Below are 224,112 nucleotides of genomic sequence, written 5' to 3' on the forward strand. Positions count from 1 at the left end.
GTGAACGAGGCCTATGCGGCCGCATACGGCAGCGCGCAGGCACCGATGGGCGGCATGGGCGACTCCGGCCTGGGCCGACGGCACGGCGCGGAGGGCCTCCTGAAGTACACCGAGGCCCAGACGGTCGCCCACCAGCGGATCGTGCCGCTGGGGCCGGCGTTCGGGCTGGACGACGAGCAGTACACCCGCCTGCTGACGGGCGGACTACGGCTGCTGAAGGCGATCCGTCTGCGCTGAGCGGAGGCACGTGGTGACCACATTCGACTACGACGTCATCGTCGTGGGTTCCGGCTTCGGCGGTTCCGTCGCCGCCCTGCGCCTGACCGAGAAGGGCTACCGCGTCGGCGTGCTGGAGGCCGGCCGGCGCTTCACCCGCGACACCCTCCCCAGGAACTCCTGGGACCTGCGCAACTACCTGTGGGCCCCGGCGCTGGGCCTCTACGGCATCCAGCGCATCCACCTCCTGGGCAACGTCATGGTCCTGGCGGGCGCCGGAGTGGGCGGCGGCTCCCTGAACTACGCCAACACGCTGTACGTGCCGCCGAAGGCGTTCTTCGACGACCCGCAGTGGGCCGCGATCACCGACTGGCAGGAGGAGCTGCGCCCGTACTACGAACAGGCGCAGCGCATGCTGGGCGTGCGGCTCAACCCCACGACGACGCCCTCCGACGTGCACCTGAAGGCGGCGGCCGAGCGGATGGGGGTGGGCGACACCTTCCACGCCGCGCCCGTCGGCGTCTTCTTCGGCGACGGCCGGGACGGCGAGGGAACGGTAGGGGCCCGGCCCGGCGCCGAGGCCCCCGACCCGTACTTCGGGGGCGCGGGGCCCGCACGCCGGGCCTGCGTCGAGTGCGGCGAGTGCATGACGGGCTGCCGGCACGGCGCCAAGAACACCCTCACCGAGAACTACCTCCACCTCGCCGAGCGCGCCGGAGCCGTCATCCACCCGATGACGACGGTCACGGCCGTCACCGAGCACCCGGACGGCGGCTACCGCGTCCTGACCGTCCCCACCGGACGGCGGCGCGGGGCCCGCCGCACACCGCCCCGCGTGCTGCGTGCCGGACAGGTCGTGATGGCGGCCGGCACCTACGGCACCCAGACCCTCCTGCACACCATGAAGGACAAGGGCCTGCTGCCCCGCCTCTCCGAGCGGCTCGGCGAGCTGACCCGCACGAACTCCGAAGCGCTGGTCGGCGCCCGGACCACCCCCCGCCGCTACCGCAAGGCGCACGGGCACGCGCCCGACTTCACCCGGGGCGTCGCGATCACCTCGTCCGTCCACCCCGACGCCCACACCCACATCGAGCCCGTGCGGTACGGCAAGGGCTCGAACGCCATGGGTAGCCTGTCCATCCTCCAGGTGCCGGTGGGAACGCGGGCGCCGCGAGCGGTGGCCTTCGCGGCGCGCTGCGCACGGCATCCGCTGCAGCTGCTGATGTCACTCTCCACCCACCGCTGGTCGGAGCGCACGATCATCGGCCTCGTCATGCAGTCGCTCGACAACTCCCTGACGACGTACCGCAGGCCGAAGGGCCTGGGTAAGGGCCTGCTCACGGCCCGGCAGGGGCACGGCGCGCCCAACCCGAAGCAGATACCGGCGGCGGCCGAGGCGGCGGCCTTCATCGCCCGGGAGATCAACGGCTTCCCCGGCAGCAACGTCGGCGAGCTCATGGGCACCCCGCTCACCGCCCACTTCATCGGCGGCTGCCCGATCGGCCCCGACCCCTCCCGTGGCGTCATCGACCCGTACCACCGGCTGTACGGGCATCCCGGCATCTCGGTGGTCGACGGTGCGGCGGTCTCCGCGAACCTCGGCGTCAACCCGTCCCTGACGATCACGGCGCAGGCCGAGCGGGCGATGGCGCTCTGGCCGAACAAGGGCGAGGCCGATCCGCGCCCCGCGCAGGAGGGCGCGTACGAGCGCGTGGCCGCCGTCGAACCCCGCGAACCGGCGGTGCCCGAGGGCGCCTTCGGCGCGCTGCGGCTGCCGCTGCTGCCGGTCCCGCCCGTGCCGGAGCGGTCAGTCGAGGAACCGTAGCCGGTAAGGCCCGGGCTCCATAGAGCGCGGGCCTTACCGGTGTGTCATCGCGTCACCGAGGTGTCAGGCGGCGACGTTGCTCTTGCGCCGCCTCACCACGAACAGCGCGCCCGCGCCCACGACCACCGCAGCGCCGCCGATGCCGGCGATCAGCAGTGCCGAGGAGGAGGAGCCGGTTTCGGCGAGGCTGCCCGTGACGGGCAGTTCGGCGAGCTCGCCCTTCGCGGAGGGCTTGTTCCCGGCCTGGCCGACACCGGCGCCCTGACCGGCCTTCCCGCCGTTTTCGGTCCTGCCGGGCTTACCCGGCTTGCCCTTGGCGTCGTCAACCTTGCCGGGCTTGCTGCCCGGGGACAGGACGGTGAAGTCGAACTGGCTGATCTCGTCGAAGCCGCACTGGCCGTCCTCGCCGTACGAGTGACCGATGGTGAAGAAGTAGCCGGACCCCGCCTTGGCCTTCTCGCCGATCTTGATGCGCATCCTGGCGTCCGCGTACTCGCCGGGCTTGAGGCTCTTCACCGTGGCGAAGTCGTCGTTGTCCTGGAACTTGGCGCCCTCCCCCTCGATGGGCTTCCATTTTCCGGTCGCCGGGTTGTACCACTCGACCGTGACGGACAGCTCGGCGACGTCATTGACCTTCGGGTCGGCGCTGCCGAGGCTGAGGGAGATGTCGGTCTCCATCACCTTGATCTTGGACACGTTGACGACGCGGTACGTGAACTCGTGCCAGCCGGACCCGGCGACGATCTTGCCCGGTAGCCCGCGCAGCCCGGTCTTGCCACGGTCTTCGCCGAATATGGGCATGCAGAAGGCCGGGCGGGTGTAGGTGGGGGACGGCGAGGCCGACGGCTTCACCGACCCGGACTTCTCGGGGGTCGGCGCCGCGCCGACCTTCTCGGCGTTCTTGGCGTCGTCCTTCTTCGTGTCGCCCGGCACGGCCGGGACGTCCTTGGCCCCGTCCTGGTCCTTGGACCCCGTGCCGGAGGTCGGCCCGGAGGGGCTGACGGATGCCGTTGGCTCGGTCACCGCGTGCGCGGCGGGCGCCGCGAGCAGCGCGACGGGCCCGACGACGGTCATGGCGGCAGCGGTCGCCAGAGCACGGCGAAGCTTCATCGATTCCTCTTCCGGAAGTCGTGCGGTTACATGCACACGACCGGGGACCCGGCGAGAAGGTTGCGCGCTACAGGAAGAATTCGGGCCCCGCGTGACGGAACTCACCGCCACGGCTGGTACCGCGTGTGTGCGGCCCACGGCGAAGGGCCCCGGGCCGGCTCCGCGGGGGCGTGCGGGCGGCCTCGGGGCCCTTGACTGCCGGCACCGATATCAGGGCAGGGTCGGTGCCGCGGAGCGACGCCGGGGGGAGCGTCGCTGGCTGGGGGATGGTTGAACCAATGGCGGTAACGGACAAAGGACTTGCCGTTCCCTTTTGCATCGTGCGGGATGAGCCACCCCGGGCGCAACCGTTTCGACCGGATACGGTCGGTTCCAGGCGTCCCTGGAACCGACCGCCCCTTGAGTGGCGGCCGGGCTGCTGTCCCCTGCTGACCGGTCGCCTCGCCACCGGAGTGAGGTCCCACGACGCGCGTGCTCGCACGTCACACACCCCGGTGGATCCCGCCCTGTCGTGCCGGGCGCCCAGATGAACAGGGACGGAAGCCACGCGTGGATCTCCGAGGGCCGCTCCTGGCTGGTGCGGACACCGGTATGAACGAAGATGATCAGCCACCGGTCACGCGCCGTACGGGTGACGGCCCCCGAACTCGGGTGCGGCGGGTGATCAGACGCGGCCCCGGCACAGCTCCAGCAGGGTCATGGCGAGGGCGGTGCCGGGCTTGCCGAGCTGCTTCCTGTAGTGGCCGAGGATCTCCATCTCGCGGGAGAGGCTCACCCGTCGCCCGCCGGAGGCGATGCGCTCGCGCTGGATCACGGCCGAGACGGCCATGCGCTCCTGCACGAGACCGATGATGCGGCCGTCGAGATCGTCGATCCGCTCGCGGGCGCCGGTGATCACCCCGGCGGCCTCGTCGGTGCGCGCGCCGGTGTCGGTGACGGTCCTGGTGGCCTCGGTGGCGGTGCCGGTGCTCATGTGTGTTCCTCCAAAGGGGGCGCGGCCCCCCGGAGCGGCAAGACCCGGGAAAACGACAGGCGCCCCGGGCCTTGTCGGCCCGGGGCGCCTGGGAAGTCGCTCGTCAGTAGCTCAAGCGGCATGACCATGGCAGCCGGACGGGCCGGGTGCCATAGGTAAAGACGAAGGTCAGCTGCTCGCGCATGGGGACAGTATGTCCCGGCCGCGGCCGCCGGACCAAGCCGGATTCGGATGGTGAGACAAAAGCAGCCACCCGCGCCCCGGTAGAATCGACAAATACAGACCCCCTCATCGATCGCCGGAAGGCCGCTCCCGTGTCAGCAGCACCCCCCGCCGCCGCCCACGACAACACCGCGGAACCGGTGCTCGTTGTCGACTTCGGCGCGCAGTACGCCCAGCTCATCGCCCGCCGCGTCCGTGAGGCCCGGGTCTACAGCGAGATCGTGCCCAGCACGATGCCCGTGGCCGACATGCTCGCGAAGAACCCGAAGGCGATCATCCTCTCCGGCGGCCCCTCGTCCGTGTACGAGGAGGGCGCCCCCCGCCTGGACCGCGCCATCTTCGAGGCCGACGTCCCGGTCTTCGGCATGTGCTACGGCTTCCAGCTGATGGCCACGACGCTGGGCGGCACCGTCGACAACACCGGCGCGCGCGAGTACGGCCGTACGCCCCTGCACGTCTCCCGCTCCGGCTCGACCCTCTTCGAGGGCACGCCCGACGAGCAGTCGGTGTGGATGTCGCACGGCGACGCCTGCTCGGCCGCGCCCGAAGGCTTCACCGTCAGCGCGTCCACGGACGTCGTGCCGGTCGCCGCCTTCGAGAACGACGAGAAGAAGCTCTACGGCGTGCAGTACCACCCCGAGGTGATGCACTCCACGCACGGCCAGCTGGTCCTGGAGCACTTCCTCTACCGCGGCGCGGGCATCGAGCCCACGTGGACCACGGGCAACGTGATCGACGAGCAGGTCGCCGCCATCCGCGAGATGGTCGGCACCAAGCGCGCGATCTGCGGCCTGTCCGGCGGCGTGGACTCCGCCGTCGCCGCGGCCCTCGTACAGAAGGCCATCGGCTCGCAGCTGACCTGCGTCTACGTCGACCACGGCCTGATGCGCAAGGGCGAGACCGAGCAGGTCGAGAAGGACTTCGTCGCCGCGACGGGCGTCCAGCTGAAGGTCGTGGACGCGCAGGAGCGCTTCCTCGCCGCGCTCGCCGGGGTCTCCGACCCCGAGGAGAAGCGGAAGATCATCGGCCGGGAGTTCATCCGCGTCTTCGAGCAGGCCCAGGCCGAGATCATCGCCGAGGCCGGCGAGAGCGGCGAGCCCGTCGAGTTCCTCGTCCAGGGCACCCTCTACCCCGACGTCGTCGAGTCCGGCGGCGGCACCGGCACCGCCAACATCAAGTCCCACCACAACGTGGGCGGCCTCCCCGAGGACCTGGAGTTCAAGCTCATCGAGCCGCTCCGCCAGCTCTTCAAGGACGAGGTCCGCATGGTCGGCCAGCAGCTGGGCCTGCCGGACGAGATCGTCCAGCGCCAGCCCTTCCCGGGCCCCGGCCTGGGCATCCGCATCGTCGGCGAGGTGACGAAGGAGCGCCTGGACCTCCTGCGCGAGGCCGACGCCATCGCCCGCGAGGAGCTCACCGCCGCCGGCCTGGACCGCGAGATCTGGCAGTGCCCGGTCGTGCTGCTCGCCGACGTCCGCAGCGTGGGCGTGCAGGGTGACGGCCGCACGTACGGCCACCCGATCGTGCTGCGCCCCGTCTCGTCCGAGGACGCCATGACGGCCGACTGGACGCGCATGCCGTACGACGTGCTGGCCAAGATCTCGACGCGCATCACGAACGAGGTGCGCGATGTGAACCGCGTGGTGCTCGATGTGACGAGCAAGCCGCCGGGGACGATCGAGTGGGAGTAACCCTTCGGGGGAGTAGTCCTCACAGGGGAGTAGTCCTCTCGTAGGGTCAACGCCGATGTCGTCGCTCATTCGTTTGAGCGGCGGCATCGGCGTTTGCCGTGGGTACGCTGGCCGTACAGGCGAGACTCCGTCGCATGGGAGCAATCATGAGCGCCGCACCCGAGTTCGAGCTGGACGAGCAGTACAACTATCCGGTTCCCCCGCCGGGGGGCTGGACGGCGGATGACCTCGACCGGCTTCCGAACTTGCCGCGGCACACTGAGTTGATCGACGGGAGCCTCGTCTTTGTGAGTCCGCAGACCAAGTTTCACTTGCGAACCATGCGGTTGCTGGAGAACTCCCTGCTGGACCAGGCGCCGGACGAGCTCGACGTCTTCCGTGAGTTCACCATCAGGCTGAACAAGCGGAACCGGCCGGAGCCGGATGTCCTGGTTGTTCCGACCGGGGTGGACACAGGGCCGAAAGAGACATGGGTCAAGCCGGAGGATGTCATTCTTGCGGTCGAGGTCGTCTCCGAAGACTCTGTCGAACGTGACCACGAGGTCAAGCCCCCCAAGTATGCGGCTGCGGGCATCCCGCACTTCTGGCTGGTCGAGAAGAACGACGGGCTGCCTGTCGCGTACGTCTATGAACTCGACCCCATCGCCAAGTCCTACGCGCTCACCGGTATCCACCACGGCAGGCTCAAGCTGAGCGTTCCTTTCTGTATCGACATCGACCTCACCGCGATCAACAAGCGGAGGCCTGCCCCGAGCAGTTGAGCGGGCATTCCTCTGGCCCCCGGCCGTACCCGGCGGTAGTTTCCGGTCCGTAGCCACGGATCAACCGGAGGAGCACCGCCATGCCACAGGCAGCAGCGCCGGAACCGATACCCACCGACCAGCTCCACTTCGCCATGCCCCCGAAGCACGAGTCCGTCGAGGACGAGCGGCGCCATCGCAAGGAGCGGCTCGCGGCGGCGCTCCGCCTGTTCGGGCGGTTCGGGTTCGAGGAGGGGGTCGCGGGGCACATCACCGCGCGCGACCCCGAGTTCACCGATCACTTCTGGGTGAACCCCTTCGGGATGTCCTTCAAGCACGTCACGGTCTCCGACCTGATCCTCGTCAACCACCAGGGAAAGGTCGTCGAGGGCCGTCACCACGTCAACCAGGCCGCCTTCGTGATCCACTCGCAGGTCCACCGGGCCCGGCCCGACGTCGTGGCCGCCGCGCACAGCCACTCCACGTACGGGCGGGCGCTGTCCGCGCTCGGGGAGCTGCTGGAGCCGATCACGCAGGACGTCTGCGCCTTCTACCAGGACCACGCGCTCTTCGACGACTACACGGGCGTCGTCGTGGACGAGGAGGAGGGGCGGCGCATCGCCACCGCCCTGGGGCCGCACAAGGCGGTGATCCTGCGCAACCACGGGCTGCTGACCGTCGGTGACTCCGTGGACGCGGCAGCGTGGTGGTTCATCACGATGGAACGTTCCTGCCAGGTGCAGCTGGTCGCGAAGGCCGCCGGAAAGCCGGTGCTCATCGACGCGGCGAGCGCCCAGCACACCCGTGACCAGGTCGGGACCGACCTGGTGGGGTGGATCAACTACCAGCCGCTGTATCAGCAGATCACGCGCAGCGAGCCGGAGCTTCTGGCCGGAGCTTCTGAGGTGACGGCCGGCGGCTGAGCCCTGTGGACAACATCCTTCGGCCGTGACGGGGGTTGTCCACAGGGCTGAACGCGTTCTGCCCGGCGCACGTATGGTCGGATGGCGATGGGCCGTGACGGATGCCGGCGGGCCACGGCGGGTGTGAACGCGAGGACGAAGGCGAGGGAGGCGGCGATGGCGAGCGGCATGTCGTTCAACGGGCGCGGGGACACGGGGCGGTATGCGCTGCTGCCATTGCGGCTCTTCCTCGGGGTCACCTTCATCTACGCGGGGCTCGACAAGCTCACCGACCCGGCCTTCATGGCGAGCCAGGGGCCGGGGTCGGTCGGGGCGCTGATGGACTCGGTGCGGGACACGGCCGCGATCCCGGGCCTGGTGGACCTGGCGCTGAAGAGTCCGGCCGGCTTCGGCTACACGATCGCCTTCTGTGAGCTGGCGGTGGGCATAGGCACCCTGCTCGGGGTGCTCGCCCGCGTCGCGGCGGCCGGGGGTGCGCTGATCTCGCTCAGCCTCTGGCTGACCGTCAGCTGGGCGGCCACGCCCTACTACTACGGCAACGACCTGATCTATCTGATGGCCTGGCTGCCGTTGGTCATCGCGGGCGCGCCCCTGCTGTCGGTGGACGCGGCCTGGTCCGGCCGCCGCCGAGGGCGGGGCCGGCGGAGGAGGCTGTTCGGCTGAGCCCCCCTCCGGTGGGCGTGCGCCCATGGGCAGGCTGTGCAGTCAGCCGATGCAGTCATGCGTGCAGTCAGCCGATGGGGTCAGCCGATGCAGTCAGCCGGTCTCGCCGGGCCGGTCGACCCGGTCCGTGGCGCGGCGCCGGTGGCGACGCAGGGCGAAGGCGAGGGAGGAGGCCACGCCGGCCACACAGAAGCCGGCCACCATGACGGGCAGCAGTACGTAGGGGGGGAAGTGCCACCAGCCCCTGGCGGCCGCCAGATAGGCCAGGCAGCCGCCGGTCAGGACCAGTCCGACGACGAGCTTGCCGGGGTCGAATTCATGGCGCGGCACGTTCCACCTCCACCTGGCCGATACCGGCCTTGAGCTTGATCTCCACCGTGCCGCGCGAGCTGTGCCCGGAGGCGGGTGCCAGCGAGAGCTGCTTGTGCTGTCCGGCCCTGATGTCGATGTCCTCCCGCTGCTCGCCGGGCAGCTGGACGTCGCCCACGCCGACCTCGATGTCCAGCCTGGCCGTCACGTCCTGCGGAAGGACGACCCTGAGCCGGCCCGCGCCGACCTCGGCGCTCAGGGCGAGCGGTGCCGTGCCGCCCCGGGGCCAGGGCATCCCGGTCAGGTCGAGCACGCCCACACCGCTGCCCAGTTCGTAGTGGTCCCGCACGTCCGCCGGGCCCGACGGGCGCCAGGTCGTGCGCGTCCACTCGCTGGTCACCGTCTTGGGCAGCGCGGCGGCGCCGGTCAGCAGCGCACCGGTCAGCACGGCCGCCACGACCGTGCCGCCGCCGGTGCGCCCGTACAGCGAGCTGAGTGCGATGCCCAGGCCGAAGACGCCCAGCGCGCAGGCCAGGCCGGTCTCCAGGGAGGTGCCCAGCGGCTGGTGGTGCCACGTCAGGCCGGTGCCGAGGCCGCAGGCCGCCAGGGCCAGCAGGAAGGTCCAGCCGCCCAGCTGCCGCCCCGTTGGCGCCGTGCGTACGGGGGCGCGGGCGGCGGTGACCCCCGTCTCGTACGGGCCGTCGTCCGGGCCCCACAGATAGCCGGTGCCGGCGGACGGGGCCGTGGCGCCCGTGGAGTCCTTGACGGGGTCGCGCCACCAGGACGGCGTCCCCGGTGCGGGGGGTGCCTGCGTTTCGGGCGGGGCATCCACAGCCTTGTGGGTTTTGAGGCCCTTGAGCGTCTTCTGGGTTTTCGGAGTGCTCTGCGTCGCGTAGGGCGACGGCTGTTCGGCTGCCGCCACGCCGCCGGCGACGTCTTCGCCCTTCTCCTCCGCCTCCGCCGGGCCACGGTGCTGCGACCAGTACGCGGCACCGCTGACGGCGACCGTCAGCATCAACGCGAACGACATCACGCCGCTGTTGTTGAGCATCGACAGGAACAGGCCGCAGCCCACCAGGGCGCAGAGCACCGCGGTCAGCGCCGGTCCTTCGACGCGGCCCGACAGCAGCCGGCGCCCCTCGTTGTCCTCCTCGCCCTCCAGCGGGATGAGCAGCCACGCGAATCCGTACACGATCAGCCCCAGCCCGCCCGTGACCCCGAGTACGCCCAGTACCACGCGGAAGATGACGGGGTCCATGTCGAAGCAACGGCCGAGCCCGCCGCAGACGCCGGAGACCATTTTGTGCTCGCGGCTGCGCCGCAGCGGTGGCCGGGTGCCGCGTTCTGCGGTCGGTGCGTCGGTCATGGGGCCATGGTGTCAACCGGAACGCCTCCAGGACATCCGTGGCGACCCTGGACGTTCCCTGAGATCACCCCCGACGCCCGGCCGGTTAGGGTGTGGCCGATCGAACACACACGGGGGAACCGGAGGGGCGCGCGGTGCACAGTGCAGTGCCTGGGACGGGACGGCTCGTCGCTGGGCGGTACCGGCTCGTCGAGCGGATAGGCCGCGGCGGCATGGGTACCGTCTGGCGGGCCGGGGACGAGTTGCTCGGCCGCCAGGTCGCCGTCAAGCAGCTGCACGTCTCCCCGGGCCTGCAGGAGGACGAGCTCGCCACCCTCTACGAGCGCACCCGCCGCGAGGCGCGCAGCGCGGCCCGCATCACCCACCCCAACGTCGTGGTCGTCCACGACGTCGTCGACGACCACGGCCTGCCCTGCATCGTGATGGAGTACGTCCCCTCGATCACCCTCGGCGACGTGCTCAAGAACGGCACCGTCACCCCCGAGGAGGCCGCCCGCATCGGGCGCGGCATGATCGCGGCGCTGCGCGCGGCCCACGCGGCCGGGGTGCTGCACCGCGACGTCAAGCCCGGCAACGTGCTCCTCGGCGACGACGGGCGCGTCGTGCTCACCGACTTCGGCATCGCCCAGTCCACCGGCACGTCCACGCTGACCAAGACCGGCGAGATGGTCGGCTCGATCGACTACATCGCCCCCGAGCGGGTCAAGGGCGCCAAGCCCGGCCCCGCCTCCGACCTGTGGGCGCTCGGCGCCACCCTCTACCAGGCGCTGGAGGGCAGGCCGCCGTTCCGCCGGGACACGGCGGTCGAGACGGCCTACGCGATCGCCATGGACCCGCTCGTGCCGCCGCGCGGCGCCGGCCCGCTGACGAAGCTGATCGAGACCCTGCTGGCCAAGGAGCCGGACCTGCGGCCCCCCGCCGAGCTGGCCGAACAGATCCTGCGCGAACCGGCCGCCGAGCCCACGACGGCCTACCTGAAGACCTCGCGGCCCGAGCCCCGGCCGCGACCCCGCCCCGAGCCGCCGACCGCCCCGCAGACCGTCACCGCCGAGGCCTCCGTCACCGGGCCCGCTCCCACCCGCGCGCCCCGCGAGGCGGGGGGCCGGGGCCGTGGGGCCCTGTGGGGCACGGCGGCGGCCGTCGTCCTGGCGGGGCTCGCGGCCGGTGGCTACGTCCTGTCGCAGGACGGCGGTCAGGAGGACGACGAGGCCGCGCCCCCGGCCCGGCAGGAGCCGGGTGCCGGCAAGAGCCCGTCCCCGACGCCGGGGGCGAGCCGGCCGCCGGCCGTGCCGAAGGGCTACCACCTGGCCAAGGAGGAGAGCCTCGGCGTCTCCTTCCCCGTGCCGGACGGCTGGCGGCGCAGCACGGTGCCCAAGAGCGACGAGGCGGTCTACCTCGACCCGTCGGGTCTGGTCGGGCTGCGCGTCGCCGTGCTCGACCTCGCGAGCACGAACCCCCTCCAGCACTGGAAGGACGACGAGGCCAGGTCCCAGAAGGAGGGGAAGCTGCCGGGCTACAGCCAACTGCGGATGCAGAGCACGACCTTCCGGGGTCTGCCGGCCGCGATCTGGGAGTTCACCTTCCGGGGCAAGGCGCGTGAGTTCCGCGCCGCCGACCTGGGGTTCGGCCGCCCGGGCGGGAAGGAGTACGCGATCTACCTCTCGGCGCCGGAGGCCGACTGGCACAAGCACAAGAAGGTGTTCGACGACGTCCGGGACGGTTTCCGGCTGCCGGAGAACGGATAGCGGATAGGGGAGCGGTCAGGGACGACCCTGATACCCGTGCGGGCGCGGCCGTGTGACGATCGGTGCATGACCGCCCCGCCCCACACGCAGCACCCCGACGGCCCGCCCCTGCGCAAGCTCTACCGCAGCGCGGAGGGACGGATGCTGGGCGGTGTGGCCCGCGGGCTCGCCGGGCACCTGGGGGTGCCGGTGTCGTGGGTGCGGCTGGTGTTCCTTGCGCTGCTCATGGCGGAGGGCATGGGGGCGCTGCTGTACGCGGTGTTCTGGTTCGTGGTGCCGCTCGGCGTCGGCGGAGTCGAGGCGCCGCGGCCGGCGGTGGCGGAGGTCTCCGCCGACGGGCGCCGGCGGCTCTTCGCCCACAAGCCCGACCGGGGACAGGTCTTCGCGCTCGTCGCGCTCCTCATCAGCGCCGCGGCCTTCCTCGACCGGCTCCATCTCGGCCGGGCCAACACCTACATCTGGCCCCTGGTGCTCATCGGCGCGGGCGTCGCTCTTGTCTGGCGCCAGGCCGACAACGCCCGCCGGGCGCACTGGATGGAGGTCAGCCGCCGCAAGCGCGTCCTGCCCCTCGCGCGCGGCGCGGCGGGCGTGGTGCTGGTCGGCGTCGGCGCCACCGGCATTGTGGTGCTCCAGGGCTCGGCCGAACATCTGGGCACCGTCCTGCAGGCGTCGCTGGCCGTGCTGGTCGGCATCGCGCTCCTGGCGGGCCCCTCGGTCGTGCGGATGGCCCAGGACCTCTCCGCCGAGCGGACGATGCGCATCCGGGCCCAGGAGCGCGCCGAGGTGGCCGCCCACGTCCACGACTCCGTCCTGCACACCCTCACCCTGATCCAGCGCAACGCCGACGACGCCCGCGAGGTCGCCCGCCTGGCCCGGGCGCAGGAGAGGGAGCTGCGGAACTGGCTCTACAACCCCGAGGGCCGCGGCAAGGACGAGGCCGACGGGCCCGAGACCCTGGCCGAGGCCGTCAAGGCCACCGCCGCCGGGGTCGAGGACCACCACGGCGTGCCCATCGAGGTCGTCGTGGTCGGCGACTGCGCGCTCGACGAGCGGCTGGACGCCCAGGTGCAGGCGGCCCGTGAGGCCATGGTCAACGCCGCCAAGTACGGTGGCCAGGGCGGGGCCGTGCAGGTCTACGCCGAGGTCGAGGGGCGTACGGTCTTCATCTCCGTACGCGACCGGGGTCCCGGCTTCGACCCGGACGCCGTTCCGGACGACCGGATGGGCGTCCGTGAGTCGATCATCGGCAGGATGCAGCGCAACGGCGGCACCGCGAGACTGCGTTCCGCGCCCGACGGGGGAACGGAAGTGGAGCTGGAGATGGAGAGGGCGGAGAAGGCGTGATGACGACCCGAGAGACCGACGAGAGCGCCGCGCGGCACGTCAGGGTGGTGCTCGTCGACGACCACCGCATGTTCCGCACGGGTGTGCAGGCCGAGATCGGGGCCACCGACCGTACGGGTGTCGAGGTCGTGGGCGAGGCCGCCGACGTCGACCAGGCGGTCACCGTCATCACCGCGACCCGGCCCGAGGTCGTCCTGCTGGACGTCCACCTCCCGGGCGGCGGCGGAGTGGAGGTGCTGCGCCGCTGCGCCCCCCTGATGGCCGGCCAGAAAGCCCCGGTCCGCTTCCTCGCACTGTCCGTGTCCGACGCCGCCGAGGACGTCATCGGCGTCATCCGGGGCGGTGCGCGCGGCTATGTCACCAAGACCATCACCGGGGCGGACCTGGTCGACGCGGTCTTCCGGGTCAAGGACGGCGACGCCGTCTTCTCGCCCCGGCTGGCCGGCTTCGTGCTCGACGCGTTCGCGTCGACGGACGCACCGCCGGTCGACGAGGACCTGGACCGCCTCACCCAGCGCGAGCGCGAGGTGCTGCGCCTGATCGCCCGCGGCTACGCCTACAAGGAGATCGCCAAGCAGCTCTTCATTTCGGTGAAGACGGTCGAGTCGCACGTCTCGGCGGTGCTGCGCAAGCTCCAACTGTCCAACCGGCACGAGCTGACGCGCTGGGCGACGGCACGACGGCTGGTCTGACGAGGCGGGGGCTTTCGTCGTCCCGCTCCGGTACTGGCGGCGGGGAAACGGAAGCCCTAGGTGCACGCCCTACGAAGGCGTGCGATCACGCTTCGTACCCGCCCTCCGGTCATTGGGGCCATCGTCACGCCGCCACGGACGCGGCTTTCGGGAACCTCTTCGCCCTTCCCGCCATCTAGTCACAGGCGAGAGGCACAGAACCGGAAACGAGAGCCCGATGACCCGATGAGCCTGACGGGGACCCCCTTCTTCCTGACCACGATCGTCCTGGTCGTGCTGGCCCTCGCGCTGCCCCTCGGGCTGTGGGGCAAGGTCGGCGGGCCCGCGCTCGTACGGCATGCCACCCGCTTCCTCATGCTGTTGTTCGCGCAGGTCGCCGCGATCGCCATGGTCTTCGTGATCGTCAACAACTCCAACGGCCTGTTCGACACCTGGGCCGACCTCCTCGGCACCGGCGACCACGTCGGCGCCGCGGCCGACCTCGGCCCGGACGGCACCGGCGGCAAGTCCCTGGACGGCGAGCCGAAGGTCGTGCAGAAGTTCGCGCCCGCGTCCGACAAGCGTATGGGGCCCGGTGTCCAGGAGACCAAGCTCAAGGGCCGCATATCGGGCGTGGAGGGCGAGGTCTACGTATGGCTGCCGCCGCAGTACGACGACCCGGCCCACAAGGGCAAGAAGTTCCCCGTGGTCGAGGTGCTGCCCGGCTTCCCCGGCTCCGCCAAGGCCTGGTTCGGCACCCTGAACGTCAACACGCAGCTCAAGCCGATGATGGAGAAGGGCGAGGTCGCGCCGTTCATCATCGTGGCGCCGCGCACCACGCTCCTCGGTGACGTCGACACCGGCTGCGCCAACACTCCCGGCAAGGTCAACGCCGACACCTGGCTGAGCGTCGACGTCCGCAAGATGGTCGTCGACACCTTCCGCGTCGACGACAAGCCCGACGGCTGGGCCGTCGCGGGGTACTCGGCCGGTGCTCACTGCGCCACCAAGCTGGCCGTCGCCCACCCCGACCGCTACCGCGCCGGCGTGAGCCTGTCCGGCTACAACGACCCCATCGGCGAGTCGGCCTCCCTCACCGCGAAGACGCCGGAGCTGCGCGACGCCAACAACCCCTGGAAGATGCTGCAGCGCGCCAAGACCCCGCCGCGCGTGGCGCTGTTCATCTCGGGCGCGGAGGGCGACGGCTACCAGAGCGGCCTGGCGATCAAGCAGTCCGCGAAGCCGCCGACGACCGTACAGGTCGGCATGGTTCCGGCGGGCGCGGGCGGCCACGGCACGACCGTCTGGAAGCGGCAGGTGCCGGATGTCTTCCGGTGGCTGACCAAGCAGGTCACGTACTGAGCGGTCCGGTCGTCCTGCGGCCTGCCCGCTAGGCGGGCCGGGACGCCCCCGCGAACGGCATCTCGTCGATCGGCGCGATCCGCACCGGGGCCCCGGGATGCGGGGCGTGGATCATCCGGCCACCGCCGATGTAGAGGCCGACGTGGCTGATGCCGGAGTAGAAGAACACCAGGTCCCCTGGGGTGAGCTGCCCCCGCGCGATCCGCCGGCCGGCGTTGATCTGCGTATACGTGGTGCGCGGCAGCGACACCCCTGCCGCCTGCCACGCCGCCTGCGTCAGCCCCGAGCAGTCGAACGCCGACGGACCGGTGGCACCCCACACGTACGGCTTGCCGATCGCGGAGTAGGCGAAGGCCACGGCCCGCGCGGCGCGGCCCGACGTGGCCCCGGAGGCGCTGTCGCGCGCCGCCTGTACCGGCGCGAGCGCGGCGTGCGCCACCTCGCCCGCGCCGGTGGCGCCGGTGGCGGCCGTGACGCTGTCGCCCGCCTCGACCGCCGTGCGCTCGGCAGCCGGCAGCTCGGCCAGCACCTGCCTGGCCCTGTCGAGCTGCGCCTCGATCGTGCGCTTGTGCGCGGCGAGCGCGGCCTCCTCGCGCTTGAGCTCCGAGAGCCGGGCGCCGGCGGTGCTGCGGACCTGCTCCACGTCGCGCAGCTCGTGCCGCACCCGGGCCACCGCCGCGGCCTGCCGGGTCCCCGCGCGGTCGGCGAGGGAGGCGCTCTCCAGATAGCGGTCCGGGGTGGCGGAGAGCAGCAGCCGCACGCCGGAGGGCATGCCGCCCTCGCGGTACTGGGCGGTGGCGAAGGAGCCGAGGGCGTTGCGGGCGGCGTTGAGGCGCTCGGTCCGGCGGGCGGCCTCGTCCTGGAGCCGGTCGAGCGCGGCTCGCGCCCGGTCGGTCATCTCCTTCACGCCGTTGTACTTCTCGGTGGCCACCTCGGCCTGCTGGTAGTAGCCGGCCACCTGCTCCTTCGCCTGGGCGGGGGTCGGGGCGGGGGCGGCGTGGCCGGTGCCCTCCAGCGCGGTGGCCGTGGCGGCTCCCGCCAGGACGAGGGTCGCGGCGGTCCGGGCAGTGCTGCCGGCGAGGGGGTTCTGCTTGGGTTTTCGGTGCGTCGCCACGTCGGCCGTCACTTCCTTGGGGTCCGGCAAGAGATGCCCGGCGGCGGCCCGCACGAGGGGGGGAGGGCGGGCCACCGCCGTCTGGAGGAGGACGCTAAACCCCGGGGTCACAGGGAAACGGTCATGACCGGTATTGGGTCTAATCAGCCGTTTGGTGACTGTCTATGGCCGCTGATCCCCGACCGTACGGAAGGAAGACGCACTGGACTGACCGAAGCGGCGATTACTCCTACCTGGCCGCTGATGGGTGGTATGGGCCCGGCTAGGGTCGGACCCCATGGACGTACTCATTCACGCCGTCGTCGGCCTGCACATCATCGGCATCGCCGCGCTGCTCGGCGGCTTCATGACCCAGATGAAGGCCATGGGCAGGGGCGAGGCGCGCATGGTCCCTGCGATGCTGCACGGCGCGCTGACCATGCTGGTCACCGGCGTCGCGCTGGCCGGCCTCAATCAAGCCGAGGACCACACGCTCAACACCGTCAAGCTCGGCGTGAAGCTGGCCCTGCTCGTCGTGATCCTGGGCCTGGTCTACGTCAAGCGCGACGACGAGAAGGTCGAGGCGGCCGCCTTCGGGACTGTGGGCGCCCTGACGGCGGCGAACATCTTCATCGCCGTCCTGTGGGTCTGACCACTGTCCGGTCCTGCTGTGCCGGGCGTCCGGACGCCGTCCGGCTGTGTGCCTGACCACTGTCCGCGGGATCCGGGACCGGCTGTCAGTGGGGCGGCCTAGACTCGGGAGGCGATGAGCAGCCTCTTTGACGACAGCTTCCTGGCGGATCTTGCCCCCTCGGCTCCCTCCGGCGAGGAGCACCCGCCGCCCCCGGAGGACACGGCCCCGGACGAGCCGCTGCCGGACGACCTGTTCGGCGGCGCCTTCGACGCGCCCGTGCCCCGGGAGGCGTACTACCGCGACGGCGCCGCCCGGCCCGTCGTGGACCCGGCGGCGCTGCTGGAGGGGATGAACGACCAGCAGCGCGCCGCCGTGGTGCACACGGGCTCGCCGCTGCTGATCGTCGCGGGCGCCGGCTCCGGCAAGACGCGCGTGCTCACCCACCGCATCGCCCACCTGCTGGGCGCGCGCCACGTCCACCCCGGGCAGATCCTCGCGATCACGTTCACGAACAAGGCCGCGGGCGAGATGAAGGAGCGCGTCGAGCAGCTCGTCGGCCCGCGCGCCCACGCGATGTGGGTGCTGACCTTCCACAGCGCGTGCGTGCGCATCCTGCGCCGCGAGAGCAAGAAGCTGGGCTTCACGTCCTCGTTCTCGATCTACGACGCCGCCGACTCCAAGCGCCTCATGGCGCTCGTCTGCCGTGACCTGGACCTGGACCCGAAGAAGTTCCCCCCGAAGTCCTTCAGCGCGAAGATCTCCAACCTCAAGAACGAGCTCATCGACGAGGAGGCCTTCGCCGCGCAGGCGGCCGACGGTTTCGAGAAGACGCTCGCCGAGGCGTACGCGATGTACCAGGCACGGCTGCGCGAGGCCAACGCCCTGGACTTCGACGACATCATCATGACCACGGTCCACCTGCTGCAGGCCTTCCCGGACGTGGCCGAGCACTACCGCCGCCGCTTCCGCCACGTCCTGGTCGACGAGTACCAGGACACCAACCACGCCCAGTACACCCTGGTCCGCGAGCTGGTGGGCACGGCGGAGAACAGCGGCGACGAGGGCGTCGCCGAGCTGTGCGTCGTGGGCGACGCCGACCAGTCGATCTACGCCTTCCGCGGCGCCACCATCCGCAACATCCTCCAGTTCGAGGAGGACTACCCGGACGCCACCACAATCCTGCTGGAGCAGAACTACCGCTCCACACAGACGATCCTCAACGCCGCGAACGCCGTCATCGAGCGCAACCAGAACCGTCGGCCCAAGAACCTGTGGACCGCCGCCGGCGAGGGCGCGTCCATCACCGGCTACGTGGCCGACACCGAGCACGACGAGGCACAGTTCGTCGCCGACGAGATCGACCGCCTGACGGACGCCGGGAACGCCAGGGCCGGGGACGTCGCCGTCTTCTACCGCACCAACGCCCAGTCCCGTGTCTTCGAAGAGATCTTCATCCGCGTCGGCCTGCCCTACAAGGTCGTCGGCGGCGTGCGCTTCTACGAGCGCAAGGAGGTCCGTGACGTCCTGGCCTACCTGCGAGTCCTCGCCAACCCCGAGGACACCGTCCCGCTGCGGCGCATCCTCAACGTGCCCAAGCGCGGCATCGGGGATCGGGCCGAAGCCATGATCGACGCGCTCTCGCTGCGCGAGAAGATCAGCTTCCCGCAGGCGCTGCGCCGCGTCGACGAGGCGTACGGCATGGCCGCCCGCTCGGCGAACGCCGTCAAGCGCTTCAACGTGCTCATGGAGGAGCTGCGCACGATCGTCGAGTCCGGGGCCGGGCCCGCGACCGTGCTGGAGGCGGTGCTTGAGCGCACGGGCTATCTGGCCGAACTGCAGGCGTCCACCGACCCGCAGGACGAGACCCGCGTCGAGAACCTCCAGGAGCTCGCCGCCGTCGCCCTGGAGTTCGAGCAGGAGCGCTCCGCCGAAGGCGACGGGAACGCGGGCACGCTGGCCGAGTTCCTGGAGAAGGTCGCGCTCGTCGCCGACTCCGACCAGATCCCTGACGAGGACACCGAGGGCACGGGCGTCATCACGCTGATGACCCTGCACACGGCGAAGGGCCTGGAGTTCCCCGTCGTCTTCGTCACCGGCATGGAGGACGGCGTCTTCCCGCACATGCGGGCCCTGGGGCAGACGAAGGAGCTGGAGGAGGAGCGGCGCCTGGCCTATGTGGGCATCACCCGTGCCCGCGAGCGGCTCTACCTGACCCGGGCGAGCATGCGCAGCGCGTGGGGGCAGCCCTCGTACAACCCGCCCTCACGGTTCCTGGAGGAGATCCCCGAGCAGTACGTGGCCTGGCGCCGCACCGGGCCGGCGACGCCGTCCGCGTCCTCGCTGGGCGCGGGGTCGGGCACGGGATCCGGCATCACGGCCGGGTTCTCGTCGTCCCGGGGCGGCGGCAAGGCGGGACCCAGCGGCTTCGCGACGCGGCGCGCCAAGGACCGGCCCGTGGTGGCGCTGGCCACCGGTGACCGGGTCACGCACGACTCGTTCGGGCTCGGCACCGTCATCGCCGTCAAGGGCGGCGGTGACAACGCCGAGGCCACGGTCGACTTCGGCGGGGAGAAGCCGAAGCGGCTGCTGCTGCGGTACGCGCCGGTCGAGAAGCTGTAGGGACGGCAGGCTCACAGCAGGACCACAGCAAGACCACAGCAGGAGGACCACAGCAGGCCCACAGTCGGCCGACTGTGGGCCTGCTGTGAGCCTGTGGTTTTCGGCTTCCGGTTACGTCGGGTCGAGGTCGTGGCCGCGCAGCCACGGCAGCGGGTCGACGGCCGAGCCGCCGGGCCGCACCTCGAAGTGCAGGTGCGGACCCGTGGAGTTGCCGGAGTTGCCGGAGTAGGCGATCACGTCGCCGGCCTTGACGGACCCGGACCGGACCTTGGTGCTGCTGAGGTGGCAGTACCAGGTCTCGGTGCCGTCGGGTGACGTCACTATGGCCATGTTGCCGTAGGCCACGTTGTACTGCGTACGGACGGTGCCGTCGGTGGCGGCCATGACCGGCGTGCCGTAGCTGACGGGGAAGTCGATGCCGGTGTGCACCGACATCCAGTTGACACCCGCCTGGCCGTACATCGCGCTCAGCCCGTGCTGGGAGACGGGCAGCGAGAACTTCGGCCGCTCGCGCTCCTTGCGGGCCGCCTCCTCCGCCTTGCGCTTGCGCTCGTCCTCCTGGCGGGCCTTGAGGTCGATGCGCTCCTGCGTGCGGTTGGCGCGGCTGGCGAAGTCGTCGGCCCCGCGGCTGAGGCCGGCGAGCTGGGTGTCCAGCTTGCTGTTGGCCGCCGAGAGCTTGACGGCCGTGTCGGGTGCGGAGGCCGCCGTGGTCTTCGGGGCCTCCTTCCCGCCGCCCGCCACGACGGACGCGGCGGCGATGCCGGCCACGCCCATGACGGCGACCGAGGGCACGGCGACGGTCAGCAGTGCCTTGCGGCGCGGGCGGTAACCGGCGCGGGCCGGTGCGCCCTTGCGTCTGCTGCGGGACCGGTCCGGGGCGTCGTCGTGCCGCGTGCGCGACGGCGGTGGGGCATCGGTGTCCGCTTCGTCCGGCTCCGGCGGTTCGACGACCGTCATGGTGCGCGTCTCGTCGTCGGCGACGGACCGGGCGCGGGGCACCCTCGCGCCGGGCGCGGGGTCCGTGCCGGATGCGGACAAGTCGGCGCCCGAGAGGTCGACCATGAGTGTGGGGGCGTGGTGGGGCTCGCTCGCCGCTTCCGTCCGGGGCTCCGGCCGGTGGTTCTCCATCGCCGCGTACGCGCTGGTGTCCCAGGTCTGCGTCTGCTGGGCGCTGAGGTCCGCCGCCGCCCAGGCCTCGTCCGGGGTCCGGCCCGTCCGGCCCGTCTGCCCCCAGCCCGAGGTGTCCCAGGACTGGGAGGTGTACTGCTGCTGACCGGTCGTGTCCCAGGCCTGCGAGGCATGGCCTGCGGAGAGGGCGTCGCCCGTCCCCCACTGGCCCGTTTCGTACGACCCGGCCGCCGACCCGGCAGCGCTCCAGGCGCCCGTGTCCCATTGGCCAGAGGTGTCCCACTGGCCGGAGGTGTCCCACTGGCCTGTGCCGGCGTACTCACCGGTGTGGTACTGCCCTGTGTGGTACTGCCCTGTGTGGTACTGCCCTGTGTCGTGCTGGACGGCCTGGCCGCCGAGGTCGTAACCGTTGAAGTCCCAGGTCTGGGTGTTGCCGGTGACGCCCCATTGACCGGTGGTGTCCCATTGGCCGGACGTGCTCGACGTGCTCGACGTGGTCAAAGCGCTGGAAGTGTCCCACTGGGAGCTGTAGCCGTCGTACTGGGCGTAGCCCTGCGGAGTGCTCTGCTGCTCGTACGACGGGTAGTACCCGTAGGAGGCATCGGGAGCGGGAACGGACGGAGCCGGGCCCGCCGACGGGTGACGGTCGTTCACCACCACTTCCATTTCGCCTTGGCAGCAGGAGAATTAGCGGCGACTGTACCCGGCAGTATGCAGCGACGACAATCTTCATCACGTTTCGGCCGGTCGGGGCCTGGGCATTTAGCCGCCTTTTGGCGGACTGAGCCGTGATGGGTCGACCCGGCGTTCGATATTCGTTCGACTTGTTATCGGATACCTGACACGGCAGTGGCGGGGTGCGGCCGAGCGGTATCCGGGTATCAGGCGACGGATGCGGCTCCCGTGGCGCCGGCCTCCGCGTCCTCCGTGGTCAGCGCCTGCCGGATGCCCGCGGCCACTTCCGGGTGAACGGGCAGGGCGAGATGCCCCACGCCGCTTACGCGCACATTGCGCGAAATCAGATCCGGGTGATCGATAGCAGCCGTCTCGACGGGGACCATGATCTGATCCAGGTCGCTCCAGAAGGCGGTGAAATGCGTCGCGCAATGCGGGGCGGGCTCGGCCAGCTCCGCGATGACATCCGATTCGGGGCGCATCTGCCGGACCAGTGGATGCGCGGACATCAGGGGCGCCACCCGCGTACCGCCGTGCGGCGTGCCGAGCGTGACCAGCGTGCGGACGCGCGCGTCGCCGCCGAGCCGCTGGATGTAATAGCGCGCGATCAGGCCGCCCAGACTGTGCCCCACCATGTCGACCTGCTCGCGGCCCGTGCGGGCGCAGACCTCTTCGACGTGGTTGCCGAGCAGTACCGCCGCGGTGCGGATGTCGCAGGTCAGGGGCGAGTAGTTGAGGGACCAGACCTGCTGCCAGCCGTGCCTGCGCAACGAGCGGCGCAACAGCACGAAGACCGAACGATTGTCGATGAAGCCGTGCAGGAGCAGCACGGGATCATGTGCTCCGGGCTTGCTGTCGTCGGCCGGGTCCGCGGGCTCGGGCGGCGTGAGTGGCGCGGCGGTAACGGGCGGCGCGGCGGTCACGGTGGACACGGCGGTCATGGCGGGCGCGGCCGTCACGGCCGTGACGGCAGGACTGGCCGGGGCCGGGGATGCAGGCGACGGCGCAGGCCGGCGCTCCTGCGCCATGCCGGTGGGGTAGACGAGCACATGCGCGGCGAGAATCGCCAGCTCCAGCACCGTGGACCGCACGAGCGCGGCCGACGGGCGCACAAGAGCACAAGGGCGCAAGAGGATGCAGAGAAAGGGTATGGCTCCCATGGCCGACCGACCTCCCGAACAGCACACGGAAGGCGACCCTCTCCCCCCGTGTGCCCTCCTGGGCAGCTGTGCGCGGCCGACCGCACCCGTGTGCCGTGCGGCTGATGGCACAAGGGCGCGACGGCCTCGTCGCGGCTACCCTCGCGACCGCTCCGCGACCCGGCGGCTCGGGTGACCGAGCGGGCGCGTGCGGCCCGTGAGACGCGGGGTGTGAAAGCGGTGCGTAGCGAACGTGGTGTCCCACGTGTGATTTCCCCCTCGCTCTCCACCGCGAAACGGCCGCTTGCGGGATGCTGGAGATAACGTTCGTTCACATCCCCGGCCCGGCGGGCCGGGGAACCTCGCGGCCGGTTGACGGCACGTACATGCACGTACATGGAGGCAGTGATGGGAGTGACCGGTCCGATCCGCGTGGTGGTGGCCAAGCCGGGGCTCGACGGCCACGATCGCGGTGCCAAGGTCATCGCGCGTGCGCTGCGCGATGCCGGCATGGAGGTCATCTACACCGGGCTGCACCAGACGCCCGAGCAGATCGTCGACACCGCGATCCAGGAAGATGCCGACGCGATCGGCCTCTCCATCCTCTCGGGCGCGCACAACACTCTCTTCGCCAAGGTGATAGAGCTCCTGAAGGAGCGTGACGCGGCGGACATCAAGGTCTTCGGCGGGGGCATCATCCCCGAGGCGGACATCCCCGTGCTCAAGGAACAGGGCGTCGCGGCGATCTTCACCCCGGGCGCGACGACGACGTCGATCGTGGAATGGGTCAACGCCAACGTCCGCCAGACCGCCGGCATGTAACCCCCCGGGGGCGGGGCGGGGGAGGGAGACGGGCCGGGCAGGCCCTCCGCCCGCATGCGCCGGCCCGGCTGCACCGCCGCCGCGCTGCACCGCCGCCGCGGCCGCCGAGACGTCCGGCGGCGACAGGCGGCTTGGCGACAGGCGGCTGGCGACAGGCCGCTGGTGACAGGCCGCTGGTGACAGACCGCTGGTGACCGGCGACTGGTGACCGGCGACTGTGGACAGGCCCCTGGTGACCGGCGACTGTGGACAGGCCCCTGGCGACAGGCGACTGGGGACAGGCCGCTGGCGACCGGCGGCTGGGGACTGGGGACTGTGGACAGGCTGCTGGTGACCGGCGGCTGGGGACTGGGGACTGTGGACAGGCTGCTGGTGACCGGCGACCGGACGCTGGCGACTGGTGACCGGCGACAGCCCGCTGGCGACCGGCGACCGGTCCTCGGCGACCGCCGTCGGCCCCGGCGCACGGCCCGGACGGCCCGCACGGGCTAACCGGACTGGGCGAGCTCCGCTCGCATCGTGGCGCGCAGGTGCAGCGTGCCTATGAGGCGCTGGAACGCCTCCGACCAGTAGTCGGCCGCGCCCGTGGACGACACCGGGGCTTCCGCCCGCGCGTCGGGGGCCGCCGTGAGGACCGCCAGCCGGTCGGCCTGGTCCGGATCCAGGCAGCGCTCGGCCAGGCCCATCACACCGCTGAAGCTCCACGGGTAGCCGCCGGCATCCCGGGCACTGCCCAGCGCGTCCACCACCGCCCTCCCCAGCGGCTCCGCCCAGGGCACCGCGCAGACCCCGAGCAGCCGGAACGCCTCCGACAGGCCGTGCGTCGCGATGAACTCCGCCACCCACTCGGCCCGTTCCGCCGACGGCAGTGCGGACAGCAGCTTCGCGGGGTCCAGCCACGAGGAGCCCTGCGGCTCGGGCGGGGTGCCCGCCGGGCCCAGCAGGGCCCGCGACCACTCGGCGTCGCCCTGCCGGACGGAGGCCCGGCACCACGCGGCGTGCAGATCGGGCTGCCAGCCGTCGGCGACCGGCAGCGCCACGGCCTCCGCCGCGCTGCCCACCCCGAACCGCTCGAACCAGATCGCCAGCGGTGCCGCCTCCACCAACTGGCTCAGCCACCAGGACCGCTCACCCCGCCCGGCCGGTGGCTTGGACACGACGCCGTCGCGCTCCATCCCGCTGTCGCACTCGGGCGGCGCCTCGACCACGATGCGCGGTCCGGTGCCGGTGGTGCGGTCCAGGGCGACACATGCCCGGGCCCGCTCGGCCATGCGCGCCGCGAGTGCGGAACCGGGCAGCGCGGAGAGCAGTTCGGCCGCCGTGGCCCGTACATTGCGGCTGCGGTCCGAAAGGGCCTGCTCAAGGAACGGCTCGTCGGCACCGGAGAGCCGCTCGCGCAGGGAGTCCAGGAACATCAGACGGTCCTCCGCTCGCTCCTTCCCCCAGGTCGAGGTCAGCAACTCCCGCCCGGCGCCGGGATCGCGGCGCCGCAGGGACGCCAGCAGGGCCACGCGCTCGGCGAACAGTCCCTCCTGCCAGACACGCTGCCCGTCCCGGTCACCGGCTCCGTCTCCTGTCCCGGTGCTGGCGTCGGCGTCGCTCGTGGCCGGGGGCACCGCACCTCCCGCGGCCGCGCCGCGCAGCGCGTACTTCCACTGCGGGTTGAGGCGGGCCAGCCACAGTGCCCGGGGGCCGCCCAGGGCCAGCGCCGCCGGGCGCAGATCGCTGCGGGCCCGGGCCGCTTCGAGCAGCGCGGGAAGCAGCGCCGCCGGTGCCTGATAGCCGTGCGCATTGGCTGCGGTCAGCCACTGGGGCAGCAGCTCGGTGAGGTCGGGCGCGCTGCCCCGGCGGCCCCCGCCGCCGGGGCCGGCGCGGTCGGCCAGCAGCAGCGCCAGCCGCCGCCGCGCGGCCTCGGGCAGCTGCGGCCGCGTGTCCTCCGGCGCCGCTCCGGGCTGTGCTCTCGCCGTGACCGGCATGAGCGCGGCCCGCCGCTGCACGGTTCGCACCGCCGCTGCGTCCAGCAGCGCCGCGGCAGGCTCCTGCCCGGCAGCCTGCCGCACGGGCACGGCACGCCGTTCGGTGCCGAGCAGCGCGGTGGTGACGAGATCGTTCCAAGTGCTGGTCATGTGCTTGCCCTTTCCTGTGCGCAGCCCGCCCCGCTGCGGGCGGATGAATCACGACCCGTCCGGCCGTCCGTCAGAGCGCGACCGCTTCCGGAGCCCACGCCGCCAGTGGCGTGAAGCCCCGGTGCCCGCACTCGCCGAAGACCCGTACCGGGCCACCGCCGGATATCGCCGCGAGCCGCCACAGATCCGTGCCGTCACCACCACACCGGGGGTCGACGGGAAGCGCCGATTCGCCGTCCGCGTCGACCACTTGCCAGCCGTTCCCGTCCGCCGCCGGCACCGGGACGGCGGCGGACAGCACCACCGGCCAGGCCTCCAGCCAAGGGTCGTCCCGCAGCGCCTCGCCGTAGGCGCGCAGAGCGGCCGCGGCGTCCCCGCCCGGAGGCGGCTCCGGGGACGGGGCGGGCGCCGCGTGGCGGGTGCCCAGGACCGCGCGCAGGGGCCGCGCGGAGGGATGGAAAGCGAGATCGGCGTCCAGGGCGAGACCCACGGGGAGGGAGAGTTCGGGTGTGCGGCCGGCCGCACCATAGGAGAGGAGAAGAGCCATGCGGCCCGTACTCCGGCCGTGGAGCCAGACGCGGCGAGTGGCCAGGCGGCCGTCGTCGCTGTCCCGCTGGGCCAGCACCAGCCAGTGGTCGCGGACAGGCGTCGCGGAGGCCAGCAGCGCCGCCGCGTCCGAGGTGATGCCGACCCGCGCGCGGACCGTCGCCGCCAGCGGATCCGGCAACCGCTCCACCCGCAGATAGCCCTGGTTGAGCGTGTGCAGCAGCGCGCACTCCTCCAGCAGCCTTGCCGCCCAGTCCGCCCCCGCTCCCGAACCGGCTGCCGACGCCAACTCCCGTACCCGCGAGGCGAGCCCGGGTGCCTGTGCGTCGACCATGCGGGCCGCCGTCTCGTCCCACTGCCCGTACCCCGCACCCCCGACGGACGCCAGACCGCCCCGCAGCAGATCGGCCAGCCGCTGCTCCAACTCCGCGGCACCCGAGGCGATCCGCTGCGCACGGCGCTCTGCGCGGCGCCGCGCCGCCTCCGTGCCCGCCGCGCTCTGCGCCGGGCCGTCGTCGGCGCCCCCGCCCGCCGCCTGCTCGGCGCGCTGCCGCCGCCGTGCCAGCCACTGCTCCGCCCAGCCGGGTGGCGGCCCGGCCGGGGACGGCACGGCCTTCTCGCCCTCCGTCCACAACAAGAGCAGGCCCAGCGCGTGCTTGCACGGGAACTTGCGGCTCGGGCAACTGCAGTGGAAGCCCGGCCCGCCCTGCCCCGCCAGGTCCACGACCGTTCTGTACGGCTTGCTGCCGCTGCCCGCGCACTCCCCCCAGACCGCGCCCGCGCCCCCGTCCGCGAGCCCACCCCCGTCCGTGCCCGCGCCCGACCACGGGCCGGGCGCCGCGAGCTTCGCGCCCGCCTTGCGTGATGAGGCGTCAGGAGCCATTGCGAGCACCTGTTCCGCCGTCCAGCGTTCCCCCTGCGGATTCATGCCCCCGAAGGTAGGGCCCCCCACTGACAATCGCTCTGACCAGCGGTTTTGCTGCGCCGGAGCCGATTGTCAGTGGTGTGGTGCAGGGTTGTCGACGTATCCCGGCAGCGCACGACGAGGGGGACTTGTGACCGTGCCCGGAACTGAGACCGAAGCCCTGCGACCGCACGCGGAGGACGCCTTCGCCGACGAGCTGAAGGCCCTCGCGGCGGCCGACGACCGCCCCAGGCCCGAGCGTTGGCGCATGTCGCCGTGGGCGGTCGCCACCTATCTCCTCGGCGGCACGCTGCCCGACGGCACCGTGATCACGCCCAAGTACGTCGGCCCGCGCAGAGTCGTCGAGGTCGCCGTCACCACACTCGCCACCGACCGCGCCCTGCTCCTGCTCGGCGTGCCCGGTACCGCCAAGACCTGGGTGTCGGAGCACTTGGCGGCCGCCGTCAGCGGCGACTCCACCCTGCTCGTGCAGGGCACGGCGGGCACCGCCGAGGAGGCGATCCGCTACGGCTGGAACTACGCCCGGCTGCTCGCCCACGGTCCCAGCCGCGAAGCGCTCGTGCCGAGCCCGGTCATGCGGGCCATGGCCGAGGGCATGACCGCACGCGTCGAGGAGCTGACCCGCATCCCGGCCGATGTGCAGGACACCCTCATCACCGTCCTGTCCGAGAAGACCCTGCCCATTCCCGAACTGGGACAGGAGGTGCAGGCCGTCCGCGGGTTCAACCTGATCGCCACCGCCAACGACCGTGACCGCGGGGTCAACGAGCTCTCCAGCGCGCTGCGCCGCCGCTTCAACACCGTCGTCCTGCCCCTGCCCGCCACGGCCGACGCCGAGGTCGACATCGTCGCCCGCCGGGTCGACCAGCTCGGCCGCTCACTCGACCTGCCCGCCGCACCCGACGGCATCGACGAGATCCGCCGCGTCGTCACCGTCTTCCGCGAGCTGCGCGACGGGGTCACCACCGACGGCCGTACGAAGCTCAAGTCACCCTCGGGCACCCTCTCGACCGCCGAGGCGATCTCCGTCGTGACCGGCGGCCTGGCGCTGGCCGCACACTTCGGTGACGGCGTGCTGCGCGCCGGGGACGTGGCCGCCGGAATACTCGGCGCCGTCGTCCGTGACCCGGCCGCCGACCGCATCATCTGGCAGGAGTACCTGGAGGCCGTCGTCCGCGAGCGCGACGGCTGGAAGGACTTCTACCGCGCCTGCCGCGAGGTATCGGTATGAGCGGGCCCGCCACCCCGGCGCTGCTGGGGGTGCGCCACCACGGCCCGGGCTCCGCGAGGGCCGTCCGGGCGGCGCTCGACCAGGTCCGGCCGGACGCAGTGCTGATCGAGGGGCCGCCCGAGGCGGACGCGCTCGTCCACCTCGCCGCGGACGAGGGGATGCGCCCACCCGTCGCCCTGCTCGCGCACGCCACGGACGACCCCGGCCGGGCCGCGTTCTGGCCGTTCGCCGAGTTCTCCCCGGAATGGGCGGCCATGCGATGGGCCCTGGCCAACGACGTGCCGGTGCGCTTCATCGACCTGCCGGCCGCGCACTCACTCGCCCTGGGCGGACAGCAGCGACCCGGTGCGGGAAAGGGCGATGCCGGCACCGATGCCGGGACCGGCACGGGTACCCGCCCGCGCCCCGACGCCGTGCCGGGACCGGCCGGCGACGCGCACCGCATGCCGCCGGTGCCGCGGCTCGACCCGCTGGCCGCGCTGGCCGGCGTCGCCGGGTACGACGATCCCGAGCTGTGGTGGGAGGACGCCGTTGAGCACCGCCGCGGCGGCGGCCCCACCGATGGCGACGCACTCGCACCGTTCCAGGCCATCGCCGAGGCCATGGCCGAACTGCGAGCCACCTTCGGCGACAGCGAAGACGCAAGCGAAGTCGCAAGCGAAGACGCAAGCGAAGGCGAAGGCGGAGACGGCGGGGGCGACGACCCCGGCGCCCCGGACGCCGTACGCGAAGCGCACATGCGGCTCAAACTCCGAGAGGCGCGCCGGGAGTTCGGTGACGCGCTCGCCGTCATCTGCGGCGCCTGGCACGTACCCGCGCTCGCCGCGAAACGGACCGTCACGGCCGACCGGCAGACGCTCAAGGGCCTGCCCAAGGTCAAGGCCGAGATCGGCTGGGTGCCGTGGACCCATCGCCGCCTGGCACGGCACAGCGGTTACGGTGCCGGGATCACCTCGCCCGGCTGGTACGGGCACCTCTTCCACGCGCCCGACCGGCCCGTCGAGCGCTGGATGACCACCGTCGCACGCCTGTTGCGCGACGAGGACCACCCCGTCTCCTCCGCCCACGTCATCGAGGCCGTACGGCTCGCCGACACCCTCGCCGCCATGCGCGGGCGGCCGCTCGCCGGGCTCACCGAGACCACGGACGCGATCCGGGCGGTGATGTGCGAGGGATCGGACGTGCCCCTCGCCCTCGTACAGGACCGGCTCGTGATCGGCGACGTACTCGGCCAGGTCCCCGACTCCGCGCCCGCCTCGCCCCTGCAACGTGACCTGTCCCGCCTCCAGCGCAGCCTCCGCCTGAAGCCCGAAGCCTCGGGGCGGGACTGGGAGTTCGACCTGCGCAAGGACACCGACGCGGCGCGCAGCCGGTTGCTGCACCGGCTGCGGCTGCTGGGCATCTGCTGGGGCGAGCCGACGCGCTCGCGCGGTGGCCTCGGCACGTTCCGGGAGACCTGGCGGCTGCGCTGGGAGCCCGAGCTGGCCGTGCGGCTCGCCGAGGCCGGAGCCTGGGGCACCACGGTGGAGAGCGCGGCGACCGCGAGAGCGGAGTCACTGGCCCGCGAAGCCGCCGCCCTCGCCGACGTCACCACCCTGGCCGAGCAGTGCCTGCTCGCCGGGTTGTCCGACGCCCTCCCCGTCGTCATGGGCGCTCTCTCCGAGCGCGCCGCCCTCGACACGGACGTCGGGCACCTGGCGCAGGCTCTGCCCGCGCTCGTCCGCTCGGTGCGCTACGGCGACGTCCGCCGCACGGACACCGAGGCGCTCGGTGAGGTGGCTGCGGGGCTGGCCGAGCGCGTCTTCGTCGGCCTGCCCGCCGCCTGCTCCGGCCTCGACACGGACGCCGCCGCCCAGATGCGCTGCCATGTGGACGCCGTTCACCAGGCTGTCGCGCTGCTGGCGGAGTCCGGTGGACCCGTCGAGCGAGGCGAGAGCGGCGATGACGGCGAGCGCGGCGAGCCGTTCGGGCCCGGTATACGCGAGCGCTGGGCCGCCGTGCTGAAGGTGCTCACCGGGCGCGAGGCCCTGCCCGGGGGGATACGCGGGCGGGCGGCGCGGCTGCTGCTCGACGACGGGCGGCTGGCCGAGGAGGAGGCCGCCCGCCTCATGGGGCGCGCGCTCTCCGCCGGCACGGCACCGCCCGAGGCGGCCGCCTGGATCGAAGGGTTCGTCGGCAGCGGCGGCATGCTCCTGGTCCACGACGAACGCCTCCTCGCCCTCGTCGACGCCTGGCTCACGGCGGTCCCGCCGGACGCCTTCACGGCCGTGCTGCCGCTGCTGCGCCGCACTTTCTCCGCGTTCGACCCGGGGGTGCGCCGGACGCTGGGAGAGCAGGTCCGCCGCGGCCCGGCGGGCGACAACGCAGGCCGGGCGGCACCGGGGGAGAGGGGCATATCCGGCTTCGGCGCCGCCCTCGACGAGGAGCGGGCAGAGGCCGTACTGCCGACGATGCGCCTGCTGCTGGGCATGGCACTCACTGGGGGAGCGGAATGATGAACACGGCCATGACGACCACGGCCACGGCCACCGCGGCCACGGCTACGACGATCACGGCCACGACGGCCACGGCCACCACGGCCACCGCGTCCATTGCCACGGCGGCCACGACCACGACGACCATGACCACGACCACAGCCGCGTCGACACCCACGTCCACCCCGGCGACCGCCGAAACCATCACTTCCGCGACTGCCCCCGTCCCCACCCCCGCGACCGCCCCCGTCCCCGCCCCCGTCCCCGCCCCCGCGACCACCCCCGCCCCCGATCCCGCCGCCGAGCGGTTGCGGCGCTGGCGGCTCGTACTCGGCGGCGGGGGTGATGGCGGCGACGGCACCGGATGCGCGCTCGCCGGCACCGATGCCGCTATGGACCGGACCCTGGAGGCGCTCTACGGTGCCCGCTCCGGCGGAGCCCCGGAGCGGCCGGGCGGGCAGCGCGAGGCCGGGCTCGGCGGTTCCGCACCGCGCGTCGCGCGCTGGCTGGGGGACATCCGGACGTACTTTCCGGCTTCCGTCGTTCAGGTGATGCAGCGTGACGCCATCGACCGGCTCGGCCTGGCCTCGATGCTGCTGGAGCCGGAGATGCTCGAAGCCGTCGAGGCGGACGTCCACCTCGTCGGCACGCTGCTGTCGCTGAACAAGGCCATGCCCGAAACGACGAAGGAGACCGCGCGCGCCGTTGTCCGCAAGGCCGTCCAGGAACTGGAGAAGCGCCTGACGACCCGCACTCGCGCCACGCTGTCCGGCGCCCTCGACCGGTCCGCCCGCGTCAGCCGCCCCCGTCACCGCGACATCGACTGGGACCGCACCATTCGGGCCAACCTCAAGAACTATCTGCCCGAGTACCGCACGGTCGTCCCGGAGCGCCTCATCGGCTACGGGCGGGCGTCGCAATCGGTGAAGAAGGAGGTCATCCTCTGCATCGACCAGTCGGGTTCGATGGCCGCCTCCGTCGTCTACGCCTCCGTCTTCGGCGCGGTCCTCGCCTCGATGCGGGCCCTCGACACCCGCCTCGTCGTCTTCGACACCGCCGTCGTGGACCTCACCGAGGAGCTGGCCGACCCGGTCGACGTGCTGTTCGGCACCCAGCTCGGTGGCGGTACGGACATCAACCGCGCGCTCGCCTACTGTCAGTCACGGATCACCCGACCGGCCGAGACCGTCGTCGTCCTCATCAGTGATCTCTACGAGGGCGGGATCCGGAACGAGATGCTCAAGCGGGTGGCGGCGATGAAGGCGTCCGGTGTCCAGTTCGTCACACTTCTTGCGCTCTCCGACGAAGGTGCCCCCGCCTACGACCGGGGCCACGCCGCAGCCCTCGCCGCCCTCGGCGCGCCCGCCTTCGCCTGCACCCCCGACCTCTTCCCGGACGTCATGGCGGCGACCCTGGAGAAGCGCCCGCTGCCGATACCCGACACGGCGGCGTGAGCTCGGCGGGCGACGCGCTGCGGGCCCGGCCGCTCCGCTGTATACCCGTATTGCGTACGGTGCGGTCGCGATCTGTGAGCGTAATCACGGCCCGAGTGTGACCTGCGATTTAGGGAGCTCCCGCCCTCGGGGATAACCTGCGAGACGGACATGCCGCGTCAACGGTGAACGTGTGCCGCCCTCGTAAAAGATCGCGTCGTCACGCTGCACTGCGGCACGCCCGCGCAGACAACGAACCGCGATATCCATGGAAAAGGGACGGACGCGCGTGGACCTGTTCGAGTACCAGGCGAGGGACCTCTTCGCCAAGCACGGTGTACCGGTGCTGGCCGGTGAAGTCATCGACACGCCTGAGGCGGCGCGCGAGGCCACTGAGCGGCTGGGCGGCAAGTCGGTCGTCAAGGCGCAGGTGAAGGTCGGTGGCCGCGGCAAGGCCGGCGGCGTGAAGCTGGCCGGCACGCCGGACGAGGCCGTCGCCCGCGCGACGGACATCCTCGGCATGGACATCAAGGGCCACACGGTCCACAAGGTGATGATCGCCGAGACCGCTCCCGAGATCCTCGAGGAGTACTACGTCTCGTACCTCCTCGACCGCACCAACCGCACCTTCCTGGCCATGGCCTCGGTGCAGGGCGGCATGGACATCGAGGAGGTCGCGGAGAAGACCCCCGAGGCCCTCGCGAAGGTCCCGGTCAACGCCAACGAGGGCGTCACGATCGAGAAGGCCCGCGAGATCGTCGCCCTGGCGAAGTTCCCGGCCGAGGTCGCCGAGCAGGTCGCCGAGGTCATGGTGACCCTGTGGAAGACCTTCGTCGCCGAGGACGCGCTCCTCGTCGAGGTCAACCCCCTCGCCAAGGTCGCCAACGGTGACGTCATCGCCCTCGACGGCAAGGTCTCGCTCGACGAGAACGCCGACTTCCGCCAGCCGGAGCACGAGGCGCTCGAGGACAAGGCCGCCGCCAACCCCCTCGAGGCGGCCGCCAAGGCCAAGGGCCTGAACTACGTCAAGCTCGACGGTCAGGTCGGCATCATCGGCAACGGCGCGGGTCTCGTCATGAGCACCCTGGACGTCGTCGCGTACGCCGGTGAGAACCACGGCAACGTGAAGCCCGCCAACTTCCTCGACATCGGCGGTGGCGCCTCCGCCGAGGTCATGGCCAACGGCCTCGAGATCATCCTCGGTGACCCGGACGTCAAGTCCGTCTTCGTCAACGTCTTCGGTGGCATCACCGCGTGCGACGAGGTCGCCAAGGGCATCGTCCAGGCCCTGGAGCTGCTCAAGACCAAGGGCGAGGCTGTCACCAAGCCGCTGGTCGTGCGCCTCGACGGCAACAACGCGGAGCTGGGTCGCAAGATCCTGTCCGACGCCAACCACCCGCTCGTGCAGCGCGTGGACACCATGGACGGCGCGGCCGACAAGGCCGCCGAGCTGGCTGCGGCTAAGTAAAGGACGAGGACTCCACAACCATGGCTATCTTCCTCACCAAGGACAGCAAGGTCATCGTCCAGGGGATGACCGGCGCCACGGGCATGAAGCACACCAAGCTCATGCTGGCCGACGGCACCAACATCGTCGGTGGCGTGAACCCCCGCAAGGCCGGCACGTCCGTCGACTTCGACGGCACCGAGGTCCCGGTCTTCGGCTCCGTCAAGGAAGCGATGGAGAAGACGGGCGCCGACGTGTCCGTTCTCTTCGTGCCGCCGGCGTTCGCCAAGGCCGCCGTGGTCGAGGCGATCGACGCCGAGATCCCGCTGGCCGTCGTGATCACCGAGGGCATCGCCGTCCACGACTCCGCCGCCTTCTGGGCGTACGCGGGCTCGAAGGGCAACAAGACCCGGATCATCGGCCCGAACTGCCCCGGTCTCATCACCCCGGGCCAGTCCAACGCCGGCATCATCCCGGGCGACATCACCAAGCCCGGCCGCATCGGTCTCGTGTCCAAGTCCGGCACGCTGACCTACCAGATGATGTACGAGCTCCGTGACATCGGCTTCTCCTCGGCCGTGGGCATCGGTGGCGACCCCGTCATCGGCACCACCCACATCGACGCGCTCGCCGCGTTCGAGGCGGACCCCGACACCGACCTGATCGTCATGATCGGCGAGATCGGTGGCGACGCCGAGGAGCGGGCCGCGGACTTCATCAAGGCCAATGTCACCAAGCCGGTCGTCGGCTACGTGGCCGGTTTCACCGCGCCCGAGGGCAAGACGATGGGCCACGCCGGTGCGATCGTGTCCGGTTCGTCCGGCACCGCGCAGGCGAAGAAGGAGGCCCTGGAGGCCGCGGGCGTGAAGGTCGGCAAGACCCCGTCCGAGACGGCTCGCCTCGCGCGCGCCGCGCTGGCCGGCTGACGCCGCCACAGCAACAACGGAAGCCCGGCCGCCGCCGCGGGCGTGCTTCCAGGGCGTGGGCCCGTCCCCCTCCTGGGGGACGGGCCCACGCCCGTATGCGTCACAAAGCGGTTCATAGACGTATTCCCTGCCATACAAGCGACACGACGGTCATTTGCCAGCTACCCGCCGAAAAGCCGTGTTATTGGCAGCATGGCCCCGTGAGCCAATACGCCGATCATGCTCCGTCGTCGCCGCCGCGCCATCGGTCCGTCGTGACCCGGCCGTCGTCCGCGACGAGCTCGGTGTTCTTCGGCGGGATGCTGGCCGCCGGGCTGGGGCTCGGCGCCTTCTCCATGGTCGTACTGGCGCTGTGGATCACCTCCCCCTACCCCGACAGCGGCCCCACGGGCGCTCTGCACATCGCCGCTGACCTGTGGCTGCTGGCGCACGGCGCGGCGCTCGTGCGCACCGAGACGCTCTCGGGCGCATCCGCGCCCATCGGGCTGACGCCGCTGCTGCTGTCGCTCGTGCCCTGCACCCTGCTCTACCGCGCGGCCCGGCATGCGCTGGAACCCCCCGAGGGCGCGCCGCCGGACGCGCCCGGGCCCTCGCCCCGCACGGCGTTCACCGTCATGCTCGGCGGCTACCTGCTGGTGGCCCTGGCCGCGGTGCTGTATGCCTCGGGCGGTCCGGTGCGGGTGGCTCCGCTGAGCGCGCTGCTGCATCTGCCGGTGGTCGCGGCCGCCCTCATCGCCACCGGGGTGTGGACGGCTGCCGGCCGGCCCGGCCGGCCGGCGCCTCCGCTGGTGCGGCGGCTCGTGCCCGGATTCCTGCGCAGATGGTTCACGAGCGCCCACCTCGCCGTGGTCGTACGGACCGGGGCGGCGGCCACGGCGGTGCTTTTCGCCGGCGGCGTGCTGCTGGTGGCGGCCTCGCTGGCCCTGCACGCGGGCGAGGCCCAGGAGGCGTTCGCGCAACTGGCCTCGCGCTGGTCGGGGCGCGTCGGGGTGGGGCTGCTGAGCGCGGCCCTGCTGCCCAACGCGGTGGTGTGGGCGGCGGCGTACGGGCTCGGGCCCGGCTTCACCGTGGGCGCGGGCAGCCTCGTCGCGCCGCTGGGCCTGGCCACCGGCCGCCCCGCCCTGCCGCCCTTCCCGCTGCTCGCCGCGCTGCCGGCGCCGGGCCGGACGAGCCTGCTCGCGCTGGTGGGCGCCGCCGCGCTGACGGCGGGGGCCGGGTTCGCGGTCGCCTGCGCCGCCGTGCCCAGACGCACGGCACGGGTGGGGCGCCGGGAAGCCGCCGCGACCGCCCTGCTCGGCTCGATGCTCTGCGGTGCGGTGATGACGGTGCTGGCCTACGCGTCGGGGGGTGCGCTCGGCAATGCCGTGCTCGCCGGCTTCGGCCCCTCGTGCTGGCCCACCGGCGCGGCGGCCGCGGCCTGGACGGCCGCACTCGGAGTGCCGGGGGCGCTCGTGGTGCGGTGGCGGCGCGAAGTGGCCGCGCTGCGCCTGGAGCGTACGCAGGCCGATGCGGATGCCGGTGCGGATGCGGATGCCGGTGCCGGTGCCGATGCCGCCGAGGCCGAGGCCGATGCCGAGGCCAATGGCGACGGCGATGGTGACGCCGGGACCGAGAGCGAGGGCAAGGCGATGAAGGGGTGGCGGCGGGTGGGGTACCTGCTGGGGCTGGCGGTGGGGCCGCGGGACTCGGCTCCCGGCTCCGCCGCGGTGGCTTCCGGCGCCGTCGTCGGGGAACCGGGCCGGCATGAGGGCGGAGCGTCGCGGTCCTGGTGGGGTGCGGTGGCCGCGTGGTTCGGCTTCGGTGTGCGCGGCACGACTGGGCTGGCGCCCGAGCGGGTCACGTACGAACCGGAGATGCTGCCCGTGCTGCCGCAGCCCCACGCGGCCCCGGCACCGCCCCCGGATGCGGTGACACCGCCCCCGAACGCCCCCGAGGGCGCGTCACGCGGCGGCGAGCGGCGCCGCCGGTGGCGGCCGCGCCGCCGCAGGGCCCGCCGCGACAAGCCCCGCCACAAGTCACCGCCCCCGTCCCGGGGCCCGGCGCCGCCCGCCCCGTTCGACGCCTCGACGGACCCCTGGCACGACGCTGCGTCCCGTCAACTCCGCTGGGCCGCCCTCAAGGACTCGGGCGGCGGCCTCGTCCCCGACTTCGAGCCCCACGACCTGACGCCACCGCCCCGCGACGGCGAACTCTGAGCGCGGCACGCCGGATCGCGGGCCGGCGCAGGTGGGTGGGCATGCGCATGCGCTGCCGCGTGACGGCGGGCCCCTGCGCCGCCCGGCGGCGTGCGACACCGGTGAGTGAGTGGTGTGCGGGTCCGGGCGGCGTGCGGTGTCCGTATGCGCGTGTCCGTATGGACGGCCTGCCTGGGCCCGGCGTCGCCGCGTGGCGGCGGATCCGTGAGCACCGCCCGGGTCCGGTGTGCCGTGGCGGGGTGCGGTCCCTTGCGGTGGTGTGCGGTGTCCGTACGGGCGTGGAGCCCAGGCCCGTACGCTGCCGTCGCACGGCGACGCGCCCCCTGAGCACCGCTCGCCGCCGGTGCGGCACGGGCCGGGTGCTGCCCCTGCGGTGGTATGCGGGGCGGTCCGGGCGGCCGTGCGGTGTGCCGTGCCGACGGGGCCGGCGTCGGCGTGCGCGCCCGTGCTGCAGTCGCGTTGCGAAGCCTGAGCGCCGCTCGCGGCTGGCGTCGCGCAGGCGGATGTGTTGCTGCTTCACCGACCTGGTGCCTGCGAGCCCTTGCCTCGCCCCCGCGGTCGGCGCTCGGCCGGATGTGTTGCTGCTTCGCCGGGCCGTGCCTGCGAGCCCTTGCCTCGCGCTCGCGGTCGGCGTCGCGCCCCCGGATGTGTTGCTGTTCCACCGGCCCGGTGCCTGCGAGCCCCTTGCCTCGCGCTCGCGGCTGGCGTTGCGCCCCCGGATGTGTCGCTGCTCCGCCAACCCGGTGCCTGCGAGCCCCTTGCCTCGCGCCCGTGGTCGGCGTCGCTCGGCCGGATGTGTTGCTGTTCCACCGGCCCGTGCCTGCGAGCTCTTGCCTTGCGCTCGCGGCTGGCGTCGCACAGCCGGATACATCGCTGCTCCGCCAACCCGTGCCTGCGAGCCCCTGCCTCGCGCTCGCGGCTGGCGTCGCGCCCCCGGATACGTCGCTGCTCCACCGGCCTCTGCCCGGCGAGCCCCCCCCGGCCTCTGCCCGCGAGCCCCCCCGGCCTCAGTCCTGCGTGCTCAGCAAGGGCCGGAGCTGCTTGGGCAGGTGGTTCTCGCAGGCCTGGCGGGAGGTCTGGGTGAGGGCGTCGTCGACGCAGGTGTAGTACTCGCGGTAGACGATGTGGAAGGCGAAGGTCGCGGCGACGATGGCCAGGGCGAGGCCGCCGGTGACGAGGCCGCTGACGGCTGCCGTCGTCTGGGGGCGGAAGCCGCCCGGCGGCAGGGGCGGGGCGGGGATGTCCGGGTCCTGGGGGCGGGGCCGGGCCTTCGCGCGCAGGGAGCTGATGCCCCAGTAGACGGAGAGGGCGCCCAGCAGCAGGGCCACCTGCGGGATGCTGAAGAGGGCGAAGAAGAACCCCCACATGCCCGCGAGCAGCGCATAGCGGGCGCGGCGCTGGGCCGGGTCCGTGGGGTCCCAGCGCAGGCCGCCGCTCGGGCCGCCGGGGCCGCCCGAGGGGTTCGGGCCCCCGGGCCCACCGCCCTGGCCGCCGCCGAAGCCGCCGTTGTGCCGGCCGGGCTGCCGGCTGCTCCACTGGCTGCCCCAGACCGGAGGCTGCTCGTCCGGACCGTCGTTGCCGCCCTCGCCCTCGCCCTCGCCGTCCCCGGAAGGCCGCTGCGGCTGCTGGGGCTGCCGTGGCTGCCAGGGCCGGTCGGGCCGGCCCTTCGGCGGTGCGGCGAAGGGGTTGTCCCGCTGCTCCTCGGCAGGGGAGGGCGACGGCGACCGGCGCTCGCGCAGCGCAGGGGCCGCGGCGGGCAGCGAAAGGCGGTGAGCCGCGTGGCGGCGTCGGTCCGGCATGTGGAGTGTGTCTTCCCCTTGTGTCGTCGTCCTGCACATCGAGCCTACGGCGGAGCGTCCCGAATTCCCGCCTCGCCGGGTCCGGTCCCGACGCTACCTCCCGTGCGCGCCCCCGTCCCGTGGGGGCGGTTCGGTGTGCCGGTATCGTTGCTGGCGGTCGGCGGCTTCGTAGAGTCCCCCGTATCCGGCGACCCCTTCGTCTTGTACGACCATACAAACCGCTCCACCCGCGAGAAAGGGCCCCGCCGTGGCCGCCCCTGCCCGCCCCGCCCGCATCGTCGTGCTCGTCTCCGGTTCCGGTACGAACCTGCAGGCCCTGCTGGACGCCATCGCCGCCGACCCCGACGGTTACGGCGCCCGCGTCGTGGCCGTCGGCGCCGACCGGGACGGCATCGCCGGGCTGGAGCGCGCCGAGCGCGCGGGACTGCCGACGTTCGTGTGCCGGGTGAAGGACCACCCCGGCCGCGAGGCATGGGACCTGGCGCTGGCGGAGGCGACGGCGGAGTACGAGCCCGACCTGGTCGTCTCGGCGGGCTTTATGAAGATCGTGGGGAAGGAATTCCTCGCGCGGTTCGGCGGGCGGATCGTCAATACGCACCCCGCCCTGCTCCCCAGCTTTCCCGGCGCCCACGGCGTCCGCGACGCGCTCGCGTACGGCGTGAAGGTCACCGGGTGCACCGTCCATTTCGTCGACAACGGCGTCGACACCGGCCCGGTCATCGCCCAGGGCGTGGTCGAGGTGGGGGACGAGGACGACGAAGCCGCTCTCCATGAGCGGATCAAGGAAGTCGAGCGACAGCTGCTCGTCGAAGTCGTGGGCCGTCTGGCCCGGCACGGCTATCGCATTGAGGGACGAAAGGTACGGATCTCGTGACCGCCGAAGGTACGACCTCCGAAGGTTCGAAGCGGCCCATCCGCCGCGCGCTGATCAGCGTCTACGACAAGAGCGGGCTGGAAGAGCTGGCCCGCGGGCTCGACGACGCCGGCGTCGAGCTCGTCTCCACCGGTTCCACGGCCGCCCGCATCGCGGCCGCCGGCGTCCCGGTCACCAAGGTGGAGGAGCTGACCGGCTTCCCCGAGTGCCTGGACGGCCGGGTGAAGACCCTGCACCCGCGCGTGCACGCCGGCATCCTCGCCGACCAGCGCCTGGCCGCCCACCGCGAGCAGCTCGACGAACTGGGCGTGCGCCCGTTCGAGCTCGTGATCGTCAACCTCTACCCGTTCCGTGAGACCGTCGCCTCGGGGGCCTCGCCCGACGAGTGCGTCGAGCAGATCGACATCGGCGGCCCCTCCATGGTCCGCGCCGCCGCCAAGAACCACCCCTCCGTGGCCGTGGTCGTCAACCCCGGCCGCTACGACGACGTGCTCAAGGCCGTCGCGGACGGCGGCTTCGACCTCGCCGCGCGCAAGCGACTGGCCGCCGAAGCGTTCCGGCACACCGCCGCGTACGACGTCGCGGTGGCCAACTGGTTCGCGGCCGACTACGCCGCCGACGAGGAGGGCAAGGGCTTCCCGGCCTTCTCCGGCGCCACCTACGAGCGCAAGAACGTGCTGCGCTACGGCGAGAACCCGCACCAGCCCGCCGCCCTGTACGTCAGCGGGAGCGGCGGCCTCGCGGACGCCGAGCAGCTGCACGGCAAGGAGATGTCGTACAACAACTACGTCGACACCGAGGCCGCCCGCCGCGCCGCGCACGACCACGGCGACCAGCCCTGCGTCGCGATCATCAAGCACGCCAACCCGTGCGGCATCGCGGTCGCCGGCGATGTCGCGGAGGCGCACCGCAAGGCGCACGCCTGCGACCCGCTGTCCGCCTTCGGCGGCGTGATCGCCGTCAACCGCCCGGTGTCGGTGGCGATGGCCGAGCAGGTCGCCGAGATCTTCACCGAGGTCATCGTCGCCCCGGGCTACGAGGACGGCGCCGTCGAGGTGCTGGCCCGCAAGAAGAACATCCGGGTGCTGCGCTGCCCCGACGCGCCGGACCAGCCGCTGGAGGGCCGTCCGATCGAGGGCGGCATGCTGCTCCAGGCCAAGGACCGGATGCAGGCCGAGGGCGACGACCCGGCCAACTGGACGCTCGCCACGGGCGAGGCGCTGTCCGCGGCGGAGCTGGCCGAGCTGGCGTTCGCGTGGCGGGCCTGCCGCTCGGTGAAGTCCAACGCGATCCTGCTGGCCAAGGACCGCGCGACCGTCGGCGTGGGCATGGGCCAGGTCAACCGCGTCGACTCCGCCAAGCTGGCCGTCCAGCGCGCGGGCGAGGAGCGCGCCCGGGGCTCGTACGCCGCCTCCGACGCCTTCTTCCCCTTCCCGGACGGGCTGGAGGTGCTGACCGCCGCCGGCGTCAAGGCCGTGGTCCAGCCGGGCGGTTCGGTCCGTGACGAGCAGGTCGTGGAGGCCGCGAAGGCGGCGGGCGTGACGATGTACTTCACCGGTACGCGCCACTTCTTCCACTGACGTGTGACCGTGTGACCGTGCGCACGCGAAGGCCGCGCCCCGGTAGACGGGGCGCGGCCTGGTGTGCGACGTACTCAGCGCGTCCGGACGACGACCGTGCCGACCATCTTGTCGGCGAACGTCTGCTTCTTCTCGTCCCACAGCGGCCACAGGTAGCCGAGGTAGAGGAAGCCGTCGAAGAAGTGGCACAGCTGACGGACGAACGCCATGCCGAAGCCGGTGGGCATGCCGTCGCGCTCGCGCAGGACACTGATGCCCAGGGCCTTCTTGCCCGGGGTCTGGCCGGTCTTCCCCTGCCGGTAGAGCGTCCAGAGCTGGAGCACGAGGGCGGTGAGCACGCCGATCAGCATCAGCGCCGCACCGCCGTACATCGTGCCCGTCGACTGCTCGCAGTACCCCCGGCTGTCCTCGTACGACGAGCAGTCGCTGTACGCGAACAACATCATGAACAGGCCCGCGGACATCAGGGCCAGCGGGAGCACCGCGCAGATGAGCCCGTCGACCAGGCTCGCGCCCACGCGCGAGCCCCAGCCCGCCAGCGGCGGCCGCTGCTGCACGGCGGCGTACGGATCCTGCCCGTAGCCCTGCTGCCCGTAGCCGTACGGCTGCTGCTGCGGGAACTGCGGATAGGCCTGACCGGGCTGCTGCGGGTGGCCGTACCCCGGCTGCTGGGGGTAAGGCGGGTACTGCCCGGGCGGGTTCGGGTAGGTCACGTGCGTCGGTCCTTTGAGCGGTGGCGCGAAACATGCGGGGACGGCCGCGGCTGTCACCGTGGCGGCGGTCATCGTAGGCATACGGTCGTACCGCCGTTGTACGCGAGCAGGCAGGGCGCGACCGGTGACGGGCGCGACCTGAGTGGAACCAACAACACCCGATCCGCGAGGATGGACACATGACCGCCCAGATTCTCGATGGCAAGGCCACCGCGGCCGCCATCAAGTCCGAACTCACCGCTCGCGTGGAGGCACTGAAGGCCAAGGGCGTCACGCCCGGCCTGGGCACGCTCCTCGTCGGCGAAGACCCCGGCAGCAAGTGGTACGTGGCCGGAAAGCACCGTGACTGCGCGCAGGTCGGCATCGGCTCGATCCAGCGCGAGCTGCCCGACACCGCCACGCAGGAGGAGATCGAGGCGGTCGTCCGCGAGCTGAACGACGACCCTGCCTGCACGGGCTACATCGTCCAACTGCCGCTGCCCAAGGGAATCGACACCAACCGCGTCCTGGAGCTGATCGACCCGGCCAAGGACGCCGACGGCCTGCACCCGACGAACCTGGGCCGCCTCGTGCTGAACGAGAAGGCGCCGCTGCCCTGCACGCCCAACGGCATCGTCGAGCTGCTGCGCCGGCACGGCGTGGAGATCAACGGCGCGCACGTCGTGGTCGTCGGCCGCGGCGTCACCGTCGGCCGCTCCATCGGCCTGCTGCTGACCCGCAAGTCCGAGAACGCCACCGTCACCCTCTGCCACACCGGCACCCGTGATCTCTCCGCACAGCTGCGCCAGGCCGACATCATCGTCGCGGCCGCGGGCGTCGCCCACCTGATCAAGCCGCAGGACGTGAAGCCGGGCGCGGCCGTCCTGGACGTCGGCGTCAGCCGTGACGAGAACGGCAAGATCGTCGGGGATGTCCACCCGGGCGTCGCCGAGGTCGCCGGCTGGATCGCCCCCAACCCGGGCGGCGTGGGCCCGATGACGCGGGCGGAGCTGCTGGTGAACGTCGTGGAGGCCGCCGAGGGCGCTGCCGGAATCGGCGATGCGGGCTGAGTCCGGCGCGCCGCTGGACGGCTTCGCCGCATCGGGGAGCGGCGCGTCGGGGAACGGTGCGTCGGGGAACGGTGAGTCCGGGAGCGGTGAGTCCGGGAGCGGTGCGTCCGGGAGTGGCGCGTCGGGAAACGGTGCGTCCGGGAGCAGTGCGTCCGGGAGCAGTGCGTCGGAAAACGGTGCGTCGGGAAACGGCGCGTCGCCGCCCGGGCCGGAGGCCGGGGCGGGGTCCGGCAAGCCCTCGCGCCGCCCGCCGCGGCTCACGCGGGACACCGCCCGCCCCGAGGGCGGCGGGCGCGCCGCGCCCGGTGACGCGCCGGCGCCCGCTCGTCAGTGGCCCCTGCTCGCGGTGCTGGGGGCCACCGGCCTGGGCCTGCTGATCGTGGCGTTCGACGCGTTCCGGGTGGGGACGATCCTGGTCGGGCTGGCCATGATCGGCGGCGCGGTGCTGCGCTGGGCGCTGCCGGACGTGGGCATGCTGGCCGTGCGGTCGCGGTTCACCGACATGTTCACGTACGGCGGGCTGGGGCTCGCGATCGTTCTGCTCGCCCTGATGGCCCAGCCGCACCCGTGGCTGAAGATCCCCTTCCTCGATGACCTGCTGCACTTCACCGTGCAGTAGGCGGGACCGTGCAGTAGACCGAACCCTGCCGTGGACCGAACCGCGCAGTGGGACGAGGTGCGTCGCGGGGGTGCCTCTCCGTGCGGAGGCCGTGGAGTAGCTTGAAATCGAGATGCGTCTTCCCCGCCTCCCGGGCCGCCCTTCCACGGGCTCCCCGGGGCGGGGGAGGCGGCCCTGCCTTCCGGCGGGGGGACCCCCAGCTGTGCGAGAGGGACGTTCCGGCTCATGACCAAGATCAAGGTTGCCCACCCCATCGTCGAGCTCGACGGCGACGAGATGACCCGAATCATCTGGTCCTTCATCAAGAACAAGCTGATCCTGCCGTATCTCGACGTCGAGCTGAAGTACTTCGACCTCGGCATCGAGCACCGCGACGCCACCCGCGACCAGGTGACGGTCGACGCGGCCAACGCCATCAAGGAGCACGGCGTCGGCGTCAAGTGCGCCACGATCACGCCGGACGAGGCGCGGGTGGAGGAGTTCGGCCTCAAGGCGATGTACCGCTCGCCGAACGGCACCATCCGCAACATCCTCGGCGGCGTGATCTTCCGCGAGCCGATCATCATGAACAACGTGCCGCGCCTGGTCCCGGGCTGGACCGAGCCGATCGTCGTCGGCCGTCACGCCTTCGGCGACCAGTACCGCGCGACCGACCTCAAGGTGCCGGGCGAGGGCACGCTCACCATGACCTTCACCCCGAAGGACGGCTCCGAGCCGGTCGAGCTGGAGGTCTACGAATTCCCGGGCCCCGGCGTCGCGCTGGCGATGTACAACCTCGACGAGTCGATCCGCGACTTCGCGCGCGCCTCGTTCCGTTACGGCCTGGCCCGTGACCTCCCCGTCTACATGTCCACCAAGAACACGATCCTCAAGAAGTACGACGGCCGCTTCAAGGACATCTTCCAGGAGGTCTTCGACGCCGAGTTCAAGGCCGGCTTCGACGCCAAGGGCCTGACCTACGAGCACCGCTTGATCGACGACATGGTCGCCTCGGCGCTGAAGTGGGCGGGCGGTTATGTCTGGGCCTGCAAGAACTACGACGGTGACGTCCAGTCCGACACCGTCGCGCAGGGCTTCGGCTCCCTGGGCCTGATGACCTCGGTCCTCATGTCTCCCGACGGCAGGACCGTCGAGGCGGAGGCCGCGCACGGCACGGTCACCCGCCACTACCGCCGGCACCAGCAGGGCAAGGCGACGTCGACCAACCCGATCGCCTCCATCTTCGCCTGGACCCGGGGCCTGGCCCACCGCGGCGAGCTGGACGGCACCCCCGAGGTCACGAGGTTCGCGCAGACCCTGGAGCGGGTCTGCGTCGAGACCGTCGAGAGCGGCCAGATGACCAAGGACCTGGCCCTGCTGATCGGCCCCGAGCAGCCGTGGCTCACGACCGAGCAGTTCCTGACGGCTCTCGACGAGAACCTGCGGGCGAAGATGGCCGCGTAGGCGTTCCGCTCCGGCCGGACGCGTGTGACGGCCGCACGTGTGACGGCCGCACGCGTGTGACGGCCGCACCTGTGTGACAGCAGCCCGTCCTCTCCCCCGTGAGAGGACGGGCCGCCCGCGGCCGCGGCGCTCAGCCCCCCCTTGAGCGCCGCGGTGGTCGGCGTCAGCGGATGGACATGGTCACCTGGGCGTCATAGCCGTTGTGCCAGCCGGAGCGCTCGCCCCGGACGTCGTTCCCCTTGGGGCAGGCCTTGTACGTCTTGCTCCAATTGCCGATCTTCACTGTGCCGTAGACGCACTTGCCGTCGGCCTTCTTGTCGTACACCCAGATCTGGGTGCTGGACTGCCATGTGCCGTGGTTGTTGCGCCGGCACTCGATGTAGGCGACAGCGCCGCGGTCCGAGGGGACGGTGATGCTGTCCTGCCGGCAGCTCTGGGACGCGGCACCCGTGGACGCCGGGGCGGCGCTCGCCGCAGGCGCCACGGCGAGCCCGCCGCCGAGAGCCAGTGTCGCCGTCGCGAGGGCGAAGCTCTTGCGTACGTTCATGAGTTCGGGTTCCTTCCCTGGTGGTGGTGCGGCGACGCGGGGTGGACCGCGTCGCCGCCCGGCTTGCAGGACTGACTTTGATGCGCCACATCCGCAACTGCCAGGCGATCGCGGCAGGTTGGGTCATCGTGGGACGCCCCACGCCGTGACCTGCGGGGACACGGGGTCCTGCGACGCCGTGGTGGGACGGTGCGGCAGTGCGGGGGTGGCCGGAAGTCGCAGCCGCCGCCGGAATCGACGCAAATCCGTGCCCGCGCGTCGCCATCATGTGCGGCACAGGAGGCTCGTTGCCTCGGGGGATGTTTGACGCGTATGGGGTGGAACATGCCGCGTTGGAAGGAATTACCCGCATCGCTGGACCAGCGAGTGCGGCAGCTGATCGTGCAGCTCAGAAGACTGAAGGACCACAGCGGGCTCAGCCTCGCCTCGCTGGCGGCCAAGACCTCCTACAGCCGCTCGTCCTGGGAGCGGTATTTCAACGGCAAGCAGCTGCCGCCGCGCGACGCGGTCGAGGAGCTGGCACGGGTGTGCGGCGCGGACCCGACCCGCCTGCTGGTGCTCCACGAGGTCGCGGCGGAGGCATGGACGGACGCGCCCGGCCCTGCCGGGGAGGAGGAACGGGAGGAGGACGCCCCCGTACGGGACAGGCCGCGGCGGACGGTCCTGGTGCTCGCCGCGGCGGTGGTCGCCCTGTCGGCGGCCCTGGTCGTCACCCTGCTGACCACCCGGCCCTGGCAGGACGACGACCACGGGTCCCATGACGCCGGTGTCGGCAACGCACAGAGCCCGTTCGTCTTCATGCAGGGCCGCGCCCGCCCGTGCGACATCCAGCGCAGGGAGGGGGAGCTGCGCGCGGGGTACAGCGCGACCCACACCACGCTGATGGACCTCAAGTCCTCGGGCTGGGAGGTCCTGGAGGCGCAGTGCCTGCTCAAGTACCACGGCTTCGACCCGGGCACTCCCGACGGCTCCTACGGCGAGCGGTCGAAGAAGGCGGCCAAGGACTTCCAGAAGGACCGCGGCCTGGTGGTCGACGGCGTCGTCGGCCCGGACACCTGGGGGGAGCTGCGCCGGTGAGCGGTGGACGGCTCCTTCCGGGGGAGTGCGCCCGGCTGGCCGCCGGACTGCGGGAGCTGAAGGGCCGCACGGGACTGAGCCTGGCCGCGCTGGGCGAGCGCACGCCGTACAGCAAGTCGTCCTGGGAGCGCTACCTCAACGGTAAGAAGCTGCCACCCAGGCAGGCGGTCGAGGCGCTGTGCAGGCTGGCGGGGGAGCCCGCCGGGCGGCTGGTGGCGCTGTGGGAGCTGGCGGAGCAGGCCTGGAGCGGACGGTCCGGGGCCGCGCCCCCGCCCACATCCCCGTCCCCGTCCCCGTCCCCGTCCACGCCCGCGACCGGGTCCCGGACCGCGAACGTGAACGTGAACGCGAACGCGGAAGCGGACACGGACGGGGCCGCCGGGGGCGGCCCGCCGGAGGAGGCGCGGGGGCCGGGGCTGCGGAAGGTGTTCGGCCGTTCCGGCAGGCTGCTGGTGATGTCCGCCGCCGTCGCGGTCGCGGTGGCCCTCGCCGTGGTGCTGCTCCTGCCGGGCGGCCGTGGTGCCTCCGGCGGGCGCACGCCCGGCAACCTCGCCGCCACCTCGCCGTACCCGCAGAAGCAGGTACCCGGCTGTGCGGGGAGCGAGTGCGACGGTGCCCATGCCCTGGACATGGGGTGCGGCCTGCCGGAACCGTTGACGATCTTCAGTCGTAGGGCGGCCGGGGGGCAGCGGGTCCAGCTCCGGTACAGCAAGGACTGCGCCGCCGTGTGGGGCCGGATCACGAACCCGCGCATCGGCGACCAGGCCGAGCTGCTGGTGCCGGGTGCCGCCGCCAAGGTGGTGACGGCCGGCAGCCCGCGGGACATCGAGGGCTATCTGGCGACCCCGATGACGGTGACCAAGGACGTCCGCAGCGCCCGGGTCTGCCTGCGTCCCGCCGGCGGAGGTGAGCGCGAGTGCTTCGCGGTGCCCTCGTCCTTGGTGCTGCCCCCGGGCGCGACGTGATGGATCAACGGTCCGTGACACCCGCGTAGGGAGCATGCACATGGGTAGTAAGCGGCTGGAGCGAGCCGGCGGCCGGTCCTCCACCCCCGTGGGAGGACGGGCCGCCGCTCAGGTCGATGATCATGGCCGTCCTCTCCCGGATCAAGGACCCGTGAGCCCCTGTGGCGCGCGCGTGACCGTTCCGGTACGGGGTCCCCTTTCCGCATCAAGTCGACATCAAGGTCGACATCAAGTCGGCCGGCCGCACCCGGGGCGTGCGCCCCACGGGCTTGATCAACCCCAAGTGCGACCATGCGCCTCCCCCTTGGGAACTGACATGCTGGTTCCGGGCATCCTCCTGGGTAGTCGGAAGCGAGGCTGTGGAGGGGAAGCGCGGCGAGACGGGGACGACGACCGTACGTACCGGGGGACAGGGGGAGGACATGCCTCGTTGGAGGGCGCTGCCGGAGGAACTCGACCCACAGGTGCGTGAGTTCGCCGAACAGCTGCGCAGACTCGTCGAACGCAGCGGGATGGGCATCGCCGCCGTGGCCGACCGTACCGGCTACAGCAAGACGTCCTGGGAGCGCTATCTCAACGGCCGGCTGCTGCCCCCGCGCGGCGCGGCCGAGGCGCTGGCGGAGGCGACGGGCACCGACGTCGGCCACCTCGGCACGATGTGGGAGCTGGCCGAGCGGGCGTGGAGCCGCTCGGAGCTGCGGCACGACGTGACGATGGAGGCCGTCCGGGTCGCCGAGGCGCGCGCCGCCCTGGGCGGGTCCGGCCCGCCGCCGGACCCGCCCGGGCGGCCGGAAGCGCAGGTGAAGGCGGGCGCGGCACGGGAGGCGGGCGGGAAGGTCCGTACCGTGCTGCGCAGCGACGGGGTCCTGCCGAGGACCGGCCTGCCCCGGCCGCCGGACTCACCCGACGTGCGCTCCAAGGCCATCCCCTTCCAGGGCGACGGTGACCCGCGCCGTTCGCGCCGCAACACCGCGCTGTTCGCCGTCGGCGCCGTGGGCGCCCTCTTCGTCGCCGGCGCCGCCGTGCTGCTGCTCGGCACGGGCGGCGAGGAGGGCAGGATCGCACCAGGGGCCGTCGCCACGCCGAGCGTGAGCAGCGCGGCCGCGGCGCCCGCCGGGGTGAAGTGCACCGGGAGCGCGTGCGCGGGCAAGGATCCGGAGGAGACGGGCTGCGGTGGCAAGCACGCCACGACGGCCGGCTCGGTGACGGTCGGCACCGCGTATCTGGAGGTCCGCTACAGCAAGGTGTGCGGCGCCGCCTGGGCCCGCATCACCCAGGCCGTTCCCGGGGACGCGCTGCGCATGAGCGGCGCGGGCGCGGGGGCCCGTACGGAGAGCGCCCGGGTCGAGCGGGGGACGGACGGGCACACCCGGATGGTCGCCGTGACGGAGCCGGGGCAGGCGTCGGCGTGCGCGACGCTGACGTCCGGCCGCAAGGGGTGCACGCGGCCGCGTGCGTCGGCCCCGGCGGAGCCGGGGCCCACCGGCTGAGGGTGCGTCGGCGGGGGCGGCGCGGGCCCGGTGGGGCGACGGTGAGGCGTCCCACACCGGGTCGGGGGTTCTCGGGGTGCCCGGTCGGATAGCCTGACGCCGGATCTCTTGACACCAAGAGAGATCCTCATAAATGGGCAGGGACACCCACCTCAGTTCGCAGCAGGAGACCGCCATGACCCGCACTCCCGTCAATGTCACCGTTACCGGCGCGGCCGGTCAGATCGGCTACGCGCTGCTCTTCCGCATCGCCTCCGGTCACCTCCTCGGCGCGGACGTGCCGGTCAAGCTGCGCCTGCTGGAGATCCCGCAGGGCCTGAAGGCCGCCGAGGGCACCGCGATGGAGCTCGACGACTGCGCCTTCCCGCTGCTGCGCGGCATCGAGATCACCGACGACCCGAACGTCGGCTTCGACGGTGCGAACGTGGCCCTCCTCGTCGGCGCCCGCCCGCGCACCAAGGGCATGGAGCGCGGCGACCTGCTGGAGGCCAACGGCGGCATCTTCAAGCCGCAGGGCAAGGCCATCAACGACCACGCCGCGGACGACATCAAGGTCCTCGTCGTCGGCAACCCGGCCAACACCAACGCGCTCATCGCGCAGGCCGCGGCCCCGGACGTGCCGGCCGAGCGCTTCACCGCGATGACCCGCCTGGACCACAACCGCGCGCTGTCGCAGCTGTCGAAGAAGACCGGCGTCCCGGTCTCCGAGATCAAGAAGCTGACGATCTGGGGCAACCACTCCGCCACCCAGTACCCGGACATCTTCCACGCCGAGGTCGCCGGCAAGAACGCCGCCGAGGTCGTGAACGACGAGCAGTGGCTGGCGGACGACTTCATCCCGACCGTCGCCAAGCGCGGTGCCGCGATCATCGAGGCCCGTGGCGCGTCCTCGGCCGCCTCGGCCGCCAACGCCGCCATCGACCACGTCCACACCTGGGTCAACGGCACCGCCGCGGGCGACTGGACCTCCATGGGCATCCCCTCGGACGGCTCCTACGGCGTCCCCGAGGGCCTCATCTCGTCCTTCCCGGTCACCGTCAAGGACGGTACGTACGAGATCGTCCAGGGTCTGGAGATCAACGACTTCTCGCGCGCCCGCATCGACGCCTCGGTGCAGGAGCTGGCGGAGGAGCGCGAGGCCGTGCGCGCGCTCGGTCTGCTCTGACCTGATTCGCCTCGTCCGAGGCGTCTTGCCCGGCCTCTCGGCCGGCCGTTGTCGCACGGGTGTGCCCCGGTACACCCGTGCGCGGCGATTTCAGGCCCGTCATCCGCCTCCGACCGGGGTCGACGACGGGCCTTCCGGCTTATTCTGAGGTCTTCCGAAATTACGTCAACTCATGTAATTCGCAGATGAGTTCGACGGATCGGGGGACCGAAATGAGTCAGTCCGCTCAAGACTCCCCGACAGAGGCCACCCGGTTACTCTGCGCGGGGACCTACCTCGACATCGACTTCCGCCGCCGGGTCATCGAAGAGCTGGTGGAACACGAGGAAAGACCCATCGCCCCCTCGCTGGGCGTGGACGTGGTGCCGGTGCTCACCCACGCACTGCGCGCCCGTGGCCAGGACACCCTGACCGCGTTACTGCTGCTCGCCCTCTGGGCGGGCTTCTTCGCCGTCGACATCGCCTCCGCCCCCGAGGGAGCGGAAGCGCCGGTGCCCATCTGGTCGACCGCGTACGCCGTCGTCTGCCTCGTCCACTGGGGCGCGTACGCCGCCGCCGGGCGCGGCTCGGCCGCCTACGTCGTCGACAAACGCACCCTCCGCCAGGCCCTGCGGGGCAGCGGCGCCCTGCGCGCCCTGCGCTTCCTGATGCCCGTGGGCGTGCCCGCACTGACGATCGCGTACTGGGTGTTCACCTTCTGGGCGCTGAGCCAGGGCGCGAACAACTGGGTCGGCATCATCTTCCCGCTGCTGCTGGCGGTGCCCGTCTGGATGCACCGCGCCCGCGTCGCGGCCGTGATGCGCGAGGAGCTGGGCCGGGACGCCTTCGAGCACCTGCCCCGGCCCTTCCCGGCCTCCGACTACCACCGGCGCATCGCCCGGGCCATCGACCGCGAGCAGTACGCGGGGCTGACCATCTACGACCCGTCACGGCCGTTCATCGGCATGGGCTTCCCCTACGAGCCCTGGTCGTTCGCCCTGGAGCTCAAGCGGCGCAAGGGGATGGACGACGGCCCCGTGGGCGGCGTCGCGCCGTTCACCGGCCGGACGATCGTGGAGCTGATCCGGCCCCGGCTGGAGGCCCTGCGGGAGGCCGCCGGTGCGACCAGCCGGGACCGGCTGAAGGACCTGGAGATCGAGGAGTTCGTCTACCTGCCGGTCGGCCCGCAGCGGCCCACGGTGGCCTACGACGACCACACCGTCCGCCGCCACCTGGCCGAGTCCGTCAACGAGGGCGGCGAGGCCCGCCGCTACTTCCTGCGCGTGCGCGTCGGTGCCTGGGACGAACAGGTCGTCGTCTCCGTGCTGGTCCGCGTCCACACCCAGGGCGGCATGCTGGTCCTGGAGGTCGTACCGCACGTCCTGACCCCGGTCCGGCCGGAGTTCCGGGCGGTCGACGTCATCGCGGCACGCGGTGAGGACGACCTGCTGCGCGACGGCGTACGGGCGCTGCTGACCGCGCCCGCCGCCGGGTTCGCGGCAGCGGTCTCCACCGTCCGCTCGGCCGTCTCCGGCTTCCGCACCTGGCTCGCCGACCCACGGCGTGCCGTGCCGGACGGGCCGGCCCACTCGGTACGGGAACTGGCGGCGGCCAAGGACATCTCGCTGTTCCAGGAGATGGACGTCAGCCGTTACGTGAAGACGGTCCAGGACCGGATCGCCAGCGGGGTCCGGGACGCGCTGCGCTCCCAGGGCTATGAGACCGACCAGTTCGAGCAGCAGATCGTCCAGATCAGCGAGGGCGGCATCTACATCGGCTCGATGAGCGGCGGCGCGGTGGCCCAGGGCACGGGCGCCGAGGCCAAGCACCTGACAGGAAGCGGGGGACGATGACGGAGCAACGAGGCAGCGACGGCGCGGACGACGCCGGCCGCAGGGGCGGCGGCGGCATGTTCATCGGCCGGATGACCGGCGGCGCGGCCGCCTCCGGCAAGGGCTCAAGGGCCGAGGACCGCTCGGAGCGCGCCGGCCGGCTCGCGCAGGCCGGGCCGCCCGCGCCGGTGAGCGTGCCGGACGGACTGCGGGTCCCGGACGACGGCGGCATGGCCGTCCTCGACATGAGCGGCGGCGCCGTGGCCGCCGGCGAGAACGCCGAGGCGCTCGACACCTCACGGCAGCTGCTGTCCGTCACACCGGAGCTGCTGGAGGCCGTCCGCGAGCTGCGCCTGGACCTGCCCCGGCTCGCCCGTACCGAGGAGCGCGACGCCCTTGCCGCGGAGCTGAGCGGCCTGGAGGACGACGCCCGGCAGGACGGGCGGACCCGCTCCGGCCGGCTGACGCACCTGCGCGAGCTGCTCACCGGTGGCGCGACGGTGGCCGGAGGACTCGCGTCCGCCGTCGCCGTCGTCCAGGCGATCAGCCAGTTAGTGGCCTGAGGCGGCGAGCGGCATGAACTACTGGGACGCCGACCTGCAGAAGTGGGTGGCCGAACCGCCACCCGGACAGCGGCCCCCGCCCCCCGCTCCCGGGGAGCCGGGCCACCCCGACGACTCCACCGGCCCCGAGGTGGTCCTCGGGCCGCCGCCCCCGCCCGGCCTGCCGCCCGCCGGGCCCTCGCACGCCTCGATCCTCGCCGGGGTACTGGCCGGCGTGGTGCTGGCGGGCGGCATCGGGACCGGCATCTGGGCGCTGGTACGGGATGACGACCCGGCAGCGGGCGGTCAGGGGGCCGGGCCCACCGCCCCGGTGACCCCCGGCCCCACCGATACCTCCGGCGCGAGCTCGGGGACCTCGGGCAGCGCCGGGACCTCCGGGGGCTACACCTACGCCCCCCGGCCCACGCCCAGCACCCTGGCGGGCACGGGCTTCCCCTCCCGTTTCGTACGGACCCGGGACCCCGCGGGCTTCCGCCTGGACGTACCGGTGGGCTGGCTGCGCAGCACGGAGCGCACCAGCGTCTTCTACCGGTCCCCGGACGACAGGAGCATGGTCCAGGTCTTCGTCCTGGACCCGCCGAGGTCCACGCCGTACGACTCGCTGGTGGAGACCGGGACGTACGTCTCGCAGTACAGCGGCTACCGCAAGCTCCGGCTCGCCGCTGTCAGCGGGCCGGGCAACGCCGCCGAGCTGGAGTACACCTACACGCTGCCCGACCACACCACCCGGCACGTGGTCATCCACGCCTACACCGCGCCCGACCGGAAGCAGTACGCGCTGCTGGTGGCCGGGCCCTCGTCCGACCGGCTCGCGTCGGCACAGGTCCTGCGGGCCCTGGTGGACTCGTTCTGTCCCACGTCCTCCTGCACGAGCTGACCCGCGGGGGGCAACGCTGAGTGACTCGGGTCACTCTTTGTGAAGAAGGAGGCATAGGTTGCCGCCTTCTGGTTATGGGCGTCCCGTTGCCGGTCCGGCCGTCGTGCCGCCCGGTGACGGGACTGTTCAGAACCGGAAGGCAGAGAGCGATGTCGTCAGTCGAGACCATCCACGTCGACGGGGTGTGGCGTGGCGCCGCGTCCGGCGCGCAGCGGGAGGTACTCGACCCCGCCGACGCCACCACCCTCGCAATCGTGTCCGAGGGCGGTGCGGACGACACCGACGCGGCCGTGGCCGCCGCCCGCCGCGCGTTCGACGGGGGCGCCGGCACCTGGCCGCGCACACCCGTGGCCGAGCGGGCCGCACTGCTGCGGCGGGTGGCCGAGCTGCTGCAGCGCGACCGCGAGGACATCGCGCTGACCGAGAGCCGGGACACCGGCAAGACCCTCGAAGAGGGCCGGATCGACGTCGACTGCGTGAGCGACGCCTTCCGCTACTTCGCCGACCTGGTGATCAACGAGGGCGGCGGGCGCGTGGTGGACGCGGGCTCCGCGGACATCCACAGCGTGGTCGTGCACGAGCCGGTCGGCGTCTGCGCGCTGATCACCCCCTGGAACTACCCCCTGCTGCAGGCGAGCTGGAAGGTCGCCCCGGCGCTGGCCGCGGGCAACACCTTCGTCATCAAGCCCAGCGAGGTCACCCCGCTGTCGACCGTGCACCTGATACGGCTGCTGGCCGAGGCGGGGCTGCCCGACGGCGTCGCCAACCTCGTCACCGGGGCCGGCGACCCCGTCGGCGCCCGGCTCGCCGAGCACCCCGACGTGGACCTCGTCTCCTTCACCGGCGGCCTCGCCAGCGGCACCAAGGTGGCCGCGGCCGCCGCGCCCACCGTCAAGAAGGTGGCCCTCGAACTCGGCGGCAAGAACCCCAACGTCGTCTTCGCCGACGCCTGTGCCACCGACGAGGACTTCGACACGGCCGTCGACCAGGCCCTCAACGCCGCCTTCATCCACAGCGGCCAGGTCTGCTCGGCCGGCTCCCGGCTCATCATCGAGGAGTCGGTGCGCGACCGCTTCGTCTCCGAACTCGCCCGCCGCGCCGAGCGGATCAAGCTCGGGCGCGGCACCGGGAAGGGCGTCGAGTGCGGGCCGCTGGTCTCCGCACAGCAGCTCGCCAAGATCGAGGCGTACGTCGCCTCCGCGCTCGCCGAGGGTGCGGCCCTGCGCTGCGGCGGCAGCCGGCCGAAGCCCGGCGACGTCCGCCCGGGGACCGGTTACTTCTACGCGCCCACCGTCCTGGACCTGTGCCACGGCGAGATGAGGGTCGTGCGTGAGGAGACCTTCGGGCCCATCCTCACCGTCGAGACCTTCCACACCGAGGACGAGGCCGTGGCGCTGGCCAACGACACCGAGTACGGGCTCGCGGGCGCCGTCTGGACGAAGGACGCCGGGCGGGCGCGGCGCGTGGCCGGGCGGATGCGCCACGGCACGGTGTGGATCAACGACTACCACCCGTACCTCCCGCAGGCCGAATGGGGAGGCTTCGGCAAGTCCGGAGTCGGCCGGGAACTGGGTCCCACAGGCCTTGCCGAGTACCGCGAGGCCAAGCACATTTACCAGAACCTGGACCCGAAGCCGGTGCGCTGGTTCGCGGGCTGAGGCCCGGCGCCCGTCCGTACCCGTCCGCTCGTCAGCGAAGAACATTCCTTGCCGCAGAAGGAGTTCACCCCACCATGCCCCTCTACGACTACGTCGTCATCGGCGGCGGCACCGCCGGCTCCGTCATCGCCTCCCGCCTCACCGAGGACCCCGGTGTGAGCGTCGCCGTCATCGAGGGCGGCCCCACCGACATCGACCGTGAGGACGTCCTGACCCTGCGCCGCTGGCTCGGCCTGCTCGGCGGCGACCTGGACTACGACTACCCCACCACCGAGCAGCCACGCGGCAACTCCCACATCCGGCACAGCCGCGCGCGCGTGCTGGGCGGCTGCTCCTCGCACAACACCCTCATCTCCTTCAAGCCGCTGCCCGGCGACTGGGACGAGTGGGCGGACGCGGGGGCCGAGGGCTGGGACGCGGAGTCGATGGACCCCTACTTCGCCCGCCTGCGCAACAACATCGTCGCGGTGGACGAGAAGGACCGAAACGCCATCGCCCGCGACTTCGTCGAGGCCGCCCAGCAGGCGGCCGGCGTGCCGCGCGTCGAGGGCTTCAACAAGGAGCCGTTCCACGAGGGCGTGGGCTTCTTCGACCTCGCCTACCACCCGGAGAACAACAAGCGTTCCTCCGCCTCCGTGGCCTACCTGCACCCGTTCCTGGACCGGCCCAACCTCCACCTCATGCTGGAGACCTGGGCCTACCGGCTGGAGCTGGAGGGCTCCCGCGCCAAGGGCGTGCACGTGCGCACCAAGGACGGCGAGGAGATCTACGTCGAGGCCGGGCGCGAGGTGCTCGTGTGCGCCGGCGCCGTCGACACGCCCCGGCTGCTGCTGCACTCCGGCATAGGCCCCAAGGCCGACCTGGAGGAGCTCGGCATCCCCGTCGTCCACGACCTGCCGGGCGTCGGCGAGAACCTGCTCGACCACCCCGAGTCGGTCATCGTGTGGGAGACGGACGGGCCGATCCCCGAGAACTCGGCGATGGACTCCGACGCCGGCCTGTTCGTGCGCCGCGACCCGGCCTCGAACGGCCCGGACCTGATGTTCCACTTCTACCAGATCCCCTTCACCGACAACCCCGAGCGCCTGGGCTACGAGAAGCCCGAGCACGGCGTGTCGATGACGCCCAACATCCCCAAGCCGCGCAGCCGCGGCCGGCTCCACCTCACCAGCGCCGACCCGGCCGTCAAGCCCGCCCTCGACTTCCGCTACTTCACGGACGAGGAGGACTACGACGCCCGTACGCTCGTCGACGGCATCCGCATCGCACGCGAGATCGCCAAGGCCGAGCCGCTGGCCGGCTGGCTCAAGCGCGAGGTCTGCCCGGGCCCGGACATCACCTCCGACGAGGAGATCAGCGAGTACGCGCGCAAGGTCGCGCACACCGTCTACCACCCGGCGGGCACCTGCCGGATGGGCGCCGACGGAGACGAACTCGCCGTGGTCGACCCGCAGCTGCGCATCCGCGGCCTGGAGGGCATCCGCATCGCCGACGCGTCCGTCTTCCCGACGATGCCGGCCGTGAACCCGATGATCGGTGTGCTCATGGTGGGGGAGAAGTGCGCCGAACTGCTCTCCCGGCCCACGACCGTAGGAGGTGAGGCATAAAGTGCCTGCCGCCGATACGAACGCAGCGACCGAGCCCACCGAGCCCACCGAGTCCGTCTGCACTGCCGCCGACACCGTCTTCTCCGTCCGCAACCTGTGGAAGGTCTTCGGGCCCAAGGCCGAACGCGTGCCGGGCGGCCCGTTGGCCGACCTCACGACCGAGGAACTGCGGGAGCGGACCGGCTGCACCGTCGCCGTGCGCGACGTCTCCTTCGACGTCCGCAAGGGCGAGTGCTTCGTGGTCATGGGCCTGTCCGGGTCCGGCAAGTCCACGCTCGTCCGCTGCCTGACCCGACTCATCGAGCCCACCAGCGGCACCATCGCCATCGACGGCGAGGACGTGTGCGGCATGGACAAGGGCGCCCTGCGCGAGCTGCGCCGGCACCGGGCCGCCATGGTCTTCCAGCACTTCGGGCTGCTCCCGCACCGCAGCGTCCTCGACAACGTCGCCTACGGGCTGGAGATCCAGGGCATCGGCAAGGCCGAACGCCGCGACCGGGCCGCCGCAATGGTGGAGAAGGTGGGCCTGGCGGGCATGGAGGCCCGCCGCCCCTCCCAGCTCTCCGGCGGCCAGCAGCAGCGCGTCGGCCTGGCCCGCGCCCTGGCGGCGGACCCCGAAGTGCTGCTGTTCGACGAGCCGTTCAGCGCGCTGGACCCGCTGATCCGCCGCGACATGCAGGAAGAGGTCGTACGGCTGCACCGCGACGAGGGCCGCACGATGGTCTTCATCACCCACGACCTGAGCGAGGCGCTGCGCGTCGGCGACCGGATCGCGCTGATGCGCGACGGCCGGGTCGTGCAGTGCGGCACCCCCGAGGAGATCGTCGGCTCCCCGGCGGACGACTACGTACGCGACTTCGTCCGGGACGTGCCGCGCGAACAGGTGCTGACCGTGCGCCGCGCCATGCGCCCGGTCAGCAACTCCGGCGAGGCCGAGGCCGGCCCCGCGCTCAACCCCGCCACGACCGTCGCCGACGCCATCGAGGCCGTGGCCCGCACGGGCGGCCCGGCCCGCGTCGTCGAATCAGGCCGCTGCCTGGGCATCGTCGACTTCAGGAGCCTGCTGAACATCGTCGCCGGCCTGGACCGGGTGCAGCCCCTGAAGAGGGCCGTCGCATGAGCAGCGTGACCACCACCGCCCCCGCACAGGTGGCCGCTCCGCCGGGCGCGCTGCGCACCGCCCTGCGCCGCCCGGCCGCCCGCAAGCTCCTGCTGCTCGGCGCGGTCACCGCAGCCCTGGCGCCGTTCGCCACCGCCCACTGGGGCAGCGGCATGTGGCCGTCCGAGCTCACCGTCGCCCTGGACGGCCCGCTCGGCAGGGCCAACGACTGGATCATCGACAACCGCGACAGCCACTGGCTCTTCCTCTACTTCTTCGGGCACATCAGCAACGCGATCATCTCCGCGGTGCACGGGGTGTACGTGGTGCTGCTCGCCCTCGGCTGGGCGGGCGTGACCGCCGGGGCCTCCCTGCTGGCCTGGCGGCTGGCAGGCGCACGAGCAGCACTGACGGCAGCGGTGTCGTTCGCCGTGTGCGGCTCGCTGGGCATGTGGGTGCCGACGATGCGCACGCTCGCGCTGATGATCGTCGCCGTCGCGGCGTCGGTCGCCGTGGGCGCCCTGCTCGGCCTCGCGGCGGGCCTGTCGGACCGCACCTTCCGGGCGCTGCGCCCCGTGCTGGACACCATGCAGGCCCTGCCCGCCTTCGCCTACCTGCTGCCGGTCGTCCTGGTCTTCGGGATCGGCGTGGCACCGGCCGTCCTGGCCACCGTCGTCTACGCGGCACCGCCGATGGCCCGGCTCACCGCGATGGGACTGCGCGGCACGGACAAGGGCGTGCTGGAGGCCGTGGACTCCCTCGGCGCCACCGGGCGGCAGCGCCTGCTGACGGCACGGCTGCCGCTGGCGCGGCGCGAACTGCTCCTGGGTGTCAACCAGACCATCATGATGGCGCTGTCGATGGCCGTCATCGCCTCCGTCATCGGCGGCGACGGCCTCGGCGACCGCGTCTACCAGGCCCTGTCCACGGTAGACGTGGGCAACGCCCTGGCAGCAGGCATCCCCATCGTCCTCCTGGCGATAGTCCTGGACCGTACGACCGCGGGCGCCGCTCGGTTGTGGGCAATCGTTCCGCAGGGCGGAACGGGTGGGCACAACCGACCACGGACCCGCACCCGAACGGCCGCCACGTGGGCGGTCGCTGTCGCCGCCGTCGTGGCCCTCGGCCGTCTCGTCGGCACATCGTGGCCGAACACCTGGACCGTGACCATCGCCGCCCCCGTCAACGACGCCAAGGACTGGATGGTCGACCACCTCTACTCCGGCGTCCCCGGCATCGGCGGCACCGCCGACTGGGCCGCCCACTACACCGGCTGGGTCCTCGACCCGCTGCGCGACGGCCTCCAGGCGCTGCCCTGGTGGGGCGCGCTGGCGCTCGTGGCCGCCCTGGCCTGGCTGATCGGCACCTGGCGCACGGCCCTGACGGCCGTCCTCTCGCTGGCCGCCATCGGCGTGCTGGGCCGCTGGGAGCCCGCCATGGACACGCTCTCCCAGGTGCTGGCGGCCGTCGCCGTCACGCTGGTGCTCGGCTTCGCCGTCGCGGTCGTCGCGGCGCGCAGCCCACGCGTGGACCGGCTGCTGCGCCCCGTCCTGGACGTCTGCCAGACCATGCCGCAGTTCGTGTACCTGATCCCGGTCGTCGCCCTCTTCGGCATCGGCCGTGCCCCGGCCGCCGCCGCGGCGATCGTCTACGCGCTGCCCGCCGTCGTCCGCATCGTCAGCCAGGGTCTGCGCCAAGCCGACCCGGCGGCCCTGGAATCCGCCCGTTCGCTGGGCGCGACGGGCGGCCAGCAGCTGCGCCAGGTCCAGTTCCCGCTCGCCCGCGCCGAGTTGCTGCTGGCCGTCAACCAGGCCGTGGTGCTGGTGCTGTCGGTCGTCATCATCGGGGCGCTGGTCGGCGGTGGCGCGCTCGGGTACGAGGTCGTGTTCGGCCTGGCCCAGGGCGACCTGGCCACAGGGCTGGTGGCCGGCACGGCCATCGCCTGCCTGGGGCTGATGCTCGACCGGGTGACACAGCCGACGAAGGCGAAGGAGGCGAACTGAGATGACGCGCAAGGCACTGACCGTCCTGGCCGCCGTGGGCCTGCTGGCGACCGCCACGGGCTGCGGGGCGGCCGACATGACCAAGCAGTCCTCCCCGTACGCCAACGCGGCGGGCGACGGGAAGACCGTCACCCTCTCCGTGCAGTCCTGGGTCGGGGCGCGGGCGAACGCCTCCGTCGCCCAGTACCTGCTGGAGCACGAGCTGGGCTACCGCGTCGACACCGTCCAGGTCGACGAGGTCCCGGCGTGGGACGCCCTCAGCCAGGGCCGCGTCGACGCCATCCTGGAGGACTGGGGCCACCCCGACCAGGAGAAGCGCTACGTCCAGGACAAGAAGACGGTCTCCGACGGCGGCGACCTCGGGGTCACCGGCCACATCGGCTGGTGGGTCCCCAAGTACTTCGCCGACGCCCACCCCGACGTCCTGGACTGGAAGAACCTCAACAAGTACGCCTCCCAGCTGCGCGCCCCGGAGAGCGGCAGCAAGGGCCAGCTCCTGGACGGTTCCCCGTCCTACGTCACCAACGACAAGGCGCTGGTGAACAACCTGAAGCTCGACTACCAGGTCGTCTTCGCGGGCTCCGAGGCCGCCCAGATCACGCAGCTCAAGCAGTTCGCGAAGGAGAAGAAGCCCTTCCTGACCTACTGGTACGAGCCCCAGTGGCTCTTCAACGAGGTCCCGATGGTCGAGGTGAAGCTCCCCGAGTACACCGAGGCGTGCGCGGCGAAGGGGACCGAGGACCCGTCGACCGTCGACTGCGCGTACCCGACGTCGCCGCTGAAGAAGTTCCTCAACACCGGGTTCACGCACAAGGGCGGCAAGGCGGCCCGGTTCCTGAAGAACTTCCACTGGACGAAGGCCGACCAGAACGAGGTCGCCCAGATGATCGCCGAGGACAAACTCCCGGCGGACGAGGCCGCGAAGCGCTGGGTGCAGCGGCACCCGGAGAAGTGGAAGCCCTGGCTGGCCTGATGGCCCGGGGGCGGGGGCGGGGGCGGGGGCGAGGCGCCTCTGGGCCGGTCGAGTTCCACGGGGTCCCTCGGAGCCGAGGGACCCCGTGGGGCACGGTGGCCGTGGTCTCTGTCTTGCCCCTGCCACAGCGTTCGGGCGCCCGGCGCGCTGGAGCGCACCGGCCCGCGCGTCAGGGACGGTACGCGCCCGGTGCGAGCCGCGTTGTCACACCGATGCGGTTCCAGGAATTGATGGTGACGATGAGCGCGATGAGCTGGGCCAGCTCCTGCTCGGGGAAGTGGCGGGCGGCCCGCTCGTAGACCTCGTCCGGCACGAAGCCGTCGGTCAGGACGGTGATGGCCTCCGTGAGGGCGATGGCGGCCTGTTCCTTCTCGGTGTAGAAGCCGGTGGCCTCCTCCCAGGCGTTCAGGAGGTAGATGCGCTCCTCCGTCTCTCCCGCCTTGCGGGCGTCCTTGACGTGCATGTCGAGGCAGAACCCGCAGTGGTTGAGCTGCGAGGCGCGGATCTTGACCAGTTCGATGAGCGAGTGCTCCAGGCCCTGGCGGGACGCCTTCTCCAGGGCGAACATCGCCTTGGAGACCTCGGGGACGAGCTGGTGGAAGTTCATGCGCGGGTGGTGCGTGTGAGCGGTGCTGGTTGTCATGAAGCCGACGTTACGTTCCGGGTAGCCCATCGGTATGGTCCATTCCCATGGAGAGAACGTGGGCCACTTACGGCCTGGGCGGGGACGGGAGCACGGCCACGGCGACGGACAGGCCCGCGGCGACGGACAGGGCCACGGCGACGGACACGGACAGGGCTACGGCGACGGACACGGACACGGCGACGGACAGGGTCACGGCCGCCGATACGGCCGCGGCCGTCGGTGCGGATCTGCATCTCGACCTCGCGGGCCCCGGCGGGCGCGGGGTCCGCGCCGCGCTCACACGGGCCCTGCGGGAGGCCGTACGGTCCGGGCGGCTGGCCCCCGGCGTCCGGCTGCCCTCCTCGCGGTCCCTCGCCGTGGACCTCGGCCTGGCCCGCAACACCGTCGCCGACGCCTACGGCGAACTCGTCGCCGAGGGCTGGCTCACCGCCCGGCAGGGCTCGGGCACCCGGGTGGCGCGGCGCACCGCGCCCGTGCCCCGGCAGCCGGGCGCGTACCGCACCGCGCCGCACCGCGTGGCGGCACGCCCCGTGCACGACCTGCGCTGCGGCGCCGCCGACGTGTCCGCCTTCCCCCGCGCCGCCTGGCTGTCCGCCGCCCGCCGCGCCATGACCGCCGCCCCCCATGAGGCCTTCGGCTACGGCGACGGGCAGGGGCGCCCCGAGCTGCGCGCGGTGCTCGCCGACTACCTCGCGCGGGCGCGCGGAGTGCGCGCGGACCCCGAACGGATCGTGGTGTGCGCGGGCTTCACCCAGGGGCTCGCGCTGCTGGGGCGCGTGCTGCGGGGGCGCGGCGTGAGCGGGATGGGCGTCGAGTCGTACGGGCTCTGGGTCCACCACGAGGTCGTGGAGCGTGCGGGGCTCCGGCCGGTGCCGCTGCCGCTGGACGAAAGCGGTGCGGTCGTCGGCGGGTTGGAGAGCGGGGACGGGCCGGGAGCCGTTCTGCTCACCCCCGCACACCAGTTCCCCACGGGCGTCCCCCTGCACCCCGACCGCCGTGCGGCCGTCGTCGGCTGGGCGTCGCGCACCGGCGGGCTGATCGTGGAGGACGACTACGACGGCGAGTTCCGCTACGACCGGCAGCCCGTGGGCGCCCTCCAGGGCCTCGCCCCCGAGCACGTCGTCTACTGCGGCACGGCCAGCAAGGCCCTGGCCCCCGGCGTGCGCCTCGCCTGGCTCGTCCTGCCGGAGCACCTGCTCGGCGACGTGGTCGAGCTCAGGCGCACGGGGGAGTGGGGGATCAGCGTGCTCGACCAGCTCACACTGGCCGAGTTCATCGACGCGGGTGCCTACGACCGGCACGTACGCTCCATGCGCCTGCGCTACCGTCGCCGCCGCGACCAGCTCGTCGCCGCCCTCGCCACCCACGCGCCCCACGTCCGCGTCACCGGCATCGCGGCGGGCCTGCACGTCGTCCTCGAACTGCCCCCGGGCACCGAGCGCTCCACCGTCCAGGCCGCCGCCTGGCGGGGCCTGGCCCTGGAGGGCCTGAGCCGCTTCCGGCGCCCGGCGGCCCCGCCAGCCCTGACAGCCGCCCCGGGCCCCGGGGACGGCCTGATCGTCGGCTACGGCACACCACCGGACCACGCCTTCTCCGGCGCCCTGGAGGCGCTGCTGAGCGTGCTGCCACCGGCGGACTGAAGGCGGCCCCGGCCCTGGCGTGGTGCCCGGCGTCCCCGCCGCACGGCTCGGTCCCTGGCCGGACCCCGGGGGCCCGCCGCTCCCTCGCGCGGTGGAGGAGGATACGCCGCGCGCGCGACGCGCTGCGGTACCTGCCGGGGCCAGGCTGACGGCATGCGAATGACGATCATGAAGGCGACCTGGCCCCGGTGGGCGGGGCGGGCGGCGTGTGTGTGGTCGGCCGCGTACGCGGTGGGGGCGGCGGTCGCGGCGCTCTGCCCGGGGTTCGCCTTCGGCTACGCGGCCGGGGGCGCCCTGCACGGCACCGCGACGGAGTGGGCACTGGCGGCCGCGTACGCGTCGGCGGCGGTGCTGGGACATGCCATGCTGCGGCGGCCCGGGCTGCGGTGGCCGCCCCGAGCCGCGTGGGCCGTGGCCGCGCTCGCCCTCACCTCGGGGTTCGGTTTCCTGTTCAGCCCCGCGCACGTGCTCGACCTGCTCTCCCGCAACCAGACCCCCATGGACTGGGCGGCCTGGGCCAACCAGGGGGTGGCGACCCTCGGCGCCCTCCTGTGGACCGGCACCGCCCTCGCCCACCGGCGGCACACGCGCGGCGTCTGCGGCCACTGCGGCGGACGCGGCAGGCGCACCGCGGTGGAGCGGCGCACCCGCGCCGGTTACCTCGCGGTGGCCGCCCTCGTCCCGTACACGGCCCTGAAGACCGCGTGGGCACTGGGCGCGACCGTGGGCTACACCGGCGACGGCGAACACCCCGGCATGGACGAGAAGTACGCCGGTGACCAGCTGATCTGGCTCTACGAGCACGGTGTCGACATCACCGCCGTCCTGGCCGTCACCGGCATGCTGCTCGCCCTCGCCCTGACCCTGCCCCGGGGGCGGCGCCTGCCGCGATGGCCCCTGCTCGCCCTCGGCTGGACGGGCGCGGGCGCACTGGCGCTGTTCGGGCCGTTCCTCCTCGTCTACGAGGTGCTCCTGTGGTCCGGTGTCGTCGACCAGGGCCCAGCCGGCCATGCCGGATGGGTCGTGGTCGTCGCCTACGGCGGCTTCTGCGCCTACGGCCTGGCCCTGGGCCGTGCCGCACACGCCTACGGCCTCGCCACCCGCCGCCGCTGCGCACACTGCCCGGCGTGAGCCTGAGCCGTGCGCGACACCGCCGGGGGGACCGTCAGCAGCACTGCATCGTGAACATCGCGCGGTCGAAGCGGCGTTCGGCCAGGTCCTCGGGGCGTATGAGCCAGTACAGTGCGCCGCAGTCGCCCCACATCATGTCGGCGTCGCCGTCCGTGTCGATCTGCGCGAGCAGCGTCCAGCGCTTCGCCTCTTCGTCGATGCGCGGGTCATTCCAGCTGGTCTCCCTGCCCAGCACGCCGTGGGCGATCTCGAACTCCACCGGGTTCTGCACGGGGTTGGCGTGGCCGCCGATGACGTGGTCGGCATCCCGTTCGAGGTCCCACAGCGCATCGAGGAAGTCCACGGCCTCCTCGGGGTGGCTGTTGTGGTCCTTCACCACACCGCCGGGCCACAGGGCCACCATCGTGTCCGGGTGCCAGGAGTCGGGCGCGGTCCACTCCAGCCGTGCGGTCAACGGGACCTCGGTGTACGGCTCGAACTCGACGTCCTCGTCGTCGACGACGGGCTGGGCGCGCTCGCTGATCTCGGCCCCGGCCGGGATGTACAGGACGCGGGCCCCCGCCCAGCTCTCCGGCTCGTCCGCCGCCACGTACGCCTCGCAGTCGTCGATCTGACCGTCGAAGTAGAAGAACGCCAGCGTCCCCTCGGTGGGCAGCGGTATGTCCAGGGCACCTGAAGGCAGCGCCGCGCAGTCGACGGAAGCGACGAACGTCAGCGGCCCGTGCCCCTCCCACACCGGCCACTCCACCCCCTCCGGCAGCGCGGGCAGCCCGCCGAGCCTGCCGACCACCACGTCCTCCGGCCCCGGCTCCGGCACCGCCACCAGGCGGGCGGCGGGCCGCAGCAGGCCGATCCACCGCTCGGCGATGCGAGAGGGGAGGTGGGTCCGGGCGAGGTCGTGCAGCGGCGATACGGACGCGTTCTCAGTCATGCCGATGATGATGCACGGCACCACTGACAATCCGGCCCGGCGTCAGATCCTCGCAGGTGCCGACGGCTTCCCGAGCGCGGCTCTGACGGCCGCCATGCCGCGTTCGGTGGCGGCGACGGCACCGGAGACGTCATGCCCGGCCGCGGCGTCGCTACGGCAGCCGCGGCACGCCGTCTCGTCGCCCACCGGCCGGAACATGCGGCCACCGCAGGTGCCTGTACAGGCCCGCAGGGGCTCGGGGCGCGGCGCCCGTTCGGGGAGCGGATCCGGCATCTTCCTGGTCAGGCGGTCACGGGTGATGCCCGCGGGGGAACGGACGATGCCGGGGAGATCCGCGGTCAGCGCCTCGCGGAGTTCGGCGAGGGTGGCGCCGCGCTCCAGCCACTGTGCCGCCAGCGGGGCCAGCGAGCGGATGTCCCGGCCCGACAGACGCAGTCGGCGCTCACCGCGGACCACCGACGCGAGGGCGTCGGCACCGCGCTCGCTGAGCGGGTGGGGAGGGTGGGGAGTCTGCTCCGCAGTCTTTTCTTGGGGACGGCCGACGGCCCGGACCGTCGGCCCACCGACGGCCGGTGGGACGGCCGTCGGCGGGACATCTCCGGTGCCTGCGCCGCCGTCCCGCACCGCCAGCGCCTCCGCCGCCGTCAGCGGGACGTTGGACACCAGCTGCGTGGTGGACCAGCGCCCCCTTGGGCCCGGGCGGCGCCACTCGTGGACGTAGCCCTCCGCCTTCAGCTCGCGCTTGGCTCGCATGAAGGCCGTCTTCTTGATCCCGGCCCGGCGGGCGGAGTCCGACAGCGATTCCTCGGCGCTGGGCGAGAGTGAAAGCTGCCAGGTCAGAAGGCATTTGGCGTCGGAGGACAGGCGGGGGTGGCGGATGATGTCGTTCGAGATCTGAGTGAAGAAGCGCGCGGGCGCGATAACATGCCGGAACATTCCGGGGGATTCCTAGTCTCCTTCCGGGTGTAGACCCCCGCCCGGTGTTCCTAGCACCGCCGGGGGTCGCTTCGTATGCGGTACGAAGCAACCCGATGCGCCGCAACGTACGCCATACGGACGGCCCTGCGCGGGCGTTTGGGTGTTCCAACGCCCGTACGGTTACGAGCAGATCAGGTGTGCGACCGCGGGGCGCGGACCGCGCGCTCCTGTTCCGGTTCTCAGCGTCGGCCTGCGGGTCTACGCTCGCCAGGAGTAACGGTTTTCGCTGCGCAAGACGGAAACAGGTGAAAATGCATGCCTGCGCCCAAGGTACTTGATCCGTCCAGTTCCCTTACCGCCCTGTACGGGGCGAAGCTGCGCAAGCTCCGCGAACGAGCGGGCCTGACGCAACGCCAGCTGGGCGAGAAGGTGCACCTCACACACAGCCGCATCGCCAAAATCGAGCTGGGCGTGGAGCGGGCTCCGCAGGACGTGTCTGATCGGCTGGACGAGGTCCTTGACGCGGACGGTGATCTCTCCGACCTGTGGGGCTGCCTCAATCGGCTCCCGTTCTCGGATTCCACGCGCAAGTACATGCAGTACGAGGCGAAGTCCGTTGCCATTCACATGTACCTGGCCCATTGTGTACCCGGCCTGTTGCAGACAGAGGCGTATGCACGTGAGGTGATGCGTTGCGGGCAGCCGTGGTGTACGGCTGACGAAATTGAGGAAAAGGTGGCCGCGAGGATCGCCCGGAAGGGAATCCTGGAGAAGGCCGAAGCCCCTCTGCTCTGGGTCGTGCTCGACGAGGCGGTCATCCGGCGACCGGTCGGTGGCCCTTCGGTCATGGGTGAGCAGCTGGAACATGTACTGGCCGTATCGAAGGCGACGAACGTCGAGATTCAGGTGCTGCCGTTCGCCGCCGGGGCGCACGCCGCCCTCGGGGGATCGCTGACCTTGATGTCGTTCGATAACGGCCCGGATATGGCCTACCTCGAAGGTGACGCCTGGAGTGAGATGGTGAGGGATCGGAAGTCGGTGGCGCGACATTCCCACCGCTACGATCTCGTGCACGCTGCGGCACTCACACCAGCCGCCTCAGTCACCTGGCTAGAGAAGGCAGTGGAGGAACTGAGCACATGCAGACCATACGAGCCGACCTGAGTACCGCCGACTGGCGTAAGTCGACCTACAGCAACGGGCAAGAGGCGTGCCTCGAAGTCGCCGACAACTGGCGCAAGTCAACCTATAGCGCAGCTCACGAAGAGTGCCTCGAGGTGGCGGCCAACTGGCGCAAGTCCACGTACAGCGATAGTCACGAAGAATGCCTCGAAGTCGCCGACAACATACCCACCGGCGTCATCCCCGTCCGCGACAGCAAGAACCCCGCAGGCCCCGCCCTCTTCATCGAGGCCGGGGCCTGGTCCGCGTTCGTGGCCGCCCTCAAGGCTGGAGGAACGTGTTCTGACCCGCGCTGATCTGCCAGCCGTGGTCGAGGTCGCCGCAGGCGGCGTCAGCTGGCCCGGGCCGGCTCCAGCAGTTCGCCGACACCTTCCACAGACGCGGTGCCGGGCGAAGACGGGTACGAGGCCGTGGACCAGGGCCACGCAGCGCGGAGCGCCGATGCGCTGCGCCATGGTGAGGGCCTCGGAGGCTGCGACGGCGGCCTGGTCGATGTCGCCGGACTTCAGGAATGCTCCGGCCTTAGGTGAGGAAGACAAGCCTGTGTCCGATCTCCGCAGCCTGAGGCATCCGAGGGCAGCGACCAAGCTGTGGTTGTCATGAAGGGATGAGCCATGGGCATCGCGCATCGGCCACCTTGAGTATGTTCGCGTCGTTAGTCGGCCGGAAAGTGTTGGCTGATGGCTGATTGAGAGCCTTGCGGCAGCCCGTCAAGCCGTATGCTCGATGCCGTCTGATTGGACGGATAAGAGCGCGCAGTGCACGAATGCGGAGTGTGTCCTAGGAGTTTCACCCGACGCTTTGTCCGCCTTGGGGGGCATCATGAAGAAGTCTTTCCGAAACGTGGCCCTGACATCCGCCGCGCTCACCTTTGCGCTTTCCTTTACGCAGCCCGCCGCTGCGAACTATCGAAATCTCGATGCCCGCCAGTGTGATGGCTGGGGTTGGAACTTTCAGTTGTTCTACAACCGAAATCTCACCGGTGCCTCTGCTGCCTTTGGCTACGATGAGGAAAATTTTGGGGTTCCTGACACCAATCTCGGTCCCTACAGATTCTGCAGCGACGGCAACGGGTCAGGAGCCGTGGTAAAGAATGCCGCAGCATCGGCGCGGAACAGGACCCAGCATAATGCGACCGTTTACTACAACAGCTGGTTCCACGGAAAGTCCGACGTAGTGGAGACCCAGGAGAATCTCGACAGCACTTTCAACAACAACGCTTCCTTCCAATTCACCGATTAAGCCCGCGGAAGGTTCACCCCATATCGGAGCTGTGAAGTAGGAAGGTTGGACTAGGAGTGAGCATGAAAACAGATCGCACCTTGGGGCTCACTGCGTTAGGCGCCGCCATCGTGTTGGGTGCTGCTGGCTATCTCATCACAGGTGGCGAAGAAGGTGGCAAGAACATCCGACAAGTCGAGTCGGCAGCAGACACCTCTCACATCTCCGGAGACGGCCATTGGAAGCTTCCCGCTGAGGCTTACCTGCCCAACAAGGAACAACGAAAACTGATCGCACATGCTCGTGGGATTGCAATCGAGCAGTGCATGAAAGGTAAGGGTTTCTCTTACCGCGCTCCCTCGAGCATACCCCTGCCGGACGACGGCACGGGAAACCTGACAGACGGCCGCTACGGCATCCACGACCGCGCGAAGGCAGCCAGGTTTGGTTACCACCCGGACCCGGAACTGCAGGTGCAACGAGCCAAGGCGATGGACGCCAGCTCAAAGTCATTCAAGGCTTCCCCCGAACCGGAACGCCGAGCCCTCATGGGCTCTACCTCTTCAATGAACGACGGATGCGTTCAAGAGGCCAAGCAGAAGTTCGCAGGCACCTCCGCGCAGAATAGTCGCGCGGTGAAGATCGCGAATGAGGCATACGACCAGGCCAAGGCCGACGTTCGAGTCAAGCGCGTGTTCGCTGGCTGGGCAGCATGCATGCACAATCAAGGGTTTTCGTACAGCGAGCCGATGCAGGCCAACGACGACGTTAAGTTTGCGACCCGCACGCCGACAGAGCAGGAAATCAAAGCTGCTGTGGCCGATGTCGACTGCCGCGTCCGCAACGACGTGAACAAGGTTTGGTACGAAACCGAGAAGGATTACCAGAACCGTCTCATTTCCAGGAGCTCCGACGAGCTAGAGATGACTCGCCGACGCGTCGCGCACAGCGTCTCCGAGGCGCGTAGCCTGATCAAAGGCTAATCGAAATCAAGCGGGTAGAGCACCGACCGCGTGATTCTCTACTCATTTTGAATCCGTCGGGACGTTGAGGCCCTGGTTCACGCTGTCCTGGACAGCCGACGATCTGAGCCATGCGCACGGCAGACGGCATGGGCATACCTCAAAGGGATTCAGCCGCTGTTGGTCGGCGGGTCATCGAGAAGTTGACCTCACCTTCGAAGACGAGAAAGGCTCGAGCGGCGCCGTGGTGCGTCCTCGGGCGGCCAGACCTCCCTATGTATGCCCAGCCGGCCAGGGCCTTCTCTTCAGGCTCGAGTGCCTGCCGGGCCGGGACCCGGTGGCCCACTCGCCGGGTTGCCCCACCTACACACGCGGGCGGCAGGGGGCCGCGATTGCCGACACTGGCGGTGGTTGGACCGTCAAGAAGGCCGCCTCTAAGCCTGACGGAGGTTTCTGGGGTGCCGTGGAGACCCTCGAGACAGGCCACGAGTCGGCCGACTGCACTACCAAAGTCACTCTCACCGGCCTCAGCGTAAAGGCGGCTTTCGTCAGAGCCCGGACGAAACCCTTAGTGCCGGGATAAACAGCCGACGGTGTTTACTCAGGCGAGCGCGCCAATGGCGCTATCCCCCTGGCCAACCAACTGTGACCAACCGCGTAGTTAGTCGTAAATCAAATCGTCCGAGGGAGATAGAAATGGCCGACGAGATGGTCCGCAAGGCGCAGCGGTTCGTGAACACGACGTACGGTAATTCCATCGGCATGAAGGTGGACGAGGACGGACGGACGGGCTGGAACACCATGTTCGCTCTCACTCGTGCACTGCAGTACGAATTGGGTATACCGACACTATCAAACAGCTTTGGCCCCACCACCCTGTCCGCGTTGACTGCGAAGTATCCCAGGCTGAGCGACGACACCATGCCGTCGGCGAACTTATGCCGCCTCATCCAGTCCGGCCTGTACTGCAAGGGCTATGACGGAGGTGACTTCGACGGAAAGTACAACTCACGTGTCCAGTCGGCGGTGATCAAACTCAAGGCGGACATGGGTGTGCAGCACGCGTTACCTGGCAGTGATTTGGTACCCAAGGTGTTCAAAGGTCTCTTGAATATGGACGCCTATCTTACCGTCAACTCCGGATCCGATGCGATACGGAGCGTGCAACAGTGGCTGAACGGCCGCTACGTGCAGCGCCAGGATTTTTACATCATCCCTTGCGACGGTCATAACTCCCGGGACGTATCCAAGTCCATGCTTTTCGCAATCCAATACGAACTGGGTATGGCTGATGGGGCCGCGAACGGTGTGTTCGGCTCGGGCACACAGGCGGGCTTGCGGGATCACACCGTGTACCTGCAGTCGCGGGGCACCTGGGTTTCCCTTTTCTGTGCCGCGATGATCCTCAACAGACGGCCCGTTTCCTTCGCTGGAACCTTCAACGAAGAAATCGCCGTCGCTGTCCGCAACTTCCAGTCGTTCGCAAAGCTCCCGGTGACCGGCAACGGAGATTTCCAAACCTGGGCCTCGCTACTTGTCTCCTACGGCGACCAGACACGCAAGGGCGAGGCGTGTGACGGGGTCACGAAGGTTACGGCGGCACGTGCGGAGGCGCTCAAGGCGGAGGGTATTAAGTACGTCGGCCGATATCTCACCAACCCCAGCACGACGTCGCTGCCAGAGAAAGCGATTCAGCCCGGGGAACTTGATGCAATCGCCGACCACGGCCTGCGCTGCTTCCCGATCTACCAGACCTACGGCCGCGATGCCTCCAGTTTCAACTATCCCGCTGGCAACGCTGCCGGGCTGGCCGCAATCAACGCCGCCGTGGACCACGGGTTCAAGAACGGGACCCGGATATTCTTCGCCGTCGACTTCGACGCCCTCGATCAAGACGTCACCGGGCAGGTCCTACCCCATTTTAAGGGCATTGAGGATGCCATGGCGCTATCCGGGAACCCGTTCGCGGTTGGCGTTTATGGGCCACGTAACGTGTGCACCAGGGTCTCGGAAGCCGGGCACTCGTCGGCAAGTTTCGTTTCCGACATGTCCTCCGGTTTTTCTGGAAACTTCGGATATCCGCTGCCAGCCGACTGGGCGTATGACCAGGTCGTCACCCGTACCGTCGGCTCGGGGGATGGCAGGATTGAGATCGATAACAACATCGCCTCTGGCCGTGACACCGGGCAGAATTCGTTCAACAAGCCGCGTGGCGTTATCCCAGATACGCGCCTTGACTCCTCGGTCGTGACCGCGCTTCAGATGGATGTCGGTAAGTACATGCAGTCGATTGGGTTCCCCAACGATGGCGGCACACATACTCATGACCACTCGAAGTGCTTGCGCACAGCGGTAGTGGACCACGACGAACTCATTACTCGCCTGTCGAACAAGTACTACATGCGTAAGGCGCTGATCCAGACTTCTGCCTACTGGGAGATGCGGCACATCGGCCCCGAGGACTTGGCTCAGGATCTCCGCGTCGAGGCGTACCACAGCGGCATCCCAGGTGGCGTCAGAGACTCTTCTACCGGCATCGCGCAGATAACGGGAAACGCTGCCATCCTTGCTTGGAACTACTGCATCGGCAAGGGCTATGTGAACGGCACAGTCCGTGACCCGGCCAAGGACTCTGACCTTTACACCATGTGGAAGACGATGCGCGATGAGGAGTCTGCACTACTGACTGTCGCACTGATCCATTTATGGGGCGCTGGAGGGAAGCCCGGCGGCAGTAACCCTCCCGGAGGCGAGTCCGTATTGCGCCCCATGGCTCTGGACTACACGGAGAAGGAAACCTTCGAGATCATGCGACGCTACCAGGGCTGGGGCAAGACAGCGGATGGCACCCCGGTGGAAGAGCATGCGACGAAGCGCATGGCCCTCTACCAGATTTTCGAGAAGTACAACGGAATATCACGCAACCTGTAACAGGAGGCTGTAGGTGCCCAACACGGTCACCCTGCTGCTGATCATTCTGGTCGGCTTCATCACCGCATTCAGCCTCGCTGTCTATGGCTTGGCCACCATGCCTCTCCTCAGCATCAGGAGGGCCACCATGGAAGTCGTTCTCCGCAGCCTCGCTGCCCTTGCAGCCTCCGCCGCGATCGGCATGTACGCCTGGGGTGCCCTCCACTTGTCCATGGACGAGACGGCCGCAGATATGGCGTGCAAGGACGCGGTGGGGTCGGCCCGTGCCAGTGACATCGACCGGTACGAAGCGTCCTATATTCCGTTGCGGTTCGGGTGCCATGTGAAATCTGACGGCATTCACTGGGTCACGAGAGACGGATCTACGTGGACTGCCGTTCCCGGCTATGTCAATCCCTCTGTTCTGGTCCTAGTGCTGACTTCCATCACATCTGCCGCCGTTGTGGCGCTTGCACCTAACCGCCGACTCACGGATCATCAAGGACACATCACATGACCCCGATTTCACGGCGCACCATCCTCGCCCGTGCCGTTGCCATCAGTGCCGCCGCCGCTTCCTCCTACCTCCTGTCCTCACCCGCCCAAGCGGCAGGCGTGGATCCGAGCCAACTCCGCAGTGCCCTCGACGAGATGAAAAGTCGGAACGACCACGTTCTGACCGGGAAGCTGTCCGTGAACGGGTGGGAGATGGAAAAGGTCGCAGACAACCGCGGCAACATCTATACCCGCCCGACGCCTGGTGTCCCACTGGATGGCGTCGCGGTGCGCATGGGCGATGTTGAAACCGTCCTCATCCATCTCGTACGTCGCTTCCACTACGAGGTTGACGAACTCCGTAAGGGCGACGTCATCGGCTGGCGATCGCCGATAACCGTGCAGAAGAGGCTACCTGAGTCCAACCAGGCGTCTGGAACTGCGGTGCAAATACGTCCCGGCCACTACCCCGCCGGCGCGCAGGGCGGCTTCTTTCCACAGCAGCAAATTGCGATCCGGGACATCCTCGCCGAACTTGACGGCATCGTCCGTTGGGGCGGTGACGACCGCAAGGTGAACGAAGCCTTGTTCTACATAGACGTCAAGCCCAGTGATGGCCGATTGTCCAAGGTGGCAGGCAGAATCCGCGGGTGGAAGGACGAGCCAGGCCAGGGTGCCGGCGCCCCCGTCGACCTAATGTCGCGTATGCGACGCGAATCTGCCATGGCAATGGAAAGCCGCCAGAGACAGGCGGCGTAGGCCCTGCATCCAGTTCCGTGGGGTCTTGAGGTAGCCCGGGAGATCAGGAACCTGCACGGGATAGGTTGGTGCCCAACTGACGCAGACGCTGTTGGAGAATCCGGTCCTGTGCGTGACGTCGACGCTCTCGTAGCGGGGCGGCTGGCGAAGTTCACGTTCGAGAGGGTCATCGGCGGCATCAAGATCCTTTCGGACAAGGGGCTCGCCCTGCGGTCCGGGCACCGTGGTGCGCAGATCGAGCTCGTTCCGCCCAAGCCTGAATTCCAGGAGACGTGGACCCTGGAATTCCAGTCCGCGATCGACGACGAGTAGGGCACCGAAAGACGTGGGGCGACCGGCAGCCGTACGGCCCGGTCGCCCCATCGCGTCCGCCTGTGACCCCGGCCGCGCCGGCCCGGCACCCCCTCACGCGTCGACCCCTGCCGCCCCGGTTTAGGGTGTACGAACTTTCGAACATGACGGGGGCGTCGCGGATGGAAAAGAAAGCGCGAAAGCGTTTGCGGTCCAGCACGGTCATATTGGGGGGAATGGGTGTGCTTGCCACCGCCCTGACCTCCTGCGGGTCCGAGCCGGACAAGCGTTGCGTCGACCGCAACAGCTACGAGGCGGGCAAGGGCTACAAGGTCCTCGACTCCAAGGCCTGCTCCAAAAAGAACAGCTCCGGCGGAACATCCGGTAACGGCACCTGGTACTACAACTCCGGTAATTCCGGTAATTCCGGCACCCACGCGAACACCGGCACGTTCGACAAGAGCAAGGCCGTCACGCGCGGAGGCTTCGGCTGCTCCTCCTCGTCCGGGCACTCCGGTTCGAGCGGCGGCTGAGGGCCCGGAACGATGCAGCGCCACCGCACCACGCCCCGCCCCGGCTGGCAGGAGACCGTCGAGGAGCAGGGGCTCGTCTACCCGCTCTCCCGCTATCCGGACGGCTCGCTGCGCCCGTACTGGGACGAGAGCGCGTACTACTCCTTCTCCCTCTCCGAGATCGAGGCCCTCGAAGAGGTCGTCGAGGAGCTGCACGCCATGTGCCTGGCCGCGGCCGAGCACATCGTCGTGCGCGACCGCTTCGCCGACCTCGGCATCACCGACCCCCACCTCGCCGCCCTGATCACCGAGTCGTGGCGGCGGCGCGACGAACTTCCCTCGCTCTACGGGCGTTTCGACCTGCGCTACGACGGCACCGGCCCGGCGAAGATGCTGGAGTACAACGCCGACACCCCCACCTCCCTCGTGGAGGCCGCGAGCCCGCAGTGGTTCTGGATGGAGGAGCGCTTCGCGGACGTCCCCCGCGCCGATCAGTGGAATTCCCTCCATGAGCGTCTCGTCGACGCCTGGAAGCGCCAGGCGGCGCTCCTGCCGCCCGGCGCGCCCGTCCACTTCGCCCACTCCGCCGCCGACGAGCTGGGCGAGGACCTGATGACGGTGGCGTATCTGCGTGAGACCGCCGAACAGGCGGGGCTCGCCACCGAGGTCATCTCGATGGAGGACATCGGCTGGGACGCTCTCTCGGGCCGCTTCGTCGACAAGAAGCTCCGGTTCATCCGGGCGTGCTTCAAGCTGTATCCGTGGGAGTGGCTGGTCACCGACGATTTCGGGCCACGGGCCCTGGAGACGCTCGACAACGGCGGCGGTACCGGCTCCACGCTGTGGATCGAGCCCGCGTGGAAGATGCTGCTGTCCAACAAGGCGCTGCTGGCGATCCTGTGGGAGCTGTACCCCGGCCACCCGAACCTGCTGCCCGCCTACCTCGACGGCCCGCGCGAGCTGGCCCGTACGACCGGCTACGTCGCCAAGCCCCTGCTCGGCCGCGAGGGCGCGGGCGTCACCCTGCACCCCGCCGGGGATGCGCCCGCCGTACGGAACGAGCCCTGCTGCTACCAGGAGCTCGCCCCGCTGCCGGACTTCGACGGCAACCACGTCGTGCTCGGCGCGTGGGTGGTCGAGGGCGAGGCGGCGGGTCTGGGCATCCGGGAGTCGGCCGGGCTCGTCACGGACGAGCACGCGCGGTTCGTCCCGCACGTCATTCTGGAACCGGGCGCTCCGGTACGACTCTCCAGGTCAACGTGACGCAGAACACGGGGATTTGGTGGCCGGTTTTCGCGGTCTCTGCCCGACTTGCCGGTCCTCCGGAATCTGACAAACCGTTACCCTCCGTGGTGTCGGCGACGTTGCGTAACCGACGTCGGTCGACGGATTCTCGCGTCAACGGGCCGTGAACGGCCCGGAACCTGGAGAGACACATGCGTCGAAGCATTTCCGCACTCGCCCTGACCGCCGCGCTGGCCGGAGGGGTCGTGTTCACCGCCCTCCCGGCGCAGACGGCCTCCGCGGCCACGGTCACCTGCAACACCGGCGCGATGCGCCACGACATCGCCGCGCTGCGCCAGAAGGCCGCGAAGCTGAAGCAGCTGGGCGAGCCCGAGGCGGCCCGCCGCGCCAACGCGCAGGCGGACGCGCTCCAGCACAGGCTCAACCAGTGCATCAAGGCCGACGAGACCGCGTCGAAGCCCTGGGGCTGATCCCGGCCACCGGCACCGCCCGCCCCGTGCGCGTCCCCGGACGCCCGACGGGGCGGGCGGTGCCCGTTCGGGCCTCGATCAGCCGCTCAGGACCGCCCGCAGCTGGTCCAGGCCCCAGTTCAGGTCCTCCTTGCTGATGACCAGCGGCGGGGCGATGCGGATCGTCGAGCCGTGGGTGTCCTTGACCAGCACCCCGCGCGCCATCAGCCGCTCCGAGATCTCGCGGCCCGTGCCGTGCTCGGGCGCGATGTCGACGCCCGCCCACAGGCCCCGGCCGCGGACCGCCGCCACCGCCCCCGAACCGGCCATCAGGCCCAGTTCGTGGTGGAGGTGCTCGCCCAGTTCGGTGGCCCGCTCCTGGTACTCGCCGGAGCGCAGGATCGCGATGACCTCCAGGGCCACCGCGCACGCCAGCGGGTTGCCCCCGAAGGTGGAGCCGTGCTCGCCGGGGCGGTAGACGCCCAGGACGTCGCGGGAGGAGACCACCGCCGACACCGGCACCACCCCGCCGCCCAGGGCCTTGCCCAGTACGTACATGTCGGGGACGACGCCCTCGTGCTCACAGGCGAAGGTCCGGCCCGTGCGGCCCAGGCCGGACTGGATCTCATCGGCGATGAAGAGGACGTTCCGCTCGCTGGTCAGCCGCCGGACCCCCGCCAGGTAGCCCGGCGGAGGCACGAGGACGCCCGCCTCGCCCTGGATCGGCTCCAGCAGCACGGCCACCGTGTCGTCGTCGACAGCGGCCTCCATAGCCGCCAGGTCGCCGTAGGGGACGATCTCGAAGCCGGGGGTGTACGGGCCGAAGTCCGCGCGCGCCTCCTGGTCGGTGGAGAAGCTGATGATCGTCGTCGTCCGGCCGTGGAAGTTGTTGTCGGCCACCACGATCCTCGCCCGGCCGTCCGGCACGCCCTTGACGCGATAACCCCACTTACGAGCGGTCTTCACGGCCGTCTCGACCGCCTCCGCACCGGTGTTCATCGGCAGCACCATCTCCATGCCGCACAGCTGCGACAGCGCGCCGCAGAACTCCGCGAAGCGGTCGTGGTGGAAGGCGCGCGAGGTGAGGGTCACCCGGTCCAGCTGCTGCTTGGCCGCGTTGATCAGCCGGAGGTTGCCGTGGCCGAAGTTCAGCGCCGAGTACCCGGCGAGCATGTCGAGATAGCGGCGCCCCTCGACATCGGTCAGCCATGCGCCCTGCCCGGTCGCCACCACGACCGGAAGCGGGTGGTAGTTGTGCGCGCTGTGCTCTTCGGCGGCGGAAATGCTGCGTTCCGTGGCGGTCAACGTGTGCTCCGTTCGTGTCGGGGCATGCTGCTGACGCCTTTCTACACCCCGGCCCCGCACCGTAGGCCCGAGTCCGGTTCCGCACCTGAGAGAATGTGTGCATGGCCCTTGATCGTCCGCGCGCTCTCTCCGGTATCCAGCCCACCGCAGGCTCGTTCCACCTCGGGAACTACCTCGGTGCCGTCCGTCAGTACGTGGCCCTGCAGGAGAGTCACGACGCCTTCTACATGGTCGTCGACCTGCACGCGATCACAGTGCCGCAGGACCCGGAGAAGCTGCGCGCCAACACCCGCATCGCGGCCGCACAGCTGCTGGCCGCAGGCCTGGACCCGGACCGCTGCACCCTGTTCGTCCAGAGCCACGTGCCCGAGCACGCGCAGCTCGCCTGGGTGATGAACTGCCTCACGGGGTTCGGCGAGGCGTCCCGGATGACGCAGTTCAAGGACAAGTCGGCCAAGCAGGGCGCGGGCGCGACCACGGTCGGCCTCTTCACCTACCCCGTCCTCCAGGTCGCCGACATCCTCCTCTACCAGGCGAACGCGGTGCCGGTGGGCGAGGACCAGCGCCAGCACATCGAGCTGACGCGTGACCTCGCCGAGCGCTTCAACGGCCGCTTCGGCGACACGTTCACCCTTCCCTCGGCGCACATCGTCCGCGAGACGGCGAAGATCTACGACCTGCAGGACCCGACGGCGAAGATGAGCAAGTCGACGGCGAACCCCAAGGGCCTGGTCAACCTCCTCGACGAGCCCAAGGTCTCGGCGAAGAAGATCAAGAGCGCGGTCACCGACACCGACACGGTCATCCGCTTCGACGCCGAGAAGAAGCCGGGCGTCAGCAACCTCCTCACCATCTACGCCACGCTCACCGGCACCACCGTCGCCGAGCTGGAGCAGAAGTACGAGGGCAAGGGCTACGGCGCGCTGAAGACCGACCTGGCCGAGATCATGGTGGAGTGGGTCACCCCCTTCCGCGCCCGGACGCAGGAATACCTGGACGATCCCGCGACGCTGGACTCGGTCCTGGCCAAGGGCGCCGGGAAGGCCCGCGCCGTCGCCGCCGGGACGCTGGCCCGTGCGTACGACAAGGTGGGCTTCCTGCCTGCGAAGCACTGAGCCATCCGGATACGGTTCGGATGCGTCCGCGCACGTCGGGCCCATGGTCCCGGGCACAGGGGACCAGGTGACCTGGCAGCGGGTGCGGCGCAGCCGTCACACTGACCACGGGGACGTACAGGCGCACAGGAGGGAGAACGCAGTGGGGACCGTAACGCTCGGCGTTTCGATCGCGGTCCCGGAGCCGTACGGCAGCTTCCTCCAGAAGCGCCGCGAGAGCTTCGGCGACCCGCACGCCCACGGCATTCCCACGCACGTCACCCTGCTGCCGCCCACCGAGGCGGACGCCTCGTCACTGCCCGCCATCGAGCGTCACCTGGCCGAGGTCGCCGCGACCGGCAGGCCCTTCCGGATGCGCCTGTGCGGCACCGGCACGTTCCGGCCCCTGTCGCCCGTCGTCTTCGTCAACGTCGTCGAGGGCTCGTCCTCCTGCGCCTGGCTGCAGAAGCGCGTACGGGACGCCTCCGGGCCCGTGGCCCGCGAGCTGCAGTTCCCCTACCACCCGCACGTCACCGTGGCCCACGGCATCGCCGAGGAGGCCATGGACCGGGCCTTCGCGGAGCTCGCGGACTACGAGGCCTCGTGGATGATCAATGGGTTCGCGCTGTATGAGCAGGGGCCCGACGAGGTGTGGCGGCTGGAGCGCGATTTCCCTTTTGGGACGGACGTGACGGAGGCGCCGCCGCCTGAGCAGGCGCCCGGCGTGCCGCGGCAGAGCGGCTTCTCCCCGCTGGCCCGCCCCTTCCCGTAACCGGGTCCCGTAACCGGGCGCTCCGCCCCCGCGCCCCCGCACCCCCGGCCCCCACGCGCCGGACGGGCGGGAAATACGGGTAGACGTCTCGCATGGACTGGCTGACCCGGGTGCCGCTGATCGGACCCTTGACCGTCAAAGCGATGCGCACGCACGCCTGGCGCTCCTACGAGACCCTCGACCGGGTGAAGTGGACCCGCCTGGCCGCCGCGATCACCTTCACCAGCTTCGTCGCGCTCTTCCCCCTGCTGACCCTCGGCGCGGCGGTCGCGGCCGCCCTGCTCACCGAGCAGCAGACAGGGGAGCTGGAGAAGCGGATCAGCGAGCAGCTGCCCGGCATCTCCGGCAGCTTCGACCTGCGCGGCTTCGCCGACAACGCGGGCACCGTCGGCATCGTGGCAGGCGCACTGCTGCTGTTCACCGGCATCAGCTGGGTCGGCTCGCTGCGTGAGTGCCTGCGCGCGGTGTGGGAGGTGGAGGAGGACCCCGGCAACATCTTCCTGCTCAAGCTCAAGGACGCGGCGGTGCTGATGGGCCTGGGCGGGGTCGCGCTGCTGTCGGCCGGCTGCTCGGCGTTCGCCTCGGCGGCCGTGGGCTGGGTCGTCGGCAAGACCGGGCTGGACGGGGTCGGCGAGCTGCTGACGGCGGCGGGCTTCTGCATCGCCGTCCTCGCCGACTTCCTGATGCTGCTCTACGTCCTCTCGCGGCTGCCCGGCGTCTGGCCGGAGCGCCGCAGGCTCGTCGTCGCCGCGCTGACAGGGGCGGTCGGGTTCGAAGTACTCAAGCTGGTACTGAGCGGCTATCTGCGGGGCGTGGCGGCGAAGAGCATGTACGGCGCGTTCGGAACGCCGATCGCGCTGCTGCTGTGGATCAACTTCACGGCGAAGCTGACGCTCTTCTGCGCCGCGTGGACGGCCACCCCCGGTGCGAAGGAGGCGCCGCCCACGCGACACGGTCAGTCGTGAGCGGTCAGTCGTGAGCGGTCAGTCGTCCTTGGGGCGGCGGCGGTCCACCCGCTGCCCCCGCTGCGGCAGCGGATGCCGGCGGTTGACCACGTATCCGGCCACCGCCAGCAGGGCCAGCGCCCCGCCGGTCAGCCCGACCGCCGTCCACATGCCGTCGCCGCCGCCCGTCACCGACGCCTGGCCGTTCCTGCCGGCGTTGCCGCCGCCGGAGAGCCCGCCCGGCTTGTTCGTCCCGCCCGCCGGCGGCACGAGCACGCCGACCGGCTTGACGTGGCCGGCCGCCTCGAAGCCCCAGTCCAGGAGCTTCTGGCTCTCCTTGTAGACCTGGTAGGGCTCCTTGATCTCCGGGTTCATGACCGTGACCAGCAGCTTCTTGCCGTCGTGCTGGGCGACGCCGGTGAAGGTGTTGCCGGCGTTGGTCGTCGAACCGTTCTTCACGCCCGCCATGCCCTTGTACGCGGGCACGCCCTGGCCGGTCAGGAGACGGTTGGTGTTGACGATCTCCTTGGTCTTTCCCGGGTGGTCCTCGTCCGGGAACTGCGTCCGCGCCGTCGAGCAGTACTTGCGGAAGTCCGCCTTCTGCAGTCCGGAGCGCGCGAACAGCGTGAGGTCGTAGGCGCTGGAGACCTGCTCCTCGGCGTCGTAGCCGTCAGGGGTGATCACGTGGGTGTCGCGCGCCTGCAGCGCGTCGGCGTGGGACTGCATGTCCCTGACGGTCTGTGCGACGCCGCCGTTCATCGCGGACAGCACGTGCACCGCGTCGTTGCCCGACTTCAGGAAGACGCCCATCCACATGTCGTGGACGGAGTAGCTCAGGCCCTCCTTCATCCCGACCTGGCTGCTGCCCTCGCCCATGCCCTCCAGATCGGAGGAGCGCACCTTGTGCTGCTGGTTCCCGGGGAACTTCGGCAGCACGGTGTCGGCGAAGAGCATCTTCAGGGTGGACGCGGGCGGCAGCTGCCAGTGCGCGTTGTTCGAGGCCAGGATGTCGCCCGTCTCGGCGTCCGCGACAAGCCAGGAATTGCCGCTGAGGTCCCTGGGCAGCGCCGGCGCGCCCGGGCCCAGCCGGACCTGGACGCCGGGTTTGCCCAGCAGGTCGCCGCCCACCGTGGACATCTTGGCGGGCGGTTGCTTCGGCGGTTTGCCCTTGCCGTCGGCGGCCGGGGTCGCGGCGGGGGAGGGCGGTGCGGCGAGGGCCGGTGCGGCGGTCGCCAGCGGCAGCAGCAGCGAGGCGCCGGCCGCCAGCAAGGTCGCTGAGCGGCGTCCTCGGCGCGTTGCGGAGTAGCGCGCGCGGTGCGCGGAGTACCGCGGGGGGTGTGATGTCGTCGTCGGCACGCTGGTGAACGTACCTCTACGCGCTGTGAACGTTGACGGTGCCTCACGGCGGGCGCCCGTCGAGGACCCGATAGGACCAGTGCGAGAGGCGAAACGCATACTGAAACCCATGGTGAAGTCTTCCGGGGAAGCAGCTCCCCGAACCCCCGCGACCCTCTCGCGTCCCGTGTCGTGGTTCCTGCTCGCCTTCGGCGCCTGGAGCTGGGTCATCTGGGTCACTTTCGTGAAAAATCTATGGAAGGACGGCAGCGGACTGGCCTTCGACGACACGGGTTCCCCCACCGCGTACTTCTGGGTGCATCTGCTGCTCGCGGTGACCTCGTTTCTCCTGGGGACGGCTGTCGGGCTCATCGGGTTGCGTGGCGTGCGGGCGTTGCGTCGTACCTCATAAAGGGACAAGTCCCCGCCCGTCCGCGGAGGGCCGACGATCACTTGGCCGATTCCCGGGACGTACGCACGTTCGCGTGTTTACGGTGATGCGCATCACTGGGCGGGAGGGGCGCGGGGGATGCGTGGTGTCCAATTACGGGGTGCGGTGCGGCGGACGCTGCCGGCGGTGGCCGCGGTGCTGCTGGCGGTGGGTTCCGGCGGCTGCCGGCTCACGGCGGGGGACGGCGACGACGGCCGGCCGGTCAGCGTGGGGACGACCGACACGGTCAGCACGCTCGACCCGGCGGGCGCGTACGACGCGGGCTCCTGGGCGCTGTACGGCAACGTCTATCAGTCACTGCTGACCTTCGGCCCCGGCTCCGCCACCCCGGTGCCGGACGCGGCGCGCCGCTGCGGCTTCCGGGGCGACGACTTACGCACGTACACGTGCGAACTGCGCCCGGGCCTGAGGTTCGCCAACGGGCACGCGCTGACGGCGAAGGACGTGAAGTTCTCCTTCGACCGCATCGTGCGGATCAAGTCCCCGCAGGGCCCGGGCTCACTGCTGGAGACCCTGCGGTCGGTGGAGGCCTCCGCCGACGGGACGACGGTGACCTTCCGGCTGAAGGTGCCGGACGCCACCTTCCCGCTGAAGATCGCCACGGGTGCGGGATCGGTCGTCGACAGCCGGCTCTACCCCGCCGACCGGCTCCGCCGGGGCAACGAGGCGGACGGCTCCGGCCCGTACGTCCTCAAGGACTACCAGCCCGGCGCGAGCGCCGGGCTGGAGCGCAACGAGCACTACACGGGCGCCGTGAAGAAGGTCGGCGCCGATGTGACGGTGCGCTACTTCGCCGACCCGGACCGGATGAGCCAGGCCTGGAAGCGCAGGTCCGTCGAGGTGGCCGCCCGGCAGATGCCGCCCGCCGACGTGGCCGGCCTGTCCTCGTCCGACTCCGCCGTCAGGGTGCACGAGAACGCGGCCGCCAACACCCGCTTCCTGGTCTTCAACCTCCGCGAGGGCTCCCCCGTGCAGCCGCCGGCCGTGCGCCGGGCGATGGCCGCCGTCATCGACCGCCAGGCGATCGCCCGGGACGTCCACCTGCGCACGGTCGAGCCGCTGTACTCCCTCATCCCGCAGGGCCTCACAGGCCACGCCACGTCCTTCTTCGACGCCTACCCGAAGCCGGACCCGGAGCGGGCGAGGCAGCTGCTGCAGAAGGCCGGAGTGGCGGTCCCGGTCGACTTCGGACTCGCCTACTCGCAGGGCGCGGTGACGGAGCAGGAGGCGGCGCTGCTGAAGAAGCAACTGGAGGCGACGGGGCTGTTCCGGGTGACCACGCGGAAGGTCGCCTGGCAGGAGTTCCAGGAGGGCTACGCCCGGGGCGCCTACGACGCCTACTGCGTCAGCTGGGTCGCCGACTTCCCCGACCCCGACACCTTCACCAGCCCGCTGGTCGGCGCAGGCAACGCCTTCCACTCCGGCTACTCCAGCTCCCGTGTGGAGGAGCTCATCCGGGCGACCCAGCAGAACCCGCGGCGCGGCCTGGTGGCCGACGAGATCCGCAGCATCCAGAAGATCGTCGCCGAGGACGTCCCGATGGTCCCGCTGTGGCAGAAGAAGGACTACGTCCTCAGCACGGCCGCGATCTCCGGGACGCAGTACCTCTCGGACGGCACGGGCATCTGGCGGCTGTGGATGCTGGGGCGGATCTGAGGAGGCGGGCCGCACCCGTGGCCTCCACCGGATCGGCCCCGCCCACTGGCCGATGACCCCTCCCATGGTGTCCGCTGGGGACATGGACCGCATGGACCGCATGGACCGCGAGAAGATCCGTCTGCACGGCGCTCAGGAGACCATGCTCGCCACGCTGTACGGCAGGGCGCTGGACTGCCTTTCCCCGCACCCCGTCCTCGGTGACCGCGTGGCCGTCGAGACGGTGCGGCGGATCGACTACGACTTCCGCCGGACGGGGATCGGGAGGACCGACGCGGGCGGCGTCGCACTGCGGGCCAAGCAGCTGGACGACTGGACCGTCGAGTTCCTGGCCGGTCACGGGTGGTCGGCCACGGTGCTGCACCTGGCGGCCGGGCTGGACAGCAGGGTCCACCGGATCGCCCCGCCGCCGACCGTGCGCTGGATGGACGTCGACCTGCCCGAAGTCATCGCTCTGCGCGAGCGGCTGCTGCCGCGCCCCACGGGCGGCGACTACCGGGCTGTTTCCGCCTCGGTCACGGACAGCGCGTGGCTCGGCGAAGTGCCCGCCGACCGGCCGACCGTGGCCGTCTTCGAGGGCCTGTCGATGTATCTGCGCAAGGACGACGGCAAGCGGCTCGTCCAGAGGATCGCGGGCCGCTTTCCCAGCGGCCAGCTGCTCTTCGACAGCTTCAGCACTCTCGGCATCAGGCTGCAGAAGCTGGTGACACCCGTCCGGCACGCGGGGGCGACGCTGTACTGGGGCATCGACGATCCGTACGAGCTGGAGAGCTGGCACCCGGAGCTGTGCTGCCTCGACGTGCTGCGGGGCGTCGACCTGCCGGGCGTACGCGGGCTGCCGCCCCTGGGGCGGGTGGCCTTCCGGGCCATGTCCCGCACACCGGGCGTGCGGGACATGGGGCGGATCCTGCGCTACGCGTTTTAGGGCTGTTTTAGGGCGTGTCCGACGGGTCGCATGACCATTACCACTGGTGCCGAGTTCCGGGTGCGGCCGCGGGGCAACGCTCACGGGCAGAGCTGCTACCGATGCGCCCCCACAGCACGAAACAGCCGACGACGCACTCTTTCACGCCGAGACCACAGCGATGGTTGTACCCGTGTCCTGCACGTCGTCCCGGGGTTCGGCAGCAGAGTGAAACAGTCGGTCGGCCTGGGAGGTGCGCCGGTAGTAGACACGGTGTGCTTCGCGGGTTCGCGTCAGAAAGCCGGCGCGGTGCAGGCGGACGAGATGGTAGGAGGCCGTGGAGGTGCTCATGAAGTGGCGGTGAGCAAGTTCCGTCGTGGTTCTGGGTGTTTCCAGGTCGTGCAGCAGGGAGAGACGTGAAGGGCCGATGATGTCGGCGAGTGATTTTTCCCGGGGTCGGGCGGTGTGCGGTCCGTCGGCCCGAGTGGTTTCGACGGGCTCGGGGCGGGCCGGGTAGATCAGGTAGGGCCCGCGCTCGTCCCATGGGTCCACACTCAGCAGCCAGCTCGCTGCCAGGCTTGAGGGGAACAGCGTGACGCCCTTGCTGGTGGTCGTGCTGATCTGTCTGCGATCGGCGAGGACCAGGGTGGCTGACCGGTACGTGACGGTCGGGTGCAGTGAGCCGAGGGCCTGGGCAAGACCGGCCGTGGCGCAGGCCATTGCTCGTTGTTCGATGTCGGCCTCGGCTCGTGCGCGCAACCCGGGCCAGACAGGGGCGAGGCGGCTTTCGGCGCCGGCACCGCCGTCGGGCACCTGCGCTGTCTCGAAAAGCCGGCACATCTGTCGGCCCACGACCTCGGCCCGTGTGGTGGCGACACGGTGCAGTTCCGCACCGATGTCAGGCATCGCTCCGGGTGGGGTACCGGGCGTCATGAAGTCCGGCGTGTAAGAGCCGATCTGCGCGCGCAGTGCAGGGATCAGGCGTTGCTCGCGCATGGCGAGGAATCGACCGACGTCGTGTGGCATGGGACCGGCGTGGAGGCCCGCATCCGGGGCGGCCACGGGGTGCAGTGCGGCAGCTGCTTGCATGAGCGGTGACACCACGAAGCGGGTGGACGCCAAGGCGTCAGCGCCCATCGAGATCGCTATCAACGTCACTGCCCGTCGGCCACTCACTGCTGATGACCAGCACAGTCTGCCACCGCGGAGAGAAACATTCGAGCGTCCTCGGATCACCTCGCGACCCGCGCGCCAGGGGCTTAACTTCATCAGCGAATGTCTCGACGTTGCACAGCCTCGCCGACCCCGAGCCCGACCCGGATCCTCGGCCATGAGCCCCAGGTCCTCGGCCCAACGCTGTGTACGCACGAGCAAGGTCGATGGGAAGGAGCCGGACGTGGCCAAGTGGCTGCGGGGGGCCGCAGTGTGTGCGGTGCTGACGACGGCGCTGACCGCCTGTGGAGGCGGAGATGACGGCGGTGGCTACGGTGAGGACATCCCCGGGGGAACAGCTCAGGGCGGGCTGAAGTCCGCACCCCTGCTCAGCAGTACCCAGCAAGTGAGTCAGGCGGTGCCCAGCCCGGTCAGCCTTGGTGGGAACTGGCGGCTGACGAGCACGCCCAAGGCTGACAGCGCTGAGGCAGCGGGCGCATGCCGGAAGAAATCGGGGACGGCCTGCACTGGGGTGATGGCCAGAGGTCACAGGAAGTTCATTCGGGACATGGAAGGCCGGGGAGCCGTCTTCGCGGAGTTCGAGATGTACGCGTTCGACAACCCGGAGAACGCGAAGGTGGCCTCCAAAGCGCTGCACACCGCGGTGCGCGGACATGCCTCAGGCGATGTCACCGACGTGAAGGTGAACTCAGGAGCTGACGAGGCTGACTCCTTCCGTCACTCCTACGGCACTCTGACGATGATGCGAGTCGGTGGCGTCGTCGTTGAGGCCGAGGTGCGAAGCAGCGACAAGATCGACCTCACCGACGAACTCACGAAACTCGCCAGGCTTCAGGTCGAGCGGATCAAGAAGGTCGCCGCAGGTAAGAACCCTGACGCCTGACCTCTTCCCCTGGGCAGTGTCCGGCAGGTCCCGTACAGTGCTGGCCCGGCTTGATGTCCTTCGGCAGCAACGGCTGAGGCGGTGATCCGGCAGTCAAACTGTTGGGGGCTCACAGTGCTTCTCGTGCGCTCGGGGGAGCCTTCCGGACGCCCCTTGCGGTGCGGTGCGCGGACTATGGGTGGGGAATGCTGCCAGTCAACTCGCCCCATGCGCCAACACGCGCACACCTTTGGGAGGCATGCCATGAACCGTGTTCGCGGGTTCATCGCCATCATTGCGGCAAGTGCCCTTCCTGCGTTGGGAAGCATCGTGCTGGCTACTCCCGCTCAGGCAGACCCGCCTCCGCCGCCTAAGCTCGCAACCGTCGGTGGCGTCGACGCCGTCAGGGGCGTCAGCAGTACCGTCAACACCCTGCCTAAGGTCGGTGTCGACGCCAAGGCCCTCACCGGCAACGGCGTCGGTAGCCTCCCTAAGGTCGGTGTCGACCCCAAGGGCCTCACCAATCCCGCCGGTAGCGTCCCTCCCGTCGGTGGCGCCAACGCTGTCAAGGGCGTCGGCAATACGGTCGGCAGCCTCGGCGGTACCGTCAGTGGAGTCGGCGGTACCGTCGGTGGAGTCGGCGGTATCCTCGGCGGCGGCAAGCCGTCATAGATAGCCTCTTCGGCTGACAACGTGCTCGTGACCGTGGGGTCATGAACAGCCCTGGGGCGCGTCTGATGGGTTGGTGACCGCCCGGGTCGTGCGTCGTTCTCAGCCGCGTGGGGCGAGGTGACTTGTGTGCCCTCGTGGGTGCGGAGGGCTGCGCCTGCGCGTGAACGACTCCTGTCCGCCCGCGACGCGCGAGCTGCCCCAGTGCGGGCTGCGCGCGATGATGCCCGCCCGGGACACGGAGATCACCGCCCCGGCCATCACCAGCCAGCTGTGACCCGGCAGCTGTGACCGGCCGGCTCTGAACGGCCGAGGGCCCGCTCTCCACCTCGGTGAGTGGAAAACGGGCCCTCGGCCATGCGAACCGGACCGGAGGTCAGAAGCGGCGCGTGATGAGCGCTCGCTTCACCTCCTGGATCGCCTTGGTGACCTCGATGCCACGCGGGCACGCGTCGGTGCAGTTGAACGTCGTGCGGCAGCGCCAGACGCCGTCCTTGTCGTTCAGGATCTCCAGGCGCTGCTCGCCCGCCTCGTCGCGCGAGTCGAAGATGAAGCGGTGCGCGTTGACGATCGCCGCCGGGCCGAAGTACTGGCCGTCGTTCCAGAACACCGGGCACGAGGACGTGCACGCGGCGCACAGGATGCACTTGGTGGTGTCGTCGAAGCGCTCGCGGTCCTCGGCGGACTGCAGGCGCTCACGCGTCGGCTCGTTGCCCTTGGTGATCAGGAAGGGCATGACGTCGCGGTACGCCTGGAAGAACGGCTCCATGTCGACCACGAGGTCCTTCAGGACCGTGAGGCCCTTGATGGGCTCCACCGTGATCGGCTTGGCGGGGTTGATGTCCTTGATCAGCGTCTTGCACGCCAGCCGGTTGCGGCCGTTGATGCGCATCGCGTCGGAGCCGCAGATGCCGTGCGCGCAGGAGCGCCGGAAGGTCAGCGAGCCGTCCAGGTCCCACTTGATCTTGTGGAGGGCGTCGAGTACGCGCTCCTTCGGGTCGATCTCCACCTGGAAGTCCTGCCAGGTGGCCTCGGCCGAGACCTCCGGGTCGAACCGGCGGACCCGGAAGGTGACCGTGATGTACGGCGAAGCGTCCGCCGCCTCGGTCCCGGTCTTCTCGAGAGTCGGGGTAGCCATCAGTACTTACGCTCCATCGGCTGGTAGCGGGTCTGGACGACCGGCTTGTAGTCGAGGCGGATCGAGTCCTTGCCGTCCGCGTCGACCTCTCGGTACGCCATGGTGTGGCGCATGAAGTTGACGTCGTCGCGGTTGGGGTAGTCCTCGCGGTAGTGACCACCGCGCGACTCCTTGCGCGCCAGCGCGGACACGGCCATCACCTCGGCCAGGTCGAGCAGGTTGCCCAGCTCGATGGCCTCCAGGAGGTCCGTGTTGAAGCGCTTGCCCTTGTCCTGGACGGACACGTTCTTGTAGCGCTCACGCAGCTCGGCGATCTTCTCGACGGCCGTCTTGATGGTCTGCTCGGTGCGGAAGACCATGACGTTGGCGTCCATGGTCTCCTGCAGCTCCTTGCGGATCTCCGCGACCCGCTCGGTGCCGGTGGCGTCCCGCAGCCGCTCGACCTGCTCGGCGACGAACGCGGCCGGGTTCTCCGGCAGCTCGACGAAGTCGGCCTTCGCGGAGTACTCCGCGGCGGCGATACCGGCCCGCTTGCCGAAGACGTTGATGTCGAGCAGCGAGTTGGTGCCCAGGCGGTTGGCGCCGTGCACCGACACGCAGGCGACCTCGCCGGCGGCGTACAGGCCCGGGACGACGGTGTCGTTGTCGGCCAGCACCTCGCCCTGGACGTTGGTGGGGATGCCGCCCATGGCGTAGTGCGCGGTGGGCTGGATCGGGATCGGGTCCGTGTAGGGCTCGATACCCAGGTACGTCCGCGCGAACTCGGTGATGTCCGGGAGCTTGGCGTCCAGCTGCTCCGGCGGCAGGTGGGTCAGGTCGAGGAAGACGTGGTCGCCCTCGGGACCGCAGCCACGGCCCTCGCGGATCTCCGTGTAGATGGAGCGCGAGACGACGTCACGCGAGGCGAGGTCCTTCATGACGGGCGCGTACTTCTCCATGAAGCGCTCGCCGTCCTTGTTGCGGAGGATGCCGCCCTCACCGCGGGCGCCCTCCGTCAGCAGGATGCCCATGCGCCAGATGCCCGTCGGGTGGAACTGGAAGAACTCCATGTCCTCCAGCGGCAGGCCGCGGCGGTAGCAGGCCGCCTGGCCGTCACCCGTGAGGGTGTGCGCGTTGGAGGTCACCTTGAAGAACTTGCCGGTGCCGCCGGAGGCGTAGATGACGGCCTTCGCCTGGAAGACGTGGATCTCGCCGGTGGCCAGCTCGTAGGCGACCACACCGGCGGACTGCTTGACGCCGTCGACCTCGGTGATCAGCTGGTCCAGGACGTAGAACTCGTTGAAGAACTCCACGCCCTCCTTGACGCAGTTCTGGTACAGCGTCTGGAGGATCATGTGGCCGGTGCGGTCCGCGGCGTAGCAGGACCGGCGGACCGGGGCCTCACCGTGGTTGCGGCTGTGACCGCCGAAGCGGCGCTGGTCGATCGTGCCGTCCGGGGTGCGGTTGAACGGCAGGCCCATCTTCTCGAGGTCGAGGACCGCGTCGATGGCCTCCTTCGCCAGGATCTCGGCGGCGTCCTGGTCGACCAGGTAGTCGCCGCCCTTGATCGTGTCGAAGGTGTGCCACTCCCAGTTGTCCTCCTCGACGTTCGCGAGGGCGGCGGCCATGCCGCCCTGAGCGGCGCCGGTGTGGGAGCGGGTCGGGTAGAGCTTGGTGAGCACCGCGGTGCGGCTGCGCTTGGTCGCCTCGATGGCCGCGCGCATGCCGGCGCCACCGGCGCCGACGATGACGGTGTCGTACTTGTGGATCTTCATGGTCGCGTCAGCCCCGGGCTCTAGCGGATGTTCGGGTCGAAGGTGAAGATCACCAGCGTGCCCAGCAGGACGGTGAACACCGTGGCGGTGTACAGCAGCATCTTCAGCCAGAAGCGGGTGTTGTCCCGCTCCGCGTAGTCGTTGATGACCGTGCGGAGGCCGTTCGCACCGTGCAGCATCGCGAGCCACAGCATGATGAGGTCCCAGGCCTGCCAGAACGGCGAGGCCCAGCGGCCGGCCACGAAGGCGAAGCCGACCTTGCTGACGCCGCCGTCCAGCACGAGCTGGATCAGCAGGTGGCCGAGGACCAGGACGACCAGCACGATGCCGGACAGCCGCATGAACAGCCAGCCGTACAGCTCGAAATTGGTGCGCGTCGACTTCGGGGTCTTCTTGGTGCGCTTGCGGGGTGCCTCGATGAGCGGGGCGGGATTGTCGACGTCGTACAGGGACACGTCGGACATGTCGCTCACGGCGGGGGTGGTTTCAGCGGACATCTCGCGTCTCAGCTCCCGAACAGTTCGCGTACGGCGTGCCCGAGTACGGGGTAGAGCGCCCCGATCATCAGGAGGACCCAGACGCCCACGACGGACCAGAGCATCTGCTTCTGGTAGCGCGGGCCCTTGGACCAGAAGTCCACCGCGATGACCCGCAGGCCGTTGAGCGCGTGGAAGAGGATGGCGGCGACCAGGCCGTACTCCATCAGGGCGACGATCGGTGTCTTGTACGTCGCGACGACCTGGTCGTACGCCTCGGGAGAGACGCGGACGAGAGCGGTGTCGAGGACGTGCACGAACAGGAAGAAGAAAATGAGGACGCCGGTGACTCGATGAGCCACCCAGGACCACATGCCTTCCCGGCCGCGGTACAGCGTTCCAGCCGGCACGGAAAACCCTCCGGGAGCGGGGATTGGGGCCTGCCGGCTTCTCTGTCGGTCGGGCCCGGCCGGGTACGGTCCACCGGCCCTGGCCATCGTAGCGACGCTCTGTCGGTTCGGTCCCCCGGGGTATGTCAGGTGTGATCAAAGAGGCACGTACGGCCTAGGCCCTCCGGCAACCGGTGACCGAGTTGTCTGAAACGCCCCGGCGTGTCCGAGGCGCGAGTCACCGCACTACGGACGAAAAGCAATATCTTCGCCACAAAGCACCACATAGGAGGTTTGCTCCATGGGACGCTCTGTCAGGCTCTCCCGCGCGTCGGTCGTCCGGGGGACCGTGGCGAGTTTTGCCCTCCTCGCGACCATGACCCTCATGGGCTGCCCCCGGGACGGTTCGGCCGACCGCCCGGCCCGCGACGACTCGCGCTCTCCCCAGGCCTCGCCGTCCGCGACGACCGCCCCGGCGGCCCCCGCACCCCCGCCCCCGCAGCCCGTGCCGGCCGGCCTGCCGCGCACCGTCCCGGCCGTACGGGCGTACGCCGCGCGGGGCGGCCCCGGCTGGCGCCCGGTGCCCGGCGCCCGGGTGGTGGCCGCCCTGGGCGGCCCGCTGGCCGACGAGGGCCGCCGGCTCGCCGGCGAGCTCAGGCTTCCCTTCGCCGAAGGCCCCGCCCGGGCCGGTGACATCGAGCTGGCGCTGAATCCCGGCCAGAGCGGCGGCCGGGAGTCCTACGAGCTGACCACCCAGGGCCGCAAGGTCACCATCACCGCCCCCGACGAGGCGGGCGTCTTCTACGGCACCCGCACTGTGGTCCAGGCCGTGCGCACCGGTGGCGGGCTCCCCGAAGGGGTGCTGCGCGACGCCCCGGACCGCCCGCAGCGCGGCCTCAACCTCGACATCGCCCGCAAGCACTTCCCCGCCGGCTGGATCGAGGGGCGGCTGCGCGAGATGGCCGACCTCAAGCTCAACCAGCTCGGGCTGCACTTCTCCGACGACCAGGGCTTCCGCATCGAGAGCTCCTCGCACCCGGAGGTCGTCTCCCCGCAGCACCTCACCAAGGCCGAGATCCGCCGCATCGTCGACCTGGCCTCCGCCCTGCACATCACCGTCGTCCCCGAGATCGACTCGCCGGGCCACCTGGGCGCGGTCATGAACGCCCACCCCGCCCTCCAGCTGCGCGACGCCTCAGGGACCGTCGCCAGGGGCGCCGTCGACGTCGCCAACCCCGAGTCCGCCCGCATCGTCGACGACCTCATCCGCGAATACGCCCCCCTCTTCCCCGGCCCCTACTTCCACCTCGGCGCCGACGAATACCGCGCGCTGATGGTCAGGAACCCCCAGAGCTCCTACCCGCGCCTGGCCGAGCTGGCCCGCCGGAAGTACGGGAACCGGGCGGGGGTCCAGGACCTGGCGACGGGCTGGCTCAACGACCGGGCGACGGTCGTGCGGAGCCTCGGCAGGACCCCCAAGGCATGGAACGACGGCCTCTTCACGGGTGGTGTCGTCAAGCCGGACAAATCCATCGAAGTCGAGTACTGGACCGGCAAGGAGATCGGCGCCCGCCCGCCCCAGGAGTACCTGAACGAGGGACGCACGCTGGTCAACCTCAACGACGAATTCCTCTACTACGTGCTGGGCCAGCCCAACCAGTTCACGTACCCGACCGGCGAGCGCATCTACCGCCAGTGGTCGCCCGCGGTGCTGCGCGGCACCAGGCCCGTACCGAAGGGCCCGTCGGGCCCGGACCGCATCCCCGGCGGGCGCCTCGCGGTCTGGTGCGACCGCCCCGGCGCACAGACCGCGGACCAGGTCGCGGCAGGCATCCGCCTCCCGCTGGCCGCGGTCGCCCAACGCCTGTGGGACCCGAGGGTCCCGCAGATCCCGTGGCAGGACTTCACGGCCCTGGCGGGCCGGGTGCACCGCTGACCGGGGCTCCGCCCCGGACCCGGACCGCGCTGCGCGCGGTGTCCTCAATCGCCGGACGGGCTGGATTTCCCCCCGGTCCGGGGCAACGAATCAGCCCGTCCGGCGATTGAGGACCGGGGTACCCGGAGGCCGAGCCCCCGGTACCCTCGCCGCAAGCACGCGCACCCGTAACGAGGGCCCGATGAAGATCGAATTCCTGCTGCACAACGCCTACGGCATCGGCGGCACCATCCGCTCCACCGTCAACCTCGCCGCCGCCCTCGCCGAGCGGCACGACGTACGGATCGTCAGCGTGAACCGCCCGGTGGACGAGCCGGAGCTGACCATCGATCCGCGGGTGCGCCTGACCCACCTGCTCGACTTCCGCGAGGGCGCCGAGAGCGAGGAGTACGTCTCCCCGCTCAACCAGCGGCCCAGCGAGATCTTCCGCGACGAGCGCATCGACAACGGTCTGATGGCCGCCACCGCCCTCACCGACGAGCGCGTCGCCGCCCACCTCGCCGCGACCGACGCGGACGTCGTCGTCGCCACCCGGCCCAAGCTCATCGGCTACCTCGCCGAGTACGGCGCGGGCCGCCCCTACCTGCGCCTGGGCCAGGAGCACCTCACGCACGAGGCGCACGTGGCGGAGCTGCACGCCGTGATGGACCCGGCCATCGCCGCCCTCGACGCGTTCGCCACCGTCTCCGAGGCCGACGCCCGGCACTACCGCGAGGCGCTGCCGGACGCGAGGACCCGCATCCTCTGCGTCCCCAACGCCGTTCCCGCCCCGGCCGCCGAGCCCTCCGACGGGACGTCGAGGACCATCGTCTCGGCCGGCCGCCTCGTCGGCGTCAAGCGCTACGACCGCCTCATCGCCGCGTTCGCCCGGATCGCCGCCGAGCGCCCCGGCTGGAACCTGCGGATCTACGGGCGCGGCCCCGCGAAGGCCAGGCTGCGCAAGCAGATCGAGGAGCTGGGCCTCTACGAGCGGATCACGCTCATGGGCGCCCGCTCGCCCATCGAGACCGAGTGGTCGAAGGGCGCCGTCGCCGCCGTGGCCTCCGACGCCGAGTCCTTCGGCATGACCATCGTCGAGGCCATGCACGCAGGCCTGCCGGTCGTCGCCACCGACTGCCCGTACGGACCCCGCGAGATCCTCACGGACGGCACCGACGGCCTGCTGGTGCCGCTGGCCGGCCCGGAGGCGGACGAGCACGACGCCGTCGGCGCCTACGCCGAGGCCCTGCTGAAGCTGACCGGGGACGAGGGGCTGCGCGCCCGGCTGGGTGCCGCCGCGCGGACGGCCGCCCACCGGTACGAACCGTCCGTCATCGCCCAGCGCTACGAGCAGCTGTTCGAGGAGCTGCGGCCGGGCTGCACCACCGCCACCACGGCCACCGGCCGGCCGAAGAAGGGCGGCCTGCTGCGCGGCCTGTTCGGCGGCGGGCGCAGGCAGCAGCCGGCCGGCCCGCGGCCGCAGGGTGACATCGACCACCCGCAGGCGCGGTGCGCGGTCGACGGCGACGGTTCGCTGCTCGTGCGCCTGCCGGCCGGGCAGCTGACCGGCGCCGACACGCACGTGCTGCTGCGGCACCGGGGCAGCAAGGGCAAGGAGGCGGTCCGGGTGCCGCTGCCGGCCGACGGCCGTGAGCCGGGGGCGTGGGTGGAGGCCCGCGTCGAGCGGACCGCGCACACCCTGTCGGAAGGGCGCTGGGACACCTACGTCGAGCGCTCCGGCGACAAGTCCCGGCGCCGGCTGCGCGCCGCGCTCGTCGAACAGAAGGCGCTGCTGGGCCTTCCCCTGCAGCGGACCGCCAAGGGCAGTGCGGCGTGGGTGCCGTACGGGACGAGCGACGGCTTCCTCGCCGTACGGACCTGGCTGCGGCCGCAGCATGCCGAGGCGACGGACGTACGGGTGGGGGACGACGGGGTGACCGTCTCCCTCGCGCTGTCCGGTACCGGCCTGGGCGAGGGCGCAGAGCTCGTCGCCCGGCTGCGGGGTGCCGACGGCTCGGTGGGCGATGTGCGGGCGCCGGTCGAGGACGGCGCCGGCTGCCTGCCGTACGGGCCGATGAGCCGCCGCGTGGGCGAGGGCGAGCAGGACCTGTGGGACGTGTACGTGCGCCCGGCGGCCGGCGCCGTACTGGTGCGGGCCGGACGGATCGCCGGCGACCTCGCCGACCGCAAGGGCGTCGACACCTTCCCGGCCGCGACCCGCGGCGACGTGCGGCTGCGGCCGTACTTCACGGTCACCAACGACCTGACGATCACTGTGAAGGACGCGACCGGCGACGACGCCTGATGCGGAGTGTTGTCGGTGTGACGTAGGGGGCGCCCACCGCGCTGTAAGTCCCAGAGCCGTTTGTTTCGCGGACAGAAGCAGACAGAGGGAGAACGCTCATGGGCTTCTGGGGCTACTTACTCCTCGGCCGCGGTGGCGACCGGGCACTCACCGAGTTCCCGGTCCTCGCCGCGAGCCGCGAACACCTCGTGCCGGCCCGGGCCTTCGCCGGTGGCTGGCAACTGTGGAGACACCCGGACTATCCGGACTATCAGGAACACCTGCACTGCCTGTGTTTCCCGCAGTGCCCGCCCCACCGGGACCGCCCGAGCGGACCGGAGCCGGCCGGCGCCATGGACGCGCAGGTGCGCGCGCTGGCCTGCGAGACGGGCGCACCGGCCCTGGCCGCGTACGTCATGGAGAGCGACTGCGCCATCGTCGCCGGGGCGCACCCCGGGGGCGCGAGCTGGTCGGCGTGCCTCGGGCGGACGCCGCTGGCCCAGTACATGGCCGACACCGGACTCGGCCTCGACGAACTCTTCCCCACCCCGCGGGAGGCCGCCGCGCACTGCGCGGCATGGGCGGCTGCGGCCGGGCACACGGCGGACGCGGCGGAGCTGGCGCAGGTGCTGGCCGCCGACCCCGAGCCGCTGGTGGAGGACCTCTTCGAGGAACTGCTGGCACGGCTCGGCGTGGTGGAGCGGCGGCTCGCCGGGCGCTGACGGACGGAAGGACGGCCGGAGCCGCCACCCCCGGCCGGACTAGTCAGCTGAGTACCCTATGACCAGGCGTTTTGCAGCCTGGTCAGAGGGTTTCTGCTCGGTTCCGGTTCGGCCTGTGACCTGCTGTTTCTGCCTGCTTCTGACGGCTGTTGGTCACGCGTTGGTCATGTGTCCAACCGGCTGGCGCGCCAGCAGGACGCCCACGGGAATGGTGTGGGGGAGGTGGTAACCGGAGAACGCGTGCCGGCCCGCCGGCCGTGAGACCGGCGGGCCAGTGGCGATCAGGGGCTACCTGGCGGAAGGACCACGCGACGGTGCCGGGCCACCGCCACCGTCGCGAACCGTCAACCCACCTTGACGATTGCGTTCCCGTGGACATTCAGGACGTCATTGCCGCCGGGAGGGACAGTGACTTCAGCTCCGGTGTCAGCCTTCGCTTTCACGGGGACCGCGGTGTTGTTCTTCACGGTGGTGTCCCCCGATGCCGAGACTGGCGTCCCCTGCGGCGTCGGGACGACACAGAACTTGCCCGAGTTGGAGCTCACCTCCACCGCGGCACAGACGGCGTGCGCGGGAGCGGCGGGGCCTATCGCCAGGCCCACCGCACTCACGGCCACGGTGGCCACCCCGACGGCCACGCGCTGACGGAACGTGCTCAGTCGACGGTTCATGAGCTGACTCCTTGCCTGAAGAAGCCGGCATGTGCCGGCTCGGGTCACGGCTCCACCGGCACCGTGAGACGGCACCAGGCGCCCCGCCCGGAGAACACGTCCCAGGGCCGAGCACGAGCATGGCCAAAACCATGCACCTCGCCGACCGAGTGCGTAAGCCGTCCGGGGGACGCGCACCAGCGCACATTTACGCGCCCATGCGCAGCCCCCGGGCGCAGAACACCGGCTACACGCCCACCTCGCCGTGTTCACGCTTGAGACGGCAGATGCGCGCCCTCGCCGGTACCTGCTTCTTTATGCCCGATGTGCGGGAGCTCGGCAGGGTGCACCGGTGCTGGGTTGCGCTGTGGCCTGCCCTCGGGCGCGTGTGTTTGCGCTGGTGCGCGGGTTCCCAGTGACTTCCGCAACCGATGGCCGGGGCGCATGATTTTGGCCAAGCTCACCTGCGGCACCCGGCACGCCCTTCACGGCGTGCTCCCTGCGTTCCGCTGCACGAGCACTCGACGCCCTCGTCGGCTCACGCCTTCTGGGCGGATCGGTCGCATGCCGTCGGCAGGGCTTCCAGCAGGTACGGAGATCGGACCGAGGCGAATGTCCCACGTCACGAGTCAGGGCAGCAAGGCCGTGCGCGTGAAAGCCCCGACCGCCCCCAGGCGGCTGCCTCAGCTCCGGGACGTGCAGATGCCCAGGGACGGCCTCGAAGACGACGCGATCCTCAAAGGGATCAGGTACGGCGGAACGCTGCTCGCCGGCCTGTCCGCGGAAGCCGTGGAAGCCGAGGGCTGCCACTTTGACAGTGTGCGCTTTACCGGCACCGAGCTGCGCGGCAGCCAGATCAGCGACTCGATCTTCGACACCTGCGACTTCGCCCAGTTCCGCGCTCAGGACGTCTCGCTGATCCGCTGCAAGGTCAGTGGCAGCCGGTTCACCGGGTCCTCGTGGAAGTCGGGAACCTTCCGGGACGTGCGCTTCGAGACGTGCCGCAGCGACACCGCGATGTTCAGGCACTCGAAGCTCTATAGCGTCATCTTCAGCGACTGTCGGATGCCCGGCGCTGACTTCCAGTGGGCTTCGATGCACAACGTACGCTTCGAGAACTGCGATCTCGCGGGGGCGCAGTTCGCCAACGTGGAGACCGGCACCATCCGTTTCGAGAACTGCACGCTCATTGACGTTGGCGGGGTGGCCAACCTCAAGGGTGCCGCGGTGCAAGGCCCAGGGTCGATGGAGCTGGCCCTGAGCCTTGCGCGGGAGGTCGGGATTACCTTCGAGCCGTAGCGCGGCCCCAGGCCGCGACGGCCGGCTTGTAGCCCGCGTACTCGGGGCTGGAGATCGCGCGGGCCAGGGCGTCGAAGTCGATGGTCTTCGCCCAGTCACACATCTCGTCGAGAAGCATCTGGCCGTATGGGGTGAAGACATCCCGCTTGGCCAGCATGTCCGTGCAGGCGTCGCGGAGCGAGTCGGGTCGGTCGTGCCCCGCGGCACGAACGTTCGGCATCACTCGCCGGGCTACACCATGGCGCAGTACGGCCAGCGCCGCGTAGAGGGGGCGCGGAAGCCGGCCTCGGGGACGGCCCAGCGCATTGGTCTGGCGAAGGTTGTGTGAGACGCGCCGGATGCGTTGGTCACGCGGTTGATCATGGTCCGGAGTGAGGCGGAGCATAAGCGCAGGTCAGGCGGACGTTCGGACGGAAGGACGGCCGGAGCCGCCACCCCCCACAGGAGAGGCTCCGGCCGCCGTCCGTTGCGAACCCTGGTGAGGTACGCACTTCCTACAGCGCCGGGAATCGAAAATCCGTCACACCGGGGATCTGCGAGGGCGCGTAGTATCTCCCGCTCATAGCTGTTTCCCGTGGCCGGGCGGGCCGCAACCCTGGGGGTCTGAACGATGTATCCGTGCGGTCATTGCCGCGCCGCCGCAGTGGGCCACGACGGCCGCTGCGCCGCGTGCGGGGCGTACCAGCAGCCGGCGGCCGCCGCGATGCCGCCGTATCCCTACCCGGCGGCGGCCCCGATGGGCATGCCCGTCGGCGGAGTGGACCTGCGGCGCGGGGTCCGGATCGCGCTGACGGTGCTGCTGTCGGTGACGATGGTCATGCTGCTGCTCCTCATTGCGGCCCGGGGCGAGCAGCGCAGCGCGATCGACGAACTGCTCAGCAAGGGCGCGACGTCCGGCGCGCTGGCCAAGGCCGACGACGCGGACGGCTTCTACGCCGCCATGATGGGCCTGTACTTCCTCTCGCTGGCCGCAACGGCGGTGCTGTGGATCATCTGGTTCCGCCGGATGCGGCTCAACGCCGAGGCCTTCGCGCCCGGAACGCACCGTTTCGGCAGCGGCTGGGCGGTCGGTGCGTGGTTCACGCCGGTCGTCAACTTCTGGTTCCCCAAGCAGATGGCCAACGACATCTACCGGGCCAGCGCCCCGGCGGGCCCGCAGAGCGCGTCCAAGGGCGTGCTGAACGCGTGGTGGGTGCTCTGGGTCACCGCGAACGCGTTCAGCATGATCGGCTCGGTGATGTACACGATCGCCCAGGGGAGGCTGGAGTCCCGCCGTTACGGCTCCTCGTCCCTGGAGGAGGACATCCAGTCGCTGAAGACCGCGCTGTCGGTCAGCACGCTGTCCTTCGTGCTGTACATCGCGGCCGCCGTCCTCGCCCTCCTGGTCGTGCGGCAGCTGACGCGGATGCAGGAGCAGCGCGCCCTGGCCGGCCCGCAGGCCGTGCCGCCCATGGGCGGTATGCCCATGCAGGGGATGCCCATGCAGGCGATGCCCGCGGCGGGGATGCCGTACGGCGCTCCGCCGGCCCCGATGCCGGGCTGGCCCGCGCAGCAGCAGCCGCAGCCGCCCGCGCAGCAGCCGTACGGGCAGCCCCCTTACGGCACCCCGGGCGCCGGGCCGCAGAATCCTTTCGGCAACGGTCCGCAGGGCTACTGAACCGCAGGTATGGCGCGTGGTGCAGGATGTGAGCGTGCAGGGGGACGACGCTGAGCTGACCGCCGCGGTGCGCGCGGCGCAGGGCGGGGACGAGACGGCATTCCGTACGGTCTACCGGACCGTGCACCCACGCCTGCTCGGATACGTGCGCACACTGGTCGGCGAGGCCGAGGCGGAGGACGTGGCCTCGGAGGCGTGGCTGCAGATAGCCCGCGACCTGGAGCGGTTCACGGGCGACGCCGACCGCTTCCGCGGCTGGGCCGCCAGGATCGCCCGCAACCGCGCCCTGGACCACATACGCATGCGCGGCCGGCGCCCGGCCATCGGCGGGGACGAGAGCGAACTCGCCGGCCACGCCGCCGACGCGGACACCGCCGGGGAGGCCCTGGAGGCCCTCGGCACGGGTCAGACCCTCGCCCTCATCGCCCAGCTGCCGCAGGACCAGGCCGAGGCCGTCGTGCTGCGCGTCGTCGTCGGCCTCGACGCCAAGAGCGCCGCCGGAGTGCTGGGCAAGCGCCCCGGCGCGGTGCGCACCGCCGCTCACCGGGGCCTGCGGCGGCTGGCCGAGCTCGTGACGGCGGGCGGCGGCCGGCAGATCGCCGACGCCGCACCCGGACAGCGGCAGTCACACACCGGAGCCGGCGGAGCGAACGCTTCTGCCGGTGTGACGCAATTGCGCGCGCGGACGCAGAAGGACATGTGATGGCGGACGACCACCGGTACGACAACGACTGGCTGGATGACGACGCCGTGGAGCGGTTGCTGCGCGGCGAATCCGTCGTCGCCGAGAGCGCGGCGGTCGCGGGTGACGGCTCGGACAAGTCGGCACGGATCGCGGCCGAACGGCTGGACGCGGCGCTCAAGTCCCTCACCGGACCCCTGCCCGACGGCCCGCTGCCCGGCGAGGAGGCCGCCCTGGCCGCGTTCCGCCGGGCGCATGCCGCCGGCGCGGCCCCGGCCGTGCCGCACGCGGCCGGACCCGTGGCCGTCCTGCGCTCCTTCCTGCACCGTCCCGCCAAGGCGGCCCTCGCCCTGACCCTGGCCGGCTGCGCGGTGGGCGGCGTCGCCGTCGCCGCCGGTACGGGCGTCCTGCCCGGACCCTTCGGCCGCGCCGGCAAGGAACCCGCCCCCGCCGCCAGCGTGACCGTGGCCGGGGGCGCCGAGACCCTCGCCCCCGGTACCCCCGGCCCCCGCGCCACCCCCTCGCCCGGCGCGAGCGGCCGCGGGCGGACGGGCGGGCCCGACGCCCACGACACCCGTCGGCCCGGCGGCACCGGCACCCCGGACGCCCCCGGCGGCAGGACGGGCGAACCGGGCCGGAGCCCCTCGGCGTCCCCGCGCGACGACGGCGACACCAAGGGCAAGGGCGACAGCGGTGACACGTCCGGCGATGCGAACGCCCGGGGAGGCCGCGCCTGGGCGGCCAGGATCTGCCGCGAGTTCCTCACCAACGGCACCCAGCGCGGCGGCGTCGACGACGACGAGGTACGCACCCTGGAGCGCAACGCCGGCGGCCCCGGCGCGGCGGCCGTCCGCGCGTACTGCGAACGGCTGCTGAGCGCTCTCGACGCCACGGGCGGTGCCGGGCAGGGCTCCGGCGCCGGCTCGGCGGGGAGCGGTTCGCCGGCCCTGCCGCGCAGCCGCAGCCGCGCCCATACCGTCCTCCCGGCCCCCCTGCCGGTACCCGGTGTGACACTTTCCGACGCCGCGGCGCTGTAGGAAGTGAGCCGACTGGTCATCGGCTGCGCAGGAGCCGGAGTTCCCCCCATACCGTCGGCTCCGCGCATCGGCGCGGGCGGGGCTCTTCCCCCGGTCCTGCCCGCGCCCCCCTCTTCCCGCCGCCCCCCACCGCTACAGTCCGGGTGAGGAACCTCCGAAACGGAGCGGGAGGCATCGCATCCCATGACCCGGTCGACCGAATCCGGACTGCCCATCCAGCCCGTCTACGGCCCCGGCGCGCTCGCCGGCTGGGACCCCGCCGACAAGCTCGGCGAGCCGGGCGCGTACCCCTACACCCGCGGCGTGTACCCCACGATGTACACCGGCCGCCCCTGGACCATGCGGCAGTACGCGGGCTTCGGTACCGCCGCCGAGTCCAACGCCCGCTACCGCCGGCTCATCGCCCACGGCACGCACGGCCTGTCCGTCGCCTTCGACCTGCCCACCCAGATGGGCCACGACTCCGACGCGCCGATCGCGAGCGGCGAGGTCGGCAAGGTCGGCGTCGCCATCGACTCCGTCGAGGACATGCGGGTGCTCCTCGACGGCATCCCGCTGGGCGAGGTCTCCACCTCCATGACCATCAACGCCCCGGCCGCACTCCTGCTGCTGCTGTACCAGCTGGTGGGGGAGGAACAGGGCGTACCGGCCGGCCGCCTCACCGGCACCATCCAGAACGACGTCCTCAAGGAGTACATCGCGCGCGGGACGTACATCTTCCCGCCCAAGCCCTCGCTGCGCCTGACCGCCGACATCTTCCAGTACTGCGGAGCCGAGATCCCCCGCTGGAACACCATCTCCATCTCCGGCTACCACATGGCCGAGGCCGGCGCCTCGCCCGCCCAGGAGATCGCCTTCACGCTCGCCGACGGCATCGAGTACGTGCGGACCGCCCTCGCCGCCGGCATGGACGTCGACGACTTCGCGCCGCGGCTGTCGTTCTTCTTCGTCTCGCGCACGACGCTGCTGGAGGAAGTGGCCAAGTTCCGCGCGGCCCGGCGGATCTGGGCGCGCGTGATGAAGGAGGAGTTCGGTGCCCGCGATCCCAAGTCGCAGATGCTGCGCTTCCACACCCAGACGGCGGGGGTCCAGCTCACGGCCCAGCAGCCGGAGGTGAACCTCGCCCGCGTCACCGTCCAGGGCCTCGCGGCGGTACTGGGCGGCACCCAGTCCCTGCACACCAACTCCTTCGACGAGGCCATCGCCCTGCCCACCGAGAAGGCGGCCCGCCTGGCGCTGCGCACCCAGCAGGTACTGGCGTACGAGACGGACGTGACCGCCACCGTCGACCCCTTCGCGGGCTCGTACGTGGTGGAGTCGATGACGGACGACGTCGAGGAGGCCGCCCTGGCTCTGATGCGGCGCGTCGAGGACCTCGGCGGCGCGGTGGCCGCCATCGAACACGGTTTCCAGAAGGGCGAGATCGAGCGCAACGCCTACCGCATCGCCCAGGAGACCGACAGCGGCGAACGGGTCGTCGTGGGTGTCAACCGCTTCCAGCTGGCCGAGGAGGAGCCGTACGAGCCGCTGCGCGTCGATCCCGCCATCGAGACCCGGCAGCGCGAACGCCTGGCGCGGCTGCGGGCGGAGCGGGACGGCGCGGCGGTGACGGCGGCGCTGTCGGCGCTGAAGAAGGCGGCGCAGGGCACGTCGGACAACGTCCTGCCTCCCATGAAGGACGCGCTCCGGGCGAGGGCGACGGTGGGGGAGGTGTGCGGGGCGCTGCGCGAGGTGTGGGGTTCGCACGTGCCGACGGAGTCGTTCTGAGGGGCGCTTCGGTTTGAGGGACACTGGTGGGTATGTCCTCTCCCCGTCGTACCTGCCCCGTCTGCGCCCGCGAGATCGCCGTGGTCGGTGGCCGCTTCGCCCGCCACGACCCGCCCGGGCGACGCGTCTCGTACGACCTGGTCTCCTGCCCCGGCTCGCGCCGTTCCGCCCCGCTGCTGGCGACGGAACCACGGCTGTTCGACCCGGAGGAGCCGCCGATGGACGGTCAGCAGCAGCTGTTCTGAGAGCGGCGCCCGCTCAGCGGCAGAGCGTGTCGTGCGCCGGGCGGCGTCCGGTGGTGAGGAAATCGTTGACGGCACCGTCGCCGCAGGCGTTGCCGCCGAGGTAGGCGCCGTGCCCGCCGGCGTCCACAGCGACCATGCGGGCGCGGTCCCCGAGCGCCTCGCGCATCTTCAGCGCCCCGCGGTACGGGGTGGCGGGGTCGCGCAGGTTCTGCACCATGAGGACGTTGGAGGGGCCGTCCGCGGTGATGCGGGTGGGCTTGTCCGCCGGCTCGTCCGGCCAGAACGCGCACGGCGTGACGTTCACGGGCATCCCGGCGGTGAGGGGGTGCTTCGCACGGTCGCCGGCCACGGCACGGGTGTAGTCCGGGAGCGAGCGCGGCCAGCGCACGTCGTTGCAGATGACACCGACGTAGACCGCCGCCTCCGTGGAGGAGATACGCGCCGGCTCCACCGCGACCGGGGTGTCACCGGCCCTGCGGGCCGCCACGATCATCTCGGCCAGCCGCGGATACGCAGTGCGGCTGTAGAGGGCCGACTGCATCATCATCCGCAGCCGGTTGCCCGTGAGCTGCTGCTTGCCGCCGGCCTCCTCCGGGACCCCGTCCAGCTTCTCCGCGAGCGCCAGGAACAACGGCCGTACGTCCTCGGGCCGCTCGGCGACGCGCTGCCCGGCCTCCCGGGCCGGGTCGGCCGCCCAGGCGGCGAAGTCGGGGAACACGTCGTCGGCCGCGCCCGCCATGTTCGCCAGCCATCCGCGCGCCACGCGCGAGGGGTCCGGGTCGCCGCTGCTGTCGAGCACCCAACGGTCGGTGTGCTGCGGGTACTTCTGCGCGTACACCGCCCCCACGTACGTACCGTACGAGCTCGCCCACGCCGACAGCTTCTTCTCGCCGAGCGCCTGGCGGAGCATGTCGATGTCGCGCACCTCGTTGGCGGTGGAGAGGGAGCGGAGCACTTCGCCGCCGTTGCGCGTGCACGTCTCGGCGATCCGGCGGCTCCTGTCGGCGTTCGCACGGATGTCACCGCCGGGCCCGGGCCAGGGCTGCAGGTGCGTGAGTTCGAGGTCGTCCTTCTCCAGGCCGCAGTCGGCGAGTGAGCTCCCGCCGACGCCGCGCGGATCGAACGACACGATGTCGTAGGCCCCGCCCGTCGCCTTCCGCACCGCCTCGCCCCGGCTGCGCAGCTTCTCCCTCCCGGAGCCGCCGGGCCCGCCGGGGATGAGCAGGAGCGTGCCGCGCCGCGCCTGCGGCCGGTCGGTGCGGAGCCGGGAGACGGCGACGGTGAGGTGCCGGCCACCGGGCTCGCGGTAATCCAGCGGGACGGAGAGGCCGGCACACTCGGCCCCGGGGGAGCCGGCGCAGGCCTTCCAGTCGAGGGTGGGGGCGGCGGGAGCGGCGGATCTCGCGTGGGCGGGAGCGGTGAGAGTGGCGGCGAGGGCTGCTGAGGAGAGGGTGAACAGAAGGGCTTTGCGCGTTCGAAGTGTCATGCGGTACATGCTGGTTGAGCGGAACGCTGCTGCCCATCCGGTAAGCCACCTAGGGGCGCGGGGGGTTACCCCCTCCCGCCGCGAAATCGGCAGGCGGGGCTGTACCCGTTCACGGCAGTGCACGGAGGCTTCCTCCGCGCCGTGGCGCCCCGGCCGGGTATCCCTACAACTCCTGCCCCGTTAACGTGTGTTCGAGTGGGGAAAGGGGATCGGGTGACCGGTTTCATAAGCGAAGAGCACGAGGGGCTGCGGGAGCAGGTGACGGCGCTGGCCGGGCGCCTGGCCTCCTCCCGGGAACTGGTGGAGAGGTCGCTGCGGCGCATCGACCGGACGCAGCCCACGCTCAACGCCTTCCGGCGGGTGCGCGCCGAAGCGGCGCTGCGCGAGGCGGACGAGGCCGACCGGCGGCTCGCCGCGGGCGAGCGGCTGCCCCTGCTGGGCGTGCCGGTCGCAGTCAAGGACGACATGGACGTCGAAGGGGAGCCGACCGCCTTCGGGTGCCCGGGGGCCTTCCCGGACAAGAAGGCCGACAGTGAGGCCGTGCGCCGGTTACGGGCCGCCGGAGCAGTGATCGTCGGCAAGACCAACACCCCGGAACTGGGCCAGTGGCCCGTCACCGACGGGCCCGCCTTCGGCGTGACGCGCAACCCGTGGAGCCTGCAGCACACCCCTGGCGGCTCGTCCGGCGGCTCCGCCGCGGCCGTCGCCGCCGGGCTCGTACCGGCCGCGCTGGGATCGGACGGTGCGGGGTCCATCCGGATTCCCGCCGCCTGGACGCACCTGGTCGGCATCAAGCCGCAGCGCGGGCGGATCTCGACGTGGCCGGAGCGGGAGTCGTTCAAGGGCATCACGTGTGACGGGCCGTTCGCGCGCACGGTCGGCGACGCCGTGCTGCTGCTGCACGTGGCGAGCGGCTCGCACGAGGGCGACCTGCACCGGCCGCCGGTCGTCGACATCCTGGCGGCGGCCGGGCACGGGCCCCGGCGGCGGCTGCGGATCGCGCTGTCGCTGCGGCCCGCCTTCGCCGCCGTCCGACACCGGCTGGACCCGGCCGTGCGGGACGCGACCCTGCGCCTGGCCGAGCGGCTGGAGGTGCTGGGGCACGAGGTGGTGGAGGAGGACCCCCGCTACGGGCCGATCGGGTTCGCCTTCGTGCCGCGCTCGATGGCCGGGGTGCGCGACTGGGCCGCCCGTGTGCCCGATCACGCGGTGCTGGACCCCCGTACGCGCGCCAACATTCGCGGCGGTCTGCTCCTCGGCGGCGCGGTGCTGCGCGCGGCGCGGGCGGCGGAGGCGCCGCTGCGGCGGCGGATCGGGGAGATGTTCTGGCGCTTCGACGCCGTGCTGACGCCCACCACGGCCGTACCGCCGCTGCGCACCGGCGACCTGGCCGGGCTGGGCAGCCGCGACACCGACACCCGCATGATCATGGCGTGTCCGTACGCATGGCCCTGGAACGTCCTGGGCTGGCCCGCGCTGAGCGTGCCGTCCGGCTTCACGGAGTCCGGGCTGCCGCTGGGCGCGCAGCTCCTGGGCCCGGCGAACAGCGAGCCGCTGCTGATCTCGCTGGCGGCCCAGCTGGAGGCGGACCGGCGGTGGTACGAGCGGTGGCCGCCCGGCCGCGGAGAGGGGTGACGCCCCTCACGGCGCCAGAACGTCCACTCCGCCATGGCTCCCGTCGCGATCTCCCGCGTCAGCGCCTCGGCCCGCTCCGGTGAGGCCGCACACTGATGTCGGCGGAGAGAGCGAGGTACCCATGGCCGAGACCTGCACGGGCCCCCACGTCGTCGTGGTGATGGGAGTGGCCGGCACGGGCAAGACCACGATCGGCCCGCTGGTGGCGAGGGCACTCGGCGTCCCCTACGCCGAGGGCGACGACTTCCACCCGCCCGCCGGCATCGCCAAGATGTCCGCGGGCATCCCGCTGGACGACGCCGACCGGGCCCCCTGGCTCGACGCCATCGGTGACTGGGCGCGCGGCCGCGCCGCCCTCGGCGAGGGCGGCGTCGTCAGCTGCTCGGCCCTCAAGCGCGCCTACCGCGACCGGCTGCGCGCCGCCGCCCCCGGCGTCGTCGTCTTCCTCCACCTCAGCGGTCAGCGCGAGCTGATCGCCGAGCGCATGGCCGCCCGCAAGGGCCACTTCATGACCTCGCGGCTGCTGGACTCTCAGTTCGCGACCCTCGAACCGCTCGGAGCCGACGAGGCGGGCATCGCCGTGGACGTCACGCCCGGGCCCGAAGCGATCGCCGAGCAGGCGGTCGCCGCACTGCGGCGGCTGTAAACCACTGATCGCCCTGCTCATCGCCGTCCTCGTGGGCCTGTTCACCCTCGGCCGGGCCGCCGGCTCCGGCCGCGACCGGCTGGCCGGCGTGCTGTAGCCGTCGGCCGAAGCGCCGCCTAGCCGGAGACGGTCCGCCAATAGGCCGCCACATCCGACGGGTCGTCGGTCGCCAGGGCGATGTACCCGTCGGGGCGGATCAGGAACAGGCCGCTGCCGTACGCCTCGCGCGCGTGGCCGTCCGGGTCCCGCAGGTCCGGCGTCGGCCCCTCGACGCGGTACGTATGCGCCGGCCCGCCCTCGAAGTCCGGCAGAGCGTCCTCGTAGCCGACGGCCAGGAGCGTGAACTGCGGTCCGCGGAAGGCCTCGAAGAGGCGGACCGTGGCCCCCGACGGGTCCTTGCACGGGGCGTCCGGCGCCCGGTCACCGGCCCGCAGGGCGCCCTCGGGGACGTCCTCGCGCAACTCGCGGGTCAGCGGGCCGGCGGGGTAGCCGATGGTGAGCTGGTGGGTCTCTGCGCCGCGGCGCGCCGCCCCGCTCCGGTCGGCCTGATGGACGCGGGTGCTCAGGCCCAGCACACCGGCCGCCACGTCCATGCGCTCGGACTCGTAGGTGTCGAGCAGAGTGTCCGGTGCGTTCGCGCGCAGCACCGCGTCGAGCTTCCAGCCCAGGTTGTAGGCGTCCTGGACGCTGGTGTTGAGGCCCTGGCCACCGGCGGGGGAGTGCACATGCGCCGCGTCCCCGGCGAGGAAGACCCGCCCCGTGCGGAATCGCTCGGCCATCGCGGCCCGGGCCCGGAACGTCGAGGACCACGTCACCTCGCCCACCCGCAGGTCCGTACGGCCCGTGCGGTCGGTGATCAGGCGCTGCAGGGCCTTTGGGGTGGCGTCCCGCTCGGCGTCCGGCCGGTGAGCAGGATCGTCGTCGAAGCGGGCCATGAGCTGGAAGGTTTCCGTGCCCTCCAGCGGGCGCAGCATCACCATCCCGCCCGGCGCCTCGGGCCATATGTGCCAGTGCGTGCGCTCCAGTCCGTCGATGAAGGCATCGGCCAGCAGTACCGGTTGGGGATCGACGACGTCGCCGTCGAAGCCGATGCCGAGCGCACTGCGCACGGTGCTGCGGCCGCCGTCGGTGCCGACGAGGTAGTCCACGCGGACGGTCTCCCGCTCGCCGTCCGTCCGCGTGAGGGTGGCGGTGACGCCGTCGGTGTCCTGCGTGAAGTCCGTCAGTTCGGTGTCGAAGTCGACGCGGCCGCCGAGCTCGGCCAGGCGGGCGTTGAGGATCTCGACCGTGCGCCACTGGGGGAGCATCAGTACTTCGCCGTACGGGACGGCGGGCGTGGGGGCGGTGCGCTCGACCAGATCCCACTCGCCGATCCGTGTGGCGCCCTTCCAGCTCATCATCGGCGGGCAGGGGCCGCCCGCCGCCCGGACGGCGGGCAGGACGCCCAGGTCCTCGAGAACCTCCAGCGTGCGCGGCTGGAGGCCGGTGCCGCGCGAGCCGGGGAAGCCGCGGGGCGCGCGGTCCACGAGGCGGTGGCGGATGCCGCGCCGGGCGAGATCGATGGCGAGGACGAGCCCGGTGGGCCCGGCCCCGGCGATCAGCACTTCGGCGCCGGATCCCCTGACCGCTCCCTCGGCGGGCGTGTCGAGGCGGGTGGTGCGAGTGGATGTGCCGGTGCACGTGCCGTTGTTCATGCCGTCCCCCTTAACGTTGTTAAGTTCACGGTGTACAGCGTGACCTGAACGCCGTTAAGCTGTCAAGGTGCGAACTCGACCGGGAAGACTGGACCGCTCGACGGTGGCCGAAACGGCCCTGCGGGTGCTGAACGACGTCGGGCTCGAAGGCCTCGCCCTGCGGCGGATCGCCGGCGAGCTCGACGTCCAGGCGCCCGCCCTGTACTGGCACTTCAAGAACAAGCAGGAACTGCTCGACGAGATGGCCACCGAGATGATGCGCCGCATGCTCGGACCACTGGCGGGCATAGAGGCCGCCACCTGGCAGGAGTACCTGGCGTCGTCCGCCCGCATCGCGCGCCGCACCCTCCTCGGCTACCGCGACGGCGGGAAGGTCTTCAGCGGCACCCGGTTCACCGAGAACCACCACGCGGTCCCGCTGGAGAGGTTCCTGGAGATATGGACCGGCTCCGGCGCCTCCGTGCGCAGCGGGGCCCGCGCCTGGTTCACGGCGCACACCTTCGCGGTCGGCTATGTGATCGAGGAGCAGTCCGTCTACCCGCTGCCGGGCGGGGAGCGCGACCCCGTGTACGCGCTGACCGACCGCGACCGCCGGATGGAGGGCCACCCGCTGGCGGCCGAAGCCGGCTGGGAGTTCTTCGAGGACCTCGACAAGGGCTTCGAGGACGGCCTGTCCGCGATCGTCGCGGGCGTCGGCGTCACGCTAATGAAGCCCGCCGCCCCCGCCCCGCCGCCGGGCCCCACCGGCTGAGGCCCCGTTCAGGGCCGCCCGCAGCACGGGCGCCAGCCGCCGCTCCACGCAGCGGTGCACCGCCCACGCCAGCAGCAGCATCAGCGCGACCGTCAGCGCGAACGTCGCGTACGAGGGCACGCCCAGCCCCCGGTGCAGGGCGCCGATCACCACCCACCCCAGGTGCTCGTGCACCAGGTAGAAGGGGTAGGTCAGCGCGCCCGCGAACGGCAGCCAACGCCAGTTCGCCCACCGGGCCCAGCCCAGGGCCACCGCCGTGACGGCCGCGTAGCCGACGGCGAGGACGGCGATGATGACGTAGGGGGAGCGGTAGGAGAAGTAGTGCGGGTTCGGCGGGTGCCACAGCCCCGCCACCGCGTAGTGCTGGCCCAGCAGGAAGCTCACCGCCACGATGCCCCAGGACAGGGCGTCGTTGCCGAAGCGGTGGAGCAGGTACAGGCCGATGCCGCCGATGAAGAACGGCGCGTGCTCCGGCATGAACACCACCCGCAGGAACTCCACATGGGACGCCGTCGTGACCACCGCCATCAGCGTCCACACCGCGCAGAACAGCACCACCCGGTGGCGCGTCGCGCCCGGCAGCACCACGCACAGCGCGAACAGCGCGTAGAACCGCACCTCGGCCCACAGCGTCCAGCACACCCCGAGCACCCGCTCGGCCCCCACCGGCTGCTGCAGCATGCTCAGGTTCACCAGGGTGTCACTGGCCGACACCGTCCGGTACGTCACCCACGGCAGCGCGAAGACCAGCGTGACCAGCACGAGCGCGGTCCAGTAGGCCGGGTAGAGGCGGGCGGTGCGCGAGGCGAGGAAGGAGCGCAGGGGCCGGCCCCAGCCGCTCATGCAGATCACGAAGCCGCTGATGACGAAGAAGATCTGCACGCCCAGGCAGCCGTAGGCGAACGCCGCCGACAGGTGCGGGAACTCATGGCGCGGCGAGGCGCCCCACGCCCGGGAGACGTCGCCGTCCCGCCCGCCGTAGTGATACAGCGCCACCATCAGCGCGGCCACCAGCCGCAGCCCGTCCAGCGCCCGCAGCCGCCCGGAGGATCCGGACTTCCTGGCCACCGCCACCGCCGGCCGGTCAGGCACCCCGGGCACCCCGGGCACCCCGGGCAGGGCCGGGCTCGGGGCCGTCATGCGGTGGTCACCGTCCTCTTCGCCGCCCGCCTGCGCAGCGCCCGCGCCCGGCGGACCACGCGCCGTACGGCCTGACTGCGCGGCAGGAAGGCGAGTGCGGAGGGAACCCCGCCGGGCAGCGCCAGCGAAGTGAGGCGGCGCCGCTTGAAGTAACGCCGGGTACGGGCGCCCGGGTGTGCGGCCAGATAGCGTTCGGCGGCGGGCCGCAGGCCCGGGTTGACCTGGGGCTGCATCGCATAGCCGACGGCGGCGAGCAGCCCCTCCAGGTGCTCCGGGCCGCCGGGCGGGCCGTCCGGGTCCTCGAGGTCGGGCAGCAGCGCGTCGACGAGGGTCACCGGCACCCGGTTGCTGTTCTGGTACGGGGTGAGCCGCTCCAGCAGCAGATCCGTGCCGGCCCGGGCGACCGGCAGCCCGTAGAAGGTGCTCGCGGTCAGCAGGGCGGTGGAGAAGCAGGCGACGACGAGCGCGGGCCGCAGCCGCTGGTAGACGACCTCCGCCAGTACGGGTGCGTCCAGGACCGTCAGGGCCGCGCCGAGCCGGGCCGCCTCGTCCTCCAGCATCCGCGACCAGCGCGCCGGCGCGGAGGGATGCGGCTTGAAGACCAGCTCGCGGTGGCCGCACCGCACCGCGCCGCGCAGCATCCGCACATGCAGCCGCTCCTCCTCCTCGGGCGTGAGGATGTCCAGCGCCGACAGGTACTGGCCGAGCAGCAGCGCCGCCCCCTGGGGGCCCTCCGGCAGGCTGCCGCAGGCGGCGTCGCCGAGCTCGGCCAGCACCTTGGTGAAGACCTCACCGGGCACGATCCGCGCCTCGACCCCGAACTCCTTGAGCAGCAGCGGCTCCAGGCCGGGCACCAGGTCCAGGTGGAGGAGGCGGCGCACGCGGGTGCCGATCAGGGGGTCGAGCCTGCTGCGTGTTGGGCCGTAGCTCATCAGCCCGTCGGCGTAGACCTCCAGCGGTGCGTCGGGGAAGAGCTGGGCGAGGGCGAGGGCAGGGTTGACCTGGATGGACTCCAGGACGATGGCCACGTCGTCCTCGCCGAGCCCCCACAGCAGCCGCAGGTACCGCTCCCACAGCGGCACGTCGTCCGGGCGCGGGGACCAGCCCGTGGGGTGGAAGGGGCTGATCGTCCCGTTCCAGGACAGCACCCCGTCGAAGCGGGTGCGCAGCCGGTCGAAGCCGGGCGCCTCGTCCAAGGCGGGGGTGGTCTCGGGGACGGCGGCGGTGTTGGCGACGAGCAGCAGCCTGCGGTCGGCCGCGGGCAGGAGCCCGGCGTCGAGCGCGGCCGCGAGCGTGGCGGCCCCGTACAGCGTCGAGGCGAGAAGGAGCTGGGTGCGGCGGCGCGCGGGCATCAGGCGGTCACCCCCGCCGCGGCGCGGGTCACGGGCCGGCGGCGCAGTCTGCGCAGCCGGGCGGCACGGTCGCAGTCCATGGAATTCAGCGCGTCCTCGACAAGATCTTTCGGCATGCGTTTCATTGCGGCCGCGCTCATCGAACGCAGCGTTTTTGCGACCGCGGGTTCGAATCTCTCGATGGCGCCGAGATGGTGCGACATAATCGCGCAGTACGTACGAACGGCCTTCGGCAGGAGTTTCTCCGCATCCGGATCCCGCGAGGTTTCCTCGATTACCTGATCGAATGCGCGAAGGAAATCAAGTTGCCGTACGTCACCGATTTGAGTGAGTGACGTGGCGACCCCGCGCCGGTAAAAGACGCCGAGCAGTCCGGCGACGGCGAAGGAATGCGCCTCGCGGTGTAGCCGCCAGATCCACGGCCGGTCCTCGGCGGTACGCAGCCCGTGCCGGAAGTGCAGCAGGCCCGCTTCGAGGAGGCGGCGGTGGTAGATGCCCGCCCACGCGTACGGATAGTCCACGGACGTCGAGCGGCCGGCGGGCAGTATCGCCTCGCGCGGCCGCAGCGCCACGCCGCGCAGGCCGACGGGGACCCGGTGGACCGTGCGGGTGCGGCCCGTGCACTGGACGTGGTCGGTGCGGACGAAGTCCACGCCCAACTCCTCGATCACCGACAGCAGCCGGGAACAGTGGCCCGGCGCCAGCCAGTCGTCGCCGTCGAGGAAGGTGATGAACTTCCCGCGCGCCGCCTCCAGACCGGTGTTGCGGGCGGTGGCCAGCCCTTCGTTCGTACCGTGGCGGACCAGCACGGCACCCGGCACCTCGCGCGCGGCGCGGTCCAGGAGGTCGGGCGTGCCGTCCGTCGAACAGTCGTCGACAAGAATGAATTCGAAGTCCTCACGGGCGTTCGCACCCAGGCTCCTCAGTGTGTCGGGGGCGTATGTCTGCACATTGAAGAACGGCACGATGACGGAGAGCTTGACCACGCGCGTGACGCTATGCGACGCCCCGGCATTCATTCCGACGCCGGGCGTAAGCGAAGGTGAACGAAGCGCGGCGGATCGATGAACCGCCTTTACCGTCAGCCGATTCGCCGACCGTCGGTGTGCTGTTTACCGGCTGTTGAAGTCCCGTTGGGCAACGAAACGGAATGGATTTCTATCGTCGGGGACGTGCCATCACGTGCTGCATCTTCGTCACCCTCGCTGCGGGTAGCCGTGCTCGCGGACTCCGACACCCGGTGGAAATGGGGGGCGCTCACCGCGCGCCGGCTCGCCCCCGGCGGGTCCCTCGACGGCTACCTGCTGCGGGGCCGTGCGACTCCCACGGTCCGCCAGCTCGCCGAAGTGGGTGTCCGCGCCGACGCGCTGAGCGAGGTCACGGGCGCGGAGTTCGTCGCCGCGGCCGGCCGGTGGCGCTACGACGTCGTCGTGCTGGCCTGCGTCGGGGGCGCGGTCCAGGCGATGCTGCACGGCCTGGGCCACGCCTGGGCCCGGTCGCCCGCCCGGCCCGCCGTCGTCACCGGCTATGTCGGCGTCGTGTACGAGAAACTCGCGGACGGCCTGCTGCTGCGGCACGGCGCGGACCTCGTACTCGCCAACTCCCGCCACGACGCCGAGCGTTTCCGCGCCGTCTACGCGGGCGTCGGCGCCCCGGACGGCAGCGTCACGCAGTGCGCGCTGCCGTTCCTGGGCGGCGAGCAGTACGCCGGGCCGTCCCGACAGCGCCCGTACACCGTCGTATTCGCCGCTCAGCCTTCCGTCCCGGAAGGCCGCGCGGACCGCGCGTACCTACTCGAACGCGCCACCCGTCACGCCCGGCTGCACCCCGGCCGGGAGGTGCTGATCAAACTTCGCAGCAGGCCCGGAGAGCACACCACGCACATCGAGGAACACCCGTACCAGAAGCTGGCCGCCCGCATCCCCGGCGGCCTGCCCTCCAACTGCCGCCTGGTGTACGGGCACATGGGCGAGGTCCTCGGCCGCACCGACCTCCTGGTCACCGTCAGCTCCACGGCCGCCCTCGAATCCCTGCACCGCACCGTGCCCACCGCCGTCCTCACCGACCTCGGCATCCGCGAGCCCCTCGGCAACCACCACTTCCTCGGCTCCGGCTGCCTCGCCTCCTGGGACGAGCTGGACGCCGGCCACCTGCCGGCACCCGACCCGCAGTGGACGGCACGCCAGGGCGTCGCCGCGGACGGGGCCTACGAGCACGCCTTCGACGCCGCACGCGAGCGCCTCGCGGAGCTGACCGCACGCGCCACCCTGCCGCCGCTCGCCCCCTACTACACCGCGCGGACCGCGCCCGGCTACCTCCCCGCGATCCTCGCCCGCCACGGCTTCGGCCCGCAGGGCCGCCCCCTGCCCGGGCGCGCTGCCCCCGCACGCGAGGAGAACGCCCTGCACCGCGCCACGCGCAGCGTCCTGCGGGACGCCGCCCGCGGCGCGTACAGGCACGGCGTGCAGCGCGTGGCGCCCGTCATCCGCCGGCTGGGAGAGCTGTGACGGCACCACCGTTCACACGAGACCCCGAGGAGCACACCATGCCCGCGCCACCGGCCGTCCTAGCCGTCATTCCCGCCCGCGGCGGCTCCAAGGGGGTGCCCTCCAAGAACCTCGCCGCGGTCGGCGGAGTACCGCTGGTCGCGCGCGCGGTGCGCGCGTGCCGGGCGGCACGTCTGGTCACTGATGTGGTCGTGTCCACGGACGACGCGGCGATCGCGGAGGCCGCACGCGGCGCGGGCGCGGTGGTCGTCCACCGCCCCGCGGCGATCGCGGGGGACACCGCGACGAGCGAGGCGGCGGTGCTGCACGCGATGGACGTGTACGAGGCGAGGTACGACCGTGCGGTCGGCACGGTGCTGCTGGTGCAGTGCACGAGCCCGTTCCTGACGTCGGAGGATGTGGACGGTGTCGCCTCGGCTGTCGTCGAGGGCGGTGCGGACAGCGCGCTGACGGTGGCGCCGTTCCACGGCTTCGTGTGGCGGGAGGGCGCCTCCGGCGGCATTTCCCAGCCCCGCCCTTCCGCCGTTTCCCGGGGCGCTGCCCCGGACCCCGGTCCTCAACCGCCGGACGGGCTGGAAAGTCCAGCCCGTCCGGCGATTGAGGACACCGCGCGGAGCGCGGTCCGGGGGTCCGGGGGAACGCCCCCGGTTTCGGGAAGGGACGGGACCGGGGAAGAAACCGCCGGAGGCCGCGGCGTCAACCATGACGCGGCCCACCGCCCCCGCCGCCAGGACCGCCCCCAGGACCTGCTGGAGACCGGCGCCGCCTACGCCATGCGCGCCGACGGATTCCGGGCCGCACGGCACCGCTTCTTCGGGCGTACCGAGCTCGTACGGACCGAGGCCGCCCGTGTCCTGGAGGTCGATGAACCCCACGACCTCGCCCGTGCCCGGGCGCTCGCGCCGCTGCTCGACACCGACGGCGGCGCCCTGCCCGGCCGGGAGGACGTCGACGCCGTCGTCCTCGACTTCGACGGCACCCAGACCGACGACCGCGTGCTCATCGACGCCGACGGACGCGAGTTCGTGGCCGTGCACCGGGGCGACGGGCTCGGCGTCGCGGCCCTGCGCCGGGCAGGGCTGGAGCTGCTGATCCTTTCCACCGAGACCAACCCCGTCGTCGCCGCCCGCGGCCGCAAGCTGCAGGTGCCGGTCATCCACGGCACCGACCGCAAGGACATCGCCCTCAAGCGGTGGTGCGAAGCGCGGGGCATCGCACCCGAGCGGGTCCTCTACGCCGGCAACGACGTCAACGACCTGCCCTGCTTCGGGCTCGTCGGCTGGCCCGTGGCCGTCGCGGACGCGCACGGCTCCGTACGGGGCGCCGCCCGTGCCGTGACCGCCGCGCCCGGCGGCAGCGGTGCCGTCCGCGAGATCGCCACCTGGCTCCTCGGCCCCACCCTCTGCCCCTGACCCCCCGGCGCCCCTGCCGCTGACCCCTTCCACGTAAGGAACCTGCCTCACATGAGCCCCACTCGCACCCGCATCCTCGGTAACCGTCCCGTGGGTCCCGGCCACCCCGTCTACATCACCGGTGAGATCGGCATCAACCACAACGGTGACCTCGTCAACGCCTTCGCCCTCATCGACGCCGCCGCCGACGCCGGCTGCGACGCCGTGAAGTTCCAGAAGCGCACCCCAGAGGTCTGCACCCCGCGTGACCAGTGGGACATCGAACGCGACACGCCGTGGGGCCGGATGACCTACATCGACTACCGCCACCGCGTCGAGTTCGGCGAGGACGACTACCGCGCGATCGACGAGCACTGCCGCACGCGCGGCATCGACTGGTTCGCCTCGCCGTGGGACACCGGGTCCGTCGCCTTCCTGGAGAAGTTCGACGTCCCCGCGCACAAGGTCGCCTCCGCCTCCCTCACCGACGACGAACTGCTGCGCACCCTGCGCGCCACCGGCCGCACGGTCGTCCTGTCGACCGGCATGTCCACCCCCCAGCAGATCCGGCACGCCGTCGAGGTGCTCGGCAGCGAGAACATCGTGCTCTGCCACGCCACCTCCACCTACCCGGCCAGGGCCGCCGAGCTCAACCTCAGCGTCATCAACACCCTCATGGCCGAGTACCCCAACGTGCCCATCGGTTACTCCGGCCACGAGACGGGGCTGCAGACCACCCTGGCCGCCGTCGCCCTCGGTGCCGCCTTCGTCGAGCGCCACATCACCCTCGACCGCGCCATGTGGGGCTCCGACCAGGCCGCCTCCGTCGAACCCGGCGGCCTGCAGCGGCTCGTGCGCGACATCCGCGTCGTCGAGGAGTCGCTCGGCGACGGGGTGAAGCGGGTGTACGACAGCGAACTGGGCCCGATGCGCAAACTGCGCCGCGTGGCGGGGGTGGTCGCCGGGGCGGACGACCGCGAACCCGTCGCGGTCTGACGGGCGGCACCGCGGTGACCTCCCCCCAGGGGCCGGTATCCGGCCCGCCCCCCGAGGCGGCGGCCGCTCCTGCCGGCCGCACCCGCCGCCTGCGGGGGCCCAAGGACCCTGTGGCCCCCACCCTGGCCTTCGTCGAGAGTCCGGTGCAGCTGCTCAACGTCCTGGAATGGGCGTACCGCACCGCCCGGCGCGACTCCCGCACCCCCGCCCCGCGCGCCGAACCGCCCCCGCTGTGCGACGCAGTGCCCCGTCAGCCGGAACAGCGGGACATCACTCCGCTCGCCGGCGACCTCCTCGTCGTCGTTCTGGCCCCCCACGACCCGATGACCCGCGGCCAGCTGCGCCGGATGACCGAACTGGCCCGGGACCAGGGCCACCGGGTGCGCTGGGAGGAGGCCCGGGGCGGCCCCGGGGCGCCCGTGAGCACCGTCGGCTCGCTCGCCGGACCGCTGCGCAGGGCCCGGCGCGTCGTCATCGGCGACCCGTTCTCGCGGTACGTGCAACTGCTGCTGACCCTCACCCGCGCCCGCGAGCTCGTCGTGGTGGACGACGGCACCGCGACCATGGAGTTCGTCTCCCAACTGGCCCGGGGCGAACGCCTCGTGCGCTGGCACCGGCGCACCGGACTGGGGGCGCGCGGACTGGTCTTCGCGCCGGTGGCCGCAACAGCGCGCCGCAAGCTCACCCCGAACAACCGCCGTACGGTCGAGGTCTTCACCGCGATGCCCGTCGAACCACCACCCGGAGTGACGGTCACGGCCAACGACTTCGCCTGGACCCGCGCCACTCACGGCCCGCCCCGCCTCACCCGCGGCACGGACCTCGTGGGCACCTCCCTGGTCGAGACCGGCGTCGTCGACCCCGAGCGCTATCTGGCCGCCGTCACCGCCCTGGCCCGGGATCACGGGGCCACCCGCTACTTCGCCCACCGCCGCGAGAGTACCGACAAGCTGCGCCGGATAGCCGCCGTGACGGGCCTGGAGATCGTCCGGCCCGAGCTGCCCCTGGAGCTGGTCGCCCGGCGCGGCCCCATCGCCCGTACCGTCCTGAGCTTTCCCTCCACCGTGGTGCACACCCTGCCGCTGGCCCTCGCCGGCACCGGTGTGGGCGTCGCGGTCTGCGACATCGACCCCACCTGGCTCACCGAGCACGCCTCGCCCCGCGCCGAGGGCTTCCTGGCCGGGGTCACGGGCACCGCGCGCGAGGTACGCCGCCTGCCGCGTGTACCCGTTCCGGTGGCGCGTGTCGCCGAAGGTACGCCGTAAATACGGGTCATACCCCTCGGTGGACCCATCCATGCGGCTGAACTTTTCTTGATTGAAGGACAGTTGCCCCATTCGGGGCTCTACCCTTCGCAGGGTGAATCATCTGATGCCCTGCGAAGCCGACCCCGAAACCGTCGAAGGTGATCTGCCCGGCGTGCTCCCCTCCGGGCTGCGTGCCGAACTCATCGCGTTCCGGCGGGACTTGCACATGCACCCCGAGCTCGGGAACCGCGAGTTCCGCACCACCGCGGCGGTTCGGGCGAGGCTCGAGAAGGCCGGGCTCAGACCGCGCACGCTCACCGGCGGCACGGGGCTCATCTGTGACATCGGCCGGGACGGCGCCTCCTACGCCGCCGCCGGCCGTCCGCTGCTCGCGCTGCGCGCCGATCTCGACGCGCTGCCCATCCCGGACACCAAGACCGTCCCGTACCGCTCGACGATCCCCAAGATGGCCCACGCCTGCGGCCACGACGTGCACACCACCGTCGTCCTGGGCGCCGGCCTGGTCCTGGCGGACCTGGCCGCCCAGGGGCTGCTGCCCAGCCCGGTCCGGCTGATCTTCCAGCCCGCCGAGGAGGTGCTGCCCGGCGGCGCGCTCGACGCCATCGAGTGCGGCGCGCTCGACGGGGTGGGCCGGATCATCGCGGTGCACTGCGACCCCAAGGTCGAGGCCGGCCGGATCGGGCTGCGGGCCGGAGCCATCACCTCCGCCTGCGACCGGCTGGAGGTCACGCTCGCCGGCGCCGGCGGCCACACCGCCCGCCCGCACCTGACCACAGACCTGGTGACCGCCGCCGCGCGGGTCGCCACCGACGTCCCCGCGCTGATCGCCCGGCGCGCCGACGCCCGCTCGGGCCTCTCGGTCACCTGGGGCCGGCTGGAGACGGGCCACGCCTGCAACGTCATCCCGCAGCACGCCGAGCTCGGCGGCACTGTCCGCTGCCTGGACCTGCACACCTGGCGGGACGCGCCCGACCTGGTGCACGCCGCCGTCGACGAGGTCGCCACCCTGCACCGCGCCAAGTCCGAGATCAACTACATCCGCGGCGTGCCGCCCGTCGTCAACGATCCGGAGGTCACCACCCTGCTCCGGCGCGCCATGGCGACGCGCCGGGGACGCTACGCGGTGGAGGACACCGAGCAGAGCCTGGGTGGCGAAGATTTCTCCTGGTACCTGGAGCACGTGCCGGGTGCGATGGCCCGGCTCGGCGTGCGGCCGGTGGGCGATACAACCCGCCGTGACCTGCATTGCGGCGATTTCGACGTGGACGAGGACGCCATCGGGGTGGGTGTGGAGCTGTTCACCGCCGCTGCTTTGCTGGACGGCAACCGAATGTAGGCAATTTGGTCAAGACTGGTTCGCGACGATCCGATAACGGCTTGTGGGCACCCCTTTTATCTGCATCTACGCGCGTTACGATTCCCGCGAACCAGCGCCAACGGAGGCGCTTCGAGTGAAGGGGCCCCTCGTGCGCCGGGTATCCACCATCGCTGTCGCGGGCATCAGCACCGCGGCTCTCGCATTCACTCTCACCGCTTGCGGTGAGTCCTCGACCGAGTCCGGCGGGGGCAAGAGCAAGGGGGCCGGTCTGGCGTTCGACGTCGGCGGCCGTGACGACCACTCCTTCAACGAGTCCGCCGCCCGTGGCGCGGACAAGGCGGAGAAGGACCTGGGCATCAGCTCCAAGATGATGACCGCGAAGAACAACGAGACCGAGGCCGACCGCGAGCAGCGCCTGAACTCGCTGGCCGAGGCGGGCTACAACCCGGTCATCGGCGTCGGCTTCAGCTACTCGAAGTCGATCGAGAAGGTCGCCAAGGACTACCCGAAGACCACCTTCGCGGTCGTCGACTCCGTCGCCCCGGGCAACAACATCGACAGCATCACCTTCGGTGAGCACGAGGGCTCCTACCTCGCCGGTGTCGCCGCGGCGCTGAAGTCCAAGAGCCACAAGGTCGGCTTCATCGGTGGCGTGAACAACGCCCTGATCCAGAAGTTCCAGGCCGGCTTCGAGCAGGGCGTGAAGGACACCGACTCCAAGGTCGAGATCACCCCGCAGTACCTGTACCCGAACAACGACAAGGGCTTCAACGACCCGGCGGCCGCCAAGGAGAAGGCCAAGGGCATGCTCGACTCGGGCGTCGACGTGATCTACACGGCGGCCGGCCTGTCCGGCAACGGCTCCATCGAGGCCATCGCCGGCCAGAAGGGTGCCTGGGCGATCGGCGTCGACTCCGACCAGTACCAGCAGCCGGGTCTGGCCAAGTACAAGGGCTCCATCCTCACCTCCGTGGTGAAGAACGTGGACGTGGCGGTCTTTGACCTGATGAAGAGCGTCAAGGACGGCAAGCCGCTCACGGGTCCGCACCCGTACCTGCTGAAGGACGGCGGCGTGTCGCTGGCCACCTCCGGCGGCTACATCGACGACATCAAGGACCAGATCGAGGCCGCGAAGAAGAAGATCGCCGACGGCCAGATCAAGGTCCGCGTCAACCCGTGATCGCAGGCCGGTGAAGACCGGCCCGTAAGGACCGCGGGCCCGGCAGCGTGGATCACTCCTCGCCGCCGGGCCCGTACATACGAGCCAACGCTACGCGCGTAGCGTCCCGTTGACCCGTGTAGCGTCGCCCCCGCCCAGCCGGCCCCGCCGTTCCCCCGCACGGCCGAGCCGACTCCCCGCTCCCTTCCCCGAGGAGAGTGCGCCATCAAAGCGTCCACCACAGACACCAGCAGTACCGCCGCCCCCGCGGTGGAGCTCGCGGGCATCACCAAGCGGTTCCCCGGCGTCGTGGCCAACCACGACATCCACCTCACGGTGCGCCGCGGTACCGTCCACGCCCTGTGCGGCGAGAACGGTGCCGGCAAGTCCACCCTGATGAAGATCCTCTACGGCATGCAGAAGCCGGACGAGGGCACCATCACCCTGGACGGCGAGCAGGTCACCCTGCACACGCCCGCAGACGCCATCGGGCGCGGCATCGGCATGGTGCACCAGCACTTCATGCTCGCCGACAACCTCACCGTCCTGGAGAACGTCGTCCTGGGCGCCGAGAAGCTCCACGGCATCGGCAACAAGGCCCGCGCGAAGATCAAGGAGATCTCCGACGCGTACGGCCTGGGCGTGCGCCCTGACGTTCTCGTGGAGGACCTCGGCGTCGCCGACCGCCAGCGCGTGGAGATCCTCAAGGTCCTCTACCGCGGCGCCCGCACGCTGATCCTCGACGAGCCGACCGCCGTCCTGGTCCCGCAGGAGGTCGACGCGCTCTTCGACAACCTGCGCGAGCTCAAGTCCGAGGGCCTGACGGTCATCTTCATCTCGCACAAGCTGGGCGAGGTGCTGTCCGTCGCCGACGACATCACCGTCATCCGGCGCGGCACCACCGTCGGCACCGCGATCCCCAGCGAGACCACGCCCAAGCAGCTCGCCGAGCTGATGGTGGGCGAGGAGCTGCCCTCGCCGGAGACCCGTGAGTCCACGGTCACCGACACGCCGATGCTCACCGTCGACGGCCTGCACCTGTCGGCCACCGACTCCGACGGCGTCGTCCGCGCGGTGCTCGACGGCATCACCTTCACCATCCACAAGGGCGAGGTCCTCGGCCTCGCGGGCGTGGAGGGCAACGGCCAGGCCGAGCTCGTCGAGGCCATCATGGGCATGCGCCACCCCGACGGCGGCACCGTCACGCTCGACGGCGCCGACATCACCCAGGCCCCCACGCGCAAGCGCCGCGAGGACGGCATCGGGTACATCCCCGAGGACCGCCATCGCCACGGCCTGCTGCTCGAAGCGCCGCTGTGGGAGAACCGCATCCTCGGCCACGTCACCGAGAAGCCGAACAGCAAGCGCGGCCTCATCGACAACAAGGCCGCCCGCGCCGACACCGAGCGGATCGTGCGCGAGTACGACGTGCGCACCCCCGGCATCGACGTCACCGCGGCCTCGCTGTCCGGCGGCAACCAGCAGAAGCTGATCGTCGGCCGCGAGATGAGCCACCTGCCCAAGCTGCTCATCGCCGCGCACCCCACCCGGGGCGTGGACGTCGGCGCGCAGGCGCAGATCTGGGACCAGATCCGCGAGGCGCGCCGCGAGGGACTGGCGGTCCTGCTGATCTCCGCCGACCTGGACGAGCTGATCGGGCTCTCCGACACCCTGCGGGTGATGTTCCGCGGCCGCCTGGTCGCCGACGCCGACCCCGCGACGATCACCCCGGAGGAGTTGGGCTCGGCCATGACCGGCGCCGCATCCGGCCACCTCGAGCACACGGAGGGCGCCGAGGCGCCCGAGGCCGGGGAAGCCACCGAGACCGGCAACGACGACACCGAGACCCCGGAAGGCGGTGACTCGAAGTGAAGAAGTTCGACAAGAACAAGCTGATCCTGGGCTTCGCCGCCCCGGTCCTGGCGATCGTCACCGCCCTGGTGATCACCTCGGTCATCATCGCGGCCACCGGCAAGGACCCGTTCCACGCCTACCAGGTGATGGTGGAGTTCGGCTCCAAGGCCGACAGCCAGGTCTGGATCATCAACAAGGCGACGCCGTACTACCTGTCCGCGCTGGCGGTGGCCATCGGCTTCCGGATGAACCTGTTCAACATCGGCGTCGACGGCCAGTACCGCATCGCGGCCTTCTTCGCCGCGGTCGTCGGTGGCGCCCTGACGCTGCCGGGCATCGTCGAGATCCCGGTGATCATCATCGTCGCGATGGCGGTCGGCGCCCTCTGGGCGGGCATCGCCGGTCTGCTGAAGACCACCCGCGGCGTCAGCGAGGTGATCAGCACCATCATGCTGAACGCCATCGGCGCCTCGGTCATCGGCTACTTCCTGCAGGACGGGCGGCTGGCGGAGAAGGAGGGCAACCTCATCCACACGCCCTACCTGCCCGACTCCGCGCACTTCTTCGAGATCCCGACCACGCCGAAGCCCCTCTACGGCTTCGTCGTCGTCGCGGCCATCGCAGGTGCCGCCTACTGGTTCGTCCTGAACCGCACCCGCTTCGGCTTCGACCTGCGCACCGTCGGCCGGTCCGAGTCCGCGGCGGAGGCCAGCGGCGTCAACGTCAAGCGCATGGTGATCACCTCGATGGTGCTCTCCGGCGCCATGGCGGGCCTCGTCGGCATGCCGACCCTGCTCGGCGTCTCGTACAACTACGGCACCGACTTCCCCACCGGCATCGGTTTCACGGGTATCGCCATCGCGCTGCTCGGCCGCAACAACCCCATCGGCATGGCCCTGGCGGCCCTGCTCTGGGGCTTCCTGGAGCGCACCGGCACCCAGCTCGAGTTCGAGGGCTACGCCCAGGAGATCGTCGGCGTGATCCAGGGCGTCATCGTCCTGTGCGTCGTCATCGCCTACGAGATCGTGCGCCGGTACGGACTCAAGGTCCAGCAGCGCAAGGTCGGCGAGGAGCTCGCCGCCCAGGCCCGTAAGAGCGACAAGGCGGAGGCCTCCGCATGAGTACGACCTTCACCTCTGCGCTCGCCGACCGGCTGAGCGGCAAGAACAAGAACAAGGGCGAGCGGCGCAAGCTCTCCTACCCCGTCGTCCTGCTGGGCATCGCGGGCGCGCTGATCCTGCTCTCAGCGCTGCGCGTCATCACCGGCGCCGACGACCTGACCTCCTCCGGTCAGTTCAGCGGCGCCCTCGGCGCGGCCGTGCCCATCGGACTCGCGGGCCTCGGCGGCCTGTGGGCCGAGCGGGCGGGCGTCGTCAACATCGGCCTCGAAGGCATGATGATGCTCGGCACCTTCAGCGCCGGCTGGATCGGCTGGCAGCACGGCCCGTGGGCGGCGGCTCTCGCCGGCGTCGTCGGCGGCGCCATCGGCGGCCTCATCCACGCCGTGGCCACCGTCACCTTCAACGTGGACCACATCATCTCCGGTGTGGCCATCAACATCCTGTCGCTGGGCGTCACCCAGTACCTCGCCAAGCTGTGGTTCGGTGCCGAGGGCAGCGCGGCCCAGCAGGCGGGCGGCAACGACAAGCAGTCGCCCGTCATGGAGAACATGGGGCACTTCTCGATCCCCGGCCTGTCCGACTGGCTGAACTCGATCGAGAAGCACCACTGGTTCCTCGTCTCCGACGTCGCCGGCATCCTCGACGGCCTCGTCTCCGACGTGTCCTGGCTGACGATCGTCGCGGCGCTGCTGTTCGTCGGCACGTTCTACGTGCTGTGGCGCTCGGCCTTCGGCCTGCGCCTGCGCTCCTGCGGTGAGAGCCCGGTGGCCGCCGAGTCCCTCGGCGTCAACGTCTACAAGTACAAGTACTGGGCCGTGGTCGTCTCCGGCGCCCTCGCGGGCCTGGGCGGCGCGTTCCTGGCCATCGGCACGCACATGTACTCCGACGGCCAGACCGGTGGCCGCGGCTACATCGGCCTCGCCACGATGATCTTCGGTAACTGGCGGCCGGGCGGCGTCGCCATGGGCGCCGGCCTGTTCGGCTTCATGGACAGCCTCCAGCTGCGCTCGGGCGGCCCGACCGTCCACGCGCTGCTGCTGCTCGTCGCGGTGCTGCTGGTCGGCCTGGCGCTGTGGCGCCTGAAGGCCGGCAGGAAGAAGCCCGCGATCATCAGCGGTGTCGTGGCCGTGGCGCTCATCGCCTGGTACGTGCTCACCAAGACCGTGCCGCTGGAGTTCGTCGACGCCACCCCCTACGTCGCGACGCTGCTGGTCCTGTCGCTGTCCGCGCAACGCCTGCGGATGCCCAAGGCCGACGGCAAGCCGTACCGGAAGGGCCAGGGAAAGTGACGAACCTTCCCGTCCGGGAGGCCCCCGACTGGGAGGACTTGCGCGCGCAGGCCCGGGGCGCCATGTCCCGGGCCTACGCCCCCTACTCCCGCTTCCCCGTCGGCGCCGCGGCCCTCGTCGACGACGGCCGCACCGTGACCGGCTGCAACGTGGAGAACGCCGCCTACGGCGTCGCCCTGTGCGCCGAATGCGGTCTGATCTCCTCCCTCGTCGCCTCCGGCGGCGGCCGTCTGACGGCCTTCACCTGCTGCGACCTGCACGGCAACATCCTGATGCCGTGCGGCCGCTGCCGACAGCTGCTCTGGGAGCACGGCGGCCCCGAGCTGGCCGTGGACACGACGAAGGGCATCCGCCCGCTGTCGGAGCTGCTGCCCGATGCGTTTGGGCCCGCTGACCTGAATCGTTGAAGATGTCCTCAAGCGCCGGACGGGCTGATGCTTCAGCCCGTCCGGGTCACTTTCCGGCCCCGGGAAGACTGAGGACGCACGAACCTAAGGAAAATGTGCTGATGGACGCCATTTCCGTAATCCGCACCAAGCGCGACCGCGGCCGTCTGACCGACGGGCAGATCGACTGGATCATCGACGCGTACACCCGTGGTGAGGTCGCCGACGAGCAGATGTCCTCGCTCGCGATGGCGATCCTGCTCAACGGCATGGACCGCGCGGAGATCGCCCGCTGGACGGCGGCGATGATCAAGTCCGGCGAGCGCATGGACTTCTCGTCCCTGCCCGTGCCGACCTCGGACAAGCACTCCACCGGCGGCGTCGGCGACAAGATCACCCTGCCGCTGGCCCCCCTCGTCGCAGCCTGCGGCGCGGCCGTGCCGCAGCTCTCCGGCCGCGGCCTCGGCCACACGGGCGGCACGCTCGACAAGCTGGAGTCCATCCCCGGCTGGCGCGCGCTGCTCTCCAACGACGAGATGATGGACGTCCTGCGCAACGTCGGCTCCGTCATCTGCGCCGCCGGCGACGGCCTGGCCCCGGCCGACAAGAAGCTCTACGCGCTGCGCGACGTCACCGGCACGGTCGAGGCGATCCCGCTGATCGCCTCCTCGATCATGTCGAAGAAGATCGCCGAGGGCACGGGCTCGCTCGTCCTCGACGTCAAGGTCGGCTCCGGCGCGTTCATGAAGAACATCGCCGACGCCCGCGAGCTGGCGAGCACGATGGTCGGCCTCGGCACCGACCACGGCGTCAAGACCGTCGCCCTGCTCACCGACATGTCCACCCCCCTCGGCCTCACCGCGGGCAACGCCCTCGAGGTCCGCGAGTCGGTCGAGGTCCTGGCGGGTGGCGGCCCGGCGGACGTCGTCGAGCTGACCCTGGCCCTCGCCCGCGAGATGCTCACCGCGGCCGGACTCCCCGACGCCGACCCGGCCAAGGCCCTCGCCGACGGCTCCGCCATGGACCACTGGCGCCGCATGATCATCGCCCAGGGCGGCGACCCGGACGCGACCCTGCCGGTGGCCCGCGAGCAGCACGTCGTGACCGCCGCCTCCTCCGGCGTCCTCACCGCGCTCGACGCCTACGCCGTGGGCGTCTCCGCCTGGCGCCTGGGCGCCGGCCGCGCCCGCAAGGAGGACCCGGTGCAGGCCGGCGCCGGCATCGAGCTGCACGCCAAGCCGGGCGACACCGTCACGGCCGGCCAGCCGCTGATGACGCTGCACACCGACACCCCGGAGAAGTTCGACTACGCCCTCGCCGCGCTCGACGGCGGCGTGGAGATCTCCCCGGCGGGCACGGCCTTCACGCCGAACCCGATCGTGCTGGACCGCATCGCGTGACTTGCTAGTCATGACTGCCGGTCGTGAGTGCGGGTCGTGACCTGCCGGTCGTGACCTGCTGACGCACGACGAAAGCCCCCGCTGCGGCGGGGGCTTTCGCCATGTCGCCGGGCTACGACGGGCCGACGACGTTCTGCGGGGTGTCCAGCCACACCCGCTGCCCGTCGCCGTCGACGGTCAGGCCGAAGCGGGAGCGTTCCGGTTTCCCCAGCTCGTGCCACCGCAGGAACGCCACCAGGACCTCGTCCCAGAGAGCGCGGGGGCCGTACTGCTCCACCTCGTACGCCGCCCGGCCCGGGGCGTACTCGACGGCGGCCCAGGAGCTGCCGTCGTCCGTGACGAACCACAGGGTGGCCTCCCCACTGCTGTCCTCCGCTTCGCACCAGCGGTACCACGCGTCGGTCAGGCTCAGAGCGGTGAAGAACGCGGGGTCGTCCTGGATCACGTTCTGCGGCTCCACATCGGTGGTGGACTTCTGCCCCTCCTCCCCTCGGTAGAAGTCGCGAACACGGCCGGCCCCGGCCCTCTGCGTGCGGTCCCACATGAAGGCCGGGTCACCGGAGAAGCTGCCGTGCGCCGTCCCGTCCACCACATCCAGCGTGGCGAAGGACCCGCCGAAGAAGCTGCTGCCCCACGGAGTGACGACGCGCCCGTCGGGGCACTGCTCCAGCCACGCCTGCGGTACCTCCCGCATGGTGCAGGTGCTGATCACCCGGTCATAGGGTGCGCCGCGGCGATGTCCGTCCCGGCCGTTCCCGAGAACGGTGGCCGGGTGGTACCCGGCCTTTGCGAGGTTGCCCACGGCTGTGGACAGGACTGCCGCGTCGATCTCGACACTGGTCACGTTCGCGTCGCCCAGCCGGTGGCACAGCCAGGCGGCGTGGTAACCGGTACCGGTGCCGATCTCCAGCACCCTCCGGCCTTCGCGGACATCGAGCAGGTCCAGCATCTCGAGCATGACCGACGGCATTGAGGAGGACGACGTGGAGAGCCTGAACCCGCCGTCCTCCACCGGAATGCCGTCATTCACCTGAGTGACGAGAGGTACGTCCGAGTAGACGGCTCGCTTCCAGCGCTCCGGTTCCGTGCGGCGGTCATGCCCCTCGAAGACCTCGGGGATGAAGTGGGCGCGGTCCACGGAAGCGACCACGTCACGCCATTCCGGCGTGACGACGCCTTTGCCTTCCAGCTCCCGGAGGAGCTGCTCCTTCGTGCACATGCGGCCTCACTTCTTCGGAGGCTCGTACGGCTTCGTGGGCCCGGGGGGTTTGTCCCGATGGCCGTCACTGCCGGCCGTGTCGGGCTTCCCGGAGTGGTCGCCGCCCTTCTTGCCCATGGCTGCCTCGCTTCCTGTCGGTCGAGAGCGTGAGGGAACCGTAGACCTGGCGGTAGATCGTGTTCTACGGCCTTGCACGGGCTTGCGTACGGCTACGGCTAACCGAGTGAGCGAATCGCATCACTGATCAGTCCACGGGCCGCTGCTCCGTGAACCGCGACACGGCAGAGGCGGGAGAACGCCTTGGTGTAGGTGGCGATGTCGCCCGGCGGCGTGATCCTCAACTCGGCTGTCAGGAGTTCGACCTGTACTTCCCGGTCGTCGAAGATCATGAACGTTTCCAGCGTCCACATACGCCGATGGGCCCCGCGAGGGATGACCCCCAGGGACACCGACGGGAGCGCCATGGCGGCCAAGAGGTAGCCGAGCTGGCCGGCCATCACCTCGGCGTCGCCGAAGTGGTGGTAGAGGACGTCTTCTTCCATGAGCAGAGCGAACCGGTGGTGCCCCTCCCTGATGACGCGGGAGCGTTCGACCCGCGCCGCCGCAGCCTCCGGAGCGTCGTCCGGGGTGCCCTGGAAATCGCTGATGGTGGACAGGAGAGCCGTGGCGTACGCCTCGGTCTGTACGAGGCCAGGAATGACGTTGGAGCAGTACACGCGGAACTGACGCGTTTGCCTGTACAGCGGGACGGCCGACTCCTGATGTCGTCTGATGCCTGTCCTGTGCAGGCGCTTCCACTGGACATGCATGGAGTCGGCCGTGCGGTTCGCCGCGATCAGGTCCGGCGCCTGATCGTCAGCGCCACAGGCCGAACACCACTTGCGGATGTCGGAGGCGGAGGGCGGCGTTCTGGCGCTCTCGATCCGCGAGGATTTCGACTCGCTCCAGCCGCACCGTGCAGCCAGCTCACGCCCCGTCAGCTCGGCGTCCAGACGGATGTCGCGAAGGCGGGCGGCGATGGAGTCGCGGGCCTGCTGAACGCTGCTGGATTTCGGTGCGGGCATGAGCTGGCTGTCCGGTGTCCTGTGCTCAGACGATCTCGAAGTCCTCGTGCGGGACCGCCCGGTCCCACACTGCGTCGAAGGCCGACGCACACAACTTGATCACCGATGGATCCTTGTTGACCTGTGGTTCTGCCGCTTTCCCGTCGCCTGTGAACACGTTGAACCGCACGACGAGGTCGTCGATCAGCCAGAAGTCGTTGCCCGGCAGGGCGATGTCCGATGCCCTGTGCCTCGGCAGCCACCGTACCTGCTCGCCGGCGCCGACGTTCACGGACGTGCCGGCGTGCTCGTAGCGGATGTACTCCGTCACCGGCTCCGAGACGACGCGCGCCCTGCGCATCACCACACCACGGCCCACCGTGCGCCTGACGAGGTCGGCCCAAGGGCGCCACTGCGCCGACCCGGGATCGTCGGCTCTTCCGCCCTGCCTCCAGGCCGCGAAGTGTTCGCGCTCCTCGTCCACGCTGTAGATGTCACGCATCTCCAGGTGGACAGCAGAGTGCAGGGCAGAATCCAGCAGTTCCTCAAAGCTGGGTACGCTCTGCGACATCGCACGCCTCCCTGATCAGGGGCACCATCCGTGCCGGAACGCGGATAACCGCTTCTGTGCCGGGCCTGGGGCTGTCCTTCAGGCACTCGGCCTGAGTCACCTCATCGACCAGCCACCCTTGGAAGAGCAGGTCCGGCTCCGGCTTCGCGTCCGTATCGACCCATACGGCGGGGCAGTTGCCTCCGCCTGTCCCGGGGTCGATTCCAACGAACCGTAGTGCCATGCGGGCCTCCCCTGGAGAGTGGTTGCTCCACCTTGCATGACCTTGCCCCTGACGCGATTGCTGCGTCAAGGGCGTGTGCGGGGCGCACCGGCGCCCTACGGCATGCGGAAGACCGGCGTCAGCGGGAACCCTCAGAAGCCGGAGCGGTCGCGCCATAGGTGGGCGAGCGTGGGGTCGCCGTCGAGCTTCACCGCTGCCACGGGGAGGCGGTTCCACAGCACGAGGTACAGGTCGGCCGCCGAGCCCTCGTAGGTGCAGTCGGCCGCTGTGCTCGGCGCGCCGGTGGTGCGTTCGGTGCGGGGCGTGGCGTCGGAGAGGTGCACCGTCCAGGTCGTATTCGGCACGTCCGTGGGCTGGATGCACAGGGTTCGCGGGGATTCGGTGCGTACCGGGGACCGGTCCGACGCGTGGAAGCCGGCGAGCAGTTCGTCGATGCCGTCGGCCGCGAAGGCCGGTCGCACGGGGGAGAGGGAGCCGCCGAGCGCGGTCTCGGCGTCTACCCGGTGAACGGTGGTCTCGTGTGCTTGGCGGCGCGCCCAGAAGGCCAGGGACGAGGGAGCGGGCAGGAACGTCCAGCAGGACAGGTCCGACGGGGCCGAAGCGAGCGTTTCGACCAGGCGGTTGTGTCCCTCGCGCAGCCACGGCACGAGCGCGTCGTCGTCCAGCTGCGGCGCCTCGGGCAGGGGTATCGGCTGCTGCGAGCCCCCGGCCACGTAAGCGGCAGCCCACCGGTGGACCGACCCCAGGTGGACGACGAGGTCCCGCATCCTCCACTCCGGGCAACTAGGTACGGGGGCGTCGGCCCCGGCCCGCTCGGCGGCGTCCGCGAACAACCGGCCCTCGTCCCGCAGCGTTTCGATGAAGTCATGGGTATTCATGATCGGGAGTGTGCCAGCGGCCCGGCCGCCGTGTCCGGACTTGCGCTGTGGGCGGATCCCCGCAGGTGGCGGCCCCACCGCGGGGCACCTACCCGACCGGGCCGGGCACAGGATGTCGGGTCGGGCAGGGTGGGTTCTTCCTAACGTGAGTGAGTGAAAGGGAAGGAGTCAGCGGTGCTGGAACGGCTGAACCAGGCCATGGACCACATCGACGCGCACCTCGACGCGCATCTCGGCGAGCCGGTCGACGTGGCGGAACTGGCGCGGATCGCGGTGACGTCGGAGTACCACTTCCGGCGGCTGTTCTCCGCACTGGCCGGGATGCCGCTGTCGGAGTACGTCCGGCGCAGGCGCCTCACCGTCGCGGGCGCCGAGGTGCTCGCCGGTGAGCGGACCCTGCTGGAGGTCGCGGTGCGCTACGGCTACGCCTCGGGGGAGGCGTTCGCGCGTGCGTTCCGCAGCATGCACGGGGTGGGTCCCGGCGAGGCCAGGCGGACCGGAGCGGCTCTGCAGTCCCAGCCACGGATGTCCTTCCGCCTCATCATCGAAGGGAGCAGCAGCATGCAGTACAAGGTTGTGCAGAAGGAGGAGTTCCGTGTGGTCGGCAGGAAGGCCCGCGTCCCCCTCGTCCATGAAGGAATGAACCCGGCGATCGGCGAGTTCATCCGGGGCATCGCCCCGGAGACGATAGGGCGCATCACGGCGCTGTCCGACCAGGAGCCGCGCGGCATCGTCGCGGTGAGCGACGACCTCGACCCCAGCCGGGCGGAGGGCACCGAATTCGACTACTACCACGGCGTGGTGACAGGAGCCGAGGCGCCCGAGGCGCCCGAGGGCCTCGACGCCCTCGCCGTCCCGGCGGGCACGTGGGCCGTCTTCGAGAACTCCGGCCCGTTCCCGCAGGCGCTCCAGCACCTGTGGCGGGACGTGTTCACGCAGTGGTTCCCCTCCAACCCCTACCGGAGCAGGCCCGGCCCCGAGATCCTGCGTGTCCGCCCGTCGCAGGACGGCACACACGCGGACGCGGAGCTGTGGATCCCGGTGGAGCGCACCGCTGTCTGAGCGCGGGTGGCTCGCCCCCTTCCGCCGCCGCGCGGTCAGCGGGCGAGCCACCCCGCTCATCGTTCGACGGGGGCGTCGCTGATGCGGCCCGCGCTCGCGTGTGCCGACGCCGTCGAGCGCAGGAACTCCGTCAGGTCGTCCACGGTGAGGCCGCAGTAGGCGGCCCGGTGGACCGCCATCAGCAGCAGATGGGCAATGGTCTGCTGGTTGTGCTCGTCGCCCATCCACTCCTGGGGTTTCTCGACCCCCGCGTCGTTGAGCAGGACGCCGTGCGCGGCGGCGACTTCGGCCACGACGCTCGCGATGGCGTGGAAACGCGTCGGCGCCTCGCGGCTGCCGCTGATGCCGGGGTAGTAGCCCCAGGTCTTGTACGAGAACTCGAAGCCGACGGGTGGGGCGGCGGCAAGCGAGGCGTAGTAATCGGGCGTCTTCGCGGGCCAGTTGTCATGGACGAGAGTCACGTGGTGTGGGGTCACGGCGAGATGGTCGCACTGGGGTCTGACAGTGGTGCCTGCTCCGGTAAACGACCAAGGCCGGTGCGGCACACGCCGGGCAGACCTCAGAGTCCCGAGGTGTGCCTACTGGCCCAGGTTGAGCAGGCCGAAGAGATGTGTCACTGAGGGGTGGCCGGCATTGTCATTGGCGTAGCAGACCGTAGTGGAGCGGTCGGTGGAGTTGTAGTAGACGGTCGGGGAGAAGATGGCGAGGGCGCCGTAGGTGTTCTTGCGGCAGTCGATGGTGGGCCTGAAGTCGTGGTGGTTGTCCACGCCGTCCGCCTGGGCGATTCCGGCTGTCGGGGCGAATGCTCCGACAGCCAGTGCGGCGGTGACGGCCGATTTGCGGATCAGTGCGCGCATGACCAGTTTCCGATCTGTACGTTTCGGGCTGCATCAAGGGGTGGTGTCGGGCAGCGAGGCGTCGTCATCTCGTGTGCCGGGCCCGGCGGCCCCGGCCGATATCGGGTGAGGAAGGGCCGGGGCCGGGGGGGGGTGATCCGTGGGACCGGATCAGCCGGCGAGCCCACCGGTGATCTGGCTGACTCCGTTGGTGGCGCTGCCGAGGGCGGCGCCGACGCTGACGGCGGAGGCCGGTGCGGTGATGGCCATCCCTGTGGCCAGCAGGGTGGCGGCCATCACTGCGGCGCGTGCGAGCCGACGCTGACTACGGGCGGTGCAGGCGGCGGCCGGCTGGGCCTGCGGCGTGCGGTTGTCGTTCACGGTGGTGCTCCTCGTTGGGCTAGAGAGCGTTGCTGAGCAGTGCGCTGATGGTGGTGTGAGAGGGGTGGTGGGATCCGCCGGCGGCGTAGCAGACCGTGATGGAACGGTCGGTGCCCGTGGCGGAACTGGGCGAGAAGGAGGCGCCGGCCGCGCGGGTGCCCTTGCGGCAGTCGACGGTGGGCTGGAAGTGGTGATGGTTGTCGACCGAGTCGGCCTGGGCGCTGCCGGTGGTGTGTGGCTGTGCGGACGGGTTCCTGTCCTGGTCGGGCACATCGGCCGGATGGCGTGGCGGATCGACGCCCGTTGCGTGGTGGCGATGCTCGTCGTGCAACTGGTCGCAGGGGTGTCGGCCTCCGTCGTACTGACCTGCGTGGCCAGGGGTATGGAACCGCTGTTGGGCGCAGGGCCGGCGCTCGAGCGCATCCAGCAGGCTCTGCCGCCACTCGTCGTGGCCGCGATGGCGGCCGGGTGCGCCCGTATCGCCTACGCCGGCGCACGGTGGGCAGAAGGGCGTCTCATGCCCCGGTTGGTCACCTCGGCGGACATGGCTCTGGTCCAGGCGATGTGCACGGTCGAGCTGACCGCCTTCCGTGATCCGGCGTTCGCCGACGACCTGCAGACGGCGGAGAACGGGGCGATCCACGTCGACCGCATGCTCTACGAAGCTCAACGGTTCATGAGCCTGTTCATGCGCCTGACCTCAGCCGCCGGCACGCTGGCCGTCCTGCATCCGCTGCTGTTGCCCGCCGTGCTTCTGGCGGTACTCCCAGCGGCAGTCGGATCTGCGGCGGAAGCCCGCCTCGAGCACCATGCGCACCACGCGACCAGCTCGAGCCGCAACGTGAAGGCCATGATGCGCCGCCATCTGACCACGGCGCAGCACGCGGAGGAGGTCCGTGCCAACAGCATGCGCGACCCCCTCGCTGACTGGTATCAAGCAGTATCGGAGCGCATCGACACCACGGTGGTCGCCGTCGCTCCGCGTCTGCTGCGAGTGAACCTGTTGTCCGCGGCTGCCGGCGGTGTGTGCCTGGCGGGAACCTGGACGCTGCTGGCGTGGCTCACCGTCTCCGGGCGCGTGCCGTTGGCCGTGTCCGCGACGGCCGTCATCGCCGTGAGGAGCTGTCTGACCTGGCTGTCGAAGGTCGTAGAGTTCGCCACGAGCCTGTTCCAGAGCGCCCTCTACCTCGACGACTGGCGCCGCTTCGTCGGCAAAGCCCGCTTTCTTGCCCCCCGGCGTGGCCTGCTCAAAGCGCCCGCCCGCCCGCAGCGGATCCATCTCGACCACGTCACCTCCTCCTACCCGGGCAAGAGCCATCCGGCCGTCGAGGGTGTGTCCGTGACCTTCAATCGCGGTGAGATCGTCGCGATCGTCGGCGAGAACGGATCCGGGAAATCCACGCTCACCCGCCTGATCACCGGACTGCACACCGCCGACAAGGGCGCCGTGTGCTGGGACAACGTGGATCTGGCCCAGGCCGACCCCGACACCGTCTGGCAACACACCGGTATCGTGACGCAGTCCTTCGCCCACTGGCCTCTCACAGTCCGCGAGAACATCACCCTCGGCCATCGGACAGACGAGCACCACGACGACCGCATCTGGACAACCCTGCAGCGAGTGGGACTGCATGATGTCGTTGAATGCCTCCCTCACGGCCTCGACACCCTGCTGTCCGGCCAGCTATGGGACGGTAGCGACCTTTCCGGCGGCCAATGGCAGCGCCTCGCCTGCGCACGTGCCCTCCACCGGCAGCCGGCGGTACTCGTGCTCGACGAACCCACCAGCGAGATGGACCCGCGCGCTGAACGCCTCATCCTTCAGGAACTGAGGAGCACCCGTGCCGACAGGATCACCATCATCGTCACCCACCGCCTGAACAACGCCAAGGTCGCAGACAGGATCATCGTCATGCGAGACGGGCACATCGCTGAAGAAGGGACATACCACCAGCTCAGCAGCAGCGGCGGACCGTTCAACGACCTCCGCACCCACGAACGTGCCCGATGACGCTTTGCTGCTCGGCAGTGCGACCAACCCCGCAGCCCTCCTGGGCATGTCGGGATCACAAATGGCGCTCAGGGCGCCATGAACCGGGGTGCCGCCCTGCTCCAGCGGATGCCCGGTCTCACCGTCCGGGCCACGTTCAGCGCCGCTGCCCGGTCGGCGGCGTTCCGGCTGCGCCGGGAGGGGGTGACGGTACCGGGCAGGCCGGGAGGCCGTACGGCGCCGTAGTCGGTGAAGCGACGGATCCCGCAGCGGTCACAGTGCGATGCGCCTGCGGAGTGGGTCCATCCCCAGGCGTGCGGGCAGTCGCCTGACCGTCGTCCCGCCACGTAGGCGGTGCCTGCCCAGCGCCCGGTCACCACGTGCGCCCCCGCTTCAGCAGATGCGCGTCGCGGAAGTGGCTGCGTACGGCCACGGTCGCGTCCACCACCGTCTCCCCGTCCCCACCGGCCACGGCCTTCCGCCGCGCTGCCTCCAGCTCCGCGCACTCGGAGCAGCCCCTGGGCGATCGCCCCCGCGCCGCTCTCCCGGCCGGTACGCCCAGCAGGAACCACGTCGCCTTTCCCGCGCCGCCCCGGCCGTCCGCGCACACGCCCCACGCGTCCGCACCGTGCGCGATCAGCATCAGGCCACGGCCCGACTCGGCGTCGGGAGCGGTGAGTGGGCGAAGTGCCGGTACGTCGGGGGCGTCGTCGTGTACGAGCACGTGGAGCTGGTTGCGTCGCGTCCACTCCGCGAAGAGCGTCACCGGGTTCGTGCAGCCTTTCGCCTGGCAGGCGTTCACCGCGTTCGTGACCGCCTCCGAGGTGAGAACCAGCGCGGTGTCGGTCAACTCGGTGCGGCGCGCCGCCGCCAGCAGGGTGCGCACCGCTTCGCGGGCGGCGCGCACCCATACCGGGTGGGGTGGGAAGACGAGGGAGCAGTCGGGGGAGGGGGGAGTTCTCATGTCGCGTCTCCTGGGGCGGGAGCGGGATTCCCGTGGGGGTACGGCTGTTCGCGGTGTCGTTGCTCGACCCCCAACTGCCTTGGGAGTGAGTGCACTTCCACGATGCCGCGTAGCGGATGGGTGGCTTCGACGGTAGTGAACGGTTTCACGGTCGAGCAAGAAATCACCCGATTGTTGCCACGTGTGGGTGATGCGGGGCTCAATGAGTGGACCCTCCGAGCACGGCATCGGCAGACTGCCGCCAGCGAGAAGGAGGGCAGTGGTGGCACCCAGGAAACAGCCCAGTGAACGGCAGCGCCGGCTCGGGGCCGAACTGCGCAAGCTACGGACGGGCGCAGGAATTTCCGGCGATCAGGCAGCACTTTTGCTGGATGCCGACCGAGCGCGCATCAGCAACATCGAAACGGGGCGCCTGGACGTGTCCAGGAACCGGCTCTACATGCTGTTGCGCGAGTATGGCTGCCCGCCGGGGTCGCTGTTCGACGGGCTCATGGAGATGGCCCAGGACTCAGGCAAGGGCTGGTGGGACGAGTTCAAGGGTTCGGTGGCGCGAAGGGGGCTCGATCTCGCGGAGCTGGAGTCACGGGCCACAAGCATCCGTGTCCACGACTCGCTGAATATCCCGGGCATGCTCCAGACTGAGGAGTATGCGCGCGCCGTGATCTCGACCGTCGAAAGTGATCACGCAGGCCTCGATCGGCGGGTGGAGTTCAGAACCGCACGCCAGCGAGTCTTGGGTGGGCTCCAGAAGTACCACGCCGTCATCCACGAGTCGGCCCTGCGTACGCGCGTCGGCAGTTCCGAGATCATGCGGCAACAGCTCTTGAGGCTCATCGAGGTGGCTCGTTTGCCCCGCGTGACCGTGCAGATCTTCCCCTTCGAGATGGGCCCCTACTCTCCGCACGCCCGTTCCTTCATCCTCTTGGGAGGGGCAACCCCGGAGCTGGACACGCTCTATCGAGAGCACCCGACGAGTGCGGACTTCATCGGGGATGGCACTCGCATCACCGAGTACGCCAGAATGTTCGAGCGACTGGCTTCCCTCGCCTTCGCCCCCATCGACCCGGCGGCTGCTCCTGAGGCGCAGGAAGCCCGGCATTCACTGAGTTTGCTCCAGCATGTCTTGTATGAACTGCGATAGGTAGCGATATGTCTCGGGTTGAATGGCATAAGTCCTCATACAGTTCAGGGGGAGACGGCGAGTGCCTAGAGGTGGCCCCAGCCCCCGGCGGGCTCATACGCTTCCGCGAAAGCGACTGTCCCACCCAGGTCATAGCCGCAACTCCGGCCACCTTCGCCAGCCTCCTCGCCACCGTCAAAGCCGGACGGTTGCCCGCATGGCTTAAGTCCTCGTACAGCGTCGGATCGGACGGCTCCTGCGTCGAAGTCGCCCCCGCCCCCGACGGCCTCATACACCTCCGTGAGAGCGACAACCCCGCCGACGTCATAACCACCACCCCAGCCACCCTCGCCACTCTCCTCACCACCGTCAAAGCCGAACGGCTCGGCTCACGATCCAGACGGCCAGTTGCCCCCTGACGTCGATTGTCAGTCGCGTCCGCTTCAATGCCTGCCATGGATGAACAGGAAGAGCTCCTCACGGCCGTCCACCACCTCGTCTGGCCGAATACGGGCGATCTGGAATGCGATGAGGCAGGACACCCGGCAGGGCACGCATGTCTGGCGCCCTCGGACGAGAACGACCTCTCCTCGCTCCAGGGGGCGCTCAGCGGACGGTACGGGCAGCCGCGCAATCTCGCCATGGGCGGCTACGTCGATCCGACCGTGACCGCGCGGACCGGGCTGCCGCTGCTGGCCCCGTTCGGCGAGCGGCTCGTCGAGATGCGTGCATGGGTGCACGGAGGCCGGTGGATCGGCTGCGGTACCGCTCGTTTCGAGGACGGCATACGGCTCGTGGTGCTGGTCGCGGAACGGGAGGACCCGGCGCCGGACATGCCGGAGGGTGCTGCTTCTTCCTGCATGCCGGAGGGGGCGACTTCCTGGGCGGACGCGGTCGTCGCCGTCACGGGATGGGACACGACCCGCGTGCGTACGGTCGACTGGGCGGGGGCCGAGGCCCGGCTCGGGACCGCGCTGCCCGGTGACTACAAGCGGCTCGTCGAGATGTTCGGGCACGGCGCCTTCGACGGTTACCTCGAACTTCACATGCCCGGCGCGGGATTCAGGAGCAGTGACATTGTCCTGAACACCGAGTGGCTGGGCGAGTGGGCCCGGACTGGCCGCAGCGGCCTGTGGGACCCGTACGAGGTGTACCCGGCCCCCGGCGGGCTGCTGCAGTGGGGGAGCACCGAGCAGGCCGACCAGTTCTTCTGGCTCACCGAAGGGCCCGACCCCGACAAGTGGCCCATCCTCGTGACGGAGGACATCCCCGACTCGTGGGTGCGCTTCGACGGGACGACCGCCGAGTTCGTCCACCGCATGCTCACCGAACGGCAGCATCCCTTCTCGACGGCCCGCTACTTCGACCGCCACTGGTTCCAGAGTTACGAGAGTGAGGGCTAGCGGCGGGCCGGGAACAGGGGGTCGGTCCCGCGGGCGCAGTTCTCGGTGACCGTGTCCGCGAAGGCGCGGGCGAAGGGGGTCAGGGCGTCCCACTTCCGTACGGCCCAGCCCGCTGAGAGGGCGGGAAAGGCCGGGATGGGGACGAAGCGCAGCGAGGGGTGGCCGGGGCCGCGCCAGCCGGGGAGGGCGGGGACGACGGCGTGGCCGAGGCCGAGTTCGGCCAGGAGTATCGCCGTGTCCCAGTCGGCGACGCTGGTGTCCGAGGTGACGTGGATGCCCGACTCCGCGAAGGCGGCGTCGAGCCGGGCCCGTGAGGTGGAGTTCTCGGGCAGCCGGATGTGGCGGATGCCCGCCAGGTCCTCCGACTCGATCCGGCTGCGGGTGGCGAGCGGGTCGTCGGCGTGGACGGCCAGCACCCAGGGCAGATCGATCACGGGGCGCTGTTCGATGCCGCGCACGGGCGGACCGATGGTGATCCAGGCGAGGTCCAGATCGTGTACGGCGAGAGCGTCGAAGCAACTGCGGCTGGAGGTCTCCGTCTGGAACTCCAGGTTCACCTGGGGGTGTCGGCGCCGGAAGTCGACGACGGCCGCGGACATGAAGTGCCGCACGGTGGTGGCGCCCGTGGTGATGCGCACGGAACCGCCGTCGCCGCTCACGAGATCCGCGAGACGCCGCAGCGCCAGGTCGAGGCCCGCGATGCCGTCGGCGGCGGCCGCCTGCAGAAGCCGGCCGGCCTGGGTGGGCACCACTCCCCGCGGGTGCCGCTCCACCAGGCCGGTACCTATCTCGCGCTCCAGCCGCTTCACGTGCTGGCTCACCGCGGACTGGGTGCAGGACAGTTCGCGGGCGACAGCACTGAGGCTGCCGGCGCGGCACACGGCGACGAACACGCGCAGGTCATCGAGGGTCATAGTGATCAAAGCTAGTACTTGGGTCGTTGCAAGAAAACCCTAGGATTGACTGGGGAGTTGACTGCCGCGAAAATTTTCCTTGGATCCAGGGCGGCAACCCGGACCGCGCGACGGCGCGTTCCGGGTGCCGACCCGCCCATGCGACGTCCCGGCCCGTACCGCCTATGGCGGAACCCTACAATTTTGCGACGGCCGAGTCCGTTGATCATCTCGATCGGGTTACCGGGTGTTCCCTTGACACAGTGGAAAGGAAGGAAGCCACCCGCACTGCTCGACAGGCAGGGTGAGCTGTGCCACCACTACAAGGGGGATCAGCCATGAGCGCTGACAGCGAAGGCGTGGTCGTCACCGGTCTCGGAGCCACCACCCCGCTCGGCGGCCACGTCGAGGCGACCTGGCAGGCGATGCTGCGCGGCGAGAACGGGATCCGCGCCATCGAAGAGGAGTGGGCGACGGCGCTGCCCGTACGGATCGCGGGCCGGCTGCGCCAGGAGCCGGGCGAGGTGCTGGACCGCGTGCAGGCGCGGCGCATGGACCGGTGCGAGCAGGTGGCGCTGGTCGCCGCGCGGGAGGCGTGGGCCGATGCCGGGCGGCCCGCGGTGGAACCGGAACGGCTGGCCGTGGTGATCGGGACGGGCACCGGCGGCGTCCTGACCCTCCTCGGCCAGGACGACGTCCTGGAGGCCTCGGGGGTGCGGAAGGTCTCCCCGCACACCGTGCCGATGCTGATGGCGAACGGTCCGGCCGCCTGGGTCAGCATCGACCTCGGGGCCCGCGGCGGCGCCCACACCCCGGTCAGCGCCTGTGCGTCCGGCGCCGAGGCGATCGCCCTGGGCCTGGACCTGATCAGGCTCGGCCGGGCCGACGTCGTGGTCGCCGGCGGTGCGGAGGCCTGTGTGCACCCCCTGCCCCTCGCCGGGTTCGCCCAGGCCAAGGCCCACTCCACGCGCAACGACGACCCGGCGGGGGCCTCGCGGCCCTTCGACACCGGCCGCGACGGATTCGTCATCGGGGAAGGCGCGGGCGTGGTCGTCCTGGAACGCGCCGGGTTCGCCGCCGCGCGCGGCGCCCGCCGCCACGCGGTGCTCGCGGGGGCCGGGGTGACCTCCGACGCGCACCACATCACGGCCGCGCACGCGGAGGGGCAGGTGCGGGCGATGCGGCTGGCGCTGGGCGCCGCGGGGCTGGCGCCCGCGGACATCGCGCACGTGCACGCCCACGCCACGTCCACGCCGCTGGGCGACCTCGTGGAGGCACGGTCGGTGGCCGAGGCGGTCGGCACGCACCCGTCGGTGACGGCGACCAAGTCCATGACGGGCCACCTGTTCGGCGCGGCGGGAGCGGTCGGCGCGATCGCCGCGATCCTCGCGCTACGGGACGGAGTGGTCCCGGCGGTACGCAACCTCGACAGCCTCGACCGGGAGATCCCGCTGGACGTGGTGGCGGGCGCCCCGCGTCACGGCCGGGTGCCGGCCGTGCTCGCCAACTCCTTCGGCTTCGGGGGCCACAACGCCTCGCTGGTGTTCACGGCGGCAGGCTGAGCTTGTCTTTCAATGTCGCTGGGCTAATGGTCCCTCGACCTTGATCATTCGTGGAGGGATGCGGCGCCAGACGCGAGGGCGGCCTTCGGCTGTCCCGGCCCACAAGGTCGGCACGGAGCAACGGCGGACCAGCGAGAAAGCTCAGCAACCGTTGATCGTCGGAGTGTTGGCGCAGCCGTTGCCGAAGGTGGGGGAGATGAAGCCGCCAGTGCCGCCCGCCCACGCCGGGGGCGGCCGGGCAGACGCCCCCGGCCAGGAGGGCAAGGGCGGTCACGAGCGTACGGAGGTTGGAATGCAGGCTTATATCAGGACATAACGACCTACCCCTGTCCCGGGCACGCCGCGGTCGCGCAGGTGGCCGCGTCGCTCCTGGAGGAGGCGTCGCAGTACGGCAGGATCGCCGAGGCCAAGCGCGGGGCCGGTTCGTGGCGGCCGGATATCTGCGGGCCGTCGCACGCTACGGGGGCTGACCCCGGGCATGTGGCGGACTCTGAGACGGCCCGGCCTCATGGCGCCCTACTGGTCGTCGGCCTCCGCGAGGGTGTGAGCGACAAGGGCGTTGGCGTGGCCGTGCCCCAGGCCGTGTTCGGCCTTGAGCCAGGCGACCAGTTCCATGTGCTTGGCCAGGGGCGAAGTGCGGATGAGAGTCTTCCACTCCGCTATCGGCCGGCCGTACTTCTTCTCGATCGACGGGAAGTAACTGGCCGGTCCCTTAACGCTTTCAGTCATGACCGGAGTCTGCCACCCACCACTGACAACGCCGCCTGCCCGCGAAGGCGACGTAAGGTGTGCACCCATAAAGTGGCGCTTACTTCGGGAGGACCGATGGTCGCGGAACTTGTCAGCACGTGGGTGTCCGGCTGGGCCGTGTCGCGAGGCACGCCCCAGCCGGTCGAGCGGCCCTGGGGGTTCTTCATCGAGGTGGGAGCGCCCGGCCATGTGGCGCGTCATGTGCTGCCCGACGCGGACGGGCCGTCCGTGCGCGGGGCCGCCGCCTCGGTGACCGTGCCGGACACCTGGCTCAAGGTACCCGTGGAGCCGGAGCTGCTCGCGCACTGGCTCACCCGGGACTGGGTGGTGGACGAGGAGGACCCCGGCCATCTGATGGCCGTGGACCTGCATGCCACCGAGCCGATACCGCCCGGTGGTTACACCGCGTCCGTGGAGTTCCGGGCCGGCGTCACCTACGTCCGGGTGTGCGACGCGGCAGGTGAAACCGCCGCCAACGGGCAGCTGGCCCTTGTCGGGCAGGCCGCGGTCTTCGACCGGATTGCGACCGAGGAGGCACACCGCCGCCGCGGCCTTGGCAACTTCGTGATGCGTGCCCTCGCCGACCACGCCGTGGCCGAAGGTGCGATCCTCGGCGTCCTGGGCGCGACGGACGACGGGCGCGCGCTGTACGAGACGCTGGGCTGGAAGGCGCACGCTCCGTTGACAGGGTGCGTGTACCGGCCGCAGGCGCTGTCCGGCTGATCGCGGGCTCCCGTGCCGGTCACCCGGCGCCGGTCAACGACGAAGGCACCGCTGGTAAGCGGTGCCTTCGGTGTACGTGTGCGAGTACTTATGCGAGTACTTATACGAGTACGCGACCGGGATCAGGCGCGCACGGTGTACCAACCGCCGAGGCCGCCGCACATGTTCGCGCTGTACGTAGTGCTGCGGTAGCCGGCCGGGATGGGCGAGCCGGGGCAGGTCCATATGCCGTTGCGGACGAGCTGGTGGTACCAGGAGCCGATGCCGTTGCAACCGGTGCGCTGGTAGTTGGTGGTGACGTAGCCGGAGACGATCGGCGAACCGGAGCAGGTCCATATGCCGTCGCGCGCGAGCTGGTGGTACCAGGCGCCGATGCCGCTGCATCCGTTGCGGTCGTAGTTGCTGATGACGTAGCCGGTCACGATCGGCGAGCCCGAGCAGGTCCAGATGCCGTCACGCACGGGCTGCTGGTTCCAGGCGCCCCGGCCGCTGCATCCGTTGCGGTCGTATCCGGTGATGACGTACCCGTCCGGGACGGGCGCCCCGGAGCAGGACCACCCGCCCGCGCGTGCCGTCGAAGCACTGGCCGTTCCGGTGGCGGCACCGGTGAAGACGGTCGCGATGAGCGCAACTGCTCCCACGACGGCGGCGATCCTGCTGCGGACGATCGCCATCGTCGCGGTGTTCCACAGTTGACGGAAATGTCTGTCCAAGTCACACCAATCCCATAGACATGGTCACTTCACACCTGTCGATCGCCAAGAACACCGGACAACGCCATAAAAGTCACCCCACTTGACCGCGATGTGAGAAGCGCGTCACAGTCCGTGAACAGCAACGAATGTGGCTCGAACCTGATATGAGGGCATGTCAGCTCCCTGTCAGTTTTTGGGACGGCCCGGCGTGGTCGTGCCGACCGCGCCCGCGCCGGGGCAGCGGCACTCGTACGGGTGAACGACATCAGTGGACCTCCCGCGGGTCCGTTCGGCATGCTGGAGTCGGTGATGTACCGATAGAGGAGACCGCCATGAGCGCACTCACCGTCGACTACTCGGAGGGCCACGGCCACGAGTGGGACGAGCTGGTCCGGATCTGGGAAGAGACGGACGCCCCCGAGGGCTGCAAGGTGGAGATCATCGAGGGGATCATCACCGTGTCACCAGCGCCCGCCAACAGGCACAACAGCATCGCCTGGAAGCTTCAGCGTCAGCTGGCGCCGGCCATTCCCCAGGACCGGGGGATCTATCAGACCCTGGCTGTCGCCGTCCCCTCCCGTAGCGGCCTCTACATTCCGGATCTTGTCGTGGCACCCGAGGCGGTGGTGGACGAGGCGCCGACGGAAGCGCACGAGTCCGAGAACTTCGTCCAGGCTGCGGCGGCCGAGCTCATCGTCGAGATCACTTCGAAGTCGACCGCTCGCCACGACCGCATCAGCAAGCCCGCCGGATACGCCCATGCCGGAGTGCCGCTCTACCTGCTTGCGGACAGGTGGGCGCCGGGCGGCCCGACCGTTACCCTTTACGGCGAGCCCAAGAACGACGTCTACCGGATGCTGCAGGCCGGCAAGTTCGGCGATGAGATCCACCTTCCCGCGCCGTTCGACCTGCTGATCGACACGGGTGTCTTCCCTGTCGCCTGACGACGACGAAGGCCCGCCCCACCCGGCGGGCGGCCGCCGTACAGCCGCCCGCCTCATTCTCCCGGGGATCAGCCCCCGTCGATCTGCAGGTTCGCCCTGACGGTGAAGTACTGAAGGCCTTCGGGTGTCAGGCAGGCCGTGGGCAGCTCGCCGCCCAGTGACTGGATGTTGCGGACGGCACCGCGTCCCTTGTAGCGGCCTGCGATGACCGTGCCCTCCAGGTGCGAGGTGTTGATGCCGAGGATGCGGGTGCCGAAGGAGGTGGGGTAGTAGATCACCGATGTCCCACCGTCCGCGTAGTGCAGGGTTTCCCGTACGCGGCTGTGCTTCAGGCCGACGCATGCCGCATGCGGGGACACGCCTGCGATGGTGCTGGTGGCCGCCAGCGTGTGCCCCGGACGGTCGGTGCAGGTGTAGGTGACGTTCCCGCGCGTGACGGCCGAGCGTGGCACGACGGTCAGCCCCGGGACGTAACGGGTGTTCTCCTGCCCCGAACAGGCGAGGGAGGAACGGGAGGAGGAGTGGGCCTGCGTGGCAGGGGCCCATCCCAGGGACGAACCGACCAGTGCCATGGCGCACAAAGCCACTCCGGCACCGTGCTTACCGAACATACGACACACCCCTCCGGGGACGACTGGCGCGCCGTGACCGGCGCCCACACCGGCCCTCCCTACCCCCCGGAACACACGAATCCGCCCCGTCGCGTCCGGCCCCGGCAGCGCCCCCCTGCCCCCGCGCCACAGCGCATGCCCTCCAGCGCGCGGCGGCGAAGGGGCCCGCCCCCGGCCAGGGCAGGAGGCGGGACACACCGAAGGCACCGCGGGACGCGCGGTGCCTTCGGTCGTTCACGTGCTCAGGACGACCGGGCCGTCAGACGCGCGTCATGCACCAGGCGCCGACGCAGCCGCTGGACATGGGTTGGTCAGCGGCGGGACATGGCGACCAGTCGCTGGTGGGCGATCGCCTTGCGCGTCGCGTACAGCGTGATCGACGCCGCGCCGACCATCGCGGCGAGGCCAAGTACCACCGTGCCGTCCCAGCCGGCCGAGCGGAAGGCGAGGGCGCCGAGCGTGCCGCCCACCGAGCTGCCGAGGTAGTACGCCGTCTGGTAGAGGGCCGAGGCCTGGGCACGGCCCGTCTTCGCGGCGCGGCTGACGGAGGACGAGGCCACCGCATGGCCGGCGAAGAAGCCGGCGGTGATGAGGACCAGGCCCAGCAGAACGGCCGCCAAGGAGGACGTCAGCGTCAGGAGCAGACCGGCCGTCGTCGTGCCGACCGCCAGGTACAGGGCGCCGCGGCGGCCCAGACGGCCCACGAGCTGCCCGGCCGCGGCCGACGAGACCGTACCGACCAGATAGATGAGGAAGATCGAGCCGACCACGCCTTGCGGCAGTGAGAACGGAGCGTCCGCCAGCCGGTAGCCGATGACCGTGTACACCGCGCCGAAGACCGTCATGAAGAGCAGGCCGATGCCGTACAGCCGGCGCAGCAGCGGGTCGGAGAGGTGGCCGCCGACCGTGCGGCCGAGCGCGCGGAACGAAATCGCCGACGGCGCGAAGTGGCGGGCCTTCGGAACCATCAGGCGGAAGACGACGGCGCACACCACGGCCAGCGCACCGACCGCGGCGAGCCCGGCCCGCCAGCCCCAGGCCTGGGCCACCCAGCCCGCGAGGATCCGGCCGACCATGCCGCCGATGCTGTTGCCCGCGACGAACAGGCCGATCGCGCCGATCAGCGCCTTCGGGCGCACCTCCTCCGCCAGGTACGCCATCGCCGACGCCGGGACCCCGGCCAGTGCGGCACCCTGCACCGTGCGCAGGGCGACCAGCCAGCCCAGGCCCGGGGCGAACGGCACGAGCAGCGCCACGAACGCGGCGACACACAGCGCGGCCGTCATCGTGGCCCGCCGCCCGTAGCGCTCGGAGAGCGCGCTGAGCGGGACGACCGCGAGGGCGAGACCGCCGGTCGCGGCCGAGACGGTCCAGCTGGCCTGATCGGGCGTCACGCCGAGATCGTCCGAGATCGCCGGGAGCAGGGCCTGCGTGGAGTAGAGGAGGGCGAACGTGGCGACACCCGCGGCGAAGAGCGCGAAGCTCATCCGGCGGTAGCCGGGCCCGCCGGGGACCAGGCGGGTGTCGGTGTCGGCGGAGGAAGAGGACGTCGAGGCTGACGAGGCAGACGAGGCAGAGGCACCCGATCGCATGGTGACGACGGATGCCCCGGTATCGGCAGGAGACATGGGAAAACCGTATGCAGCCTGCATCTGATGCGTCCAATGCACAGACTGGCGATAATCGATCACATGCAGCATGACCGCAGGTCACGAGGGCCTCTGTCACCCAGTGGCAACAAGAGTGTTACCCAAAACTTTGACGTTCCGACAACGGCCGAGCTCGAGGCGGGCTCGTGGGCGGCGACGCTCACGCCGCGCCTCGCCCAGTTCGTCGCCGTCGCCCGTCACGAGCACGTCACCCGTGCCGCCCAGCAGCTCGGGATGCCGCAGTCCACGCTGAGCCGGTCCATGGCCCGCCTCGAACACGACCTGGGCATCGCCCTCTTCGCCCGCCACGGCCGCACGGTCTCGCTCACCGCGGCCGGGCGCACCTTCCTCGTCACCGTCGAGCGCGCCCTGTCCGAGGTCGACCGCGCGGCCGAGTCCGTACGGGCCGACGCCGACCCCGCCACCGGGAAGGTCGCGTTCGGCTTCCTGCACACGATGGGTTCGGAGACCGTACCCGAACTCATCCGCGCCTTCCGAACCGATCATCCGCGCGTCCGCTTCCAGCTCGTCCAGAACTACGGCGAAGCCATGATCGAGCGGCTGCGCGACGGCGACCTCGACCTGTGCCTGACCTCGCCCGTGCCCGACGAGCCGGACCTGGTCGCGCGCCGGCTCGACGAGCAGAAGCTGCGGCTGGTCGTGCCGGAGGACCACCCGCTGGCCGTCCGCAAGCGGATCCGTCTGGCCGAGGCGGCCGGTGAACTCTTCGTCACCCTTGAGCCCGGGTACGGGCTGCGGCGCATCACGGACGCGCTGTGCGCCGAGGCGGGGTTCGTGCCGAAGGTCGCCTTCGAGGGGGAGGACCCGGAGACGCTGCGCGGGCTCGTCGCGGCGGGCCTCGGTGTCGCGCTGCTGCCGCCGCCGGCGGTGCCGCGGCCGGGTGTCGTCGAGCTGACGGTGACCGCGCCGCGTGCGGTTCGTGAGATCGGGGTGGCGTGGCTGGACGGGCATCCCGATACGGCGCCGGTGGCGGCCTTCAAGCGGTTCTTGCTGTCGCGGCGGGGGCAATTGCTGCTGCATCGGTGAGGCGGTGCCGGTGCTTGGGGGTTGTGCTGCTCTGTCCTCAAGCGCCGGACGGGCTGGATTGTTGCCGGGGCCGGCACGAAAACCAGCCCGTCCGGCGCTTGAGGACCGGGGTCCGGGGCGGAGCCCCGGGGTCAGTGACGCAGTGACGCGCCGAAGCCGGAGGCGAGCGGCATGCGGAGACCCAGTGGCGGCGGAGCCGCCAGCGCGTCGGCCACCGGGCGGGCGTAGTGGTGGCCGAAGAGCGCGCCGCGGACGAAGTCGACGACCAGGGCCTGGACTTCCGGGCGGTGCTGGCGCAGGCCGTGACCGTCGGAGTGGACCTCGAAACGGCACACGTTCCGGTTGACCTTCTTGGCCCGCTCGGCGAGCCGGTAGGACAGGTCCGGGTCCGTGCGCTCGTCGTTGGTGCCGTGGACCAGCAGCACCTGCCGGCCCGCGAGCTGGCGCACCGGCTCCGGGTCGAGCACGGCCTCCGGATCCGGCAGCCAGGGCGCGAGTGCGAGCACCGCCGTGACGGCCGGGTGCCCGGCGGCCCGCAGTGCGGCGCGGGCGCCCATGCCCGTACCGATCAGGCAGACCGGAACGTCGCCGTAGCGCCGCACCACCTCGTCCGCCGCCCAGGCGGCGTCCTGCACGGGGTGGGCGGCGGAACCGTTCCAGCCCCGGTGGCGGTAGTGGACGACATGGACGACCAGGCCGTCGTCGGTGGTCGCCCGGGTCAGCCGGCGGGCCAGCGGCCGCTGCGCGGCGGGAGTGCGGAGCAAGGGGCGGCGTATTCCCGTGGCGCTGCCCTCGGGGAGCAGGAGGGCGACCGCGTGCACGGCGTTCTCGCTGTGCCCGGCACCGAGCGGTTTGCCGAGGCGGGCCGCTTCTCGCGGGTCCGCGGGGCCTTCTGGATCTCGCTGCGGCAACGCTTGCTGCACCATGGCAGACAACGATGGCAGAAGGACGTGTGGTGTCCACCCCGCCGATGGGTCACCGTTCCGTATCGTTCGGCGCCATCTACGCGCGTAGGGGCTAGAGTGCCGAGATGACGAGCGAGACCCTCTCCCAGCAGGCCGGCCGGCCCAGCCCCGACCAGATCCGCCGCGCGCCCAAGGTGCTGATCCACGACCACCTCGACGGCGGGCTGCGCCCCGGAACGATCGTCGACCTGGCCGCAGCGGTGGGCTACGACAAGCTCCCCGAGACGGACCCGGACAAGCTGGGCGTCTGGTTCCGTGAGGCCGCGGACTCCGGCTCGCTGGAGCGCTACCTGGAGACCTTCGCGCACACCGGCGCCGTCATGCAGACCCGTGAGTCGCTCGTGCGGGTGGCCGCCGAATGCGCCGAGGACCTGGCCGAGGACGGCGTGGTCTACGCGGAGGTGCGCTACGCCCCCGAGCTGCACGTGGAGAACGGGCTCAGCCTCGACGAGGTCGTCGAGGCCGTGAACGAGGGCTTCCGGGAGGGTGAGCGCCGGGCCCGGGCCAACGGTCACCGCATCCGTGTCGGTGCCCTGCTGACCGCCATGCGGCACGCGGCCCGTGCGCTGGAGATCGCCGAACTGGCCAACAAATACCGTGACTCCGGCGTCGTCGGCTTCGACATCGCGGGCGCCGAGGCGGGCTTCCCTCCCACCCGTCACCTGGACGCGTTCGAGTACCTCAAGCGCGAGAACAACCACTTCACGATCCACGCGGGTGAGGCCTTCGGCCTGCCGTCCATCTGGCAGGCCCTGCAGTGGTGCGGCGCCGACCGGCTCGGCCACGGCGTGCGCATCATCGACGACATCGAGGTCGCCGAGGACGGTACGGTCAAGCTGGGCCGGCTGGCCTCGTACGTGCGGGACAAGCGCATTCCGCTGGAAATGTGCCCGACGTCGAATCTCCAGACCGCTGCGGCGAGTTCATATGAAGAGCACCCGATCGGTCTTCTCCGTAAGCTGCACTTCCGGGCGACGGTGAATACGGATAATCGTCTGATGAGCGGTACCAGCATGAGCCTGGAATTCGAGCACCTGGTCAAGGCGTTCGGCTATTCACTGGACGACATGCAGTGGTTCACCGTCAACGCGATGAAGTCGGCGTTCATCCCATTCGATGAACGTCTGGCCATGATCAATGACGTGATCAAGCCGGGGTACGCGGAGTTGAAGTCGGAGTGGCTGTTCCGTCAGACGGTGACCGGAACCGCCTGACCAGCAATTCCGTTCCGGGCGTGCCCCGCTGGTGAGTCGGCGGGGAATCGGGTGAACGCGGTGAATACGGCCGGGGCCAAAAGGTCCCGGCCGTGTCATTGATTGCGGGGCCACCGCACTCGTGGCTAGGTTGCCGTACTGCTCGGCATTTCCCGCCATCCCCCGTCACGAGGACAGAATCAGATGAAGCAGGCATCCCTCAAGGCCCTCGGCGCCGCCGCTGTCGGTGCCGCCATCGCCGTCGCCGCTGCGGGCACCGCCTCCGCCGGCACTCTCGAGGCGGTCACCACCACCGCCACCGGCGCGGCCAAGGGGCTCCCGCTCGAACAGGCCGCTCCGATGTCCCCGCTGGGCGGACCGTTGCTCGTCGCCACCGGCCGGCTGATGCGCTCCGGAGTCCTGGAGCAGACGGCCAAGGCGGCCGACATGGTCCTGGCCCCCCGCCTCCCCACCGAGCAGCTGAACGGCCTTCTGGACAACAAGGGCAACGCCGGCGGCCTGCTCGGCGGCCTGCCCGCCAAGGCCATCTCCCCCAACGGCATCCACCTGCCGGGCCTGGGCACCCCCAACATGCGCTGACGGCGCTCCGGGACGAACAGTGCGAACCACGAACGGGCCGCACACCCCCGACGGGGGTGTGCGGCCCGTTTCGGGTGCCGGGCGGCGGCGTCACCAGCCCTTGGCGGCGGCGCGGGAACTGCCCTCGGCGGGCGCCAGGATCCACAGCGCGATGTACAGCAGGAACTGGGGGCCGGGCAGCAGACACGACAGCAGGAAGATCACCCGCATCGTCGTCCGCGAGGTGCCGAAGCGCTCGGCCAGACCCGCGCAGACGCCGGCGATCATCCTGTGGTTACGGGGGCGGACCAGCGGAGCGGACATGGCGGCGACTCCTTCGCGTCAAGTGCCATCGGTGCGGGAACGTTCTCCCGATGACGTCAACGCTACGGCTGCCGGCCAGGGCAAAGCGTCACTCTACGGGGCGATCCCGACCCTGGGGATCGTCGGGGTCAGACCCCTGTCCGTCTCCTCCCGGCGGACGGTCCGGGTAGGACCCGCGTCACCCCTGCGGCGGAGCCGGGACCGCACCGCCGGGACGACCGCCAGGTGCGCCACCGTCACGCCGACGACGTTCAGCAGCAGCGCGTCCACGTCCAGGACCTGGCCCACCACGCCGCCCTGCACCACCTGCAGGACCAGCGAGATCATCGCCGCGGTGAAGACCGTCCGGGCCAGCGAGACCGGCGTCGAGGCCGCGACCCGGCCCCCCGCCCAGGGCAGTAGCACCCCCAGCGGCGCGAACGGCAGCACCGCGGCCCCGATGGACCACGCCGCGTCCCACGGACCGAGCGCCAGATCGGCGCGGATCGTGGCCAGCGGCTCCAGGTGGGAGGCAGTCACCCATGGCGCGGCCAGCGGCCGCAGAGCGAGCCAGCCGACCACCAGGAGATGGACGGACAGGAGGACACAGCCCGCCACGCGGTAGCGGTATCGGAGGGCGGGCGTACCGCCGTAGCCATGACGCTGCACGCCCCCCATGACGCGGCGCGCGGGGCGCGCGGTTCCGCAGCCGCGTACAGAGAGTCAGCGCCGGTCGTCAGGAGGCGGGGGCGGAGCTGCTCTGCACCGCCTCCGGATGAGTGCGCGTCTCCTCGGTGCAGGTGTAGCCGCGGGGCTTGTCGTCGCTGGGCCCGCCCAGCACCACGGTGCTGCTCCCGCCGGCCGCGGGCGTACCGGCGTACGTGCACACGACCTGCGCCAAACCGAGCGGAGGCAGGTCGTCCGGCGCCGTGTTCAGGCGCAGCGTCCCCGCCGGGTCGCCCTTGCGCGGCCCGGCGACCGTCAGCCGCTGCGGCACGTCGGTGGAGAAACCGGCCTCGTCCTCCACGGGAGCGGGCTGCCGCCGCAGTTCGTCGAGGAGCACGCGGGCCAGCGCCACGGCGTCGTCCGCCTCCTGGACGGCGACCACCCGGGTCACGGGGAGTAGCTGCGAGGTGCACACGAGCTGGACGGACAGTGTGACGCTGCCCGGGGGCGGCGCACTTTGCGGGCCGGGGCGCGTGGTGCACGTCGCACGCGAGGGTGCGCTCCCGGCGTCCACGGGCACGGCCGTGCCCCGGATGCCGCATCCGGCCAGCAGGGTCAGCCCGGCGGCCAGGACTGCCGTACGGGTGGCGCTGGTGCCTCTCACTGCGCGCTCCCTTCCGCCGGGCCGGCGGTCGGCGCGGCGCCCTCGCCCTCGGTCCCGGAGACGTCGCGGGGGAGGGTGAGGGTGAAGACGGCGCCGCCCTCCGGCGAGTTCGCCGCGGTGATCTCGCCCCCGTGGATGTGGGCGTTCTCCAGGGCGATGGACAGGCCCAGGCCGCTGCCCTCGGAGCGCGGACGCGAGGCGCTCGCCTTGTAGAAGCGGTCGAAGACGTGCGGCAGCACGTCCTCGGGGATGCCGGGCCCGTGGTCGCGCACCGCGATCACCAGCGCCTCGTCCGTCTGCCGCACCGACACCCGCACCGGGGAGCCGCCGTGCTTGAGGGCGTTGCCGATGAGGTTGGCGAGTATGACGTCCAGGCGGCGCGGGTCGAGCCGGGCCATGATGCCGCGCTCGGCGTCCAGTTCGACGGCGTCGAGCCAGGCGCGGGCGTCGATGCACGCCGTGATCTGGTCGGCGATGTCCACGTCGTCCAGGACCAGCCGGGCCGTGCCCGCGTCGAAGCGGGTGACCTCCATCAGGTTCTCCACCAGGTCGTTCAGTCGGCGGGTCTCGCTCACCACGAGCTGCACCACGGGCGCGATCATCGGGTCGAGGGACTCCGCCTCCTCCTCCAGCACCTCCGTCACGGCGGTGATCGCCGTGAGCGGGGTCCGCAGCTCGTGCGACATGTCGGCGACGAAGCGCCGGCTCGCCGCCTCCCGGGAGCTCAGGTCCTCCACCCGCTTCTGCAGCGACTCCGCCGTCTTGTTGAAGGTCCGCGACAGATCGGCCAGCTCGTCGGTGCCCGACACCTGCAGCCGGGTGTCCAGCTTCCCCTCGCCGAGCCTGCGCGCCGCGTCACCGAGCCGCTGCACGGGCCGCAGCACCGTCGAGGCGGCGGCCTGGGCGAGCAGGGCGGAACCGATCAGGGCCAGGCCCGTGGCGATCCCCAGCGACCAGGCGAGCGAGTTGAGGTCGGCCCGCTCGTTGTCGAGCGACTTCAGCAGATAGCCCGTGGGGCCGCCGCCGATCACCTTCGCGCCGCCGACGAGGTACGGCTTGCCGCCGAGCGTGATCCGCTGCCAGTACAGGTGGTACGGGAAGGGATTGGAGTCGTCGACCTTCCGCTCCCGGTTGACGGCGGTCACCAGCGTCTTCGGCACGACGTCGAGCGTGAACAGGTCCCGGTTGGAGGGCGCCGCGCAGTCGCCGCCGCCCTTGACCTTGCCGATCAGCAGCACCTCGTACTTCTGCGAGGTGTCCGCCATCCGGTCCGCGGCCTCCTGCAGCTCCGGGCAGGTCGGGTTCAGCGGCAGGGACCCGGTGTTGTCCTGGAGCGACTTGCGGAAGTCGTCGAGAGCGGCGTTCTGCGTACGGGTGAGGACCGCGTCGCGGTTGAGCCAGTACGCGATGGCTGACGCCGACACGGCGGCGGCCAGGGCCACCAGAGCGAAGACGAGCATCAGCCGCAGCCGCAGGCTGATCCACCGCATGCTCAGCTTCATGACGTTCGTGGCCGCCGCCCAGCCCCGCACCCGACCGGGCTCTTCTGTCACTGTTGGCTCTCTGTCCTCTGCACTGCGGATGTACTACGACGGGATCGTCGCCGCGGACGTCCCTACTGCGGGGCGTCCAGGCGGTAGCCGACCCCACGGACCGTACGGATCAGCGTCGGCGACGACGGCACGTCCTCGACCTTGGCGCGCAGCCGCTGCACACAGGCGTCCACCAGGCGGGAGTCGCCGAGGTAGTCGTGCTCCCACACCAGCCGCAGCAGCTGCTGCCGCGACAGGGCCTGCCCCGGCCGGCGGCTGAGCTCCAGCAGCAGCCGCAGCTCGGTCGGCGTCAGCTGCAGGTCCTGGCCGTTCTTGGTGACCGTCATCGCGGACCGGTCGATGACCAGCGAACCGAAGGACGCCGAGTCGCTCGACTCGCGCTCGCCACGGCGCAGTACCGCCCGGATCCGGGCGTCCAGCACCCGGCCCTGCACGGGTTTGACCACGTAGTCGTCCGCACCGGACTCCAGGCCGACGACGACATCGATGTCGTCGTTGCGGGCGGTGAGCAGAATGATCGGCAGCTGGTCGGTGCGCCGGATCCGGCGGCACACCTCGAAACCGTCGATACCGGGCAGCATCACGTCCAGCACGATCAGATCCGGCCGCTGCTCGCGCAGCATCTTCAGGCCGTCCTCACCCGTCGCCGCAGTCACCACACGGTGACCCTGGCGGGACAGGGAGAATTCGAGAGCCGTGCGGATGGCGTCGTCGTCCTCGATCAGCAACAGGAAAGGCACGGTGGTCATTCTGGCCTAAGACTGGCCGGTAGTTCGACAGAAGGACGCCGCAGCGACCCGCCACGCCCCGGCAACAGCGACGGCACGGCCTGTTGCAGGGCTGTGACAGTCGGCGGACAGCGCGATGAAACTGGCCCGGCAGGCTTTGGGTCACCGGGCAGAACGCGGTCCGGGTCACTGACGGACCGAGCTGGCTCCACCGACGGGGGGCGCGAGATGAACACACTGCACAGCACCACGAACAGCGCAGTTCGCACGCGTCTGCACGATGCCGGCCGGAGCGCGGAGAAGTCCGGTGCCGTGGGCGGGCGGGGGTGCGCTCGCGGCACCGGACGTACGGTACGGCCGCCGTACATGGTGGCCATCGACGCGATCGCGTACGGGGAGCCCACAGCAGGCGCGGGGGGCGCCTCGGGGGCAACGGGGGAGAAGCCCACGGGCGTTTCGCGGGCGGAGGCGGAGTTCACCGCCTACGTCCAGGAGCGCCGGGCCTCCCTGTACGCGACCGCGTACCACCTCACCGGTGACCGTTACGAGGCCGAGGACCTGCTGCAGAGCGCGCTGTTCTCGACGTACCGCGCCTGGGACCGCATCACCGACAAGGCCGCGGTCGGCGGTTATCTGCGCCGCACCATGACCAACCTGCACATCAGCGCCTGGCGGCGCCGCAAGCTCAACGAGTACCCGACCGAGGAACTGCCGGAGACGGCCGGTGAGACGGACGCCATGCGCGGCACCGAGCTGCGCGCCGTCCTCTGGCAGGCACTCGCCCGGCTGCCCGAGCTCCAGCGCACCATGCTCGTGCTCCGCTACTACGAGGGCCGCACGGACCCGGAGATCGCGGAGATCCTCGGCATCAGCGTCGGCACGGTGAAGAGCAGCATCTGGCGCTCGCTGCGCCGGCTGCGCGACGACGAGGTCATCGGCTCCGGCCGGGGCGTACGGGAGTCCTTCGGGGAACTCGTGGCCTAGCCGGTAACGGGGGCGGGGGGAGCTCCCGGGGCACCAACGGGGGGAAACACGGGGGAAGAGAGCGGGCGGGCAGCCGGGGGGACTGCCTCGCCCGCTCTCGCATGCCCGGATACGTGCGCCCGCACGCGTACGTTCACACCCGCCCGGAAGCGGACGGCCCAAGCACGCTCAGGAGTGGACGCTCTCGCGCCGCCCGGCGGCCGCGGCGGCGATCCGGCCCATGGCCGTCTCCCGGCCGCAGGCGAACGCGCCGAGCGCCGTCTGGCGGGCCACGATGGCCCGTTCGGAGCGCATCAGGCGCAGGCCCCGGCGGACCAGCACGGGGACGGGCTTGCGGGCCTCGCGCAGGTCGCGCAGCAGGCGGCGGCGGAAGGTCGTCGAGGGCCGCCCGCGCAGGCACAGGGCGTCGGCGAGGTGACCCAGATCATGGCACCGGTCGATGATGTCGGCGGCGAAGATGCCCTCCGCTATGAACAGCGGGGTGCGGCCGATGTCCAGCGCGGTGGCGCCGGTGCGCGAGCTGGTGGAGATGTCGTACAGCGGCACGTCCGTACGGCTCGTGCGGCACAGCTCGTCGATCGCCGCGACGGCCGCCTCCGCGTCCCAGGACAGCGGCGAGTCCCAGTCGGTGCCGCCGTCGTCGGGCAGCCGGGGGAGCGTCGGGTCGTGACCCTCCTTGTAGAAGTCGTCCAGGTTGAGCACGGGCAGCCCGGTGCGGGCGGCGAGGGACGACTTCCCGGAACCGGACGGGCCGGTGAGCAGGATGACGCGCGCGGAGGTCAGGAGGGATGTCACGGGACACCAGTGTGAGGCATTGAGCCGTATGGGGGGTCCCCCCGGGTCGTCGGCTCACTTTGCGCGCCGCCTCCGTTACCGTGAGCGCCCTACTGAGTTCTTTCCCCTTCGCTCTGGTGATGTGATGACCTCCCCCACCCGTCACGCGCGTCCCGCGTCCCCGCCGTCGCTCTCCCGTGCCCTGAAGTGCCTGGGCCTGACCGTCTCGGCGGGCGCCGCGCTCGTCGGCGCCGGCGGCGCGGCCCCGGCCCACGCGGACACCTCGGGGCCCTCCGCCACCGTCGGCCCGATCGACGTGGGAGCGGCTCTGCAGGACGGGGCCGGCACCGCCCTGGTGCAGTCCGTCACCGCGGCGGGCCTGGGGCTGAGGGAGTTCCCCGTCAACCCCCTCGCCCGCGGCGGTTTCAACCCGCTGGACAACTCGGTGGGCACGCAGATCAGCGACTTCCAGCCGGTGAGCACCGCGATGATCACCGGACCGCTGGCCAAGAGCAGCAAGGTCGAGCAGCTACCGCTGGTCGGCGGTCTGGTGAACACCCTGCTGGTGCACTGAAGCACCCCGCGCGCAGCACGTACGCCGACGGCGGCTCCCCGGACGCACCGGGGAGCCGCCGTCGTGTCGTGGCAGGGCCGTCAGTACGACGAGCCGCCCGCGCCCAGCGAACCCGTGGGGTGCCAGACGGTCTTCGTCTCCAGGAAGGCGGTCAGCCGGTCCGTGCCCGGGTCGGCGGACCAGTCCACAGCCTGTGGACGGACGACGCGCTTGAGGTTGTCGGCCGCGGCGATCTCCAGGGCCTTCGCCAGCTCGGCGTCGGCACCCGCCAGATCGATCGCGTTGACGTCCTGGTGCGCGGCGAGCGACGGAGAGATCTCCGCGGCCTTGCCGGACAGGATGTTGACGACACCGCCGGGCACGTCGGAGGTGGCCAGCACCTCGCCCAGCGACAGAGCGGGCAGCGGCGCCTTCTCGGACGCGATGACGATCACCGTGTTGCCCGTGGCGATCGCCGGGGCGATCACGGACACCAGGCCCAGGAACGACGACTCCTGCGGCGCCAGGACGGCCACCACGCCGGTCGGCTCGGGCGAGGAGACGTTGAAGAACGGCCCCGCGACCGGGTTGGTGCCACCGACGACCTGGGAGATCTTGTCGGTCCAGCCCGCGTACCAGACCCAGCGGTCGATCGCCGCGTCCACCTGCGCCGCGGCCTTGGCCTTGGACAGCCCCTCGGCGTCGGCGACCTCGGCGACGAACTGGTCCCGGCGGCCCTCAAGCATCTCGGCGACGCGGTAGAGCACCTGACCGCGGTTGTACGCGGTCGCGCCCGACCAGCCGCCGAACGCCTTGCGCGCCGCCACGACGGCGTCACGGGCGTCCTTGCGGGACGACAGGGGCGCATTGGCGAGCCAAGTGCCTTTGGAGTCGGTCACCTCGTACACCCGCCCGCTCTCGGACCGGGGGAACTTGCCCCCGACGAACAGCTTGTAGGTCTTGAAGACACTGAGCCGATCAGTCTGCTTCATCGGTCGCGCTCACCCTCTCGCTCGCTGCGCTCGTTCGACGGCTCGGCTGCTCCAGCGAGGTAGGCCTCCAGACCGTGACGGCCACCCTCGCGGCCGAAGCCCGACTCCTTGAAGCCGCCGAAGGGCGAGGTCGGGTCGAACTTGTTGAACGTGTTGGCCCAGACGACGCCGGCCCGCAGCTTGCCCGCCACGGCGAGCATCCGCGAACCCTTCTCGGTCCAGATGCCGGCCGACAGTCCGTACTGCGAGTTGTTGGCCTTGGCGACGGCCTCACCCGGCGTACGGAAGGTCAGCACGGACAGCACCGGGCCGAAGATCTCCTCGCGGGCGATGCGGTGCGCTTGGGTGACGTTCGTGAACAGCGTCGGCGCGAACCAGTAGCCGTTGCCGGGCAGCTCGCAGGCCGGGGCCCAGCGCTCGGCACCCTCGGCCTCGCCGCTGTCGGCCAGGGCCTTGATGCGGGCCAGCTGCTCGGCGGAGTTGATCGCGCCGACGTCGGTGTTCTTGTCCAGCGGGTCGCCGACGCGCAGGGTGGACATGCGCCGCTTGAGAGCGTCCAGCAGCTCGTCCTGGACCGACTCCTGCACCAGCAGGCGCGAGCCCGCGCAGCAGACCTGGCCCTGGTTGAAGAAGATGCCGGTGATGATGCCCTCGACGGCCTGGTCGATGGGCGCGTCGTCGAAGACGATGTTGGCGCCCTTGCCGCCCAGCTCCAGCGTGAGCTTCTTGTCCGTACCGGCGAGGGTACGGGCGATCTCCTTGCCGACGCCGGTGGAACCCGTGAAGGCCACCTTGTCGATGCCGTCGTGCGCGACGAGCGCCGCACCGGTCGAACCGTCACCGGTCAGGATGTTGACGACACCCTTGGGCAGGCCCGCCTGGCGGCAGATGTCCGCGAAGAACAGGGCCGACAGGGGAGTGGTCTCGGCCGGCTTGAGCACGACCGTGTTACCGGCGGCCAGCGCGGGGGCGATCTTCCAGGCCAGCATCAGCAGCGGGAAGTTCCACGGGATGACCTGACCGGCCACGCCCAGCGCCTTCGGGTTCGGCCCGAAGCCGGCGTGGTCGAGCTTGTCGGCCCAGCCCGCGTAGTAGAAGAAGTGCGCGGCGACCAGCGGGAGGTCCGCGTCGCGGGTCTCCTTGATCGGCTTGCCGTTGTCGAGCGTCTCCAGGACGGCCAGCTCGCGCGAGCGCTCCTGGATGATCCGGGCGATGCGGAACAGGTACTTCGCGCGCTCCGCGCCCGGCAGGGCGGACCACTTCTCGAACGCCTTGCGGGCGGCCTTGACGGCGGCGTCCACGTCCTCGGCCGACGCCTGCGCGACCTCGGACAGCACCTCCTCGGTGGAGGGGGAGACGGTCTTGAAGACCTTGCCGTCGGAGCCCTCGCGGAACTCGCCGTCGATGAAGAGCCCGTAGGACGGGGCGATGTCGACGACCGCGCGCGACTCCGGCGCCGGTGCGTATTCAAAAGCCATGGTCAGTCCACCGTCACGTAGTCGGGACCGGAGTAGCGCCCGGTGCTCAGCTTCTGGCGCTGCATCAGCAGGTCGTTGAGGAGGCTGGAGGCGCCGAAACGGAACCACTCGTTGGTCAGCCACTCCTCGCCCACGGTCTCGTTGACCAGCACCAGGAACTTCAGTGCGTCCTTGGTGGTGCGGATGCCGCCGGCGGGCTTGACGCCCACCTGCACCCCGGTCGTGGCGCGGAAGTCGCGCACGGCCTCCAGCATCAGCAGGGTGTTCGCCGGGGTGGCGTTCACCGCGACCTTGCCGGTCGAGGTCTTGATGAAGTCGGCGCCCGCGAGCATGCCCAGCCAGGAGGCACGGCGGATGTTGTCGTACGTCGACAGCTCACCGGTCTCGAAGATCACCTTCAGGCGGGCGGCGGAACCGTCCTCCCGGCGGCAGGCGTCCTTGACGGCCTTGATCTCTTCGAAGACGGAGAGGTAACGGCCGGAGAGGAAGGCCCCCCGGTCGATCACCATGTCGATCTCGTCCGCCCCGGCGGCGACGGCGTCCTTGGTGTCCGCCAGCTTGACCGGCAGCGCGGCCCGCCCGGCGGGGAACGCGGTCGCGACGGAGGCCACCTTCACGCCGGAGCCCCGCAGGGCCTCGGCGGCGACGGCCGCCATGTCGGGGTAGACGCAGATCGCGGCGGTGCGAGGGGTGTCGCGGTCCGTCGGGTCCGGGTTGACGGCCTTGGCGCACAGCGCCCGGACCTTGCCCGGGGTGTCCGCGCCCTCCAGGGTCGTCAGATCGATCATGGAGATCGCCAGGTCGATGGCGTAAGCCTTCGCCGTCGTCTTGATCGAGCGGGTGCCGAGCGCTGCCGCGCGGGCCTCCAGCCCGACCGGGTCGACGCCCGGGAGGCCGTGCAGGAAGCGGCGCAGAGCACCGTCGGAGGCGGTCACGTCCGCCATCGACGCCAGTCGCTCGGCGGCCTCGTTGCCGTTTGAGGGGACTGTTGGAGGAGGGTGCATGGTCACCCGATCAGCATATCTACGCGCGTAGCGCGTGTCACCCCCTGGGGGTGAGCAAAGCCGTGACCAGCAAGATCACTTGGCGGGCACGGGCACGGGCGCCGTCGCGGGTGCGCCCGGGCCGTCCGGGCCGAAGGCTCGTCCGAACCGTACTGCCCGATTCGGCCGGTTTCAATCGGAAGTGGCGACTCATCTTCCACTTCCTGCCGATGGCTGTCGATGTTTCGTGACAAAAAGCGGAAACTTCGATCACTTGTGATCCATAAGCTTTTTCTCAGCAGAACCGCCCGACCTCTCCGGCCCCACCCGAACCGAGGGAAGCGGCATGCGAATCCCTATTTCCCAGGCCCTATCCCGCCAGGAGCCCAGCATGTCAGCTTTGTCCCCGCGCCGCCTTCCCCGTAGCCTCAAGGGCACGGGCGGTGCCCCCATCGCCTTCCGCGCCGCCGTCGCCTCCGCCGCTCTCGCCTCCGCCCTGCTGGCCCCGGCGACCGCCGCCTTCGCGGCAGAGCCCGCGACCCCCGCGATTCCGGCCGCGCCGTCCGCACCTGCCAAGGCGGCCGAGCAGACCGCCGGGACCACCGCCCCCGCCAAGGCGGACGAGAAGACCGGCACCAAGAAGGACGCCGCCGCCGAGGCCGAGACGGGGAAGAAGACCGAGGCCGGCAAGGGTGCGGCAAAGGCCAAGGAGACCGAGAAGGTTTACGGTTCGTGGTGGCTGCACCGGACTGTGACGCTTGATGACGGCAGCGTGGTGAAGGTGTACGAGTCGGGTCCTGAGACCCACCGGGCCGATGTTGTTGTCGATGGCAAGGTCGTCAAGTCGTTCACGGCCAATGGCAAGGATGTGACGGTCGACTACAACGGCATGAAGCTCACGCTGACCGCTCTGAACGGTGAGATCCGCACCGAGAAGGTCTACGGTTCGTGGTGGCTGCACCGGACTGTGACGCTTGATGACGGCAGCGTGGTGAAGGTGTACGAGTCGGGTCCTGAGACCCACCGGGCCGATGTTGTTGTCGATGGCAAGGTCGTCAAGTCGTTCACGGCCAATGGCAAGGACGTGACGGTCGACTACAACGGCATGAAGCTCACGCTGACCGCTCTCAACGGTGAGATCCGCACCAAGGGCGCCGACACCGCCACCACCACCGGCAGCGAGGCCAAGGCCACCAACGCCTCCACCCGGCTCGTCCCGTCCGGCGCCGCGCAGACCAGGGCCGTCCCGCAGGGCGGCGTCGCGGCCGGTGCCGAAGGCGTCCGTGACGGCAACGACACGGCGCTCCTCGCGGCCGGTGGCGCCCTCGCCTCGGTCAGCGCCGCGGGCATCGCGTTCGCCGTGCTGCGCCGCCGTGCCGTCGGCGCCGGCGTCTGATCCGCACCTCCACCGACCCACAAGGGTGGGCCGCCCCTCACCGGCGGCCCGCCCTTGTGGCGTAGCGCCCGTCAGGAGTTCCGCATGACCCAGCCCTCCGCCTCCCGGCCCCGGCGTGGCGCCGCGGCCTCGCTGCTCGTCCTCGCTCTCGGCGGCGGCCTGCTCGCCTGCGGCACCGGGACGCACGCGGCCGGCGCCCACGTGGCGGCGACCACCGCGCCCCGGCCCACCGCCACCGTCGCCCCGCTGCCGGCCTCCAAGCCCGTCCGCGTCAGCGTGCCCGCCGCATCGGTCGACGCGGGGCCCCTCCTCGACCTCGGTCTGGCCGACGACGGCACTGTCGAGGTGCCGTCCGTGGAACAGGCCGATCGCATCGGCTGGTACGACAAGGGCGTCACGCCCGGCGAGACCGGGCCCGCCGTCCTCATCGGTCACTTCGACACCGCGAAGGGCCCGGCCGTCCTCAAGGACATCGCCAAGGTCAGGACCGGCGATCCCATCACCGTCACCCGCGCCGACGGCTCCACCGCCACCTTCACCGTCCGGGAACTGCAGCAGGTCGGCAAGAAGAACTTCCCCACCCGCAAGGTCTACGGCAACACCGACCGCCCCGAGCTCCGCCTGATCACCTGCGGCGGTGACCTGCGCGACGGCCACCGGCCGGACAACATCGTCGTCTACGCCGACCTCACCGCGACCAAGGCCGCCGCCGCCCCGGGAGGACACCCGTAGCGTTGCCGTACCGCAACGTCCGGCAGCCGCCCGGTCGGGCAGAATCGGCGCCATGACGAGTTCCCCGAAGGCCCCCGGTCAGGACTACGCCGAGCGGTGCTACCGCTCCTCCGCCGGCATCGGCGGTGGCGTCCTGCTGCTGGGCCTGGCCGCCTGGCTGGGCGGCGACGCGATCGTCGGCGGCGAGGGCGGCACGCCGTGGCTCGCGCTGGCGGGGCTGCTCTTCGCGGTGCCGCTGATCATCGCGTTCACGCTGCGACCCGCCGTCTGGGCGGGGGAGGAGCGGCTGCTGGTGCGCAATCCGTTCCGCACGATCACGTTGTCGTGGGACTCTGTCGAGGCCGTGCGCGCCGGGTACTCCAGTGAAGTGCTCGCCGGCGGTGCGAAGTACCAGCTGTGGGCCATTCCCGTCTCCCTGCGCCAGCGCAAGCGGGCCGCGCGAGCGAGTGCGCGTGGCGGGGACGAGTCGTCCCGGGCGCCTTCGGACCAGGCCGTCCAGGAGCTGAACGAACTCGCGGAACAGCACACCGCGGGTGAGGGAAGTGCGCCGACCGTCCGCTGGGCGTACGAACTGATCGTGCCGGCGCTGGTGGGGTTGGTGCTGTTCGTGGTGCTGGCCGTAGTCGCCTGACCGCCGCCGTGACGGGGGTGGTGCAGGTCCGTTGTGCCGTGGGACCACCGGGCCGCAGCCGCCGTACCGGCGGGAGGGGGGCGGGACGGCCCTGGCAGGGGGCGTAAGGGTTATTTGCGGCGGCTTTCGGGGCACCCCGACAGGGTGCCGTTGCCGTAAATAATCCAGCCCCCAGAAGGGCCCGTCCCGCCCCGCCCCCGGCCCCACAAGGAGCCACCGGAGCCGCCGGATGCGGGCGGCCCCCAAAAGAGCCGTCCCGCCCCGACCCTGACCCCCACCGGCTGGCCGGTCACCGGAAGCGGAGGGTCAGATCCCCGCGGCCCGCGCCACGTCCGTCTTGATCGCCGCCAGGACCTCGGCCGCCCGCCCGCGCGCGTCCACCAGCCCGCTCGCGGACGCCACCGGCACCACGACCTCCAGGTAGCACTTCAGCTTCGGCTCCGTGCCGCTCGGCCGCACGATGACCCGTGCCCCCGAGACCGTCCCGGCCTCATCGCCCGCCAGGGCGTACCGCAGACCGTCCGTCGGCGGCAGCGCCTCCGTGCCCTTCGTCAGGTCCTCCGCCGACACCACGTGCAGCCCGGCCAGCACCGTCGGCGGCTGCTCGCGCAGACGCCGCATCGCCGAGGCGATCAGCGACAGGTCCTCCACCCGGACCGAGAGCTGGTCCGTCGCGTGCAGCCCGTGCTCGACCGCCAGGTCGTCCAGCAGGTCGCTCAGCGTCCGCCCCGACGCCTTCAGCTCCGCCGTCAGCTCGGCCACCAGCAGCGCCGCGGTGATGCCGTCCTTGTCCCGTACGCCCTCGGGGTCGACGCAGTAGCCCAGCGCCTCCTCGTAGGCGTACCGCAGACCGTCCACGCGGGCGAGCCACTTGAAGCCCGTCAGCGTCTCCTCGTACGACGCCCCGGCGGCGGCCGCGGCGATGCGGGACAGCAGCGAGGACGAGACGATCGTCGTCGCGAACGTGCCGCGGGCGCTCTTGTGCACCAGATGCGTGGCCAGCAGCGCCCCCACCTCGTCACCGCGCAGCATCCGCCAGCCCTCGACGGTGTCCGGCGCCGGCACCGCCACGGCGCAGCGGTCCGCGTCGGGGTCGTTGGCGATGATGATGTCCGGCGCGTTCTCCCCGGCCGCACGGGCCGTCGCGAAGGCCAGGTCCATCGCCCCGGGCTCCTCCGGGTTGGGGAACGCGACCGTCGGGAAGTCCGGGTCCGGCTCGGCCTGCTCCGCGACGACGACCGGCGCGGGGAAGCCCGCACGGGCGAAGGCGGCGGTCAGGACGGAGCGGCCGACACCGTGCAGGGGCGTGTAGACGACGCGGACATCACGGGGGGAGCCGCCCGTCAGGACGGCGTCGGTGCGCTCCAGGTAGGCGCCGACCACGGCGTCCTCGCGGAGGGTCTCCCAGCCGGCGGACGGCCGGGGCACGTCGTCGAGGCTCGCGATGGCCGCGATCTCGGCGGCGATCTCCGCGTCGGCCGGGGGCACGATCTGGGAGCCGTCACCGAGGTAGACCTTGTAGCCGTTGTCGCGCGGCGGGTTGTGGCTCGCGGTGACCTCGATGCCGGCGACGGCACCGAGGTGGCGGATCGCGAAGGCGAGGACGGGCGTGGGCAGGGGCTCGGGGAGCAGCGCCGCCTTCAGCCCGGCGCCCACCATGACGGCGGCGGTGTCGCGGGCGAAGTCGGCGGACTTGTGGCGGGCGTCGTAGCCGATGACGACGGTGCCGTTGGTGTGGCCCTGCTTCTTGAGGTACGCGGCGAGGCCGGCGGCGGCGCGGATCACGACGGTGCGGTTCATGCGCATGGGGCCGGCGCCGAGTTCGCCGCGGAGACCGGCGGTGCCGAACTGCAGGGTGCCGGCGAAGCGGGCGCCGAGCTCGGTGAGGTCGCCGGCGTCGATGAGCTTGGCGAGCTCGTCGCGGGTCTCGGGGTCGGGGTCCTCGGCGAGCCAGGTCCTGGCCTGTGCGATGAGGTCTCGCTCCACGGTTTTCCTCCGGAGGTATTTGAGGGTGCGCATGGCGTGCGGTGCGTGGTCGGGGCCGGGGCGGGACGGGCCCCTCTGGGGGCTGGATTATTTACGGCAACGGTCAGCCGTTCAGGTTGCCCGGAACGTCGCCGCAAATAACCCTTACGCCCCCTGCCGGGGCCCGTCCCGCCCCGGCCCCTCCGGCCGGTACGGCGGCCGCGGGCCGGTGGGGCTGCCTCAGCCCCCACCGATGTCGGACGACTGTCGGGTGATCGGACGGGAGGGCGGGCGCAATCGCGCCGAAGGCGCGGAAACGCCCGTGCCGGAGGCGCAAGGGCCCCCGGCACGGAGTGACAGACGGCGTGATCGCCAGGGTCAGAGCTTCGGAAGGACCTGCGCCAGGAGCGAGCCCATGCGAGCCGCCGCGTCGCGGCCGGCCTCGAGGACCTCCTCGTGGTTCAGCGGCTCGCCCGTCATGCCCGCGGCGAGGTTCGTGACGAGGGAGATGCCCAGGACCTCGGCGCCCGCCTCGCGGGCCGCGATGGCCTCGAGGGTGGTGGACATGCCGACGAGGTCGCCACCGAGGGTGCGGACCATCTTGATCTCGGCCGGGGTCTCGTAGTGCGGGCCGGGGAGCTGGACGTAGACGCCCTCCTCCAGGGTGGCGTCGACCTCCTTGCACAGGGCACGCAGACGCGGGGAGTAGAGGTCGGTGAGGTCGACGAAGTTGGCGCCGACGATCGGCGAGGTCGCCGTCATGTTGATGTGGTCGCTGATCAGCACCGGCTGGCCGGGGCGCATGCCCTCGCGGAGGCCGCCGCAGCCGTTGGTCAGGACGACGGTCTTGCAGCCGGCGGCGACGGAGGTGCGCACGCCGTGGACGACGGCGGCGACGCCGCGGCCCTCGTAGTAGTGCGTACGGCCGAGGAAGACGAGCGCGCGCTTGTCGTTGACCTTGTAGGAGCGGACCGTGCCCGCGTGGCCCGCGACGGCGGCCGGCGTGAAGCCGGGCAGCTCGGTGACCGGGAACTCGGCCTCGGGGGCGCCGAGCGCCTCGGTGGCGGGGACCCAGCCGGAGCCCATGACCAGGGCGACGTCGTGGGTCTCGGCGCCTGTGAGCTCGCGCAGGCGGGCGGCGGCGGCGTCGGCCGCGGCGTACGGGTCGGCCTGGATCTCGGGGGTAACTGATGCGTTCACGCGGACGAGGGTAGCCGCTAATGGCCTACGCGCGTAGATGTCGCTGGTTACGGTGTTCGGATTGTTGCTTTGTACTTTGTGACGAGATGGAGTCGTCACCTTCAGCACGGGCGCTTGCGCAGCTCCATGACGTAGTCGTGGGGTGCGCCGGCGGATTCCGCGGCGTCGGCGAGCTCGCCGAGGTAGCGGGCGGAGGGCAGGCCCCCCTCGTAGCCGTTGAGGACATAGATCCAGGCTGGCTCCTCACCGTCGAGGGTGTGGACGCGGACACGCATGCGCCGGTAGATGTCCAGGCCGACACCCTCCCAACGGTCCATCGAGTCCTCGTCCATCGGGGCGATGTCATAGAGGGCCACGAAGACCTGCGAGCGGGGTGCCTCCACGATGGTGGCGAGTGCGCCCTCCCACCCCATCTGCTCCCCGCCGAACGTCAGCCGCCAGCCGTTGAGCCAGCCCGTGCCGCGCAGCGGCGAGTGCGGTGCGCGGCGGGTCATCAGCCGCGCGTCGAGGTTGCCGGCGTACGCGGCGTAGAGCGACATGGTTCCGAGGGTACGGGAGTGAGGCGGGACGGCATTTGGGGTGGCAATCTCGAAGGGAGGTTCGTGCGGAACTTTCTGTCGGATTTCGTACAGAGTTCTCACAGATCGGCGTAAGGATCGCGTAGGGAGGCCCCGGAAGGAGCCGCTTTGATGGGTGCGGGACAATGGAGTACGTGACTCGGATCGTGATCATCGGTGGCGGACCCGGCGGCTATGAGGCGGCGCTCGTCGCCGCGCAGCTCGGCGCGGAGGTGACCGTCGTCGACTGCGACGGTCTGGGCGGGGCGTCGGTACTCACCGACTGCGTGCCTTCGAAGACTCTAATCGCGACGGCCGAGGTGATGACGACCTTCGACTCCTCGTACGAGGAGCTGGGGATCATCGTCGCCGACGACACGCCGCCGCTGGAACAGGCCGCCGGTGTGGTGGGCGTGGACCTGGGCAAGGTCAACCGACGGGTCAAGCGCCTCGCGCTGGCCCAGTCGCACGACATCACCGCGTCGGTGACGCGGGCCGGCGGGCGGGTGCTGCGGGGCCGGGGACGGCTGGAGCCGAACCAGGCCACCGACGGATCGCGCCGGGTCGTGGTGACGGCCGCGGACAGGACCGAGGAGACGCTGCCCGCGGACGCCGTCCTGATCGCGACGGGTGCGCACCCCCGGGAGATCCCCGACGCGCTGCCGGACGGCGAGCGGATCCTGAACTGGACGCAGGTCTACGACCTGGACGAGCTCCCCGAGGAGCTCATCGTGGTCGGCTCGGGTGTGACCGGTGCGGAGTTCGCCGGCGCGTACCAGGCGCTGGGGTCCAAGGTGACGCTGGTGTCGAGCCGGGACCGCGTGCTGCCGGGCGAGGACCCGGACGCCGCCGCCGTCCTGGAGGACGTCTTCCGGCGGCGCGGCATGAACGTCATGGCCCGCTCCCGGGCGGAGTCCGCCAAGCGGGTGGGCGACCGGGTGGAGGTCACGCTGGCCGACGGGCGAGTGATCACCGGTACGCACTGCCTGATGGCCGTGGGCTCGATCCCCAACACGGCGGGGATCGGGCTGGAGGAGGCCGGCATCCGGCTCAAGGACTCCGGGCACATCTGGACGGACCGGGTCTCGCGCACCAGCGCGCCGGGCGTCTACGCCGCCGGTGACTGCACGGGAGTGCTCGCGCTGGCGTCGGTCGCGGCGATGCAGGGCCGGATCGCGATGTACCACTTCCTCGGTGACGCGGTCGCGCCGCTCAATCTCAAGGCTGTATCCGCGAACGTATTTACGGATCCCGAGATTGCTACGGTCGGGTATACGCAGGCCGATGTCGACAACGGTCTGATTGACGCTCGTGTCGTCAAACTTCCGTTGCTGCGCAATCCGCGAGCGAAGATGCAAGGTATTCGGGATGGTTTTGTGAAGATGTTCTGCCGTCCCGGCACGGGCATCGTCGTGGGTGGTGTGGTCGTCTCTCCGCGGGCGAGTGAGCTCATCCATCCGATCGCGATCGCGGTCGACAACAATCTGACCGTGGAGCAGATCGCCAACGCGTTCACCGTCTACCCGTCGCTGTCCGGCTCCATCGCCGAGGTCGCGCGGCAGCTGCACACGAGGAAGACGCAGCGGGAGGGCTAGCGGGACCGCAGGGGGCAGGTACCGGGCGTTCCGGTTCCCTATATCACTTCTCGGTCTGCACTACGAACAACTTCCGTTAATTGCTGCAACCTGCTGAAAACAGATGGTCGTTGGCGTTACTGTCGGTTTCGTGTTCGCTGCAGAACGTCGCCAATTGATCCTCGAAATGGTGCGGGCCAACGGAGCGGTTTCGCTCCGGGAGCTCGCCCGCGTCGTCCAGACCTCAGAAGTGACCGTACGGCGTGACGTGCGGGCGCTGGAGGCCGAAGGACTGCTCGACCGCCGGCACGGCGGTGCGGTGCTGCCGGGCGGTTTCACCAGGGAGTCCGGCTTCCCGCAGAAATCCCATCTAGCGACCGCCGAGAAGACGGCCATCGCCGATCTCGCGGCGAGCTTCGTCGAAGAGGGCGAGGCCGTCGTCGTCGGCGCCGGTACCACCACGCAGGAGCTGGCCCGCCGGCTCGCGCGCGTACCGGGTCTGACGGTGGTCACCAATTCCCTGCTCGTCGCCCAGGCACTGGCCCATGCCAACCGCGTCGAGGTCGTCATGACCGGCGGCACCCTGCGCGGGTCCAACTACGCACTGGTCGGCAGCGGAGCCGAGCAGTCCCTGCAGGGACTGCGGGTCACCCGGGCCTTCCTGTCCGGGAGCGGGCTGACCGCCGAGCGCGGGCTCTCCACGTCCAACATGCTCTCCGCGAGCGTGGACCGGGCGCTGGTGCAGGCCGCGGCGGAGGTGGTGGTCCTCGCGGACCACACGAAGCTGGGCACCGACACCATGTTCCAGACCGTGCCCACGGACGTGATCACCAGACTCGTGACCGACGAACCGCCCGCCCACGACGACCGGGCCGCCACCGAGCTCCAGGCGCTGGCCGACCAGGGCGTGCACATCTCCGTCGCCGGGCCCGGCGCGGGGTCGGGCGCGGGGACCGGGGCGGTGCACGGCGACGCGGTCTCCTCGGCGGCCCGCCGCAGGGACGTGCCGCCGCTGCCGGGACAGCGCAGAAACCTGCCCCTGGGCCACGGCCAGCAGGGCGGGCCGGGCCAGGGCGGGCCACCGGGCGCGCAGCTGCGCAGCGCGGCGCCCCTGGGCGACCAGGCCACGGCCCGGGTGGCGGACCTCGCCCCGAGGCGGCGCTAGGGCGTGTCCGCAAAGTCCCGCCCGGCCCGCGGCGCCCGGCACTGCGGGCACCTCCCAGCGGTGGCCGGGCGAGCTCGCCGCGTCGTCGGGATCGCCCGGGTACGCCAGTACGAGGACGACCCTCCACCCTCCGCCCTGCGACCGCACGCACCGGACGCCGCGGGTCACGCCCGTCGGGCGTACGGCGCTACTTTGCGGACCCGCCCTGGGCGGGGGCGGGCTGTGCCTTTATCCCCGTCAGCGTCAGGGTGAGCAGGCGGTCGGCCAACCCCGGGTCGTCCGGGGACTGTTCGACCGCCAGCGAAATGGCGTTGGTCAACTGCATCAGGTCGGCGATGTCCACGTCCTCGCGGATGGCGCCGGCCCGCTGCGCCCTCGCGAGCAGCGTGCTGCCCGCCTCGCGCATCGGCAGGCTGCACCGGGACATCGCCGACGCCTCGTCGCTCTGAGCGGCCATCAGGGCCCGTGAGAGGCCCCGGTAGGTGCTCGCGTGGGCCACGATGGCCCGCAGCCAGGCGACGAGCGCCCGGCAGGGCTCGGGGGACGCCAGCAGCTCGCGGGAGCGGGCGAGCAGGCCGTCGACCTCGCCCTGGAAGACCGCGCTCATCAACGCCGTGCGGTTGGGGAAGTGCCGGTAGAGCGTGCCGATGCCGACGCCCGCCCGCTTGGCGATGTCCTCCAGTGAGGCGTCCGTGCCGTGCTCGGTGAACGCCGTACGGGCCTCCACGAGCAGCCGCTCGTAGTTGCGCCGGGCGTCCGCGCGCATAGGTCGTGGTGACGTCTGCGCCGCGTCGGTCGCCATTCCGTCAGTCCTCCCGGTCGGTGGCCGCACTCCCGGCCTCAGGTACCGCAGTCCCCGTCAGTCAAGGATGCCAGGCCGATGCGCGGGCCGGTCCACGAATGCCCACGGGCCCCGGCCTGTGCGGCCGGGGCCCGTGGGCGGTGCGAAGACCGGGATCAGTCCTTGATCTCGCAGATGACGGCGCCGGAGGAGACCGACGCGCCGACCTCGGCCGTGATGCCCTTGACCGTGCCGGAGCGGTGGGCGTTCAGCGGCTGCTCCATCTTCATGGCCTCCAGGACCACGATCAGGTCGCCCTCGTTGACCTCCTGGCCCTCCTCGACGGCCACCTTGACGATGGTGCCCTGCATCGGGGAGGCCAGGGCGTCGCCGGAGGCCGCGGAGCCGGACTTCTTGGCGGCACGGCGCTTGGGCTTGGCCCCGCCCGCCGCGGCGGTGCGCGCGATGGTCATGCCGAGGGAGGAGGGCAGGGAGACCTCCAGGCGCTTGCCGCCCACCTCGACGACCACGGTCTCGCGGCCGGGGGTCTCCTCGTCCTCGTCGGCCGTCGCGCCGGCGAAGGGCGCGATGGTGTTCTCGAACTCGGTCTCGATCCACCGGGTGTGGATCCGGAAGGGGTCCGAGGTGAAGGCGGGGTCGGCGACGACGGCCCGGTGGAAGGGGATGGCCGTGGCCATGCCCTCGACCTGGAACTCCGCCAGGGCACGGGCCGCTCGCTGCAGGGCCTGCTCACGGGTGGCGCCGGTGATGATCAGCTTGGCCAGGAGGGAGTCCCAGGCCGGGCCGATGACCGAGCCCGACTCCACGCCCGCGTCCAGCCGGACACCGGGGCCGGCCGGGGGGTCGAAGCGGGTGACGGTGCCGGGGGCGGGCAGGAAGTTGCGGCCCGGGTCCTCGCCGTTGATGCGGAACTCGAAGGAGTGGCCGCGCAGGGGCGGGTCGTCGTAACCCAGTTCCTCGCCGTCGGCGATGCGGAACATCTCACGGACGAGGTCGATGCCGGTGACCTCTTCGGTGACCGGGTGTTCGACCTGGAGGCGGGTGTTGACCTCCAGGAAGGAGATCGTGCCGTCCTGGCCGACCAGGAATTCACAGGTACCGGCGCCCTCGTAGCCCGCTTCGCGCAGGATGGCCTTCGAGGCGCGGTAGAGCTCCGCGTTCTGCTCGTCGGACAGGAACGGCGCGGGGGCCTCCTCGACGAGCTTCTGGTGGCGGCGCTGCAGCGAGCAGTCGCGGGTGGAGACGACGACCACGTTGCCGTGCTTGTCGGCCAGGCACTGGGTCTCGACGTGGCGCGGCCGGTCCAGGTAGCGCTCGACGAAGCACTCGCCGCGGCCGAAGGCGGCCACGGCCTCGCGGACGGCCGAGTCGTAGAGCTCGGGGACCTCTTCGAGCGTCCGGGCGACCTTCAGACCGCGGCCACCGCCGCCGAAGGCGGCCTTGATGGCGATCGGCAGGCCGTTCTCCTCGGCGAACGCGACGACCTCGTCCGCCCCGCTGACCGGGTCGGGCGTGCCGGCGACGAGGGGGGCCCCCGCGCGCTGCGCGATGTGACGGGCCGCCACCTTGTCGCCGAGGTCGCGGATGGCCTGCGGGGGCGGGCCGATCCAGGTCAGGCCCGCGTCGATGACGGCCTGCGCGAAGTCGGCGTTCTCCGACAGGAAGCCGTAGCCCGGGTGGATGGCGTCCGCGCCGGACTCGGCGGCGGCGGCAAGGACCTTGGCGACGTCGAGATAGCTGGTTGCGGGAGTGTCACCGCCCAGCGCATAGGCCTCGTCGGCCGCGCGGACATGCAACGCGTCGCGGTCGGGGTCGGCGTAGACCGCCACACTTCCGATCCCGGCGTCCCGGCATGCACGAGCGACGCGGACAGCGATTTCGCCACGGTTGGCGATGAGCACCTTGCGCACGATGGCTCCCTCCTTGAAACAAGGTGAGTTTAGGTACTGGCGACACTCTGTGCCGACCCGACTTCCGGGGTGACCTTGCCCACACGGAGCGTGAGAAGGGAGCCGTGTGCGAGCCGAAGTCCCCAGATCATCCACGGTACGCCCGCTTTCCCGGCGTGCCGGTCGCATCAGGGTGTGGTCAAGCTCTCGGCGGTGAGCGAGGGGTGGTGGAGCCGTTTCTTTGTGGAGTCCCTACGAATGGGTGACGCAAAGTTTGCGCGCCGTCCCGGACGGTAGGGCTTCTTCCGGTTAGATCTACCCGCTAGTAGGCCCGGTGATGTCGGCCGCGCCCTGGAACTTGGCCGCCTCCGCCGCGACATGGCGCAGGGCCTCGGTCACCTGCCGGCCGCGCCGCTGGAAGTCCTCCAGGGGCAGGGCCGCCGAGACCGCCGTGAGCGCGCCGGGGGTGGGCACCGGCACCGCCACACACGCCACACCCGGCGCACACTCCTCGACCTCCACGGCCATTCCCTCGCGTCCGACCTGTCGTAGCTGTGCGTCCAGCCGCTCGGGCGAGGTGATCGTGCGCGGGGTGATCGCGCGCATCCCGGATGCCGCCAGATAGCGCAGCCGGGCGGCCCGGGGCAGGGCCGCCAGCAGGACCTTGCCGTGGGCGGTGGCGTGCCCGGCGTCGTCCCGGCCGGTAGTGAAGCCGCCGGTGGCCGGGTGCGAGGCGGTGGCCGCGGCGAGCACGGCGATGCCGCCGTCGCGGAAGGTGCTGAAGTACGTGTCCACGCCCGCCGCCCGGCGTGTCCGCTGCAGCAGCTCCTGCACCTCGGCACTCATCCGCATCTGCCGCTGGAAGGCGTGGTGCAGGGAGGGCACCCGGTAGCCCAGGACGTAGCCGGCGGGCGTGCGGACCAGGTGGCCGCGGGCGGTGAGGGCACCCAGCAGCTCGTACACCGTGGACAGGCCGCAGCCCAGCCGCCGGGCGAGGGCCTTGGCGGGCACGGGCCCGTCGGACGCGGCGACGGCGTCCAGGACGTCCAGGGCGCGGTCGACGGACTGCGGCATGAGGTGCGGGCTCCTTCGGGGAGGCGGTACGGGCGGACCTCCCAGCCTCGCACAGCGCCCGTCATGCTCCGCCGGCCCGCCCGGGGCGCGCGGGAAGTCTGCGGTCCGGCGCGGCAATTCGGGTCCGGGCGCGGCCGATCCGACAGAGATGGATTCCGGGTGGGTGTGAACTCCGCTTGTGGCGTGGCGGATTTGCTCCCCCGGCGCAGGGAATCGTGACCGAAATACCCGGACATCGTTGATGAAGTCATGATCAAGCGCATTGCTGCCGCTGCCGTCCTGGCCGGCGCCGCTCTGTCCATGTCCTCGGCCGCCACCGCCACTGCCGCCCCCGTCGCGCCGACGCCGGTGGCGCCGCCCCCCTCGTCGAACGCCGGCCCTGTCACCGCCCCGCCGCCGACCGCGCCCGCGAAGGGCACCCCGCCGCCGGCCGTGCCTGTGAAGGCCACCCCGTCGCCGGCTGTGCCCGTGAAGGCCACCCCGTCGAAGGCTGCTCCGTCGAAGGGCGCTCCAGGGAAGGCTGCTCCGGCCAAGGGTGCTCCGGCCGAGGCTGCTCCGTCGAAGGGCGCTCCGGGGAAGGCTGCTCCGTCGAAGGGCGCTCCGTCGAAGGGCGCTCCGGCCAAGGGCGCTCCGGCCAAGGGCGCCCGGGCGAAGACAGGCCCGGCGAAGGCCGCCCCTGCGCAGACGGGCCCGGAGGCGATGCAGCCCCCCGAGGGCATCCCCACCGCACAGGACATGGCCCCCGACCCGGACATGAGCATCTACCCCGGTGTCTTCCCCAAGGGGCTCAGCAAGCTCAAGCAGCTCAAGCAGCTCAAGCAGCTGACCGAGGTCGGCCGCGTCACGAGCGCGCTGCCGCTCTAGGGGCTACACCCACAGGTCGGTGATGCCGGTCCCCAGTTCCGCGAGCAGCTCGCGGAGCAGCGGGAGCGACAGGCCGATGACGTTGCCGGGGTCACCGTCGATGCCCTGGACGAACGGGGCGGAGCGGCCGTCGAGGGTGAAGGCGCCTGCGACGTGCAGAGGCTCGCCCGAGGCCACGTAGGCCGCGATCTCGGCGTCGGAGGGCTCACCGAAGCGGACGGTGGTGGAGGCGGTCGCCGAGGCCCGGCGGCCGGTGGCGGTGTCGATGACGCAGTGCCCGGTGCGCAGGACGCCGGAGCGGCCGCGCATCGACTTCCAGCGGGCCGTGGCCTCCTCGGCGTCGGCCGGCTTCCCCAGCGCCTGGCCGTCCAGCTCCAGCACCGAGTCGCAGCCGACGACCAGGGCCCCGGCCGCCGCGTCCTGGCCGGCGACGGCCGCGGCCTTCGCCTCGGCCAGGATCAGGGCCAGCCCGGCGGGGGTCGGCGCGTCGAGCGCGTCCTCGTCCACCCCGCTGACGATCACCTCGGGCGCCAGCCCGGCCTGGCGCAGCAGGCCGAGGCGGGCGGGGGACTGGGAGGCGAGGACGAGGCGGCGGCGCGGGGTGCTGTCGGTCATGCGGGCCAGCCTACGGGCGGCACGGGGCGTCACTTGTCGAGCACGGCCTGCATGACCTTCTTGGCGATCGGCCCGGCGAGCCTGCCGCCGGAGATCTGGTCGTCCGGCACGCTGTCGTCGGGGTCGATCATGACGGCGACGGCGACGGGGGAGCCGTCGGCCCCCTTGGCGTAGGAGATGAACCAGGCGAGGTTCTTCTGGTCCTTGCCCCGCTCGGCGGTGCCGGTCTTGCCGCCGACGGTGACGCCGTCGATGAGCGCGGCCTTGCCGGTGCCCTTCGTCGCGGTGTCCTCCATCATCTGCTGGACCTTCTTGGCCACCTCGGGCGAGACGGCCTGCGACATCTCCTCGGGCTGGTGCCTGTCGATGCTCTGGAGGTCCGGGCCGCGCAGCTCCTCGACCATGTAGGGCTTCATCAGCCTGCCGTCGTTGGCGATCGCGGCCGTCATCATGGCGACCTGCAGCGGGGTGGCGGTGAGGCTGCCCTGGCCGATGCCGGCGAGAGCGGTCTGCGAGGTGTTGATGTTTTCGGGGAAGGTGCTCCTCGCCGCGCGGACCGGGGTGTCGACCTCGGCGTTGTTGAAGCCGAACCTCTCGGCCGTCGCCTTCATCTTCTGCTTGCCGAGGTCGGAGCTGACCTTGCCGTAGACGTTGTTGCAGGAGTGCTGCATCGCCACGTTCAGCGGGGCGTCCTTGCAGGGCGCGGTCGGGTTCTGGTTGGGCAGCACGGTCCGGGTGCCGGGCATGGTCCAGGGGTCGGGCGAATCGGTCCTGGCGTTGATGTCGCTGTAGAGGCCGTTCTCCAGGGCCGCGGACGCCGTGACGATCTTGAAGGTGGAGCCGGGCGGGTAGACCTCCTTGAGCGCCCGGTTCAGCGTGGGCTTGTCCTTGTCCTTCTCCAGCTCCTCCCAGGCGGCCTTGTCCTTGCTGCCGGTGCCCGCGAAGACGGAGGGGTCGTACGAGGGGGTGGAGGCGAGGGCGAGGATCTTGCCGGTGCGCGGGTCGAGGGCGACGACGGCGCCCTTCTTGTCGCCCAGGCCCTCGAACGCCGCCTTCTGCGCCTTCGGGTCGATGGTCGTCACCACGTCGCCGCCGCGCGCCTTCTTGCCGGTGAGCATGTCGCTCGTGCGCTGGAGGAACAGGCGGTCGTCGGTGCCGTTGAGCAGCTTGTTGTTGAGGCTCTCCAGCTGGGTGCTGCCGTAGCCCTGCGAGAAGAAGCCCGTCACCGGGGCGTACATCCTGCCGTCGGTGAAGGTGCGCTTGTACTTCAGGTCGCTGCCTTCGGTCACCGCGGAACCGGTGATGGGCTGGCCGCCGACGATGATGTTGCCGCGCGGCTGGGAGAAGCTCGCGATGGCGACCCGCCGGTTCTTGTCGTGGTTGGCCAGCTCGTCGGTGCGGACGAACTGCACCCAGGTCGCCCGCACCAGCAGGGCGAGCACGAGCAACCCGGTGAATATCGCTATGTGGCGTACGGGCTTGTTCATGGCGTGGCAGACTCCCGCGGTTCTCCGTTTCACGGCATATCACTGGGCATGACGCGAATCGGGCGAATGCGGTTGCGGTCAGGGCAAACCTATGAGGCGGCTGTGACCTCAGCCCATTCCCAGCAGCACGAACAGCACCACCATTCCCACTGCCAGCACGACCCCCGCCCGCCGGAGCATGGCCTGCGCCTCGCGCAGCTCCTCGGGCGGTTCATCGGACGGGTCGGACCAGAGCATGACCTCCATGCTCCGGCCGCGAAGCGCGTGGCGCCTGAGTACGCGTACTCAGGCGCCACGGTCACATCGGAGGGTGCCGGGCCCGCCGGGCCCGAAGGAGGGCCGGCACCGGCTCAGGAGGGCCAGTAGGTGGTGCGCCAGGCCCCCGGGCCCGGGCGCGGGATGCGGCGGGCCGAGGCCAGGCGGGCCGGGCTGGACCACTCCGGGCGGAGCGCGGCGGGCGGCGCGGCGGCCGCTGCGGCCGCCGCGCGGGCCTGAACCACCGCCAGGGCGGCGGCCAGCTCCTCGGGGGTCGGATTGCCCCGTACGACCTTGATCACGTCAGCGTCCCTTCCTTCGTGACCGGTATGGAGGCGGCTTACAGGGGGATGTTGCCGTGCTTCTTGGGGGGCAGCGCCTCGCGCTTGTCGCGCAGCGCGCGCAGCCCGCGCACGATCTGCCGGCGGGTGTCCGACGGCATGATCACCGCATCGACGTAGCCGTGCTCGGCGGCGACGTACGGATTGAGCAGGGTGTCCTCGTAGTCGGCGATCAACTGGGCGCGCAGGTCCTCCTGCTCCTGCGGGCCGGTCGCGGCCGCGAGGGAACGGCGGTGCAGGATGTTGACCGCGCCCTGGGCGCCCATGACGGCGATCTGCGCGGTGGGCCAGGCGAGGTTGAGATCCGCCCCCAGGTGCTTGGAGCCCATGACGTCGTACGCGCCCCCGTACGCCTTGCGGGTGATCACCGTGATCAGGGGGACCGTGGCCTCGGCGTAGGCGTAGATCAGCTTGGCGCCGCGGCGGATGATGCCGTTGTACTCCTGGTCGGTGCCTGGCAGGAAGCCGGGGACGTCGACGAAGGTGAGCACGGGAATGTTGAAGGCGTCGCAGGTGCGGACGAAGCGCGCGGCCTTCTCGCTGGCGTTGATGTCCAGACAGCCCGCGAACTGCATCGGCTGGTTGGCGACCACGCCCACCGGCCGGCCCTCGACCCGGCCGAAGCCGGTGACGATGTTCGGCGCGAACAGCGCCTGGGTCTCCAGGAACTCCCCGTCGTCGAGCACGTGCTCCATGACGGTGTGCATGTCGTAGGGCTGGTTCGCCGAGTCCGGGATGAGCGTGTCCAGCTCACGGTCGGTGTCCGAGACCTCCAGGTCGGCCTCCTCGGGGAAGGCCGGGGGCTCGGAGAGGTTGTTGGACGGCAGGTACGACAGCAGGGCCTTGAGGTAGTCGACGGCGTCCTTCTCGTCGCCCGCCATATGGTGCGCCACGCCCGAGGTCGTGTTGTGCGTCCGGGCGCCACCCAGCTCCTCGAAGCCCACGTCCTCGCCGGTGACCGTCTTGATGACGTCCGGGCCGGTGATGAACATGTGCGAGGTCTGATCGATCATCACCGTGAAGTCGGTGATCGCGGGGGAGTAGACCGCGCCGCCCGCGCAGGGGCCGACGACCAGGGAGATCTGCGGGATCACACCCGAGGCGTGCGTGTTGCGGCGGAAGATCTCCCCGTACATGCCCAGGGAGGCCACGCCCTCCTGGATGCGCGCGCCGCCCGAGTCGTTGATGCCGATGACCGGGCACCCTGTCTTCAGGGCGAAGTCCATCACCTTGACGATCTTCTGGCCGAAGACCTCGCCGAGTGCGCCGCCGAAGACCGTGAAGTCCTGCGAGAAGACCGCCACCGGACGGCCGTCGACCGTGCCGTAGCCGGTGACGACGCCGTCCCCGTACGGGCGGTTGGCGTCCATGCCGAAGTTGGTCGAGCGGTGCCGTGCGAACTCATCCAGTTCGACGAACGAACCCTCGTCCAGCAGCAGATCGATCCGCTCGCGCGCCGTCAGCTTTCCCTTGGCGTGCTGCTTCTCCACCGCACGCGCGGAGCCGGCGTGCGTCGCCTCCTCGATCCGGCGCTGCAGATCCGCGAGCTTGCCCGCTGTGGTGTGGATGTCGAATCCATTGGCTTCCGGCTCGGACACGGGATACGGCTCCTGCTCGTCCAGAGGTGTGGGCTGAAGAGGTATGGCTGACCGGTGCTACCGGCTCGTAGCGTAGCCGCGCGGATGCGCTGCGGCAGTGCGTCGTTGGCCACACCGATTCGTCCCCGCCTGCCTCCTATGGTGGCTGTTATGACGCCCTCCGACGCCTCCGGCAACCGCTGGTCCGACCTGGACCGGCCCCCCCTGAACGCCGCCGCCCTGCGGCGCGGGCTGCTGCGCCCCGACGCGCTGTGGACCTCCGTCGACGTGGTCCCGCGGACCGGGTCCACCAACAGCGACCTCGTCGCCTCCGGCGGTGCCGAGGGCGCGGTGCTCGTCGCCGAGGAGCAGTCCGCCGGGCGCGGCCGCCTCGACCGGACCTGGTCGGCGCCGCCGCGCTCCGGGCTCTTCTTCTCCGTCCTGCTCACCCCCGGTCCCGGCGTGCCCGCCGAGAGGTGGGGCTGGCTGCCGCTGCTCGCCGGCGTCGCCACCGCCGCCGCGATCTCCCGCGCGGCCGGCATCGACACCGCCCTGAAGTGGCCCAACGACCTGCTGGTGACCGTCGGCGACGAGGAGCGCAAGGCCGGCGGCATCCTCGCCGAGCGCACCGGGGACAGTGTCGTCGTGGGCATCGGCCTCAACGTCTCCCTGCGCGCCGACGAGCTGCCGGTGCCCGGCGCCGGATCGCTGGCGCTCGCCGGGGCGAAGGTGCTCGACCGCGACCCGCTGCTGCGGGCCGTGCTGCGCTCACTGGAGGAGTGGTACGGCGAGTGGCGCCGCGCCGGGGGCGACCCCGTCCTCTGCCGTCTGCAGGAGGCGTACGCCATCGGCTGCGCCACGCTCGGCCGGTCCGTACGGGCCGAACTGCCCGGCGGCCGGGAGCTCGTCGGTGAGGCCGTCGCCGTCGACGGCGACGGACGGCTGGTCCTTGCGACGGCCGCCGGGGTGCAGGAGCCGGTGGGCGCGGGTGACATCGTCCATTTGCGGCCCGCAGGGTCTTAAACGTCGTAAAGAGTGAGCGCCGTGCCGTTGGGAGAGTGAGCTACGGCACACCTGACGTATCGTTGTGCCCGGAACCTAAGCGAGCAGCGATCGGCAGGGCAGTGCGCAGGGATCGGACAGGGGGCGGGCGGTGACCGCCGACGGTGGGGGTACCTCCCGTGCCGTTGAGGGCACGGGGGAGGACGGTGCTGCGCGCGGGGCTGCTTCCCGGGAGGTCGAGGAGGACTTCGACGAGGAGGGCGGCGACCCGCTCGCGCTCCGGCTCGAAGCCCTCATCCTCGGCGCCGAGCGGCGCTACACCCCGTTCCAGGCCGCGCGCGCGGCCGGCGTCTCCATGGACCTCGCCGCCCGGTTCTGGCGCGCCATGGGCTTCGCCGACATCGGGCAGGCGAAGGCGCTCACCGAGGCCGACGTCCTGGCCCTGCGACGGCTCGCGGGCCTGGTGGAGGCCGGGCTGCTGAGCGAGCCCATGGCCGTGCAGGTCGCCCGGTCCACCGGTCAGACCACCGCACGGCTCGCCGACTGGCAGATCGACTCCTTCCTGGAGGGCCTGACCGAGCCTCAGGAGGGCATGTCCCGCACCGAGATCACCTACCCGCTGGTCGAGCTGCTGCTGCCCGAGCTGGAGGAGTTCCTCATCTACGTCTGGCGGCGGCAGCTCGCCGCCGCCACCGGCCGCGTCGTCCAGGCCGCGGACGACGCGGAGATGGTCGACCGTCGGCTGGCCGTCGGCTTCGCCGACCTCGTCGGCTTCACCCGGCTGACCCGGCGCCTGGAGGAGGAGGAGCTCGGCGAGCTGGTCGAGGCCTTCGAGACGACGGCCGCCGACCTGGTGGCCGCACACGGCGGCCGGCTCATCAAGACCCTGGGCGACGAAGTGCTGTACGCGGCCGACGACGCCGGGACCGCCGCCGAGATCGGCCTGCGGCTGATCGAGACCCTGACGAACGACGAGACGATGCCCGAGCTGCGGGTCGGCATCGCCTTCGGCACGGTCACGACCCGGATGGGCGACGTCTTCGGCACGACCGTGAACCTGGCCAGCCGGCTGACCTCGATAGCGCCGAAGGACGCGGTCCTGGTCGACGGTGCCCTGGCCGAGGAGCTCGCGCGCGCCGGTGACGCGCCCAAGTCCGAGGCGGAGGCCGCGGCGGCCGAGCAGGCGGGCGAGGAGCACGCCGCGTACCGGTTCGCACTGCAGCCGATGTGGCAGCGGCCGGTGCGGGGGCTGGGCGTCGTGGAGCCGTGGCTGCTGACGCGCCGGCGTGGCTGACGGGCGCGCCGCGGCCGGCCGGCGCGTGCTGGGCTCCACGGCCCGTCATCGGGCTCGCGCCCGCCGCCCCGCCCCGCCCCAGGTGAAGATCGCCGACAACCCGGGCGTGCGGCTCGCCCACCGGCCGAAGGGGCCGGGGGCGGCCTGCGGCCCGTTGTCGGGTTCGTGCCGCTGCCCCCGCGGGACGATGGCCCACAACGCGGACGGGCGGCTGTTCCCGCACCGGCCGGAGGGGCTGGGGGGCCACGGCCCGTTGTCGGGTTTTGCCGCTGCCTCGCGGGATGATGGCCCGCGACCCGGACTGGCGGCTGCTCGCCCACCGGCCGGAGGGGCTGGAACGGCCTGCGGCCCGTTGTCGGGTCTGTTTCCCCCACCCCGCAGGATGATGGCCACCGCGACCCGGACAGGCGGCTGCTCGCCCACCGGCCGGAGGGGCTGGAACGGCCTGCGGCCCGTTGTCGGGTCTGCTTCCCCCACCCCGCGGGATGATGGCCCGCGACCCGGACTGGCGGCTGCTCGCCCACCGGCCGGAGGGGCCGGGGCGGGACGGGCCCTGGCAGGGGGCGTAAGGGTTATTTGCGGCGACATGCCGGGCTCGCTCGACGTTGAGGGTTGCCGTAAATAATCCAGCCCCCAGAAGGGCGCGTCCCGCCCCGGCCCCGAACCCGACGACGGCGAGCTATGGCCCCGCAGGCCCGCGCCGGGCATGATCAGTGCCCTGGCACGACACTCGGAGACCGGGAGGGCAAAGCGTGAGCGAGCGTCGCTTCGGAGAATGGATCGCGATCCGCAAGCACGAGGGCGGCCACGTGGCCGAGCTGGTGCTGGACCGCCCCAAGGCCATGAACGCCGTCTCCACCGAGCTCGGCCGCGGCGTCGCCGAGGCCACCGCCGCGCTCGCCGCCGACCGCGACGTACGGGCCGTCGTCCTCACCTCCACCCACGAGCGTGCCTTCTGCGTGGGTGCGGACCTCAAGGAGCGCAATTCCTTCACGGACGCGGAGCTGCTGCGCCAGCGTCCCCACGCGCGTGCCTGCTACACGGGCGTCCTCGAGCTGCCCATGCCCGCCATCGCCGCCGTGCACGGCTTCGCCCTGGGCGGCGGCTTCGAGCTGGCGCTGTCGTGCGACCTGATCGTCGCGGACACCACGGCAGTGGTCGGGCTGCCCGAGGTCTCGGTGGGCGTGATCCCCGGCGGTGGCGGTACGCAGCTGCTGCCGCGCCGGGTCGGCGCCGCGCGGGCCGCCGAGCTGATTTTCAGCGCCCGGCGGGTGGAGGCCGCCGAGGCCCGGGAGTTGGGCCTCGTCGACGTGCTGACCGAGGCCGGGCAGGACCGGGCGGAGGCGCTGGCCCTGGCCGCGCGCATCGCGCGCAACTCGCCGGTCGGGGTACGGGCCGCGAAGCGTGCGCTGCGGCTGGGGCAGGGGCTGGACCTGCGGGCCGGCCTGGAGGTGGAGGACGCCGCCTGGCGCACGGTGGCCTTCTCCGGCGACCGTGCCGAGGGCGTGGCGGCCTTCAACGAGAAGCGGACGCCGGACTGGCCGGGGGAGTGAGCGGGCGTCGGGAACTGCCGCTCAACAGCGCATAAAGGCCCTTATAAAGCGGAATGAGCTCAACATTCTTAGGCTGGAGTGCAGGACCTGCGCGCAGTGACGGAATGTGAGGCTCGGGTGGCTGCTGACGGGGAGCGCGACGACCGCCTGCGCGCCGTGGTGGAACTGGCGCAGGCGATGGCGGCCGCGTACACCCCGCTCGAGTCCGTCGAGGCCGCCGCGGAGGGGGCGCGGCGCGCCCTGGGCGGCTCGTTCGCCGCGGTCTCGGTGTGGGAGCGCGAGCACGGACGGCTGCGGGTGCTGGTCAACGTCGGTGAACGGGCGGCGGGGGAAGAACGGTTCCCCGGCGACGAGTCGTACCCCGTGCACGCGTTTCCCGAGATCGCCGAGTTCCTGCACGAGGTGGGGGCACCTCCCAGCGGTAGCTGGGGGAGGGCTGGCGGGCAGCCGCACGCCTGGGTGGAGACGGCGGAGGGCACGGTGGACTCCGGGGGTGCCGGGGGTACCGGGGGTACCCGGGACTTCGGGAGAACCGGGGATGCCGGGAACGCCCGGGGAGCCCGGGGTACCCGGGGTGCCGGGGGAACCGGGGATGCCGGGGACGCCGCGGGCGCCGTGGGTGGTGCGGGGGCCTACCGTCACCAGAGGGTGGCCGCCCTGCGGCGACGGCAGCGCGGATGCTGCGTCGTCGCGCCGATCATGCTGCACGGGCGGGCGTGGGGCGAGCTCTATGTGGCGCGGAGCGTCGGAGCACCGGTGTTCGGGCGCGGGGATGCCGAGTTCGCCACGGTTCTGGCGGCGGTGACCGCGTCCGGGATCGCGCAGACCGAGCGGCTGGAGGAGGTGCGGCGGCTCGCCTTCACCGACCCCCTCACCGGGCTCGCCAACCGGCGAGCCGTCGACGCGCGTCTCGACGAGGCCTTGGAGCGGCACCAGTTGGACGGCGTGGTCGTCAGCCTGGTGGTGTGTGACCTCAACGGTCTCAAGCGGGTCAACGACACGTTGGGGCACGCCGTGGGTGACCGGCTGCTGGAACGTTTTGCCTCAGTGTTGTCGCTGTGCGGGGCGAAGCTGCCGGGGGCGTTGGCGGCGCGGCTGGGCGGTGACGAGTTCTGTCTGCTGACGGTGGGGCCGACGGCGGACGAGGTGGTGCGGATCGCGGACGAGCTGTGCCGGCGGGCCGGGGAGCTGGAGCTGGGCGAGGGGGTCGCGTGCGGGGTGGCCTCCACCGGTGACCCGATCGGGCCGGTGCGGTCCGCTCGACGGCTGTTCCGGCTGGCGGACGCGGCGCAATACCGGGCCAAGGGGGCGCGGTCGGCCGAGCCGGTGGTCGCGGGGCGGGACGGGGGTCGCGAGGACCCGGTGGTGCGGCTGGCGGACCGGCCGCCGGCTCCCGCGGGTGCGGCGGAGCGGCGGCGGTTCCGGGGGCGAGGCCGGGACCGGGGCGGGACGGGCCCTTCTGGGGCATGATGTGCGGCCCGTCCGAACGTCAGGGGCGTCCCCGAAGTCGCCGCGAATCACTCCCCCAGCTACCGCTGGGAGGTGCCCCAAAGGCATCCCCCAGGTCCCTGCTAGGGCCCTTGCCAGGTCCTTGCCCGGGGGCCCGCCAGCCCCCTGCCAGCCCCTTGCCAGGCCCCTGCCAGGTCCCTCCCACCCCCTGCCAGGCCCCTGCCAGGCCCCCGCCAGGGCCCGTCCCGCCCCGCCCCCGGCCCCTCGGGCCGGTTCGGTGGCTGCGTCCCGGTTCGGCGGAAGGGTGGCGGCCCCGTCGGCGTTGTAACTGGCACACGGGCGACTAGTGACAGGTCGCGATTCAGTCTCTAGGGTGCCTGAATATGGATATGCACACTGTGGTGATGGGGACGGCCGGGACGACCGCGGACGATGTGATTGCCGTGGCGCGCGATGGTGCGCGCGTCGTCGTGTCCGAGGAAGCGCTGGCCGCCGTCGCCGCGGCGCGGCGGGTGATCGACGACCTGGCTGCCAAGCCCGACCCCGTCTACGGCGTCTCGACCGGTTTCGGCGCCCTCGCCACCCGCCACATCAGCCCTGAGCTGCGGGCCCGCCTGCAGCGCAACATCGTTCGCTCGCACGCCGCGGGCATGGGTCCGCGCGTCGAGCGTGAGGTCGTGCGGGCGCTGATGTTCCTGCGGCTGAAGACCCTCGCCTCGGGGCACACGGGCGTACGGCCGCTGGTCGTGGAGACCATGGCCGCCGTTCTCAACGCCGGCATCACCCCGGTCGTGCACGAGTACGGGTCGCTGGGGTGCTCCGGCGACCTGGCGCCGCTGTCGCACTGTGCGCTCGCGCTGATGGGAGAGGGCGACGCGGAGGGGCCGGACGGCGTGGTGCGGCCGGCCGCACAGCTGCTGGCCGAGCACCGCATCGAGCCCCTGGAGCTGCGGGAGAAGGAGGGGCTCGCGCTCCTCAACGGCACCGACGGCATGCTGGGCATGCTGGTGATGGCCTGCGCCGACCTCTCCCGCCTGATGACCTCGGCCGACATCACCGCCGCGCTGTCGCTGGAGGCGCTGCTGGGGTCCGAGAAGGTCCTCGCCCCCGAGCTGCACGCCATCCGCCCGCACCCCGGGCAGGGCGTCAGTGCCGCCAACATGGCCGCTGTTCTGGTGGGTTCGGGACTTACCGGACATCACCAGGATGACGCGCCGCGCGTGCAGGACGCGTATTCGATCCGCTGCGCGCCCCAGGTCGCGGGGGCCGGGCGGGACACGCTCGCCCATGCCCGGCTGGTCGCCGACCGCGAGCTGGCCGCGGCTGTCGACAATCCGGTGGTGCTGTCCGACGGGCGTGTGGAGTCCAACGGCAACTTCCATGGCGCACCGGTCGCTTATGTGCTCGACTTCCTCGCCATCGCCGCCGCGGACCTCGGCTCCGTCGCCGAGCGCCGTACCGACCGGCTGCTGGACAAGGACCGCTCGCACGGACTGCCGCCGTTCCTGGCCGGGGACGCGGGCGTCGACTCGGGCCTGATGATTGCCCAGTACACGCAGGCCGCCCTGGTCAGCGAGATGAAGCGGCTCGCCGTGCCGGCGTCCGTGGACTCGATCCCGTCCTCCGCGATGCAGGAGGACCACGTCTCGATGGGCTGGTCGGCGGCGCGCAAGCTGCGTACGGCCGTCGACGCGCTCGGCAAGGTCATCGCCGTCGAGCTCGTCGCGGCGACGCGCGCCATCGAGCTGCGGGACGGCCTGACGCCCGCCCCCGCCACGCAGGCCGTGCTGAAGGCCGTGCGCGCCGCGGGCGTCGAGGGGCCGGGCGAGGACCGTTACCTTGCCCCCGACCTGGCCGCGGCGGAGGCGTTCGTACGGGCCGGACAGCTGGTCGAGGCGGCCGAGTCGGTGACCGGCCCGCTCGGCTGACCTGCGGTTTACCCGGCCGCTGTGGGCGACTTGCGCGCAGCGGTCGTCACCAGCGCGCCGCCCGCGGCGACGAATGCCACGCCGCCGAAGAGGTACGGGGTGGTGTCGACGCCGCCGGTGGCCGCCAGGGCCTGCGGCGCGGTGGCGGCCCTGGCGGCGGTGGCGGCGGTGGGCGGTTCCGCTGCCGGCGCAGGGGCCCGCTGGGCGGTGGTGCCGACGGGGGGCGGCCGCTCGGCGGAGGCGTTGGCGCTCGGTACGAACCACATCGCACACAACAGCGTGCCGGCGGCGACGGCGGTCAGCAGCGGGCGGCGTGCGGTCACGGGATGAATCCCCCTTGGGGCGATGGAGATTGGGGGTCGTGGAGCTCCGGGCGTCCCGACTGACACGATGTTAGTGATACGGATGGCCCGTGGGGAAGGCGCGAGTGCTCCCCGCCTGCCCGGCAGGGCTTCCGGCCTTGTTCAAGACCCCGGTTGCGGCGTCCGCCGCCCGAGGGTCTTCACTGGCGTGGCCTTCCCCACAATTTCCCCAAGTGTGGAACGGGAGAAAGGGTACGGGCGTTGTTTTAAGTAGTAGCCGGGATGCGTGTAACCCTACGAGCCCCATGATCGGCTCGGGGATTCCGGGGTCCAGGAGCAATGGAGAAGCGTGTGATGACGTACAGCAAGCGCCGCAAGGGCCTGGCGGCCGCGGCCGCTGTGCTCGGCGGTGTGCTGACTCTGGCGGCGTGCGGCGGCGACGGTGACGACGCCAAGGGCGGTGACGACGGCAAGGGCAAGTCGCAGGGCCAGGTCGACGCCGCGGCCGCCAAGGATGCCTCCAAGGCGCAGATCAAGATCACGCCTAAGGGTGGCACCGCTAACGCCGGCATCACGACGGACGCCGTTCAGGTCACGGTCGGTGACGGCGAGCTCGTGAGCGTCAAGATGACGACGGACAAGGGCACTCCGGTCGAGGGTTCAATATCTTCGGACAAGAAGACCTGGAAGCCGAACAAGCAGCTTGAGCGTTCGACCAAGTACAAGGTCATCGCCGAGGCCAAGGACGACAAGGGCCGCAAGGCCACCGAGAACTCCGCCTTCTCCACCGTTTCGCCCGACAACAGCTTCATCGGCTCCTTCACGCCGGAGGACGGCTCGACCGTGGGTGCGGGCATGCCCGTGTCCGTCACCTTCGACAAGCCCATCAAGGACCGCAAGGCCGTCCAGTCCCACCTGGAGGTCACCTCCAGTAGCGGCCAGAAGGTCGTCGGTCACTGGTTCAGCTCCCAGCGCCTGGACTTCCGTCCGCAGGAGTACTGGAAGGCCGGCTCGGACGTCACGCTGAAGATGGACCTCGACGGCGTCGAGGGCGCCCCGAACGTCAAGGGCGTCCAGAAGAAGACGATCAAGTTCAAGATCGGTCACGCCCAGGTCTCGACGGTCGACGCCAAGACGCACAAGATGACGGTCGTGCGCGACGGCCAGACCATCAAGACCATCCCGATCTCGGCCGGCAGCCCGTCCAACCCCACGTACAACGGCAAGATGGTCATCTCCGAGAAGTTCGTGGAGACCCGGATGGACGGCTCCACCGTGGGCTTCTCCAAGGCCGACGGCAAGGGCGAGTACGACATCAAGGACGTGCCGCACGCGATGCGCCTGTCCACGTCGGGCACGTTCATCCACGGCAACTACTGGGGCAGCGGCGTCTTCGGCGTCGCCAACACCAGCCACGGCTGCGTCGGCCTGGAGGACAAGCAGGGCGCGAACGACCCGAACACCTCGGGTGCCTGGTTCTTCTCCAACTCGATGGTCGGCGACATCGTCGAGGTCAAGAACTCCGACGACAAGACGATCTCGCCGGAGAACGGCCTCAACGGCTGGAACATGGACTGGGCGAAGTGGGTCGCGGGGAGCGCGACCGGCGCGTGATCCTTGGGTGAGTAGTCCTGGGCCCCGGCGGATGCATCCGCCGGGGCCCAGGTGCTTTGCCGCAGAACGTCGCAGAGCAGCGAAGGTGTCAGCCGTACCAGGTGACGTTGCAGATGTGGACGCAGCGTTGGCGGGGTACGGCAAGGAAGCTGATGAAGCCACGTCCGCTGAGGATGTCGAACTCCCTGAGCCCGCCTTCCCGGTCAACAGGCCTGCCGACCTTCGCCGATCCGTTCCCGAGGGCGGAGAGTTCGGTCGCCAGCCGTTCCACCTCGGCCACAACGCCGGGTGGCAGCTTCCCCGCGACATACTCTTCGCTCGGGTCGTAGTCCCATGTCCAGTCGGTCACAGCCCGGCCTCTGTCTCCGCGGCCTCCCGGATGCGCCGGATCTCGGTCATGGCCTCCGTCGGATCCTCTGTGCCCGCATCCACGATGCGTTCCAGTTCCCGTAGACGGGCAGCACGTTCGGGATGGCGCTCGACAGCGACGAAAACAGCCCATGAGTGGACGAAGGCCCGCAGCGGAGCGAGGCTCTGGGTCTGCTGTGCGTTCGTCGTCGCCTCGAACAGATGCTGTGTGAGGGCCGGGATCCTGCTCGGGGCGATCCGGGCCACGGCGGTCCGCAGGGCGTCGGGGGTGAGCTCCGGCATCGGGATCAACGGTCCGTAGGGGCCATCGGGCTGCGCACTCACAGGGACCTCCGTCGAGGGCGGGTCGGTCCTGGCAACGGTACCCGCCCCGGTTGCCGGGAGAGGTGATCCTTCAGCAGTCCGACGCGGTCACCCGGAATCCTGTGCAAGATGCCGGCCGCTCCGGTAAGGAGCGCAGGTCAGCGCGGGCGCGCGGTGCGGCAGAATCGGGGTCCGCCCCGCACCGGGGCGCCCCCCGCCGCGAAGGACCACCACCGTGCAGACGCCCGTGCCGCCCGAGCCACCGCTGGAGACCGTCGAGGCCGCCCTGCGCGGCCTGCGAGCGGTGAGCGGGGACGCGCTCGACGACGCGGTCTACGCCGCCGCGTCCGCCCTCGCCGCCGCCCCCGCCGGCTGGGACGCCATCAGCGGCGCGGTCCTGCGGATCGCCTCGGCGACCGTACGGCGCTGCTGGGAGTACGGCTGGCAGCCCGCGGACGTCGCCCGGCTGGCCCGGCGGGAGCTGACGCCGGCCGAGACGCGGTTCACCGTCGACGTGATCGCCGCCGAGGCGCGGCGGTACGCCCCGGACACGCTCGGTGCGCGGTGGGCGGCGCAGCTGGCGGAGCTGGACGCGCAGGCCTGGTGGTGGGAGGAGGAGAGCGGGGGCGACAGGGCGTTCCTGGACGGGTTCGCGCGGCGGGAGCGGCTGAGCCGCTTCGAGACGGCCGCATGTGCCCTCGGCGCGCTGCGGCTGCTGGACCGGCTGCCGAGGATCGGCGGCGCCGGGCCGCTGCCGGGCACCGCCCACGGCGGTGCGCGGACCGCGGCCGCCCCGCCCCGCATGCTCGGGCGGATCCGCGCGCTGCTGGCGAAGGCGGAGTCGACGCAGTTCGCGGAGGAGGCGGAGGCGCTCTCGGCGAAGGCACAGGAGCTCATGGCGCGGCACTCCATCGACGAGGCGCTGCTGGCCGCGGGCTCGGCCGGGCCCGCCGAGGGGCCGGGCGCCTGCCGGATCGGCGTCGAGGGCCCGTACGAATCGGCGAAGGCACTGCTCCTGGACGCGGTGGCCGCGGCCAACCACTGCCAGGCGGTCTGGTCCGGGGAGTACGGCTTCTCCACCGTCATCGGCTTCGACGCGGATCTGGAGCTCGTGGAACTGCTGTACACCTCCCTGCTGGTGCAGGCCACCACGGCCATGCACCGCGCCGCCGACGACCACCACGCCCGCGGCCGCTCGCGCCGTACGCGCGACTTCCGGGAGTCCTTCCTGATCGCCTACGCGGGCCGCATCAACGACCGGCTGTCCGCGGCGGTGCAGGACGTGGCGGCGGAGGAGTCCCGGCCGGAGGTACTGCCGGTGCTGGCCGCGCGCGACGTGGCGGTCGGCGAGACGGCCGGGCGCATGTTCCCCGAGACGACCTCGCACCGGCTCAAGGGACGCGACGCCGAGGGCTGGGCGCGAGGCACGGAGGCCGCGGACGCGGCCCGGATCGCGGGCGGCAGGCGCGGGTGACGCGGGGCCGGGGACACCGGTGCGGGGCCGGGCCCGGCGGGGCCCGGGCGGCGGGCGTGAAGTCGGCCTCGGCGGCCTCGGAGAGGATGCAGCCGAGGTCCGGGTGCTCGCCCTCCGCCGCCAGGACGCGCCGCAGCAGCTCGTGGGGGAGCGGGGCGCTCTCCGCCAGGAGCACCGCGTCGTAGAGGTCCTTGGCCTCGGGGCGATGGTCCGTCACCAGCCAGAGGATCTTCCACGCGAGCGACAGCTCCGAGCGCCTCGGCCGCGCGCGCGATGCCGTCGAGCATCGCCTCCGTACGGTCGTCCTCGATCCGCCAGGTGTCCGGTACGACCACGAAGTCCAGGTCGCCGGGCTCGCGGGCCGACTCCCCGAACCACGCCTTCAGCAGCACGCTGCCCCGCAGCACCAGGTGCCCGGCCCACTCGGAGCCCGCGACGGCCGCGAGGGCGTGGTCCAGGGCGTGACGCCGCGACGCGAACCACGCCTCGCCCGTGCTCACCTCGGCGAACTGCGGCTCGCTCAGCCGCATGCCGAGCCTGCGGTGGTTGACCGCCGGGTCGTACGCCGGGCGCTGCAGCACCCCCTCGCCGGGCACCGGCCGCAGGGTCGCCGGCAGGTCCTGCTCCGCCCGCGTCGCCTCGTCCGGCGGCAACTGCGGGACGACGACCGTGTCGTCCCATGGCCCGTAGCAGAACCGCTCCCACGGTGTCGCCGTCATAGGCCCGTACCCTCCTCGACGATCCAGCCCGCATCGAGCGACTCGTCGCTGTCGTGCACGACGAACTCCCGCTCGACGGAGGCCATGTCATACCCGTCCGCCCTTACCGCCGCCACCAGCGCGTCCAGCCGCGCCCCCGCCGTCCGGCGGCCCACCGCATGGCACCGCTGCGTCACGAACCGCTCGGCGCGGCCGTCGGCGCGTACGCGGCGGGCATTGCGGGACAGGTGCGCGCTGTGGCCGGTGGCGAGCCGGGCGAGCGCGGCGACGTCCGCGCCCGATGGGAGCAGCAGCTTGATGTGGTGCTCGAAGTAATACCCCGCCCCGAGGGCCACCGCCGCCTCGTCGCTCTCCGGCACCCCTTCCGCCCAGGGCGCGGCCTCGATCTTCACCCGCACCACCGCGAACCCCGCGTCCCGCACCCCTCGCACGACACCCGCGACCGCCTCCCGCACGGCGGGCAGCGCCCCGGACGACCGCAGGGTGAGCATCGGCTGGCTGGGCGTGCGGCCGCGGTTCAGCACGATGTGGGCGAACTTCACACTGCGTGCGGCCGCATACCGTTCGATCGCGGACACCTCGTCCGGAGCGGTGGCACGGACGGTCACATGGGCCTCGAAGTCGCCGGTGAACGAGGGGGCGGGGGTGGTGGTGCCGACTGTCACCGCCAGATGATCTCAGGCGGAACCGAGGAGGCGGCGGGACCCCCCGGCGGCCGGTGGTCGTCGCGGGGCCCGGCTCCTGGGCCGACGACATCATCCTCAAGGACGAGTGTGTCCCCCGGCGGCAGCGGGCATCCTGTTCCCCATCCACCAGTGGCCCCGACCGACCTTCGCGTCGTGTCCGGCTCGGAGTCTCCACGAGTGCGCGTGGCGGCCCCAGGCCGGACACGGTGTCCGAGCCGGGAAGGGGCAGAGAAATGAAGGGGAACGGATCCAAGGATGGCCATGTCGACGAGCCGGACCGGACCGCCTCTCACTCGGATGTTCCCGAGGAGACCGGCGAAAGGAGTACTCCCGATGAAAACGTAACGCATCAACCACCGGCCGTAGTTCAGGCCGGCGATCCGGCTCCACCCGAGAAGTCCCGCTTCTGGAAGAAACCACTGATCTGGATCTGGGGCGTGCTGACCCTGCTGAACACGGTGGGTGGGATCGACAAGAGCATCCATCCGACGGGTGAGACGTGGATGAGCCGGGGATACGACCTTGTGAAGCATCTCTTTTGATGAGTTGTGCGAGTGATACCTCGCCTCGGAGTCACGTGCTCCGAGGCTTTTTCATTGCCCGGGGCCCCGTCGGACAGGCCTGCGTCGGCTTCGCCGACCGGTGCTTGCCCGATCGGGGTCCTGGTACGACGATGCCCGCAGCGAGCCCCCGCAGAGCGCCGTTCCCGATCACCGTGTGACCCAGGGAGGCACCAGTCGTGATCACGCTGACAGAGACGCTCGCCGTCGACACCGTGGACGAGTTCCTGACGAACGAGGAAGTCGCCCGCCTGTCCCGGGCGATGGACAGCTTCATCCAGAGGACCGGTTGGAAACCCGCCTACGTCGGCGAAGAACTGGTCGTCCTACCCGACGAGGTCCAAGACGCCCTCCAGGCAGCGACCCTGCACCATCTGCCGGAAATCCGCCGTACCTTCCCCTCCGCCATGGGCTGCTCCCCCTGGCAGCTCATCCAGTTCGACGCCGGTGAAGGCGCCGTGCACCACCTCGACGGCATCGGCGCCGACCCGCTCACCGCCCCCCGTCACGTCGCCCGTATCGGCGTCACCATCCAGGACGCGGAAGCCGGCGGTCAGTTCTTCTTCGAGACCACCTCCAGCACTGACCTGTGGGACCCCCGCTTCAGCGAAGGAACGACACCCGGCTACGCCGACGGCATGCGCTTCACCCGCATCGCCCCCCCACGACAAGATCTCCCGGCAGGACCCGGAGACCGACTGGATCCACGAGGTCCGTGGCACCCCCTGGACCACGCCCGCCGGCACGGGCACCGCCATCGTCTACGGCGCCCAGCTCATCCACGGCATCACGCCCGTCACCGAAGGCCGCTGCCGCAAGTTCATCACCGGCCTCATCGCCGGAGACTGAACCACCCTTCCCTCCCCGCCGCTTACCGTCGCCGGCCCGGTCCCGGTGCGTGCAACGCAGATGGGTGAACGCCGTCCGTGCGCGCCGGGGCGTGCATGCCGCAGGGCGTGCGAGGTGACCGCACTGCCGGAGCCGGGTGCGACCCAGTGGTCTCGGTGTTCTCCCGGGGTAGTCACAGAGCCACAGGCTGCTCTGGATGAGCCAGGGCAGGCTGTGGCTTCCCCGGGGAGATGTGGATGCTCGCAAGACGCGGTCTCAGCGTGGCGTTGTGTTCCCCGGCTCTGACCGGCTCGTTCCTGGCTTCGTCCCCGGCGTCCGCCGCCGGAGGCAACAGCGGGACGGCGTTCGTCTGCACCGGGAAGGAGAACGGCTCCAGCACTCCGGGCCTCGGGCTGCTGCCGAGGCCTACCCGACTCGAAGCCGACGCCCGGTACACCTGCTCCGGCGGGCCCGGCCGGACCATCCCGGCCACCGGGCATTTCGTGGGATCGGCGAACGCGTCCTGCGTCGCGGTGAACAGCCCCACCGGACGGGAGAAGATCCGCTACGCGGACGGCCGGAGGTCGGTCATCGACTACACGAGTTCGACCGTCGTCCGCCTCAGCACGGTCACCCTCGTCATTCTCAACGGCACCGTGACCGAAGGCCGCGGCAAGGGCCGGACCGCGCGACGCACCGTCGCGACACTGGCCACCCGGGTGCCGGCGGCGGACTGTCTGCTGCCCGCACCTGTCAACCATGCCGCAGGCGGCGTACAGCTGGACGTCGGCCCGGCGTGACGCCCCACGCGCCGGGCGGTCAGGGCGTCGGGCTCAGGCCGGATATCGACAGTTGGATCAACGGGTTGGCCAGACGCACTGCCGGCCTCAGCGTCTTGCGCCTGGTCGGAGTCGATCGGCTCGTCGCTGAGCGGGAGGGCGTGGACGGTCAGCGGCGGGAGCGGCTGCGGGTGATCAGCCAGGTGCCGCCGACGATGAGCAGGGCGAAGATCGCCAGCCCCGCGCCCAGGGCAGTCAGCAGCCACAGCCGCTCCCGCAGCTTCAGCGTGCCGCTGAGGGTGACCTGGAGAGAGCCGACCGCGAAGGCGATCGCCGAGGTGAACACCGCGACAAGCTCGACAGCCCGTACGGAGGAGCGGTGCATGGCGCGCTCAAGGTCGGCGTTGGCGGCGTCCTGGCGCTGCCAACGGGCCTCATGCTCCGCCTCACGCACGGCCCGCAACCGGGCCTCCTGGATGGCGTCCCGCTTGACGAGGTACTGCTCCAGGAGCAGTTCGCGACTGAAGGCCCCTGATTGGGCGAGCAAGGCCAGAGCGGCGTCGAGGTGGACCAGGGCCTCGTCGTGATCGGCGCACAGGTGGTGGGCGGTGGCCAGGCGAAAGCGGAACATGTGGTTTTTGGGGTCGGTGTCCACTGCCTCCTGGGACAGGCGGCGCAGGAGTTCGCCCCGGCCGTCGAAGGGCACGGAGACCGCCAGCCCGTTCAGGCACACGTCCACCACATGCCGTGAACGACCCGGTGCCGCCCAGGCCCGGTCGAGTAGGTCACGGGCGTGCTCGGCGGTCAGGGAGCGGCTGCCGAACGCCGCGAAGGAGCGCAGCGCCAGGACCACGGCCTCGTTGCGGTGGGGGCCGGCCGCCGTGGCGAGGGCAGAGGCGGTGAGGACGACGTTCAGGTCGTCGAAGGCGAAGTTCGCGCGAAGCTTTCCCGCGTTGTAGAGCAGTACCGTCAGGGCCAGGTCGGCGGCCTCGGGGGTGCCCATGACCGCTCGGGCCGCCTCGTCGAGCTGCTCGTGGGTCTCCAGATGGGACCGGTTGATGAAGCCGTTGCCCAGGGCCCACTGCTCGCGGACGGCGGAGCGGCATCCGGCCGTCGTGTGTGTGGCGATCCAGCGTGCGCAGGCCAAGGCGGTAGCCGAGGACGGACTGTCGGTGAAGCGTTGGCGCCAGTAGCGGTCGGCGCAGACGAAGAACGGGTCGGTCGCGAAGTCCGCGGACCGGACCTCGAAGTCGGGCTCCTGCCCGCTTTCGTGCAGTCGGTGGGCGGCCTCCCCAGCGGTGCGGCCGAGTTCGGCGGTGTCGGAGCCCACCGCCGCCGCCAGTCGGGCACGGGTCTGATCGTGCAGGCGCTCGTGCCCCCGGGCGTGCGCAGCCGACGTGTCCATCGCTTCCCCCCGTGTGATCGTCTTCCCCAGGGGAGAACCTACACGCGCGCGTAACCCCGCCCGCAGCCCCGTCACTCCGCGGCAGCCCCTTGAACGACAGGCTCAGAGCCTGTCCGGTAGGTCCGGCGACAGGCCTGCTGGGCAGTCCTCAGCCGGGGGTGTTCCGGCCGATCGCCCGGATGACGTCGGCAAGCCACACAAGGTGGTAGCCCAGGGCCCGGTCCTGGTGAGCGAGCAAGTCCTCAAGGTGCTGCCATGACTCCGAGAGCTGCCCGATCGTGAGTGTCTCCGGCTCGTTGAGGACGTCGTAGAGCTCATCGCCCGGAACGGACCAGAAGTACTCCTCGTCGAGCGTCACGGTCCGGCCGGCTGACGCTTCCACGTGCTGGAGCACCGCGTCGAAGGCGCGGCGGAGCCGATCTGCCGGGGCGGCGGCGACCGCTGATCGGTCCACGGTCGGACCGAGTGTCGCGCAGCCGTAGTCGCATCCACCCGCCACCAGGGTGTACGGGATCTGGGCGCGCAGAGCACTGCTCACCGGGTCAGTGTTCGGGTAGAGGCTCAGCCATCCGCCTTCGCCACACCGATCGGGCATGAAACCCCCGTCCCCCCGATCCCGCAGTAGCCGGCAGGGTTCTTGTCCAAGTACTGCTGGTGATCAGCCTCCGCGTAGTAGAAGGGGCCCGCCGGGAGGATTTCCGTGGTGATGGGGCCGTAGCCGGAGGCGTGGAGGACGGACTGGTAGGCGTCGCGGGAGAACTCGGCCGCGGTGTGCTGGGCGGGGGAGTGGGTGTGGATCGCGGAGCGGTACTGGGTGCCGCGGTCGTTGCCCTGGCGGAAGCCCTGGGTGGGGTCGTGGGACTCCCAGAAGAGCTTGAGCAGGGCCTCGTACGACGTGCGCGCCGGGTCGAAGACGACGCGGACCGCCTCCGTGTGGCCGGTGAGGCCGCTGCAGACCTCGTCGTAGGTGGGGTGCGGGGTGTGGCCGCCCTGGTAGCCGACGAGGGTGGTCCACACGCCCGGGGCCTGCCAGAACTTGCGCTCCGCGCCCCAGAAGCAGCCCAGGCCGAAGTCGGCCACGGACAGGCCCTCGGGGTAGGGGGCCGCCAGCGGGGTGCCGAGGACGGTGTGGCGCCCGGCGAGGGGGAATTCCGGTTCGGGGCGGCCCTTCAGTGCTTCCTCGGGGGTCGGCAGGGCGTTCTCTCGGCGTCCGAACAGCATCACGGCTCCAGGAGGGCAGGTGGGGCGGCGTCCACCAGTGCAACCGTCATCCGCTACGCGGAATTCCGGCGGGACTCCCAGCCGGCCACGGCCATCGCCCGGTACGCGGTGTACGCCGCCACCGGGTCGTGCTCGTACGTCCACGGCACCGCGCCGATGTGGCCGTCGACCTTGCGCAGCTGCTCCAGGGCCTCGCCGTGGCGCTCGGCGCGCACCAGGAACCACACCAGCAGGTGGCGCACGTGCGGCAGCACGGGGTGGTCCTGCGGGGCGTGGGCCACGGCGAACTGCGCCGCCTCGATGGCCTGCCTGATCACCACGCTCTGGAACAGGCCGCGCACCAGCTGCACGTCGGGCAGGTGGTCGTGGACGGCGAACAGGGGCAGCGCGGGCAGCAGACTGCCCTGGGCCGCACCCGCGGCCGCCCGCCGGGCGAAGGCCTCCGCCTGCTCCTGCGAGCCGTGCCACTTCGCGCTCCAGTACCGCAGCGCGGCCAGGTGCGCCCCCATGTGCTGCGGGGCGCGGGCGACGACCGTCTCCCACACGGACTGGAACTCCGCCTCGCTCGCGCCCAGGCCCCGGGCGACGCCCAGCTCGATGATGTACGGCACCGGGTCGCCCGGCGCCAGCAGGGCCGCCTCGGCACAGACCGTGCGGGCCTCCTCCAGGATCATCCGGAAGTCCTGCGAGGACGGGTCGCGCAGCGCCTGCTGGACCAGGAACTCGGCCTGCACCGCCGCGCCGCCCGGGTCCTTGGGGGCCACCACGCGCCAGTGCCGCAGCCACATCCCGCCCGTACCCGGCGCCTCGGCCAGCTCGCGCACCGCCGACCCGGCGAGGGTCTGCACGCGCTGCCAGCGCAGCTCCGCCGCCCCGGAGGCCGGCGTACGGGCCAGCAGCTCGGCGGCCGGCTTCCAGTCCTGGGTGCGCCACGCCTCCTCGACGGCGGCCAGCAGCTCCGGGTCGGGGCCGGGGAGCCGTACGTCGAGCTCGCCGGACGGTACGAAGCCGTGGGCACCGACCGGGTCGGCGGCCGCCCCGGCACCTCGCAGGGCGTCCTGGCCGGCGCGGCGGCGGCGCAGCGCGGGCATCACCACGACGCCGCAGATCACGACGATGGCGAGCAGGATGAACAGAAACTCCATGAGGTGTCCCATAGCTGAGTAAGAGGATCGACGACGGTACAACGCGACAAAGCGGCGGATCGTTCATCTGCCGGTTACAAGTGAACAGGAGCGTTCAGGGGTACGGGCACTACCCTCGGAGAAATGAGCGACCAGCACAGCTTCGAGACCCTCGCCATCCATGCCGGCCAGGAGGCGGACCCACTGACCGGGGCCGTCGTGCCGCCCATCTACCAAGTCTCCACCTACAAGCAGGACGGCGTCGGCGGCCTGCGCGGCGGCTACGAGTACAGCCGTAGCGCCAACCCCACCCGTACCGCCCTGGAAGAGAACCTGGCGGCCCTCGAGGGCGGCGTCCGCGGTCTGGCCTTCGCCTCGGGCCTGGCGGCCGAGGACTGCCTGCTCCGTTCGCTGCTGGCCCCCGGTGACCACGTGGTGATCCCGAACGACGCCTACGGCGGCACGTTCCGCCTCTTCGCCAAGGTCGTCGGCCGCTGGGGCGTGGAGTGGTCGGTCGCCGACACCTCCGACCCGGACGCGGTGCGCGCCGCCATCCGCCCCGAGACCAAGGTCGTCTGGGTGGAGACCCCCTCCAACCCGCTGCTCGGCATCACCGACATCGCCGCCGTCGCGGGCGTCGCCCGTGAGGCCGGCGCGAAGCTGGTGGTGGACAACACCTTCGCCAGCCCCTACCTGCAGCAGCCGCTGTCGCTGGGCGCGGACGTCGTCGTCCACTCCACCACCAAGTACATGGGCGGCCACTCCGACGTCGTCGGCGGTGCGCTGATCACGGCCGACGCCGGCCTCGGCGAGGAACTGGCCTACCACCAGAACGCGATGGGCGCCGTCGCCGGTCCCTTCGACTCCTGGCTGACGCTGCGCGGCATCAAGACCCTCGCGGTGCGCATGGACCGCCACACCGCCAACGCCGAGCGCGTGGTGGAGATGCTGGTCTCGCACCCGAAGGTCACGCACGTCTACTACCCGGGCCTGCCCGAGCACCCGCTGCACGAGGTCGCGGCCAAGCAGATGCGCGCCTTCGGCGGCATGGTGTCCTTCCGCGTCGCGGGCGGCGAGGAGGCGGCGGTCGAGGTCTGCAACCGCGCGGAGCTGTTCACGCTCGGCGAGTCCCTGGGCGGTGTCGAGTCGCTGATCGAGCACCCGGGCCGCATGACGCACGCCTCGGTGGCGGGCTCCGCGCTGGAGGTCCCGGCGGACCTGGTGCGGGCCTCGGTCGGCATCGAGTCGGCGGACGACCTGCTGGCCGACCTCAAGCAGGCCCTGGGCTAGTCACCCCGCCCCGGGACACGTCCCGGCCCTGGGGCCCCGGGACACGTCCCGGCCCTGGGGCGTGCACTCGGCCCTGCCGGGGCGTGTACTCCGGCCCTCGGGCCGTACGCCCGGCTCCCGGCGGCGGCCGGACCTTGCCCCGTACGCCGCTGCGGGACCGTTTCATCGGATCCCGCTGCGGCGTTCACCGGCCCTCGGGCGTGCACTCCGTCCCGCTGGGGCGTGTACTCCGGCCCTCGGGCCGTACGCCCGGCTCCCGGCGGCGGCCGGACCTTGCCCCGTACGCCGCTGCGGGACCGTTTCACCGGATCCCGCGGCGGCACTCACCGGCCGTCCGCAGCCCCGCGCGTCCGCAGCCCCGCGCGGCCGGGGCCCCCGCGGCCGTGGCCCCCGTAGCCGCCCCGCACCGGCACCCGCCGTCCCCCTCAGGAAGCGGGCGGCACCTGGCCGGGCTGCGTGAAGTGGATGTCGGAGAGGGCCCCGTTGAAGCGGGTGAGCAGGCTGCAGAAGGAGTCGCGCTCGTCCTCCGTCCAGCCCTCCGTCACCAGTGCCATCAGCTCGCGCCGTGAGGCGCGCACCTCCTCCAGGCGGGCCTTGCCGCGCGGCGAGAGCTGCAGGACGACGGCGCGGCCGTCCTCCGGGTGCGACGTGCGCTTGACCAGGCCGGTGTCGACCAGCGGCGCCACCTGGCGGGTGACGGTCGAGGAGTCGATTCCCATGCCCGCGGCGAGCGCCTTGACGCCCATCGGGCCTTCCTGGTCGAGGCGGTTGAGCAGCAGGTAGGCGGCGCGGTCCATGGAGTTGTGGACCCGCCCCACGCCACCGAGCCGGGTCTGCTCGGCACGGCGGGCGAAGACGGCCACCTGGTGCTGGAGGGCGTCGAGGACACCGGGGGCGAGGTCGGTCGTCATGTCCTGATGGGTGGGCATGGCCTGGGGCTCACTTCGTACGGCGGGCAGGGAACGGACTGTGAACTGCTCAGAATGGGGGACAGAGTACGCGGCCCGGCGCGTGCTCGTACCAATGCTTCGCAAACCGGTCGGTATGTATGTATGCGGTGCGTGCGGGACCCCCGGGCGGTGCGGGAAAAAGCGCTGGTGAGAGCGGTGGCGGGCGGGCAGCTGCGGGCGCGGTCCGGGGTGCGGCGCAGGATACTTGCCCCATGGCAGCACGTGCCGTGTCCCTCGATGACGTGCGTCGCGCGCGCGAGACGCTGTCGGGGGTCTCCGTGACCACCGCCCTGGAGAGCAGCCGCCATCTGTCGGGGCTGGCCGGTGTGCCGGTCCACCTCAAGTGCGAGAACCTGCAGCGGACCGGGTCCTTCAAGCTGCGGGGCGCGTACGTGCGGATCGCGGGCCTGTCACCGGAGGAGCGGGCGGCGGGGGTCGTCGCGGCGAGCTCCGGCAACCACGCGCAGGGAGTCGCGCTGGCGGCCTCGCTGCTGGGTGTGCGCTCGACGGTGTTCATGCCGCAGGGCGTACCGCTGCCGAAGGTGGCCGCCACGCGCGGCTACGGCGCCGAAGTCCACTTGACGGGGCAGGTGGTGGACGAGGCGCTGCGGGCCGCGTGCGCTCATGCCGAGCGGACCGGCGCCGTCTTCATCCATCCCTTCGACCACCCGGACGTCGTCGCGGGGCAGGGCACCGTGGGCCTGGAGATCCTGGAGCAGTGCCCCGAGGTGGGTACCGTCGTGGCGGCCGTCGGCGGGGGCGGGCTGGTGGCGGGGATCGCGGTGGCGGTCAAGGCGCTGCGGCCCGAGGCGCGGATCGTGGGCGTGCAGGCGGCCGGCGCCGCCGCGTATCCGCCGTCGCTGGCCGCCGGGCACCCGGTGTCGGTGGCGGCGCCGGTGACGATGGCGGACGGCATCAGGGTGGGGCGGCCGGGTGAGGTGCCGTTCGGGATCGTCGAGGAGCTCGTCGACGAGGTCCGTACCGTCACCGAGGACCAGCTGGCGGCAGCGCTGCTGGTGTGCCTGGAGCGGGCGAAGCTGGTGGTGGAGCCGGCCGGGGCGGGCCCGGTGGCGGCGCTGCTGGCCGGCCCCGGCTCGTTCGACGGGCCGGTCGTGGCCGTCCTGTCCGGCGGCAACGTCGACCCGCTGCTGATGCAGCGCGTGCTGCGGCACGGCATGGCGGCGGCGGGCCGGTACCTTTCGCTGCGGCTGCTGCTGACGGACCGTCCGGGCGTGCTGGCGGCGCTGCTCGGGGTGCTGTCCGCCGCCGACGCCAACGTCGTGGACATCGCCCATGTGCGGACCGACCCGCGGCTGGGCCTGGCAGAGGCCGAGGTGGAGCTGCACCTGGAGACGGCGGGGCCGGAGCACTGCGCGCGGGTGGACGCGGCGCTGCGGGAGGCCGGTTACCTGGTGATGTCCTGACATCCGGTGAATGGTGAGGGGCGAATCCACCGGATTTCGACTGCGCCGGCCGACGATTTTCCCCGTACGTTTCCTGGTCGATTCATTCACGGGGCGGGATGGGCCCGGTGAACGTAAAATCGTGTATTACGTCACCTTTAAAACGGGGAGAACCTCCATGCCAGGCGCGATATACGCCGAAGGCCTGGTCAAGACCTTCGGCGACGTCACGGCTCTGGACGGCGTCGATCTCGACGTCCCGGAAGGAACCGTTCTAGGACTGCTCGGCCCCAATGGCGCGGGCAAGACCACCGCCGTGCGCGTCCTCACCACCCTCATCAAGCCCGACCGCGGCAAGGCCGTGGTCGCGGGCATCGACGTCCTGAAGAAACCCAACGAGGTCCGCCACTCCATCGGCCTGTCCGGCCAGTTCGCCGCCGTCGATGAATATCTGACGGGGCGTGAGAACCTGCGGATGGTCGGCCGGCTCTACCAGATGAGCGCGCGCGACGCGAAGGCCAGGGCCGGGGAGCTGCTGGAGCGCTTCAACCTCGCCGATGCCGCCGACCGGTCCGCCCGGACGTACTCCGGCGGCATGCGCCGCCGCCTCGACCTCGCCGCCGCCCTCGTCGTCAGCCCGCCCGTGATGTTCATGGACGAGCCGACCACGGGCCTGGACCCGCGCAACCGCCAGCAGTTGTGGGAGGTCATCCAGGAACTCGTCGCCGGCGGCACGACCCTGCTGCTCACCACCCAGTACCTGGAGGAGGCCGACCACCTCGCGCACGACATCTGCGTGATCGACCACGGCAGGGTCATCGCCCGGGGCACCTCCGACCAGCTCAAGGCGCGCACCGGAGGGGAGCGCGTCGAGCTCGTCGTGCACGAACGCGAGCACATCGCCCCGGCGCTCGAAGTCATGCGTGCCTTCGGCAAGGGCGGGTCCACCGTCGAGGAGCACACCCGCAAGGTCATCGTCCCGGTCTCCGGCGGCGCCAAGCTGCTCGCCGAGGTCATCCGCGAACTGGACACCCGTGGCATCGAGATCGACGACATCGGCCTGCGCCGCCCGACGCTGGACGACGTCTTCATCTCCCTCACCGGGCACGTCGCCGAGGCCCGCGACGAGAGCCGCGAGCAGGAAGGGGCCACCCCATGAGCGCGGCCCAGGGCATCCTCTCCCGGCGACCGGTCCCCAAGGGGCGCGGCGGCGCGGTCCAGTCCGTCCGTGACTCCCTGGTCGTCGCCCAGCGCAATCTGATCCGCATGATCCGCATCCCCGAAGTGGTGATCTTCGGGCTGATCCAGCCGATCATGTTCGTGGTGCTGTTCAGCTACGTCTTCGGCGGCTCGATCGCCGTGGGCGGCAGCACCGACCCGGACATCTACCGGCAGTTCCTGATGGCGGGCATCTTCGCGCAGACCGTCACCTTCGCCACGGCCGGCGCGGGCGCGGGCATCGCCGACGACATGCACAAGGGCCTGATCGACCGCTTCCGTTCCCTGCCCATGGCACGCGGGGCCGTCCTCACCGGCCGTACGCTCGCCGATCTCGTCCAGACCGCACTCACCCTCGTGGTCCTCGCAGTCGTCGCGGTGATCGTCGGCTGGCGCATCCACAACGGCATCTGGCGGGCACTGGCGGGCTTCGCCCTGCTGCTCCTGCTCGGCTACGCCTTCTCGTGGATCGGCGCCCTGATCGGGCTGTCGGTGCGCACCCCGGAGGCGGCGACGTCGGGCGGCCTCATCTGGCTCTTCCCGCTGACCTTCATCTCCAACGCCTTCGTGCCCTCCGACAACATGCCGGTGGTGCTGCGCAACATCGCGGAGTGGAACCCCTTCAGTGCCACCGTCCAGGCGGCGCGGCAGCTCTTCGGCAATTTTCCCGAGGGCTATCCCGTGCCGGCCGCGTGGCCGATGCAGCACCCGGTGTGGGCGTCGCTGATCTGGTCGGTGGTGATCATCGTGGGCTTCCGGTCACTGGCGGTGCGCAAGTACCGCTCGGCGACGGCCTGAGGCGGGAGGAGGCCTGACGCGGACGCGGGAGGAGGCCTGACGCGGACGCGGACGCGGGAGAGCCCCGGACCCGTACGGGTCCGGGGCTCTCCCGCAGGACGCGCGGTGCGGCAGTCCTCAGGCCTGGTAGGGCTTGGCGTCCAGGATGCGGACCTTGGCCTTGCGGCCGTTCGGCAGCTCGTACTCGGCGTCCTCGCCGATCTTCTTGCCGCTCACGCCCCTGCCCAGCGGGGACTGGGGGGAGTACGTCTCGATGTCCGAGCTGGCGTACTCACGGGAGGCGAGCAGGAAGTCGAGCGTGTCGTCGGGGTCGCCGTCGAAGGCGATGGTGACGACCATGCCCGGCGCCACCGCGCCGTCCGCCGCGGGGGCCTCGCCGACCTTGGCGGCCTCCAGCAGCTGCGTGAGCTGGCGGACGCGGAGCTCCTGCTTGCCCTGCTCCTCCTTGGCCGCGTGGTAACCGCCGTTCTCTCGCAGGTCACCTTCCTCGCGGGCCGCCGCGATCTTTGCGGCGATCTCGGTGCGAGCGGGACCAGACAGGTACTCCAGCTCGGCCCTGAGCTGGTCGTACGCCTCCTGAGTCAGCCAGGTGACGTTGTCGCTGGTCTGGGTCACAGGTGCTCCTCGTCGGTACTGGGGAATGCTTGGGGTACATCGCGATAACAAATGAACGCCCTACTCAGAAGGGTGCACCTTCAAAGCGGGGCGAAACCACGAGCCTAACAATTACGTCCGTAAAGGGGGAAGAAGTAAAGGGGAGAAACCGCACAAGAATCACGTCAACGCAGGTCAGCGGCGGATCGGTCGCTCCGGCTGCGGCGGCGGGTCAGCCGCGGGAGGCGGCCCGGCAGCCCTCGAGCTCCGTGGCGGAGGCCCGGCCCGTCGTACGGACGGTGACCAGCTCCGTGAAGTGACCCTCGCGGCGGTCGAAGGTCACGTCCTTGCGTGCCACCTCGCCCCCGTCCTCGCCCAGCGAGCGCAGCGTGCACACGCCGGTGGCGTCCTTCTCCTTACGGATCTCCAGAACCGCCTGCACCGTGTCGTCCGAGACGGTCTTCGAGCGCACGAGCTGACCGCTGACGTCCGACGTGGTGATGTAGTGCACACCGGCCCAGGCGACGAATCCCGCCAGCGCCGCTCCCAGCACCACGGCGAGGATCTTCAGCTTGCGGTCGGCGCGCTCGTCCGCCGAGCGGCCGTAGCGCCCCTCGGGCAGGGCGGCCCCGCGCTCCGCAGCCATGATCGTTCCTCCTGGTCGGCCCTGCAGGGTCTTGTTCGCGGACGCGGAATGAATCGGCGCCCGCTTCGGTCACTATAGGAGGCGCCCCAGGAGACCGATAAGAGGGGCCATGACCAGTGACTGAGGATCGAGCCTTGACTGAGCAGCTGCGAATGATGGCCGTTCACGCCCACCCCGACGACGAGTCGAGCAAGGGCGCGGCCACGATGGCCAAGTACGTGTCCGAGGGGGTGGACGTGCTGGTCGCCACCTGCACGGGTGGTGAGCGTGGCTCCATCCTCAACCCCAAGCTCCAGGGAGACCCCTATATCGAGGAGCACATCCACGAGGTCCGCGCCAAGGAGATGGCCGAGGCCCGCGACATCCTCGGCGTCAAGCAGGAGTGGCTGGGCTTCGTCGACTCCGGGCTCCCCGAGGGCGACCCGCTGCCCCCGCTTCCGGAGGGCTGCTTCGCGCTCATGGACGTCGACGAGGCGGCCGGGGCACTGGTGAAGCTGATCCGCGAGTTCAAGCCGCACGTGATCACCACGTACGACGAGAACGGCGGCTACCCGCACCCCGACCACATCATGACCCACCAGGTCTCGATGGTGGCCTTCGACGCCGCGGGCGACCCCGAGCGCTATCCCGAGGCCGGCGAGCCCTGGCAGCCGCAGAAGCTCTACTACAACCAGGGCTTCAACCGGCAGCGCACCCAGGCCCTGCACGACGCCCTGCTGGAGCGGGGCATGGAGTCCCCCTACGGCGAGTGGCTGGAGCGCTGGAACGAGATGGGGCGGGTCCGCACGCTGACCACGTTCGTCCCGTGCGCGGACTTCTTCGAGATCCGCGACAAGGCCTTGATCGCCCACGCCACGCAGATCGACCCGGACGGCGGCTGGTTCCGGGTGCCGCTGGACCTCCAGCGCGAGGTCTGGCCCACCGAGGAGTACGAGCTGGCGAAGTCCCTCGTCGACACTTCCCTCCCCGAGAGCGACCTCTTCGCGGGCATCCGCAACAATTGACCCCATGATGAGCGCGACCGCTTCCCTCGCCGCCACCCACCTGGTGCCGCTCGCCAAGGACCTCGACCAGAACAAGGTCACCCCTGGTGTGCTCGGCTTCATTGTCTTCGCCGTCATCGGCGGGGCCGTCTGGCTGTTGATGAAGAGCATGAACAAGCACATGAAGAAGGTGAACTTCGAGGAGGCGCCCGACGCCTCCGGCGAGCAGCCGGCGGGGAAGACGGGCGGGACCACGGCGTAGGTTTCGCGGTCTTCGCTCCGAGGACCGCCGCCGGGGGATCCTCTCCCCGGCCCTGCCCCTTCCCGCCACCGCCGGGCAACCCCAAGGCCCCGGACGGGGCTGACGCATCAGCCGCCCGTCCGGTGCTTGAGGACGCCGCGCGCAGCGCGCTCCGGGGGCCGGGGCGCAGCTCCGCCATGCGGCGGAGCCGCACACCGGGTGCAGCGGGAAGGGATGGGACGGGGGAAGATCCCCCGGACACGGACCGGCGGCGGCGCCCGGATCGCCCCGGGACCGCCCTCGTGGGGAAGGATGGGGCCATGCCCAACCGCCTGGCGCACGAGACGTCTCCCTACCTCCTCCAGCACGCCGACAACCCCGTCGACTGGTGGCCCTGGTCGCCCGAGGCCTTCGCCGAGGCCCGGCGGCGGGGCGTGCCGGTGGTGCTGAGCGTGGGCTACTCGAGCTGTCACTGGTGTCATGTCATGGCACACGAGTCCTTCGAGGACGAGCCGACCGCCGCCTACCTCAACGAGCACTTCGTCTCCGTCAAGGTCGACCGCGAGGAGCGGCCGGACATCGACGCCGTGTACATGGAGGCCGTCCAGGCCGCCACCGGCCAGGGCGGCTGGCCCATGACGGTCTTCCTCACCCCCGACGCCGAGCCCTTCTACTTCGGCACCTACTTCCCGCCCGGGCCCCGGCACGGCATGCCCGGCTTCCGGCAGGTGCTGGAGGGCATCCGCGCCGCGTGGCGCGACCGGCGGGAGGAGGTGGGCGACGTCGCGGGGCGGATCGTGCGCGAGCTGGCCGACCGGACGCTGACGGTCGACACCACGCGGCCCCCCGGCCCCGAGGACGTGCACGCCGCGCTGCTGGCGCTGACCCGGGAGTTCGACGCGGTGCGCGGCGGCTTCGGCGGTGCGCCGAAGTTCCCGCCGTCCATGACGGTGGAGTTCCTGCTGCGGCATCACGTCCGTACGGGCTCGGAGGCGGCCCTGGAGATGGCGGCGGCCACGTGCGAGGCCATGGCCCGGGGCGGCATCTACGACCAGCTCGGCGGCGGCTTCGCGCGCTATTCGGTGGACGCCGGGTGGGTGGTGCCCCACTTCGAGAAGATGCTCTACGACAACGCCCTGCTGTGCCGGGTCTACGCCCATCTGTGGCGGGCCACGGGCTCGGAGCTCGCCCGGCGCGTCGCCCTGGAGACGGCGGACTTCATGGTCCGCGAACTGCGCACGGGCCAGGGCGGCTTCGCCTCGGCGCTCGACGCCGACAGCGACGACGGGAGCGGCCGGCACGTCGAGGGCGCGTACTACGTGTGGACGCCGCGGCAGCTGCGGGAGGTGCTGGGCGAGGCGGACGCGGCCGTGGCGGAGGTCCACTTCGGCGTGACCGAGGAGGGCACCTTCGAGGAGGGCGCCTCCGTGCTGCAGCTGCCCGACACCGAACAGCTGTGGGACGCCGGGAAGACCGCCTCCGTGCGGGACCGGCTGCTGGCCGCACGCGAGCAGCGGCCCCGCCCCGGGCGGGACGACAAGGTCGTGGCGGCCTGGAACGGGCTGGCCGTCGCCGCGCTCGCCGAGACCGGCGCGTACTTCGACCGCCCGGACCTGGTCCAGGCCGCCACGGACGCCGCCGACCTGCTGGTGCGTACCCACATGGACTGGCACGCCCGGCTGTTCCGCACCTCGCTGGACGGCGTCGCGGGTGCTCACGCGGGCGTCCTGGAGGACTACGCGGACGTCGCCGAGGGCTTCCTGGCGCTGTCCGCCGTCACCGGCGAAGGCGTGTGGGTCGACTTCGCGGGGCTGCTCCTGGACACCGTCCTGACCCACTTCACCGGCGTCGACGGGGCGCTCTTCGACACCGCCGACGACGCCGAGGCCCTCATCCGCCGCCCCCAGGACCCCACCGACAACGCCACCCCCTCCGGCTGGACGGCGGCGGCCGGTGCCCTGCTGTCGTACGCCGCGTACACCGGCAGCGCCGCGCACCGGGAGGCGGCGGAGAAGGCACTGGGCGTCGTACGGACGCTCGGCCCGAAGGCGCCGCGGTTCATCAGCTGGGGGCTGGCGACGGCGGAGGCCCTGCTCGACGGGCCGCGCGAGGTCGCGGTCGTCGGCCCGGCCGACCACCCGGTCACCCGCAGGCTGCACCAGACCGCGCTGCTGTCGACGGCCCCCGGGCTGGTGGTCGCGGTCGGCGAGCCGGGCGCGGAGGAGGTTCCGCTCCTGCACGGCCGCACGCTGCTCGACGGGCACCCGGCCGCCTACGTGTGCCGCAACTTCACCTGCGACATGCCGACGACCGACGCGAAGGCGCTGGCGGCGAAGCTGGGCGGCTGAGCCCGCGGGCGCGGGTCCGGCTGGGACGGGGTGCTGCTCGGAGGGGGGCTTTGCCCGGAAGGGATCCGGCTCAGAGGGTGAGGCCGCGGGCCAGTACGCCCAGGGTGCGGTCGATCAGCGCCAGGGGGTCCTCGCTCTGCCCCTGTTCGACCCAGTGCATCATCGCCTCCTGCATCGCCCCGAGGACGGCGGCGACGGCCACCCGCAGCTCCAGGTCGTGCGGTGAGCGGCCCGTGCGCTCGGCCAGGACGCCGCAGAGCATGCGGCCGGACTGCGCCATGCCCTCCGCCGACCGGCCGCGCAGCGCCGGTACTTCGTGCACCAGCCTGCTGCGCTGCCTGAGCTCGGCGATGTCGGTGTCGATGAAGTGGCGCAGGGCGTCCAGGACGCCCTGCCGGATGGACTCCAGCGGCGGCTCGTCCGCGGGGCGGGCCCGGATCGCGGCCTCCATCAGCGGGTCGTAGTCGTCGCTCAGCACGATGTCCTCCTTGGTGGGGAAGTAACGGAAGACGGTGCTGGGGGAGACGTCCGCGGCCTCGGCGATCCGGTCCACGGGCGTGGCGTCGTAGCCCTGGTCCGCGAAGAGGCGGTAGGCGGCGCTGCGGATCGCCCGGCGGGTCTGGATCTTCTTCCGCTCGCGCAGGCCGAGCCTGGGCTCGGGCTGCTCGGTGGGGGAGGTCTGTGCTGAGGCCATGCCCAGCATTCTCGGTCATCCGCCCGGGCCCGGGACCTGCCGGATTCTTGATGCCACACTGACTGTCAGTGCAGTGTGTGACGCTGTGTGCGGGGCAGGGAACGATCAGTGAATGATCGGAGGTAGTCATGAGGGGTGCCGCTGTGAACGCTGTGGCCGTGCTGGTGGCGGGGCTGTGCGTCGGGGGCTATGTGGCGGTCGGGGAAATGGCCGTGCTGGCCGTGGTGCTGGCCGGGGTGGCCACGCTGGCGTGCCGGGTGGCCGCGGCGTCGAGGCCGCGGCCACCGAGGGCGGGGGTGCGGGCGGGGGCGGTGCTCCCGGCGCGAGGGGCGTCAGGCGTGCGAATAGGCCACCAGCGAGATGCCCACGTAGTGCGTGATGAAGGCCGCCAGGGTGAGGGTATGGAAGACCTCGTGGAAGCCGAACCACCGAGGTGAGGGGTTGGGGCGCTTGATCCCGTAGATCACGCCGCCCGCGGAGTACAGCAGGCCGCCGACGATCACCAGGACGAGGACGGCCACGCCGCCCTTGCGCAGGAAGTCGGGCAGGAAGAAGACGGCGGCCCAGCCCATGGCGATGTAGCAGGGGGTGTAGAGCCAGCGCGGCGCGCCGACCCAGAAGACGCGGAAGGCGATGCCCGCGATGGCCGCCGCCCAGACCGCCCACAGCAGCAGCTGCCCTCTGCTGCCGGGGACGAGCAGCATCGTCAGCGGGGTGTAGGTGCCCGCGATGATCAGAAAGATGTTCGCGTGGTCCAGGCGCCGCAACACCGCGGTCGTCCGGGGACTCCAGTCACCGCGGTGGTAGAGCGCGCTGATGCCGAAGAGCAGACAGGCGGTGAGCACGAAGATCGCACAGGCGACCCGACCCCGGGTGCTGTCGGCCAGTGCGGTCAGGAAGACGCCGGCGATGAGCACGGCCGGGAACATTCCGGCGTGCAGCCAGCCGCGCAGCCGCGGCTTGATCGCGGCCGGGACGGGGGAGGAGTTGACGTCGGGAGATGCGGCGGTCGCGGCCGCGGCGGAAGCGGAGGGCGCGATTCGCGCTGCGTCGGGCGCGGGAGTCATGCCCGCAATGCTACCTACGCCACCGTAGGTTACGGGTCGGTATCGCGTGGCGATGGTCACGGGAGCGCCCCCTGGACAGATGGGATGATGAGTCGGATGATCAAATGAGTGCGGGCGGCACCGGATGAGCGGTCACGAAGCGTCTGGGTCGCAGCCCCCAAGGGGCATACATGTGCAGAGGCGGATCCATACCGGGGCATACCCGTTGGATATGGTCCGTTCCACCCTCAATATCTGACGCCGGGCAGCGGGTTCCGGCGGGACGGAGCGATCGTGGCGCGCAGTAGTGCGGCTCCCACCACCCCCACCAACCACCAGGAGCTGATCTCCTGGGTCGACGAGATCGCCGCCCTCACCCAGCCGGACCGCATCGTCTGGTGCGACGGCTCCGAGGGCGAGTACGAGCGCCTGTGCGAGGAGCTCGTCGCCAAGGGCACCTTCCGCAAGCTCGACCCGGTCAAGCGCCCCAACTCGTACTACGCCGCCTCCGACCCCAGCGACGTGGCGCGCGTCGAGGACCGCACCTTCATCTGCTCCGAGAAGGAGGAGGACGCGGGCCCGACCAACCACTGGAAGGCCCCCGCCGAGATGCGGGAGGTCTTTACGGGCAAGGACGGCGACGGGGGTATCTTCCGTGGCTCGATGCGCGGCCGCACCATGTACGTCGTGCCCTTCTGCATGGGCCCGCTCGGCTCCTCGCTGTCCGCGATCGGCGTCGAGATCACCGACTCCGCCTACGTCGCCGTCTCGATGCGCACCATGACCCGCATGGGCCGGGCCGTCCTCGACGAGCTCGGCACCGACGGGTTCTTCGTCAAGGCCGTCCACACCCTCGGTGCCCCGCTGGCCGAGGGCGAGGCCGACGTCCCGTGGCCGTGCAACAGCACCAAGTACATCTCGCACTTCCCCGAGGACCGCGAGATCTGGTCCTACGGCTCCGGCTACGGCGGCAACGCCCTGCTGGGCAAGAAGTGCTACGCCCTGCGCATCGCCTCGGTGATGGCGCGGGACGAGGGCTGGCTCGCCGAGCACATGCTCATCCTCAAGCTCACCCCGCCGCAGGGCGAGCCCAAGTACGTCGCCGCCGCCTTCCCGAGCGCCTGCGGCAAGACCAACCTCGCCATGCTGGAGCCCACGGTCTCCGGCTGGACCGTCGAGACCATCGGCGACGACATCGCCTGGATGCGCTTCGGCGCGGACGGCCGCCTCTACGCCATCAACCCCGAGGCCGGCTTCTTCGGCGTCGCGCCCGGCACCGGCGAGCACACCAACGCCAACGCCATGAAGACGCTGTGGGGCAACGCCGTCTTCACCAACGTCGCCCTCACCGACGACAACGACGTGTGGTGGGAGGGCATGACCGAGGAGACCCCGGCCCACCTCACGGACTGGAAGGGCAACGACTGGACCCCCGCGTCCGGCACCCCGGCCGCCCACCCCAACGCCCGCTTCACCGTCCCGGCCTCGCAGTGCCCGATCGCCGCGCCCGAGTGGGAGGATCCCAGGGGCGTGCCGATCTCGGCCATCCTCTTCGGCGGCCGCCGCGCCTCGGCCGTGCCGCTGGTGACCGAGTCCTTCGACTGGCAGCACGGCGTCTTCCTCGGCGCGAACGTCGCCTCCGAGAAGACCGCGGCCGCCGAGGGCAAGGTCGGCGAGCTGCGCCGCGACCCCTTCGCGATGCTGCCGTTCTGCGGCTACAACATGGGCGACTACATGGCCCACTGGATCAAGGTCGGTCAGAGTGCCGACAAGGACAAGCTGCCGAAGATCTACTACGTCAACTGGTTCCGCAAGAACGACGAGGGCAAGTTCGTCTGGCCGGGCTTCGGCGAGAACAGCCGCGTCCTGAAGTGGATCGTCGAGCGCCTGGACGGCAAGGCCGAGGGCGTCGAGACGCCGATCGGCATCCTGCCGACGCGCGCCGCGCTCGACACCGAGGGGCTCGACCTGCCGGAGAAGGACCTGGAGTTCCTGCTCAAGGTCGACGCCGAGGTCTGGCGCGAGGAGGCGGCGCTGGTGCCGGAGCACCTCAACACCTTCGGTGAGCACACCCCGAAGGAGCTGTGGGACGAGTACCGGGCGCTGGTCGAGCGGCTGGGCTGACGTTGCGTGGGCGGGGCGGGGATTTTGCCCCTGCCCCGCCACCGAGCTTGAGGACCGGGGTCCGGGGCGGAGCCCCGGTTACGGGAAGAGGAAACCCGCGTGGGCGTGCATGCGCTCCGACGCCAGGGCCGCGCCCGCCACGTCGCCGCGTTGCGTCGCGACGACCAGGGCCTGGCCCGCCAGCATGTGGGCGCGCTGGTGCAGAGCGGTGATACGGGCGGGGGTCGCGGCCCCCGTCGTCGGGACGGCCCGCACCGGCGAGTGACCCTGCAGGCGCTCCACCCGCACGGCCAGCCGCGCCGCCGCATCGTCCAGCTCAGCCGACGGCGTCAGCACACGAAGCTCATCCGTCACGGTCAGCAGCGCCGTGAAGTGCCCGGCGAGCCGGATCTCCAGCTCCTCCTGGCGCGAGCGATGTGGGCCGTGTGCGTGGACCGATGTGGTGCGGACCGGTTCGTACATGGATGGCCTCCTGAGTTACCTCTGAAGGCCATCCTAACTTGGACAACGTCTAAAGTTATTGGCCGTAGCCGTCCAGGAAGTTCCCGATCCGGGTCACGGCCTCCGCCAGATCCTTGGCGTTGGGCAGCGTGACCAGGCGGAAGTGATCCGGCTCCGGCCAGTTGAAGCCCGTGCCGTGCACGACCATGATCTTCTCGGCGCGGAGCAGGTCCAGCACCATCTGCCGGTCGTCCTTGATCTTGTAGACCTTCGGGTCGAGCCGCGGGAAGGCGTACAGCGCGCCCTTGGGCTTCACGCACGTCACGCCCGGGATCTGCGTCAGCAGCTCGTGCGCGACGTCGCGCTGCTCCAGCAGCCGGCCGCCCGGCAGCACCAGGTCGTTGATCGTCTGCCGCCCGCCGAGGGCGGTGGCCACCGCGTACTGCGCCGGCATGTTGGCGCACAGGCGCATGTTGGCCAGGATCGTCAGGCCCTCGATGTAGCTGTCGGCGTGGGCCTTCGGCCCGCAGACCGCCAGCCAGCCGCTGCGGTAACCGGCCACGCGGTAGGCCTTGGACAGGCCGTTGAAGGTCAGCGTCAGCAGGTCCGGGGCGATGGCGGCGGTCGGGGTGTGGGTCACGCCATCGTAGAGGATCTTGTCGTAGATCTCGTCGGAGCAGACGATCAGGTTGTGGCGGCGGGCGATCTCGGTCAGCCCGCGCAGCATCTCGTCGTCGTAGACCGCACCCGTGGGGTTGTTCGGGTTGATGATGACGATGGCCTTGGTGCGGTCGGTGACCTTGCGCTCGATGTCGGCCAGGTCCGGCATCCAGTCCGCCTGCTCGTCGCAGCGGTAGTGCACGGCCGTGCCGCCCGCGAGCGATACGGACGCCGTCCACAGCGGATAGTCCGGCGCCGGGACGAGGACCTCGTCGCCGTCGTCGAGCAGTGCCTGCATCGACATCTGGATCAGCTCCGAGACGCCGTTGCCGAGGTAGATGTCCTCGACGGACAGCTCGATGCCCTTGGTCTCGTAGTGCTGCACCACCGCGCGCCGTGCGGACGGCAGCCCCTTGGCGTCGCCGTAGCCGTGCGCGTCGCCGACGTTGCGCAGCATGTCCTCGAGGATCTCCGGCGGGCACTCGAACCCGAAGATCGCGGGGTTGCCCGTGTTCAGCTTGAGGATGCGGTGACCTGCCGCCTCCAGCCGCATGGCCTCCTCGAGCACCGGGCCACGGATTTCGTAGCAGACGTTGGCGAGCTTCGTTGACTGGATCACCTGCATGACGGCCACCATACGGGGACGCTCCTCGCCCCGCGCGCCCTTTGCCGGCCCGCCGGCACCGCCCGCGCGGGGTCGTTCAGGCGACGGGAGTACGCCGGACCGTGCGGCCCGCCAGTACGTCCGTCCGGCGCCCGTCTTCCATCACAAAGCGTCCGGCAATCAGGACATAAGGAATGCCGGTCGGAAGGCGCCGCGGGGCTTCGAAAGTGGCACCGGCGGCCACCGTCCGTGGATCGAAGAGCACGAGGTCGGCGCGGTATCCCTCGCGTACGAGGCCCCGGTCGGGCAGCCGCAACCGGGCCGCGGGACGGGACGTGAGATGCGCCACGCACTCCTCCAGGGAGAACATCCCCAGCTCACGTGCGTACCGCCCCAGGTAGTGCGGAAACGTGCCAAAGGCGCGGGGGTGCGGCTTCGCGCCGTGCAGGATGCCGTCGCTGCCGCCGGTGTGGACGTGATGCCGCATGATCGTGCGGACGTTCTCCTCGTGACCCACGTGCTGGAGGACCGTCGGCCCCAGCCGGTCCCCGATCAGCAGCCGCCGGGCCAGTGCCCACGGCTCCTCGCCGCGCGCCCGGGCACAGCGGGCGACGCTCGTGCCCACGTGGCCCGCGAAGCCGGGACCGGCCACGCCGGAGATCTCGATCGCCTCCCAGTCGACGGGCACGCCGTGGTAGCCGTCCGCGCCCTCCACCTCCATGGCGTAGCGGATCCGCTCGGCAGTCGCGTCGTCCTGCAGCCGCGCCAGCACCGCCTCCGGGCCGCCCTCGCACGCCCACCCCGGCAGCATCGCGACGAGCGTGGTGCAGCCCGGGGTGTAGGGGTAGGTGTCGAGGGAGATGTCGGCGCCGTCCGCGAGCGCGGCGTCCAGCAGCGCCAGCAGCTCGGGGGCGCGCCCGGCGTTGACTGGGAAGTTCATGACGGCGTGCGCCAGGTGCAGGGCGCAGCCCGCCGCGCGCGCCAGACCGATCACCTCCTCGTACGCGGCCAGGGCGCCCGCCCCGTACGAGCGGTGGTGCGGGCAGTAGTAGCCGCCGTGGCGGGCCACGACCCGGCACAGCTCGGTCAGCTCGGCCTCGTCGGCGTACATCCCGGGCGTATAGGTGAGCCCGGAGGACAGCCCCACCGCCCCCTGCTCCAGCCCCTCGGCCACCAGCCGCTTCATCCGCCCCAGCTCGGCGGCCGTGGCCGGGCGGTCCTCCCAGCCGACGGCGAGCATCCGGACCGTCCCCTGGGGGACGAGATAGGCGGCGTTGACCGCGATGCCCTGCCGGTCGAGGCGGTCCAGGTACTCGCCGACGGTGCGCCAGCCGAAGTCGATCCCGTGGCCGTCGCCGTTCCAGCCGGTGATCTGGGTGCGTACCTCGGCCAGGGTGCGGTCGTCGACCGGCGCGTACGACAGGCCGTCCTGACCGATGACCTCCAGCGTCACGCCCTGTGCGGCCTTCGCGGTGTGCGCGGGGTCGGTGAGGAGGGCGAGGTCGCTGTGGGCGTGCATGTCGATGAAACCGGGGGCCAGGGCGAGGCCGTGGGCGTCGAGGGTGCGTCTGCCTGCGGGGCGCCGGCCGTTGCCCGGGCGATGGATCCCGCAGATCCGGCCGCCGGACAAGGCGACGTCGGCGCGGTAGGAGGGGGCGCCGGTGCCGTCGATGACGCGTACGTCGCGTAACACGGTGTCCATGGGTGGGGGTTGTTCCCCTCCCTGCCCCTTCCCGAAACCGGAGGCAGGCCCCCGGGCCCCCGCCGGGCGGGCGGGCTAGAAAAACGTCCGGACGTAGTCCGTGACCGTGCCGTCCGCCGACGCGAGCGGAATCAGCGGCCACTTCTCGAACACCGTGCACGGGTGCGACAGCCCCAGCCCCACCCAGTCCCCGACCTCCAGCTCCGCGTCCGCGTCCCCGGCAAGCGTCACGAACGCGTGCTGGTCGGCGAGCCTGGTCACCGTCAGCCCCGTGGCCGGGCGCAGCGAGCCGTCCCGGGCCGAGCGGACGACCTGCGGCTCGGGCAGACCGAGGTCGTAGGAGACGTCGCGCTTGCCCGCGTTGAGGTACGCCATGCCGGGCTCGGGCCGGGAGACGACCTGCGCCCACAGGCGGAAGGCGGGGTGCAGGGCGCCCTGTTCGGGGAGCCGGTTGAAGGGGGTCTTGCGGCGGTACTGCCCGTCGTCGTGGGTGACGTACGCGCCGGAGCGCAGCAGCTTGAGCACCGGCGCGGACAGGGCGGGAAGCTCTCCGAAGACCTCGGCGACCGCGTCGAACCAGGCGCTGCCGCCCGCGCTGACGACGATCTCCTCCACGCCCGCGAAGCGGCCTTCCTTGTCGAAGGCGACGGCCAGCCCGGTGAGCCGGCGCAGCCAGGCCCGTACGAGCTCGCTGTCGGCGTCCGGGATCTCGGCCTCGTATCCGGCGACTCCGGCCAGGCGGAGGGTGCCGGTCTGCGCGACGGCGTCGGCGACGCGGGCGCACTCGTCCTCCGTACGGACGCCCGTACGGCCGCCGGCCGCGCCGAGTTCGATGACGACGTCGAGCGGGCGGCCGGCGCCGGCATCGCGCAGGGCGGCGTCCATCAGCTCGACGCCGCGCACGGAGTCGACGTAGGTCACGAGCCGGAAGTCCGGGTCGGCGGCCAGCTCGGCCGCGAGCAGGCGCAGGGCGGCGGCGTCGACGACCTCGTTGGCGAGGAAGATCCGCTGGACGCCGAAGGCGCGGTAGACGCGGACCTGGGCGGGCGTGGCCGCGGTGATGCCCCAGGCGCCGTGGGCCAGCTGGCGCTCGAAGAGCTGCGGGGCCATGGAGGTCTTGCCGTGCGGGGCGAAGGCCAGGCCGTGCCCGGCGGAGTAGCGCTCCATCAGGGCGAGGTTGTGGTCGAGCGCCTCGGCCGAGAGGGCGAGTACGGGGGTCGTGAAGCCGCCGGTGAACAGCGAGCGCCGCTCGGCCGCCAGCTCGCCGACGGTCCGGCCCTCCGCGTCCGGGGGCAGGCCCTTGAAGCGGTGGTCGACGCGCTCCTCGGCGAGGCGGGCGACGGCGTCGTCGGCGATGGCGGCCATGGGGCCTCCCCCTGAAAGTCGTGTCGCATCACCTGCGACGTCCAGTGCGTGGAGCTGGAGCGGATGGGAACGTGCGTGCTGTCTAACATCGCGCCGAGTGCCGGGTCAAAGCCTCAAGCGCCGGACGGGCCGTCCGGCGCTTGAGGTCGGAGCGTCCGGCGCTTGAAGCCGGAGCGTGTGGATCAGCGGCAGTACTGCCCCTCCTTACCGATGGACCGGTACATGCAGTCCGCGTTCTCCAGCAGCTGCAGCACCGCGTCGCGGTTGCGCGCCGTCTCCCGGTCGATGACCTCGTCCGGCGGGTAGAAGCCGCCACCGGCGCCGCTCGAGTCCGGATACATCTCGAACGTGTAGGCGAAGATCTTCTGGTTGCCCCACAGCCAGTCGTCGATCGTTCCGTCGGTGATGTAGAGGTCGCTCGACTGCTCGGGCGTGTAGCCGTTGCTGGCCGCCATGGACTTGCCGATGGTGGCGAACGCGTCGTGGTCGTCCTTGGTCATCCCCGGGGCGGTGTCGTCGTACGTCCAGCCGAACGGCCAGAGCACCAGCTCGCTGTAGGTGTGGAAGTCGATGGCGGCCTTGATCTGCTGCTTGCCGCCCACGATCCGGCTGCGGACGAAGTCGGCGACGACCTTCACCTCCGGCGCGGACTGGGGGGCGGAGCCGCGGTAGGTCTCGGAGCCGGTGCTGCCCGAGGAGCCCCCGCAGCAGCCCCACTTGTAGTCCCAGTTGCGGTTGAGGTCGGTGCCGCGTGCGGACGAGCCGGTGTTGGGCTGGCGGTTCTTGCGCCAGCTGCGGTAGGTGCCGGTGGCGATGTCGTACTCGCCGCCGTCGGGGTTGACGTCGGGCACGACCCAGATCACCCGGCTGTCGACCATCTTGGTGACGCGCGGGTCGGTGCCGTACTTCGAGCCGAACTCCTTGAGCAGGTAGAGGGCCATCTCCACGGTCAGGTGCTCGCGGGCGTGCTGGTGGTGGGTGAAGAGCACCTCGGGCTTGGCCGCCGCCGCACCGCCGGCCGCCTTCGCGCCGTTGGTGATCTTTACGGCGACGATGTCCCGGCCCTCGTAGGACTTGCCGATGACCTGCTTGCTCATCAGCGAGGGGTACTTGGCCACGTCCGCGTCGATCTCCGCCATGGCCTCGTTGTAGTTGTGGTACTTCGCGTCCGCGGGCGGGAAGTCGAACGGCTTGGCCTTGCGGCCGTCGCTGCGGTCCGGCGGTCCGGGCAGGACCCGGAGCCTGTAGCCCATGCGGCGGATGCGCTCGGCCTGCGCGGCGTCCGCCGTGACCACTACCGAGTGGTCGCGGACGGCGTCGACGGATGCTCCGGTCGCGGCGACGGCGCTGCGCTGGGCCGCGGTCCTGGGCCCGGTGACCTCGTACGCGCGGGGGCGTTCCTCGCTGCGCGAGGACGCCGGCGCGGCCATGGCCAGGGTGAGCAGGACGGCGGTGGCGGCTGTCGCCACTCTGCCGTGCAGCCTGCGGGACAGGGGGGTTCGGGGTCGCATGCGGCCTCCTGAGGGGTCCGTTCGTGCGACGAATGAGGGGGGTGAGCCTCCCCAGTGTTCGAGCTGTGACATGAGCAGGTCAAGCGTCGCCGTGCGGGTGAATCAGGCCAACTTCCGCTTCACCTTAGACCGGCCGATTGCCTGCCGGTCCCACCGACACCAACAATGCACACGTCAAAACCGAATGCGCTTTGTGATCGGAGAGGACCACCCCCCATGAGACGACCTCTCGTCGGTGCACTCACCACACTGCTGCTCGCGGGCGGCGCCACCGTGGCCGGAGCCGGCTCCGCCGACGCCACGGCGGCCCCGCGGACGGAGGCGAGGACCAAGCCCAAGGCCGTCGACTTCGCCGGCACCGTCGCACTCAGCAACTGCTCCGGTTCGCTGGTCCGGATGCCGGGCTCCGCCGACAACGACCCGGCCCTCGTACTGACCAACGGCCACTGTCTGGAATCCGGCATGCCCGCCGCCGGCGAGGTCATCACCGACCGGCCCTCCAGCCGCACCTTCAGCCTTCTCAACTCCACCGCGGGCAAGGTCGCCACGCTGCGCGCCGTCAAGGTCTCCTACGCCACGATGACCGACACCGACGTGACGCTGTACGAGCTGAACACCACCTACGCGAAGATCAAGCAGCAGTACGGCATCAACGCGCTCGGCGTCTCGGGCGACCACCCCACCACCGGCACGCCGATAAAGGTCGTCTCCGGCTACTGGAAGCGGATCTACTCCTGCAACGTCGACGGCTTCGTCCACCTGCTCCGTGAGGCCGACTGGACGTGGAAGGACTCGCTTCGCTACACCCCGTCGTGCAACACGATCGGGGGCACCTCCGGTTCGCCCGTGGTCGACGTCAACAGCGGCAAGGTCGTCGCCGTCAACAACACCGGTAACGAGAGCGGCGAGCGCTGCACCATGAACAACCCGTGCGAGGTCGACGAGAACGGCCAGGTCACGGTCCGCCAGGGCATCAACTACGCCCAGCAGACGTACGGCATCACCAAGTGCTTCGGCACCGGCAACAAGCTCGACCTCGGGCTGCCGGGGTGCGAGCTGCCGAAGCCGGGCGAGGACGAGGAAGAAGACGTGATGGTGCACTGAGCCGTCCGCTTCCCCGCCGCCGGGCGGGCCGGGTCCTCCGGCCCGCCCGGCGGCGGGGGCGATCCCTACGGCAGCGCGTGCACGTGCGGCCCCACCCCGTTCGACCAGGCGTTGCCCGCACCGGCGTCCCAGTTCGTGGACCACGTCATCGCACCCCGGATTCCCGGGTACGTCTTCGCCGGCTTGAACGTCCCGCACCCCGTTCCCCTGGCCAGGCAGTCCAGGGCGTTGTTGACCACGGAGGGCGCGACGTAGCCGCTGCCCGCGCCGCGGGGCGAGGCCGGCAGACCGAGGCCGACCTGCGAGGGGGCGAGGCCGCCCTCCAGCTGGATGCAGGCCAGCGCGGTGAGGAAGTCCACCGAGCCCTGGGAGTAGACCTTCCCGTCGCATCCGTTCATCGAACCACTATTGTAGTACTGCATGTTGACGACGGTCAGGATGTCCTTGATGTTGAGCGCGGTCCGGAAGTAGCCGGCCGAAGTCGACTGCATGTCGATGGTCTGCGGGGCCATGGTGATGACGAGCCCGCTGCCCGCCTTCGCCGACAGGGCGCGCAGCGCCTGCGTCATGTAGGTCGGATCAAGTCCGTTCTCCAGGTCGATGTCGACGCCGTCGAAGCCGTACTTCTGCATCAGCGCGTAGACGCTGTCGGCGAAGTTGGCGGCGGAGGACGCGTCGTTGACGGTCACCGTGCCCTTCTCGCCGCCGATGGAGATGATGACCGACTTGCCTGCTGCCTGTTTGGCGGCGATGTCGGCTTTAAACGCGGCTTCGGTGTAGTGGAGCGCCGGGTCGAGGCGAAAGGTGACCGCGCCCGGTGTGGTCGTCGCGTCCGCGAAGGCGACGGCGATGATGTCGTACTGGCTCTGCACGTCGCTGATCTTCTGCACGGTGGCGCCGTTGTCGAAGTTCTGCCAGTAGCCGGTGACCGCGTGCTTGGGCACGTGCGGCGTGCCGCCGCTGCCGGCGGCCGTGGTCGCGGTGACCGCGGCCGACTTCCCCGACTCGCCGGCCGCGTTGGCGGCCGTCACCTGGAAGCGGTACGAGGTGCCCGGAGCCAGGTCCGTGACGGTGGCCGAGGTGCCGCCGACCGCCTGCACCCTGGTGCCGTCCTGATAGACGTTGTAGCCGGTCGCACCGGCGACGGCGTTCCACGACAGGGCTACGGACGACGACGTCGCGGCGCCGGCGGCCAGCCCGCCGGGCGCGCCCGGCACCGGTTCACCCGGTTCGCCGCCGCCGGGGCCGGTGAGGGTGATGTCGTCGGCGAGGTAGGCAGGCTGCCCGTACCAGCCGTGGGTGTGGACGGTGACCGAGGTGGTGTTCGCCCCCGTCGTGAAGGTGGCGGTGAGCTGCTGCCAGTCGCCCGCGTCCGGCGTCCACACCGACACGTCCGTGGTGCCGGTGCCGCTCGCGCCGAGGTACACGTACGAGCCCTTGACCCACGCGCTCAGCGTGTACGAGGAGTTGGGCCGGACGGCGACGGTCTGTGAGCACCTGGCGTTGTCCGGGCCGGCGGGGGTGGCCTTGAGTGCGGCCGAACCGGAGTGGACGGGCGAGGAGACGGTGCTGCCGCTGTCGCTCGAACAGGTCCAGTCGGCCAGCCCGGATTCGAAGCCGGGGTTCCGGGCGAGGTTGGCGTCGGCGGCCGCCGCGGCGCCGGCCCCGGCACCGCTCAGCGCGGCGAGTCCGGCCGCCGCGAGGGCGAGAGAGGTGAGGGCGCCGCCGAAGCGTCTTCCCGCATGGCTGAAAGCTCTATGACGTGCGCGTTCCACTACTGCCTCCGGTGGGAAGGAAGTTGGAGCGGTGATGGGGGGTGTGGACGGTGAGTGTCGAAGGGGAACGGTGGCCGCCGTGTTGGCGTAAAGGTGGTCCATACCAATGCATCCGTCAAGGGTTGAGGGACGGGCCCGCCGGCCCGTGGGGCAAACCTCGAAGAACGGTTCTCAGCCGCTCCATTCGTGGATAAAGTGCGGAGGCACCAGCACCGGGCAGTATCGATCTGCGACCGCCGGAGCCCCCGCGGCCGGAGTGAACGGGGAAGCCGACGTGCCGATTGCGATAGCGGTCACCAGCTCCGATCTGGTGCTCCCGCCGCCCGGTGGGCCCGCACCGGCCGCTGCCGTACTCCAGCCGCCCGAGGCGCAGCCGCTGGAGACGGCGGTCACCCAGGCGGCGCTCCTGCTCGACCAGTGCGGACATCTCGTCGTCCTCTACCCCGACACCCTGCCCTCCGCGTATGTGCGGCGTCTGCACGCCGTGCGGTCCCTGCTGGAGAGCGACCGCGTGGCCCTGCTGCCGGTAGCGCTTCCTCCGCTCGCGGTGGCCGTACTGGCGCGGCAGTTACGGCAGTTGTCGGTGTCCGATCTGAGTCCCGGCGTGCTCGCGTCCGCCGCGCGACTGCTGGCGCACTACATCTACGCGGGCGCGCAGGTGGCCTCCGTCTCCCGGCTCGACCACGTGGAGGTCGGGCTCGGCGCGCACGTCGCCTCCCTGCTTCCCGGCGCCCACTTCGGCGTCCTCGTCAATCCGGCGCGGCAGCTCGTGCGCACGGGCGCGGGGGAGGTGCCCGACGGGCCCGGCTTCGCCACCCGGATGACCGTCGCCCGGGGCAGGCCCCGCAAGGGCGAGGACTGGGTCACGGACACCGTCGCGCCGGGCTGGCAGGTCCAGGGCGTCCAGGAGGTCCTGCCGCTGCCCGCCGAGTCCAAGCGCTGGTGGGGCACCCACCGGGCTGTCGAGTTCGCCGCCGCCATCCCCGACCCGTCCGTGCTGTACCAGCTCGTCGCCTCCGTACGGCGCGAGGAGTGCCACTGGTGCGGCCTCGAACTCATCGGTGACCGCTGCGGGTTCTGCTCCGCGCCCGTACCGCGCGCGGGCGGCACCCACGCGCTCGACCCGCCACCGGGCACGGACCGCGGGGCCGCGGTCACGGCGGCCCCGGCGGCCGCGGCGCGTCCGGCCACCACCACGACGCCCCACCGCTGACCCCGCCGCCACACCACCAGCCGGTCACCCCCTGCCGAGGCCCCGAACGAGGTTCGCCGTCCCATGAATTCACGCCAGCGCCGCGGGATCGTCCTGCTGCTCCTGTCGGCCCTCTGTGCCGTCGGTGCGTTCGCCGGAGTGTTCTCGGTCATCCACGACGCCGAGTCGAAGGTCGGCCCCGAGACGACCGCCTACCGGCTGAAGTCCGACGTCCCCGCCTACCAGGACCTGGAGCGGGAGCAGGCCGCGTTCGAGAAGATCTCGATGCCCAGGCGCTGGCTCCCCGCCACCGCGGTCACCGACCTCTCCACCGTACGCGGCAAGATCGCCGTCACGCCGCTGCGCAAGGGCTCGCTGCTCCAGAACGACATGATCGTCTCCAGGCCCGCGCTGGAGGCCGGCAAGCAGGAGATCGCCATCATGATCGACGCGGCGACGGGCGTGGCGGGCAAGATCCGGCCCGGTTCGAAGGTCAACATCTACGCGACCTTCGACACCAAGGAGCAGGGCGCCAAGCCCGTCTCGAAGGTCATCGTCACCGCGGCCCAGGTCATCGACGTCGGCAGGCTCACCCCCTTCAAGCGCGACGGCGAGAGCCGGAGCGGCGGCGGCACCACGACGCGGCAGGCCGGGGAGGCGGTGCCGATCACCTTCGCCCTGGACACCAGGGACGCCCAGCGCGTCGCGTACGCCGAGTCGTTCGCCTCCCACGTCCGGCTCGCCCTCATCGCTCCCGGCAGCGACGGGGCGGTCAGCGGCGGCGACCGCACGTACACCCTCGACGGCGACAAGTAGACCGGGAAGCAGCCCAGCGGATGTTGTGGATGGAGGCAGGGCCACGGTGACGATCAGAATCCTCCCGGCAGTCGGCGACCCGGATGCCGCCCGCGCCGTCAGCGGGCTGCTGGCCCAGCTCCCGGGCGTCGAACCCCTGCGGACCGCCGGCGACTCGACGCTGCTGCTGGACACGCTCGCCGTACTGGCCGCGACCTCGGTCGACGACCTGCCGGAGGTCGTCCTCGTCCACGAACGGGTCGGGCCCGTGCCCGCCCTCGAACTCATCCGTGAAATCGCCCTCCGCTTCCCGGCCACCGGCTCCATCCTGCTCAGCGCCGAGGCGGGCCCCGCGCTCTACGCCGCCGCCATGGACTGCGGCGCCCGCGGCCTCGCGGCGCTGCCGCTGTCCTACGAGGAGCTGGGCACCCGCGTCCGGGCCGCCGCGCACTGGGCCACGGGCGTCCGCCGCCACCTGGGGGCCGGCGAGCACGCCGAGGGCCGCCCGGGAGCGGGGAGCGGCGGCGGGCCGGGCGGAAAGCTGGTCGCCGTCGTCGGCGCCAAGGGCGGCGTCGGCACGACCGTCACCGCCGTGCAGCTGGCCCTCGCCGCCTGCGCGGCCGGGCGCAGCGTCGCGCTCGCGGACCTGGACCTGCAGTCGGGCGACGTGGCCTCGTACCTCGATGTGCAGTTCCGGCGGTCGATCGCCGACCTGGCGGGCATCAACGACATCTCGCCGCGGGTGCTGCAGGACGCCGTCTTCCCCCACCCCACCGGCCTCGGGCTGCTGCTGGCCCCCGCGGAGGGCGAGCGCGGCGAGGAGGTCGGCGACCTCGCGGCCCGGCAGATCGTCGCCGCCCTGCGCGGCCGCTACGACCTCGTCGTCGTCGACTGCGGCACGCAGATCACGGCCGCCGGTGCGGCGGCGATCGAGACGGCGGACGTGGCCTTACTGGTCACGACGCCGGACGTGGTGTCCGTGAGGGCGGCCAAGCGCATGGTCCGGCTCTGGGAACGGCTACAGATCCGCAAGCCCGAGGAGACGACGACCGTGGTCAACCGCCACACCCGCAACGCCGAGATCCAGCCGCCCCTCGTCGCCCGCACGACCGGCACCCGGACCGCCCGTACGACCATCCCCGCCGGTTACAAGGAGCTGCAGGGCGCCGTCGACTCCGGCCGTATGCAGGACCTGGACGCCCGGTCCGGCGTGCGCCAGGCCCTGTGGACCCTCGCCGGCGAACTGGGCCTGGCCGCCCCCGCGCCCCCCGGCGGCCGCGCGCTGCACGCCGGCCCCACCGACCGCTCGATCACCGGCGGCCTGCGGCGCCGCCGTGCCATAGGGGCCGGCGGCACGGGCCCGGACCAGCTCGCTCCCGTCCCGGCGTCCCGCTTCCGCCGGCGCGGCGGCGGTGACCGGGGCCAGATCGCGGTCGAGTTCGCGGGCCTGCTGCCCCTGATCCTCGTCGCGTTGGCGGTCGTCTGGCAGTGCGTCCTGGTCGGCTACACCTACTCCCTGGCCGGCCACGCCGCCGACAAGGGCGCCCGAGCCGGAGCAGTGGGCCGCGACTGCCCGGCCGCGGCCCTCTCGGACCTGCCGGGCGCCTGGAAGAGCGAGCAGCACTGCGGCCCGGAGGACGGCGTCTACCGCGCGAGCGTCCGCCTCCAGGTGCCGGTCCTGTTCCCGGGCTCGGTCGACTGGCCCTGGCCGGTGGAGAGCACGGCCGGCGTGGCACGGGAGGACTGAGGAGATGGCGTTACGACGTCACGACCGCCGACCGGCCCGAGCCGGGGGGAATCCGGCCGGTCCGGGCCACAACTCAACGGGTCCGGGGTGCAATCCAGCGGGTCAGGGTCACAACTCGACGGGCCCGGGGTGCAAACCAGCGGGTCAGGTTCACAACTCAACAGGTCCGGGTCACCATCCAGCCCGTCCGGCGCGCAATCCAGCGGGCCCGGGCCATAATCCAGCCCGTCCGGCGTTTGAGGACCGGGGGTCCGGGGGCGGAGCCCCCGAAGACGGTCACCACTCAGCCCGTCCGGCGCTTGAGGACCGGGGCCCGGGGCGGAGCCCCGCCACGCGGCGGAGCCGCACATCGATGCAGCGGGAAGGGGCGGGACGGGGAACCCCCCTCCGGCCGCGCCCCCGCGACAGCGGATCGGCCTCCGTCGAATTCCTCGGCTTCCTCCCGCTCCTCCTCCTCGTCGCCCTCGCCGCCCTCTACCTCGGCCTGGCCGCATTCGCCGCCCAGCAAGCCGGCACCGGCGCCCGCGCAGCGGCCCGCACGGCCACTCTCGACGTCCCCCGGGCCGCCCCCGCGGCAGCCGGCCAGGCGGCGATGACGACCTGGGTGGCGGCCCGGGCCACCGTGGACGCGCCACCCTGCGCCACCACCACCGAACGGATCACTGCCACGGTGACCGTCGACATGCCGGCGATCATCCCCGGCACCGCCTTCACCGTCACCCGGCAGGCGACGATGTCCTGCCCCCCGGCTCCGGTCCCGGTCCCGGTCCCGGCTCCGGCCCCCGCCTCGGCCCCCGTCCCCGCCTCCGCCCCCGCGA

General features: G+C 71.2%; 208 protein-coding genes and 1 pseudogene (2 of these 209 cut by a window edge). 122 read left to right on the forward strand and 87 right to left on the reverse strand.

Annotated features, from left to right (window positions below):
• Both AB0F13_RS00525 and AB0F13_RS00530 read left to right on the forward strand, forming a co-directional pair.
• Positions 1 to 237: the end of a succinic semialdehyde dehydrogenase gene (locus tag AB0F13_RS00525; RefSeq protein WP_362072772.1), read on the forward strand. Its footprint begins 1,392 nt before the window's first position; 237 of the gene's 1,629 nt are visible here — the last part of the coding sequence; its start codon lies off the left edge, out of view; its stop codon occupies positions 235 to 237.
• Between the two features lie 13 nt (positions 238 to 250).
• On the forward strand, positions 251 to 2,041 hold the full coding sequence (locus AB0F13_RS00530) for a GMC family oxidoreductase (RefSeq protein ID WP_362072775.1): 1,791 nt from the start codon (positions 251 to 253) through the stop codon (positions 2,039 to 2,041).
• A 63-nt stretch (positions 2,042 to 2,104) separates the two neighbouring features.
• Here the strand turns inward: AB0F13_RS00530 and AB0F13_RS00535 are convergent, their stop codons facing one another.
• Both AB0F13_RS00535 and AB0F13_RS00540 read right to left on the reverse strand, forming a co-directional pair.
• A complete protein-coding gene (locus tag AB0F13_RS00535; protein WP_362072778.1) occupies positions 2,105 to 3,151 on the reverse strand; it encodes an LAETG motif-containing sortase-dependent surface protein in 1,047 nt (348 codons plus the stop codon).
• 664 nt (positions 3,152 to 3,815) lie between these two features.
• Complete coding sequence (locus AB0F13_RS00540; RefSeq protein ID WP_362072781.1) at positions 3,816 to 4,124, reverse strand: chorismate mutase; 309 nt, start codon at positions 4,122 to 4,124, stop codon at positions 3,816 to 3,818.
• A 314-nt stretch (positions 4,125 to 4,438) separates the two neighbouring features.
• Between AB0F13_RS00540 and guaA the strand changes: the two genes are divergently transcribed.
• The 4 genes from guaA (at position 4,439) to AB0F13_RS00560 (ending at position 8,363) form a co-directional block, all read left to right on the forward strand.
• Positions 4,439 to 6,037, forward strand: coding sequence for a glutamine-hydrolyzing GMP synthase (guaA, locus tag AB0F13_RS00545; protein ID WP_362072784.1), 1,599 nt, complete (start codon positions 4,439 to 4,441; stop codon positions 6,035 to 6,037).
• A gap of 146 nt (positions 6,038 to 6,183) precedes the next feature.
• Entirely contained in the window at positions 6,184 to 6,798 is a 615-nt protein-coding gene (locus AB0F13_RS00550) for a Uma2 family endonuclease (RefSeq protein WP_362072787.1), read from the forward strand.
• Between the two features lie 80 nt (positions 6,799 to 6,878).
• Positions 6,879 to 7,700 (forward strand): class II aldolase/adducin family protein, encoded by an 822-nt coding sequence (locus tag AB0F13_RS00555; protein ID WP_362072790.1) that lies wholly within the window; start codon positions 6,879 to 6,881, stop codon positions 7,698 to 7,700.
• 156 nt (positions 7,701 to 7,856) lie between these two features.
• Complete coding sequence (locus AB0F13_RS00560; protein WP_362072793.1) at positions 7,857 to 8,363, forward strand: DoxX family protein; 507 nt, start codon at positions 7,857 to 7,859, stop codon at positions 8,361 to 8,363.
• 93 nt (positions 8,364 to 8,456) lie between these two features.
• Here the strand turns inward: AB0F13_RS00560 and AB0F13_RS00565 are convergent, their stop codons facing one another.
• Positions 8,457 to 8,693 carry a hypothetical protein gene (locus AB0F13_RS00565; RefSeq protein WP_362072796.1) on the reverse strand — a complete coding sequence of 79 codons (237 nt, stop codon included), beginning with the start codon at positions 8,691 to 8,693 and terminating at the stop codon, positions 8,457 to 8,459.
• Positions 8,680 to 10,038 (reverse strand): PspC domain-containing protein, encoded by a 1,359-nt coding sequence (locus tag AB0F13_RS00570; protein WP_362072799.1) that lies wholly within the window; start codon positions 10,036 to 10,038, stop codon positions 8,680 to 8,682. Before AB0F13_RS00570 ends, AB0F13_RS00565 begins: the two co-directional genes overlap by 14 nt.
• A gap of 134 nt (positions 10,039 to 10,172) precedes the next feature.
• Here AB0F13_RS00570 and AB0F13_RS00575 point away from each other — a divergent pair, with 134 nt between their 5' ends.
• The 4 genes from AB0F13_RS00575 (at position 10,173) to AB0F13_RS00590 (ending at position 15,160) form a co-directional block, all read left to right on the forward strand.
• Positions 10,173 to 11,783 (forward strand): serine/threonine-protein kinase, encoded by a 1,611-nt coding sequence (locus tag AB0F13_RS00575; protein ID WP_362072802.1) that lies wholly within the window; start codon positions 10,173 to 10,175, stop codon positions 11,781 to 11,783.
• Between the two features lie 66 nt (positions 11,784 to 11,849).
• Positions 11,850 to 13,127: a PspC domain-containing protein gene (locus tag AB0F13_RS00580; protein ID WP_362072805.1), complete on the forward strand. Its 1,278-nt coding sequence runs from the start codon at positions 11,850 to 11,852 to the stop codon at positions 13,125 to 13,127.
• Positions 13,127 to 13,819: a response regulator transcription factor gene (locus AB0F13_RS00585; RefSeq protein ID WP_362072808.1), complete on the forward strand. Its 693-nt coding sequence runs from the start codon at positions 13,127 to 13,129 to the stop codon at positions 13,817 to 13,819. The genes AB0F13_RS00580 and AB0F13_RS00585 overlap by 1 nt, the downstream gene beginning before the upstream one ends.
• Before the next feature lie 225 nt (positions 13,820 to 14,044).
• Positions 14,045 to 15,160: an alpha/beta hydrolase-fold protein gene (locus AB0F13_RS00590; protein WP_362072811.1), complete on the forward strand. Its 1,116-nt coding sequence runs from the start codon at positions 14,045 to 14,047 to the stop codon at positions 15,158 to 15,160.
• Between the two features lie 28 nt (positions 15,161 to 15,188).
• On the opposite strand, the gene AB0F13_RS00595 is transcribed toward AB0F13_RS00590, so the two are convergent.
• Positions 15,189 to 16,274, reverse strand: a complete 1,086-nt coding sequence (locus AB0F13_RS00595; protein WP_362072814.1) for a C40 family peptidase — start codon at positions 16,272 to 16,274, stop codon at positions 15,189 to 15,191.
• A gap of 277 nt (positions 16,275 to 16,551) precedes the next feature.
• On the opposite strand from AB0F13_RS00595, the gene AB0F13_RS00600 reads away from it, so the two are divergent.
• A complete protein-coding gene (locus AB0F13_RS00600; protein WP_362072817.1) occupies positions 16,552 to 16,905 on the forward strand; it encodes a hypothetical protein in 354 nt (117 codons plus the stop codon).
• Between the two features lie 114 nt (positions 16,906 to 17,019).
• Positions 17,020 to 19,506: a DNA helicase PcrA gene (gene pcrA / locus AB0F13_RS00605; RefSeq protein WP_362072820.1), complete on the forward strand. Its 2,487-nt coding sequence runs from the start codon at positions 17,020 to 17,022 to the stop codon at positions 19,504 to 19,506.
• A 111-nt stretch (positions 19,507 to 19,617) separates the two neighbouring features.
• Here pcrA and AB0F13_RS00610 read toward each other — a convergent pair whose 3' ends face one another.
• Positions 19,618 to 21,288, reverse strand: a complete 1,671-nt coding sequence (locus AB0F13_RS00610; protein WP_362072823.1) for a peptidoglycan DD-metalloendopeptidase family protein — start codon at positions 21,286 to 21,288, stop codon at positions 19,618 to 19,620.
• Between the two features lie 227 nt (positions 21,289 to 21,515).
• The gene (locus tag AB0F13_RS00615) at positions 21,516 to 22,469 is read right to left on the reverse strand and encodes an alpha/beta fold hydrolase (protein ID WP_362072826.1); all 954 of its coding nucleotides are present in this window, start codon (positions 22,467 to 22,469) and stop codon (positions 21,516 to 21,518) included.
• A 387-nt stretch (positions 22,470 to 22,856) separates the two neighbouring features.
• Here AB0F13_RS00615 and AB0F13_RS00620 point away from each other — a divergent pair, with 387 nt between their 5' ends.
• Positions 22,857 to 23,270, forward strand: coding sequence for a cobalamin B12-binding domain-containing protein (locus AB0F13_RS00620; RefSeq protein ID WP_362072829.1), 414 nt, complete (start codon positions 22,857 to 22,859; stop codon positions 23,268 to 23,270).
• A gap of 488 nt (positions 23,271 to 23,758) precedes the next feature.
• Here AB0F13_RS00620 and AB0F13_RS00625 read toward each other — a convergent pair whose 3' ends face one another.
• Positions 23,759 to 25,396: a DUF5691 domain-containing protein gene (locus AB0F13_RS00625; RefSeq protein ID WP_362072832.1), complete on the reverse strand. Its 1,638-nt coding sequence runs from the start codon at positions 25,394 to 25,396 to the stop codon at positions 23,759 to 23,761.
• Between the two features lie 70 nt (positions 25,397 to 25,466).
• Positions 25,467 to 26,870 (reverse strand): SWIM zinc finger family protein, encoded by a 1,404-nt coding sequence (locus tag AB0F13_RS00630; protein WP_362072840.1) that lies wholly within the window; start codon positions 26,868 to 26,870, stop codon positions 25,467 to 25,469.
• 127 nt (positions 26,871 to 26,997) lie between these two features.
• Between AB0F13_RS00630 and AB0F13_RS00635 the strand changes: the two genes are divergently transcribed.
• The gene (locus tag AB0F13_RS00635) at positions 26,998 to 28,098 is read left to right on the forward strand and encodes an AAA family ATPase (RefSeq protein ID WP_362072843.1); all 1,101 of its coding nucleotides are present in this window, start codon (positions 26,998 to 27,000) and stop codon (positions 28,096 to 28,098) included.
• Positions 28,095 to 30,593: a DUF5682 family protein gene (locus tag AB0F13_RS00640; protein WP_362072846.1), complete on the forward strand. Its 2,499-nt coding sequence runs from the start codon at positions 28,095 to 28,097 to the stop codon at positions 30,591 to 30,593. Before AB0F13_RS00635 ends, AB0F13_RS00640 begins: the two co-directional genes overlap by 4 nt.
• Here AB0F13_RS00640 and AB0F13_RS00645 read toward each other — a convergent pair.
• On the reverse strand, positions 30,574 to 30,720 hold the full coding sequence (locus AB0F13_RS00645; RefSeq protein ID WP_362072849.1) for a hypothetical protein: 147 nt from the start codon (positions 30,718 to 30,720) through the stop codon (positions 30,574 to 30,576). The two genes, AB0F13_RS00640 and AB0F13_RS00645, sit on opposite strands and share 20 nt — an antisense overlap.
• On the opposite strand from AB0F13_RS00645, the gene AB0F13_RS00650 reads away from it, so the two are divergent.
• The 4 genes from AB0F13_RS00650 to AB0F13_RS00665 all read left to right on the forward strand — a co-directional run bounded on the left by AB0F13_RS00650 (position 30,719) and on the right by AB0F13_RS00665 (position 36,573).
• Positions 30,719 to 32,026, forward strand: a complete 1,308-nt coding sequence (locus AB0F13_RS00650) for a VWA domain-containing protein (protein WP_362072852.1) — start codon at positions 30,719 to 30,721, stop codon at positions 32,024 to 32,026. The two genes, AB0F13_RS00645 and AB0F13_RS00650, sit on opposite strands and share 2 nt — an antisense overlap.
• A 268-nt stretch (positions 32,027 to 32,294) precedes the next feature.
• The gene (sucC, locus tag AB0F13_RS00655) at positions 32,295 to 33,473 is read left to right on the forward strand and encodes an ADP-forming succinate--CoA ligase subunit beta (RefSeq protein ID WP_362072855.1); all 1,179 of its coding nucleotides are present in this window, start codon (positions 32,295 to 32,297) and stop codon (positions 33,471 to 33,473) included.
• 20 nt (positions 33,474 to 33,493) lie between these two features.
• A complete protein-coding gene (sucD, locus tag AB0F13_RS00660) occupies positions 33,494 to 34,378 on the forward strand; it encodes a succinate--CoA ligase subunit alpha (protein ID WP_362072858.1) in 885 nt (294 codons plus the stop codon).
• 254 nt (positions 34,379 to 34,632) lie between these two features.
• On the forward strand, positions 34,633 to 36,573 hold the full coding sequence (locus tag AB0F13_RS00665; RefSeq protein WP_362072861.1) for a DUF6350 family protein: 1,941 nt from the start codon (positions 34,633 to 34,635) through the stop codon (positions 36,571 to 36,573).
• 1,007 nt (positions 36,574 to 37,580) lie between these two features.
• Here the strand turns inward: AB0F13_RS00665 and AB0F13_RS00670 are convergent.
• Positions 37,581 to 38,372 carry a hypothetical protein gene (locus AB0F13_RS00670; RefSeq protein WP_362072864.1) on the reverse strand — a complete coding sequence of 264 codons (792 nt, stop codon included), beginning with the start codon at positions 38,370 to 38,372 and terminating at the stop codon, positions 37,581 to 37,583.
• A gap of 247 nt (positions 38,373 to 38,619) precedes the next feature.
• Between AB0F13_RS00670 and purN the strand changes: the two genes are divergently transcribed.
• Positions 38,620 to 39,246 carry a phosphoribosylglycinamide formyltransferase gene (gene purN, locus AB0F13_RS00675; protein ID WP_362072867.1) on the forward strand — a complete coding sequence of 209 codons (627 nt, stop codon included), beginning with the start codon at positions 38,620 to 38,622 and terminating at the stop codon, positions 39,244 to 39,246.
• Positions 39,243 to 40,826 (forward strand): bifunctional phosphoribosylaminoimidazolecarboxamide formyltransferase/IMP cyclohydrolase, encoded by a 1,584-nt coding sequence (gene purH, locus AB0F13_RS00680; protein WP_362072870.1) that lies wholly within the window; start codon positions 39,243 to 39,245, stop codon positions 40,824 to 40,826. Before purN ends, purH begins: the two co-directional genes overlap by 4 nt.
• 74 nt (positions 40,827 to 40,900) lie before the next feature.
• On the opposite strand, the gene AB0F13_RS00685 is transcribed toward purH, so the two are convergent.
• Entirely contained in the window at positions 40,901 to 41,539 is a 639-nt protein-coding gene (locus AB0F13_RS00685) for an RDD family protein (RefSeq protein WP_362072873.1), read from the reverse strand.
• A 179-nt stretch (positions 41,540 to 41,718) separates the two neighbouring features.
• Here AB0F13_RS00685 and AB0F13_RS00690 point away from each other — a divergent pair, with 179 nt between their 5' ends.
• From AB0F13_RS00690 to AB0F13_RS00700, 3 genes are all read left to right on the forward strand, one after another.
• A complete protein-coding gene (locus tag AB0F13_RS00690; RefSeq protein WP_362072876.1) occupies positions 41,719 to 42,588 on the forward strand; it encodes a bifunctional methylenetetrahydrofolate dehydrogenase/methenyltetrahydrofolate cyclohydrolase in 870 nt (289 codons plus the stop codon).
• Positions 42,578 to 43,207 (forward strand): DUF3017 domain-containing protein, encoded by a 630-nt coding sequence (locus AB0F13_RS00695; RefSeq protein WP_362072879.1) that lies wholly within the window; start codon positions 42,578 to 42,580, stop codon positions 43,205 to 43,207. The genes AB0F13_RS00690 and AB0F13_RS00695 overlap by 11 nt, the downstream gene beginning before the upstream one ends.
• Before the next feature lie 225 nt (positions 43,208 to 43,432).
• Entirely contained in the window at positions 43,433 to 44,650 is a 1,218-nt protein-coding gene (locus tag AB0F13_RS00700) for an NADP-dependent isocitrate dehydrogenase (RefSeq protein ID WP_362072882.1), read from the forward strand.
• A gap of 163 nt (positions 44,651 to 44,813) precedes the next feature.
• On the opposite strand, the gene AB0F13_RS00705 is transcribed toward AB0F13_RS00700, so the two are convergent.
• Positions 44,814 to 45,197, reverse strand: coding sequence for a hypothetical protein (locus AB0F13_RS00705; RefSeq protein ID WP_362072885.1), 384 nt, complete (start codon positions 45,195 to 45,197; stop codon positions 44,814 to 44,816).
• A 324-nt stretch (positions 45,198 to 45,521) separates the two neighbouring features.
• Here AB0F13_RS00705 and AB0F13_RS00710 point away from each other — a divergent pair, with 324 nt between their 5' ends.
• From AB0F13_RS00710 to AB0F13_RS00765, 12 genes are all read left to right on the forward strand, one after another.
• Positions 45,522 to 46,274 carry a helix-turn-helix domain-containing protein gene (locus tag AB0F13_RS00710; RefSeq protein WP_362072888.1) on the forward strand — a complete coding sequence of 251 codons (753 nt, stop codon included), beginning with the start codon at positions 45,522 to 45,524 and terminating at the stop codon, positions 46,272 to 46,274.
• Positions 46,271 to 47,239: a helix-turn-helix domain-containing protein gene (locus AB0F13_RS00715; RefSeq protein WP_362072891.1), complete on the forward strand. Its 969-nt coding sequence runs from the start codon at positions 46,271 to 46,273 to the stop codon at positions 47,237 to 47,239. Before AB0F13_RS00710 ends, AB0F13_RS00715 begins: the two co-directional genes overlap by 4 nt.
• A 422-nt stretch (positions 47,240 to 47,661) precedes the next feature.
• On the forward strand, positions 47,662 to 48,729 hold the full coding sequence (locus AB0F13_RS00720; RefSeq protein ID WP_362072894.1) for a DUF2690 domain-containing protein: 1,068 nt from the start codon (positions 47,662 to 47,664) through the stop codon (positions 48,727 to 48,729).
• Positions 48,730 to 48,904: 175 nt separating this feature from the next.
• On the forward strand, positions 48,905 to 49,894 hold the full coding sequence (locus tag AB0F13_RS00725) for a malate dehydrogenase (protein ID WP_362072897.1): 990 nt from the start codon (positions 48,905 to 48,907) through the stop codon (positions 49,892 to 49,894).
• A gap of 212 nt (positions 49,895 to 50,106) precedes the next feature.
• Complete coding sequence (locus AB0F13_RS00730) at positions 50,107 to 51,726, forward strand: hypothetical protein (RefSeq protein ID WP_362072900.1); 1,620 nt, start codon at positions 50,107 to 50,109, stop codon at positions 51,724 to 51,726.
• Positions 51,723 to 52,268 carry a hypothetical protein gene (locus AB0F13_RS00735; RefSeq protein ID WP_362072902.1) on the forward strand — a complete coding sequence of 182 codons (546 nt, stop codon included), beginning with the start codon at positions 51,723 to 51,725 and terminating at the stop codon, positions 52,266 to 52,268. The genes AB0F13_RS00730 and AB0F13_RS00735 overlap by 4 nt, the downstream gene beginning before the upstream one ends.
• Before the next feature lie 13 nt (positions 52,269 to 52,281).
• On the forward strand, positions 52,282 to 53,145 hold the full coding sequence (locus AB0F13_RS00740; RefSeq protein ID WP_362072905.1) for a hypothetical protein: 864 nt from the start codon (positions 52,282 to 52,284) through the stop codon (positions 53,143 to 53,145).
• Between the two features lie 149 nt (positions 53,146 to 53,294).
• Positions 53,295 to 54,803 carry an aldehyde dehydrogenase family protein gene (locus tag AB0F13_RS00745; protein ID WP_362072908.1) on the forward strand — a complete coding sequence of 503 codons (1,509 nt, stop codon included), beginning with the start codon at positions 53,295 to 53,297 and terminating at the stop codon, positions 54,801 to 54,803.
• Positions 54,804 to 54,877: 74 nt separating this feature from the next.
• Positions 54,878 to 56,410: a GMC oxidoreductase gene (locus tag AB0F13_RS00750; RefSeq protein WP_362072911.1), complete on the forward strand. Its 1,533-nt coding sequence runs from the start codon at positions 54,878 to 54,880 to the stop codon at positions 56,408 to 56,410.
• A gap of 94 nt (positions 56,411 to 56,504) precedes the next feature.
• Positions 56,505 to 57,530, forward strand: a complete 1,026-nt coding sequence (locus AB0F13_RS00755) for a glycine betaine/L-proline ABC transporter ATP-binding protein (protein WP_362074403.1) — start codon at positions 56,505 to 56,507, stop codon at positions 57,528 to 57,530.
• Positions 57,527 to 59,512: an ABC transporter permease subunit gene (locus AB0F13_RS00760; RefSeq protein ID WP_362072914.1), complete on the forward strand. Its 1,986-nt coding sequence runs from the start codon at positions 57,527 to 57,529 to the stop codon at positions 59,510 to 59,512. The genes AB0F13_RS00755 and AB0F13_RS00760 overlap by 4 nt, the downstream gene beginning before the upstream one ends.
• 1 nt (position 59,513) lies before the next feature.
• A complete protein-coding gene (locus tag AB0F13_RS00765; RefSeq protein WP_362072917.1) occupies positions 59,514 to 60,485 on the forward strand; it encodes an ABC transporter substrate-binding protein in 972 nt (323 codons plus the stop codon).
• Between the two features lie 169 nt (positions 60,486 to 60,654).
• Here AB0F13_RS00765 and AB0F13_RS00770 read toward each other — a convergent pair whose 3' ends face one another.
• Positions 60,655 to 61,128 carry a carboxymuconolactone decarboxylase family protein gene (locus tag AB0F13_RS00770; protein ID WP_362072919.1) on the reverse strand — a complete coding sequence of 158 codons (474 nt, stop codon included), beginning with the start codon at positions 61,126 to 61,128 and terminating at the stop codon, positions 60,655 to 60,657.
• Between the two features lie 47 nt (positions 61,129 to 61,175).
• Between AB0F13_RS00770 and AB0F13_RS00775 the strand changes: the two genes are divergently transcribed.
• Both AB0F13_RS00775 and AB0F13_RS00780 read left to right on the forward strand, forming a co-directional pair.
• Positions 61,176 to 62,771, forward strand: a complete 1,596-nt coding sequence (locus AB0F13_RS00775) for a PLP-dependent aminotransferase family protein (protein ID WP_362072921.1) — start codon at positions 61,176 to 61,178, stop codon at positions 62,769 to 62,771.
• Positions 62,772 to 62,924: 153 nt separating this feature from the next.
• The gene (locus tag AB0F13_RS00780; RefSeq protein ID WP_362072924.1) at positions 62,925 to 63,902 is read left to right on the forward strand and encodes a hypothetical protein; all 978 of its coding nucleotides are present in this window, start codon (positions 62,925 to 62,927) and stop codon (positions 63,900 to 63,902) included.
• Positions 63,903 to 63,936: 34 nt separating this feature from the next.
• Here AB0F13_RS00780 and AB0F13_RS00785 read toward each other — a convergent pair whose 3' ends face one another.
• Complete coding sequence (locus tag AB0F13_RS00785; RefSeq protein ID WP_362072927.1) at positions 63,937 to 64,833, reverse strand: YwqG family protein; 897 nt, start codon at positions 64,831 to 64,833, stop codon at positions 63,937 to 63,939.
• Between the two features lie 42 nt (positions 64,834 to 64,875).
• Positions 64,876 to 65,769: a hypothetical protein gene (locus AB0F13_RS00790; RefSeq protein WP_362072930.1), complete on the reverse strand. Its 894-nt coding sequence runs from the start codon at positions 65,767 to 65,769 to the stop codon at positions 64,876 to 64,878.
• A gap of 297 nt (positions 65,770 to 66,066) precedes the next feature.
• Between AB0F13_RS00790 and AB0F13_RS00795 the strand changes: the two genes are divergently transcribed.
• From AB0F13_RS00795 to AB0F13_RS00845, 11 genes are all read left to right on the forward strand, one after another.
• Entirely contained in the window at positions 66,067 to 66,915 is an 849-nt protein-coding gene (locus AB0F13_RS00795) for a helix-turn-helix transcriptional regulator (RefSeq protein ID WP_362072933.1), read from the forward strand.
• Positions 66,891 to 67,229, forward strand: a complete 339-nt coding sequence (locus AB0F13_RS00800; protein ID WP_362072936.1) for a DUF397 domain-containing protein — start codon at positions 66,891 to 66,893, stop codon at positions 67,227 to 67,229. The genes AB0F13_RS00795 and AB0F13_RS00800 overlap by 25 nt, the downstream gene beginning before the upstream one ends.
• Before the next feature lie 547 nt (positions 67,230 to 67,776).
• Complete coding sequence (locus tag AB0F13_RS00805; protein WP_362072939.1) at positions 67,777 to 68,175, forward strand: peptidase inhibitor family I36 protein; 399 nt, start codon at positions 67,777 to 67,779, stop codon at positions 68,173 to 68,175.
• A gap of 62 nt (positions 68,176 to 68,237) precedes the next feature.
• Positions 68,238 to 69,137 (forward strand): hypothetical protein, encoded by a 900-nt coding sequence (locus AB0F13_RS00810; protein ID WP_362072942.1) that lies wholly within the window; start codon positions 68,238 to 68,240, stop codon positions 69,135 to 69,137.
• Positions 69,138 to 69,812: 675 nt separating this feature from the next.
• Complete coding sequence (locus tag AB0F13_RS00815) at positions 69,813 to 72,047, forward strand: glycoside hydrolase domain-containing protein (protein ID WP_362072945.1); 2,235 nt, start codon at positions 69,813 to 69,815, stop codon at positions 72,045 to 72,047.
• A 13-nt stretch (positions 72,048 to 72,060) separates the two neighbouring features.
• Positions 72,061 to 72,543 carry a hypothetical protein gene (locus tag AB0F13_RS00820; RefSeq protein ID WP_362072948.1) on the forward strand — a complete coding sequence of 161 codons (483 nt, stop codon included), beginning with the start codon at positions 72,061 to 72,063 and terminating at the stop codon, positions 72,541 to 72,543.
• On the forward strand, positions 72,540 to 73,280 hold the full coding sequence (locus AB0F13_RS00825) for a hypothetical protein (protein ID WP_362072952.1): 741 nt from the start codon (positions 72,540 to 72,542) through the stop codon (positions 73,278 to 73,280). Before AB0F13_RS00820 ends, AB0F13_RS00825 begins: the two co-directional genes overlap by 4 nt.
• 108 nt (positions 73,281 to 73,388) lie before the next feature.
• Entirely contained in the window at positions 73,389 to 73,592 is a 204-nt protein-coding gene (locus AB0F13_RS00830) for a hypothetical protein (protein ID WP_362072955.1), read from the forward strand.
• 161 nt (positions 73,593 to 73,753) lie between these two features.
• Positions 73,754 to 74,104 (forward strand): hypothetical protein, encoded by a 351-nt coding sequence (locus AB0F13_RS00835; protein WP_362072958.1) that lies wholly within the window; start codon positions 73,754 to 73,756, stop codon positions 74,102 to 74,104.
• Between the two features lie 12 nt (positions 74,105 to 74,116).
• Positions 74,117 to 75,346, forward strand: coding sequence for a glutathionylspermidine synthase family protein (locus tag AB0F13_RS00840; RefSeq protein WP_362072961.1), 1,230 nt, complete (start codon positions 74,117 to 74,119; stop codon positions 75,344 to 75,346).
• Between the two features lie 173 nt (positions 75,347 to 75,519).
• Positions 75,520 to 75,798 (forward strand): hypothetical protein, encoded by a 279-nt coding sequence (locus AB0F13_RS00845; protein WP_362072964.1) that lies wholly within the window; start codon positions 75,520 to 75,522, stop codon positions 75,796 to 75,798.
• Between the two features lie 78 nt (positions 75,799 to 75,876).
• On the opposite strand, the gene rocD is transcribed toward AB0F13_RS00845, so the two are convergent.
• A complete protein-coding gene (rocD, locus tag AB0F13_RS00850; RefSeq protein ID WP_362072967.1) occupies positions 75,877 to 77,082 on the reverse strand; it encodes an ornithine--oxo-acid transaminase in 1,206 nt (401 codons plus the stop codon).
• 101 nt (positions 77,083 to 77,183) lie between these two features.
• Here rocD and trpS point away from each other — a divergent pair, with 101 nt between their 5' ends.
• The 3 genes from trpS to AB0F13_RS00865 all read left to right on the forward strand — a co-directional run bounded on the left by trpS (position 77,184) and on the right by AB0F13_RS00865 (position 79,913).
• Positions 77,184 to 78,197 (forward strand): tryptophan--tRNA ligase, encoded by a 1,014-nt coding sequence (trpS, locus tag AB0F13_RS00855; protein WP_362072970.1) that lies wholly within the window; start codon positions 77,184 to 77,186, stop codon positions 78,195 to 78,197.
• A 142-nt stretch (positions 78,198 to 78,339) separates the two neighbouring features.
• Positions 78,340 to 78,948: a 2'-5' RNA ligase family protein gene (locus AB0F13_RS00860; protein ID WP_362072973.1), complete on the forward strand. Its 609-nt coding sequence runs from the start codon at positions 78,340 to 78,342 to the stop codon at positions 78,946 to 78,948.
• 92 nt (positions 78,949 to 79,040) lie between these two features.
• The gene (locus AB0F13_RS00865) at positions 79,041 to 79,913 is read left to right on the forward strand and encodes a YihY/virulence factor BrkB family protein (RefSeq protein ID WP_362072976.1); all 873 of its coding nucleotides are present in this window, start codon (positions 79,041 to 79,043) and stop codon (positions 79,911 to 79,913) included.
• 18 nt (positions 79,914 to 79,931) lie between these two features.
• Here the strand turns inward: AB0F13_RS00865 and AB0F13_RS00870 are convergent, their stop codons facing one another.
• Positions 79,932 to 81,161: a D-alanyl-D-alanine carboxypeptidase gene (locus tag AB0F13_RS00870; RefSeq protein ID WP_362072979.1), complete on the reverse strand. Its 1,230-nt coding sequence runs from the start codon at positions 81,159 to 81,161 to the stop codon at positions 79,932 to 79,934.
• A gap of 196 nt (positions 81,162 to 81,357) precedes the next feature.
• Between AB0F13_RS00870 and AB0F13_RS00875 the strand changes: the two genes are divergently transcribed.
• From AB0F13_RS00875 to AB0F13_RS00885, 3 genes are all read left to right on the forward strand, one after another.
• Entirely contained in the window at positions 81,358 to 81,639 is a 282-nt protein-coding gene (locus AB0F13_RS00875; protein ID WP_362072982.1) for a hypothetical protein, read from the forward strand.
• A 117-nt stretch (positions 81,640 to 81,756) separates the two neighbouring features.
• A complete protein-coding gene (locus AB0F13_RS00880) occupies positions 81,757 to 83,334 on the forward strand; it encodes an ABC transporter substrate-binding protein (RefSeq protein WP_362072985.1) in 1,578 nt (525 codons plus the stop codon).
• 64 nt (positions 83,335 to 83,398) lie between these two features.
• Positions 83,399 to 84,259: a class I SAM-dependent methyltransferase gene (locus tag AB0F13_RS00885; protein ID WP_362072988.1), complete on the forward strand. Its 861-nt coding sequence runs from the start codon at positions 83,399 to 83,401 to the stop codon at positions 84,257 to 84,259.
• A 141-nt stretch (positions 84,260 to 84,400) separates the two neighbouring features.
• Here the strand turns inward: AB0F13_RS00885 and AB0F13_RS00890 are convergent, their stop codons facing one another.
• Entirely contained in the window at positions 84,401 to 85,264 is an 864-nt protein-coding gene (locus AB0F13_RS00890; RefSeq protein ID WP_362072991.1) for a hypothetical protein, read from the reverse strand.
• A 370-nt stretch (positions 85,265 to 85,634) separates the two neighbouring features.
• On the opposite strand from AB0F13_RS00890, the gene AB0F13_RS00895 reads away from it, so the two are divergent.
• Complete coding sequence (locus AB0F13_RS00895) at positions 85,635 to 86,294, forward strand: hypothetical protein (RefSeq protein ID WP_362072994.1); 660 nt, start codon at positions 85,635 to 85,637, stop codon at positions 86,292 to 86,294.
• A gap of 243 nt (positions 86,295 to 86,537) precedes the next feature.
• The gene (locus AB0F13_RS00900) at positions 86,538 to 86,945 is read left to right on the forward strand and encodes a hypothetical protein (protein WP_362072997.1); all 408 of its coding nucleotides are present in this window, start codon (positions 86,538 to 86,540) and stop codon (positions 86,943 to 86,945) included.
• A 373-nt stretch (positions 86,946 to 87,318) separates the two neighbouring features.
• Here the strand turns inward: AB0F13_RS00900 and AB0F13_RS00905 are convergent, their stop codons facing one another.
• From AB0F13_RS00905 to sdhC, 4 genes are read right to left on the reverse strand one after another with little or no spacing between them, the layout of a single operon-like run.
• On the reverse strand, positions 87,319 to 88,080 hold the full coding sequence (locus AB0F13_RS00905; RefSeq protein ID WP_362073000.1) for a succinate dehydrogenase iron-sulfur subunit: 762 nt from the start codon (positions 88,078 to 88,080) through the stop codon (positions 87,319 to 87,321).
• A complete protein-coding gene (gene sdhA, locus AB0F13_RS00910; protein WP_362073003.1) occupies positions 88,080 to 89,834 on the reverse strand; it encodes a succinate dehydrogenase flavoprotein subunit in 1,755 nt (584 codons plus the stop codon). The genes AB0F13_RS00905 and sdhA overlap by 1 nt, the downstream gene beginning before the upstream one ends.
• A 20-nt stretch (positions 89,835 to 89,854) precedes the next feature.
• Positions 89,855 to 90,331 (reverse strand): succinate dehydrogenase hydrophobic membrane anchor subunit, encoded by a 477-nt coding sequence (locus AB0F13_RS00915; RefSeq protein ID WP_362073006.1) that lies wholly within the window; start codon positions 90,329 to 90,331, stop codon positions 89,855 to 89,857.
• A gap of 8 nt (positions 90,332 to 90,339) precedes the next feature.
• A complete protein-coding gene (sdhC, locus tag AB0F13_RS00920; RefSeq protein WP_362073009.1) occupies positions 90,340 to 90,720 on the reverse strand; it encodes a succinate dehydrogenase, cytochrome b556 subunit in 381 nt (126 codons plus the stop codon).
• Positions 90,721 to 91,000: 280 nt separating this feature from the next.
• Here sdhC and AB0F13_RS00925 point away from each other — a divergent pair, with 280 nt between their 5' ends.
• From AB0F13_RS00925 to AB0F13_RS00935, 3 genes are all read left to right on the forward strand, one after another.
• Positions 91,001 to 92,635 carry a glycoside hydrolase family 20 protein gene (locus AB0F13_RS00925; RefSeq protein WP_362073012.1) on the forward strand — a complete coding sequence of 545 codons (1,635 nt, stop codon included), beginning with the start codon at positions 91,001 to 91,003 and terminating at the stop codon, positions 92,633 to 92,635.
• A gap of 181 nt (positions 92,636 to 92,816) precedes the next feature.
• On the forward strand, positions 92,817 to 94,919 hold the full coding sequence (locus AB0F13_RS00930) for a glycosyltransferase (protein WP_362073015.1): 2,103 nt from the start codon (positions 92,817 to 92,819) through the stop codon (positions 94,917 to 94,919).
• Positions 94,920 to 95,017: 98 nt separating this feature from the next.
• Positions 95,018 to 95,620 (forward strand): hypothetical protein, encoded by a 603-nt coding sequence (locus AB0F13_RS00935; protein ID WP_362073018.1) that lies wholly within the window; start codon positions 95,018 to 95,020, stop codon positions 95,618 to 95,620.
• Positions 95,621 to 95,964: 344 nt separating this feature from the next.
• Here AB0F13_RS00935 and AB0F13_RS00940 read toward each other — a convergent pair whose 3' ends face one another.
• Positions 95,965 to 96,291, reverse strand: coding sequence for a hypothetical protein (locus AB0F13_RS00940; RefSeq protein WP_362073021.1), 327 nt, complete (start codon positions 96,289 to 96,291; stop codon positions 95,965 to 95,967).
• A 681-nt stretch (positions 96,292 to 96,972) separates the two neighbouring features.
• On the opposite strand from AB0F13_RS00940, the gene AB0F13_RS00945 reads away from it, so the two are divergent.
• Entirely contained in the window at positions 96,973 to 97,569 is a 597-nt protein-coding gene (locus tag AB0F13_RS00945; protein WP_362074406.1) for a pentapeptide repeat-containing protein, read from the forward strand.
• Here the strand turns inward: AB0F13_RS00945 and AB0F13_RS00950 are convergent.
• Complete coding sequence (locus AB0F13_RS00950) at positions 97,553 to 97,789, reverse strand: hypothetical protein (RefSeq protein WP_362073024.1); 237 nt, start codon at positions 97,787 to 97,789, stop codon at positions 97,553 to 97,555. The genes AB0F13_RS00945 and AB0F13_RS00950 overlap by 17 nt on opposite strands.
• A 423-nt stretch (positions 97,790 to 98,212) precedes the next feature.
• Between AB0F13_RS00950 and AB0F13_RS00955 the strand changes: the two genes are divergently transcribed.
• The 5 genes from AB0F13_RS00955 (at position 98,213) to AB0F13_RS00975 (ending at position 102,957) form a co-directional block, all read left to right on the forward strand.
• Complete coding sequence (locus tag AB0F13_RS00955) at positions 98,213 to 99,226, forward strand: DUF4328 domain-containing protein (protein WP_362073027.1); 1,014 nt, start codon at positions 98,213 to 98,215, stop codon at positions 99,224 to 99,226.
• A gap of 34 nt (positions 99,227 to 99,260) precedes the next feature.
• Positions 99,261 to 99,929, forward strand: a complete 669-nt coding sequence (locus AB0F13_RS00960) for an RNA polymerase sigma factor (protein ID WP_362074409.1) — start codon at positions 99,261 to 99,263, stop codon at positions 99,927 to 99,929.
• The gene (locus AB0F13_RS00965) at positions 99,929 to 100,945 is read left to right on the forward strand and encodes a hypothetical protein (protein ID WP_362073030.1); all 1,017 of its coding nucleotides are present in this window, start codon (positions 99,929 to 99,931) and stop codon (positions 100,943 to 100,945) included. The genes AB0F13_RS00960 and AB0F13_RS00965 overlap by 1 nt, the downstream gene beginning before the upstream one ends.
• A gap of 183 nt (positions 100,946 to 101,128) precedes the next feature.
• A complete protein-coding gene (locus AB0F13_RS00970) occupies positions 101,129 to 102,712 on the forward strand; it encodes a methylmalonyl-CoA mutase family protein (protein WP_362073033.1) in 1,584 nt (527 codons plus the stop codon).
• Positions 102,713 to 102,744: 32 nt separating this feature from the next.
• The gene (locus AB0F13_RS00975) at positions 102,745 to 102,957 is read left to right on the forward strand and encodes a hypothetical protein (RefSeq protein WP_362073036.1); all 213 of its coding nucleotides are present in this window, start codon (positions 102,745 to 102,747) and stop codon (positions 102,955 to 102,957) included.
• 13 nt (positions 102,958 to 102,970) lie between these two features.
• On the opposite strand, the gene AB0F13_RS00980 is transcribed toward AB0F13_RS00975, so the two are convergent.
• Complete coding sequence (locus AB0F13_RS00980; protein WP_362073039.1) at positions 102,971 to 104,443, reverse strand: alpha/beta hydrolase; 1,473 nt, start codon at positions 104,441 to 104,443, stop codon at positions 102,971 to 102,973.
• 225 nt (positions 104,444 to 104,668) lie between these two features.
• Here AB0F13_RS00980 and AB0F13_RS00985 point away from each other — a divergent pair, with 225 nt between their 5' ends.
• Both AB0F13_RS00985 and AB0F13_RS00990 read left to right on the forward strand, forming a co-directional pair.
• Positions 104,669 to 106,078, forward strand: coding sequence for an amidase (locus AB0F13_RS00985; protein ID WP_362074412.1), 1,410 nt, complete (start codon positions 104,669 to 104,671; stop codon positions 106,076 to 106,078).
• Positions 106,079 to 106,199: 121 nt separating this feature from the next.
• Entirely contained in the window at positions 106,200 to 106,724 is a 525-nt protein-coding gene (locus AB0F13_RS00990; protein ID WP_362073042.1) for a gluconokinase, read from the forward strand.
• Between the two features lie 116 nt (positions 106,725 to 106,840).
• Here the strand turns inward: AB0F13_RS00990 and AB0F13_RS00995 are convergent, their stop codons facing one another.
• The gene (locus AB0F13_RS00995) at positions 106,841 to 108,418 is read right to left on the reverse strand and encodes an FAD-dependent monooxygenase (RefSeq protein WP_362073045.1); all 1,578 of its coding nucleotides are present in this window, start codon (positions 108,416 to 108,418) and stop codon (positions 106,841 to 106,843) included.
• A 67-nt stretch (positions 108,419 to 108,485) separates the two neighbouring features.
• Here AB0F13_RS00995 and AB0F13_RS01000 point away from each other — a divergent pair, with 67 nt between their 5' ends.
• Positions 108,486 to 109,169, forward strand: a complete 684-nt coding sequence (locus tag AB0F13_RS01000; protein WP_362073048.1) for a TetR/AcrR family transcriptional regulator C-terminal domain-containing protein — start codon at positions 108,486 to 108,488, stop codon at positions 109,167 to 109,169.
• On the opposite strand, the gene AB0F13_RS01005 is transcribed toward AB0F13_RS01000, so the two are convergent.
• The 3 genes from AB0F13_RS01005 to AB0F13_RS01015 are packed head-to-tail and all read right to left on the reverse strand — an operon-like array spanning position 109,122 to position 112,647.
• Positions 109,122 to 110,309, reverse strand: a complete 1,188-nt coding sequence (locus AB0F13_RS01005) for an acyltransferase (RefSeq protein WP_362073051.1) — start codon at positions 110,307 to 110,309, stop codon at positions 109,122 to 109,124. The genes AB0F13_RS01000 and AB0F13_RS01005 overlap by 48 nt on opposite strands.
• Positions 110,306 to 111,661 (reverse strand): polysialyltransferase family glycosyltransferase, encoded by a 1,356-nt coding sequence (locus AB0F13_RS01010; protein WP_362073054.1) that lies wholly within the window; start codon positions 111,659 to 111,661, stop codon positions 110,306 to 110,308. Before AB0F13_RS01010 ends, AB0F13_RS01005 begins: the two co-directional genes overlap by 4 nt.
• Complete coding sequence (locus AB0F13_RS01015; RefSeq protein WP_362073057.1) at positions 111,661 to 112,647, reverse strand: glycosyltransferase family 2 protein; 987 nt, start codon at positions 112,645 to 112,647, stop codon at positions 111,661 to 111,663. The genes AB0F13_RS01010 and AB0F13_RS01015 overlap by 1 nt, the downstream gene beginning before the upstream one ends.
• Before the next feature lie 231 nt (positions 112,648 to 112,878).
• On the opposite strand from AB0F13_RS01015, the gene AB0F13_RS01020 reads away from it, so the two are divergent.
• From AB0F13_RS01020 to AB0F13_RS01070, 11 genes are all read left to right on the forward strand, one after another.
• Positions 112,879 to 114,168 carry a DUF6716 putative glycosyltransferase gene (locus AB0F13_RS01020; RefSeq protein WP_362074414.1) on the forward strand — a complete coding sequence of 430 codons (1,290 nt, stop codon included), beginning with the start codon at positions 112,879 to 112,881 and terminating at the stop codon, positions 114,166 to 114,168.
• A gap of 38 nt (positions 114,169 to 114,206) precedes the next feature.
• Entirely contained in the window at positions 114,207 to 115,580 is a 1,374-nt protein-coding gene (locus tag AB0F13_RS01025) for an acylneuraminate cytidylyltransferase (RefSeq protein ID WP_362073060.1), read from the forward strand.
• Positions 115,581 to 115,631: 51 nt separating this feature from the next.
• On the forward strand, positions 115,632 to 116,555 hold the full coding sequence (locus AB0F13_RS01030) for an N-acetylneuraminate synthase family protein (RefSeq protein ID WP_362073063.1): 924 nt from the start codon (positions 115,632 to 115,634) through the stop codon (positions 116,553 to 116,555).
• An 89-nt stretch (positions 116,556 to 116,644) separates the two neighbouring features.
• Positions 116,645 to 117,820, forward strand: a complete 1,176-nt coding sequence (locus AB0F13_RS01035; protein WP_362074417.1) for a hypothetical protein — start codon at positions 116,645 to 116,647, stop codon at positions 117,818 to 117,820.
• A 106-nt stretch (positions 117,821 to 117,926) separates the two neighbouring features.
• Positions 117,927 to 119,159, forward strand: a complete 1,233-nt coding sequence (locus AB0F13_RS01040; protein WP_362074420.1) for an amidohydrolase — start codon at positions 117,927 to 117,929, stop codon at positions 119,157 to 119,159.
• Between the two features lie 130 nt (positions 119,160 to 119,289).
• The gene (locus AB0F13_RS01045) at positions 119,290 to 120,321 is read left to right on the forward strand and encodes a BMP family ABC transporter substrate-binding protein (protein WP_362073066.1); all 1,032 of its coding nucleotides are present in this window, start codon (positions 119,290 to 119,292) and stop codon (positions 120,319 to 120,321) included.
• A gap of 249 nt (positions 120,322 to 120,570) precedes the next feature.
• Positions 120,571 to 122,172, forward strand: coding sequence for an ABC transporter ATP-binding protein (locus AB0F13_RS01050; RefSeq protein ID WP_362073069.1), 1,602 nt, complete (start codon positions 120,571 to 120,573; stop codon positions 122,170 to 122,172).
• A complete protein-coding gene (locus AB0F13_RS01055; RefSeq protein ID WP_362073072.1) occupies positions 122,169 to 123,275 on the forward strand; it encodes an ABC transporter permease in 1,107 nt (368 codons plus the stop codon). Before AB0F13_RS01050 ends, AB0F13_RS01055 begins: the two co-directional genes overlap by 4 nt.
• Positions 123,272 to 124,564: an ABC transporter permease gene (locus tag AB0F13_RS01060; protein WP_362073075.1), complete on the forward strand. Its 1,293-nt coding sequence runs from the start codon at positions 123,272 to 123,274 to the stop codon at positions 124,562 to 124,564. Before AB0F13_RS01055 ends, AB0F13_RS01060 begins: the two co-directional genes overlap by 4 nt.
• Positions 124,561 to 124,971, forward strand: a complete 411-nt coding sequence (locus tag AB0F13_RS01065; protein WP_362073078.1) for a cytidine deaminase — start codon at positions 124,561 to 124,563, stop codon at positions 124,969 to 124,971. The genes AB0F13_RS01060 and AB0F13_RS01065 overlap by 4 nt, the downstream gene beginning before the upstream one ends.
• 95 nt (positions 124,972 to 125,066) lie before the next feature.
• Positions 125,067 to 126,350 (forward strand): thymidine phosphorylase, encoded by a 1,284-nt coding sequence (locus AB0F13_RS01070; RefSeq protein ID WP_362073081.1) that lies wholly within the window; start codon positions 125,067 to 125,069, stop codon positions 126,348 to 126,350.
• 112 nt (positions 126,351 to 126,462) lie between these two features.
• On the opposite strand, the gene AB0F13_RS01075 is transcribed toward AB0F13_RS01070, so the two are convergent.
• The 5 genes from AB0F13_RS01075 to AB0F13_RS01095 all read right to left on the reverse strand — a co-directional run bounded on the left by AB0F13_RS01075 (position 126,463) and on the right by AB0F13_RS01095 (position 130,284).
• Entirely contained in the window at positions 126,463 to 127,569 is a 1,107-nt protein-coding gene (locus tag AB0F13_RS01075; protein ID WP_362073084.1) for a methyltransferase domain-containing protein, read from the reverse strand.
• A 215-nt stretch (positions 127,570 to 127,784) separates the two neighbouring features.
• A complete protein-coding gene (locus AB0F13_RS01080) occupies positions 127,785 to 128,633 on the reverse strand; it encodes a helix-turn-helix transcriptional regulator (RefSeq protein ID WP_362073087.1) in 849 nt (282 codons plus the stop codon).
• A gap of 25 nt (positions 128,634 to 128,658) precedes the next feature.
• Entirely contained in the window at positions 128,659 to 129,183 is a 525-nt protein-coding gene (locus AB0F13_RS01085; RefSeq protein WP_362073090.1) for a DUF6879 family protein, read from the reverse strand.
• The gene (locus AB0F13_RS01090) at positions 129,158 to 129,406 is read right to left on the reverse strand and encodes a hypothetical protein (RefSeq protein ID WP_362073093.1); all 249 of its coding nucleotides are present in this window, start codon (positions 129,404 to 129,406) and stop codon (positions 129,158 to 129,160) included. Before AB0F13_RS01090 ends, AB0F13_RS01085 begins: the two co-directional genes overlap by 26 nt.
• Before the next feature lie 131 nt (positions 129,407 to 129,537).
• Entirely contained in the window at positions 129,538 to 130,284 is a 747-nt protein-coding gene (locus tag AB0F13_RS01095; protein ID WP_362073096.1) for a maleylpyruvate isomerase family mycothiol-dependent enzyme, read from the reverse strand.
• 174 nt (positions 130,285 to 130,458) lie between these two features.
• Here AB0F13_RS01095 and AB0F13_RS01100 point away from each other — a divergent pair, with 174 nt between their 5' ends.
• Positions 130,459 to 131,346, forward strand: a complete 888-nt coding sequence (locus AB0F13_RS01100; RefSeq protein WP_362073099.1) for an AraC family transcriptional regulator — start codon at positions 130,459 to 130,461, stop codon at positions 131,344 to 131,346.
• Positions 131,347 to 131,402: 56 nt separating this feature from the next.
• On the opposite strand, the gene AB0F13_RS01105 is transcribed toward AB0F13_RS01100, so the two are convergent.
• The 4 genes from AB0F13_RS01105 to AB0F13_RS01120 all read right to left on the reverse strand — a co-directional run bounded on the left by AB0F13_RS01105 (position 131,403) and on the right by AB0F13_RS01120 (position 132,834).
• The gene (locus AB0F13_RS01105; protein ID WP_362073102.1) at positions 131,403 to 131,822 is read right to left on the reverse strand and encodes a hypothetical protein; all 420 of its coding nucleotides are present in this window, start codon (positions 131,820 to 131,822) and stop codon (positions 131,403 to 131,405) included.
• A 102-nt stretch (positions 131,823 to 131,924) separates the two neighbouring features.
• Entirely contained in the window at positions 131,925 to 132,203 is a 279-nt protein-coding gene (locus tag AB0F13_RS01110) for a hypothetical protein (protein WP_362073105.1), read from the reverse strand.
• Positions 132,204 to 132,353: 150 nt separating this feature from the next.
• Positions 132,354 to 132,563 carry a hypothetical protein gene (locus AB0F13_RS01115; protein ID WP_362073107.1) on the reverse strand — a complete coding sequence of 70 codons (210 nt, stop codon included), beginning with the start codon at positions 132,561 to 132,563 and terminating at the stop codon, positions 132,354 to 132,356.
• Between the two features lie 19 nt (positions 132,564 to 132,582).
• Positions 132,583 to 132,834 carry a hypothetical protein gene (locus tag AB0F13_RS01120; protein WP_362073110.1) on the reverse strand — a complete coding sequence of 84 codons (252 nt, stop codon included), beginning with the start codon at positions 132,832 to 132,834 and terminating at the stop codon, positions 132,583 to 132,585.
• Positions 132,835 to 132,843: 9 nt separating this feature from the next.
• On the opposite strand from AB0F13_RS01120, the gene AB0F13_RS01125 reads away from it, so the two are divergent.
• The gene (locus AB0F13_RS01125; protein WP_362073113.1) at positions 132,844 to 134,574 is read left to right on the forward strand and encodes an ABC transporter ATP-binding protein; all 1,731 of its coding nucleotides are present in this window, start codon (positions 132,844 to 132,846) and stop codon (positions 134,572 to 134,574) included.
• Positions 134,575 to 134,642: 68 nt separating this feature from the next.
• Here AB0F13_RS01125 and AB0F13_RS01130 read toward each other — a convergent pair whose 3' ends face one another.
• Positions 134,643 to 134,933: a DUF6255 family natural product biosynthesis protein gene (locus tag AB0F13_RS01130; RefSeq protein ID WP_362073116.1), complete on the reverse strand. Its 291-nt coding sequence runs from the start codon at positions 134,931 to 134,933 to the stop codon at positions 134,643 to 134,645.
• A complete protein-coding gene (locus AB0F13_RS01135) occupies positions 134,927 to 135,517 on the reverse strand; it encodes an ATP-binding protein (protein WP_362073119.1) in 591 nt (196 codons plus the stop codon). The genes AB0F13_RS01130 and AB0F13_RS01135 overlap by 7 nt, the downstream gene beginning before the upstream one ends.
• Positions 135,518 to 135,779: 262 nt before the next feature.
• On the opposite strand from AB0F13_RS01135, the gene AB0F13_RS01140 reads away from it, so the two are divergent.
• The 3 genes from AB0F13_RS01140 to AB0F13_RS01150 are packed head-to-tail and all read left to right on the forward strand — an operon-like array spanning position 135,780 to position 138,040.
• Entirely contained in the window at positions 135,780 to 136,658 is an 879-nt protein-coding gene (locus AB0F13_RS01140; protein WP_362073122.1) for a Scr1 family TA system antitoxin-like transcriptional regulator, read from the forward strand.
• Between the two features lie 8 nt (positions 136,659 to 136,666).
• Positions 136,667 to 137,056 carry a DUF397 domain-containing protein gene (locus AB0F13_RS01145; RefSeq protein ID WP_362073124.1) on the forward strand — a complete coding sequence of 130 codons (390 nt, stop codon included), beginning with the start codon at positions 136,667 to 136,669 and terminating at the stop codon, positions 137,054 to 137,056.
• A 36-nt stretch (positions 137,057 to 137,092) separates the two neighbouring features.
• Positions 137,093 to 138,040 carry an SMI1/KNR4 family protein gene (locus AB0F13_RS01150; RefSeq protein ID WP_362073127.1) on the forward strand — a complete coding sequence of 316 codons (948 nt, stop codon included), beginning with the start codon at positions 137,093 to 137,095 and terminating at the stop codon, positions 138,038 to 138,040.
• On the opposite strand, the gene AB0F13_RS01155 is transcribed toward AB0F13_RS01150, so the two are convergent.
• On the reverse strand, positions 138,037 to 138,954 hold the full coding sequence (locus tag AB0F13_RS01155; RefSeq protein WP_362073129.1) for a LysR family transcriptional regulator: 918 nt from the start codon (positions 138,952 to 138,954) through the stop codon (positions 138,037 to 138,039). The two genes, AB0F13_RS01150 and AB0F13_RS01155, sit on opposite strands and share 4 nt — an antisense overlap.
• 317 nt (positions 138,955 to 139,271) lie before the next feature.
• On the opposite strand from AB0F13_RS01155, the gene AB0F13_RS01160 reads away from it, so the two are divergent.
• Entirely contained in the window at positions 139,272 to 140,495 is a 1,224-nt protein-coding gene (locus AB0F13_RS01160) for a beta-ketoacyl-ACP synthase II (protein WP_362073132.1), read from the forward strand.
• 516 nt (positions 140,496 to 141,011) lie between these two features.
• Here AB0F13_RS01160 and AB0F13_RS01165 read toward each other — a convergent pair.
• Positions 141,012 to 141,224, reverse strand: a complete 213-nt coding sequence (locus AB0F13_RS01165) for a DUF4287 domain-containing protein (protein ID WP_362073135.1) — start codon at positions 141,222 to 141,224, stop codon at positions 141,012 to 141,014.
• 96 nt (positions 141,225 to 141,320) lie between these two features.
• Here AB0F13_RS01165 and AB0F13_RS01170 point away from each other — a divergent pair, with 96 nt between their 5' ends.
• Complete coding sequence (locus AB0F13_RS01170) at positions 141,321 to 141,968, forward strand: GNAT family N-acetyltransferase (RefSeq protein WP_362073137.1); 648 nt, start codon at positions 141,321 to 141,323, stop codon at positions 141,966 to 141,968.
• A gap of 122 nt (positions 141,969 to 142,090) precedes the next feature.
• On the opposite strand, the gene AB0F13_RS01175 is transcribed toward AB0F13_RS01170, so the two are convergent.
• Positions 142,091 to 142,642 (reverse strand): hypothetical protein, encoded by a 552-nt coding sequence (locus AB0F13_RS01175; RefSeq protein ID WP_362073140.1) that lies wholly within the window; start codon positions 142,640 to 142,642, stop codon positions 142,091 to 142,093.
• A 353-nt stretch (positions 142,643 to 142,995) separates the two neighbouring features.
• Between AB0F13_RS01175 and AB0F13_RS01180 the strand changes: the two genes are divergently transcribed.
• Complete coding sequence (locus tag AB0F13_RS01180) at positions 142,996 to 143,607, forward strand: Uma2 family endonuclease (RefSeq protein WP_362073143.1); 612 nt, start codon at positions 142,996 to 142,998, stop codon at positions 143,605 to 143,607.
• 68 nt (positions 143,608 to 143,675) lie between these two features.
• On the opposite strand, the gene AB0F13_RS01185 is transcribed toward AB0F13_RS01180, so the two are convergent.
• Complete coding sequence (locus AB0F13_RS01185; protein WP_362073146.1) at positions 143,676 to 144,179, reverse strand: hypothetical protein; 504 nt, start codon at positions 144,177 to 144,179, stop codon at positions 143,676 to 143,678.
• A gap of 350 nt (positions 144,180 to 144,529) precedes the next feature.
• Complete coding sequence (locus AB0F13_RS01190) at positions 144,530 to 145,846, reverse strand: MFS transporter (RefSeq protein ID WP_362073149.1); 1,317 nt, start codon at positions 145,844 to 145,846, stop codon at positions 144,530 to 144,532.
• A gap of 63 nt (positions 145,847 to 145,909) precedes the next feature.
• Here AB0F13_RS01190 and AB0F13_RS01195 point away from each other — a divergent pair, with 63 nt between their 5' ends.
• Positions 145,910 to 146,914, forward strand: a complete 1,005-nt coding sequence (locus tag AB0F13_RS01195) for a LysR substrate-binding domain-containing protein (RefSeq protein WP_362073152.1) — start codon at positions 145,910 to 145,912, stop codon at positions 146,912 to 146,914.
• A gap of 131 nt (positions 146,915 to 147,045) precedes the next feature.
• Here AB0F13_RS01195 and AB0F13_RS01200 read toward each other — a convergent pair whose 3' ends face one another.
• Positions 147,046 to 147,840, reverse strand: coding sequence for an alpha/beta hydrolase (locus AB0F13_RS01200; RefSeq protein WP_362073155.1), 795 nt, complete (start codon positions 147,838 to 147,840; stop codon positions 147,046 to 147,048).
• A 104-nt stretch (positions 147,841 to 147,944) separates the two neighbouring features.
• Here AB0F13_RS01200 and AB0F13_RS01205 point away from each other — a divergent pair, with 104 nt between their 5' ends.
• Both AB0F13_RS01205 and AB0F13_RS01210 read left to right on the forward strand, forming a co-directional pair.
• On the forward strand, positions 147,945 to 149,093 hold the full coding sequence (locus tag AB0F13_RS01205) for an adenosine deaminase (protein WP_362073158.1): 1,149 nt from the start codon (positions 147,945 to 147,947) through the stop codon (positions 149,091 to 149,093).
• 183 nt (positions 149,094 to 149,276) lie between these two features.
• The gene (locus tag AB0F13_RS01210; protein ID WP_362073161.1) at positions 149,277 to 149,672 is read left to right on the forward strand and encodes a hypothetical protein; all 396 of its coding nucleotides are present in this window, start codon (positions 149,277 to 149,279) and stop codon (positions 149,670 to 149,672) included.
• A 90-nt stretch (positions 149,673 to 149,762) separates the two neighbouring features.
• Here AB0F13_RS01210 and AB0F13_RS01215 read toward each other — a convergent pair whose 3' ends face one another.
• The 5 genes from AB0F13_RS01215 to afsQ1 all read right to left on the reverse strand — a co-directional run bounded on the left by AB0F13_RS01215 (position 149,763) and on the right by afsQ1 (position 153,577).
• Complete coding sequence (locus AB0F13_RS01215) at positions 149,763 to 149,975, reverse strand: PspC domain-containing protein (RefSeq protein ID WP_362073164.1); 213 nt, start codon at positions 149,973 to 149,975, stop codon at positions 149,763 to 149,765.
• A gap of 93 nt (positions 149,976 to 150,068) precedes the next feature.
• Entirely contained in the window at positions 150,069 to 150,623 is a 555-nt protein-coding gene (locus AB0F13_RS01220; protein ID WP_362073167.1) for a VanZ family protein, read from the reverse strand.
• Positions 150,624 to 150,690: 67 nt separating this feature from the next.
• Positions 150,691 to 151,284: a hypothetical protein gene (locus AB0F13_RS01225; protein WP_362073169.1), complete on the reverse strand. Its 594-nt coding sequence runs from the start codon at positions 151,282 to 151,284 to the stop codon at positions 150,691 to 150,693.
• Entirely contained in the window at positions 151,281 to 152,786 is a 1,506-nt protein-coding gene (locus AB0F13_RS01230) for a HAMP domain-containing sensor histidine kinase (protein ID WP_362074423.1), read from the reverse strand. The genes AB0F13_RS01225 and AB0F13_RS01230 overlap by 4 nt, the downstream gene beginning before the upstream one ends.
• Positions 152,787 to 152,899: 113 nt before the next feature.
• Positions 152,900 to 153,577 (reverse strand): two-component system response regulator AfsQ1, encoded by a 678-nt coding sequence (gene afsQ1 / locus AB0F13_RS01235; protein WP_177338123.1) that lies wholly within the window; start codon positions 153,575 to 153,577, stop codon positions 152,900 to 152,902.
• A gap of 216 nt (positions 153,578 to 153,793) precedes the next feature.
• Here afsQ1 and AB0F13_RS01240 point away from each other — a divergent pair, with 216 nt between their 5' ends.
• Positions 153,794 to 154,549: a SigE family RNA polymerase sigma factor gene (locus tag AB0F13_RS01240; protein WP_362073172.1), complete on the forward strand. Its 756-nt coding sequence runs from the start codon at positions 153,794 to 153,796 to the stop codon at positions 154,547 to 154,549.
• Between the two features lie 168 nt (positions 154,550 to 154,717).
• Here AB0F13_RS01240 and AB0F13_RS01245 read toward each other — a convergent pair whose 3' ends face one another.
• Positions 154,718 to 155,344 carry an ATP-binding protein gene (locus AB0F13_RS01245; protein ID WP_362073175.1) on the reverse strand — a complete coding sequence of 209 codons (627 nt, stop codon included), beginning with the start codon at positions 155,342 to 155,344 and terminating at the stop codon, positions 154,718 to 154,720.
• Positions 155,345 to 155,468: 124 nt separating this feature from the next.
• Here AB0F13_RS01245 and AB0F13_RS01250 point away from each other — a divergent pair, with 124 nt between their 5' ends.
• On the forward strand, positions 155,469 to 155,897 hold the full coding sequence (locus AB0F13_RS01250; protein ID WP_362073178.1) for a hypothetical protein: 429 nt from the start codon (positions 155,469 to 155,471) through the stop codon (positions 155,895 to 155,897).
• A gap of 80 nt (positions 155,898 to 155,977) precedes the next feature.
• Here AB0F13_RS01250 and AB0F13_RS01255 read toward each other — a convergent pair whose 3' ends face one another.
• The 3 genes from AB0F13_RS01255 to deoC are packed head-to-tail and all read right to left on the reverse strand — an operon-like array spanning position 155,978 to position 159,350.
• Positions 155,978 to 156,868 (reverse strand): aldehyde dehydrogenase family protein, encoded by an 891-nt coding sequence (locus AB0F13_RS01255; protein ID WP_362073181.1) that lies wholly within the window; start codon positions 156,866 to 156,868, stop codon positions 155,978 to 155,980.
• Positions 156,865 to 158,352 carry an aldehyde dehydrogenase family protein gene (locus AB0F13_RS01260; RefSeq protein ID WP_362074426.1) on the reverse strand — a complete coding sequence of 496 codons (1,488 nt, stop codon included), beginning with the start codon at positions 158,350 to 158,352 and terminating at the stop codon, positions 156,865 to 156,867. The genes AB0F13_RS01255 and AB0F13_RS01260 overlap by 4 nt, the downstream gene beginning before the upstream one ends.
• Complete coding sequence (gene deoC, locus AB0F13_RS01265) at positions 158,349 to 159,350, reverse strand: deoxyribose-phosphate aldolase (protein ID WP_362074429.1); 1,002 nt, start codon at positions 159,348 to 159,350, stop codon at positions 158,349 to 158,351. Before deoC ends, AB0F13_RS01260 begins: the two co-directional genes overlap by 4 nt.
• A gap of 370 nt (positions 159,351 to 159,720) precedes the next feature.
• On the opposite strand from deoC, the gene AB0F13_RS01270 reads away from it, so the two are divergent.
• From AB0F13_RS01270 to AB0F13_RS01280, 3 genes are all read left to right on the forward strand, one after another.
• Positions 159,721 to 160,725, forward strand: coding sequence for a hypothetical protein (locus AB0F13_RS01270; RefSeq protein ID WP_362073184.1), 1,005 nt, complete (start codon positions 159,721 to 159,723; stop codon positions 160,723 to 160,725).
• 84 nt (positions 160,726 to 160,809) lie between these two features.
• A complete protein-coding gene (locus tag AB0F13_RS01275; protein WP_362073187.1) occupies positions 160,810 to 161,457 on the forward strand; it encodes a class F sortase in 648 nt (215 codons plus the stop codon).
• Between the two features lie 52 nt (positions 161,458 to 161,509).
• On the forward strand, positions 161,510 to 162,088 hold the full coding sequence (locus AB0F13_RS01280) for a PH domain-containing protein (RefSeq protein WP_362073190.1): 579 nt from the start codon (positions 161,510 to 161,512) through the stop codon (positions 162,086 to 162,088).
• A 306-nt stretch (positions 162,089 to 162,394) separates the two neighbouring features.
• Here AB0F13_RS01280 and AB0F13_RS01285 read toward each other — a convergent pair whose 3' ends face one another.
• The 3 genes from AB0F13_RS01285 to AB0F13_RS01295 all read right to left on the reverse strand — a co-directional run bounded on the left by AB0F13_RS01285 (position 162,395) and on the right by AB0F13_RS01295 (position 165,792).
• Complete coding sequence (locus tag AB0F13_RS01285; RefSeq protein WP_362073193.1) at positions 162,395 to 164,074, reverse strand: phospho-sugar mutase; 1,680 nt, start codon at positions 164,072 to 164,074, stop codon at positions 162,395 to 162,397.
• 357 nt (positions 164,075 to 164,431) lie between these two features.
• Positions 164,432 to 165,253 (reverse strand): purine-nucleoside phosphorylase, encoded by an 822-nt coding sequence (locus AB0F13_RS01290; RefSeq protein WP_362073196.1) that lies wholly within the window; start codon positions 165,251 to 165,253, stop codon positions 164,432 to 164,434.
• A gap of 101 nt (positions 165,254 to 165,354) precedes the next feature.
• Positions 165,355 to 165,792: a gamma-glutamylcyclotransferase gene (locus AB0F13_RS01295; protein WP_362073199.1), complete on the reverse strand. Its 438-nt coding sequence runs from the start codon at positions 165,790 to 165,792 to the stop codon at positions 165,355 to 165,357.
• A 164-nt stretch (positions 165,793 to 165,956) separates the two neighbouring features.
• Here AB0F13_RS01295 and AB0F13_RS01300 point away from each other — a divergent pair, with 164 nt between their 5' ends.
• Both AB0F13_RS01300 and AB0F13_RS01305 read left to right on the forward strand, forming a co-directional pair.
• A complete protein-coding gene (locus AB0F13_RS01300) occupies positions 165,957 to 167,405 on the forward strand; it encodes an NAD(P)H-quinone dehydrogenase (protein ID WP_362073202.1) in 1,449 nt (482 codons plus the stop codon).
• A gap of 103 nt (positions 167,406 to 167,508) precedes the next feature.
• Positions 167,509 to 168,549, forward strand: a complete 1,041-nt coding sequence (locus AB0F13_RS01305; protein WP_362073205.1) for a DeoR/GlpR family DNA-binding transcription regulator — start codon at positions 167,509 to 167,511, stop codon at positions 168,547 to 168,549.
• 187 nt (positions 168,550 to 168,736) lie between these two features.
• On the opposite strand, the gene AB0F13_RS01310 is transcribed toward AB0F13_RS01305, so the two are convergent.
• From AB0F13_RS01310 to AB0F13_RS01320, 3 genes are all read right to left on the reverse strand, one after another.
• On the reverse strand, positions 168,737 to 169,351 hold the full coding sequence (locus tag AB0F13_RS01310) for a TetR/AcrR family transcriptional regulator (protein ID WP_362073208.1): 615 nt from the start codon (positions 169,349 to 169,351) through the stop codon (positions 168,737 to 168,739).
• Positions 169,352 to 169,506: 155 nt separating this feature from the next.
• Entirely contained in the window at positions 169,507 to 171,261 is a 1,755-nt protein-coding gene (locus AB0F13_RS01315) for a biotin carboxylase N-terminal domain-containing protein (RefSeq protein WP_362073211.1), read from the reverse strand.
• Between the two features lie 294 nt (positions 171,262 to 171,555).
• Positions 171,556 to 172,314, reverse strand: coding sequence for an IclR family transcriptional regulator C-terminal domain-containing protein (locus tag AB0F13_RS01320; protein WP_362073214.1), 759 nt, complete (start codon positions 172,312 to 172,314; stop codon positions 171,556 to 171,558).
• Between the two features lie 249 nt (positions 172,315 to 172,563).
• Between AB0F13_RS01320 and AB0F13_RS01325 the strand changes: the two genes are divergently transcribed.
• Entirely contained in the window at positions 172,564 to 173,178 is a 615-nt protein-coding gene (locus tag AB0F13_RS01325) for a hypothetical protein (protein WP_362073217.1), read from the forward strand.
• A 3-nt stretch (positions 173,179 to 173,181) separates the two neighbouring features.
• Here the strand turns inward: AB0F13_RS01325 and AB0F13_RS01330 are convergent, their stop codons facing one another.
• The 5 genes from AB0F13_RS01330 to AB0F13_RS01350 all read right to left on the reverse strand — a co-directional run bounded on the left by AB0F13_RS01330 (position 173,182) and on the right by AB0F13_RS01350 (position 177,474).
• Positions 173,182 to 173,793, reverse strand: a complete 612-nt coding sequence (locus tag AB0F13_RS01330) for a nucleoside triphosphate pyrophosphatase (RefSeq protein WP_362073220.1) — start codon at positions 173,791 to 173,793, stop codon at positions 173,182 to 173,184.
• A gap of 29 nt (positions 173,794 to 173,822) precedes the next feature.
• On the reverse strand, positions 173,823 to 175,280 hold the full coding sequence (locus AB0F13_RS01335; RefSeq protein WP_362073223.1) for a penicillin-binding transpeptidase domain-containing protein: 1,458 nt from the start codon (positions 175,278 to 175,280) through the stop codon (positions 173,823 to 173,825).
• Positions 175,281 to 175,388: 108 nt separating this feature from the next.
• The gene (locus tag AB0F13_RS01340) at positions 175,389 to 175,517 is read right to left on the reverse strand and encodes a hypothetical protein (protein ID WP_362073226.1); all 129 of its coding nucleotides are present in this window, start codon (positions 175,515 to 175,517) and stop codon (positions 175,389 to 175,391) included.
• 113 nt (positions 175,518 to 175,630) lie between these two features.
• Entirely contained in the window at positions 175,631 to 175,837 is a 207-nt protein-coding gene (locus AB0F13_RS01345; RefSeq protein WP_362073229.1) for an acyl-CoA carboxylase subunit epsilon, read from the reverse strand.
• Positions 175,838 to 175,875: 38 nt separating this feature from the next.
• Positions 175,876 to 177,474 (reverse strand): acyl-CoA carboxylase subunit beta, encoded by a 1,599-nt coding sequence (locus tag AB0F13_RS01350; protein ID WP_362073232.1) that lies wholly within the window; start codon positions 177,472 to 177,474, stop codon positions 175,876 to 175,878.
• Positions 177,475 to 177,624: 150 nt separating this feature from the next.
• Here AB0F13_RS01350 and AB0F13_RS01355 point away from each other — a divergent pair, with 150 nt between their 5' ends.
• The 5 genes from AB0F13_RS01355 (at position 177,625) to hutH (ending at position 184,679) form a co-directional block, all read left to right on the forward strand.
• The gene (locus AB0F13_RS01355; protein WP_362073235.1) at positions 177,625 to 178,476 is read left to right on the forward strand and encodes a biotin--[acetyl-CoA-carboxylase] ligase; all 852 of its coding nucleotides are present in this window, start codon (positions 177,625 to 177,627) and stop codon (positions 178,474 to 178,476) included.
• 130 nt (positions 178,477 to 178,606) lie between these two features.
• Positions 178,607 to 179,749: an adenylate/guanylate cyclase domain-containing protein gene (locus AB0F13_RS01360; protein WP_362073238.1), complete on the forward strand. Its 1,143-nt coding sequence runs from the start codon at positions 178,607 to 178,609 to the stop codon at positions 179,747 to 179,749.
• 752 nt (positions 179,750 to 180,501) lie between these two features.
• Complete coding sequence (locus tag AB0F13_RS01365; protein WP_362073241.1) at positions 180,502 to 181,302, forward strand: enoyl-CoA hydratase-related protein; 801 nt, start codon at positions 180,502 to 180,504, stop codon at positions 181,300 to 181,302.
• A gap of 177 nt (positions 181,303 to 181,479) precedes the next feature.
• Positions 181,480 to 182,772 (forward strand): diguanylate cyclase, encoded by a 1,293-nt coding sequence (locus AB0F13_RS01370; RefSeq protein ID WP_362074432.1) that lies wholly within the window; start codon positions 181,480 to 181,482, stop codon positions 182,770 to 182,772.
• Positions 182,773 to 183,134: 362 nt separating this feature from the next.
• On the forward strand, positions 183,135 to 184,679 hold the full coding sequence (gene hutH, locus AB0F13_RS01375) for a histidine ammonia-lyase (RefSeq protein WP_362073244.1): 1,545 nt from the start codon (positions 183,135 to 183,137) through the stop codon (positions 184,677 to 184,679).
• An 8-nt stretch (positions 184,680 to 184,687) separates the two neighbouring features.
• Here the strand turns inward: hutH and AB0F13_RS01380 are convergent, their stop codons facing one another.
• The gene (locus AB0F13_RS01380) at positions 184,688 to 185,002 is read right to left on the reverse strand and encodes a hypothetical protein (protein ID WP_362073247.1); all 315 of its coding nucleotides are present in this window, start codon (positions 185,000 to 185,002) and stop codon (positions 184,688 to 184,690) included.
• 318 nt (positions 185,003 to 185,320) lie between these two features.
• Here AB0F13_RS01380 and AB0F13_RS01385 point away from each other — a divergent pair, with 318 nt between their 5' ends.
• Positions 185,321 to 186,595 carry an Ig-like domain-containing protein gene (locus AB0F13_RS01385; RefSeq protein WP_362073249.1) on the forward strand — a complete coding sequence of 425 codons (1,275 nt, stop codon included), beginning with the start codon at positions 185,321 to 185,323 and terminating at the stop codon, positions 186,593 to 186,595.
• Positions 186,596 to 186,683: 88 nt separating this feature from the next.
• On the opposite strand, the gene AB0F13_RS01390 is transcribed toward AB0F13_RS01385, so the two are convergent.
• Both AB0F13_RS01390 and AB0F13_RS01395 read right to left on the reverse strand, forming a co-directional pair.
• On the reverse strand, positions 186,684 to 186,944 hold the full coding sequence (locus AB0F13_RS01390) for a hypothetical protein (protein WP_362073252.1): 261 nt from the start codon (positions 186,942 to 186,944) through the stop codon (positions 186,684 to 186,686).
• Positions 186,941 to 187,288: a DUF6247 family protein gene (locus AB0F13_RS01395; RefSeq protein ID WP_362073255.1), complete on the reverse strand. Its 348-nt coding sequence runs from the start codon at positions 187,286 to 187,288 to the stop codon at positions 186,941 to 186,943. Before AB0F13_RS01395 ends, AB0F13_RS01390 begins: the two co-directional genes overlap by 4 nt.
• Before the next feature lie 214 nt (positions 187,289 to 187,502).
• On the opposite strand from AB0F13_RS01395, the gene AB0F13_RS01400 reads away from it, so the two are divergent.
• On the forward strand, positions 187,503 to 188,741 hold the full coding sequence (locus tag AB0F13_RS01400) for a DUF2786 domain-containing protein (RefSeq protein ID WP_362073258.1): 1,239 nt from the start codon (positions 187,503 to 187,505) through the stop codon (positions 188,739 to 188,741).
• Positions 188,742 to 189,040: 299 nt separating this feature from the next.
• On the opposite strand, the pseudogene AB0F13_RS01405 reads toward AB0F13_RS01400, so the two are convergent.
• Positions 189,041 to 189,460: pseudogene (locus tag AB0F13_RS01405) on the reverse strand (nucleotidyl transferase AbiEii/AbiGii toxin family protein); the annotation flags it as partial.
• Entirely contained in the window at positions 189,457 to 190,125 is a 669-nt protein-coding gene (locus AB0F13_RS01410; RefSeq protein WP_362073261.1) for a hypothetical protein, read from the reverse strand. The pseudogene AB0F13_RS01405 and the gene AB0F13_RS01410, both read right to left, overlap by 4 nt.
• Before the next feature lie 254 nt (positions 190,126 to 190,379).
• On the opposite strand from AB0F13_RS01410, the gene AB0F13_RS01415 reads away from it, so the two are divergent.
• From AB0F13_RS01415 to AB0F13_RS01425, 3 genes are all read left to right on the forward strand, one after another.
• Positions 190,380 to 190,688, forward strand: coding sequence for a hypothetical protein (locus AB0F13_RS01415; RefSeq protein ID WP_362073264.1), 309 nt, complete (start codon positions 190,380 to 190,382; stop codon positions 190,686 to 190,688).
• 197 nt (positions 190,689 to 190,885) lie between these two features.
• The gene (locus AB0F13_RS01420) at positions 190,886 to 191,623 is read left to right on the forward strand and encodes a hypothetical protein (protein ID WP_362073266.1); all 738 of its coding nucleotides are present in this window, start codon (positions 190,886 to 190,888) and stop codon (positions 191,621 to 191,623) included.
• 168 nt (positions 191,624 to 191,791) lie between these two features.
• The gene (locus AB0F13_RS01425; protein ID WP_362073268.1) at positions 191,792 to 192,334 is read left to right on the forward strand and encodes a hypothetical protein; all 543 of its coding nucleotides are present in this window, start codon (positions 191,792 to 191,794) and stop codon (positions 192,332 to 192,334) included.
• Between the two features lie 148 nt (positions 192,335 to 192,482).
• Here AB0F13_RS01425 and AB0F13_RS01430 read toward each other — a convergent pair whose 3' ends face one another.
• The 4 genes from AB0F13_RS01430 to AB0F13_RS01445 form a co-directional block, all read right to left on the reverse strand.
• The gene (locus AB0F13_RS01430; protein ID WP_362073271.1) at positions 192,483 to 193,718 is read right to left on the reverse strand and encodes a hypothetical protein; all 1,236 of its coding nucleotides are present in this window, start codon (positions 193,716 to 193,718) and stop codon (positions 192,483 to 192,485) included.
• A 148-nt stretch (positions 193,719 to 193,866) separates the two neighbouring features.
• Positions 193,867 to 194,256 (reverse strand): hypothetical protein, encoded by a 390-nt coding sequence (locus tag AB0F13_RS01435; protein WP_362073274.1) that lies wholly within the window; start codon positions 194,254 to 194,256, stop codon positions 193,867 to 193,869.
• Positions 194,257 to 194,279: 23 nt separating this feature from the next.
• Positions 194,280 to 194,939, reverse strand: coding sequence for a peptide-methionine (S)-S-oxide reductase MsrA (gene msrA / locus AB0F13_RS01440; RefSeq protein ID WP_362073277.1), 660 nt, complete (start codon positions 194,937 to 194,939; stop codon positions 194,280 to 194,282).
• A 53-nt stretch (positions 194,940 to 194,992) separates the two neighbouring features.
• The gene (locus tag AB0F13_RS01445) at positions 194,993 to 196,084 is read right to left on the reverse strand and encodes a hypothetical protein (protein WP_362073280.1); all 1,092 of its coding nucleotides are present in this window, start codon (positions 196,082 to 196,084) and stop codon (positions 194,993 to 194,995) included.
• Positions 196,085 to 196,207: 123 nt separating this feature from the next.
• On the opposite strand from AB0F13_RS01445, the gene AB0F13_RS01450 reads away from it, so the two are divergent.
• Positions 196,208 to 197,353 carry a cystathionine gamma-synthase gene (locus AB0F13_RS01450; protein ID WP_362073283.1) on the forward strand — a complete coding sequence of 382 codons (1,146 nt, stop codon included), beginning with the start codon at positions 196,208 to 196,210 and terminating at the stop codon, positions 197,351 to 197,353.
• Between the two features lie 425 nt (positions 197,354 to 197,778).
• Here AB0F13_RS01450 and AB0F13_RS01455 read toward each other — a convergent pair whose 3' ends face one another.
• Positions 197,779 to 198,282 (reverse strand): MarR family transcriptional regulator, encoded by a 504-nt coding sequence (locus AB0F13_RS01455; RefSeq protein WP_362073286.1) that lies wholly within the window; start codon positions 198,280 to 198,282, stop codon positions 197,779 to 197,781.
• Positions 198,283 to 198,515: 233 nt separating this feature from the next.
• On the opposite strand from AB0F13_RS01455, the gene ilvA reads away from it, so the two are divergent.
• From ilvA to AB0F13_RS01470, 3 genes are all read left to right on the forward strand, one after another.
• The gene (ilvA, locus tag AB0F13_RS01460; RefSeq protein ID WP_362073289.1) at positions 198,516 to 199,727 is read left to right on the forward strand and encodes a threonine ammonia-lyase; all 1,212 of its coding nucleotides are present in this window, start codon (positions 198,516 to 198,518) and stop codon (positions 199,725 to 199,727) included.
• A 157-nt stretch (positions 199,728 to 199,884) separates the two neighbouring features.
• A complete protein-coding gene (locus AB0F13_RS01465; protein ID WP_362073292.1) occupies positions 199,885 to 200,865 on the forward strand; it encodes an ATP-binding cassette domain-containing protein in 981 nt (326 codons plus the stop codon).
• Entirely contained in the window at positions 200,862 to 201,722 is an 861-nt protein-coding gene (locus tag AB0F13_RS01470; RefSeq protein ID WP_362073295.1) for an ABC transporter permease, read from the forward strand. The genes AB0F13_RS01465 and AB0F13_RS01470 overlap by 4 nt, the downstream gene beginning before the upstream one ends.
• Positions 201,723 to 201,839: 117 nt before the next feature.
• Here AB0F13_RS01470 and greA read toward each other — a convergent pair whose 3' ends face one another.
• Together greA and AB0F13_RS01480 are read right to left on the reverse strand one after the other, a co-directional pair.
• Positions 201,840 to 202,337 carry a transcription elongation factor GreA gene (greA, locus tag AB0F13_RS01475; protein WP_362073298.1) on the reverse strand — a complete coding sequence of 166 codons (498 nt, stop codon included), beginning with the start codon at positions 202,335 to 202,337 and terminating at the stop codon, positions 201,840 to 201,842.
• A 211-nt stretch (positions 202,338 to 202,548) separates the two neighbouring features.
• Entirely contained in the window at positions 202,549 to 202,962 is a 414-nt protein-coding gene (locus AB0F13_RS01480) for a DUF4307 domain-containing protein (RefSeq protein ID WP_362073301.1), read from the reverse strand.
• A 134-nt stretch (positions 202,963 to 203,096) separates the two neighbouring features.
• Between AB0F13_RS01480 and mca the strand changes: the two genes are divergently transcribed.
• The 3 genes from mca to AB0F13_RS01495 all read left to right on the forward strand — a co-directional run bounded on the left by mca (position 203,097) and on the right by AB0F13_RS01495 (position 206,534).
• The gene (gene mca, locus AB0F13_RS01485) at positions 203,097 to 203,966 is read left to right on the forward strand and encodes a mycothiol conjugate amidase Mca (protein ID WP_362073304.1); all 870 of its coding nucleotides are present in this window, start codon (positions 203,097 to 203,099) and stop codon (positions 203,964 to 203,966) included.
• A gap of 7 nt (positions 203,967 to 203,973) precedes the next feature.
• Positions 203,974 to 204,207 carry a hypothetical protein gene (locus tag AB0F13_RS01490; protein ID WP_362074435.1) on the forward strand — a complete coding sequence of 78 codons (234 nt, stop codon included), beginning with the start codon at positions 203,974 to 203,976 and terminating at the stop codon, positions 204,205 to 204,207.
• Between the two features lie 299 nt (positions 204,208 to 204,506).
• On the forward strand, positions 204,507 to 206,534 hold the full coding sequence (locus AB0F13_RS01495) for a thioredoxin domain-containing protein (protein WP_362073306.1): 2,028 nt from the start codon (positions 204,507 to 204,509) through the stop codon (positions 206,532 to 206,534).
• Between the two features lie 70 nt (positions 206,535 to 206,604).
• Here AB0F13_RS01495 and AB0F13_RS01500 read toward each other — a convergent pair whose 3' ends face one another.
• A complete protein-coding gene (locus tag AB0F13_RS01500) occupies positions 206,605 to 207,237 on the reverse strand; it encodes a TetR family transcriptional regulator (RefSeq protein ID WP_362073309.1) in 633 nt (210 codons plus the stop codon).
• Between the two features lie 323 nt (positions 207,238 to 207,560).
• The gene (locus AB0F13_RS01505; RefSeq protein WP_362073312.1) at positions 207,561 to 208,295 is read right to left on the reverse strand and encodes a hemolysin III family protein; all 735 of its coding nucleotides are present in this window, start codon (positions 208,293 to 208,295) and stop codon (positions 207,561 to 207,563) included.
• Positions 208,296 to 208,568: 273 nt separating this feature from the next.
• On the opposite strand from AB0F13_RS01505, the gene AB0F13_RS01510 reads away from it, so the two are divergent.
• Positions 208,569 to 210,398 carry a phosphoenolpyruvate carboxykinase (GTP) gene (locus AB0F13_RS01510; RefSeq protein ID WP_362073315.1) on the forward strand — a complete coding sequence of 610 codons (1,830 nt, stop codon included), beginning with the start codon at positions 208,569 to 208,571 and terminating at the stop codon, positions 210,396 to 210,398.
• Positions 210,399 to 210,476: 78 nt separating this feature from the next.
• On the opposite strand, the gene AB0F13_RS01515 is transcribed toward AB0F13_RS01510, so the two are convergent.
• The 5 genes from AB0F13_RS01515 to AB0F13_RS01535 all read right to left on the reverse strand — a co-directional run bounded on the left by AB0F13_RS01515 (position 210,477) and on the right by AB0F13_RS01535 (position 216,681).
• Complete coding sequence (locus tag AB0F13_RS01515; RefSeq protein WP_362073318.1) at positions 210,477 to 210,860, reverse strand: hypothetical protein; 384 nt, start codon at positions 210,858 to 210,860, stop codon at positions 210,477 to 210,479.
• A 55-nt stretch (positions 210,861 to 210,915) separates the two neighbouring features.
• Entirely contained in the window at positions 210,916 to 212,124 is a 1,209-nt protein-coding gene (locus tag AB0F13_RS01520) for a pyridoxal phosphate-dependent aminotransferase (protein ID WP_362074438.1), read from the reverse strand.
• Positions 212,125 to 212,200: 76 nt separating this feature from the next.
• Positions 212,201 to 213,805 (reverse strand): D-aminoacylase, encoded by a 1,605-nt coding sequence (locus AB0F13_RS01525; RefSeq protein ID WP_362073321.1) that lies wholly within the window; start codon positions 213,803 to 213,805, stop codon positions 212,201 to 212,203.
• Positions 213,806 to 213,880: 75 nt separating this feature from the next.
• Positions 213,881 to 215,170: an amino acid deaminase gene (locus AB0F13_RS01530; RefSeq protein WP_362073324.1), complete on the reverse strand. Its 1,290-nt coding sequence runs from the start codon at positions 215,168 to 215,170 to the stop codon at positions 213,881 to 213,883.
• 182 nt (positions 215,171 to 215,352) lie between these two features.
• Positions 215,353 to 216,681 carry a M14 family metallopeptidase gene (locus tag AB0F13_RS01535; RefSeq protein ID WP_362073327.1) on the reverse strand — a complete coding sequence of 443 codons (1,329 nt, stop codon included), beginning with the start codon at positions 216,679 to 216,681 and terminating at the stop codon, positions 215,353 to 215,355.
• Positions 216,682 to 216,897: 216 nt separating this feature from the next.
• Between AB0F13_RS01535 and AB0F13_RS01540 the strand changes: the two genes are divergently transcribed.
• Positions 216,898 to 217,785 carry a serine protease gene (locus AB0F13_RS01540; protein ID WP_362073330.1) on the forward strand — a complete coding sequence of 296 codons (888 nt, stop codon included), beginning with the start codon at positions 216,898 to 216,900 and terminating at the stop codon, positions 217,783 to 217,785.
• A 65-nt stretch (positions 217,786 to 217,850) separates the two neighbouring features.
• Here the strand turns inward: AB0F13_RS01540 and AB0F13_RS01545 are convergent, their stop codons facing one another.
• On the reverse strand, positions 217,851 to 219,560 hold the full coding sequence (locus AB0F13_RS01545; RefSeq protein ID WP_362073333.1) for a glycoside hydrolase family 18 protein: 1,710 nt from the start codon (positions 219,558 to 219,560) through the stop codon (positions 217,851 to 217,853).
• 274 nt (positions 219,561 to 219,834) lie between these two features.
• Between AB0F13_RS01545 and AB0F13_RS01550 the strand changes: the two genes are divergently transcribed.
• The 4 genes from AB0F13_RS01550 to AB0F13_RS01565 all read left to right on the forward strand — a co-directional run.
• Positions 219,835 to 220,773: a hypothetical protein gene (locus tag AB0F13_RS01550; protein WP_362073336.1), complete on the forward strand. Its 939-nt coding sequence runs from the start codon at positions 219,835 to 219,837 to the stop codon at positions 220,771 to 220,773.
• Between the two features lie 63 nt (positions 220,774 to 220,836).
• Positions 220,837 to 221,568 carry a Flp pilus assembly protein CpaB gene (gene cpaB / locus AB0F13_RS01555; protein WP_362073339.1) on the forward strand — a complete coding sequence of 244 codons (732 nt, stop codon included), beginning with the start codon at positions 220,837 to 220,839 and terminating at the stop codon, positions 221,566 to 221,568.
• A gap of 46 nt (positions 221,569 to 221,614) precedes the next feature.
• On the forward strand, positions 221,615 to 223,294 hold the full coding sequence (locus tag AB0F13_RS01560; protein WP_362073342.1) for an AAA family ATPase: 1,680 nt from the start codon (positions 221,615 to 221,617) through the stop codon (positions 223,292 to 223,294).
• 352 nt (positions 223,295 to 223,646) lie between these two features.
• On the forward strand, positions 223,647 to 224,112 hold the 5' portion of the coding sequence (locus AB0F13_RS01565; RefSeq protein WP_362073345.1) for a TadE/TadG family type IV pilus assembly protein. 20 nt of this gene lie beyond the right edge of the window; the window shows 466 of its 486 coding nt (coding positions 1–466); it begins with the start codon at positions 223,647 to 223,649; its stop codon lies off the right edge, out of view.

Source organism: Streptomyces sp. NPDC026206, from assembly GCF_040638465.1.
GTDB lineage: Bacteria > Actinomycetota > Actinomycetes > Streptomycetales > Streptomycetaceae > Streptomyces.

What these genes read in the sequence shown, in the direction of transcription:
- AB0F13_RS01185 (WP_362073146.1), bottom strand. Translation starts at nt 144,179, where the DNA reads ATGGCACTGGTCGGTTCGTCCCTGGGATGGGCCCCTGCCACGCAGGCC.
- AB0F13_RS01305 (WP_362073205.1), top strand. Translation starts at nt 167,509, where the DNA reads ATGGTCGTTGGCGTTACTGTCGGTTTCGTGTTCGCTGCAGAACGTCGC.
- hutH (WP_362073244.1), top strand. Translation starts at nt 183,135, where the DNA reads ATGGATATGCACACTGTGGTGATGGGGACGGCCGGGACGACCGCGGAC.
- AB0F13_RS00935 (WP_362073018.1), top strand. Translation starts at nt 95,018, where the DNA reads ATGGGCTTCTGGGGCTACTTACTCCTCGGCCGCGGTGGCGACCGGGCA.
- AB0F13_RS00740 (WP_362072905.1), top strand. Translation starts at nt 52,282, where the DNA reads ATGAACTACTGGGACGCCGACCTGCAGAAGTGGGTGGCCGAACCGCCA.
- AB0F13_RS00880 (WP_362072985.1), top strand. Translation starts at nt 81,757, where the DNA reads ATGCGTGGTGTCCAATTACGGGGTGCGGTGCGGCGGACGCTGCCGGCG.
- AB0F13_RS00790 (WP_362072930.1), bottom strand. Translation starts at nt 65,769, where the DNA reads ATGTTCCGGCATGTTATCGCGCCCGCGCGCTTCTTCACTCAGATCTCG.
- AB0F13_RS01535 (WP_362073327.1), bottom strand. Translation starts at nt 216,681, where the DNA reads ATGCGACCCCGAACCCCCCTGTCCCGCAGGCTGCACGGCAGAGTGGCG.
- AB0F13_RS00890 (WP_362072991.1), bottom strand. Translation starts at nt 85,264, where the DNA reads ATGCCACACGACGTCGGTCGATTCCTCGCCATGCGCGAGCAACGCCTG.
- AB0F13_RS01085 (WP_362073090.1), bottom strand. Translation starts at nt 129,183, where the DNA reads ATGTCGCAGAGCGTACCCAGCTTTGAGGAACTGCTGGATTCTGCCCTG.
- deoC (WP_362074429.1), bottom strand. Translation starts at nt 159,350, where the DNA reads ATGCACCCTCCTCCAACAGTCCCCTCAAACGGCAACGAGGCCGCCGAG.
- AB0F13_RS01040 (WP_362074420.1), top strand. Translation starts at nt 117,927, where the DNA reads ATGCCCTGCGAAGCCGACCCCGAAACCGTCGAAGGTGATCTGCCCGGC.
- AB0F13_RS00695 (WP_362072879.1), top strand. Translation starts at nt 42,578, where the DNA reads ATGCGGGCTGAGTCCGGCGCGCCGCTGGACGGCTTCGCCGCATCGGGG.
- AB0F13_RS00825 (WP_362072952.1), top strand. Translation starts at nt 72,540, where the DNA reads ATGACCCCGATTTCACGGCGCACCATCCTCGCCCGTGCCGTTGCCATC.
- AB0F13_RS00650 (WP_362072852.1), top strand. Translation starts at nt 30,719, where the DNA reads ATGACCACGACCACAGCCGCGTCGACACCCACGTCCACCCCGGCGACC.
- AB0F13_RS00765 (WP_362072917.1), top strand. Translation starts at nt 59,514, where the DNA reads ATGACGCGCAAGGCACTGACCGTCCTGGCCGCCGTGGGCCTGCTGGCG.
- AB0F13_RS01110 (WP_362073105.1), bottom strand. Translation starts at nt 132,203, where the DNA reads ATGCGCGCACTGATCCGCAAATCGGCCGTCACCGCCGCACTGGCTGTC.
- AB0F13_RS01500 (WP_362073309.1), bottom strand. Translation starts at nt 207,237, where the DNA reads ATGCTGGGCATGGCCTCAGCACAGACCTCCCCCACCGAGCAGCCCGAG.
- AB0F13_RS01295 (WP_362073199.1), bottom strand. Translation starts at nt 165,792, where the DNA reads ATGTCGCTCTACGCCGCGTACGCCGGCAACCTCGACGCGCGGCTGATG.
- AB0F13_RS00905 (WP_362073000.1), bottom strand. Translation starts at nt 88,080, where the DNA reads ATGGCTACCCCGACTCTCGAGAAGACCGGGACCGAGGCGGCGGACGCT.
- AB0F13_RS00705 (WP_362072885.1), bottom strand. Translation starts at nt 45,197, where the DNA reads ATGAACGTACGCAAGAGCTTCGCCCTCGCGACGGCGACACTGGCTCTC.
- AB0F13_RS01495 (WP_362073306.1), top strand. Translation starts at nt 204,507, where the DNA reads ATGCCCAACCGCCTGGCGCACGAGACGTCTCCCTACCTCCTCCAGCAC.
- AB0F13_RS01250 (WP_362073178.1), top strand. Translation starts at nt 155,469, where the DNA reads ATGACCTCCCCCACCCGTCACGCGCGTCCCGCGTCCCCGCCGTCGCTC.
- AB0F13_RS00745 (WP_362072908.1), top strand. Translation starts at nt 53,295, where the DNA reads ATGTCGTCAGTCGAGACCATCCACGTCGACGGGGTGTGGCGTGGCGCC.
- AB0F13_RS00780 (WP_362072924.1), top strand. Translation starts at nt 62,925, where the DNA reads ATGCGAATGACGATCATGAAGGCGACCTGGCCCCGGTGGGCGGGGCGG.
- AB0F13_RS01230 (WP_362074423.1), bottom strand. Translation starts at nt 152,786, where the DNA reads ATGAAGCTGAGCATGCGGTGGATCAGCCTGCGGCTGCGGCTGATGCTC.
- AB0F13_RS00570 (WP_362072799.1), bottom strand. Translation starts at nt 10,038, where the DNA reads ATGACCGACGCACCGACCGCAGAACGCGGCACCCGGCCACCGCTGCGG.
- AB0F13_RS01190 (WP_362073149.1), bottom strand. Translation starts at nt 145,846, where the DNA reads ATGTCTCCTGCCGATACCGGGGCATCCGTCGTCACCATGCGATCGGGT.
- AB0F13_RS00845 (WP_362072964.1), top strand. Translation starts at nt 75,520, where the DNA reads ATGCGTCGAAGCATTTCCGCACTCGCCCTGACCGCCGCGCTGGCCGGA.
- AB0F13_RS01340 (WP_362073226.1), bottom strand. Translation starts at nt 175,517, where the DNA reads ATGCTCTGGTCCGACCCGTCCGATGAACCGCCCGAGGAGCTGCGCGAG.
- AB0F13_RS00940 (WP_362073021.1), bottom strand. Translation starts at nt 96,291, where the DNA reads ATGAACCGTCGACTGAGCACGTTCCGTCAGCGCGTGGCCGTCGGGGTG.
- AB0F13_RS00730 (WP_362072900.1), top strand. Translation starts at nt 50,107, where the DNA reads ATGAGTCAGTCCGCTCAAGACTCCCCGACAGAGGCCACCCGGTTACTC.
- AB0F13_RS01010 (WP_362073054.1), bottom strand. Translation starts at nt 111,661, where the DNA reads ATGCCCGCGCGCCGCCGCACCCAGCTCCTTCTCGCCTCGACGCTGTAC.
- AB0F13_RS00915 (WP_362073006.1), bottom strand. Translation starts at nt 90,331, where the DNA reads ATGTCCGCTGAAACCACCCCCGCCGTGAGCGACATGTCCGACGTGTCC.
- AB0F13_RS01195 (WP_362073152.1), top strand. Translation starts at nt 145,910, where the DNA reads ATGCAGCATGACCGCAGGTCACGAGGGCCTCTGTCACCCAGTGGCAAC.
- AB0F13_RS01480 (WP_362073301.1), bottom strand. Translation starts at nt 202,962, where the DNA reads ATGGCTGCGGAGCGCGGGGCCGCCCTGCCCGAGGGGCGCTACGGCCGC.
- AB0F13_RS01145 (WP_362073124.1), top strand. Translation starts at nt 136,667, where the DNA reads ATGTCTCGGGTTGAATGGCATAAGTCCTCATACAGTTCAGGGGGAGAC.
- AB0F13_RS01425 (WP_362073268.1), top strand. Translation starts at nt 191,792, where the DNA reads ATGCTCGCAAGACGCGGTCTCAGCGTGGCGTTGTGTTCCCCGGCTCTG.
- AB0F13_RS00630 (WP_362072840.1), bottom strand. Translation starts at nt 26,870, where the DNA reads ATGAATCCGCAGGGGGAACGCTGGACGGCGGAACAGGTGCTCGCAATG.
- AB0F13_RS01155 (WP_362073129.1), bottom strand. Translation starts at nt 138,954, where the DNA reads ATGACCCTCGATGACCTGCGCGTGTTCGTCGCCGTGTGCCGCGCCGGC.
- AB0F13_RS01540 (WP_362073330.1), top strand. Translation starts at nt 216,898, where the DNA reads ATGAGACGACCTCTCGTCGGTGCACTCACCACACTGCTGCTCGCGGGC.
- AB0F13_RS00700 (WP_362072882.1), top strand. Translation starts at nt 43,433, where the DNA reads ATGACCAAGATCAAGGTTGCCCACCCCATCGTCGAGCTCGACGGCGAC.
- AB0F13_RS00640 (WP_362072846.1), top strand. Translation starts at nt 28,095, where the DNA reads ATGAGCGGGCCCGCCACCCCGGCGCTGCTGGGGGTGCGCCACCACGGC.
- AB0F13_RS00970 (WP_362073033.1), top strand. Translation starts at nt 101,129, where the DNA reads ATGACCCGGTCGACCGAATCCGGACTGCCCATCCAGCCCGTCTACGGC.
- AB0F13_RS01200 (WP_362073155.1), bottom strand. Translation starts at nt 147,840, where the DNA reads ATGGTGCAGCAAGCGTTGCCGCAGCGAGATCCAGAAGGCCCCGCGGAC.
- AB0F13_RS00995 (WP_362073045.1), bottom strand. Translation starts at nt 108,418, where the DNA reads ATGAACAACGGCACGTGCACCGGCACATCCACTCGCACCACCCGCCTC.
- AB0F13_RS01530 (WP_362073324.1), bottom strand. Translation starts at nt 215,170, where the DNA reads ATGGCCGCCATCGCCGACGACGCCGTCGCCCGCCTCGCCGAGGAGCGC.
- AB0F13_RS01170 (WP_362073137.1), top strand. Translation starts at nt 141,321, where the DNA reads ATGGTCGCGGAACTTGTCAGCACGTGGGTGTCCGGCTGGGCCGTGTCG.
- AB0F13_RS01255 (WP_362073181.1), bottom strand. Translation starts at nt 156,868, where the DNA reads ATGAAGCAGACTGATCGGCTCAGTGTCTTCAAGACCTACAAGCTGTTC.
- AB0F13_RS00535 (WP_362072778.1), bottom strand. Translation starts at nt 3,151, where the DNA reads ATGAAGCTTCGCCGTGCTCTGGCGACCGCTGCCGCCATGACCGTCGTC.
- AB0F13_RS00620 (WP_362072829.1), top strand. Translation starts at nt 22,857, where the DNA reads ATGGGAGTGACCGGTCCGATCCGCGTGGTGGTGGCCAAGCCGGGGCTC.
- AB0F13_RS01515 (WP_362073318.1), bottom strand. Translation starts at nt 210,860, where the DNA reads ATGTACGAACCGGTCCGCACCACATCGGTCCACGCACACGGCCCACAT.
- AB0F13_RS01525 (WP_362073321.1), bottom strand. Translation starts at nt 213,805, where the DNA reads ATGGACACCGTGTTACGCGACGTACGCGTCATCGACGGCACCGGCGCC.
- AB0F13_RS01330 (WP_362073220.1), bottom strand. Translation starts at nt 173,793, where the DNA reads ATGACCGACAGCACCCCGCGCCGCCGCCTCGTCCTCGCCTCCCAGTCC.
- AB0F13_RS01075 (WP_362073084.1), bottom strand. Translation starts at nt 127,569, where the DNA reads ATGTGCACGAAGGAGCAGCTCCTCCGGGAGCTGGAAGGCAAAGGCGTC.
- AB0F13_RS00840 (WP_362072961.1), top strand. Translation starts at nt 74,117, where the DNA reads ATGCAGCGCCACCGCACCACGCCCCGCCCCGGCTGGCAGGAGACCGTC.
- AB0F13_RS01270 (WP_362073184.1), top strand. Translation starts at nt 159,721, where the DNA reads ATGTCAGCTTTGTCCCCGCGCCGCCTTCCCCGTAGCCTCAAGGGCACG.
- AB0F13_RS01175 (WP_362073140.1), bottom strand. Translation starts at nt 142,642, where the DNA reads ATGGCGATCGTCCGCAGCAGGATCGCCGCCGTCGTGGGAGCAGTTGCG.
- AB0F13_RS01280 (WP_362073190.1), top strand. Translation starts at nt 161,510, where the DNA reads ATGACGAGTTCCCCGAAGGCCCCCGGTCAGGACTACGCCGAGCGGTGC.
- AB0F13_RS01180 (WP_362073143.1), top strand. Translation starts at nt 142,996, where the DNA reads ATGAGCGCACTCACCGTCGACTACTCGGAGGGCCACGGCCACGAGTGG.
- AB0F13_RS01490 (WP_362074435.1), top strand. Translation starts at nt 203,974, where the DNA reads ATGAGCGCGACCGCTTCCCTCGCCGCCACCCACCTGGTGCCGCTCGCC.
- AB0F13_RS01415 (WP_362073264.1), top strand. Translation starts at nt 190,380, where the DNA reads ATGAAGGGGAACGGATCCAAGGATGGCCATGTCGACGAGCCGGACCGG.
- AB0F13_RS00615 (WP_362072826.1), bottom strand. Translation starts at nt 22,469, where the DNA reads ATGGGAGCCATACCCTTTCTCTGCATCCTCTTGCGCCCTTGTGCTCTT.
- AB0F13_RS01030 (WP_362073063.1), top strand. Translation starts at nt 115,632, where the DNA reads ATGAGCCCCACTCGCACCCGCATCCTCGGTAACCGTCCCGTGGGTCCC.
- AB0F13_RS01455 (WP_362073286.1), bottom strand. Translation starts at nt 198,282, where the DNA reads ATGCCCACCCATCAGGACATGACGACCGACCTCGCCCCCGGTGTCCTC.
- AB0F13_RS00760 (WP_362072914.1), top strand. Translation starts at nt 57,527, where the DNA reads ATGAGCAGCGTGACCACCACCGCCCCCGCACAGGTGGCCGCTCCGCCG.
- AB0F13_RS00875 (WP_362072982.1), top strand. Translation starts at nt 81,358, where the DNA reads ATGGTGAAGTCTTCCGGGGAAGCAGCTCCCCGAACCCCCGCGACCCTC.
- AB0F13_RS01355 (WP_362073235.1), top strand. Translation starts at nt 177,625, where the DNA reads ATGACGCCCTCCGACGCCTCCGGCAACCGCTGGTCCGACCTGGACCGG.
- AB0F13_RS00725 (WP_362072897.1), top strand. Translation starts at nt 48,905, where the DNA reads ATGACCCGCACTCCCGTCAATGTCACCGTTACCGGCGCGGCCGGTCAG.
- sucD (WP_362072858.1), top strand. Translation starts at nt 33,494, where the DNA reads ATGGCTATCTTCCTCACCAAGGACAGCAAGGTCATCGTCCAGGGGATG.
- AB0F13_RS01385 (WP_362073249.1), top strand. Translation starts at nt 185,321, where the DNA reads ATGGAGAAGCGTGTGATGACGTACAGCAAGCGCCGCAAGGGCCTGGCG.
- AB0F13_RS00965 (WP_362073030.1), top strand. Translation starts at nt 99,929, where the DNA reads ATGGCGGACGACCACCGGTACGACAACGACTGGCTGGATGACGACGCC.
- AB0F13_RS01445 (WP_362073280.1), bottom strand. Translation starts at nt 196,084, where the DNA reads ATGGAGTTTCTGTTCATCCTGCTCGCCATCGTCGTGATCTGCGGCGTC.
- AB0F13_RS00950 (WP_362073024.1), bottom strand. Translation starts at nt 97,789, where the DNA reads ATGCCGAACGTTCGTGCCGCGGGGCACGACCGACCCGACTCGCTCCGC.
- AB0F13_RS00645 (WP_362072849.1), bottom strand. Translation starts at nt 30,720, where the DNA reads ATGGTCGTCGTGGTCGTGGCCGCCGTGGCAATGGACGCGGTGGCCGTG.
- pcrA (WP_362072820.1), top strand. Translation starts at nt 17,020, where the DNA reads ATGAGCAGCCTCTTTGACGACAGCTTCCTGGCGGATCTTGCCCCCTCG.
- AB0F13_RS01135 (WP_362073119.1), bottom strand. Translation starts at nt 135,517, where the DNA reads ATGAGAACTCCCCCCTCCCCCGACTGCTCCCTCGTCTTCCCACCCCAC.
- AB0F13_RS00550 (WP_362072787.1), top strand. Translation starts at nt 6,184, where the DNA reads ATGAGCGCCGCACCCGAGTTCGAGCTGGACGAGCAGTACAACTATCCG.
- AB0F13_RS00540 (WP_362072781.1), bottom strand. Translation starts at nt 4,124, where the DNA reads ATGAGCACCGGCACCGCCACCGAGGCCACCAGGACCGTCACCGACACC.
- AB0F13_RS00990 (WP_362073042.1), top strand. Translation starts at nt 106,200, where the DNA reads ATGGCCGAGACCTGCACGGGCCCCCACGTCGTCGTGGTGATGGGAGTG.
- AB0F13_RS01430 (WP_362073271.1), bottom strand. Translation starts at nt 193,718, where the DNA reads ATGGACACGTCGGCTGCGCACGCCCGGGGGCACGAGCGCCTGCACGAT.
- AB0F13_RS00865 (WP_362072976.1), top strand. Translation starts at nt 79,041, where the DNA reads ATGGACTGGCTGACCCGGGTGCCGCTGATCGGACCCTTGACCGTCAAA.
- AB0F13_RS00735 (WP_362072902.1), top strand. Translation starts at nt 51,723, where the DNA reads ATGACGGAGCAACGAGGCAGCGACGGCGCGGACGACGCCGGCCGCAGG.
- AB0F13_RS01320 (WP_362073214.1), bottom strand. Translation starts at nt 172,314, where the DNA reads ATGCCGCAGTCCGTCGACCGCGCCCTGGACGTCCTGGACGCCGTCGCC.
- AB0F13_RS01465 (WP_362073292.1), top strand. Translation starts at nt 199,885, where the DNA reads ATGCCAGGCGCGATATACGCCGAAGGCCTGGTCAAGACCTTCGGCGAC.
- AB0F13_RS00670 (WP_362072864.1), bottom strand. Translation starts at nt 38,372, where the DNA reads ATGCCGGACCGACGCCGCCACGCGGCTCACCGCCTTTCGCTGCCCGCC.
- AB0F13_RS00710 (WP_362072888.1), top strand. Translation starts at nt 45,522, where the DNA reads ATGCCGCGTTGGAAGGAATTACCCGCATCGCTGGACCAGCGAGTGCGG.
- AB0F13_RS00775 (WP_362072921.1), top strand. Translation starts at nt 61,176, where the DNA reads ATGGAGAGAACGTGGGCCACTTACGGCCTGGGCGGGGACGGGAGCACG.
- AB0F13_RS01450 (WP_362073283.1), top strand. Translation starts at nt 196,208, where the DNA reads ATGAGCGACCAGCACAGCTTCGAGACCCTCGCCATCCATGCCGGCCAG.
- AB0F13_RS00690 (WP_362072876.1), top strand. Translation starts at nt 41,719, where the DNA reads ATGACCGCCCAGATTCTCGATGGCAAGGCCACCGCGGCCGCCATCAAG.
- AB0F13_RS01205 (WP_362073158.1), top strand. Translation starts at nt 147,945, where the DNA reads ATGACGAGCGAGACCCTCTCCCAGCAGGCCGGCCGGCCCAGCCCCGAC.
- ilvA (WP_362073289.1), top strand. Translation starts at nt 198,516, where the DNA reads ATGGCAGCACGTGCCGTGTCCCTCGATGACGTGCGTCGCGCGCGCGAG.
- AB0F13_RS00585 (WP_362072808.1), top strand. Translation starts at nt 13,127, where the DNA reads ATGACGACCCGAGAGACCGACGAGAGCGCCGCGCGGCACGTCAGGGTG.
- AB0F13_RS00980 (WP_362073039.1), bottom strand. Translation starts at nt 104,443, where the DNA reads ATGACACTTCGAACGCGCAAAGCCCTTCTGTTCACCCTCTCCTCAGCA.
- AB0F13_RS01470 (WP_362073295.1), top strand. Translation starts at nt 200,862, where the DNA reads ATGAGCGCGGCCCAGGGCATCCTCTCCCGGCGACCGGTCCCCAAGGGG.
- AB0F13_RS00930 (WP_362073015.1), top strand. Translation starts at nt 92,817, where the DNA reads ATGAAGATCGAATTCCTGCTGCACAACGCCTACGGCATCGGCGGCACC.
- AB0F13_RS01080 (WP_362073087.1), bottom strand. Translation starts at nt 128,633, where the DNA reads ATGCCCGCACCGAAATCCAGCAGCGTTCAGCAGGCCCGCGACTCCATC.
- AB0F13_RS00580 (WP_362072805.1), top strand. Translation starts at nt 11,850, where the DNA reads ATGACCGCCCCGCCCCACACGCAGCACCCCGACGGCCCGCCCCTGCGC.
- AB0F13_RS00600 (WP_362072817.1), top strand. Translation starts at nt 16,552, where the DNA reads ATGGACGTACTCATTCACGCCGTCGTCGGCCTGCACATCATCGGCATC.
- AB0F13_RS01060 (WP_362073075.1), top strand. Translation starts at nt 123,272, where the DNA reads ATGAGTACGACCTTCACCTCTGCGCTCGCCGACCGGCTGAGCGGCAAG.
- AB0F13_RS01325 (WP_362073217.1), top strand. Translation starts at nt 172,564, where the DNA reads ATGATCAAGCGCATTGCTGCCGCTGCCGTCCTGGCCGGCGCCGCTCTG.
- trpS (WP_362072970.1), top strand. Translation starts at nt 77,184, where the DNA reads ATGGCCCTTGATCGTCCGCGCGCTCTCTCCGGTATCCAGCCCACCGCA.
- AB0F13_RS00560 (WP_362072793.1), top strand. Translation starts at nt 7,857, where the DNA reads ATGGCGAGCGGCATGTCGTTCAACGGGCGCGGGGACACGGGGCGGTAT.
- AB0F13_RS00770 (WP_362072919.1), bottom strand. Translation starts at nt 61,128, where the DNA reads ATGACAACCAGCACCGCTCACACGCACCACCCGCGCATGAACTTCCAC.
- AB0F13_RS00835 (WP_362072958.1), top strand. Translation starts at nt 73,754, where the DNA reads ATGGAAAAGAAAGCGCGAAAGCGTTTGCGGTCCAGCACGGTCATATTG.
- AB0F13_RS01275 (WP_362073187.1), top strand. Translation starts at nt 160,810, where the DNA reads ATGACCCAGCCCTCCGCCTCCCGGCCCCGGCGTGGCGCCGCGGCCTCG.
- msrA (WP_362073277.1), bottom strand. Translation starts at nt 194,939, where the DNA reads ATGCTGTTCGGACGCCGAGAGAACGCCCTGCCGACCCCCGAGGAAGCA.
- AB0F13_RS01090 (WP_362073093.1), bottom strand. Translation starts at nt 129,406, where the DNA reads ATGGCACTACGGTTCGTTGGAATCGACCCCGGGACAGGCGGAGGCAAC.
- AB0F13_RS00785 (WP_362072927.1), bottom strand. Translation starts at nt 64,833, where the DNA reads ATGACTGAGAACGCGTCCGTATCGCCGCTGCACGACCTCGCCCGGACC.
- AB0F13_RS00800 (WP_362072936.1), top strand. Translation starts at nt 66,891, where the DNA reads ATGCAGACCATACGAGCCGACCTGAGTACCGCCGACTGGCGTAAGTCG.
- AB0F13_RS00590 (WP_362072811.1), top strand. Translation starts at nt 14,045, where the DNA reads ATGAGCCTGACGGGGACCCCCTTCTTCCTGACCACGATCGTCCTGGTC.
- AB0F13_RS01025 (WP_362073060.1), top strand. Translation starts at nt 114,207, where the DNA reads ATGCCCGCGCCACCGGCCGTCCTAGCCGTCATTCCCGCCCGCGGCGGC.
- AB0F13_RS01215 (WP_362073164.1), bottom strand. Translation starts at nt 149,975, where the DNA reads ATGTCCGCTCCGCTGGTCCGCCCCCGTAACCACAGGATGATCGCCGGC.
- AB0F13_RS00900 (WP_362072997.1), top strand. Translation starts at nt 86,538, where the DNA reads ATGAACCGTGTTCGCGGGTTCATCGCCATCATTGCGGCAAGTGCCCTT.
- AB0F13_RS00810 (WP_362072942.1), top strand. Translation starts at nt 68,238, where the DNA reads ATGAAAACAGATCGCACCTTGGGGCTCACTGCGTTAGGCGCCGCCATC.
- AB0F13_RS01150 (WP_362073127.1), top strand. Translation starts at nt 137,093, where the DNA reads ATGGATGAACAGGAAGAGCTCCTCACGGCCGTCCACCACCTCGTCTGG.
- AB0F13_RS00555 (WP_362072790.1), top strand. Translation starts at nt 6,879, where the DNA reads ATGCCACAGGCAGCAGCGCCGGAACCGATACCCACCGACCAGCTCCAC.
- AB0F13_RS00925 (WP_362073012.1), top strand. Translation starts at nt 91,001, where the DNA reads ATGGGACGCTCTGTCAGGCTCTCCCGCGCGTCGGTCGTCCGGGGGACC.
- AB0F13_RS00815 (WP_362072945.1), top strand. Translation starts at nt 69,813, where the DNA reads ATGGCCGACGAGATGGTCCGCAAGGCGCAGCGGTTCGTGAACACGACG.
- AB0F13_RS01125 (WP_362073113.1), top strand. Translation starts at nt 132,844, where the DNA reads ATGGCGTGGCGGATCGACGCCCGTTGCGTGGTGGCGATGCTCGTCGTG.
- AB0F13_RS01310 (WP_362073208.1), bottom strand. Translation starts at nt 169,351, where the DNA reads ATGGCGACCGACGCGGCGCAGACGTCACCACGACCTATGCGCGCGGAC.
- cpaB (WP_362073339.1), top strand. Translation starts at nt 220,837, where the DNA reads ATGAATTCACGCCAGCGCCGCGGGATCGTCCTGCTGCTCCTGTCGGCC.
- AB0F13_RS01095 (WP_362073096.1), bottom strand. Translation starts at nt 130,284, where the DNA reads ATGAATACCCATGACTTCATCGAAACGCTGCGGGACGAGGGCCGGTTG.
- AB0F13_RS01210 (WP_362073161.1), top strand. Translation starts at nt 149,277, where the DNA reads ATGAAGCAGGCATCCCTCAAGGCCCTCGGCGCCGCCGCTGTCGGTGCC.
- AB0F13_RS01520 (WP_362074438.1), bottom strand. Translation starts at nt 212,124, where the DNA reads ATGCAGGTGATCCAGTCAACGAAGCTCGCCAACGTCTGCTACGAAATC.
- AB0F13_RS00750 (WP_362072911.1), top strand. Translation starts at nt 54,878, where the DNA reads ATGCCCCTCTACGACTACGTCGTCATCGGCGGCGGCACCGCCGGCTCC.
- sdhA (WP_362073003.1), bottom strand. Translation starts at nt 89,834, where the DNA reads ATGAAGATCCACAAGTACGACACCGTCATCGTCGGCGCCGGTGGCGCC.
- AB0F13_RS00945 (WP_362074406.1), top strand. Translation starts at nt 96,973, where the DNA reads ATGCCCAGGGACGGCCTCGAAGACGACGCGATCCTCAAAGGGATCAGG.
- AB0F13_RS00885 (WP_362072988.1), top strand. Translation starts at nt 83,399, where the DNA reads ATGGTGTCCGCTGGGGACATGGACCGCATGGACCGCATGGACCGCGAG.
- AB0F13_RS01505 (WP_362073312.1), bottom strand. Translation starts at nt 208,295, where the DNA reads ATGACTCCCGCGCCCGACGCAGCGCGAATCGCGCCCTCCGCTTCCGCC.
- AB0F13_RS01005 (WP_362073051.1), bottom strand. Translation starts at nt 110,309, where the DNA reads ATGACGGCCCCGAGCCCGGCCCTGCCCGGGGTGCCCGGGGTGCCCGGG.
- AB0F13_RS01335 (WP_362073223.1), bottom strand. Translation starts at nt 175,280, where the DNA reads ATGAACAAGCCCGTACGCCACATAGCGATATTCACCGGGTTGCTCGTG.
- AB0F13_RS01160 (WP_362073132.1), top strand. Translation starts at nt 139,272, where the DNA reads ATGAGCGCTGACAGCGAAGGCGTGGTCGTCACCGGTCTCGGAGCCACC.
- AB0F13_RS01165 (WP_362073135.1), bottom strand. Translation starts at nt 141,224, where the DNA reads ATGACTGAAAGCGTTAAGGGACCGGCCAGTTACTTCCCGTCGATCGAG.
- AB0F13_RS00720 (WP_362072894.1), top strand. Translation starts at nt 47,662, where the DNA reads ATGCCTCGTTGGAGGGCGCTGCCGGAGGAACTCGACCCACAGGTGCGT.
- AB0F13_RS01370 (WP_362074432.1), top strand. Translation starts at nt 181,480, where the DNA reads ATGGCGGCCGCGTACACCCCGCTCGAGTCCGTCGAGGCCGCCGCGGAG.
- AB0F13_RS00625 (WP_362072832.1), bottom strand. Translation starts at nt 25,396, where the DNA reads ATGACCAGCACTTGGAACGATCTCGTCACCACCGCGCTGCTCGGCACC.
- AB0F13_RS01240 (WP_362073172.1), top strand. Translation starts at nt 153,794, where the DNA reads ATGAACACACTGCACAGCACCACGAACAGCGCAGTTCGCACGCGTCTG.
- AB0F13_RS00795 (WP_362072933.1), top strand. Translation starts at nt 66,067, where the DNA reads ATGCCTGCGCCCAAGGTACTTGATCCGTCCAGTTCCCTTACCGCCCTG.
- AB0F13_RS00975 (WP_362073036.1), top strand. Translation starts at nt 102,745, where the DNA reads ATGTCCTCTCCCCGTCGTACCTGCCCCGTCTGCGCCCGCGAGATCGCC.
- AB0F13_RS01300 (WP_362073202.1), top strand. Translation starts at nt 165,957, where the DNA reads ATGGAGTACGTGACTCGGATCGTGATCATCGGTGGCGGACCCGGCGGC.